The following is a 225,305-nucleotide window of genomic DNA, read 5'->3' on the forward strand; positions in this document are numbered from 1 at the left end:
CCGCCTTCGCCGTTGACCGACAGCGAGCCGGTGGTCAGCCCGTGGAAAGCATGGTCGCAGTAGAGGATCCTGGGCCGCCCGGTGGCGTACCGGGCGAACTTCAGGGCGGTCTCCACGGCCTCGGTGCCGCTGTTGCCGAAGAAGACCCGGTCGAGGTGCGGGCTGTACGACAGCAGCTTCTCGGCCAGCAGCCCGGGCAGCGGCTGGCAGTCGAAGCGGGTGAGGTCGGCGAGCTGGGCGTCCAGGACGTCGTGCAGGGCCCGGCGCACCACCGGGTGGTGCCGGCCCAGGCCCATCACCCCGAACCCGGCCAGCATGTCGAGGTAGTCGTTGCCCTCGGCGTCCCAGAAGTGGGCCCCCTCGGCCCGCTCGTAGACCTTGTCGAAGCCGATGGTGTGCAGCATGCGGGGCAGCTGGTGGTTGAGGTGGCGGGCGTGCAGCTCGTAGCGCTCCCCGCCGCGCTCGGCGAGGAGCGCGGCGAGGTCGAAGCCCTTGCGGCCGGCCCCCGCGCCGCCCGCCCCCCCGCCCTGTCCGGGGCTCATGCCGACGCGTCCCGATTGCTCGCGACGGTCTCCCGGGCGGCGCGCAGGGACTCCTTGAGGGAGCCCATGGTGGCGAGGACGGCGGTGGGCTCGTAGCCGCAGTGCGCCATGCAGTTGGCGCAGCGGGGGTCCTTGCCGCGGCCGTACTTGCTCCAGTCGGTGTCCTCGATGAGCTCCCGGTACGTGGGCACGTAGCCGTCGCTCATCAGGTAGCAGGGGCGCTGCCAGCCGAAGAGCGAGTAATTGGGAATGGCCCAGGCGGTGCAGGGGAAATCGGCCTTGCCTTCGAGGAAGTCGAGGAAGAGCGGGGAGTGGTTGAGCCGCCAGCGGCGCCGGTTGCCTCCGGCGAAGGCCTTCTTGAAGAGTTCCCGCGTCTGTTCGACGCCGAGGAAGTGCTCCTGGTCGGGTGCCTTTTCGTAGGCGTAGGCGGGCGAGATCATCATCTCGTCGACCTGGAGGTCGTCATTGAGGAAGTTCAGCACCTCGATGATCGTCTGCGGGGTGTCGGTGTTGAAGAAGGTGGAGTTCGTGGTCACCCGGAATCCGCGGCGCTTCGCCTCCTTGATGGCCGCGACGGCCTCGTCGAACACGCCTTCCTTGGCCACGGATTCGTCGTGGCGTTCGCGCAGGCCGTCGATGTGGACGGCGAAGGCGAAGTAGGGGGAGGGGGTGAACTTCTCGATCTTCTTCCGGAGCAGCAGGGCGTTGGTGCAGAGGAAGACGTATTTCCTGCGGGCCACGAGCTGGCGCACGATCTCGTCGATCTGCGGGTGCATCAGGGGCTCGCCGCCCGCGATGGAGACCATGGGCGCGCCGGACTCCAGGACCGCTCCGACCGCCTGGGCGACCGGCATGCGCTGCTTGAGCACTCCGGCCGGGTGCTGGATCTTCCCGCAGCCCTCGCAGGCGAGGTTGCAGGCGTAGAGCGGCTCCAGCTCGACGATCAGCGGGAACTTCTCGCGCTTGCGGAGCTTCTGTTCGAGAAGATAGGTCCCGACCCTGATGGACTGTCGCAGGGGCATGGCCATCTGGATTCACCTCCTGGGAAGCAGCAACGAACGGTGCCATTCATGAAACGCGGGCAGTACGGCACGTAGTACACGGAAGGCAGATATTCCACCGCGAACCGTGCCGATACGGACGAGCTCGTGCTCCGGAGCGTCCACGATCACCCGGACGGCCGCAACCGGGCGTCCCGGTCCCGCGGCGGTCCACAGGGTGGCCGCGGACTCCATGTCGACCGCGACGGCGCCGGTGGCGCGCAGCTGCGCGCGCTCCTGGCCGCGGACGACGTGGTCCGATCCGGTCAGTGCGCCGGTGTGCACGGTCCGGCCGGGTGCGGCGCGGGCCAGTGCCTCGGCGAGCAGGGCGGTGCCGGTGCAGGCGACCACTCCCCGGGGGTCCCGGGTCTCCTCGGCGACGACCAGGTCGCCGGGGTGCATGCCGGGTACCAGGCCGGCGCAGAACCCGGTCGCGAGGACGGCCGCCCGGTGCATCCCGGGCCGTCCCAGCGCCCGGACGACCGACCGGTCGGCGGCGCGCGGGCCCATGCCGGTGCGCAGGACCGTGCCGCCGCCTCCGGCCGCGCGGCCCGCGCTGCGCAGGGCCGCCTCCTCGATGCGCAGGGCGCAGGCGACCAGCAGCGGCGGGGGACCGGCTCCGGCGGGCACGGTCGGCATCAGGACTCCCCCGCCGGCCGGACGGGGTGCCGGTCCGGGCCGAACGGTTCTCCGTGGAGGTACCGGCCCAGGGCGGTGAGCGGGAACACCTGCCGGTAGAGGTGGTAGTTGATGGAGAAGTCCCAGGGGAAGCCGGTCCCGGTGAAGTGCGGCTCGTCCCAGGTCCCGTCGGGGCGCTGGGTCTCCACCAGGTACGCCAGGCCCCGTTCGACGGCGTCGCCCCCGCGCTCGCCCGCCGACAGCAGGGCCATCAGGGCCCAGGCGGTCTGCGAGGCGGTCGAGGCGCCCTTCCCGGCCCAGGCGCGGTCCTGGTAGGAGCGCTGGTCCTCGCCCCAGCCGCCGTCCTCGTTCTGTACGGATTCCAGCCAGCGCACCGCCCGCCGGACGGCGGGGTGCGAGGGCGCGATCCCCGCGGCGGTGAGGGCCGGGACCACCGAGCCGGTCCCGTACACGTAGTTGGTGCCCCAGCGGCCGAACCAGGCGCCGTCCGCCTCCTGTTCGGCGAGCAGCCAGGCGATGCCGCGCCGGGCGCGCGGGTCGGCGGCCCTGCCCTCGGCGGCGAGCATCTCCACCACGTGGGCGGTGACGTCCGCCGACGGCGGGTCGATGACCTCGCCGAAGTCGCAGAAGGGGAGCCGGTTGGGGAAGGGGCTGGTGTTGTCGGCGTCGAAGGCGCCCCAGGCCCCGTTCTTCGACTGCATCCCGAGGGTCCAGGACACCCCGCGGGCGACGGCGGCCTCCAGCCCGGCCGGTTCGGGGTGGCGGATCCGGCGCAGCGCCAGGACCACCTCGGCGGTGTCGTCGATGTCGGGATAGTTGTCGTTGTGGAACTCGAAGGCCCACCCGCCGGGGGCGAGTCCCGGCCGGCGCACGGCCCAGTCCCCGGGGCGGCGGATCTCCTCGCCGAGCATCCAGTCCGCCGCCCTGACCAGGGCCGGGTGGTCGGGTGGCAGGCCCGCGTCGGCCAGGGCGATGGCGGCGAGGCAGGTGTCCCAGACCGGGGACTGGCAGGCCTCGACCATCCGGGCGCCGTCCTCGCGCCACACGGCGAAGCGGTCGAGGGATTCCAGCCCGGCCCGCATCACCGGGTGTTCCAGGTCGTAGCCGAGCAGGTGCAGGGCGATGACGGAGTAGACGGCGGGGGGCTGGATCCCGCCCCAGCAGCCGTCGTTCTCCTGGCGTTCGATGATCCAGCGGCCGGCGGCGGCCATCGCCGCCTTCCGCAGCCGGCGCGGGGCGATCCGCCGGTAGAGGTGCAGGGCCCTGTCCATCCGCTGGAAGGCCCCGTCCCAACTGGCCAGCGGCGCCAGGGGCTTGGCGGGGCTGGGGTCGCGGGCGTCGGTGTGCAGCTCGTCGAGCGCGAAGGGGGCGGGGCGGACGGGCCGCAGGGCGGAGACCACGGTGAGCGGGACGATGGTCTGGCGGGCCCAGCAGCCGAAGTCGTAGATGTTCAGCGGCACCCAGGGCGGCAGGAACACCAGCTCGGGAGGGAGCTCCGGCAGGTCGTCCCAGCTCCACCAGCCGAACAGGGCGAGCCAGATCCGGGTGAACACCCGGGCGGCGGCGATCCCCCCGTGGGCCCTGATCCAGGCCGAGGCCCGGACCATGTGCGGGGCGTCGGGCGGGTCCCCGGCCAGGCGCAGGGCGACGTACGCCTCGATGGTGGCGGAGAGCACGGGCGGTCCGCCGTGGAAGGTGGCCCAGGTGCCGTCGGCCTGCTGTTCGCCCCGGATGAACAGGGCGGCGGCTCGGGTGACGGCCTCGTCCCGGATGCCGAGGAACTGCCGCAGCAGCAGGTCCTCGGCGTCCATGGTGACGTTGGTCTCCAGGTCGCCCTTCCACCAGCCCGCCGGGTCCTGGCGGGCCAGCAGCTCGCCGGTCGCCCGGTCGGCGGCTTCCCGTACGTCCTTCAGCAGGCCGGTGTCGCCGCCGGACGGGCCGGCGGCAGCGGCGGCCGGGGCCGCCGTGCTGTCGTGTCGCGGATCCGCGCCGCCGGTGATCGCACCGCCGCCGTCGGTCGTCGCTGTCATGGCTTCCCCTTCGAACAGAGCTTCGGCTGTGCCCGGGTCTGCCGTCGGCCGGGGCTGCCTAAGAAGGGGTCCCCGACCGGCGACTCGCGATTCATATCCACTTTCCGGCGGAGATCACCTCTTGCGCACGACGACGAAGTCGGCGAGGGCGACGAACTGCTCCCGCACCCGCTGCGGCATGTCCACGTCGTCGAGCGCTCGAATGGCGATCGCGTGCTGGCGGCGCGCCTCGTCGGCGGTCCACTGGCGGCCGCCGGCGGCCTCGATGAGGGCGGCGCGGTGGGCGAACTCCTCCTCGGAGAAGTTCTCGAAGTCGTTGCTCTTGGCGTCGGCCGCGAGCAGCCGAGCGAGCTCCTCACATGCGGGTCCGCCCGCGGCGAGGGCCGCGACGACGGGCAGGGACTTCTTGCGCTGGCGCAGGTCGCTCCAGGTCTGCTTGCCGGTGGACTCGGGGTCGCCCCAGATGCCGAGCAGGTCGTCGACGGCCTGGAAGGCGAGGCCGAGGTGGTAGCCGTACTCCTCCAGCTTGTCGGCCGTGCGGTCGTCGGCGCCGCCGAGGACCGCACCGATCGACACCGAGCACGCGAGCAGGGCTCCGGTCTTGTTCCCCTCCATCTCCAGGCACTCTCGAACGCTGACGCGCTCGCGGTGTTCGTACGAGATGTCCTGGGCCTGGCCGTCGATGAGCTTGCGGCTGGCGGTGGTCAGGCGGCGGGTCGCCCGGCCGGCCTCGACGGTGCCCAGCTCCAGCAGGACCTCGTTGGCCAGGGCGAACAGGGCGTCGCCGACCAGGATCGCGAGCGCGGGGCCGTGCACCTTCCACACCGTGTCGCGGTGGCGGCGCTGCTCGTCGCCGTCCATCAGGTCGTCGTGCAGCAGGGAGAAGTTGTGGACGAGCTCGACGGCGACCGCGCCGGGGATGCCGACCTCGGCGGCGGCGCCCGCCGCCTCGGCGGAGAGCAGGGCGAGGGCGGGGCGCACGGCCTTGCCGCCGTCGCCGTCCGCCGGGTTGCCCTGGGCGTCGATCCAGCCGAAGTGGTACGCGGCGACGGTGTCCATGGGCGCCGCGAGCCGGCCCACCGCCGCGCGGAGCACGGGGGTCGACAGGTCGCGGCCGCGTTCGAGGAGCGCGAGGGTGTCGGACTTCTCCGCTCCCCCTCCGGCCGCGCCCGTGCCGGCATCCGTGTTCTCGACAGCCGGGTTCCCCGGGTTCACTGGCTCTCCTCTGGTTCCTGTACGTGCTGTGCCGGTGGTGCTGGTGGTAGTGGTGCTCATACCGCCTCCTGCAGGGGGTGTTCGCGGGGGCGGCCGAGAGCGGCCAGCGCGGCGTGCGCCGCGCCGAGTCCGCTGCGGACGGCGCTCTCCATGGTCGCGGGCCAGCCCGTGGCGGTCCACGCACCGGCGAGGTAGAGCCCCGGCGTGTCGGTGCGGGGGCCCGGGCGCAGCCGGCCGACGCCGGGGCTGGGGGCGAAGGTCGCGGTCCGCTCCCGGGTGACGAAGAAGTCCCGTACCTTCGCGCCGCGGGCGGCCGGCAGCAGCCGCTCCAGCTCGGGCAGGTACTTGGCGCGCAGGACGGAGACGGGCTCGTCGATGTCGTCCTGGGCGACCGACTGGGACAGCGCCAGGTACTGGCCGCCGTCGGTGAGTCCGGAGGCGTCGGTGCGGTCGAAGACCCACTGGACGGGGGTGCCCAGCGCGGCGAAGAAGGGCTGCTTGAGCACCTTGCGGTCGTAGACGACGTGGACGTTGAGGATGGGGGCGGTACCGATGTCGAGGAGCTTGTCCGGGTCGGCCAGCGCTCCGGCGGGCAGCAGGCCGTGCGCCTCGCGCTGCGGTACGGCGAGCACGACGGTGCCCGCGTCGAGGGACTCGCCCTCGGTGTCGACCCGCCAGCCGCCCTCCCCGGTACGGGTGACCGCGGTGACCCGGGTGCGCAGTTCGGTGCGCACGCCGGCGGCGTCGAGGGCCTTGCGGGCGAGGGTGTCGTGGAGGTCGCCGAGCGGGACCCGGGCCCAGCCGATGTCGGCGGCGCCGTTCTCGGAGAGCAGGCCGGTCTTGAACACCATGGCGGCCAGGCCCAGTGAGGACTGGCCGGCGGTGGCGTTGAGGGTGGCGATGCCGACGAGGTCCCACAGGGCGTCGACGGTGCGCGGGGACTGGCCGTAGCGGGCGAGCCAGGTGCCGAAGTCGAGGCCGTCGAGGGCCGGGTCGGCGGGGTCGAGGCGGCGCAGCGCGAGGGCGGCGCGGCCGACGCTCGCGCGCTCGGCGAGCGAGAGGTGCGGGTAGGTGGCCAGGGAGGCGGCCAGGTGCAGGGGTACGGGCAGCGCGCTGCGGCGCAGCCGCCCGAGGCGGGGTCCGCGGGGGTGGGCCGCGTCGAGGACGGGTACGTCGAGCCGGTCCTGGAGCGGGGCGAGTGCCGCGCCGTCGACGCGGTCCAGGAACCACCGGTAGGCGGTGCAGCAGCGCAGGTAGACGTGCTGGCCGTTGTCGACGGTCAGGTCGCCGCGTTTGAAGGAGAAGGCGAGGCCGCCGAGGCGGGGTCGCCCTTCGAGGAGGGTGACCCGCAGTCCGGCGTCGGCGAGTTCGAGGGCCGCCGTGACGCCGGCGAGGCCGCCGCCGATGACGACGGCGCCTTGTTCGCTGCCGCTCATGAGGCCTCCCAGGTGGTGCGGTGGCCCTCCGGGCCGGGGTGTACTGCGGTGCGGGCGAAGCCCGCCCCTACGGACGCTCCGGAGCGCCGCGGGGTTGCCCGCGGGGCGGAGGTGTCCCGGGCCGGAGCGGACGGCGACGGCCCGGGGAACCCGCTGGGGGCGGGTACCGAGTCCTGCGGGCGGCCGCCACCCGGTGCCGGGCGGGTGCCCGGGCCGGCCGGCACCGGGGCCTCCGCGCGGCCCCGGGCCGGGTCGGACACGGCGGGCGGAGCCATCGGGCCGGCGCCCGCGCGGGCGGCCGGCATCAGGGCCGCCTCCGGGTGCTCCGGCGGGAGACGGTGCGGGCGTCGAGGCCGGACAGGCCGCGTACGGCCACGTACGCCTTCTCGTGGGGGGGCAGCGAGACGCGGCCGCGCAGCACCGCCTCGGGTTCGCGTTCGATGCGGTCCAGGAGGCGCCGGTAGATGCCGGCCATGGCGGCGACGCAGGCGCCGCTGCGCCGGTCGAGCATCGGCAGCAGCCGGTAGCCCTCGGTGAACAGGGCCCGGGCGCGCCGGACCTCGTGGTGCACGAGCCCGGCGAAGTCGGAGCCGGCGGGGGCCCGGCCGCCCTCGAAGCCCTCGGAGCAGCCGAACTTGGCGAGGTCCTCGGCCGGCAGGTAGGTGCGTCCGTTGCCGGCGTCCTCGCGGACGTCGCGCAGGATGTTGGTGAGCTGGAGGGCCAGGCCCAGGGTGTCCGCGTACTCGTCGGCGCGGCCGGCGGGGCCGACCGTGCCGAACACGCCGAGCGAGAGCCGTCCGATGGCCCCGGCCACGCAGCGGCAGTAGGCCTTGAGGTCGTCCCAGGTCTCGTACTCCTCGCCGCGGACGTCCATCAGGACGCCGTCGATGAGCTCGTCGAGGCCTCCGAGGGGGATCGGGAAGCGGCGCGCGGCGTGGGCGAGGGCGACGGCGACCGGGTCGGTGTCGTCCTCGTCGATCTCCTCGGCGCGGATCCGGCCGAGCAGGGCGCGGGTGTCCTCCAGCCGGGACAGTTTGGCCTCGGGCGCGAGGGTGCCGTCGCCGATGTCGTCGACCCTGCGGGAGAAGGCGTACAGGGCGGACATCGCCTGCCGCTTGTCGGTGGGCAGCAGCCGGATGCCGTACGCGAAGTTGCGCGCCTGGGTGCCGGTGACGGCCTCGCAGTAGCTGTAGGCCGCGAGGACCTGGGCGGACGGTGCTGACGCGTGTGCGGTGCCCTCCACGTTCGGGCTCACCTCTTTCTCGGCGCTGTGCGCAGGACGGCGGCCACTTCGCGGAGCAGGAGGCTCCGGGTGGGCTTGGGCGGGCCGGGCAGCACGTCGAATCCGGCGGCGGAGATCGCTCGCAGGGCGGCTCGCCCCCCTCCCACGAATCCCGCGAGCAACAGCCGAAGCCTGCCGTGGACGCTGCCCACGAGCGGGGTGCCCTCATCCAGCAGGTCGCGCGCGCGTTCGACCTCGAAGGCGATCAGGGACCGTACGGCCGCTCCGGCGGACGGGGCCGCGAGGTCGGCCGCGGCGACGTGGAAGCGGCGCATGTCCTCGGCCGGGAGGTAGATCCGGTCGCGGCCGAGGTCCTCGGCGACGTCCTGGAGGTGCTCGGCGAGCTGCAGGGCGGTGCAGACGGCGTCGGAACGGCGGACGCGCTCGGGGGTGCTGGTGCCGGTGAGTTCCAGCACGAGGCGGCCGACGGTGTTGGCGGACAGCACGCAGTAGTCGAGGAGCTCCCCGTACGTCTCGTAGCGGGCCACCCGCTGGTCCCGGCGGTTGGCCTCGATGAGCCCGAGGAAGTGCTCGGCGCTGAGGCCGTGGTCGCGCACGACGGGCTGGAGGGCCAGCAGCAGGGGGTGGCGCGGCGGGCCGTCGGCACCGCCGAAGACGCGCAGCAGGTCCGCCTCGAAGGCGTCGAGCATCGCGAGCCGGTCGTCGGCCGCGGCGGGGTCGAGGCCGAGGAGGACGGCGTCGCGGCCGCCGGGGGCGAGGTCGCCGTCGCCGATGTCGTCGACCAGGCGGGCGTACCCGTAGACCGCCATGAGGCCCTCGCGCCAGGCGCGCGGGAGGAAGGCGGGGGCGACGGGGAAGTTCTCCGCCGCGGCCTTGGCGAGGGTGGCCCGCGCGTGCAGCAGGTCGGGGGCGGCCTCGTCGGCCGGCGGGGCGGGACGGATGCCGTGCCCGGGGGTCACCGCCCGCCGCCCGGGGCGGGGACGGCCGCTGTGCCTGGGGGCCGGAGAATTCCCGTAGCCATTGCCGTCACGTCTCCCGTTCTACACTGCCGACCCAAGTCATCCCATTTCGGACACGCCGCCGGACCTTACCCGGGGGTATCCCCACGGAGCCGGCTGCGGGGAATCGTCCACTCTTGGCGCGATTGAGAACTGGTCCAGCTTACGCTGTACAACCCCGCGGGGGCCTATCGGGTGTCCCCGCGCCCCGGAATGTCGGCCCCCGTCCCGGATCTCCCGCTCCGCCGCCGGTCCGCCCCCCGTCCCCCATGGCGAGGCCCCCGCCGCGGTGAGCGGCGGGGGCCTCGGGGCCGGGAGCGGCGGCGGACCCCGGGGTCAGTGGCCGCTGGCCTTCTCGTACGCCGAGACCACTTCCTCGGTGGGCCCGTCCATCAGGAGCTCGCCCTTCTCCAGCCACAGCACCCGGTCGCAGGTGTCGCGGATGGACTTGTTGTTGTGGCTCACGAGGAAGACCGTGCCGGCCTTCTCCCGCAGCTCGCGGATGCGGTTCTCGGAGCGCACCTGGAAGCTGCGGTCACCGGTGGCGAGCGCCTCGTCGATCATCAGGACGTCGTGGTCCTTGGCGGCGGCGATCGAGAAGCGCAGGCGCGCGGCCATGCCGGAGGAGTAGGTGCGCATCGGAAGGGAGATGAAGTCGCCCTTCTCGTTGATCCCCGAGAAGTCGACGATGTCCTGGTAGCGCTCCTTGATCTGCTCGCGGCTCATGCCCATCGCGAGACCGCCGAGGACGACGTTGCGCTCACCGGTGAGGTCGTTCATCAGGGCGGCGTTCACGCCCAGCAGCGAGGGCTGGCCGTCGGTGTAGACCTTGCCGGACTCGCAGGGCAGCAGGCCCGCGATGGCGCGCAGCAGGGTCGACTTGCCGGAGCCGTTGGAGCCGATGAGGCCGATGGCCTCGCCGCGGTACGCGGTGAAGGAGACGCCCCGTACGGCGTGGACCCGGCGGACGCCGGGTGCGTCGCCCTTGCCCCGGCGGAGGATCTTGCTCAGCGCGGCGGTGGCGCTGCCCCGGCCGGAGCTGCCCGTGTTGACGCGGTACACGATGTGGACCTCGTCCGCGATGACGGTGGGGACGCGCCCCTGGGTGTTGTCAGCCACGGCCGTAACGCTCCTCAGCCTTCCAGAAGTACACGAAGCCGCCGAGGCCGATCACGACGGCCCAGCCGACCGCGAAGGCCCACACGTGGGGCGGGAGGTTCTCCCGGCCGTAGCCGTCGATCATCGCGAAGCGGACCAGGTCCATGTAGATCGCGGCGGGGTTCCACTGGAGCACGTCCGCGATCCACGCCGGCCGGTCCTTCAGCATCTCGCTGATCGAGAACATGACGCCGGAGGCGTACATCCACGTGCGGGTGAGGAAGGGCATCAGCTGCGCGAGGTCGGGGGTCTTCGACCCCATGCGCGCGAACACCAGCGCGAGCCCGGTGTTGAAGACGAACTGCAGCACCAGCGTCGGGATCACCAGGAGCCACGACAGCCGCGGGTAGTTCCCGAAGGCGACGGCGACGACGATCACGACGATCATCGAGTACAGGAGCTGCTGGAGCTGCTGCATCGAGAAGGAGATCGGCAGGGAGGCGCGCGGGAAGTGCAGCGCGCGGACCAGGCCGAGGTTGCCGGGGATCGCCCGGACGCCGGCCATCAGCGAGCTCTGGGTGAAGGTGAAGACGAAGATGCCCATCACCAGGAAGGGGATGTAGACGCCCTTCTCCATGCCCCGGCCCGCGTTCAGGATCAAGCCGAAGATCAGGTAGTAGACCAGCGCGTTGAGCAGGGGGGTCGCCACCTGCCAGACCTGGCCGAGCTTGGCCTGGCTGTACTGGGCCACCAGCTTGGCCCGGGAGAAGGCCATGATGAAGTGGCGCCGACCCCAGAGCTGCCGCACGTATCCGCCCAGGCTGGGCCGCGCGCCACTGACGGACAGGCCGTACTTCCTGGCGAGCTCCGCGGGGCTGAGCCCCGCGTCGTCGGACGGCGGCTTGCTCGTGGCGAGGGCGCCGTCGTGGGTTGTGTCACTCACAAGTTGGAACTTTCCGTCTTCAAGATGCGGCAGGAGGGGCATCGGGGGCTGGAACGCCGGACCCGTGATGGGGCCCATGGTCCCAGACCCGAGCTTGTCAGATGACGGGCGGTCGGCCCAGCCGCGTCAGCCGCCAGACCGTGCGCCACCTCATGGGACGCCGGGGACCGCAGGGTGTGGTCCAGCCCTCCTTGAACCCGCCGAACCAGGCCTTGAGCGCGGGCACCGAGGGCCGGCGTACGAGCGTCAGCGCGAGCCAGACGCCCAGGTAGACCGGGACCAGCGGGGCGGGCAGGTTGCGGCGGGCGAGCCACACCCGGTTACGGGCCACCATACGGTGGTACACCGCGTGCCGGGAGGGAGCGGTCGCGGGGTGCAGCAGCACCATGTCCGCCCGGTAGTCGATCAGCCACCCGGCGTCGAGCGCCCGCCAGGCCAGGTCGGTCTCCTCGTGTGCGTAGAAGAACTCCCCGGGCAACGTGCCGACCTGCTCGAACACCTTCGTGCGGACGGCGTTGGCGCCGCCCAGGAAGGTGGTCACGCGGGAGGAGCGCATCGGGTCCGAGGCGCGCAGCCGGGGCACGTGGCGGCGCTGGGTGGTGCCGGTCTCGGGGTCGGCGATCCGGAAGCTGACGATCCCGAGCTCCGGGTCCTCGGCGAACGCCTGGCGGCACAGCTCGGCGGTGTCGGTGCGCTCCAGCAGCCCGTCGTCGTCGAGGAAGAGCAGGGCGTCGACGCCGGTGCCGCCGGGGCCGAAGGCCTCGATGCCGACGTTGCGGCCGCCGGGGATGCCCAGGTTCTCCGGGAGGGCGACGGTGCGCACGCCCTCGGGGAGCCCGGTGACCTCCACGCCCTGGCCGACCACGACCACCTCGACGGGGTCGCCCTCCTGCCGGGCGACCGAGTCGAGGAGCGCCTTCAGCTCGTCGGGGCGGTTGCCCATGGTGATGATCACGGCGCCCAGCCGCATCGGGGCCGTCACTTGAGCCTGCTGGAGGCCAGGACCGACACCAGGTGCAGCAGGGTCTGGAGCAGTGCGATGCCGGCGAGCACGGCGACGCCGAGCCGGGAGAAGAACAGGTCGCCCCGGACCTGGTCGGCGATGGCCAGGACCAGGATCAGCAGGGAGGCCTCGATGCCGAGGATCAGCCGGTGGAACTTGAGCGCGGCGGCGGCCCGGCGGGCGAGCGCCATGCCGGAGGAGCGGGGCTCGGCGGCGGACTCCTGGACCACGGGCTTGCCGGCCTGGTGCCGGGCGACGCCGACCAGGTCGGTCTCGGCCTTGATCAGGATGGCGCCGAGGGCGGCGAGGGTGCCCAGGAAGGCCCACAGCCAGTCGATCCGTCCGCTGCCCCACAGGTCGGCGGCGCGCAGGCCGAAGCCGACGAGGACGGCCGCGTCGCACAGGTAGGCGCCGACCCGGTCCAGGTAGACCCCGGAGAGCGAGTACTGCTTCTTCCAGCGGGCGACCTCGCCGTCGACGCAGTCGAGCAGCAGGTACAGCTGGACCGCGACCACGCCGAGGGCGGCGCCGAGCACGCCCGGCACCAGCAGGGCCGGGGCGGCGAGGACGCCGGCGAGGGTCATCACGTAGGTCAGCTGGTTGGGCGTGACCTTGGTGGTGACCAGCAGCCGGGTGATGCGCAGGGAGACCTCGCGCATGTACAGGCGACCGCCCCAGTGCTCGCCACTGCGCCGGTCCTTGACGCCCGGCGGGTGAACGACGGGCCGGAGTTCAGCTACGGATGGTCTGGGCATAGTCGGCGTAAGCGTCCCTGATCTCGGCTGCGGACAGGTTGAGGTGCTCCAGGATCGTGAAGCGTCCCGGGCGGGTCTGGGGGGCGTACTCGACGGCCGCGACGAACTCGTCCACGCTGAACCCGATCTCCTCGGGCAGCACGGGCAGCCCGTGGCGGCGCAGCACCTCCGTGAACAGGCCGGCCTGGTCGGCGGCCCCGCGCAGGTGCATGGCGAAGGCGGCGCCGATGCCGACCTGCTCGCCGTGGAGCGCGGAGCGCCCGGGGTAGAGCAGGTCGAAGGCGTGGCTGATCTCGTGGCAGGCCCCGGAGGAGGGGCGGCTGTCCCCGCTGATCGACATGGCGATGCCGGAGAGCACGAGGGCCTCGGAGAGCACGGTGAGGAACTCGTCGTCGCCGCAGCCGCCGGGGTGGCGCAGCACCGACTCGCCGGCGGTACGGGCCATGGCGGCGGCCAGGCCGTCCACGGCCTCGCCGGTGATCTTGTGCGAGAGCTCCCAGTCGGCGATGGCCGAGATGTTGGAGATCACGTCGCCGACTCCGGCGCGGATGAACCGGGTGGGGGCCTCGCGGATCACGTCGAGGTCGATCACCATCGCGATCGGCGTGGGCACGCCGTAGGAGCCCCGGCCGTTGTCGTTGTCCAGGATGGACACCGGGGAGCAGATGCCGTCGTGGGAGAGGTTGGTGGCGATGGCCACCATGGGCAGGCCGACCCGCGCCGCGGCGTACTTCGCCACGTCGATGATCTTCCCGCCGCCCAGCCCCACGACGGCGTCGTAGCGGCGGCCCTTTATGTCGTCGGCGAGCTTGACCGCCGAGTCGATGGTGCCGTCGACGACCGGGTACCAGTCGGCGAGCGGCAGGGCCGGCTCCAGACGGGCGCGCAGCGCCTGTCCGGAGCCCCCGCTGATCGCGATCGCGAGCCGCCCGGACGCGGAGATCCGCTGGTCGGCGAGGATGCCGTCCAGCTTGTCCATCGCCCCGCAGCTGATGTCGACGACGACCGGCGAGGGGATCAGCCGCGTCAGTACTGGCATGCGATCGTCCGGCCCTTGGCGAGGTCGTCGTGGTTGTCGATCTCGACCCACTTGACGTCGCCGATGGGAGCGACGTCGATGGTGAAGCCGTCGTTGACGAGCTGCTGGTAGCCGTCCTCGTAGTAGAGGTCGGGGTCGCGCTCGAAGGTGGTCTTCAGGGCCTCGGCGAGCTGCTGGGCGGCCTCGGGCTCGATGAGGGTGACGCCGATGTACTCGCCGGTCGCGTCGGCCGGGTCCATCAGCTTGGTGATCTTCCGCACGCCGTCGGCGCCGTCCGCGACGACCTTCATCTCCTCGTCGGCCAGGTTCTTGACCGTGTCGAGGGCGAGGATGATCTTCTGACCGTTGCCGCGGGCGGCGAGCAGCGTCTTCTCGACGGAGACCGGGTGGACGGTGTCGCCGTTGGCGAGGATCACGCCCCGGCCCAGGACGTCACGCGCGCACCACAGGGAGTAGGCGTTGTTCCACTCCTCGGCCTTGTCGTTGTCGATCAGCGTGATCTTGAGGTTGTACTTGGCCTCCAGGGCCTCCCGGCGCTCGTACACGGCTTCCTTGCGGTAGCCGACGACGATCGCGACATCGGTCAGGCCGACCTCGGCGAAGTTGCCGAGCGTCAGGTCGAGGACGGTGAGGCTGTCCTCGTTCCCCTCGGGGCCGACGGGCACGAGGGCCTTGGGCAGGGTGTCGGTGTAGGGACGCAGGCGGCGTCCGGCACCGGCAGCGAGGACAAGGCCGATCATGCTGGTTCTCCTTCGTCATGTACGGCGGGTGCCCCGGAGGAGACCCAGAAGCGGATGCTCTCCACGAGCACCACGAGTGCCACGAACACGGCCATGGCCGTGAGCGCGACGGGGAACGCGTCACGGGCGAGGACGGCGGCGAGGACCACGGTCAGCAGGACCCTGCCCTCGTGACCGCCGGTCGTCCGCACCAGCCAGTGCGGGGGAGCGCCCGAGCCACCGCGGATGCGGTAGACGGTGTCGTAGTGATGGTAGGCGACCGCCGCGACCAGTCCGAATGCGGCCGGAAGGGCCCCGGGGACGTCCGCCTTGGCGGCGAGCACGAGGACCGTCGCGTATTCGCCGAACCGGAAGAGGGGCGGGATCAGCCAGTCGAGGGGGCCCTTGAGGGGGGCGGACACCGCCGCGCCGGCGAAGAACACGTACGCGACGGCGGTCCCGATCAGCCAGGGGGACCCGAAGTCCCGGGTGACCGCCGCGCCGGCCATCAGCACCGAGCCGCACAGGGCCAGCCAGGGCGCGGCGCGGTCCGGCCGCTTCGTGGGCCGGGGGGAGCCGGTCCAGGCGAGGACGCCCGAGTCGGCGAGGTCCGCGAGGGCCAGGGCGGCCCGGTCGGTCCGCTTCGCCTTGCGGGTCACCGAGCGCAGGACGCGTCCGGCGGTGGTGTAGAGCGCGCCGAAGGCGCAGCCGACGAGCAGGGCGTAGAAGACGGTCCGGGGGCTGGTGGCGGCGGTCAGCACCGCGATCATGGCCCAGCGCTCGCCGATCGGCAGGATGATCATCCGCCGGACCCAGACGGTCCAGCCGACGCTGTCGAGCCGGCCGGACAGCGCGGCGGTGGGGCTGGTGTTGGCGGTCGCGTCGTGGTTGGCCTCGTTGAACGAGAAGTCCACCACGTGCCGGCAGGTCATGAGGATCATCGAGCCGAGGGCGAGGGCCCAGACATCGTCGCCGTTCCTGGCCGCGCCGAGCGCGAGGCCCGCGTAGAAGGAGTACTCCTTCGCGCGGTCGAAGGTCGCGTCGAGCCAGGCGCCCATCGTCGAGTACTGGAGCGAGTAGCGGGCGAGCTGCCCGTCGGTGCAGTCCAGGACGAAGGAGACCAGCAGCAGCACGCCGGCGGTGACGTAGCCCCAGCGCTCCCCCGTGGCCGCGCAGCCGGCCGCGACCAGCGCGGTGATCAGCGAGGCGGTGGTGACCTGGTTCGGGGTCAGGCCCCGGCGGGCGCACCAGCGGGCGATGTAGCGCGAGTACGGGCTGATGAAGAAGGTGGTGAAGAAGCCGTCGCGGGACTTCACGGCGGTGCGCAGGCGTACGGCCTCGTCGTCCACGGCGGCCACGGCCGCGAGGGCCTCGGAGCGCTCGGCCTCCCCGTCCGGCACGGCCGCGACCAGGCTGCCCAGCTCGGGCCGCTGGACGGTGGTCCCGGCGGCCTCCACGGCGGCGGCGAGCCGGTCCGCGTAGGGTCCGGCGCCCGCCGGGGCCAGCGCGGCGGCCTTGTCGAGGGCCTCGCGGGCCCCCGCCTGGACGGCGAGGGCGCCGGTCACGGCGCAGGCGTCGAAGCGCGGGTCGGTCAGTGCGAGGCGCAGTGCGTGCGGGTGCCCGACGAAGGCGCTGTCGACGACGGCCACCCGCTCCTGCGCCGGGACCCCGGCGAGGGCGGTGGCGGTGTCTTCGGGACCGGCGGCCGGGCGGACGTCGAACCCGAGCGACCGGAGCTCGTCCTGGAGCGGTGATCCGGGTACCGGCGGGCCGGTGAGGATGACGGTCGGCAGACGAACTCACTCCTTGCGACGGACATTCCCGACGGCCGGGGCGCCCCGGTGGGGGCGGCGGCAGCACGTCGGCAGGGCTGTCGGCAGAGGCTATCGGATGAATGGAAGGCCTCATTCATCAGCTGTTCAGGACGAATCAGGCCCGTTCGGACCCGGATGTTAGGGTGGACGGCGGCGCCACACGGGTCATGTGCGGCGCGAGGGTGGGCCGATCGGCATCCGAGAGGCTCGAAACGGGAAACGAGGTGGGTTGATGACCGTCGCAGTGGTCGCGGCCATGCGCAGCGAACTCCGGTACATCCCCGTTTCCTTCCGGGCGTCCGGCCGGGTCTGACCCCACACCGGTAAGACCCCGTCGGCCGGAGCCCCCGTTCAAGGGTTCACGTTGACCGACGACAACACCACTTCTTCCGGCTCCGACGACGGCGTCTTCGCCGCCTTCATGGAGCTGCACCGCGGCCTGCCCCGGCAGGCCCCCGGTTCCGACGACTCCACCCGGCACCTGCTCTCCCTGTGCGGACCGCTGCCCGAGCGGCCGCGCGTCCTCGACCTGGGCTGCGGCCCGGGCCGCAGCGCCCTGCTGCTCGCCGCCGAGGCGGGCGGGGCGGGCCTCGCCGAAGTGACGGCCGTCGACCTCCACGGACCGTTCCTCGACGAGCTGCGCGAGGCCGCCGCGGCCCGCGGCCTCTCGGAACGCGTCCGCACCGTGCGGGCCGACATGGGCGCGCTGCCCTCCGAGGGGTTCGAGGACGGTTCCTTCGACCTCGTCTGGGCGGAGGGTTCCGCCTACCTCCTCGGCTTCGACCGGGCGCTCGCCGAGTGGAAGCGCCTGCTGGCGCCCGGCGGGCGGCTCGTGCTGAGCGAGTGCGAGTGGACCGCCGAGGAGCCCTCGGCCGGGGCCCGGGCCTTCTGGGATCCCCAGTACCCGCTGCGTTCCACCGCCCGCAACACCGCGGCCGCCCAGGCCGCCGGGTACCGGGTGCTCGGCACCCGGCTCCAGCCCGACTCCGACTGGGCCGAGTACTACGACCCGCTGGGCGAGCGGGTCCGGGCGGCCGTGCCCGCGTCCCCCGCGGAGGAGGCGGCGCTGGGATACGTGCGCGAGGAGCTCGCCGTACGGGAACGGCACGGGCACGAGTACGGGTACACGGGCTTCGTGCTGGTCCCGGTGACCGCCGGGGACGGGGACCGCTGGCGGGCCCGGCCCGAGGCGCCGGCCGACGCGGGAGCCGTACGGGCCGTCAACCTGGCGGCCTTCGAGACCCCGCTGGAGGCTGATCTCGTGGACGCGCTGCGCGCCGACGCCGAGGCCTGGCTGCCGGGGCTCTCGTACGTCGCCGAGGGCCCGGACGGGAAGGTGGCGGCACACGCGCTGCTGACCCGGTGCCGGGTGGACGGGGCGCCCGCGCTGGCCCTCGCGCCGGTGGCCGCCGATCCCGCCCTCCAGCGCTCGGGCGCCGGGAGCGCAGTCGTACGGGCGCTGCTCGCGGCCGCGCGGGAGAGCGGGGAGTCGCTGGTGCTGGTCCTCGGGCATCCCTCGTACTACCCGCGGTTCGGTTTCGTGCCGGCTTCGCGGTTCGGGATCAGGGCGCCCTTCGAGGTGCCGGACGAGGCGATGATGGCCCTGGTGCTGGACGATTCCGTTCCGGTGCCGGCGGGCACGATCTCCTATCCGGCCCCCTTCGGGATCTGATCATCGGGTGAACGTCCGCCCCCGCCGCCTACCACGCGGCGGGGGGCGGACATGCGCGGATCGCCGAAGTGGGGACAAGCCTCTTTTGTACGGCAGACTGAAGGCCGAAGTCCGAAGCGAAGGATGGGTATGCCGACCACACCAGCCACCGACGCCACCAGCAGCGCGTCCGCCGGCACCGGAGCTCAAGAACCGATCATGCTCGAACTGGTCGACGAGTCCGGCAACACCATCGGCACGGCGGAGAAGCTCTCCGCGCACCAGGCACCGGGCCTGCTGCACCGGGCGTTCTCCGTGTTCCTCTTCGACCAGCAGGGCCGGCTGCTGCTCCAGCAGCGCGCCCTCGGGAAGTACCACTCCCCCGGCGTCTGGTCGAACACCTGCTGTGGCCACCCCTACCCCGGGGAGTCGCCGTTCGCGGCCGCGGCCCGGCGCACCCACGAGGAGCTCGGGCTCTCGCCCTCGCTGCTCGCGGAGGCGGGCACGGTCCGCTACAACCACCCGGACCCGGATTCCGGGCTGGTGGAGCAGGAGTACAACCACCTGTTCGTGGGACTGGCGCGGCCCGTACTGGACCCGGATCCGGAGGAGGTCGGCGACACCGCCTTCGTGACGGCCGACGAGCTGGCTAAGCGGCACGCCGAGCAGCCGTTCTCCGCCTGGTTCATGACGGTGCTGGACGCGGCGCGCCCCGCGATCCGCGAGCTGACCGGCGACGCGGCCGGCTGGTAGCCGCTACGCCGTTCAGGTGAGGACGCCCGGGTACGGGCCGTGGTGTCGGCCGTGGTGTCCGCGGGTACGGGACGCCGTCCCGGGGATCAGATCCCGGGGGCCGGGGCGGCGAGCGGCAGGGCCGCCCAGATCACCTTGCCGCCGGTCGCGGTGTGCTCGACGTCGCACACCCCGCCGGCCTCCAGGGTGATCTCCCGGACCAGGAGCAGGCCCCGGCCGCCGGTCTGGCCGAAGTCGGCCTCCAGCGCCTTGGGCCGGTACGGGTGGTTGTCCTCCACGGCCACCCGTACCCACTCCCGGCCCACCGCCACCTCGACGGCCACCTCCGGGGAGAGCAGGGCCGCGTGCCGGACCGAGTTCGTCACCAGTTCGGAGACGATCAGCAGCAGGGAGTACACCAGGTCCTGCTGGGCCGGCACCCCCTGGCGGCCGAGCAGGTCGCGGACCGCGCGGCGGGCCTGCGGAACGGATTCTTCTACCGCGGGCGCCGTGAAGCGCCACACTCCCTCATAAGCGAGGGGGTCGGCCGGAGCCGACACCTCACCTCCCCTGGCCGGCGGGATGCTCCCGCTGTCGTCCATCTTCCGGCCCCCGTCTTCGCGCTCGATCGTCTCCACGTGTCAAGAGTGGGGAACACCCTGGTCCGGACCGCGCCGCTGACCAGAAGTCAGCGTCAATCGGACGCTTTCTGACCACTGGTTTATGACGGAGTCAGTTGTTGCTCTGTTCCTGACCCGGCGCGGGCCGGTTCCCGCCCGCCTCCCCCGTCCCGCCGACCGCGCCCGGCGCGGCCGTCCCCTCATCGTCCCTGACCAGGCCGAGGATCCGGCGGGCTCCCATGCCCAGCCCCACGAGACTGAGTCCGTCGAACAGCAGGGCGAGCGAGAAGAAGGTTCCGATCACGTACAGGCTGCTGCCGGGCCAGCTGGAGAGGATCAGGATGCCCAGCAGGAGCCCGAAGGCGCCCTGCACCAGCGAGATCCCGAAGTTCGCGCCGCGCACCACCAGGGCGCCGACGAGGCGGAACACCCCGCCGGTGAGGAAGAGCAGGGCCGCGAACATGGTCAGGGCCTCGGCGCTCGCCTCGGGACGGCGCAGGATCACGAAGCCCGCGGCCAGGTTGACCGCGGCGACGATGACGGCGAGCCAGAAGTAGTTGCCGCCCCGCGACTGCACGGCCTGCGCGAGACCCACGACGCCGCCGATGAGCAGCAGCCAGCCGAAGAGGAACATCGAGGTCAGGGTGGCCAGGCCCGTGTAGACCAGGCCCACCAGCCCGGCCAGTACCAGGATCACCCCGAGCAGGGCCAGCAGTCCGAAGCCGCGCTTCAGCTTCTTCTCCCGCTGTCGCGGGTCCGGGTCACTGCGGTCGGCGCCCATGGGCGTGCCACCTCCTCGGCACCCCCCGGGGTCGGACTCCCCTTGATCATAGGATCGGCTGCCCGGGATAGCATCCGGCGCATGGACGCAGCCCTCCACCACACGGTCGCCGACGGGGTCGCCACCGTCGTCATCTCGCACCCGGCCAAGCGGAACGCCATGACCGCCTCGATGTGGCGGGCGCTGCCGGAACTGCTGGAGCTGCTCGCCGAGGACGAGGCCGTACGGGTGCTGGTGCTGACCGGGGCCGGTCCGACCTTCTGCGCGGGGGCCGACATCTCCTCGCTCACCGGCAAGGACGACCCGCAGGCCCTGTCCGTGGCGGCGGAGGAGGCCCTCGCGGCCTTCCCGAAGCCGACGCTGGCGGCGGTCCGCGGGTTCTGCGTCGGGGGCGGCAGCCAGCTGGCGGCCGCGTGCGACCTGCGCTTCGCGGAGGAGGGCGCGCGGTTCGGGGTGACCCCGGCGAAGCTGGGCGTCGTCTACCCGGCGTCCTCCACCCGTCGGCTGGCCTCGGTGGTCGGCCCCGCGTGGGCCAAGTACCTGCTGTTCTCCGCGGAGTTGATCGAGGCGGAGACGGCCCTGCGGGCCGGGTTCCTGAACGAGCTGCTGCCGGCGGGCGGCCTGGAGGAGCGGGTGGCCGCCTTCGCCCGGATCCTGACCACCCGCTCGCGGCTGACGCAGGCCGCCGCCAAGGAGTACGCGGACGGCCGCACCGACCGGGACGCGTACTGGGCGGCCGAGGCCGCCGCGAGCGGCGACACCGCGGAGGGTGTCGCCGCCTTCCTGGAGCGGCGCGCCCCGGACTTCGGCTGGCGTCCGCCGGTGGGCTAACCGAGGGGATTGGCGGCGCGCATCCGGGCGACGAGCTCGGCCGGGGCCTTCTCCGGGGAGCCCGCGTCGTAGGGCGGCTGGGGGTCGTACTCGCACAGCAGCTGCACGGCCTGGGCGTACTCGTCCCCGGAGATCCGGCCGAGCAGGCCGAAGCCCATGTCGAGGCCGGAGGACACCCCGGCGGCGGTGACGTACTTGCCGTCGAAGACCACCCGCTCGCCGGTGGGCTCGGCGCCGAAGGGGACCAGCTTGTCGAGGTAGAGCCAGTGGCTGGTCGCCCGCCGCCCGTCGAGCAGGCCGGCGGCGGCGAGGAGCAGCGAGCCGGTGCAGACGGAGGTGGTCCAGGTGGTCGTGGCGTCCACGGCCCGCAGCCAGTCGAGCACGGCGGGGTTCTTCATCTCCACCTCGGGGTGCGGCCCGCCGGGGACGATGACGATGTCGGGGCGGGTCACCTGGTCGAGCGTCTTGTCGGCGACGAGGCCGAGCACGCCGTTGTCGGTCCGGACGGGGCCGGGACGCTCCGCGACGAACACCGTCTCGGCGTCGGGGATGCGGCTGAGGGTCTCGTAGGGCCCGACGGCGTCGAGCGCGGTGAAGCGGTCGTAGAGCAGTACGGCGATCTGCATGGCTCCTCCGGAGCGGTTGGCCGCCCCTGCGTGCGGGGGCGGAGGTCTGGCTTTCCTGAACGCGGTCCTCGCACCGCTCGCCCTGGTGGGCCTCCCGGACGTCGGGCGCGCTGCGCCGGACGGGCCGGTGCGGGTGGCCGCGGCCGGTGGGTGGCGTGCGGGCGGTTTGCCGGGTGCTCCTACAACGCCCGCACCGTGCCCGGCGGCACGCTCCTTCCGACGCACCGCGCCCGGCGGCACGCTCCTTCCGACGCACCGCGCCCGAGCCGCGCGAGCGGCGCGTCAAGAAGGGGCGGGCCGGCGGCCGAAGCGGCGGCGGTATTCGGCCGGGGGCTGGCCCAGGGTCCTGACGAAGGCCCGCCGGAGGGCCTCCGGTGTTCCGTAGCCGCACGAGCGGGCGATCTGCGCGACCCCCTCCCCGCCCTCCTCCAACAGCCGCCGCGCGTGTTCCACCCGCACCCGCTCCACGTACCGCCCCGGCGTCACCCCCGTCTCCGCCTGGAAGGCCCGCGCGAAGTGCCTCGGCGACAGCGCCGCCCGCGCCGCCAGGGCCTCCACGCTGAGGTCACCGTCCGGATGCTCGGTGATCCACTGCTGGACGTCCCGCAGCGGCTCCCGCCGCGCCGTCTGCGCCGCCAGCTGCGCGCTGAACTGTGCCTGGTTGCCGGGGCGGCGCAGGAACACCACCAGGTGCCGGGCGATCACCAGAGCCGCGTCCCGCCCGAGGTCCTCCTCCACCAGCGCGAGCGCGAGGTCGATCCCGGCGGTGACCCCGGCCGAGGTGGCGACGGGGCCGTCGCGGACGTAGATGGGGTCCGGTTCCACCGACACCGAGGGGTAGTCCCGGGCCATCCGCTCGCACACCGACCAGTGCGACGTGGCCCGCCGCCCGTCCAACAGCCCGGCCTCGGCCAGCAGCAGTCCCCCGGTGCAGACCGACACCAGCCGCCCCGCGAGACCCCCGTACGCGCGCAGCCAGTCGGTGAGCCTCGGCTCGAAGTCCGCGGTGTAGCGGCCGCCGGGCACCAGGAGGGTGGTCCCCGGGCCGGGGCGGGCGTCCTCCAGGCCGCCGTCGGGCAGCAGGGCCAGGCCGCTGCTGGTGCGCACCGGCGCGCCCCCGAGGGAGACGGTGCGGATCGCGTACCCCTCCTCCCCCGGGAGGCGGCCGGCTCCGTCGAAGACCTCGACGGGACCGGTCACGTCCAGGCTCTGCACCCCGTCGTAGAGGACGACGAGCACGTTTCGCGGTGACATGCCTCCATCCTGTGACCACGCCCCGGTGGCCGCAATGACGGGTGTCCCACCTATCCGGACATCGCGGGGAGGGGTTGGTGCGATCCTTGGGCGGTCCCCCGCCACGCCTTCCGGAGCGCCGTCCTGAACACCGTCCTCGCCGAGTCCCTTTCCGTCGTCCTGCTGCTCGCCGTGCTGGCCTTCGCCGTGCTGCGGCCGCGCGGGCTCCCCGAGGCGGCTGCCGCCGTGCCGGCCGCCGGGGTGCTCGTCGCCCTGGGAGTGGTGTCGCCGGCCGACGCATGGGGGCAGACGCGCGAGCTGCTGCCGGTGGTGGGGTTCCTGGCCGTGATCCTGGCCCTCGCCCAGCTGTGCGCGGACGAGGGGCTGTTCCGGGCCGCCGGGGCGGCCGTCGCCCGGCGGGCGGCCGGGCGGGGGGCCGCGGGACTGCTGGGCGGGGTGTTCCTGGTGGCCTCGGCGGTCACCGCCGCGCTCAGCCTGGACGCCACGGTGGTGCTGCTGACGCCGGTGGTACTGGCCACGTCGGCCCGCCTCGGCGCCCGGCCCCGCCCGCACGTGTTCGCCACCGCGCACCTGGCGAACTCGGCCTCGCTGCTGCTGCCCGTGTCCAACCTGACCAACCTGCTGGCCTTCGCCGCGAGCGGGCTGACCTTCACCCGGTTCGCCGCGCTGATGGCGCTGCCCTGGGCGGTCGCCGTCGCGGTGGAGTACGCGGTGTTCCGCCGCTTCTTCCGGGCGGACCTGGCGGCCCCGCCCGAGCACGGCCCGGAGCCGGAGGAGCCCGCGCCCGTACCGCGGTTCGCCCTGGTCGTGCTGCTGCTGACGCTGGCCGGCTTCGCCGTGGCCTCCTTCGCGGGGGCCAGTCCCGCCTGGGCCGCGCTGGCCGGTGCCGTGGTGCTGGGCGTCCGGGCCCTGCGGCGCCGCGAGACCACCCCGCGGCGGCTGGCGGCCTCCACCGCGCCGGCGTTCTGCCTGTTCGTGCTGGCGCTGGGGGTGGTGGTACGGGCCGTGGTGGGCCACGGGCTCGGCGACGGCCTGGAGTGGCTGCTGCCCGACGGGGACGCGCTGCCCGCGCTGCTGGCGGTGGCCGGGGTGGCCGCCGTACTGGCCAACCTGATCAACAACCTGCCCGCGGTGCTCGCGCTGCTGCCGCTGGCCGCGCCCAGCGGGCCGGGGGTGGTGCTGGCCGTGCTGATCGGGGTGAACATCGGCCCGAACCTCACGTACGTCGGCTCCCTGGCCACCCTGCTGTGGCGGCGGCTCCTGCACGCGCACGGCGAGGACGTCCGGCTGGGCGAGTTCACCCGGCTCGGACTGCTCACCACCCCGGTGTCCCTCGCGGCGGCGGTGACGGCCCTGTGGGCGGGCCTGCGGCTGATCGGCGGGTAGGGGTTCGGCGCGCCGATAGGATCGGGGCATCATGACTGCAACCCTCGTCGCCAAGAACCTCACCGCCGCGCACGGTGAGCGCACGCTCTTCGCCGGTCTCGACCTCGTCGTCGCGCCCGGCGACGTCATCGGCCTCGTCGGCGTCAACGGCGCCGGGAAGTCGACCCTGCTGCGCCTGCTCGCCGGACTGGACACCCCGGAGACCGGTGAGCTGCGGCTCTCCCCGCCCGGGGCGGCCGTCGGCCACCTCCCGCAGGAGCCGGAGCGCCGCGAGGGCGAGTCGGTGCGGGAGTTCCTCGCCCGCCGGACCGGCGTGGCCGCCGCGCAGGCGGCGCTGGACGAGGCCACGCAGGGGCTGGTCGACGGCACCCCGGGCGCCGACGACGCGTACGCGGACACCCTCGACCGCTGGCTGAACCTCGGCGGCGCCGACCTCGACGAGCGCGCCCAGGAGGTCGCGGACGAGCTGGGCCTGGCGGTGGGCCTGGACCTGCCGATGTCGGCCCTGTCCGGCGGCCAGGCCGCCCGGGCCGGCCTCGCGTCCCTGCTCCTGTCCCGCTACGACGTGTTCCTGCTCGACGAGCCCACCAACGACCTCGACCTGGCCGGTCTGGAGCGGCTGGAGCGGTTCGTGACGGGGCTCCGCGCGGGCACGGTGGTCATCAGCCACGACCGCGAGTTCCTGACCCGGACCGTCACCAAGGTCCTCGAACTGGACCTGGCCCAGCAGCAGATCAACCTCTACGGCGGCGGCTACGAGTCGTACCTCGAAGAGCGCGCGCGGGCCCGCAGCCATGCCCGCGAGGAGTTCGATGAGTACTCGGACAAGAAGGCCGCGCTCGAAGGCCGGGCGCAGATGCAGCGCAACTGGATGGACAAGGGCGTCCGCAACGCCCGCCGCAAGTCGAGCGACAACGACAAGATCGGCAAGGCGCTGCGCGGCGAGTCCAGCGAGAAGCAGGCCGCGAAGGCCCGCCAGACGCAGCGTGCGATCGAGCGCTTGGAGGTCGTGGAGGAGCCCCGCAAGGAGTGGGAGCTGCGCATGGAGATCGCGGCGGCCCCGCGCTCCGGCTCGGTTGTCGCCACCCTGCGCGAGGCGGCGGTCAAGCGCGGCGACTTCTCCTTCGGCCCTGCGAGCCTGCAGATCGACTGGGCCGACCGGGTGGCGATCACCGGGGCCAACGGCGCCGGCAAGTCCACCCTGCTCGCGGTCCTGCTGGGCAGGCTGGCCCCGGACTCCGGCTCGGCCGTCCTCGGCTCGGGCGTCCTGGTCGGGGAGGTCGACCAGGCGCGCGGCCTGTTCCTCGGCGACGAACCGCTGCTGGAGGCGTTCTGCGCGGCCGTCCCGGACACCGAGCCGGCGGAGGTGCGCACGCTGCTGGCCAAGTTCGGCCTGAAGGCGGCGCACGTGCTGCGCCCGGCGGCGACCCTGTCGCCCGGCGAGCGCACCCGTGCGGCGCTGGCCCTGCTCCAGGGCCGCGGGGTGAACCTGCTGGTGCTGGACGAGCCGACGAACCACCTCGACCTGCCGGCGATCGAGCAGCTGGAGTCGGCCCTGGAGGCCTACGAGGGCACGCTGCTGCTGGTCACGCACGACCGGCGGATGCTGGACGCGGTGCGCGTGACCCGCAGGCTGGAAGTCGCGGCGGGCAAGGTCACCGAGCTCTGACCCGCGGGCCGGGGCGATCCGGTCTAGAACTCGTCGGGGCCCTTGCCGTGGCTGCGGTGCTTGCGGGGCTCGGCGGGGTCCTGGTCCTGGGCGTGGGGGCGGTCGAGGCGGCTCGCCTCGTCCGTGTCCTCGCGCCGGACGGGGGCGAGCTCCGGCTCCGGCCGGGCTTCCCGGGACGGCCGGTCCCGCCCGGCGTGCGGCTTGCGGTGTCCTTCCGCGTGCTCTCCGTGGAGCGGGACGCCTCCTGCTCCGCCTTGCTCGTCCATGGCACGTCCTCCTCTGCCCTCGGGCCGCTGGCCCCCTCACCCGGCGGCTGCCCGGACGGCGGCCCCGCAAACCGGCCGGCTCAGTCGGGGAGGCCGGCCGGGGGGCGCCGGTCGCGGGCCATCCGGCGGGCCACGAAGGCGCGCGGGAGGTGACGGACCGCGAAGGCGTACGCCTGGTAGCGGCGGCCGGTGACGCTGATCGGGCGGCGGCGGGCCAGGTCGCGCAGGGCCTTGGCCACCACGGCGTCGGGCTCCAGCCACACCGCGTCGCGCAGGGCGCTGACGTCCATTCCGGCGCGTTCCTGGAACTCGGTGCGGGTGAAGCCCGGCACGACCGCCAGCACGCGGACCCCGTACGGCTCCATGTCGATCCGGAGGGATTCGCTGAAGGCGGTGATCCAGGCCTTGGCGGCCCCGTAGGTGCCGGTCGGGAGCAGGCCCGCGACGGAGGAGACGTTGAGCACGGCGCCCCGGCGGCGTTCGCGCAGGCCCGGCAGGAGCGCGTGGGTGAGCCGGAGCGGGACCTTCACGAGGAGGTCGAGCATCCGCTCCTCGTCCTCCACCGGGTTGTACGGGTAGGGCGCGGGCAGGCCGAATCCGGCGTTGTTGACCAGGACGTCGACGGGCCGCTCGGTGTCGGCGAGCCGGTCGGCGACCGTGGCGAGGGCCGCGGGGTCGAGCAGGTCGGCGGGGAGCACCTCGCAGGTGCTGCCGCTCTCCCGGGCGAGTTCGGCGGCCAGGGCCTCCAGGCGGTCCTTGTCGCGGGCCACGAGGACCAGGCCGCAGCCCTTGGCGGCGAAGGCCCGCGCGAAGGCGGCGCCGAGGCCGGCGCTGGCCCCGGTGATGAGTACGGTCGTGGGCACGTGGTTCGCTTCCTGGTCGTTCAGGCGGTTCGGGGTACGGGGGCGAAGGCGGCGGCCGCGGGCGAGGCGTAGGCCCTGGCGACGTCCACCAGGAACCTGGCCTCGTCCTCCAGGTCCCCGCCCTCGGCGGAGGTCTGCATCGCGGCCGGGAGGTCGCACGCGGGGGCGTGCTGCCCGGGCAGTCCGGCGAGCTTCGCCCGCCGGGCCTCCTTCAGTACGCAGGCCAGCGCGGCGGCGGTGCGCCGCTGCTCGGGGACGCCGGTGCCGGCGACATGGCCGCGGGCGAGTTCCGGGACGCCGGGGGTGACGTACTCCCCCAGGATCAGGATCGCGTCGCGGGTCTCGATGACCTTGCGGTAGACGAGCAGGTTGCGCGGCACGGGCGGCCAGAGCAGTTCGAGCAGCCGCCCGGTCCGGGGTTCGGTGAGGACCACGTACGGGACGGCCTGGACCAGGTCGCGCCAGAGCGGCCACAGCCGCCAGGCGGTGGTGGCGTCGGCGAGGGTGCGGTGCAGGGCGAACAGGGTGGGTACGAGGATCGCGGCGGCGCGCAGCAGGCCGTGCAGGTTCATCATCAGCGGCAGGGCGGGCATCGCCCAGGTGCTGCCGAAGAGGGCCTTGAGCAGGTACACGGACCAGAACGCCCAGGCCAGCGCGGTGCCCAGGCCGAACAGCCGCAGTCCCAGGGCGAGTGCGCGGCTCTCCGAGCGGCGGCCGTAGCGCCAGCAGACGAAGACGCAGACGGTGTTGGCGATCAGGTGCGCGGAGATCAGCACGAGCCAGTAGGCGAGGGAGGGCACCGGCTCCCCGGCGGTGGGGATGGTGTGCGTGCCGTGCTCGGGGGCGGCGGCGTCCAGGATGAGGAGGACGCCGAACCAGAGCACCGTGCCCGCCCAGGAGGCGAGCTGGAGCCTGCGTCCGCGGGTGGCGGCGGCGACGAAGTAGAGCACGGCGCCCGCCGACAGGACGCCGATGAGGTTGCGGACGAGGCCGATCGTGTGGGCGTACGAGGGCTCGCGGCTCATGGCGTACGTGACGACGGCGGGCAGGTTCAGGGTCATCGCGGCGGCCGCGGTGGCGACGGCCAGCCACAGTCCGCGCTGTTCCGGGGAGCGCAGGGCGCCGGGGGCGCGGAGCAGGACGGCGATCCACAGGCAGACCACGCTGGGGACGGCGAGCCAGTCGCCGACGGCGGCGAGTTCAGCTGCCATCGCGGTGGCCCCGTACGTAGCCCATGGCGGATTCCAGCCGGGCGAGGGCTCCCCGGGGGGCCGCGCCGCGGCGGGGGTGGCCGGCGGTGGAGGTGCGGATGCGGATCATGCTCGCGAGCATCTCCGCCTCCTGCTCCTGGAGGGTGGTGTAGTTGGTGCGGCCGCGGACGACGGGTGCCCGGCCGTCCGTCTCCTCGCCCTCCAGGGAGTGGTGGCCGAAGAGGATGTGCCCGAGCTCGTGGAGCACGATGTGCTCCCGGTGCAGGGTGGTGGTGTGGGCCTCGTAGAAGACGTAGTCCACGGTCTCGGTGCCGACCCACAGCCCGCAGACGCCGGATTCGGCGGCCTCCCTGGGCAGCGGGTGCAGCCGGATGGGACGGCCGCGCCGCTCGGCCATGTGCGCGCACAGGCCTTCCAGGGAGAACGGGGACGTCAGGTCCAGGTGGCCGAGAATCGTCTCGCACCGTTTGCGCAGGCTGAGATCCCGATAGGGCATGCGTTCCCTCTTCGGACCCTTTCTCGGGCAGCGTCGGTAGGCGTGGGGGGTGGGCATCGGCATGGCGTCCTGTGCCTTGAGGCGGCCTCGGGAGTGCGGTCCCGGACGGAAATACGGGAACGCCCGTCCGCGCGGGCGAACGGGCGTTCCACCATCCCTACAGATCTTCCCGGGGAGTTGGCAAGGAGGTTCCCCTGGCAGGGTGCCTATTCGGCCAGTTCTGCCGGAGGTCTTCCGGGCCGGGGCCCGGGGTGTGGCTAGCGGCGGCCCCGGCCCTCCTCGGGTCCGGTGAGGCCGGCCCGGCGCAGGGCGTCGGCCATGGCGCTGTTGGCGGGGGCCGGGGCGCCGGAACGCTGTCCTCCGCCACCCCTGCCGCCCTGGCCGCCGGGCGCGCCCTGACCGCCCTGCCGCCGTCCGTCACCGCCGCGCCGGCCCTGGCCCTGGCCCTGGCCTTGGCCCTGGGCGCCGCGCTGCTGCGGCGGGCGCCCGCCGCCCCGGCGGTCGCCCTGCCGCTCGTCCCGCTGCCGGGGTGCGCCCGCGCCGCGCTCGGCGCCGGCCTCGTCCTCCAGCCGCAGGGTGAGCGAGATCCGCTTGCGCGGGATGTCCACGTCCATGACCTTGACCCGGACGATGTCGCCCGGCTTCACCACGTCGCGGGGGTCCTTGACGAAGGTCTTCGACAGGGCCGACACGTGCGCGAGTCCGTCCTGGTGGACGCCGATGTCGATGAAGGCGCCGAAGGCGGCCACGTTGGTGACCACCCCTTCCAGGATCATGCCGGGCGCCAGGTCGCCGATCTTCTCGACGCCCTCCTTGAAGGTGGCCGTCTTGAAGGCGGGGCGCGGGTCGCGGCCCGGCTTCTCCAGCTCGCGCAGGATGTCGGTGACGGTGGGCAGGCCGAAGGCCTCGGTGACGAACTGCTCGGGCCGCAGGGAGCCCAGCACGGAGGTGTTGCCGATGAGCGCGGCCACCTCGGCGCCCGCCGCCTTGCCCATGGCCCGGACCACGGGGTAGGCCTCGGGGTGCACGCTGGAGAAGTCCAGCGGGTCGTCCCCGCCGCGGATCCGCAGGAAGCCCGCGCACTGCTCGTACGCCTTCGGGCCCAGGCGGGCCACGTCCTTGAGGCCCTTGCGGCTGCGGAAGGGGCCGTTGGCGTCGCGGTGGGAGACGATGTTCTCGGCGAGGGTGCCGCTGATGCCCGACACCCGGGAGAGCAGCGGTGCGGAGGCGGTGTTGACGTCCACGCCGACGCCGTTCACGCAGTCCTCGACCACCGCGTCGAGGGAGCGGGACAGCTTCACCTCGGAGAGGTCGTGCTGGTACTGGCCGACGCCGATGGACTTGGGGTCGATCTTGACCAGCTCGGCGAGGGGGTCCTGGAGCCGGCGGGCGATGGAGACGGCGCCGCGCAGGGAGACGTCCATGTCGGGGAGTTCCTGCGAGGCGAAGGCCGAGGCGGAGTACACGGAGGCGCCGGCCTCCGAGACCATCACCTTGGTGAGCTTCAGCTCGGGGTGGCGGGTGATGAGGTCCCCGGCGAGCTTGTCGGTCTCGCGGGAGGCGGTGCCGTTGCCGATGGCGACCAGCTCGACCGCGTGCTCCTTCGCGAGGCGGGCGAGCTTGGCGATGGACTCGTCCCACTTGTTGGCGGGAACGTGCGGGTGGATCACGTCGGTGGCGACGACCTTGCCGGTCGCGTCGACGACGGCCACCTTGACGCCGGTGCGGAATCCCGGGTCCAGGCCGAGCGTGGCGCGGGTGCCGGCGGGGGCGGCGAGCAGCAGGTCGCGCAGGTTCGCGGCGAAGACCCGTACGGCCTCGTCCTCGGCGGCGGCGCGCAGCCGGGTCCGCAGGTCGATGCCGAGGTGCACCTGGATCTTGGTGCGCCAGGCCCAGCGGACCGTGTCGCCGAGCCACTTGTCGCCGGGGCGGTCGCGGTCGGCGATGCCGAAGCGGCGGGCGATGAGGCCCTCGTAGGTGGAGGGGCCGGGAACCTCGGAAGGCTCCTCGGGCTCCAGGTCCAGGGAGAGGACGTCCTCCTTCTCGCCGCGCAGCATGGCGAGGACGCGGTGCGAGGGGAGAGCGGTGAAGGGCTCGGCGAAGTCGAAGTAGTCGGAGAACTTGGCGCCCGCCTCCTCCTTGCCCTCGCGGACCTTCGCGGCGAGCCGGCCGCGGCCCCACATGCGCTCGCGGAGGTCGCCGATCAGGTCGGCGTCCTCGGCGAACTTCTCGGTGAGGATGGCGCGGGCGCCCTCCAGGGCGGCCGCCGGGTCGGCGACGCCCTTGCCGGCGTCGACGAACGCGGCTGCCGCGGCGGCCGGTTCGACGGAGGGGTCGGCGAGCAGGCCGTCGGCGAGGGGCTCCAGGCCGGCCTCGCGGGCGATCTGGGCCTTGGTGCGGCGCTTGGGCTTGAAGGGGAGGTAGATGTCCTCCAGCCGGGCCTTGGTGTCGGCTGCGGCGATCCGGGCCTCCAGCTCGGCGTCGAGCTTGCCCTGCTCGCGTACGGAGTCGAGGATCGCGGCGCGGCGGTCCTCCAGCTCGCGCAGGTACCGCAGCCGCTCCTCCAGGGTGCGCAGCTGGGCGTCGTCGAGCATCTCGGTCGCTTCCTTGCGGTAGCGCGCGATGAACGGCACGGTGGAGCCGCCGTCGAGCAGCTCGACGGCGGCCTTGACCTGCCGTTCCCGTACGCCGAGCTCCTCGGCGATCCTGCCTTCGATGGACATGGTCACTGTGCGGTCCCGCCTGCCTTCGTGCGTTTGCGTGGAAGGCTGTCAATTGTGGCAGGTGCCGCCGGTGGTCCGCGGGAGCCCCTCAGCCCTTTCCGAAGAGGTCGCGCGGGAAGGCGCCGGCGGCGACGGCCCTCTTGACGAAGGCTCCCCCGAGCTCGCCGAGCCGGGCGAGGCCGGCCGCGCCGAGGTGTTCGTAGGGGGCGGCGTCGAGGCGGTCGGTCTCGGTCTCCAGGCGCTCGCGGAGCGCGTGGCCCTCCCCGGTGAGCTCGCCGTCGGCGTCGAGGACGCCGCGGGTGCGGAGCCGGTCGGCGGCGGCGTCGAGGTCGGACTGTTCCCAGCCCCGGATGCTCTTGATCCACTTCGCGGTCATGCCGCGGCCGGTGGCGGTGTGGCTGACCAGGGCCTCCAGCGGGTCGAGGCCGGTCAGCAGCAGCGCGGCCAGGTGGCCGTCGCCGCGGTGCTCGCGCAGCAGGGTGGTGGCGTGCCACAGCCGCAGGTGCGGCTCCTCGGGGACGGGGAGGTCGGCGTGGGCGGCGTACAGGGTCCGGCCGTGGCGGGTGCAGGCCTCGGTGGCGCGTATGGCGAGGCCCGCGGCTTCGGCGAGTTCGGGCGAGGCGATGACCTCGTCGCCGAGGAGGCGGCGCAGGGTGGTGTCGGCGGCGCGCAGCCGCGCGGCGAGGACCTGCTCGGGCGCGGCGGTGTCCCAGACGGCGGGGAGGTGGGCGGCGACGAGGTCGTGCCGGTAGTTGTAGAACGCCGCGGTGACCGCGCCGGGGCCGACGGCGCCCATGGCGGCGGAGCGGCTGGCGAGGTTGGCGGCGACGCGGTGGGTGATGCCGAGGGCCCCGAGCTCGGTACCGAGGTCAGGGGAGAAGTAGCTCGTGGCGTGGAGGGGGTTGACGGCGGCGTGCCATACGCGGCGCGCGGCGTGCGGGGGAAGCGTCATGCGACGCAGGCTACCGACTGCTCAGTATGCCGGGAACCCGGTTCCCTCGGGGGGCGTGCGGCCGTCGGCGGACCGGCCCCGGCTGACAGCCGTACCCCGCCGGCGGAGGCATGAGCCCGCCGCATCGCGCAAGGGGGCCGATCGGGCCACTCTGCACCGTCCGCTCCCCCGGCGCTCCGGCGCTGCCCCGGCGGCCGGAAATCGCCCTGCCGCAATACGGAAGCCCCCTCGCACACGGGATCGGTGGCGCACGCATGTCCGAATAGCATCCCTCACCTGACGCACGGTCAACACGCACGCCCACCCGGCCGAACCGGGCATTCGACCTGCCCGACACCGCGTCCGAGCACGAATCCGCAGGTCAGCCGCACCATCCCCGCCCTCGGCCCGGCGCGGGTTCATGACGGCCGAATGGCGATCGTGTGACAGCAGGAGCCATGGACATGACCTGAGGCCCCACGGGTGAATACGGTCGAACGACGAGACCTTGAACCGATCTGTCTCCCCTATCCCTTGGAGCTCTTCGTGCACCGCAAAGTCATCGCCCCGAGCGTGCTGGCCGCCTCACTCCTGCTGGTGATCCCGGCGTCGGCGGCCAGCGCGGGTCCGGGCGCCCCGGGTATCGGCGACACCTACTACCCGGCCAGCGGGAACGGCGGCTACGACGTCTCCCACTACGACCTGCGCCTGCAGTACCAGCCGAAGACGGACCTGCTGGAGGGCACGGCCACCCTGCTGGCCACCGCCAAGCAGGACCTGTCCCGCTTCAACCTCGACTTCGGCCTCAAGGTCAGCGAGGTCCGGGTCAACGGGGCCAAGGCGAAGTTCGCCACCTCGGGCGCGCACGAGCTCGAAGTAACCCCGGCACAGCCGCTCCAGAAGGACCGTCAGGCCACGGTCGTCGTCAAGTACGCGGGGAAGCCGTCCGAGTTCAAGGTCGACGGCTGGTCGGCTTGGCAGCGGACCCCGGACGGCGGCGTGGCGGCGCAGGAGCCGGACGCGGCGGCCTGGTGGTTCCCGAGCAACGACCACCCCCTCGACAAGGCCACCTTCGACGTGTCGGTCAACGTCCCGGACGGCACCCAGGCCATCAGCAACGGCGTCCTCCAGTCGCAGTCCTCCAGGCTCGGCTGGACCCGCTACAACTGGCGCTCCAACAAGCCCCAGGCCACCTACCTGGCCACCCTGGCCGTCGGCAAGTTCGACATCACCACCGACAAGACGGCGAACGGCCTGCCGATCCTGAACGCGTACAGCAGGGACCTCGGCGACAACTCCGGCGCGGCGCGCGCGAGCGTGGAGCGGACCGGCGAGGTCGCGGAGTGGCTGGAGGGGGTCTTCGGCCCGTACCCCTTCAACGCGCTGGGCGGCTACGTCCCGAACGTGCCCAGCGGCTTCGCGCTGGAGACCCAGACCCGGCCGTTCTACAGCCCGCGCCAGTTCTCGAACGGCGCCAACGTCTCGGTCGTCGTCCACGAGCTGGCCCACCAGTGGTACGGGGACAGCGTGTCCGTCGACAACTGGAAGGACATCTGGGTCAACGAGGGCTTCGCCCGCTACAGCCAGTGGCTGTGGTCGGAGAAGGAGGGCGAGGGCACCGCGCAGGAGCTCGCCGACTGGGCGTACGCCTCCCGCCCCGCCGAGGACCCGTTCTGGCAGGTCAAGCCCGGTGACCCGGGCCCGGACAACCAGTTCCACGGGGCCGTCTACGACCGCGGCGCGATCGCGCTCCAGGCGCTGCGCAACGAGATCGGCGACGAGAAGTTCTTCGCGATCCTCAAGGGCTGGCCGACCGAGCGGGCCTACGGCAACGCCAAGGTCGGGGACTTCGTCCGGTACGCGGAGAAGGTCTCGAACAAGCCGCTCGCGCAGCTCTTCGAGACCTGGCTGTACACCCCGGGCAAGCCGGCCTTCGCCCCGCCGGCCGCGAAGCCCGGCGCCCGCACCCTCCAGTCCCCGGCCAAGCCGGCCGCGGAGCCCAAGTCCTGGAAGAAGATCGCCGCGACCAACACGGTCCACGACCACTGAGGACCCGCGCGCCGGCACCCGTCAGCGGGTGCCGGCGCGCCACCGCGCCCGCGCGGCGCGGGCCCTCGGCAGGTAGCGCAGCCGCTCCGGCAGCACCGGTACGAGGAGCCGTACGGCCGTACTGAACCGTCGGAGCCGGCGCTCCTGCGCGGGGCTCCACTCCAGGCCGATGGCGGCCCGGGCCTCGGGCGGCATGTAGCCGACGGTGACGAAGGCCCGGAAGCGCAGGTAGACCACGCGCAGGGCCGGCCAGGTGATCCGCAGCAGCAGCCGCAGGGCCGGGGAGGCCGCCTCGGGGCGGGGCAGGTCCACATCGGTGGAGAGCAGTTCGCGGGCCACCTTGGTCGGCTCGATCTCCTCGGCCAGCATCCGGCGGTAGTAGGGCCAGAACTCCTCGACGGTCTGGGGCATGTCCCGGTCGCGCAGTCCCAGGATCCGGCCCACCCGCAGCCACTCCGCGTACAGCTGCCGCTCGTGGGCGGGGGTGATCGGCCGGAACAGGTAGCGCCCGGCGTACAGGGCGACGGGGAAGCCGGTGGCGTGCACCCAGGCGTAGCAGCCGGGGTCGAGGGAGTGGTAGCGCCGGCCCCGGGTGTCCGTGCCCTGGATCTCCTTGTGCAGGCGGCGTACCCGGCGCCCCTCGGCGACGGCCTCCGCACCGCCGTAGACCCACAGCATCACGGAGCGCAGGGAGCGCTCTCCGCGGCCCCAGGGGTCGGTGCGGAAGACGGAGTACTGGTCGACGCCGGCGCCGACGGCCGGGTGGGCCACCTGCATGGTGAAGGCGGCGGGCAGGGTCAGCAGGGAGCGGACGTCCCCTGCGGTGGACCACAGCACCCCGCCGGGCGGCGGCGGCTCGGGATCGAGGCGCCGGGCGGGTCTTTCGGGGGATATGCGGTCCGTGTCGTCCATGGGACCAATTATGCGAGCGCGAGAAGTCCTCGGTCCGGACAGAAAGTCTTGTCACGGGTGTTACCCAGAGGTAACCGCGGCTGCTTGGATTGCGGCGTCGATCTTCCCCCGCAGGATTCCACCGGACTGACGGAGACTCCCATGCCGCAGATCTCGCACCGCCGCACCCGCGCCGCGGCCACGGCCGTGGCCGCGACCGCCGCCGCAGCCCTCGCCCTCACCACCGCGCCCGCCGCCACGGCCGCCGAGGGCGCCGGGACCCCGCGGCTGAGCGTCCTGACCTACAACGTGTTCCTGATGAGCAAGAACCTGTACCCGAACTGGGGCCAGGACCACCGGGCCGCCGAGATCCCCCGGGCCTCCTTCTTCCAGGGCCACGACGTGGTGGTGCTCCAGGAGGCCTTCGACAACGGCGCCTCGGACGCCCTCCAGGCCAACTCCGCGGCGCAGTACCCGTACCAGACCCCGGTGGTGGGCCGCAGCAAGAGCGGCTGGGACGCCACAGGCGGCTCGTACTCCTCCACCACCCCCGAGGACGGCGGAGTCACGATCCTCAGCAAGTGGCCGATCCTGCGCAAGGAGCAGGTGGTCTACAAGGACGCCTGCGGCGCCGACTGGTGGTCCAACAAGGGCTTCGCCTACGCGGTCCTGAACGTCAACGGCACCAAGGTGCACGTCGTCGGCACGCACGCCCAGTCCACCGACCCGGGCTGCGGCGCGGGCGAGGCGGCGCAGATGCGCAGCCGCCAGTTCAAGAACATAGACGCCTTCCTCGACGCCAAGAACATCCCGGCGAACGAGCAGGTCATCATCGCGGGCGACATGAACGTGGACTCCCGCACCCCGGAGTACGCCTCGATGCTCGCGGACGCGGACCTCGCCGGCGCCGACACCCGCACGGGCCACCCGTACTCCTTCGACACGGCGCAGAACTCGATCGCCAACTACCGCTACCCCACGGACCCCCGCGAGGACCTGGACTACGTCCTCTACCGCAAGGGCAACGCCCGCCCGGCGGGCTGGGAGAACAACGTGGTAAACGAACAGTCGACCCCCTGGACGGTCTCCAGCTGGGGCAAGTCCTACACCTACTCCAACCTGAGCGACCACTACCCGGTAGTCGGCCGCTAGCCGCCGGTCGACGCCTGGACGGAAACAAGAACGCCCGGCCGACACCACTCCTCACGGGGTCCCGGCCGGGCGGGATCAGAGCCGGTTTGGGGTTTCCTACGCGCTGCCCAGATCTCGGCGGCTGACGGCCGTCATGGGCTGGTGTGGACCACACGGAGCCTCGGATGCCTCGTCGCTGACGCGGCCGCCCGCCCCCTCCTGCCCGGTGACCGTTCCTTTGGGGGTTTCCCGGCAGTCTTTCGGCTTTCCGGGGCGGGACGGCCTGTCAAGGGTCGCCGAAGGCGATCACGAAGTGACGCGACCGCAGGGAGCGCCCTTGAGGGACCGGCACGACACGGAAGGACGATGGGACTGACGGGAAACCCCCCAACCGGCTCTGATCCGGACCCATGGGCTACCGCCCCCGCACCCCGGACCCGCAGCCGGGGGCGGGTGGGCAACCACCGACCCGCCCCTCCGCCTCGAGGGGGAGATGGCGGGCCCGTGCCACAAGCCCCGTACCCTCGCCGACGAGATGGCCGGCCCGGCTCAGCCCTCCCCGTACAGCCCCTCGATCAGCTCCCCGTACTTCTCCCGGACCACCCGGCGGCGGAGCTTCAGCGAGGGGGTGAGTTCTCCCGTGGCGGGGCCCCATTCCTCGGCCAGCAGCCGGTAGCGCTTGATCTGCTCCGTGCGGTTGAGGCGGGCGTTCGCGGCGGCCACCGCCCGGGCGGTCTCCTCCAGTACGGCCGGGTGCTCGGCCAGCTCGGCGAGGGAGGCTGCCGGGATGCCCCGGGCGGCGGCCCAGGCCGGGGCCAGCTCGGCGTCCAGGACCAGCAGGGCGACCAGGTAGGAGCGGCCGTCGCCGTGCACCAGGGCCTGGCCGATGAGCGGGTGCTCCTTGACGGTGTTCTCCACCAGGGCCGGGGAGACGTTCTTCCCGTTCGAGGTGATGATCAGCTCCTTCTTGCGGTCCGTCAGCCACAGGAAGCCGTCCTCGTCGAGCCGCCCGATGTCCCCGGTCGGGAACCACCCTTCGGCGTCGGCGGCGCTCTCCACCGTCCCGTCGGGGCGCAGGTAGCCGTCGAAGACGGTCGCTCCGCGCGTGAGGATCTCCCCGTCGCCGGCGACCTTCAGCTCCAGCCCGTCGATCGGCCGGCCCACCGAGCCCAGCCGGAATCCCTCGGGGGTGTTGCTGTTGACGGTGCAGACGCCGGAGGTCTCCGTCAGCCCCCAGGCGTCCATGATGGTGATGCCCCAGCCGGCCCAGAAGCGGACCACGTCGATCGGCATCGGCGCGGTGGCACTGGCCGTCCAGACGAGCCGGTCCAGCCCCGCCAGCCGCAGCAGCGGGTCCAGTACCCGCTCCTTCGCCCCGGCGTACGAGGCTTCGAGCGCGGCCGGCACCTCCTCGCCGCGTTCCTGGTGGCCGGCCCGGGCCCGGGCCAGGTCCCCGGCGTCCTCGATGGCGCGCCGCTGCTCCTCCGGCAGGCCCGCCAGGACGGCGCGTACGCCCGCGGCGAGCTTCTCCCAGACCCGCGGCACCCCGAAGAACTGCACGGGCCGCAGCTCGCGGACGGCGGCCGCCACGGCGGTGGGGTCGGCGACGAGGCGGACGTGGGCGGCGCGCAGCAGGGGCAGGTAGATGCCGAGGATCCGCTCGGCGATGTGCGCGAAGGGCAGGTAGCAGACGTGCTCGGCGTGTTCGGGGAGCTGGACGCCCCGGTCGAGGCGGACGGACTGGAGCAGGATGTTGCGGTGGGTCAGGCGGACGCCCTTGGGGTCGCCGGTGGTGCCGGAGGTGTAGACGACGGTGAGGGGGTCCCCGGGGCGGGTCTCCTGCCAGGCCTTCTCGAAGTCGTCGGCGCGGTGCAGCCGGGCGCCGCCCGCGTACACGGAGCCGTAGGCGGTGTGCGGGCCGGCTTCGGCGGCTTCGGCGACGACGAGGCGTTCCAGCGGGATCCCCGGGTCGTCCAGCAGCGGTGCCCACCGGTCGCGTTCGCCGGCGCCTTCGACGACGGCCAGCCTGGCCCGGCTGTGGCGGGCGATGTGGGCGATCTGCTCGGGCGCGGAGGTTCCGTAGACGGTGACGGGGACGGCGCCGAGGTGGACCAGGGCCTGGTCGCTGAGCCAGTGCTCGGGGCGGTTGCCCATCATCAGCAGGACGTGTTCGCCGCGCTCGACGCCGAGGGCGGCGTAGCCGGCGGCGAGGACGGCGACCTCGCGGCGGACCTCGCCCCAGGTGAGGGTCCTCCATCCGTCTCCTTCGCGCCAGGAGAGGGCGGGCAGGTCCGGGTGTTCCGCGGCGTTGCGGGCCAGCAGGGCGGGGAGGGTGAGTTCTTCGGGTCGTCCGGGGAGTGGCAGGTTCGTGGTCATGGGCAGCTCCTGGCCGTTTCACATCGTTGGTGCGACAGCAATACTGTTGAACCCAAGCTGTGGAGCAGAGAGCGAGGAGCGGACGATGGCCGACCAGGCGACCGAGCCGATGCTCACCGTGGACGAACTGGCGTCCAAGGCCGGTGTCACCGTCCGCACCGTACGGTTCTACAGCACGCGCGGGCTTCTGCCCCCTCCTGTGATCGGACCTCGTCGGGTGGGGCACTACGGCCCCGAGCACCTGTCGCGGCTCGCGCTGATCGAGGAGCTCCAGCACCAGGGCATGACCCTGTCCGCGATCCAGCGCTACCTGGACGCCCTCCCGGACGACCTGAGCGCGCACGACCTGGCGATCCACCGGGCCCTGGTGGCGACCTGGGCTCCGGACGCGGCGCAGGAGGTGTCGCGGGCGGAGCTGGAGCGGCGGGCGGGGCGGACCCTGTCGGACGGGGACCTGCGCCGGCTGGCCGCGATGAACGTGGTGTCGTCGTCCGGGGAGGGCTTCCGGGTGGACGTGGGGCTGCTGCGGCTGGGGGTCGCGCTGCTCGACGTACCGATCGCGCACGAGACGCTGCTGGTGGCGCGGGGGATCCTGCTGGAGCACGCGCGGACGGCGGCGCACCAGTTGACGGCGCTGTTCCGGGACGAGGTGTGGGGGCCGTTCACCCAGGACGAGGACGATCCGGAGCGGGTGGAGTCGATGAAGGCGCTGTCGGCGCACATGCAGCCGATGGTGGTGCAGGCGCTGGTGACGGCCTTCCAGCGGTCGCTGAAGGAGGAGTTGCGGGCTGCGTTCGCCTCGGAGGGCGGGTAGGTTCGGCCGCATGGCGATCATCCACCACACCACGCTGTCCCCGACCAAACTCGAACTCCTCGCCGACTGGCTGCCCTTGAGGCCCTGGTACCGGGGTGCGGAGCAGAGCGCGCGGCTCGCGAAGGCGGGCGGTTTCCGGCTCGACGACCCCGAGGGCGAGGTGGGCATCGAGTTCATGGTGGTCACGGACGCCGCCGGGGAGGGGCCCGTTTCCTACCTCGTGCCGCTGACCTACCGGGGGGCGCCGCTGGAGGGTGCGGAGGCGGGGCTGATCGGCACCCTGGAGCACGGGGTGCTGGGTACGCGCTGGGTGTACGACGGCGCCCACGACGTGGTGCTGGTCGAGCAGTTGCTGGCGCTGCTGGCGGGCGGGGCGGTGGCCCAGGCCCAGGGCGAGACCGACACCGCGGACCCGACGGTCGAGGTGCGCCCGGAGGCGGTCGGCGTGCCCGCGGGCCTGACCGGCCCGGGGAAGGTGGCGGACACCGCCGGGGGCACGGAGATCACGGTGGGCCCGTCCATGGAGCCGGAGCTGGTTCTGACGCTGGCGCTGACCCGGGTGCTGCGTCCCGGTACCGCCGCCGGGGAGGGCCTCCTCGGCCAGGTGCTTGCCGGCTGGTCCGCCCCGGACGGCCCCGCGGAGCGCGGGGTGTTCGCCTACCTGCGGGCCTGAGCGCACGCCCGCGTCCCGGCCCGCCCGCACGGCGGGCCCGGGACGGGCGTACTAGTCGGCGTACGTCTCGCCGCGCTCGGCCTTCGCCACCAGGGAGGCCGGCGGGGTGAAGCGCTCGCCGTAGGTGGCGGCCAGCTCGCGGGCGCGGGCCACGAAGCCGGGCAGGCCGCCCTCGTAGCCGTTGACGTACTGGATCACGCCGCCGGTCCAGGCCGGGAAGCCGATGCCCATGATGGAGCCGATGTTGGCGTCGGCGATGGAGGTGAGGACGCCCTCGTCGAGGCAGCGGACGGTGTCCAGGGCCTCGGAGAACAGCATCCGCTCCTTCATGTCCTCGAACGGGATCTGCGCGTCCGGCTTGGCGAAGTGCTCGCGCAGGCCGGGCCAGATGCGGCTGCGCCTGCCGCTCTCGTCGTACTCGTAGAAGCCGCCGCCCCCGCTGCGGCCCGGGCGGCCGAACTCGTCGACCATCCGGTCGATGACGCGGTCGGCGGGGTGCTCGGTCCACTCGCGGCCCTCGGCCTCGAAGGCCTTGCGGGTCTCGTTGCGGATCTTGCGCGGGAGGGTGAGGGTCAGCTCGTCCATCAGCGAGAGCACCTTGGCCGGGTAGCCGGCCTGGGCGGCGGCCTGCTCGACGGAGGCGGGCTCGATGCCCTCGCCGACCATCGCCACGCCCTCGTTGATGAACTGGCCGATGACGCGCGAGGTGAAGAAGCCGCGCGAGTCGTTGACCACGATCGGGGTCTTGTTGATCTGGCGGACCAGGTCGAAGGCGCGGGCCACGGCCTCGTCGCCGGTGCGGTCGCCCTTGATGATCTCCACCAGCGGCATCTTGTCGACGGGCGAGAAGAAGTGCAGGCCGATGAAGTCGGCGGGGCGCGAAACCCCCTCGGCCAGGCCGGTGATGGGGAGGGTGGAGGTGTTGGAGCAGAGCAGCGCGCCGGGGGCCACGACGTCCTGGATCTCCTGGAACACCTTGTGCTTGAGCGCGGTGTCCTCGAAGACCGCCTCGATGACGGCGTCGCAGCCGGCCAGGTCGGCGGCGTCGGCGGTCGGGGTGATCCGGGCGAGCAGCTCGGCGCGCTTGGCCTCGGTGGTGCGGCCCTTGGCGAGCGCCTTGTCGAGCAGCTTCTCGGAGTACGCCTTGCCCTTGGCGGCGGACTCGGCGGTGACGTCCTTGAGGACGACCTCGATGCCCGCGCGGGCGCAGGAGTAGGCGATGCCCGCGCCCATCATCCCGGCGCCGAGGACGGCGACCTTGCGGACCTTGCGGGGTTCGGTGCCCCGGGGGCGGCTGCGGCCGGCGTTGACGGCCTGGAGGTCGAAGAAGAACGCCTGGATCATGTTCTTCGCGGTCTGGCCGGTGACCAGCTCGGTGAAGTACCGGGCCTCGATGGTCAGGGCGGTCTCGAAGTCCACCTGGGAGCCCTCGACGGCGCAGGCCAGGATGTTGCGCGGGGCCGGGTACGGGGCCCCGTTCAGCTGCTTCTTGAGGTTGGCGGGGAAGGCCGGCAGGTTCGCGGCGAAGCGCGGGTTGGACGGCGTACCGCCGGGGATCTTGTAGCCGGGGACGTCCCAGGGCTGCTTCGACTCGGGGTTGGCGTCGATGAAGGCGCGGGCCTTGGCCAGCATCTCCTCGGGCGTGGCGGCGAGTTCGTGGACCAGGCCGTTGGCCAGGGCGCTCTGGGGGTTGTACTGGGTGCCCTGGAGCAGGACCTTGAGCAGCGCATCGGCGATGCCCATCAGGCGGACGGTGCGGGTGACGCCGCCGCCGGCGGGGAGCAGGCCGAGGGTGACCTCGGGCAGGCCGATCTTGGAGCCGGGGGCGTCGAGGGCGACGCGGTGGTGGGAGGCGAGGCAGATCTCGTAGCCCCCGCCGAGGGCGGCGCCGTTGATGGCGGCGACGACGGGCTTGCCGAGGGTCTCGATGCGGCGCAGCGAGCGCTTGATCTCGGTGCCGGTGTCGAAGGCCAGCCGGGCGTCCTCGGGGCGCAGCCGGATCATGTCCTTGAGGTCTCCGCCGGCGAAGAAGGTCTTCTTGGCGGAGGTGTAGATGATGCCGCGGATGGAGTCCTTCTCGGCCTCGGCGCGGTCGGCGACGGCCGCGATGGAGTCCTTGAAGGCCTGGTTCATGGTGTTGGCGGACTGGCCCGGGTCGTCGAGGACCAGGGTGACGACGCCGGTCTCGTCCTGTTCCCAGCGGATCGTGGTGGACTCGCTCATGTTCGCTACTTCCGTGTCAGAGGTGGGATCAGGGGTTCAGGACGGTTCAGACGCGTTCGACGATGGTGGCGACGCCCATGCCGCCGCCGACGCAGAGGGTGACGAGGCCGTAGCGCTTGTCCTGGCGCTCCAGTTCGTCGACGACGGTGCCGAGGAGCATGGCGCCGGTGGCGCCGAGCGGGTGGCCGAGGGCGATGGCGCCGCCGTTGACGTTGACCTTGTCCAGGGAGACGCCCATGTCCTTGACGAAGCGCAGCACGACGCCGGCGAAGGCCTCGTTCATCTCGATCAGGTCGATGTCGCCGATGGTCAGGCCGGCCTTGGCGAGGGCCTTGCGGGTGGCCGGGGCGGGGCCGGTGAGCATGATGGTGGGCTCGGAGCCGGACACCGCGGCGGAGACGATCCGGGCGCGCGGGCGCAGGCCGTTGCGTTCGCCCGCCTCGCGCGTGCCGATGGCGACGAGCGAGGCGCCGTCGACGATGCCGGAGGAGTTGCCGGCGTGGTGGACGTGGTCGATCTTCTCGATCCAGTGGTACTTCTGCAGCGCGACGGCGTCGAAGCCGCCGAGGTCGCCGATGTCGGCGAAGGAGGGCTTCAGCTTGGCGAGGGTGTCGGCGGTGGTCCCGGGGCGGACGAACTCCTCGTGGTCCAGGACGACCAGCCCGTTGCGGTCGGTGACGGGGACCACGGACTTGGCGAAGCGGCCCTCCTTGACGGCGGTGGCGGCCCGCTCCTGGGACAGGGCGGCGTACTCGTCCACGTCGCGCCGGGAGAAGCCCTCGATGGTGGCGATGAGGTCGGCGCCGATGCCCTGCGGGACGAAGCCGGTGTCCCAGTTGGTCATGGGGTCGGCGAACCAGGCGCCGCCGTCGGAGGCCATCGGGACGCGGGACATGGACTCCACGCCGCCCGCGAGGACCAGGTCCTCCCAGCCGGAGCGGACCTTGGCGGCGGCCAGGTTGACGGCCTCCAGGCCCGAGGCACAGAAGCGGTTCTCCTGTACGCCGGCCACGGTGTCGGGCAGGCCCGCGGCGATGGCCGCGATGCGGGCGATGTCGGAGCCCTGGTCGCCGACCGGGCCGACGACGCCGAGCACGATGTCGTCGATGGTCGCGGGGTCCAGGCCGGGGTTGCGCTCGCGCAGGGCGTCGATGAGGCCGACGACCAGGTCGATCGGCTTGGTGCCGTGCAGGGCGCCGTTGGCCTTGCCGCGGCCGCGCGGGGTGCGGATCGCGTCGTATACGTAAGCTTCGGTGCTCACTGGTCAAGCCTTTCGAGGGGAGTTAGCCGAGCAGGGAACGACCGATGATCTCCTTCATGATCTCGGTCGTGCCGCCGTAGATGGTCTGGATGCGGCCGTCGGTGAAGGCCCGTGCCACGCGGTATTCGGTCATGTAGCCGTAGCCGCCGTGCAGCTGGAGGCAGCGGTCGGCCACCCGCTTCTGGAGTTCGGTGGCCCACCACTTGGCCATCGAGGCGTGGACGTGGTCCAGTTCCCCGTTGGCGTGGTCGGTGATGCAGCGGTCGAGGAAGGTGCGGGTGACCGCGCACTCGGTGGCCATCTCGGCGATCTCGAAGCGGATGTGCTGGAGCTTGGAGAGGGGCCGGCCGAAGGCCTCGCGTTCCTTGACGTAGGTGGTGGTGATCTCCAGCAGGTGTTCGGCGGCGGCGATGGCGGCCATCGCGATGCCCATCCGCTCCTGCGCGAGGTTGGTCATGAGGTGGACGAAGGCGCCGTTGAGCTCGCCGAGCAGGTTCTCCTTGGGGACGCGTACGTCGTTGAAGAAGAGCTCGGCGGTGTCCTGGGACTTCTGGCCGATCTTGTCGAGGTTGCGGCCGCGTTCGAAGCCCTCGGCGCCGCGCTCGACGACCAGCAGGGACAGTCCGTGCGCCCCGCCCTCGGGGGTGGTCTTCGCGACGACGACCACCAGGTCGGCGAGGATGCCGTTGGAGATGAAGGTCTTGGAGCCGTTGAGCAGCCAGTGGTCGCCCCGGTCCTCGGCGGTGGTGCGGATCCCCTGGAGGTCGGAGCCGGCGCCGGGCTCGGTCATCGCGATCGCGGTGATGGTCTCGCCGGAGCAGAAGCCGGGCAGCCAGCGGCGCTTCTGCTCCTCGGTGCCCAGCGAGGTCAGGTAGGGGCCGATGATGTCGTTGTGCAGGCCGATCGCGAGCCCGGGGGCTCCGGCGCGGGTGAACTCCTCGGCGAGCACCGCCGCGTAGCGGAAGTCCGGGTTGCCGCCGCCTCCGTACTCCTCGGGAACGGCCAGGCCCAGCAGGCCCTGCCGGCCGGCGGCCCGCCAGGCGTCCCGGCTGACGATGCCGTCCTTCTCCCACTGCTCGTAGTGCGGCAGCACCTCCTTGTGCAGGAAGGTGCGGACGGTCTCGCGGAACGCCTCGTGGTCGGCGTCGTAGATGCGGCGTTGCATCGGGGCCCCCTACAGCCAGCTCTTGACGGTTTCGATGAGCCGGGCCGGTTCCGGGCCGACCGGCGTGACGTTGAGCATGGTGACGCCGGCCTCCCGGAAGGCCTCGACGCGCTCGCGCACGTACCCCTCGGGGCCGCACAGGGTCATCAGCTCGCAGAACTCGTCCGGGACGGCCGCCGCGGCGTCGCGCTTGCGGCCGGCGAGGTACAGCTCCTGGATGCGGCGGGCCTGTTCCTCGTAGCCGTAGGCGACGGCGAGGTCGTTGTAGAAGTTCTTGCCGACGGCGCCCATCCCGCCGACGTACAGGGCGATCTGTGGCCGGGCGAGGTCGCGGGCGGCGGCCGCGTCCTCGCCGATGGCCAGCAGGCCGCCCGCGACGGTCTGGAGCGGTCCCAGCTCCGGTGCGCGCTCGGCGGCGCCCTCGGCGAGGGCGCTCCCCCACACGGCGTGGGCCTTCTCCGGGATGAAGAGGGTGGGCAGCCAGCCGTCGGCGATCTCGGCGGTCAGCGCCACGTTCGCCGGGCCGAGGGAGGCCACGTACACGGGGATCCGGTCCCGGACCGGGCGGGTGAGGATCTTCAGGGGTTTGCCGTGCCGTCCGCCCTTGGCGGCGGGCAGCGGCATGTCGGTGATGCCGTGGTGGTCGATCGTCTCGCGGCGCCAGATGCGCCGGCACAGCTCGACGGTCTCGCGGGTGCGGCCGAGCGGCTTGTCGTACGGCTTCCCGTGCCAGCCCTCGATCACCTGCGGGCCGGAGGCGCCGAGGCCGAGGAGGGCGCGGCCGCCGGACACGGCGTCCAGGCCCGCGGCGGTCTGGGCGATCAGGGCGGGGGTGCGGGAGTAGACGTTGACGACGGCCGAGCCGATCTTCATCCGCTCGGTGCGCGCCGCCAGGTAGCCCATGATCGTCGGGGAGTCGAAGCCCCAGGCCTCGGCGACCCACACGGCGTCGAGTCCGGCCGACTCCAGCGCGGCGGCCTCGTCGGCGGCGCGGCGCGGGTCGCCGGCGTAGTCGAGCAGCATGGACAGTTCCATCAGGCTTCTTTCGGGAGCAGTGCCGGTACGCCCCAGTCGGCGGCCACGGACCCGGTGTCCGCGCCGGGCATGGCGGGGCCGGAGGCGACGCGGGTCGGGGTCGCGGAGAAGCGCGGGGCGGGGGCCGGCTGGACGGTGCCGCCGAACTCGGTGAAGGTGGCGCGGGAGGCGAGGTGGGGGTGGTGCGGGGCCTCGCGGAGCGACAGCACGGGGGCCACGCAGGCGTCGGTGCCCTCGAAGACGGCCGTCCACTCCTCGCGCGTACGGGACTTGAAGCGCGCGGCGACGGCCTGGCGCAGCTCGCCCCAGCGGGCGAGGTCCTTGCGGGCGGGGGCCTGGTCCTTGATGCCGAGGAGTTCCACGAAGGTGTCGTAGAACTGCTGCTCCAGCGCGCCGACGGCCATGTACCGGCCGTCGGAGGTCTCGTAGGTGCCGTAGAAGGGGCAGCCGCCGTCCAGGAGGTTGGCGCCGCGCCGGTCCTGCCAGCCGCCGGCCGCGACCATGCCGTGGATCATGGCGGTGAGGTGGGCGGTGCCGTCGACGATCGCGGCGTCCACGACCTGGCCGGCGCCCTCGGGGCCGCGGGCGTGGTGGAGGGCGGCGAGGATGCCGATGACGAGGTAGAGGGAGCCGCCCGCGTAGTCGCCGACCAGGTTGGCGGGGACGGCCGGGGGCTCGCCGGGGTTGCCGATCATGCCGAGGGCGCCGGTGACGGCGATGTACGCGATGTCGTGCCCGGCGGTGTGGGCGAGCGGGCCCTGCTGGCCCCAGCCGGTCATCCGGCCGTAGACCAGCCTCGGGTTGCGGGCGAGGCAGTCGTCCGGGCCGACGCCGAGGCGCTCGGCGACCCCGGGGCGGAAGCCCTCGATCAGCACGTCGGCGCGCTCGACCAGGTCCAGTACCAGGGCGGGGCCCTCCGCGGACTTCAGGTCGACCAGGACGGAGCGCTTGTTGCGGTTGGTGACGTCGTGGGCCGGGTCGATGGCGAGCCCTCCGCCGCCCGGCCGGTCCACGCGGACGACGTCGGCGCCGAGGTCGGCGAGGAGCATGGCGGCGAACGGGCCGGGGCCGATGCCCGCCAGTTCGACGACGCGTACTCCCGCGAGCGGGCCTGCTGTCACTGCCATCGTGCCCCCGGCATCCTGGTGTACGGGTGGGTGGGTGGTGTGCAGGTGTGTGACACAACCGATGTAACACCAGTGATGCTAGGAACGCGCCCCACTCAGCACAAGAGCAAGCGCTTAGCAGGTTTCCGCTTTGGCTCGTTCCCGCCAGGGGTCCCGTCAGGCGCTGTCCGCGGCCCGGGCGTCGAGGAGCGCGACGTGCCGTTTGAGCGCGACGGTCCGGTAGCTCTCCTCCACCCACTCGCACAGCACCTCCACCGTCGGCGCGCCCTTCTCCCCCAGCGGCACGGAGACCCAGCCCGCCTTTCCGAGGCCGTAGCCGGTGGGCGCGGCACCGGGGGCGGTCATCGCGTGCCCGTGCAGGTCCTCGTCCTTGAGCTTGACCGACAGACCGGGCGGCTCGGGGCCGTCCGCGTTGCCCAGGAAAACAAAAATCTTCTTGTTGACCTTCACCACGCCGTCCTCCGGCCCCCAGGGATGCTCCTCCACGGCCTCCGGCAGCCCCAGCGAGAACTCCCGCACCGCCTCCCACTTGCGCACCGCAGCCTTCATCGACGCCTCCACTCACCGCAGGTCACACCTGCTCGCACGGACAGTCGGTGTCAACGCTAACCTCGGCCACCGACACCAGCTGGGAGGAACGTTCCATGACCGAGCAGGTCCACAACGAGCCCGTCCGCGGCGGCCGTCCGGGGCGGGAGCTCGACCTCGTGCTCTTCGGGGCCACCGGGTTCGTCGGGGCGCTGACCGCCGAGTACCTCGCCGGGCACGCGCCCGCCGGCTGCCGGTGGGCGCTGGCCGGGCGCGACCTCGGCAAGCTGGAGCGGCTGCGCGAGCGGCTGGCCGCCCTGAACCCGGACTGTGCGCGGCTGCCGCTGCTGCGCGCCGACGCGGGGGACCGGCGGGCGATGCGCGAACTGGCCGCCCGCACCCGGGTGGTGGCCACCACGGTCGGGCCGTACGTCCGGTACGGGGCGGAGCTGGTCGCGGCCTGCGCCGAGGAGGGCACCGACTACGCGGACCTCACCGGGGAGCCGGAGTTCGTGGACCGGATGTACGTCGAGCACGACGCGCGGGCCCGGGAGACGGGGGCGCGGCTGGTGCACGCGTGCGGGTTCGACTCGATCCCGGCCGACCTCGGGGCGTACTTCACGGTGGGCCTGCTGCCTTCCGGGGTCCCGCTGCGGGTGGACGGGTTCCTGCGGGCCGGCGCGCTCGCCTCCGGCGGCACCGTGGCCTCCGCCCTGACCGCGCTGGGCCGGGGTCCGCAGACCCTGGCTGCCGCGCGCACCCGCCGGCTGCACGAGCCCCGGCTGCCCGGGCGGCGGGTACGCGGACCCGTGGGAGCTCCGCGCTTCAGCCGGGAGACCGGGACCTGGGCCCTGCCGCTGCCCGTGCTGGACCCGCGGATCGTGACCCGGTCGGCGGCCGCGCTGGAGCGGTACGGGCCGGACTTCCGCTACCGCCACTACGCCTCGGTGCGGCACCTGCCGGTCGCGGTGGGCCTGACTGCGGCGGTGGGCGCGACGGCGGTGCTCGCGCAGGTACCGCCGGCCCGGCGGTGGCTGATGGGCCTGTGGGAGCCGGGCAGCGGCCCGGACGCGGAGCGGCGCGCCCGCAGCTGGTTCACGGTCCGCTTCGTCGGCGAGGGCGGAGGCCGCCGCGTGTTCACCGAGGTCTCCGGCGGCGACCCGGGCTACGGGGAGACCGCGAAGATGCTGGCGGAGTCCGCGCTGTGCCTGGCCCACGACACCCTCCCGGACCGCTCCGGCCAGCTGACCACGGCGGTGGCGATGGGCGACGCCCTGCTGGCCCGCCTCCAGAAGACCGGCATCCGCTTCCGCGTGGCGGCGGAGCGGTAGGGCGTACGCCGGCGGGGCCCGGGGCGGAACGCGCCCGGGCCCCGCCGCCTCCCGGCCGGCTAGCGCCTGCTGCCAGGGTGTTCGTGCTCCTTGTGCTCTTCCTCCCCGTCCTCGTCGGCCGGCTCGATCTTCGTGGACGCGAAGCCCGTGTTGTTCTTCTTGAACGGGTCCTCGTCGTCACCGAAGACCGTGGCGGTGTTCGGCACGGCGGTCGGCTTGGTGACGTTCCCCGCGGTGCCGGTCACCGTGATCTTCACGCGGGCTCCCTCGCGCAGCGGGCCGCCCGTGCAGGAGAGGAGGCCGTCGCTGATCTCGCACCCCTCGGTGTCCGTGGCCGGGTCCAGCACCTTCGCCGGGAGGTCGTCGACCAGCGACCAGCCTGAGGAGGCGCCCTTGTGGTCGTTCTTCACCGTGATCTCGTAGGCGATCTCGTCCCCCGCCCTGACGACCTTGGGGCCGCGCTTGTGCACCGACAGGTCGGCGGAGGAGTCGAAGAAGCAGGAGGTGGCGTCGACGTTCGCCAGTGCCAGCTCCGGCGGCGTCGTCTGCCGCGAGAGCACGGTGAACCGCGGGTTGGCCCCGGTCGCGTTCTTCACGTGTACGCGGATGAGCTCTCCGGAGTTGCGCACGAACCCGAGGTCGCCGTTGCCATAGACGAAGACGCCGCCGAAGTCCGAACCTCCCGGCAGGACACCGGGGAAGAAGTCCACGCTCGCGTTGTCGACGTCGATCCGCGCGATGGCGCCCGCCTCGGTCGAGCCCCAGAGGAACCCGTCACGGAAGGCGATGTCGAAGATGTCGAGGGCGTCGGGAGCCAGGTCCGCGATCTCGATCGTCCGCGTCACCCTGTGGTTCTTCACGTCGATCTGCTGGATCAGACCCGTGTTGTCGGCCAGGACGTAGTAGTTGCCCTCGTCGTCGAACGTGCCCGAGATGTAGAGGGCGGGCGGCAGGTCCGTGATCTGGCCGAGCAGGGTGTATTCCCCCTTCCCGTCGAAGCGGACCAGCTGGTTGGTCCCGTCCCCGAACGTGGTCCCGTAGATGAAGCGGTCGTGCGGGTTCACGCCGATGGCGTTGTAGAGGAAGGGCGTGGTGTCGCCCAGTTCCTCGAACCGGACCTTCCCGGGCTCTCGTTCGACGGTGTAGAGCTGGTCCGGATCACCGGCCGAGAGGTAGATCTTCCCGTCGCACGCCACCGGAATCCCCTCCGGCTGCTTCGGATCGGAGACCGCCGCGGAGCCCGCGGGGCCCGCTGGGGCCGCGACGGCGCCGACCGGAGCCGCCAGCGTGCCGATCGCGAGCCCGGCGACGACGCCGATCGCGCTCAGCGCGGCCACCCCCCGCCGCTGCCGCTTCCTCTGGACCGTCCCGTTCGTACCTGTGCTCACGAATCTGACCCTTCCGCCGCCAAGCGCAGCCAGGCTGCGCACCGTTGATACCGCGCGTACCGGACAAAGACGAGCACAAGGGGCATTGAGTCGTACACGGCGGCTCGGGCTTCACCGGCCGAGTTCGCTCAAATGCACCACGGTCGCGAACACACGCGCGAGCGCCGGTCACTGAAGGGCGTCGACGGCCTCGCGGAGGGCGCGCCGGCACAGGGAGTCGGCGTGGCGGGTGGTCTCCGGGATGCGGAAGCGGGGGCTCAGGGCGAGGGCGTGGGCGCAGGCGTTGTCCAGGGAGACGCGGTGCCCCACGGACACGTACACCGGCTTGATCCCGTGCTGGGTGCGCAGCGCCCGGCCGACGACGGCGCCGTCGGGCCCGAGCAGCGGGGAGGTCTCGCCGCGCGGGGCGCCCGGCTCTTCGCAGGTGAAGGTGAAAGGGTTCTTCGCGACGCCGATGCTGGGCAGCCCGGTGACCACTCCGAGGTGGCAGGCCAGGCCGAAGCCGCGCGGGTGGGCGAGGCCGTAGCCGTCGCAGACGACGAGGTCGGGGGCGACGGGGAGCGCTTCCAGGGCGGCGAGCACGGTCGGCAGCTCGCGGAAGGCGAGCAGGCCGGGCACGTAGGGGAAGCTGACGTGCCCTGCGGCGGTGGACTCGGCCACGACCTCCAGGGTGGCGGCGTCGAGCACGACGGCGGCGGCCGCGACCAGGTCCCGCTCGTCGTCGTACGCCACGTCCACCCCGGCGAGCAGCCCCTGACCGGGTGGGGGGCCGACCTCGTCGAGCACGACGAGGGTGCGCAGTTCGTCCTGTATCGCCCGGGCCTCGGCCTCGTTGGCGGGGGTCTTCAGAGTGGTCATGATGGTGCGAGGGTAACCTGGCGATCATGTTCGTCATGGAGCTCAGCTACACCGCGCCCCTCGAAGCCGTCGAAGAGCAGATGGACGCGCACATCGCCTGGTTGGACGGCTACTACGCGTCCGGCGTCTTCCTCGCCTCGGGCCGCAAGGTCCCGCGCGAGGGCGGGATCATCGTGGCCTGCGGGGTCTCCCGCGCCGAGATCGAGAAGATCGCGGCGGAGGACCCCTTCGCGGTGGCGGGCGTCTGCGCCTACCGCATCACGGAGTTCATCGCCAGCAAGACCTCGGGCCACCTGGCCGCGGTCCGCGAGACCCTGCCGTCGTAGCCCCGGCCGGTCCCTGCGGGGCCGGTGCCGCTGCCGGGACCGGGGTGCCGGCGGGATCGGAGCTGCCGCTGCGCGGAGCGGTCCCCCACCCGCCCTTCCACCGTTCCCCGGGCTCTGTGCGGACCCGCGCCCCAAACGCCGGCGGGGCTGGAATCTCCAGCCCCGTCGGCGGCACCGTCAGCGTCGCTCCAGCCGGGCCGCCCGCCCCTTCTCCCCCGCCGCCCAGCAGCCCCCGTCGGCCGCGCAGTCGACGGTGTCGAACGACCCCGACTCCAGCTGCCGCCAGGTGCGCCCCGCGTCCGTGGTGACGTCCGTGCCGGTCGGGCCGACCGCCAGGGCCGTGGCGTGCCCGTACGGGTACCAGGCCGCGCCCGAGCGGTAGGCGGGCGGCGGGGTCGCGGCCTGGGTCCAGCTCCGGCCCCCGTCGGCGGAGCGGGCCGCCGCCCGCGGCGAGGCCAGGCCGGTGCGGTAGTCACCGCCGACCGCGAGGCCCGTCGTACGGTCGCGGAAGGCCAGGGCGAACACCCCGCGCGCCGGGTCCCCGCCCGGGACGGTGGAGTCGGCGACCCGCCAGGTGAGGCCCCGGTCGGCGGAGTGCAGCACCCGCGCGGCCGGGCCCCCGCCGGTGGCCAGCCACACGTCCCGCGGCCCGGAGGCCGTCAGGCACTGGCCGCTCGCCGCGAATCCGGCCTCGCCGGGCAGCGCCTGCGGCATCCCGTCGTCCGGGAGCACCCGCCAGCTGCGCCCGCCGTCGTCGGTGGCCAGGAGGCGGAACTTCCCGTCGACCGGGTCGCTCACGGCCAGCCCGTGCCGGGAGTCGAAGAAGGTCAGGCAGTCGTAGAAGGCACGCGGATCGGTGTTGCGGAAGGCCTCGGTCCAGGTCGCGCCGCCGTCCTCGGTGCGCAGGACCCGGGAGGCCTCGCCCTCGCCGATGGACAGGGCCACCGCCCGCCGCCCGTCGAAGGCCTCGATGTCGCGCAGTTCCAGCCCCTCGGCCACCGCCCCGGGCGGCGAGACGTCCCGCCAGCTGCGGCCGCCGTCGCCGGTGCGCAGCACCCTCCCCTTGGAGCCCGCCAGCCAGGCCGTACCGCGGCTGACCGCGGCCAGGCCGCGGAAGCGGACGCCCTCGACGCCCTCCTGTCCGGTCTCCTTGACCGCCCAGCCGACGCCCCGTGAGCCCGGAGCGGACGCCGCCGGGGACGGGTCCGCTCCGGTGTCCGCCTGCGCCGGCGCCACGGCCGCGGCGACCAGCAGGGCCGCCGCGCACATGCCAACTCCCAGAAGTCTCATGGCGCGGGAAGCTAACGCACCCCACAGGCCCCGTCCAGGGTGCCTCCATCCGCCGTTTCGGCCCCTCCAGGTATCCGCTTACGCCTGTGGAGCGATCGAATACCGGACGTATTGGGATCACTTCGGCGGACGCGCCACCGCCGCGGCGCCCTTTGACCACGCGTCACCGCCGCTCACTCTGTGCGATCACACGGACGAGATCGCGCCAATCGGTGACACAGCTCACGTCATCCGCCATGCACGGATTTGCCGATTCCGGCGTCTATCCGGTTGCCGGGCTCCACCCCACAGCCCGACAGCAGATCCGCCGCAAGGGAGCGAGCCTTGATCACTGTCATCGAGCAGGCCGTGCAGGCCCGACTGATCGCCACCGCACCGAAGGTCGAGACCGTCCCCGTCACCCTCTGCTACGACCGCTCGGATCCCTTCGCCGTCCGCATGGCCTTCCCCGCCCTGGCCACGCTCGAAGGCGTCGAGGTCTCCTGGACGTTCGCCCGCGAGCTGCTGATGTCCGGGCTCCGGCACCCGGCTGGCTGCGGCGACGTGCGGGTGCGGCCGTACGACGGGGACCGGACCACGGTGGAGTTCCACGCGCCCGAGGGGGTGGCGATCGTGCTGATGACCACGGCCGAACTCCAGCGGTTCCTCGAACGCACCTCCGCGCTCGTACCGCCGGGGCTGGAGCACCGCTATCTCGACATGGATCACAGTCTCGACGAGCTGATGCGCGGCTCCTGCTGATTTATTCGTTTGCGGGCGGCCCCCGGCCGCCCGTAGCTTCGTGATGGCCCTGCAGTCGCCGAAACGGAGTAGGACATTGCTCTTCTGAGGTCCGAGACACCGACCCCGCCCCCGCTCACCGCACCCTCGCGGCCCCCGTGGCAGTCGGCCGTCTCCCCGCGTTGCACGCACCATCCACGCAACCTGGAGGCCTCCATGAGTCATGCCCCCGTTTTCGCCACCTGCTCCGCCCTCTCCTTCGACTGGCCCGACGGCAGTCCCGTCTTCGACGGGTTCGACCTGACCGTCGGGCCCGGCCGGACCGGCCTCGTCGGACTCAACGGCTGTGGGAAGTCAACCCTGTTGAAGCTGCTCGCCGGTGAGCTGCCCCCGTCCTCGGGACAGGTGTCGGTCGCCGGGACCATCGGCTACCTCCCACAGGACGCCACGCTGGACACCGCCCTGCGGGTGGACGAGGCGCTCGGCATCCGCGCCGCCCGGGAGGCCCTGCACGCCATCGAGGCGGGCGAGGCCACCGAGGCCAACTTCGCGGCCGTCGGCGACGACTGGGACGTGGAGGAGCGGGCGCTGGCCGTCCTCGACCAGCTCGGCCTCGCCGGGGCCGGCCTGGACCGGACCGTCGGCGAGCTGTCCGGCGGCCAGTGCGTCCTGCTCCGGCTGGCGGCGCTGCTGCTCGCCCGGCCGGACGTACTGCTCCTCGACGAACCCACCAACAACCTGGACCTGCGCGCCCGGCGCCGGCTGTACGCGGCCGTCGAGTCCTGGTCCGGGGTGATGGTGCTGGTCAGCCACGACCGGGAACTGCTGGAGCGGGTCGACCAGATCGCCGACCTCCGCGAGGGCGAAGTCCGCTGGTACGGCGGCAACTTCACCGACTACGAGCGGCTGCTGGCGGCCGAGCAGGAGTCCGCCGAGCGGATGGTCCGCGTCGCCGAGGCCGACGTACAGCGCCAGAAGCGCGAACTGGCCGACGCCCAGGTCAAATTGGCCCGGCGCAAGCGGTACGGCCAGAAGATGAACGAGAACAAGCGCGAGCCGAAGATCGTCATGGGCGCCCGCAAGCGCGCCGCCCAGGAGTCGGCGGGCAAGCACCGCATCATGCACGCCGAGAAGCTCGCGGACGCGCGGGAGCGGCTGGACCAGGCCGCCGAAGCGGTGCGCGACGACGCCGAGATCCGCGTCCGGCTCCCCGCCACCCAGGTACCTCCGGGGCGGCGGGTGCTGACCCTGAGCGAGCTGCGCCTCGCCCACGGCGGCGCGCGGGTCCCGGGCGAGTGGGAGGTGCGCGGTCCGGAGCGGATCGCCCTGGTCGGCGCGAACGGCTCGGGCAAGACGACCCTGCTGCGGACGCTCGCCGGCCTGCTGCCGCCCGCGTCCGGGGAGGCGGTGACCCACGTCCCGGCCCGTTTCCTCCCGCAGCGGCTCGACGTACTGGACGACGAGCGCTCGGTGGTGGAGAACGTGGTGCGGTTCGCGCCGAACGCCACGAACAACGTGATCCGGGCGCGCCTCGCCCACTTCCTGTTCCGGGGCGCCCGGGCGGACCGGGCGGCCGGCACCCTGTCGGGCGGCGAGCGGTTCCGGGCGACGCTGGCGGCGCTGCTGCTGGCCGAGCCGGCCCCGCAGCTGCTGATGCTCGACGAGCCGACGAACAACCTGGACCTGGCGAGCGTGCGGCAGCTCGGCGGGGCCCTGGAGTCCTACGAGGGGGCCCTGCTGGTGGCCAGCCACGACGTGCCGTTCCTGGAGTCGATCGGCATCACGCGCTGGCTGGTCCTCGACGGCGGGGTGCTGCGGCCGACCTCCGCGGAGGAAGTACTGGGGTCAATGGGGCAGTAGGGCCCAGGACTTGCTGCCGCCGAGCGGGGTGAGGACCGGGGTGAGCCCCCAGTCGCCGCCGCAGGACTCGGCCACCCGGGCCAGCAGCCACATCGCGCGGCTGCGCCGGCCGCGGCACTCCTCGCTCTCCGCGGGCGAGGAGTGCGCGGGGTGCTGGTCGTAGAGGACGATCCGCAGGGCGTCGTACCGCCAGCGGAGCGCGAGCACCATCTCCCTGCCGGGCGTGAAGCGGTCGGCGCAGGCCACCAGCTCGGAGGCGGCGAGGGCCGCGGAGTCGCCGAGGCCGGCCAGTCCGTGCCGGTCGAGCAGGGACCGCACGGCCGAACGGGCGCTCCCCGCGCAGTGGGCGCCGCCCGGGAGCCCCAGGGAGTAGCTCAGCCCCCGCGCCGGGTGCGGGGCCGGGACGCGCCGGGCCTCCTGGACCGGTCGCGGACCGCGGAGGGTGCCCGTCATCGTGGTGCTCCACCTCTCGGGCCGACGGGGTCGCGCCGTGTGAAACGTTCGCTACCGAACGTAGCGCAGACGGGTGCGCGATGCCATCATTTGTGCGTCCAGATGATGGTATTCCGCGTCATTTCCGGGTTCACCGTGAAAGTCCGCCGGTGGGGCGGCATGCGCCGTCAAGGCGGGCACCGCGAACCCACCTTCCGGCGTGATTCTCGCCCCTGTGGGGCAGTCCGACACCCTCCCAAACTGCATAGATAACCGGATGTAGCCGGACAGAACGATGGCTGGGGCTTGGCGCTCCTTGATGTCGCGCTTAACCTACGACTCCGTAGGCTACGGAACCGTAGGTAATTCGCTTTGTCCCCAGGAGCACCCGTGACGATCACCTCTCCCCACCTCGGCAGCTCGGAGGCGTGGACCGACGCCAAGCTGCTGTACGCGCTGGAAGAGGTGGTCGAGAAGGAGCTCAACCGCCATCTGAAGGTCACCAAGGACTGGATGCCCCACGAGTACGTTCCGTGGAGCGACGGCCGGAACTTCCCGGGGTTCTTCGAGGACGGCGAGGCCTGGGAGCCGCAGCAGTCCAAGGTCACCGACATCGGCAAGATCGCCCTGGTCGTGAACCTGCTGACCGAGGACAACCTCCCCAGCTACCACCACGAGATCGCGACCCTTTTCGGCCGCAACGGCGCGTGGGGCACCTGGGTGCACCGCTGGACCGCCGAGGAGGGCCGCCACGGCATCGTGATGCGCGACTACCTGCTGGCCTCGCGCGCCGTGGACCCGGACAAGCTGGAAGCGTTCCGGATGCAGCACATGTCCGAGGGCTTCGAGTCCGACAACAGCCACTCGATGCTGCACTCGGTCGCGTACGTGGCCTTCCAGGAGCTGGCGACCCGCATCTCGCACCGCAACACGGGCCACCAGTCGGGTGACCCGGTCTGCGACCGGATGCTCGCCCGCATCGCGCAGGACGAGAACCTGCACATGATCTTCTACCGCAACCTGCTGGCGGCGGCCTTCGAGATCGCCCCCGACCTGACGATGCAGGCCGTGCGGGACGTCGTCGTGAACTTCCGGATGCCCGGTCACGGCATGCCCGGCTTCGAGCGGATGGCCGCGCAGATGGCGATCGGCGGGGTCTACAACCTGCGGATCCACCACGACGACGTACTGAGCCCCGTGATCCGCTTCCTCAAGATCATGGACATCCAGGACCTGGGTCCGGAGGGCCGGAAGGCCCAGGAGGAGCTGGGGCTCTTCATGAACGGCCTGGACAGCGAGGCCCGCAAGTTCGACGAGCGCCTCGCCGCGCGCGCCGCGCGCATGGCCGCCCGCAAGGGCTGAACCAACACCCGGGACCCCCGGCTCCGCCGGGGGTTCCGTCGTGCCCGGCGGCGGCCGCCCGGGCGCGGCCGCTCAGCCGCGCGGACGCAGTGCGGAGCGCTCCGCTTCCGACAGGCCGCCCCACACCCCGAAGCGCTCGTCGTTCGCGAGCGCGTACTCCAGGCACTGCGCCCTGCCCTCGCACGCCCCGCAGAGCCGCTTCGCGTCCGTGAGTGAGGAACCCGGCTCCGGGAAGAAGAAGCTCGGGCCCGTCTGGGCGCACAGGGCCTGGTCGTACCAGGCGGGGGCGGCAATGGAGTTCATCGACATGCGCCGATCGTGAACCCGCCGGATGTACGTCCGATCAACGCCTGATCAACAGCGCGGCTCAGGCGGCGGGAGCGGGGAAGGGGCGGGGGCACGGCCCCAGGCTAGGGCGGGTCCGGCCGTCAGTCCTCGTGTTTCGCGCGGCTCGGCTGGACGCGCTTCGGTTCGCCCGGCATCTTCGGGTAGTCCGGCGGGTAGGGCATGTCGCCCAGGCCGTGTTCGTGCTCGTGCCGGGCCGCGAGTTCCAGTACGGGTTCCAGGCCGAAGGCGTGCTCGTCCATGTCGGCGTGGAGGTCGCCCAGTTCGGCGAAGCGCGCCGGCATCGTCACGATGTCGAAGTCGCGCGGCTCCGCGTCGTCCACCTCGTCCCAGCGCAGCGGCGCCGAGACCGGGGCGTGCGGGCGGGGGCGGACGGAGTACGCCGAGGCGATGGTCCGGTCGCGCGCCGTCTGGTTGTAGTCGACGAAGATCCGCTCGCCGCGCTCCTCCTTCCACCAGGCCGTGGTGACCTTGCCCGGCATCCGCCGCTCCAGCTCCCGGCCCAGGGCGATGGCGCAGCGGCGGACCTCGGTGAAGGTCCAGCGCGGTGCGATCGGGACGAAGACGTGCAGTCCCCGGCCGCCCGAGGTCTTGGGCCAGCCGCGCAGCCCGAGCTCGTCCAGCAGCGCCCGCAGTTCGTGCGCCGCGGCCACCGCGTGGTGGTAGTCGGTGCCGGGCTGCGGGTCGAGGTCGATGCGCAGTTCGTCCGGCCGGTCGGTGTCCTCGCGGCGCACCGGCCAGGGGTGGAAGGTCAGGCAGCCCAGGTTGGCGGCCCACAGGACGGCGGCCGGCTCGGTCGGGCAGATCTCGTCGGCCGTGCGGCCGCTGGGGAAGGCGATGTGCGCGGTGGGGATCCAGTCGGGCAGGTTCTTCGGGGCGCGCTTCTGGAAGAAGGACTCCCCCTCCACTCCGTCCGGGTACCGCTCCAGGGTGGTCGGCCGGTCGCGCAGGGCGCGGGTGATGCCGTCGGCGACGGCCAGGTAGTACTCGGCGACGTCCCGCTTGGTGAGGCCGCGCTCCGGGAAGTACACCTTGTCCGGGCTGGACAGGCGTACCGTCCGCCCGCCGGCCTCCAGCTCGATCGCACCGCCCGCGCTACCGCCCATGGCCGCCACGGTAGGGGGGCGCGGGCGGACGCGCACACCGAGCGGGCCCGGACGGGCCACCGCAGAATCGAGGGCATGGATCTGCCGGTGATGCCGCCCGTGAAGCCGATGCTCGCCAAGTCGGTGAGCAGGATCCCGCCGGGCATGCAGTACGAGGCCAAGTGGGACGGCTTCCGGGCGATCGTGCACCGCGACGGGGACGAGGTGGAGGTCGGCAGCCGTACCGGCAAGAGCCTGACCCGGTACTTCCCCGAGCTGGTGGCGGCGCTCAAGGAGAACCTGCCGCCGCGCTGCGTGGTCGACGGGGAGATCATCGTCGTCCACGGCGCACGGCTCGACTTCGACCGTCTCAGCGAGCGGATCCACCCCGCCGCCTCCCGGGTGAAAATGCTCGCCGAGACGACGCCGGCCAGCTTCGTCGCCTTCGACCTGCTCGCGCTCGGCGACGACGCGCTCCTCGACACCCCGCTCGGCGAGCGCCGCAGCGCCCTGGTCCACGCGCTTTCCACGGCCCGTCCCCCCATCCACCTCGCGCCCGCCACCACCGATCCCGCGCTCGCGCGGGAGTGGTTCGAGCGGTTCGAGGGCGCCGGGCTCGACGGGGTCGTCGCGAAACCCCTCGATCTCCCCTACCGGCCCGACGCCCGCCTGATGTTCAAGATCAAGCACGAGCGTACGGCCGATGTCGTCCTCGCCGGTTTCCGTTTCCACAAGAGCGGTCCGATCATCGGATCGCTGCTGCTCGGCCTGTACGACGGCCACGGCGCCCTCCAGCACGTGGGCGTCTGCGCCGCCTTCCCCATGAAGCGCCGGGCCGAGCTCGTCGAGGAGCTCGAACCCCTGCGCATGCCGGACCCCTCCGGCCATCCGTGGGCCGCCTGGGCCGAGGAGGCGGCGCACGAGAGCGCCCGGCTGCCCGGCGCCCAGAGCCGCTGGACGGGGAAGAAGGACCTGTCCTGGGTGCCGCTGCGCCCCGAGCGGGTCTGCGAGGTGCGGTACGACCACATGGAGGGCGACCGCTTCCGGCACACCGCGCAGTTCGCCCGCTGGCGCCCCGACCGCACGCCCGAGAGCTGTACGTACGCCCAGCTGGAGGAGGTCGTCGGCTACGACCTGGCCGAGGTGCTGGGCAGCCCGGGCTGAGCGGCCGTGCCGGCCCGCTCCTGTGCCGAGCTCCTGCCCGGCGGCCCGGGCAGGATCCGACCGGGGCCGCTCAGGCGGTGCCGCCCCGCGCGGCGCCGGGCACCGCCGGCCGGCCGGGCCCGCGACCGGAGGCGGTGATCCGCTGCCACTCCGCCCGCCCCGGCCCCACCGCGTTCGGCACCCAGCCCGGCCGGGCCGCGAGCCAGCGCGCCACCCGCTCCCGGACCCCGGGGTCCGAGTAGGCCCGCTCCGGCGGCTCGGCCAGGTGCCGCACCCGGGCCCGGGCCCGCATCACCTCCGGGTCCTCCAGTGCGCACTCGAACAGCGCCGCCGCCTCCCGCGCCCGGTCCGCCCCACCTGCCCGGTCCACCCCACCTGGCCGGCCGGGCCCGACCGCGTCCCCGGAGCCGGCCCCCGCCGCGAGCCGCTCCCCCACCGCCGCGTCGGCCCCGACCTGGAGGTCGAACCACGGCTTCAGCGTGCGCAGCGCCCAGCCGTGGTACCCGGCGGCGAAGCCGAAGGACCCGGGCTCGCGGTGGGCCGTCCGCGCCACCCGGTCGGCCGCCCACAGCGCGAGCGAAGTCCCCTGCCCCAGGGTCGGGTTGGTGTGGGTGAGCGCGTCGCCGACCGGCACCAACCCGGTCGCCACCGGGCCCCGCCCGTCGGCCAGGGGGCTCCACCGGTTGTCCAGGCCCGCGGTCGCCAGCACCCCCGACAGCGGCTCGGCACCCAGCTCCAGCCATGCCGCACCGGGCGGGAAGGCCCGCGCGGCCGCCTCGAACACGGCCGGGTCGCGCAGGGCGGCGCGGGTCGGGTCCCCGGTGTGCGCGAACACGGTGACGGCGAAGGTCCGGTTGTCGGACGGGAAGACCGCGCAGCCCGCGAAGGCGCCGCCGGTCACCGTCCACGGCCGGCGCGGCCCCTCCTCCGTCCCCTCGGGCAGCCGGTACCAGCGGCAGAAGTACGCCAGGCCCGTGCGGTGCCGCTCGACGGGGGCCGGACGGCAGCCGGCGGCGGCCGCCAGCCCGGCGGAGCCTCCGCGCCGGCCGGCCGCGTCCACCACGAGGTCGCCCGCGTACGTGCCGCCCGGGGTGGTCACCCCGGTGACCCTGACCGACGGCTCCGCCCCGGCCGCGGCCCCCTCGGCCCTCGTCAGGGCCGCGACGGGCTCCCCGTACCGCACCACCACGCCCGGCTCCGCGCGCACGGCGGTGGCCAGGGCGCTCTCCAGCACGATCCGGCGGGCCTGGAGCATGACCAGGTCCTCGTCCCCGGGGCGGGCGGGCGGCCGTACGTCGAACCAGTCCAGCTCGTTCCGTTCGCGGGCGCCGAGCCGGAGCATCTCGGCGTGCACGTCGGGCAGTTCGGCGCGCAGCACCCCGCGGGCGGCGCCGAGCAGGACGTGCGGCTGGACCGCCTGCGGTACAGCCGGGCGGCGCCAGCCGAAGAAGTCGCGGTCGAGTGCGGTGCCGGGGGCACGGGTGTCGCGTTCGAAGACCTCGGCGGTGTGTCCGCGGCGGGCCGCGAGGAGGGCGGTCGCGAGCCCCGCGATCCCTCCGCCGATGACCAGCAGATGTGCCATGGCTTCCCCCGAACGGGCGTTCCGTACGACGATCTGACCGCTCAGAGCCTGCGCGTGCGGGCCCCGGCCGAAACTCGCACACCCGTCCGAGGGAGCCCGCCGAGGAGGTCCGCCGGCGCCCGCTGGGGAGGTCCGCCGCCCGACCGGCGAAAATGACCGCATGGCCAGCGAACACGAGAACGCACCCGGCGCCGGAGCCCGCCCGGAAGGCTCCCCGCCCGCCCGAGCCGTCCCCCGGCCCCACGCGACCGTCGGCGTCGGGCTGATCGTCCTCGGCCCCGACGGCCGGGTACTGCTCGGCCAGGCCCACGACGGCAACTGGGAGCTGCCCGGCGGCAAGGTGGACCCGGGGGAGGGCTTCGAGCAGACCGCCGCCCGCGAACTGGCCGAGGAGACCTCCCTGCGGGCCGAACCCCGGGACATCGAGCTGCTGGCCGTCCAGCTCTACGCGCACCCGGAGCCGCCGACCCGCCTGACGGTGGCTGCCCTCACCCGTTCGGCCGAGGGCAGCCCGGCCGTGACCGAGCCGCACAAGATCGCCCGCTGGCAGTGGTTCGTCCCGGAGGAGATCCCCGGCGCCCTCTACCCCCCGTCGGCGGCGGTCCTGCGCGCCTGGCGCCCCGACCTCACGGCCCTGCCGCCCGCCCCCTCGCACGACTACCCCACCGGGAGGAACCGGGACAGCGGCAGGGACGGGAACCAGAGCAGGGGAAGGGAGGACCGGGACCGGGCCTCCTAGACGGCGCGCCGCGGCGCGAAGTTGCCCTCGCCCAGGTCCTCCGCCAGCAGCCGCTTGGCGATCGCGTCCGCCGCCGCCCGCAGCTCCTCGCTGCGCGGCCGGCCGCGGTCCTGCTCCAGCCGGTCGCCCAGCCAGTCCGCCCAGGCCCGCGAGATCACCGCGGCCTCCCGCTCGCCGGCCCGGGTGTGGGCGAAGAAGCCGTTCTGCCGCGTCAGGAAGCCCTCCTCCACCATCCGGTCGAAGACCGGCAGCAGCACCTCCGGCGGCAGCGACAGCCGCGACGCGATCAGCCCCAGGCGGGCGTGCCCCACGGTCCGGGTCATCAGGTCCACCTGCATCACCGCCCATGCCCCAGCCATGTCGAGGCGCGTGTCGGAGGCGTGGACGATGGCCCTCGCCGTGTCCGGCCCCATGCTCCGCACGAGCTTGCCCACCGCCAGCTCCAGCAGCTTGGCCGAGTCCCCCGAGGCCGTGGCCGGGGAGGCGAAGCCGTCGCCCATGTCGGTCGAACCCGCGCGGGCGCTGTCGCGCAGCCGGACCTGCTTGAGGAAAAGCGCCACGACGAAGCCGACGACCGCCACCGGCACCGTCCACAGGAACACCGTGTGCAGGGCTTCGGCGTACGCGTCGATGACCGGGCCCGCCTCGGCCGGGTCGAGCCCGTGCACCCCCTGGGGGCTCTGCGCGGCGGCGCCCAGGCGTGCCGGGTCCGCACCGGTGGCGCGGGCGGCCTCGGCGACCCCGTCCCGCAGCTCGGGCTCCAGGCTGTTGGCGTAGATCGTCCCGAAGACGGCGGTGCCGAAGGAACTGCCGAGCGTACGGAAGAAGGTGACGCCCGAGGTCGCCGTGCCGAGGTCGGCGTAGTCCACGGTGTTCTGCACGGCGATGGTCAGCACCTGCATGCACAGGCCGATGCCAGAGCCGAGGACGAACATGTACGCGGACTCCAGCCAGGCGCCGGTGCCGGGCCCCATCAGCGACAGCAGGTACAGCCCGACGCCCATCACCGCGCAGCCGGCGATCGGGTAGATGCGGTAGCGGCCGGTCTTGGAGGTGGCGTTGCCGCTGAACACGGACGCGATGAGCAGGCCGATGACCAGCGGCAGGGTCCGTACGCCGGACAGGGTGGCCGAGTCGCCGTCCACGTACTGGAGGTAGGTCGGCAGGAAGGTCATCGCGCCGAGCATGGCGAAGCCGACGACGAAGCTGAGGACCGAGCACACCGTGAAGACGGGGTTGCGGAAGAGCCGCATGGGCAGCATCGGTTCGGCCGCCCGGGTCTCCACCAGGCAGAACAGGGCGAGGGCCAGCGCGCCGCCCGCGAAGAGGCCGATGATCACCGGCGAGCCCCAGGCGTACTCGTTGCCGCCCCAGCTGGTGGCCAGGATCAGGGCGCTGGACCCGGCGGCGACCAGGGCGATGCCCAGGTAGTCGATGGCGGGCCGGCCTGCGGCGCGCACCGAGGGGATGGTGCGGGCGGCGGCCACGACGACGAGGACGGCCACGGGGACGTTGACGTAGAAGGCCCAGCGCCAGCTCAGGTGGTCGGTGAACAGGCCTCCCAGGAGCGGTCCGATGAGGGTGGCGACGCCGAAGACGGCGCCGATCGCGCCCTGGTACTTGCCGCGCTCGCGCAGCGGGACCACGTCGGCGATCAACGCCATGGAGGTGACCATCAGGCCGCCCGCGCCGATGCCCTGGAGCCCCCGCCACAGGATGAGCAGGGTCATGTTGCCGGCGAGGCCGCACAGGAAGGAACCGGTGATGAAGATGACGGCGGAGATCTGAAAGATGACCTTCCGGCCGAAGAGGTCGCCGAACTTGCCGACCAGCACCGTCGCGACGGTTTCCGCGAGCAGGTACGCGGTCACCACCCAGGCCATGTGGGCCGCGCCGCCGAGGTCGGCCACGATGGTGGGCAGGGCGGTGCCCACGATCGTCTGGTCGAGCGCGGCCAGCAGCACGCCCAGCATGATCGTGCCGAAGACGACGTTGCGCCGCCGCCGGTCCAGCACGGGCGGCGGCGCGGCGACGGCGGGGGCAGTGGTCACATCTCGCACTCTCACAGCGCCCCCACCGCACCGCATGCCGCAAGCCGCCGTACGGGTGAACCCCGGACCCGGCTCGGCGCAGGGCGTCAGCGCAGGTGGGCCAAGCCCGGGTGCTCCGCCGCGTAACCGTCCAGCAGCCGCCGGGCCACCGACACCGAGTCCACGAGCGGGTGCAGCGCGAAGGCTTTCACGGCGTCCGCCCGCGAGCCGCTCGCCGCCGCGGCCAGCACGGCCCGCTCCGCCGCCTTCACCGAGGTGACCAGCCCCACCGCGTGCAGCGGCAGCGGTGCCACCGAGACCGGGTGGGCGCCGTTGGCGTCGACCAGGCAGGGCACCTCGACGACCGCCTCGGCGTCGAGTACGGACAGCGTCGATCCGTTGCGGACGTTGAGGATCAGCGTGGCCCGCTCGTCGCGGGCGATGGCCCGCATCAGGGCGAGGGCGACCTTCTCGTAGCCGCCGGACTCCAGATCGCTCTCTTCGCGCTCCCCGACGCCCGCCACCTCGCGGTTCTCCGACATGTACGTGGCCTCGCGCTCGGCCCGGGTCCGGTCCCAGGCGGCCAGCGCCGCCCCGGCGCTCTGCCCCAGCCGGCCGGCCTCGGCGTAGAATCCGCGCTGCTGGTCGCGCAGGAAGGCTCCGCGCGTCTGCTTCGCCTCCTGGTAGGCCCGTACCGTGTCGCGGTTGAAGTAGTAGTAGTGCAGGTACTCGTTCGGGATCGCGCCGAGCGAGCGCAGCCAGTCGGCGCCGAAGAGCCGTCCCTCCTCGAAGGACTCCAGTGCCTCGCTGTCGGCCAGCAGCCGGGGCAGCTCGTCGCGCCCGCCGATCCGCAGGCCGCGCACCCAGCCCAGGTGGTTGAGGCCGACGTAGTCGATCCAGGCCTCGCCGGGCCGGGCGCCGAGCAGCCGGGCGATCCGGCGGCCGAGCCCGACGGGCGAGTCGCAGATGCCGATGACCCGGTCGCCCAGCTCCTCGGCCATGGCCTCGGTGACCACCCCGGCGGGGTTGGTGAAGTTGATGACCCAGGCGTCCGGGGCGGTACGGGCGATCCTGCGCGCGATCTCCCGGGCCACCGGGACCGTCCGCAGGCCGTAGGCGATCCCGCCGGCACCCACCGTCTCCTGGCCCAGCACCCCCTCGGCCAGCGCGATCCGCTCGTCGGCGGCGCGCCCCTCCAGGCCTCCGACGCGGATGGCGGAGAAGACGAAGTCGGCCCCGCGCAGGGCCTCGTCCAGGTCCCCGGTGGCGGTGACGGCCGGAGCGTCCGCCGCCCCGGAGGCCGCGGCCTGGTCCGCGAGGACCCGGGCCATCGCCGTGAGCCGGGCGGGATCCTCGTCGTAGAGCGTCACATGGGACACCCGGCCCTCGGCCCGGTCGCCCAGCAGTGCCCCGTAGACGAGCGGGACGCGGAATCCGCCCCCGCCCAGGATGGTCAAGCGCATGCCCGTTTCCGCCCTTTCCGCCGTCGTGGCCGCGGCCACGGCCCGGGGATGACCCGGGCACGGGCGAAGCCACGGCTCCGGCGACGGCCGCAGGGATGCCACGATCCGTGGCGTCCGCGCGATGTCGCGGATCGTGGCATCGGCACGGACCGAACCAGGCGGTCGGTATAACGGTGGATCTCCGACCCCGCCCCGGCAGGGCCGTGGCACGCGCTTCAGGGGACCAGTCTCCCCCGAGGCCTCACTCCCCCAGCGGCGGCACGGCCCGCAGGCGCGCGCCCTGCTGCTGGGGGAAGTCCGCTCCGCCGCGCACCGGACCGGCCGGCAGGCCCTGCGGGGCCGACAGCACGAGGGTGATCCGGGTGAGGCCCATGCCCTCCAGCATTCGGCTGGATTCCGCCACCATCCGGCACCGCACCAGGCCCCATCCCGGGTCGGGATGGCGCACCGTCCGCACCGCGCCGTCCTGTTCGGCGGCGGCCTCCCCGTGGGTGGTCAGCCAGTGCGGGACCCCGTAGCGGTAGGCCGCCTCCATGAACGGGTCCCGGGCCACCTCCTGGCGGATGCTCCGCAGCCCCTCGTCCTCCGGGGCCTCGGCGAGGGCGGTTGCGAACTGGGCCAACAGCGGTACGCACCAGGCCGGTTCGTGATCCTCCAGCACGGCCGCGGCGTCCGGGTGGAACAGCACGAAGCGCAGGAAGTTGTCGTCCGGCAGGGCCGTCGGGTGGGGGCGGACCGACTGGAACAGCCGGTCGAAGGCCGAGTTGGTGAGGGCCACGTCCCAGCGGTGGTCCACCAGGAAGCTCGGGTAGGGCACGGCCTCCATGAGGGCCGCGTAGTCGACCAGGTAGTCGCGCTGGGCCGGATCCTGGGGCAGCCGGCTCTCCTCGGCCGCGCGCCAGGTGGGCGGCGGGTCCCGGTCGACCATGACCCGGAACAGCCAGAAGCACTGCCGCTCGCTCATCTCCAAGGCCTCGGCCAGGGCGAGGAGTTTGCGGTCCGTCCACTCCTTGACGAGCCCGCGTTCCCAGTTTCCGTACGCGCGCACGCTGATGCGCAACCGCGACGCTACGTCCTCCTGGCTCAGGCCCAGTTCTTCGCGGCGCTGGCGCAAAATCTCCTTGCGCCGCTCCGACCGCACTGCGCCGCGGGGCTCCTCGCCCGCCAGGCGCTCCTCACCGGCTCGGACGAGGCCATCAGACGGGCCCACCGCTGCGAGATGTGGCACCGAGAGCTCCCCCTCCTCAACGGTCTGGATCTTCATTTCCGTGTGGCGATCCTGCTACCGACTTCATTCGAGTGTCAACTATTGTGGCAATTCCAGCCGAGCGACAGCTCATTCCCGCCACAGCTGTGGCAAGTTCTGGCTCTCCCAAAACAAACCGGATAGATTCCTCTAGGCCGACCACGTGCCCACTGACCTCGCGCGATCTAGGAGAACCACTGGTGACAGACGGCTTCCCGGCTCCCGTCGCGGTGGCCAACGCGCCCCTGGCAGCGACCGTCACGCGGGTCGCCGAATTGGCGAACAAAATGGGCCGCGACCCGAACCAGGTCTTCGACCTCCGCCGGCTCTCGGAGGCGTCCGGGGTTCCCACTGATGTGATCAGGACCCTGCTCGACGGGCGACGGGCCGGCGAACCCGACCTCCAGGCACGTTTCCTCCAGCGCCTGGACCTGCTCCGGCGCACCCGGGTCAAACCCAACGGCCGCCGCTACACGCAGCAGGAGATCGCCGACGGCGCCGGGATGTCCCGGCAGCAGGCCGGCGCCCTGATCAACGGCGACCGGCGGCCCACGATGGAGCACTGCGACGCCATCCAGCGGTTCTTCGGGGTGCACGCGGGCTTCCTCACCGCCCATGACGCCGACGCCCTGACGGACGCCCTCCAGCGCACCGAGCAGCAGCTGCTCCAGGACTTCGCCGGGCGCGAGCGGCAGACCGTACCGGCGGAATCGGCTTCGGCGGGCGATCCGCTGGCAAGACTCCTCCAGAACCACGGCGTACGGGGCATCGCCTGGCGCGCCGCCCAACTGCCCAGCGACAAGCACCGGGACAAGGTGACCGAATGGCTGGACATGCTTCTCGAAAGCGTCAAACCGAACGAATCATGACCCAGTCGAAAGTCTGGATCTGATCCTTGAGTCCTGATCCGGATCCGCGCCGACGGGGAGAACGGTGAGCATAGGCAGAGCGCAGCGGCGGTTGTGCGCGGAGCTGGTGTCCGGCATCAAGCTGGCCGCCCCCGTGGAACCGCTGGACCTCTACGCCGCCCTCTGCGAGGGCATGAGCAGACACCGCGGCCGCCCGGTGGAGTTCCGGATGGCCGCGTTCCCGCAGGGGACCGCGAGCGGCCTCTGGCTCGACATGGCGGACCGGGACCTGGTGGTCGTCGAGGAGCGCACGGCCCCCGACCACCAGCTGGTGATCCTGGGCCACGAACTGTGGCACATGAAGGCCGGCCACTGCAGCCACCACGTCGACGGGGCCGCCGTGGCCGCCCGCCTGCTGACCGACGCCGCCGACCTGGGCGAGACGGTCCGCAGCGTCGCCGCCCGGACCCGGGCCGACGTCCAGGAGGAGACGGAGGCCGAGAGCTTCGGGCTCCTCCTGGGCAGCCGCTGCCGCACCTGGCTGGCCGGTTCGGCAGGGCAGCGACCACCGGCCCAGCAGGACGAGCTGGCCGGCCGGATCGAGACCTCGCTCGGCTACCGGGGGCGCAGGAACGACCGTTGAGCGGACCGGACTACTACATCCCGGCGGCCGCGATGGCACTGGCCCTCGTGTGCAAGCTGCCGGCGCTGCGCACCAACGGGCGCGATCCGCTCCTGCGGTCCGTCTTCGTCCTGCTCCTCCTCGGCGGCGCGGTGTTCACCTTCGCCGCCCCTCCCACCATCGCCGCCGTCAACCGCTGGACCGGCGTCCCCAACTTCTCCGCCCCGCTCGTCTACTGCCTGATGACCGCCTTCAGCGCCTCCTGCCTGGTCCTCGTCTTCAACTGGCGCGGCGGCCCGCTGGAGGAGATACGCCGCACCTCGCAGCGGTGGATCGCGGGCTACTCCGTGGTCGTCGCGGCCATCGTCGTCCTGTTCGCCCTCGGTGACGCCCCCGTCGAGCGGCTGCGGGACTTCGACACCTACTACGCGAACACGCCCTACATCCGCCTGATGATCACGGCCTACCTGCTGGCGCACAACGCCGCCGTGCTGATGATGGTGTCGATGTGCTGGCGCTGGTCCCTTCGGGTCCGCGGCTGGCTCCGGGCCGGACTGGTGATCATCGTCGCCGGGTACACCATCAGCCTCGCCTACGACGCGGCCAAGATGTCCGCCGTGGCCGCCCGCTGGCTGGGCCACGACCTGGACTACCTGAGCACCTACCTCGCCCCGCCGCTGGCCTCCTTCGCCGCCCTCGTCAGCTCCGTGGGCTTCGTACTGCCGCTCGTGTGCCAGCGCGTGTCGGACAGCTGGCGCACCTGGAGCACCTACCGCCACCTCGGCGCGCTGTGGCGCGAGGTGCAGAGCACCGCGCCCCGCGGCACGCCCTGCGTGCGGATGTCCTGGTGGTCGCCGGCCGCGATCCGGGTGATCCAGCGGGAGTCCGACATCCACGACGGCTTCCTGCGCCTCGGCCCCGCCTTCGACCGGCGCCACCGCGACAGCGCCTACGAGCGGGCCCGGGCGGCCGGGGCGGACGAGGAGACGGCCCGCGCCGTCGCGGACGCGGCGATGGTGGTGGCCGCCGTACAGGCCGGCGCCGCCGACTCCGAGGGGGCCGGGAACGGCGACGAGGAGCGGGTGCCGCTGCTGGCCGACGGGCCGCGCGACCTCGTACGGATCTCGCACGCCCTGCGGCACTCGCCGCTGGTGGCCGCCGTGCGCCGGCAGGTGGCCCCGGCGGGAGGCTGAACCGCCGGGGCCGGGCGGTCGCGGACGCGGGCGCGTCCGTGGGCGCCGTCGCCGTCGCTCAGCGGGAGGCCGTCACCGACAGGGCCGGGAACAGGTCCTGGAAGGGCCCGGCGGAGTCGGTCCCGTCCCGCCCGTAGGGGGCGTCGAAGCTCCACACCATGAACAGCAGGAACACGATCAGCGCGCTGAACAGCCCGGCCAGCAGCAGCTCGCGCCCCGAACGCCGGATCTGCAGGGTGAAGATCAGCCCGATGGTGACGACGCCGCCGACCACCAGCCCGAACCAGACCACGCTCGGAAGGGTGGACTCGTCGCTCTGCGTGCGCGAGTGCCGGGCGTCGTCGGCGGCGGCGATGTGGTCGAGCAGCGGCTGGTAGGCCTGGGCCTGGAGCTCGTTGGCGGGGCTCTGGTGGGTGACGTCGGTGCGCAGCTTGCCGAGCAGCTGCGCGCCCTCGGCGGAGGCGTCCTGGCCGGAGACCAGCCGCGGCCAGTCCACGCTGACGGTGTGGGCTACGTACGCGTCCACCTCCCCGCGGATCCGGTCGCGGACGGGCCCGGGGTAGACGTCCGCCCGCTGGGTGACCTCGTACAGCGACTGGGCCTCTCGGCGCACGCTGTCCTCGGCCGCGCCGCGCGCCTCCCAGACGCCCGCGATGGCGAGGCCCAGGACGATCGCGTAGACCACGCCGACCATCATCGTCATGTACTCGATGACGTCGGGGGTTTCGCTGGTGTCCTCGTCGTCCGCGACCCGGCGGTGCCGGACCACGGTCATGGCGAGGACGAGGGCGCAGACGAGCGCCATGGCGATGGCCAGGACCAGCCATTCGGACACGAGGGATCTCCCGTTCGTGGATGCGCGGACGCATGGGTGTGTGGATGCGGGTGCGGATGGGGCGGTTGCCCGGGGCCGGGGCCATCAGCTCCGGCTCTTGGAGCGGGGGCGCAGCGCGGCGGCGGCCAGCACGGCCGGGGTGGTCACGACCACCATCAGCATCACGGTGCTCAGGCCGTCCGGGCCGCGCCGCTGCAGTGCCGCGGAGTGGTACGGGCGTACGGGGAACCTGCTCACCCGCTCGACGGCGGCCCCGGCCCCGGGCGGGGCGGGGGCATCGGCCGGGGCCGGCTCCGGTTCTCCGGCCGCCGGAGGCTCCGCCGGCGGAGCCTGGGGCGGCTGCGGCGGCTGCGGCGGCTGCGGCGGACCGCCCGGTGCGGCCGCCCCGGGCGCGGGCTGCTCCGCGAGCCCCGGCGCGTGGCCGGGGTGGTGCACCGTGGGCCGGACGGCGCCGGGCACCGTCACCCGTACGGGCGGCGCCGGCGACGGGCGGCCGGGCCGCGCCACGGGCGGGGGCGGCATGGCGGGCGGCCGCACCCCGGGCGGCTTGGGCGGCCCGGCCGGCACGCACACGTCGACCCGCGCCCCGCGGCCGTGGCCGTCGCCCGCGACCGCCACATGGCCGTGCAGCGGGCAGAGCGCGGCGACCAGCCCCGCCCCGGCGAAGTACTGCCAAGCCGTCACCGCGGTCCTCCCGATCCGGCAGCCGATATGAGGGTTACGGCTGAAGAAACGATCAAGGCCCGGCTTCGGACACGCGCCGGAGAGGTCAAGATCCTTGTGCGAGGGCTCGATTCGAGCCCCGTGCGGAACCCCGGGCCGGGCCGGCGGGCCGTGGGCGCTCACCCCTGCGGCCCACCACGCCGCGGCGGCCGTCGCCCGCCCGGCCGGTCATCGGAGCAGCGGATCCGCGGCCCGGCGGGGCGCGGCAGAGGGAGGGTGGCGCGTGGCAGCGGACGATCGGACCGCCCCCTCGAAGCCGGAACCGGAACCCGAGTCCGGTCCGCAGCCCGGTCCGGAGCCGGAGCCGGAGCCGCCGGCCCCCGCCAAGGGGCTCCGCTTCCCAGCGCCCCGACGATCCTGGCCCTGGCCACGGTCACCGTCTGGCTGCTGGCCTTCCTCGTCCCGGCCGGGCTGTACGACCGGGGCGAAACGGGTGCGCCCGTCGCCGGCACCTACCACCGGGTCGAGGCCTGGCAGGCGGCCAGCGGCTGGATGAACCCCTTGGTCCCCACGACGGCCGTCACCACCGGCGGCGTCGCCCTGGCCAAGGTCGGCTACGACAAGTACCTCCGCTTCGTCTGGCCGCTGCCGGCCATCCTGTCCGTGCTGATCTGCGGCTTCGTGGCGGTGGGCGCGGCGATGTGACGGTCGGTCTTCCCGTCCGCACCGCCGCGCCCGTCCTCAGGCCTCCGCGCGGATGCCCCGGATCACGGCACGCCGCCGCCTGCCGCCCGCGCCGAGGTACTCGACCTCCTGGCCGACGGGCTGCCACATCAGTGCCTGGCCGAGCTCCGAGGAGGGCGAAACGACGTCCTCGTCCGCTGCGGGCAGTTCCGCCACGGCGTACAGCGAACCGTCGTCCTCGCCGTCCAGTTCCAGTGCGAGGAGCGCACCGGGCACGACGACCTCGGGAGCACCGGCGTCGTGGTCCGCCGACACCTGGTCGAGGAAGCCCTGGAGGTAGGCCACCCGGCGCTCCCACCGGTCCCGCCGGTCGTTCTGCGTCTTGCGCAGGAAGACCAGGTTGGCCGCGTCGACCCCGGCGGGCGTCTCGTCCGGCTTGCCCAGTGCGGTGCGCAGGTTCTGCAGTTCGACCAGGACCCGCCGGTAGCAGGCGGGCGGTACCGAGCGTACGGGGAAGGCGCCCTGGCGGAAGGTGAGCGGGCCACCACGCTCATCGGACTGCCGACGGGCAGAGGTGTCGGCCCGCGCCGGGGTCTCCGACGGCTCGGCCGGCGCCGGTCGCTCCGGCTGCTCCGGCCGTGCTGTCGCCGGCTGTTCGCCGGCCGGGGTCCCGGTTGCGGCGGCCGGGTCGGCGTCCTCCGGCCGACCGGTGTCGGTGGGTCCGTCCGGCTGCGGCTCGTCCGCGACGGGTTCGATGCCCAGCCGGGCGAGCTCCTCGCGCAGGGGCGCCATGGCCTGTTCCCGGTCGAGGTGGAAACGGCTGCCGCGGATGCGGACGAAAGTCCAGCCCACCCGCTCCAGGTCGCGCTGGCGCTGTGCGACGACGGAGGCGTCCTCACCCTCTGCGAAGCTGTCGCCGTCGCACTCGACGGCGAGCCGCTGGGTGCCTCCCTCGACCACCAGGTCGATCGCGTGCCGTCCCACGCGGTACTGCGGGCGCACCCGGTAGCCGTCGGAGACGAGCTCCAGGAAGACCCGCTGCTGGAGCAGGTTCTCGAAGGCCTCGTGCCGCTGGTCGGCCGACACCTCTCCGGCGAGGGCGGCCTCCGCCTCCTCGGCGGGCCTGGACAGGTGGTCCAGGTAGTGACGGCGCAGGTCGTTCTCGTGGAACTCCTCGGGCCTCGCGCTGTGGAAGACCCACACCTGGTCCCTGGCCCGGGAGGCGGCCACGTTGATCCGCTGCTCGTAGTTCTTTCCGCTGTAGCCGCCGGGCACCCGCCCGGCGTCCGTCGTCGCCGAGTTCACGCAGGAGATGAACATGACGTCGCGCTCGTCGCCCTGGAATCCCTCGGCGTCGGCCACCCGGATCTGGCGGGCCTCCCGTTCCTCGTACGAGAGCGAGGCGGCCAGCAGGTTCTCCAGCTCCTGGGTGTGCGCCTTGCTGGCCCTCAGGCTGATGACGCCCATGGTGCGGTCCGCGTAGGCCGGGTCCGCACAGCACTCGGCGAGTGCGTCGACCAGGGCCCGGGCCTCCTGCGAGTTGACGAGGCGCGAGTCCTTGCCCACGGCCTCCCCGGTCTCCACGTACACGCGGCGCACCGGGGGCAGCCGGTCCGCGCCGTACTGGCGCAGCGGCAGCAGGTCGTCGTTGTAGCAGAGGTGGTTGGAGAAGCCGATGATCTCGGGCATGCAGCGGAAGTGCTCCTTGAGCATGAGCGTGCCACGGCCCGCCGCCAGTGCCTCGGTGAGGTCGAAGAAGCTGCTCTCCGGGCCGAACAGCCCCTTGCGCGCCGGGTCCAGGCTGGTGAGCAGCTTGTCCTGGAGCTTGAAGTACTCGTCGTGCTTGAGCCCGACGTTGGAGGGGCTGACCTGCTTGCTGTCGCCGACGACCACGATCCGGTCGGCCAGCCAGGTCAACAGCATGGCCTCCAGGCCGGACTGGCTCGCCTCGTCGACGATGACCACGTCGAAGAGGCCGGGCCGGTCCATCGGCACCGTCTCCGCCACCTGGTGCAGGGGCATGATCCAGGCGGGTACCGCGCTCTGCGCCTCGCGCAGCGCGGCCTGCGCGTCGCGGCGGTAGCGGTGCTGGTACTTGCCCTTGATGCGGCGGACGGCGTTCTGGTAGGCCTTCAGCGCGGTGGTCTGATCGCCCGTCAGCATGGCGAGGGAGCCGTTCCACGCGCGGGCGGCGGCCAGCCTGCTCAGCGTGATCCGGATCTCGTCGTCTGCCTCTGCGAGGCCCATGGTGAGCTTGCGTTCGGCTTGGGGGTCGGTCAGCCGTTCCATCCGGTCCCGCCACGCCGACCAGGCCCAGGCCTCGGTGATCCCGGCCAGTCTGGGCTCCCAGCCGGAGTCCGGTTCGCCGGCGGTCGCGACGATGCGCTCGGCCAGCGCCGGGAACGCCTCGCGGACCGCGGTGTACGCCGCGTCGTGCGCGGACCGCAGGCGCGCGGCCTCCCGTACGTCCGCCAGCTGCTCGCACGCCGCACGGTAGGCGGCACGGTCCTGGCCGACCACGGCCTCGCGGGCGGCGGCCAGTGCGGGAGCGGCGCCGGGCCGGTCCGTCCACTGGCGCAGCAGGTCGGCGGCGGTGGAGAGCAGGCGGCGCGGCCCTTCCGCGGCCCGCAGCGTCTCGCCGACCCGCAGCAGGTTGCGTACCGCGGTCTCGGTGGGGAGTTCGTGCCACGGAGCGTGGGCCAGCTCCGGCGCGATGGCCGCGGCGGCGAGGACCTCCGCGCGTGCGGCCACGACCTGGATCAGGGCAGCGAGGCACTCGATCTCCTGGCGCAGACCCGCCAGTCGCGGAGCGTGTCCGGCCCAACCCTGCCGGGGGCGGGACCACTCGGCCTCGAACCGGGCCAGGCGCACTTCGAGCTGGACGCGGGCCAGCACCTTCGCCGCACTGTCGGCGCTGTCGGGGGCGCGCCCGTCCAGCTGCACCTGCTCGACGAAGGTCCCGACGGCCTTGGCGAGTTTGGTGCGGATGCCCAGGGGCCCGCGGAGCTTCTGCCCCTGTTCGAGGCCGTCGTGGAGGGTGGTGGCACGTGCAAGGGCCTCGGCGGGCTCGAACCTCTCGATCCCGGACACCAGGGCCGTGCCGAGCGTGGCAAGGGCCGCCTCCGCCGCCGCCAGCGCCTCGGCGGCCGCGTCGTGGCGGGACCGGACCTCCTGGTCCCGGCCGCTGAGCGCACCGTCCAGAGCGGTACGCGCCCACTCCCCGAGGGGCGCGCACTTCGCGGTGGCGGCCGCTCGGGCCAGGGCGAAGGCGCCGAGGGCGTCACCGAGCCGCCGCTGTTCCGTGTCGGTCAGCACACCGACCAGCTCGTCGTACGCGGCCGCCACGGGCTCGCCGCGTACGGCCTCGTAGGCGTCCTCGGAGGCGCGTACGGCCTCCACGGCCTCCTCGAAGTCACCCGGTGAGGGGAGCTCCGCCGGACCGGGCACCTCGGCCGCCAGCGCCTGCACGGCGGGGGTGTAGGCCCGCGTCGTGTGCATCAGGGTCAGGGCGTCGGCCGAGGTGAGCCGGGGCTGGTCGGCCGGTACCGGCCCGATCCATTCGTGGCGGCCGGTCTCGGCGGCCAGTCGCGCCGCGATCTGCTGGAGGCTGCCGGAGTAGTCGCCGATCTCCGCCTCGAAATGCCGGGTCTCCTGGTCGCGCAGCATTCCGAGCTCGGTGAGCAGGGTCGACTGACGGCTCCGGGCGTTCGCCAGGCGAGCCGTGAGCTGGTCGATCTCGCGCCGGGAAGCCCCGGGGTCGTAGCCCGCGAACCGGCCGAGGATGGTCTGGACGGAGGCTTCCAGCTCCCGCTGCGCGCTGGTTCCGTCCTCGGTGCGGCTGACGCACAGGTCCCGGACGGTTTCGGGGAGCTTGTCCCGCACCACGCGGAGGGCGCGCGGGGTGTGACTGGTGATGAGCACCCTCTTGCCCTGGGCCAGCAGATCCGTGACCAGGTTCGCGATGGTGTGCGTCTTGCCCGTGCCGGGCGGGCCCTGGACGACGACGAGCCGGTTGCCGCGGAGGCGTTCCGCGATGGTGCGCTGCTCCTCGTTGGCGGGCAGCGCGAAGTACAGCTCCGGCCGAGCGCTCTCGGACGGCGGCTGCTCGCCGGCGGCTCGGGCACCCTCCCCGCCGGCTATGTAGCGCAGCAGTTCGGTGGGCTCGGCTCCCCGGTCCACCTGGGCCGCGATCGAGCCCAGCGCTTCGAGGGTGGAGCGTCGGGTCCGCTCGCGCAGGACGAGGGCCGGGGTGAAGCCGACGACGGGCGCGGCGAGGGACTGCGGGGTGACGCGCTCGTCGCCGGAGGAGTAGCGGCCGGCACTGTGCGCGGCGTTCACCCAGCTGCGCAGGGCGGTTTCGAGCTCGTCCAGTTGGCTGGTCTCGGTCGCATCGGAGGCGCGTTCGAGGGCGGCGCGGATCTCCTCGCGCACCAGGCCCTGGACGTGCTGCTCGGCGTCGAGCATGCCCTCCTCCAGCTGGAAGCCCGGGGCACTGGTGTCGGGAGCGGCCAGGAGGGTGCCGGTGCCCGCGTCCAGTCTCAGCACGGCACGGTGGGTGAGCAGGTGCCGCTCGACGCGGGCGCCGTCGGTGGACTGCCAGGTCAGCCGACCGAATCCGATGACCAGTTCGTAGGACTCTCCGAGGTTGGCGGCGTCTTCGTGCATCTTGTGCAGGCGGTCGTACAGCTTGACGCTGGGCTCGATCTCCCGGCGCCGGGCCGCCCAGGGCCGCCAGGCCGCCTCCCAGGCGGCGTACTGCTTCTCGATCTTCTCCCGGTCGGGGTGCGAGTCGAGTTCGAGGTAGACCTTGTCCAGCGCGATGCCGTGGGTGAAGCGCGCCGGGGCGGGTTCGATGCGGCGGCGCAGGTGCGGCGGGTGCTCGGCGGCGAAGTCGCGGATCCGGTCGGCGTCGACCCAGGGCTCCAGCCGCTTGGGCGGCAGCGGGGGTTCCTCACGCTGCGGCCGCCGTACGGTGAGCCAGGCGCCCTCGCCGGACGGTACGGGCCCTTCGAGGACCGAGGCGATGCCGGCGCCGTCCGGCAGGTCGGCGAACCAGACGGTGCCCTGGGCTCCGTCGAGGGTGCGCACGGGCCGGGTGCGGGACTCCTCCGCGGCGGCGAGGAACCGGAAGATCTGTCGGACCTTGTCCTGGTCGGTGGGGGTGGGACCGCCGGTCCGGACCGGGGCGGGGGTCCGCCCGGGCCGGGCGGGGTCCGCAGGGGGCTCGGCGGACACGGCCGGGCCGGGTCTCTCGGTCCGAGGCGCCGGAACGCGCGGGTCCACCGGCGCTACGAGGCCCACCGGAGCTTCGTCATGACGTTTCGACGGCTGGGTCGCAGCCGCCGGAGCGGGCGCCACCGCCGGAACGGCCGTGTCGGGGGCCGCGGCCGGGGCCGTACTGAAGGTGGCGCTCTCGCGGTCGTGGCGGGACAGGAAGCAGACCTCTATGTCGAGAGCGTCGGCCGTCCCGGACGGAATGCTGTAGGCCCAGGTGGCGGAAACGGTTCTGCCCGGTCGCAGAGTGCCCGTCAGGTCCTCGTCGAGGACCGCGGAGTTGTCGTCGAGGACCCTGCGGGCGGCCTTGCCGTTGGCCCCGCACCGGATGACGAGTTCGATCCCGCCCAGGTCGAAGGCGCTCTGGGTGCCGTTGGTGAGCGACACCGTGCAGGAGATCAGATCGTCGCCGGGTCGGTACCCGTAGACGGATCCCGGGTCCGCCGGCTGGTAGGAGTGGACTTCCCCGACCAGGAGGCGCAGTCCGTCGCCGTACTCATGGGTCGAACCGACCGGCTGGATACCGTCGTCGATCGTCTCGACGTCCCTGGAACTCACACATCACCCCATGGAAGCTGCGCGCCGCTGCGCGGCGGGCTGGAAGTCCGCACACCGCCGTCCGCCCGCGCCGGCGCGCCGGGCCTGCGCAACCCCTCCCGGCAGCATGTGAACTCAGTACACGAGGCAGACCCTAGCAGTCCCCTACAAGGGACATTTCGCGCCAGTCCCCGCCCTCGTCCAGGGCGCCGAGGGCGGGATCGCGGCCTCGTGGAGGGAGCTGACGACCACAGCGTCCTGCCGGGGAGGCGTGATGTCGGCCGGCGGCCTCGGCGGCGGATCCGGCCTCGAGCCGTCTCTCAGCGGAGTGCTGACGCCTCACCAGCGAGGACTACGTACGCTGGCACGAGCCGCCCCGCCGCCCAGTACGAGGAGACCCATGCCCCGGCTCGCCATCTCGGAGGAGTTCTTCGACGAGTACGACGGTCTGGAGAAGCACGTCCGCTCCGCGGTCCGCGATGCCGTCCGGATGTTCCAGCAGCTCACCGTCGACCAGTTGCACGCGGGCAAGGGCCTGCACCTGGAGCAGCTGCGGCAGGCACGAGACCCGCGGATCCGAACCATCCGCATCAGCAAGGCCTACCGGGGCGTGGTCCTGGCCCCCGACGACGGCAGTGACACGTTCCTGCTCGTTCGCGTCGCCCACCACGACGACGCCATCGCCTGGGCCCGCAAGCGCGCGTACTCGGTCAACTCCGCCACCGGGGCCCTGGAGGTGCGCAACGTCGCGGCGCTGGAGGACATGCGGCCGTTCTTCGAGCACAAGGCCGAAGCCGCGCCGGCCCGGCTCTTCTCCGGGCATTCCGACAGCGTGCTGCGAAACCTGGGAATCGACGAGCAGACCCTGCGCCTGGCCCGGCTGTGCGTCGACCGGGACGACCTGAGGCTCGTCGCACCCCCCTTGATGCCTCCGGACCAGCACGAAGTGCTGGACCACCTCGCCGAGGGCTTCGGCCCCGACGAGATCTGGGAGCAGCTGATCACCGCCCGCCGACCGACCGCCGCCGCGTCCGGACCGTGGCCGCCGGCCGACCTCGGGGAAGCCATCCGCAGCACGCCGCACCGCATCGTCGACGTGTCCGGACCGCATGAACTCGACCGCGTGCTCGCCGACGACTTCGCCCGGTGGCGCGTCTTCCTCCACCCGGCCCAGCGCAGGACCGCCTACCTGCCGAGCTACTCCGGCCCGGCGCAGGTCACCGGTGGTCCCGGAACCGGCAAGACCGTCGTCGCCCTGCACCGGGTGAGGCACCTGCTGCGCCGCTCCGGGCGCGACACCGACGCGCGGATCCTGCTGGCCACCTACACCAACGCCATGGCCGACGCCCTGAGGCAGAACCTGGCGCTGCTCCTCGGAGAGGCGGACGGCGCCCTGTTGTCCTGCGTCGACGTGACGACGGTCGACTCCCTGGCCTCACGGGTCATCCGGGAGGCACGGGGCCGCGTGCCCAGACCGCTCGGGACCGCCGCGGAGCGCAGCGTGTGGGCTTCGATCCGCAAGCGCCTCGAACTGCCCTGGCCGGAACAGTTCCTCTCGCAGGAGCTCCGCCATGTCGTCCTGGCCCAGGACGTACGCACCCCGGAGGAATACCAGCGGGTCCTGCGCAAGGGACGCGGAACGCCCGTCGGACCGGTACAGCGCGACCAGCTGTGGCGTGCCCTGCGGGAGTTCACGGCGGTCGTCTCCTCCCGGGACACGGCGACCTACCCCCAGCTGTGCGCCCAGGCCGCGGAGCTGCTGGCCACCGAGGGTCCCCGCTACGCGCACGTCGTCGTCGACGAGGCGCAGGACCTGCACCCCAGCCAGTGGCGGGTGCTTCGGGCGAGCGTCGCCCGGGGAGCGGACGACCTGTTCATCGTCGGAGACCCGCACCAGCGCGTCTACGACTCGCGCGTGTCGCTGCGGTCGCTGGGTGTCCACGTCACCGGCCGTTCGACGCGCCTGCGCCTCAACTACCGCAGCACGGAGGAGATCCTGACCTGGTCCACGGCCCTGCTGGACGGCCGGCGCATCGGGCGGCTCGGTGAGGATGACGACGGTACGGCCGACAGCCTCGCCGGGTACCGGTCCGAGCTCCACGGCCGGGCTCCGTCGGCCCGCGGCTGGCCCACCCAGGAGCAGGAACTGACGGCTGTGGTGCAGCAGGTGCGCTCCTGGACCGACGACGACGGGGTGGCCCCGTCCGACATAGCCGTCTGCGCGCGCTTCAACACCCTGGTCGACGCACTGCTCGCCCGGCTCCGGCGGGAGGGGATCCCGGCCGTCGCGGTGAAGGACGCCACGGGACCCGCCGTGAGCGGGGTGCGCGTCGCCACCATGCACGCCATGAAGGGGCTTGAGTTCCGCTGCGTCGCGGTGGCGGGGGTCAACGAGGGGGTGCTGCCGTTTCCCGCGCAGGTCACGCCCCCGCAGGTCGATCCGTTGCAACACCAGGCCGATCTCACCGCCGAGCACTGTCTCCTGTTCGTCGCCTGCACCCGGGCGCGGGACGCGCTCGCGGTCTCGTGGCACGGGTCGCCTTCGCCTCTGCTCACTGCGTTCCTCCCGGACGCGCCGGGCCACACGTAATGGGAGCAGAGGCGAGCCTGCCGGCTGCTGCTGCTGCCGGGCGGGCCGGCGAGGCGCCCGTCGCCGTCTGGCGGGTGGTGCGACAACCGCTGCGGTTCCTGGGGTCGTGGTGGCCCTGGCGGTGCTGGGCGTACCTCGGGAGCGGGTTCCCGCTCGGGTACGGGGTGCTGCTCGCGCTGGTGCTGCTCGTCGGGCTCGGGGTGGTGCTCGCGGTGGCCGGGGTCGGACTGCTGCTGCTGGTCGGCGCCCTCGCGGGGGCGGTGCCGCTCGGGGAGCTGGAGCGGCACCGGCTGCGGTGGGTGGAGCCGGAGCCGGTGGCCGACCCGCACACCTCGCTCGCCGGGGCCGGCCCGGCCGCCTGGCTGCGGACGCGGCTGCGCGAGCGCGCCACCTGGCGGGAGTTCGGGTACGCGGCCCTGCTCGGGGTGGTCTTCGGGGCGGCCGGCTTCGGGCTGCTGTCACTGCTGGCGTTCTCCCTGATGCTGGTGGCCTCCCCCGTCATCGTGTGGGCGCTCGCGCCGGAACCGGTGATGCTCGTGCCCGGCGAGGCGGTGGCCGGACCGGTGGAGGCGCTGGGCGGTACGGCCGTGGGGCTGGCCGGGCTGGTGCTGGCCGCGTACGCGGGCGCGCTGATCGCCGGGGCGCAGGTCAAGTGCGCCCGGCTGCTGCTCGGGCCGCGGGCGGAGGACGACAGGGTGCTGGAGCTGACCCGTTCGCGGGTCCGGCTGGTGGAGGCCTTCGAAGCCGAACGGCGGCGCATCGAGCGGGACCTGCACGACGGGGCCCAGCAGCAGCTGGTGGCCCTCAGCATGACCCTGGGCCTCGCCGAACTGCGTCTGCGGGAGCACCCGGAGGCCGCGGACGCGGCCGCGCTCGTGGGCCGCGGCCGCGAGGAGGCCAGGCTGGCCCTCACCCAACTGCGGGACCTCGTAAGGGGGATCCACCCGCAGGTGCTCACCGACCACGGGCTGGCGGCGGCGGTGGCGGAGGTGGCACTGCGCCATCCCGTTCCGGTCACGGTGGACCTGGAGCTGCCCCGCCTGCCCGAAACCGTCGAGGTCACGGCGTACTTCACCGTCGCCGAGGCATTGGCGAACGCCGCCAAGCACAGCGGCGCCTCGCGGGTCGGCGTCGCCGGTAGGGTCGAGGGCGACCGGCTCACCCTCACCATCACCGACGACGGCCGCGGCGGGGCCGATCCCGGCGCGGGGGCGGGCCTGGCGGGTCTCGCGGACAGGGTGGCGATGTTGCAGGGCAGGCTGACGGTGTCCAGTCCGGTGGGCGGGCCGACCGAACTGAGGGTGGAGGTCCCGTGCTCCGGGTGATCCTGGCCGAGGACTCCGTGCTGCTGCGCGCGGGGCTGACGGAACTGCTGACGCTCGGCGGCCACCGGGTGCTCGCCGCCGTCGGGGACGCCCCCGCCCTGCTGCGGGCCGTGGCGGCCGAGCGGCCCGACGTGGTGGTCACGGACGTGCGGATGCCGCCCGGGCTGCGCGACGAGGGGCTGCGGGCCGCGCTGGAACTGCGTTCCGCGGACCCGTCCCTGCCGGTCCTGGTGCTGTCGCAGTACGTGGCCACGGCGTACGCGACGCAGCTCTTCACCGGCGGTTCGGCCGCCGGGCTGGGCTACCTGCTGAAGGACCGGGTCGGGGAGGTGACCGAGTTCCTCGACGCGCTGCGCCGGGTGCACGACGGGCAGACGGTCATCGACCCGGAGGTGGTCCGCGTCCTGCTGGCGCCGCGGCCGGCGAACGAGCCGCTGGCCCGCCTCACCCCGCGCGAGCGGGAGGTGCTCGCGCTGATGGCGGAGGGGCTCAACAACCAGGCCCTGGCGGCACGGCTGTTCATCACCGAGGCCTCCGTCGTCAAGCACGCGAGCAGCATCTTCTCGAAGCTGGACCTGGACCCGACGGAGGGGAACCGCCGCGTTCTGGCCGTTCTGGCCCATATGCGCGGCACCGCAGCGTCCGCCTAGTGATACGGCTGTGACCTGCGGGTATTCACCCGCGGCCACGCCCTCCCCCGCGGCCCCGGCCGCTCCGGCCGCCACCGTCGACGACCGGCCGATGGCCCCGCTGGGGCCGGGGCGTGGTGGTCGCGCCGGGGCAGTGGTCCGACGGCCGGACCGGCGACGTCCAGAAGCCGGCCGACAGGATGCAGCCGCTCCGGAAGGCGGTCACCGGCCGGGTGATCCGGTACGAGGGAGGCCGCTGACCCCCTCCCGGGAGCGCGCCACGATCCGGGAGGCGGCCGGGCCGGCCGGGGCCGCGGACCGGGCCCAGGCCACCAGCAGCAGCGGCAGCGCCAGGTAGCCGAAGCGGCCCGCCGGGGCCAGCAGGAACGCCAGGGTCAGCCCGAGCGCGAGCCGGTCGGCCGCGGCCACCACCGTGCGCGGCGGGCGCACCAGCAGCGAGAGCGCCACCCCCAGCCCGCCGAGCAGCAGCAGACCCACCGTCAGGTACCAGCCCCACGGCCCGAGTTCCGCCAGCAGGTGCCCCGGCAGCGGGCTGCTCGCCGGGGTCGGCACCTCGGCCCGCCCGGTCGGGAAGGCGAACACCTGCCGCCACAGCTCCCCCGGCTGGAGCAGCAGGCCCGGCACCACCAGGGCCGCCGTCCCCAGCACCGTCACCCCGGCGCAGCGCAGCGCGGCCCGCCCGCCCCGGCAGGCCGCGAGGAGGGCCCACGCCACCGCCACCGCGGGCAGCGCCGTCCACTTGAGGGCGCACGCCGCGGCCAGGGCCGCCCCGGAGGCCGCCGGGCGGCCGGAGGCGGCCGCCGCGAGGGCCAGGCAGCACAGCCCCGCCAGCGGCAGGTCCACCCCGCTCACCGCGAGCGGGAGCGCCACCACCGGCGAAGCCACCAGCGGCGGGAGCAGCGGGGAGGGGGCGGTGCCCAGGAGGCGGCGGCCCGCCCGCATCCCGCCGAAGAGGGCGGCGGCGCACCAGATCCGCGCGTCGCCCAGCAGTCGTACCGCCCACTGGTGCCCGTCGCCGGAGCCGTCGCCGAGCAGGGCGCGCGGGATGCCCAGGAGGGCCGTGCCGGGGAGGTAGGGGGTGTACTCCCCGACCCCGGCGGGCCGGTCCACGTAAGGCCTTCCGGTCTCCAGCAGGAGCCGCCCGGACCGTTCGATGACGCCGACCTCGGACTGCCCCTGTCCGGTGAGCACCAGGTACAGCAGCGGTACGGCCACCGCGCCCAGCAGGGCGGCGGCGAGCGCTTCCCGGCGCCGGCCCAGGGCGGTGGCGGCCGCGGCCGCCAGGTATCCGGCGGCCGCGCACCAGCCCCACAGCCGGTGCGGGGCCAGCGAGGAGAACAGCGGGAAGGACAGCGCCCAGGCGGCCGCGAGCAGCCAGCCGGCGGTCCACCGGACGGTACGGGAACGGGTCATGGACCCATTCCAGCCGCGGGGCCCCGGCCGGGTCTGCACGCCCAGGTGGAGTCGTCGGGGTGGGGTTTTGCCTACCATCGGGGCCCGGCGGCGCCCCCGGGTACGCCGAAGGGGCGCGGCCGCACGGGCCGCGCCCCTTCAGGACGGTGACGGGAGTGCTCAGGCCTCCGGGTTGCCGCCGAAGCGCTCGCGGTAGGACTCCAGGTCCTCCTCGGTGATCCGGGCGAAGAGCACCGGCGGCACGGTGAACGGCGTCCCGGCCGGGACGGTGTCCAGCGCCTTGGCCTGCTCCGGGGTGACCCAGGTCGCGGTGTCGCCGGCCAGCTCGAAGGAGGAGCGCATGGCGCGCGCCGAGGCGGGGATGAACGGCTCGGAAACCACCGAGTAGAGGTGGATGAGGTTCATCGCGGTGCGCAGGGTGAGGGCCGCGGCGTCGAGGTCGGTCTTGACCTCCAGCCACGGGGCCTTCTCGTCCAGGTAGGCGTTGCCGGCCGACCACAGGGCGCGCAGCGCTGCGGCGGCCTTGCGGTACTGGAGGGTCTCCATGTGGCCCTCGTACTCGGCCAGCAGCTCGGCGATCTGCTCGCCGAGCCTGGCCTCCGCCTCGCCCGCCGGGCTGCCCGCGGGGACCTCGTCGCCGAACTTCTTGCGGGAGAAGGTCAGTACGCGGTTGACGAAGTTGCCGAGGGTGCCGCCGAGGTCCTTGTTGACCGTGGCCGCGAAGTGCTCCCACGTGAAGGAGGAGTCGTCGGACTCGGGGGCGTTGGCGATGAGGAAGTAGCGCCAGAAGTCGGCGGGCAGGATCTCCAGCGCCTGGTCGGTGAAGACGCCGCGCTTCTGCGAGGTGGAGAACTTGCCGCCGTAGTACGTCAGCCAGTTGAAGGCCTTGACGTAGTCGACCATCTTCCACGGCTCGCGGGTGCCGAGTTCGGTGGCGGGGAACATCACCGTGTGGAACGGGACGTTGTCCTTGGCCATGAACTGGGTGTAGCGGACGTCCTCGGCCTCGTACCACCAGGCCTTGTAGTCGCGGTTCGCCGGGTCGGCGTCGGCCCACTCCTTGGTGGAGGCGATGTACTCGATCGGCGCGTCGAACCAGACGTAGAAGACCTTGCCCTCGGCGGCCAGCTCGGGCCAGGTGTCGGCCGGGACCGGGACGCCCCAGTCGAGGTCGCGGGTGATGGCGCGGTCGTGCAGGCCCTCGGTCAGCCACTTGCGGGCGATGGAGGAGGCCAGCTGCGGCCATTCGTCCTCGTGCCGCGCGACCCAGGACTCGACCTCGTGCTGCAGCTTGGACTGGAGGAGGAAGAGGTGCTTGGTCTCGCGGACCTCCAGCTCGGTGGAGCCGGAGATGGCCGAGCGGGGCTCGATCAGGTCCGTGGGGTCCAGGACGCGGGTGCAGTTCTCGCACTGGTCGCCGCGGGCCTTGTCGTAGCCGCAGTGCGGGCAGGTGCCCTCGACGTAGCGGTCCGGCAGGAAGCGGCCGTCGGCGGGCGAGTACACCTGCCGGATCGCGCGCTCCTCGATGAAGCCGTTGGCCTGGAGCTGCCGCGCGAAGTGCTGGGTGATCTCCACGTTCTGCGGGGAGGAGCTGCGGCCGAAGTAGTCGAAGGACAGCTCGAAGCCGTCGTAGACCGCCTTCTGGGCGTCGTGGGCCTGCGCACAGAACTCGGAGACCGGGATGCCGTTCTCCTTGGCGGCGAGCTCGGCGGGGGTGCCGTGCTCGTCGGTGGCGCAGATGTACAGGACGTCGTGGCCGCGCTGGCGGAGGTACCGGGAGTACACATCCGCCGGAAGCATCGACCCGACCATGTTGCCCAGGTGCTTGATCCCGTTGATGTAGGGAAGCGCGCTGGTGATCAGGTGTCGAGCCATCCTCGGATGCTCCATTCGTTTCATTTGTACGGATCTACGCGTGACAACGCGCGGTTCATCGTATCGAACCGCCGGAAGGCCACGCGTCGGCTTTTCCCGGGGGTCCGGGGGCGGGGCGCCGGGACGCAACGCAAAAGCGAGGACTGTGACCTCTCCGTCACGGCCCTCGCGATGGGCCCATGCTACAGCCGCACCGCGGGGGCCCCGACCGGTGTCCGCGCACCGGACCGCGTACGGGCCCGGGCACCGGACCGCGCGGAAGCCCCCGCACCGGACGGCGTACCGGACCTCCCGCCGGACCCGGGCCGGCCCGCCCGCCGGACCCGGCATATGCGTTCGGGCTCCCCGGCACCTCGCGTGATCGGCATCGGTCACCATTCGATCACCACCGGACCTAATCCCCTCATGTTGCTCCTCCGCCCCCTCGTGGGGCGTACGCGCTGTTCTCATGGACCCCGCACAGGGGATGAGGTGGGGAACGGTGAACGATGGCGGACCGGAGGAGTCCGGCGGGGCCGTGGGACTGCCCAGCCGACGGCGGCAGCCGACGCCCATGAGTCAGTGGGATCCGACCGCGCGCCTGTCGTACTGGGCCTTCCACGCGAACCGGCGGCCCGCGTACATGCGCTTCGCGTACCTTCAGCTCGGCTCCGACGCGGCCGCCGAGGACGCGGTGGACGCCACCTTCGACTCGATCATGAACGAGTGGCTGCGCATGCTCCACATGGACCGCCTCGACGCCTACGCCTGGACCGTGCTCAAACAGCGGATCGTCGACTGGCAGCAGCGCCGCGACCCTCGCCTGCGCCGCCCCGAGCCGATGGACATCAGCGCCTTCGAAGCGGCCCTCAAGGAAGCGCACTCCGACCAGTACGAGGTGCTGACCGACACCATCCGCTTCTACTCGGCGGTCTCCCGGCTCGCCGAGCGGCAGCGGGACACGGTGCTCCTCCGCTACGGGCTCCAGTGCACCCCCGGTGAGGCCGCCGCGGTGATGGGCGTCGACGAGGCCACCGTCCGCTCGCAGCTCGGCCAGGCCCACCGGCGCCTCGCCCGGCTGCTCGACACGTCCGCCGGGTCATGAGGCCCGGCGAGGACCCCGGCCCCGGCGGCGGCCGTGCGGCGGCCCCCCGCTCCCTGGCGGAGTTCCTGGCCCGCGCGGGCGTCCGCGACCGCTACCCGCACTACGACCTCGGCGCGGCCGAGGCCCGGCTGCTGCGCGTGCCCCGAGCCCCGGGTGCCCCCGCGGCCGCCCCGTCCCGGAGCCGGCGCCGGCCCTTCGGCTGGAGCGACCCCGCCCGGGACCGCCCGCTGGAATCGGAGCGGGCCCGGCGGGACCTGAAGGCCGCTTGCCTCGCCGTGGTCGGGGACCCGCGCTCCGGGGCCGACCTCGAAGCCTTCCTGGAGAGCCGGCACAGCGACCTGCCCGGGGCGGTCGTCTTCGGCTGCCTCCTGTACCTGGCCGGGCTGCGCGAGGGTTCCCGCTTCTGGTGGCAGTTCGCCGCCGGCTCCGGCGGCCCGCGCACCGCTCCGGCCGCCTACTGCCTCTTCCTGGACCACTCCCGGCGCGGCGAGCACCACGACGCCCGCCTCTGGGCGCGCGAGCTGGGCCGCCGGGGCTTCAGGCCCGGCGGCCGCCGCGAGCTGCGCGAGGTGCGGCTGTGCGCCCAGGCGGCCGTCCTGCGGTACGTCGACCAGTGCGACGACCCGGACCTGGGCCCGGTGCCGCTGCCCAGGCCCGGGCTGCCCGCGGTGCTGGCCGCGTTCCTGCCGCCGCCCCCGCTGACACCCGCGCGGCCGCGCCCCGGCCCGGGCCCGCTGCGCCACCCCGCGCTGACGTCGGCCGCGCGGGGGACGGTGGTCCAGTCCGACACCGGAGAGGCCCTGGCCCAGGCGCGGCGCGCGCTGGCCGTCGTACGGGTCCTGGAGCGGCACCCGCTCGGGGTCCGCGCGGCCGGGCTGGCACGGCGGTCCGGGCTGGCCGCGGCGGAGCTGCGCCCGCTCCTCGTGATGCTGCGCGAGGAGGAGTACGCGTACTGCCCGGCCCCCGGGGTGTACGCGCCCGGCCCGGCCCTGGACCGGCTCGCCGCCCCGGGCGGCACCGGCCTGGCGGGCCAGCTCCAGCGCACCCTGGCGCTGGCCCGCGACAGCGCGGGCGCCGCCGTGTACCTGAGCCGGTACGCGGAGGGCGAGGTCCGGATCACGCAGATGGCGGACGGGCCGGGGGCCCCGCCGGTGCGGGAGTGGGTGGACTTCCGGGCGGCCGCGCACGCCAGCGCGGTCGGCAAGTGCCTGCTGACCCAGCTCGACCACGACGGCCGGGCCGACCACGTGGCCCGCCACCGCCCCACCCGGCTCACCGCGCGGACCATCACCGACAGCCGGGCCCTGTTCAGCGCCCTGGACGCGGTGGCCCCGGGCTCCCCGGTGTTCGACCTGCGCGAGTACTCCCCCGGGGTCGTCTGCTCGGCCGTGCCGATCGCCACGGGCGACGCCGCCGGGAGCCTGGCCCTGTCCCTGCCCGCCGAGCACGCCCACCGGCTGGGCTCCGCGACCGAGGCCCTGCGCCGCAAGGCGGTCCCGGTGCTGCTGGCGCTGCTGCTGTCCGGTGCCATCCCCCCGGACGCCCCGGCCGACGGCGCGCCCCCCGCGCCGACCGCCGCCGCCACCGCCCCGGAGACCCTGCGCCAGCTGGGCCGCCTCTTCCGGACCCCACTGACCCGCTTCACTGCGTCGGCCGGCGGCCCGCACCTGGTCAGCGACTCCGCGTCGGGGGCGGCGTACCTGTTCGACGCGCCCCCGGAGGGCGACGGGCCGCGCCTCGCGCTGCCGCAGACCCTGGGCCCGCTCGCCCCGGGCAGCCTCCCGGCCCCGGAGGGCCTGGTGGTGCTGGGCACCCGGCCGGCGCCGACGGACTCCTAGGGCGTCTCCTCCGGCCGCGTCTATCCGACGGGGACGAAAGAGTCCAGGGCGGCGTCGAAGTGGCCCCTGGCCTGGGTGAGGCGGCCGAGGGGCGCCGAGACCCAGACGTCGTACATGCGGCCGTTCTCGTCCCAGCAGAGGTCGAAGGTGTGCCGGGGCCCCTCGGCGGCGGTGAAGCCGTTCCAGGTGAACTCCCAGAGGGCGGCGGGCAGTCCGTCGTGCGTGGTGGGGACGATGGTGTTGTCGCGGTACCCCGGGTTGTTGGACGGGCCGTTGGCGTCGGACTGCCGCATCGCGGCGAGCGGCCCGCCCGAAGCCGGCTTCACCTTGATGCCGATCCGGATCGCACCGTCCGCGGAGACGTAGAAGACCCGCTGGTCGTCGGTGGTGCGCTGGAAGCCCTGCGGTACGGCGAGGCCGAAGCCGTCCGGGTCGGAGACGAAGCGGTACCCGGCCGGCGCGGACTTGCCGGGGGCCGGCTGCGCGGGCGGTGCCGGGGCCGGCGCGGTCACCGTGGTCGTCGCCGTGGCCGTGGCCGCCGCGGGGGCCGTGGGCGTCGCGGGGGCCGTGGGCGTCGGGGACTGCGGGGCGGACGCGGTCACTCCGGGGGCGGGGGAGGCGGGGTCGCCCGGCCCGCCCGCCCGGCCCTTGTCCCCGGCGCGGTCCGAGAGCAGGGAGGTCAGGGTGACGGCGCCGATGACGGCCACCACGACGAGCGCGGCGACCAGCCCGACGCGCAGGCCGGCCCGGCGGGGCCCCGGATCCGCGGTGGGGCCGGTCTGCGCCGTGACGCGTTCGGTCGGCGAGTACCCGGGCGGGGCGGCGGGCCCGGCCGGCCGGGCGGGGCCGGGGGTGCGGTCGAGGAGGGGCAGGCTGCCGGTGGTGACGTACGCGGACAGCATCCGCCGGGCGTCCGCGACGCCCAGCCGCCGCTCGGGGTCGCGCTCCAGCAGGCCGCGGATGAGCGGGGTCAGCGGGCCGGCCTGCACCGGCGGGCGGATCTCGTCGTAGACGACGGCGTGCAGCACCCCGCCCAGCGAATCCCGGTGGAAGGGCGACTCGCCGGTCAGCGCGGCGCACAGCAGGGCGCCGAGGGACCACAGGTCGGATTCGGGCCCGGCGACGCCTCCCTGCATCCTCTCCGGGGAGGTGTACTCGGGCGAGCCTACGAAGGCCCCGGTCTCGCTGATGGTGGTGGATCCCGCGAGGCGGGCGATGCCGAAGTCGGTGAGCACGACCCGTCCGGTGCCGGCCTCCATGAGGACGTTGGCGGGCTTGACGTCCCGGTGGAGCACCCCGCGGTCGTGGGCCGCGCTCAGGGCGCCGAGCAGGGCGAGCCCGATGCGGGCGGTCTCGCCGGCGTCCAGCGGCCCGGCGGCGCCGAGGCGGTCGGCGAGCGAGCCGCCCTCGACGAGTTCCATCACGATGTACGGGCGGCCGTCGTCCTCGACGACGTCGTGCACGACGACGACGTGCGGGTGCTTGATCTGCGCGACGGTGCGGGCCTCGCGCAGGGCTCCCGCGGCTTCCTTGCCCTCGCCCACGTGGAGTTCCTTGACGGCGACCGCGCGGCCCAGGAGCTCGTCCGAGGCCTGCCAGACGGTCCCCATGCCGCCCCGGCCCAGCCTCTTCCCCAGGCGGTACCGCCCGGCGATCACGACGTCGTTGCGCGGTTCGTCCTGCGACACGTTCCCCCCTTGACCCGGTCAGGCCCCATGATGCCGCACGGGCGGATCCGGCCACCCGGTTCTGCGGCGAGCTCACCCGGGCTTCACCCCGGGAGGGGCCCGGCTCCGCCCGGAAACGCGAAAGAACCCCACCGGAGTGGGGTTCCTTCTCTGTGTGTCCGAGGGGGGACTTGAACCCCCACGCCCGATAAAGGGCACTAGCACCTCAAGCTAGCGCGTCTGCCATTCCGCCACCCGGACCAGGTGGTCGGCCCCGGTTTCCCGCGGCGACATGGACAACCATAGCAGGGGATCGCCGGGCTTCCGACCACATTCACGAGGGGCCGCCGGGTCCGCCACGCCGCGCTGACCTGCGGGCATGCCGGGCGCCGGCCCCTAGGGGCAGCTGATGACCTGACCCGCGTAGGAGAGGTTGCCGCCGAAGCCGAAGAGCAGCACCGGGGCGCCGGAGGGGATCTCTCCGCGTTCGACCAGCTTGGAGAGGGCCATCGGGATGCTCGCGGCGGAAGTGTTCCCGGAATCGACGACGTCGCGGGCGACGACGGCGTTGACGGCACCGATCCTGGCGGCGAGCGGCTCGATGATCCTCAGGTTGGCCTGGTGCAGCACGACCCCGGCGAGCTCCTCGGGGGTCACCCCGGCCTTCTCGCAGACCTTGCGGGCCAGCGGCGGGAGCTGGCTGGTGGTCCAGCGGTAGACGGACTGGCCCTCCTGCGCGAAGACGGGGGGCGTGCCCTCGATCCGCACGGCGTGGCCCATCTCCGGGACCGAGCCCCACAGCACCGGCCCGATCCCGGGTTCCTCGCAGGCCTCGACGACGGCCGCGCCCGCGCCGTCGCCGGTCAGCACGCACGTGGTGCGGTCGGTCCAGTCGGTGATCTCGGTCATCTTGTCCGCGCCGATGACCAGCGCGCGGGTGGCGGAGCCCGCCCGGATCGCGTGGTCGGCGGTGGCCAGGGCGTGGGTGAAGCCCGAGCAGACGACGTTGATGTCCATCACGGCGGGCGCGCCGCGCATGCCCAGCTTGGCGGCGACGCGCGCGGCCATGTTGGGGGAACGGTCGATGGCGGTGGAGGTGGCCACGAGGACGAGGTCGATGTCGTCGGGGCTCAGGCCGGCGTGCGCGAGGGCCTTGCCGGCGGCCTGGTAGGCCAGCTCGTCGACCGGCTCGTCGGCACCCGCCACGTGGCGGGTGCGGATGCCCACACGGGAGCGGATCCACTCGTCGTTCGTCTCGACCATGGCCGCGAGGTCCTCGTTGGTGAGCACTTTCGCGGGCTGGTAGTGCCCTAGCGCCACCACGCGTGAACCGGTCATGGGCGGGGTCCCCCTCTGTACGGCAGGCAGTCAGGTTGACCCAGCTTTGCCTGCTACCGGCGGGTACGGGTGCGCGTGACCCAACAGGATTCCGCCACTGGAATTTGGAGCATTCCGAGCAACTTCCTGCCGGAACCGTCCGCGGCGGCAGATCCGGGACAATGTCCTCGTCAGGTGTACGCGAGGACGGAACAGGTGGGCGGATCACGATGGGACGGGTCACCGAGCGGCGCCGTGTCGTACGCATCCGGGGCGGGGCGGCCGGGGTCCGGCCCGACACCCTGGTCGCCGAGGAGCCGCTGGAGATACGGCTCAACGGCAAGCCGCTGGCCATCACGATGCGCACACCGGGGGACGACTTCGCGCTGGCGGCGGGCTTCCTGGTCAGCGAGGGCGTCATAGCGCGCACCTCGGACGTCCAGGCCGTGACGTACTGCGAGGGCGCCACCGAGGACGGCTCCAACACCTACAACGTGGTCAACGTGCAGCTGGCCCCCTCGGTTCCCCTCCCGGACATCACGCTGGAGCGGAACGTCTACACCACCTCCTCATGCGGCCTGTGCGGCAAGGCCAGCCTGGACGCGGTCCGTACGGCGACCCGTTTCCCGGGGCTCGCCGCCGACCCGGTACGGGTCTCCGCGGAGCTCCTCTCCGGGCTGCCGGACCGGCTGCGCGCGGCGCAGAAGGTCTTCGACCGCACCGGCGGGCTGCACGCGGCCGCGCTGTTCTCGGCGGAGGGCGAGCTGCTGGACGTACGGGAGGACGTGGGGCGGCACAACGCCGTGGACAAGATCGTCGGGCGGGCGCTCCAGGCGGGCCGGCTGCCGCTGGCCGGGTCGGTGCTGCTGGTGTCGGGGCGGGCGTCCTTCGAGCTGGCGCAGAAGGCGGTCATGGCCGGCATCCCGGTGCTGGCGGCGGTCTCGGCACCGTCCTCGCTGGCGGTGGACCTGGCCGTCGAGTCGGGGCTGACGCTGGTCGGCTTCCTGCGCGGCCCTGACATGAACGTGTACGCCGGCGAGCAGCGGGTCCTCCTGCCGGGCACGGCCTAACGGCGCCGGCCCCGGCGCGGGGAGGCCGCGGGCTGCTTCGGCTCCGGGGGGTCGATGCGGTGCAGATCGAGGGTGGCGGGGAGCGGGGTGCTGCCGGGGCCGCCGGATTCGGCCCAGGCGATGATCTCGTCCGTCGCGGTGTCGTCCAGGGCCCAGCCGAACCAGACGGCCCGGGCTCCGCGCCGGCGGGCCTCGGTGGTGGGCTGGACCACGATCACGTTGGCCTGCGCGCACGGCCCGAGGCAGTCGCTCGTACGGACCGCGAGGCGCCCCCCGGACGCGGCGGCGGCCTCCCGCAGCCGGGCGAGCTGTCCGGCGTGGTCGGAGCCGGGGTTCTTGCGGGGGTCCCCGCAGCAGCAGCCCCGGCAGACGACGAGGGTGCAGGGGCGCGGGGCGGTGGCGGCGAGCGGGCGTATCCAGGTCACCGCCGCACGTTACCGGCCCTGCGCGGCGGGGGGTTGGGCCCCGGGCGAGACCTCCACCACACGTCGAGCGTCGAGTTGGTCCTGGAGGACCGCCTCGGGGTCCCGGGCGCGGCGGCGCGCCAGGACCGCGCAGACCATCAGCTGCATCTGGTGGAACAGCATCAGCGGCAGCACCGCCAGGGAGGCCTGGGCCCCGAACAGGACGCTGGCCATGGGGAGTCCGGCGGCGAGGCTCTTCTTCGACCCGGCGAACTGGATGGCGACGCGGTCCGCGCGGCCGAAGCCGAGGCGTGCCGCCCCGTACCAGGTGGCGAGGAGCATGAAGGCGAGGAGTACGGCCTCCACCGCCATCAGGGCGCCCAGGCGCGGGAGGCTGACCTGGTGCCAGACCCCGGCGGCCATGCCCGCGCTGAAGGCCGCGTAGACGACGAGCAGGATCGAGCCCCGGTCGACGTAGCCGAGCACCTTCTTGTTGCGGACGAGGAAGCCGCCGACCCAGCGGCGCAGGCCCTGCCCGAGGAGGAAGGGCAGCAGCAGCTGGAGGACGATCTTGAGGAGGGAGTCGGCGGAGAAGCCGCCCGCGTCGTTGCCGAGGAGGGCGGCGGCGAGCAGGGGGGTGAGGAGGATGCCGGCGAGGGAGGAGAAGGAGCCCGCGCATATCGCGGCGGGGACGTTGCCCCGGGCGATGGAGGTGAAGGCGATGGAGGACTGGATGGTCGACGGGACCAGGCAGAGGAAGAGCAGGCCGCTGTGGAGGGGCTCGGTGAGCAGGCCGGGCACGAGCGGGCGGGCGGCCAGGCCCAGCAGCGGGAAGAGCACGAAGGTGCAGGCCAGGACGGTGAGGTGGAGCCGCCAGTGGCGCAGGCCGTCGAGGGCCTCGCGGGTGGAGAGCCGGGCCCCGTAGAGGAAGAAGAGCAGGGCCACCGCGGCGGTGGAGGCCCCGTCGGCGACGGTGGCTCCGGCGCCCCGGGCGGGGAGCAGCGCGGCGAGGCCCACGGTGGCGAGCAGGGCCAGCACGTACGGGTCCAGGGGCAGCCGGGCGGGAAGGCGGGGGCGTCGCATGGGGGTGCTCACTTGCTGTCGTACGGGGGAAGGCGAGGGGCACCCCCATCGTCGCGGGACGACGGTGATCGGGAAACACGCACACCGAACTGACTGCCATCACGGAACACGATGACCGCCTAGGCTGGGTGCATGTACGACCCGGTCCAGCTGCGCACCTTCCTCACCGTGGCCCAGACGCTCAGCTTCACGCAGGCGGCGGCCCGGCTCGGGGTGCGGCAGTCCACGGTCAGCCAGCACGTGCGGCGCCTGGAGGAGGCCACGGGGCGTCCGCTCTTCGTGCGGGACACGCACACCGTCGGCCTGACGGAGGACGGCGAGGCACTGCTGGGCTTCGCGCGGACCATCCTGGAGGCGCACGAGCGGGCGGCCGCCTTCTTCACGGGGACCCGGCTGCGGGGGCGGCTGCGGTTCGGGGCGTCCGAGGACTTCGTCCTGACGCGGCTGCCGGAGATCCTGGAGGGGTTCCGGCACGAGCACCCCGAGGTGGACCTGGAGCTGTCGGTGGAGCTGTCGGGGACGCTGCACGAACGGCTGGACGCGGACCGGCTGGACCTGGTGCTGGCCAAGCGGCGCGGACCGGGGGACGAACGGGGCCGGCTGGTGTGGCGGGACCGGATGGTGTGGATCGGGGCGGAGGGGCTGCGGGTCGACCCGGAGCGCCCGGTGCCGCTGATCGTCTTCCCGCCGCCGGGGATCACCCGGGCGCGGGCCCTGGAGGTACTGGAGCGGGACGGCCGGGCCTGGCGCATCGCGTGTACGAGCGGCAGCCTGAGCGGCCTGATCGCGGCGGCCCGCGCCGGGCTCGGGGTGATGGCGCACACCCGGGGTCTGATCCCGCCGGGCCTGGTACGGGTGGGCGGGCTGCCGGAACTGGGGCCGGTGGAGTTCGCCCTGCTCCAGGGCCGCCGCCCGACCCCGGCGGCGGAGGCCCTGGCGGCGGCGATCCTGGCGGGCGGCGACCGCCTGAGCCGCCCGGCGTAGCGGGTGCTCCCCCTCGCGGCACCGGGGGTGGGCGGTGGTTGCCGAGCGGGGTGCGGGTGCGGGGCGGGGGCGCGGGGGGATCTTGTGGAGGTTTCCGAGGGGGTGCCGGGCACGGGTGCGGGTGAGGTAGCGTCGCGGCGCCCTGCACGCAGAGGAGCGGAACTTGCGCGAGTTCACCGTCCCACCCCTGGTCACCGGCGCGCCGACCGGAGGACTGGCCGACAGCGTCTTCCTGCGCGCCGGGCAGGATCCGGAGCATGTGGTACTCGGGCGCAAGACGGACGGGGCCTGGCGGGATGTGACCGCCCGTCAGCTGGCCGGGGAGGTGCTCGCGCTCGCCAAGGGGCTGCTGGCGCAGGGGGTCCAGTTCGGGGACCGGGTCGCCGTGATGTCCCGTACCCGCTACGAGTGGACGCTGTTCGACTTCGCACTCTGGGCGATCGGGGCGCAGCCCGTCCCCGTGTACCCGACGTCGTCGGCGGAGCAGGTGCACTGGATCCTGTACGACTCCGCCTGCACGGGCTGCCTGGTGGAGAACGAGGACCAGGCGATGACGGTCGGCTCGGTGATCGAGCGGCTGCCGGGGCTGCGGCTGTTGTGGCAGCTCGACGCGGGGGCGGTGGAGGAGCTGGTGGCGGCCGGGCGGGGGGTGGCCGAGGACGTGGTGCACCGGCACCGCGGGGCCGTGACCCCGGACGCCGTCGCGACCGTCATCTACACCTCGGGGACCATGGGCCGGCCCAAGGGCTGCGTGCTCACCCACGCCAACTTCATGTACGAGGCCGACACGCTGGTGGCGCGGTGGGAGGCGGTCTTCCGGGCGGGGCCGGGCGGGCATCAGCCGTCGACGCTGCTGTTCCTGCCGCTGGCGCACGTGTTCGGGCGGATGGTGGAGGTGGCGGCCGTACGGGCGGGGGTGAAGCTGGGGCACCAGCCGGCGGTGGCCGCAGCCGAACTCCTGCCGGACATGGCGGCGTTCAGGCCGACCTTCGTGCTGGGGGTGCCGTACGTCTTCGAGAAGATCTTCGCGGCGGCGCGCCGCACTGCGGAGGCGGAGGGGCGCAGGGGTCCCTTCGACCGGGCGGTGGAGACGGCCGTGCGGTATGCGGAGGCGCGCGAGCAGAAGGCGTTCGGGAGCGGGCCGGGCCCTTCGGCGGCGCTGCGGATGGAGCACCAGGTCTTCGAGAAGCTGGTGTACGGGAAGGTCCGCGAGGCCCTCGGCGGCCGGGTGCGGTACGCGATGTCGGGCGGGTCGGCGATGTCGCGGCGGCTGGGGCTGTTCTTCGACGGGGCCGGGATCACGGTGTTCGAGGGGTACGGGCTGACGGAGTCCTGCGCGGCGGCGACCGCGAATCCGCCGGGGGCGGTCAAGTACGGGACGGTGGGGCCGCCGATCCCGGGCGGTACGGTCCACATCGCCGACGACGGGGAGGTGTGGCTGTACGGCGGCCACGTCTTCTCCGGGTACCTGGGTGATCCGCGGGCGACGCAGGAGGTGCTGCGGGGCGGCTGGCTGGCGACGGGGGACCTGGGCCGGCTGGACGGGGACGGCTACCTGATCATCACGGGGCGCAAGAAGGAGATCCTGGTGACCTCCAACGGCAAGAGCGTGGCCCCGGCGGCCCTGGAGGAGCGGGTGCGTTCGCATCCGCTGGTGTCGCAGTGCGTGCTGGTGGGCAACGACCGGCCGTTCGTCGCGGCGCTGGTGACCCTGGACATGGAGGGGGTCGCGCACTGGCTGTCCATGCGCAAGCTGCCGCAGCGCACGGCCGAGCAGGTGGCGGGGGACCCGGATCTGACGGCGGAGGTGCGGCGGGCGGTGGTGGCGGCGAACACGCTGGTCTCGCAGGCCGAGGGGATCCGCGCCTTCCGGGTGCTGCCCGAGCAGTTCACGGAGGAGCGCGGGCTGCTGACGCCTTCCCTGAAGCTGAAGCGGCGGGCGATCGAGAAGGCGTACGAGCGGGAGGTCGCGGGCCTGTACCCGTCCTAGGATGCGCCCGCCGACGGTCGCGGCCACCGGGCGTCAGCAGGATCTGACGGACCGTCATTTCACCTCGCCCAAGATATTGACGGTGCGTCAGGTCAAGCACAGAATGCGGGGATTCCTACGGAGGGGATCCACCCATGTCGCGACCCATCCGCGCCCTGGCCGCCGCCGCGGCCGTGCTCGCGCTCGTCTCCGCCTGCAATTCCGCCTCCCCTGCCGACCGGGCGGTGCCGGGGAAGCCCGGGAGCGCGCCCGGGACCCAGCGCGGGGTGACCGACAAGAGCATCAGGGTCGGCGGGATCGTGTCGATGACCAGCGCCAGCGGATACAGCAAGAAGGACACCGACCTCGGGGCGAAGGCCCGCTACCTCCGGGCCAATGCCGAGGGCGGCGTGCACGGGCGCACGATCGACTACGTCGGCGCGGAGGACGACGGGCAGGACCCCGGGAAGAACCTGGCGGCGGCCCGCAAACTCGTCCAGCAGGACAAGGTCTTCGCCGTCGCCCCGATGAGCTCGGTGACCTTCTCCGGCGCCGACTTCCTGGAGCAGGAGAAGGTCCCCACCTTCGGCTGGGGCACCCTGCCCTCCTTCTGCGGCCCCAAGTACATCTACGGTTTCAACGGCTGCCTGGTCCCCTCCCCCGGCGGCACCCTCAACCAGACCTGGCCCGAGGGCATCGCCAAGGTCCTCGGCGGGGCCAAGGGCCGGTCGGTCGCGGTCATCGCCAACGACAGCGACGCCGGCAAGTTCGGCATCCGCACCTTCCAGCAGGGCTTCGCCGCGGCCGGGTTCACCGTCCCCTACGCCAAGGCCTCGGTGCCCGCGACGGCCGTGCCCAGCGACTGGAGCGCGTACGTCAAGGAGATCATGGAGAGCGGCGGCGGCAAGGCGCCGGACGCCGTCGTCTCGGTCATGCAGACCCCGAACAACATCGGCCTCTTCACCGCCCTCAAGCGCGCCGGCTACAAGGGCCTGATCTCCGACCCCACGGACTACGACCCCGGGCTGCTCGCCAAGGACGCCACCCGGCAGGCCCTCGAAGGGGTGCACGTCCTGCTCCAGTTCGAGCCCTTCGAGTCGGGCAGCCCGAAGATGGCGCAGTTCAAGGCCGACATCAAGGCCGCCTCGGGCGGACATGAAGTCCCCTTGAACATGCACATGCTCACCGGGTACATGTCGGCCGACCTCTTCCTCGCCATCGCCCAGAAGGCCGGCAGGGACCTCACCACCACGCACTTCCAGAACGCCGCCCAGAGCTTCTCCGACACCGGCACCCTCGTCGGCGACCGCGCCGAGCCCAAGGGCCAGAAGGACAGCTTCGGCTGCGGGGCGCTCGTACAGCTCAAGGGCGGCCGGTACGAGGTCTCCGTGCCGTTCGAGTGCCACGAGCCGATCCCCTTCAAGTAGGGCGGGCGGCATGGGCGACCTGCTCGTCTTCGTACTGAGCGGCCTGGTCTCCGGCGCCCTGTACGCACTGCTCGCCACCGGGCTGGTGCTGTCGTACTCGGCGTCCGGCCTGTTCAACTTCGCGCACGGGGCCACCGCCTACCTGTGCGCGCTCACCTTCTACGAGCTGCACTCGGGCCTGGGCTGGCCTGCCGTCCCGGCCGCCCTGCTGGTGGTGTGCGTACTCGCGCCCGGCCTCGGTTGGGGCCTGGACCGGCTGATGTTCCGCCGGCTCGCGCGGGTCGGGGAGACCGCCCAGATCGTGGCGACCATCGGCCTGCTGGTGGCGCTGCCGGCGGCCGGGCTCTGGGCGGTGGACCTGTTGACGGAGGCGGGCCTGCCGCTGAAGCCCGCCGAGAACCAGTTCGGGCTGCCCGGGGTGGGGCCGAGCCCCGCGCGCTCCTGGCAGCTCGCGGACGGCGTGGGCGTGGACTCCGACCAGCTGATCACCTGGGTGGTGACGGCGGTGGTGGCGGCCGCCCTGTGGGGGCTGCTGCGGCACACCCGGCTGGGCCTGCGGCTGCGGGCCGCCGTCGACAACCGGTCGCTGACCGAGCTGCGCGGGATCAGCGCCGACCGGTTGTCGTCGGTGGCGTGGATGATCGCCTCCGCACTGGCCGGGCTCGCCGGAGTGCTGGCCACCCCGCTGCTGGGGCTGTCGGCGCACGACTTCACCCTGTTCCTGTTCGTGTCGGCGACGGCCGCCGTGATCGGGCGGTTCGCCTCCGTACCGCTGGCCTTCGCGGGCGGGCTGGGGCTCGGGGTGGTGCAGAACCTCGTCGCCGGGTACGCCTCCTTCGCCGAGGGGATCACCGGCTTCCGCACCGCGGTGCCGTTCCTGATCCTGTTCGGCGGGCTGCTGGTGCTGACGCGGCGGGCCCGCACCGCCGGGGTGACGGCCGTGGAGCCGCCACCGCCCGACCATCTGGCCGGGGCCCCGTGGGGCCGCCGGTGGGGCGTGTGGGCGGCGGGCGCCGTCCTGCTCGGCGCGGCCTTCTACACCGTCACCACCCCGTTCTGGAGCGGGCTGCTGGCGCAGGGGCTGGCCATCGGGCTGGTGTTCATGTCCTTCACCGTCGTGACCGGCCTCGGCGCGATGGTCTCGCTGGCACAGGCCACCTTCGTCACCGGCGCCGCGCTGGTGGCGGGGCTGCTGATGAGCCGGGGCTGGCCCTTCGCGGCGGCGCTGGCGGCGGGGACCTGCGTGGCCGCCGCGCTGGGGGCGCTGGTGGCGCTGCCCGCGCTGCGCCTGGGCGGGCGCTCGCTGGCGCTGGCCACCCTGGCGCTGGCGTTCCTGGCAGACCAGGTGCTGTTCCAGATGCGGTGGCTGCGCGGCGGGGACGCGGGCTGGGCGGTGCCGAGACCGGTCATCGGACCGGTGGACCTGTCCGACGACCGGGCGCTCGGGGTGGCCCTGGTGGTGCTGGTCTCGTTGGTGGCGGCCGCGCTGGGCGCCCTGCGGAACTCCCCGTCGGGGCGGGCGATGCTGGCGGTGCGCTCCGCCCCGGCGGCGGCCATGGCGTCCGGGGTGTCCGTCCTGCGGACGAAGCTGCTGCTGTTCACCCTGTCGGCGGGGCTGGCCGGCTTCGGGGGCGTGCTGTACGCCTCGTACAACACCCGGATCACGGCCACGGACTTCACCGCCTTGACGGGGCTGGTGTGGCTGGCGGTGGTGGTCGCGGCCGGGGTGCGGAGGGCGCCGTACGCGGTGGTGGCGGGGCTGGTGTTCGCGGTGGCCCCGCGGCTGCTGTCGGACTACGTGACGGAGTCGGCGCATCTGCCGGTGATCCTCTTCGGCCTGGCCGGCCTGGCCCTGGCCAACGACCCCGACGGCTACTGCGCGGCCGGTCCGCTGCGCTGGGCCCGTGCCGGTGCCCTGGCCGGGCGGAACGGGGACGGGGCCGGGTCCCCCGGGGCGGCGACCGCCCCGGCGGCCCCCGGCCCCCGGGCGGCCCTCCGGCCCCGGGCGCGTGCGGGTGCGGGTGCGGGCGGCGGCGGGGTGCCGGGCGGCGCGGGAACGTGCGGCGGCACCGTGGCAGGCGGCGCGGGAACGCGCGACAGCGCCGTGTCAGGCGGCGCGGGTGCGGGCGGCGGTGGCGGGGTGGCGGGCGGCGGCGCAGGTGCCGGCGACACCGCCGTGGCGGGCGGCGGCGCAGGTGCGGGCGACAGCACCGTGGCGGGCGGCCGCGCGGGTGCCGACGACAGCGCCGTGGCGGGCGGCGCGGGTGCCGGCGGCGGGGTGGTGGGGGTGGAGCGCGCGCCCGGGGTGGACCCGCTGACGGGTGCCGCGGGAAGGGGCGGGGCGGGGGACGGCCCCGCCGGACCGGTCGCGCTGGAGTTGCGCGGGGTCGTCGCCGGGTACGACGGCGGGACCGTGTTGCACGGGGTGGACCTCACCGTCCGGCGCGGGGAGATCCTGGCCGTGCTCGGGCCCAACGGGGCCGGGAAGAGCACCGCCTGCCGGGTCGCGGCCGGGCTGCTGCCGGCCACGGGCGGGACGGTCGCCGTGGCCGGGCGGGACGCGACCCGTGACGGGCCCGTGCGGCGCTCGCGCGCCGGGGTGCTGCTCGCCCCCGAGGGCCGCGGGATCTTCCCCGCGCTCACCATCGAGGAGAACCTGGCCCTGTACCTGGAGGACCCCGGCGAACGGGACGCCGTGTACGGCCGGTTCCCCCGGCTGCGGGAGCGGCGCGCCGTCGCCGCCGGGGCCCTGTCGGGCGGGGAGCAGCAGATGCTCGCGCTCGCCCCGCTGCTCCAGCGCCCGCCGGCGGTGCTGATCGCGGACGAGCCCTCCCTCGGGCTCGCGCCCCGCGTCGTGGAGGAGGTGTACGCGCTGCTGACCGAGCTCCGCGACGCCGGCACCGCCCTGCTGCTGGTGGAGGAGAAGGCCGCCGAGATCCTCGGGATGGCCGACACGGTGGCCTGCCTCGCACAGGGCCGGGTCTCCTGGTGCGGCCCGCGGGCCGAGGTGGAGGAGGACCGGCTGACCGAGGCCTACCTGGGGATGGCGCCATGAGCGGTGGTACGGGCGGGTACGTGCTCCGTGCGAGCGGGATCGGCGTGAGCTTCGGCGGGGTCCGGGCGCTGGCCGGGGTGGACCTCGGGGTCCGGGCCGGGGAGGTGTGCGGGCTGATCGGGCCGAACGGGGCCGGGAAGACCACCCTGTTCGACGTGCTGTCGGGGATCCGGCGCCCCGACCGGGGGCGGATCCTGCTCGACGGGGCGGACATCACCCGCCGCTCCCCCGTGTGGCGGGCCCGGCACGGGATGCGCCGCACCTTCCAGCGGCAGCAGCTGTTCGGGCAGTTGAGCGTGGCCGACAACGTGCTGGTCGCCCAGGAGTGGCGGGGCGGTGGGGGCGGCCCGGCCGCCGACCTGCTGGCCCTGCCCTCCCGCCGGGCCCGGGAGCGGGCGCGGCGGGAGCGGGGCGGGCGGGTGCTGGCGGACTGCGGGATCGGCGCGCTCGGGTCCTCGTACGCGGGCGGGCTGCCGGTCGGGCAGGCCCGGATGGTGGAACTGGCCCGCGCGGTGGCGGACCCGCCGGGGGTGCTGCTGCTCGACGAGCCCGCGTCGGGGATGTCGGCGCCGGAACGGGAGCAGCTCGCCGGGGTGGTGCGGCGGCTGGCGGCGGAGGGCTGCGCGGTGCTGCTGGTGGAGCACGACGTGGCGTTCGTGATGGGCCTCTGCACCCGGGTCGTCGTCCTGGACCTGGGCTCCGTCCTCGCCGAGGGCGCCCCGGCCGAGGTCCGAGCGGACCGGCGCGTGCGGGAGGCCTACCTGGGGTCGGCGTAGCGGCGGCCCGGGCGCACGCCCCGGCGGCCGTACGGGTGGCGGGGCGGGGTGCGGGGCCGGTGGCGGGAATAGGCTGGGCGGGAGGCCGGTTGCCGCCCCCGTACGCCGTACCCCGTGGTGCGGCGCCGCCACACCGCACCACCGACCCGAGGGAACGACCAGACGTGAACCAGGTGCCCGCCGTCACGCTCAACAACGGCACGTCCATGCCCCAGCTCGGCTACGGCGTCTGGCAGGTGCCGGACTCCGAGGCGGAGAAGGCCGTCTCGACCGCGCTGGAGGCCGGCTACCGCAGCGTCGACACGGCGGCGGCCTACGGCAACGAGCGCGGCACCGGCAAGGCCCTCGCCGCCTCCGGGGTCCCGCGCGAGGAGCTCTTCGTCACCACCAAGCTGTGGAACAGCTCCAGGCACCGGTGGGGCCGGGACGAGACGCTGCGCGCCTTCGACGATTCCCTCGGCAAGCTGCGCCTCGACCACGTCGACCTGTACCTGATCCACTGGCCGCGCCCCATGCGCGACGACTTCCTGACCATCTGGAAGACCTTCGAGGAGATCGCGGCGAGCGGCCGGGCCCGGGCGGTCGGGGTGTCGAACTTCCGTTCCGAGGACCTGGAGCGGCTGCGCGAGGTGAGTCCGCTGGTCCCGGCGGTGAACCAGATCGAGCTGCACCCGCTGTTCCCGCAGGCCGGACTGAGGGAGCTGCACGCCTCCCTCGGCATCGCCACCGAGGCCTGGTCCCCGCTGGGCCAGGGCAAGGAGCTCCTCGGTCTTCCGGCGGTGGCCTCGGTCGCCGCCAAGCACGGCCGCAGCGCCGCGCAGGTGGTGCTGCGCTGGCACCTCCAGCTGGGGAACGTGGTGATCCCGAAGTCGGTGACGCCTTCCCGGATCCGCGAGAACCTGGACGTCTTCGGCTTCGAGCTGGACGCCGAGGACCTGGCGGCGCTGGACGCGCTGGGCGCCGGCGGGCACCGGATCGGGCCGGATCCGGCCGTGTTCGACAACTGAGGCGCGGGTGAGCCTCGAAGACGGGACCTACCGGATCCGCAACGTGGACAGCGGGCTCGTGCTCCAGCTGGAGGGCGCCTCGCGGGTACGGGTGGGCCCCGACGGGCCGCCCGCTCCGGCGGCCGCCCGGCGGTGGCGGATCTCCGCGGTGCACAGCGGTGGCGGGGTCTTCCACGTGGTGAGCGAGGACAACGGCCGGCGCCTGGACGTGGCGAACGCCTCGACGGAGAGCGGGGCCCGGGTGCAGGTGTGGCGGGCCAACGCCTTCGGCGCCCAGGAGTGGCTGGTGGAGGAGCACCTGGACGATCCGGGGGTGGTGTCGCTGGTGGCGTGCATCAGCGGGCTGCCGCTGGAGGCCGACGGCGAGGGCCGGGCCCGGCAGGGCGAGGACACCGACTCGCCCTCCCAGTGGTGGCGGCTGGAGCCCGTCTGACGCCCGTCAGCTCGCCCCGTGCGCGGGGGCCAGGGCCTCGACGCGTTCGGCGAGGCCGAAGTCCTTCTCGGTGACGGCACCGCCGGCGTCGTGGCTGTTCACCGCGAGGCGGACGGTGTTGTAGCCGAGGGTGAGCTCCGAGTGGTGGTTCAGGTCGTCCTGGACCGCGCAGATGTGGGCGACCAGGGCGCTCGCGGCCCGGTGGGTGTCCACGCGGTAGGTGCGCTCGATCCGGTCGTCGCCGAAGGACCAGCCGGGGAGTTCCCGGAGCCGGTCCTCGATCTCCTTCTGCGAAAGCGGTTCGCTCGGCATCCGCTGTCTCCTTCCCCGTGTTCGTGCCCGTCATCCCGTGATGTGCTGTCAGTTTTCCACGGCGTGCGCCGTGGTGAACCTTTCCCGCCATAGTGCGCCCGGGTGCTTCACGACGCTTCCGGGCCTCCGCCGCGCACCCTATGATCCAGCGCCGGACCAAGCATTACCACCGGTAACAAGGAGGCGGGGCATGGCCGGCACGGGTGACACGGGCGGGACGGGAAGCGCGGGAACCCCGGGAAGCTCCAGGCGCACGTTCATCGCGGGCGCGGCGGCGGCCGCGGGCACCCTCCCCGCCCTGGGCGCCCTCGCGGCCCCGGCCGCGGCGGCCGCCGCCGGCCCGCCGGCCCCGGCCGGGCGCTCCGTCGCCGTCCTGGGCGGCGGCGTGGCCGGGCTGACGGCCGCGCACGAGCTCGCGGAACGCGGCTACGCCGTCACCGTGTACGAACGCCGGGCGCTCGGCGGCAAGGCCCGCAGCATGGACGTGCCGGGCAGCGCCCGGGGCGGCCGCAGACCCCTGCCGGCCGAGCACGGGTTCCGTTTCATCCCGGGGATCTACCACAACCTCCCGGACACCATGCGGCGCATCCCCTTCCCCGGCAACGCGAACGGCGTCTGGGACAACCTCGTGGCCCCGCCGGAGATGATGTTCGCCCGGGCGGGCGGCCGCGAGGACCTGCGCGCGCCGATCCCCTGGCCCGGCCACTCCCCCGCCGGGCTGACCCCGGAGGAGCTGCGGCGGGCCATGACCGGGATGCTGGAGTCCCTGGTCCGGCTGCCCGCGCACGAGACCGCGTACTTCGTCAACCGGGTGCTGGTCTTCCTCACCAGCTGCGACGAGCGCCGCGACGAGGTGTGGGAGCGCACCCCCTGGTGGGAGTTCACCCGGGCCGCGCGGATGTCGGGCGAGTACCAGCGCATCCTGGCCGTGGGCATCACCCGCAACATCGTGGCCACCAAGGCCGAGGAGGCCTCGACCCGTACGGTCGGCACCCTCGGGGAGGCCTTCGTCTGCAACGCCCTCGGCCAGGGCGCGGACGGCCCGCCGGACCGGATCCTGAACCTGCCGACCAACGAGGCGTGGATCGACCCGTGGGAGCGCCACCTGCGCTCCCTCGGCGTGGAGTTCAGGATCGGCTGGACCGTCCAGGAGGTGCGGTACGCGGACGGCCGCGTGAGCGGGGTCGCGGTCCTCGACCCGGACGGGGCCCGGCGGACCGTCACCGCCGACCACTACGTCAGCGCCCTGCCCGTGGAGCACGCCCGCCGCACCTGGAGCCCGGCGCTGCGGGCCGCGGACCCCATGCTCGGGCGCTGCGACCGGCTGCGGACCGACTGGATGACCGGCATCCAGTTCTATCTGACCGAGCGCGCCCCGCTGGTGCACGGACACCTCAACTGCATCGACTCGCCGTGGTCGTTGACGGCGATCCAGCAGGCCGAGCACTGGCCGGCCCGCGACTTCCCGGCCGACTACGGCGACGGCACGGCCGTGGACTGCCTGTCGGTGGACATCTCCGAGTGGGACAAGCCCGGGATCCTGTACGGGAAGACGGCCAAGCAGTGCACCCGGGAGGAGGTGGCGCGGGAGGTGTGGGCGCAGCTGAAGGCCTCCCTCAACGACACGGGGAAGACCCTGCTGGCCGACCGCACCCTGCACTCGTGGTTCCTGGACCCGGGCGTGGACGGCCTGGGCACTCCGGAGCCCACGAACCAGGACGAGCTGCTGATCCACCCGACCGGCACCTTCCACGACCGGCCGAGCGCGGGAACCCGTATCCCCAACTTCTTCCTCAGCGGGGACTACGTGGCCGTCGACATCGACCTGGCGACGATGGAGGGCGCGAACGCCTCGGCCCGCGCGGCCGTCAACGCCCTTCTGGACCGGGAGGGTTCGGGGGCGGCGCGGTGCGCGGTCATCCCGCGCCACCGTCCCCCGGAGCTGGAGTCCGCGAAGCGGCACGACCTGTGGCGCTACCGCCTCGGCCTGCGGAACGTCTTCGACCTGGGCTGAACGGCGAGGCCCCGCTCGACTACGGTCGCGGCCATGACCACCACGACCTCCTCGGTGCCCACGGTCGGCGCCCTGCTCCGGGCCTGGCGGGAGCGGCGCGGGATCAGCCAGCTGGAACTGGCGGGCCGCGCCGACTCCTCGTCCCGCCACATCAGCTTCATCGAGACCGGCCGGTCCCGGCCGAGCGAGGAGATGGTGCTGCGGCTCGCCGACCGGCTCGACGTGCCGGTGCGGGAGCGCAACGCACTGCTGCTCGCGGCGGGTTACGCCCCGCGCTACGCGCACACGGCGCTGGACGACCCGGCCATGGAGACCCTGCGCGAGGGAATGCAGCGGCTGCTGACCGGCTACGAGCCCTACCCGGCGCTGGTCGTCGACGCCGTGTACGACGTGGTGGCCGCCAACCGGGGCATCGCCATGCTGCTGGACGGGCTGCCGGAGCACCTGCTGACGCCCCCGCTGAACGCCATGCGGATCACCCTCCACCCGGAGGGCCTCGCCCCGCGCATCCGCAACCTCGCGGAGTGGCGCGGGCACCTGCTGGCCCAGATGCGGCGGCAGATCGCGCTGGCCCGCTCCGCGCCGCTGCGCGAGCTGTACGAGGAGGTGTCCGCGTATCCGGTGGGCGAGCGGCCGGGCGACCGCGAACCGGAGGAGCCCGTCCCGTACATCGCGCTCCCGCTGGTGATCGAGCACGACGGGCACCTGCTGTCTTTCGTGTCGTCGATCGCGACCTTCAACACGCCGATGGACGTGACCGTCGCCGAGCTGGCCATCGAGACGCTCCTCCCGGCCGACCCGGCGACGGTGAAGTACCTGCGCTCACTGGGCCCCTGAGCCCTGGCCGGCCGAGCGCAGCGCCAGCTGCTGGAGGAGCGCGAACGATGCCACGGCGAGGGCCTGCGCCGGGATCCACACCGCGCCGGCCGTGGTCGGCTGGAACCAGGCGGCGACGGAGACCAGACTGAGGGCGGCCCACGCGTAGTTGGCCTCGATGACGAACCTCACCGGGAAGATCGGCGGCCGGCGGCGCGAGGCCAGCCAGCCGACTCCCGCGCCGTACGCGGTCAGGAAGAGGCCGAGTTCGAAGAGGGTGGTCTGGCCGACGCCGAGGAGCCGGCCGAGCGGGGCGGAGAAGGCCGCGTAGGCGAGGCCGTTGCCGGTGGTGACCACGGCGTCGAGGGCGAGGAAGCGGCGCAGCGCGGTCTGCGGGACGGTGGTGCGGGCGATGCTGCCGAGCAGGGTCGCGGACATGGCGGTTCAGCCTCCATCGGGGTTCGTACGTGCTGGTGGGGGCGGGTCCCGGAGCCGAGTGCGCGGCCCCGGAACCCGATGCCCCCACTGTGCCGCCGGGCCCCGGACGTGGTCGATTACCTCGGGGGTCATGGCGGTTGCCGCACGGTGTGCGCGGCCGCGAGTGTGGGGGATGCGGTGGTTGGGGGCGGGGGCGGCGGCTAGGCTTCACCGCACCGAACCACCGACCCGAACGCCTTGTCGACGGCCGCGCGCCCGGACCTTACCGCCGAGGGGGAAGCGCCATGAGGACCACACGGACCATGCGGAAGCTCGGCGCCGAGCTGACGGCGGAGGCGCGGCTCACGGCGCCGGCCGGGGCCGACGCGATCATCGGGGGCCTCTGCGCGGCCTTCGGGCGCCGTCGCGGCGGCCGGCCGGTGGAGTTCCGCTTCGCCCCGTTCCCGCCGGAGACCGCGAGCGGGCTGTGGCTGGAGCTGGAGGAACGCGACCTGGTCGTCGTGGAGGCCCGCACCCGGCCCGAGCACCAACTGGTGATCGCCTGCCACGAGCTGTGGCACATCGAGGAGGGCGCCTGCGACGGCCACGGCCCCGGTATGGCGGTGGCCGCCCGCCTGACGGGCCCGCACGGCAGCCTCGCGGAACTGCTGCGCGCGGACTCCGCGCTGGACTCGGTGGTCCGTCAGGCGGCCGCCCGCGCCGACCGGGAGGATCCGGCCGAGGTCCGGGCCGAGACCTTCGGCCTGCACCTCGGCAAGATCCTGAAGGCGTTCCTGCCCCCGCCCCGGCAGGAGCCGATCCCGGACGGGATCGAGCGCATCCAGTCCTCGCTGGGCTGGAACCGCTGACCGCGTCCCGCCCGCGCACTCCCCCCTGGTCCGAGAGAAAGCACCGCACGATGCCCCCCACCCCCGCCCCGGTCCTCCGTACCGACGCCCCCGGCCGTCCGCGGTGAAGGACGGCCTGCCGCTCTACCTGGCGGGATCGGTGCTGGTACTGGCCCTGCTGATCAAGGCCCCGGCCCTGCGCCGGGGCTGGGACCAGCCGCTGATGCGGGCCGTGTGCGCGCTGCTGGTGGTCGGCTGCCTGCTCACCTTCCTGGCGCCCCCGCCCTCCCTCGCGGCGGTCAACCGGCTCACCGGGGTGGTCAACTTCGCCGCCCCGCTGGTGTACGGCGTGCTGACGGCCTTCTCGGGGGCCTCCATCGTGCTGATCCTGCACTGGGCGGGGGGTCCGGCGGCGCAGCTGCGGCGGGCGACCTGGGCGACGGTGGGGGTGTTCAGCGCGGTCACCGTGCTGATCGTGGTCTTCTTCGTGGTCGGGGACGCGCACGTGGAGCGGCTGCGGGACCTGGACACGTACTACGCGAACACGCCGTGGCTGCGCGAGATGATCGTCTGCTACCTGCTGGCGCACACCGTCGGCAGCGCCGCGCTGAGCCTGCTCTGCCTGAAGTGGATGCTGCGGGTGGATCCCGCGCTGCGGCCGCTGCGGACCGGGCTGGCGCTGCTGACCCTCGGCGGGGTGCTGGACCTCGGTTACCTCGTCGCGAAGTGGGCCGCCGTCGGGGCGCGCTGGGCCGGCCGCGACTGGGACGGCCTGTCCACGTACGCGGCCCCGCCGCTCGCGTCGGCGGCGGCGCTGCTGGTGGGTACCGGGTTCATCGTCCCGATGGTCGGCGGCTCGGAGGCCTGGCGGGACTTCAGCCAGTACCGGCGGCTGCGCCCGCTGTGGAAGGCCCTGCGCGGATTCGCCCACCTCAGTGTGGCGAGGGTGCCGCTGACCTGGTGGTCGCCGGTCGGGATCCGGCTGATCCACCGAGAGTCGGTGATCGACGACGGGCTGCTGGCCCTGGCGAGCTGGTTCGACCCCGCCGTGCGGGCGGAAGCGTACGGGGCCGCCCGCCGCCAGGGCCTGGCCGAGGCGGGCGCCTCCGTGGTGGCGGACGCGGCCATGCTCGCCGCCGCCTGCCGGTCACGGGCCGCCGCCGAACGGTCCGGCACCCCGGGCGCCGGCTCCGCGGAACCCGCCCCGTACCGCCTCGACGGGCAGCCCCTGGCCGCGCTCGCCCGGGAGTTCCGCAGCTCGCCGATCGTGGAAGCGGCCCGCCGGGGGCTGCCGGTCGGCCAGGAGGCCGGCTAGGGGGTGCCGGGGGCCGGCTCGCGGGAGAGCCACGCCCCGTACGCGCGGACCCTGCGCCGGTGCCGGAGGGAGTCCGCGGTGAAGATCCAGCGCGGTGAGACGCGCGCGCGGGGTTCCAGCCCCCGGGCCAGCCGGTCCAGCTGGAAGCGCACGAGGGCCAGCGTGCCCGCGGCGGCCAGGCTCCGGTCCCGCCAGGCGAGCCGGGGCACGGCCACCCGTACGTCCTCGCCGGCGCGCCAGCGCGCGGGCAGGTCGGGGCGCAGGGCCAGGGCGGAGGCCATGCCGACGACGGCGACGCCGCGGGCCAGGGCCTTCTCGGCGGTGTCGCGGCGGGTGATGCCGCCGGTCAGCATCAGCGGCACGGCCGCGGTCTCCAGCAGGCGCTCCGCGAGGGAGAGGAAGTAGGCCTCCCGCTCCAGGGTCCGCTGGTCGGTGGTGTGGCCCATGCTGGCGGGGCTCTCCACGGTGCCGCCGGACAGCTCGACCAGGTCCACGCCGAGGCCGGCGAGGGCCTTGATGACCTGGGCGGCCTCCTCGCTGTCGAAGCCGCCGCGCTGGAAGTCGGCGGCGTTCAGCTTCACCCCGATCGCGAAGCCGTCCGAGACCCGGTCGCGGACGGCGGCGAGGATCTGCGTGAGCATCCGGACGCGGTTGTCCAGGCTGCCGCCCCAGCGGTCGGTGCGCCGGTTGACGAGCGGGGAGAGGAACTGGCTGAGGAGGTAGCCGTGCGCGGCGTGGACCTGTACGCCGTGGAAGCCCGCTTCCTCGGCCCGCCGGGCGGTGAGGGCGAACCGGGCGATCGTCGCCTCGATGTCGGCCTCGGTCATGGCGGTGGGGCGGGCGAAGCGCTTGGTGTGCCGGCCGAGGCGGATGGGGACGGCGGAGGGGGCCCAGGCGGTGCCGGGCATGTCGGAGCCGACCTGCCGGCCGGGGTGGTTGATCTGCATCCAGACCCGGGCGTCGCCCGAGGTCGCGGCCGCGGCCCAGCGGCGGAAGGGCTCCAGCGGGGAGTCCTCGTCGAGGACGACGGTGGCCGGGGAGGTCAGGGCCCGGCGGTCGACCATCACGTTGCCGGTGATGACCAGGCCGGCGCCGCCGCGCGCCCAGCGGGCGTACAGCCGCTCCATGCGCCCGTCGGGGAGCTGGCCGGGCTGGGCGGCGAGGCTCTCTTCCATGGCGGCCTTGGCGAGACGGTTGGGAAGGGTGGTGCCCCCCGGCAGGTCGAGCGGTGCGAACAGGTCCATCCGAGTCCCCCAAGCTTGTGGCGCGGCCGTCACGCGGGGCCGCGCCACAAGATGATCGCCTCAGAGCTCAGCGAGGTCCAGCCCGGCCTGGGCCGCGGCGGCCTGGACGGTCTGCTCCAGCAGGACCGCGATGGTCATCGGGCCGACGCCGCCGGGGACCGGGGTGATGAGGGAGGCGCGGGCGGCGGCCGACTCGAAGTGGACGTCGCCGACGTTGCCCTCGTTGTAGCCGGCGTCCAGGACGACCGCGCCGGGCTTGATGTCCTCGCCCCGGATGAACTCGGCCTTGCCGACCGCGGCGACCAGGACGTCCGCCTGGCGCACGATCGAGGGCAGGTCCTGGGTGCGGGAGTGGCAGTAGGTGACGGTGGCGTTCTTCTCCAGCAGCAGCATCCCGGCGGGCTTGCCCAGGATCGCGCTGCGGCCGACGACGACGGCGTGCTTGCCGGTGAGGTCCACGTCGTACTCCTCCAGCAGGCGCATGATGCCGCCGGGGGTGCAGGAGACGAAGCCGGGCAGGCCGAAGCCCATGGCGGCGAAGGAGTGCATGGTGACGCCGTCGACGTCCTTGCCGGGGGCGATGGCCTCGAAGGCGGCGCGCTCGTCGATGTGGTGCGGGACGGGGTGCTGGAGCAGGATGCCGCTGATCTCCGGGTCCTCGGAGAGGGCGGTGATCGCGGCGACGAGCTCCTCGGTGGTGGTCCCGGCCGGCAGCTCCACGTGGCGGGAGGTGATCCCGGCCTTGGCGCACCGGTTCTGCTTCATCTTGACGTAGGTCACGGAAGCGGGGTCCTCGCCGACGAGGACGGTGGCCAGGCAGGGCGCGGTGCCGGTGCGCTCGGTGATCTTCGCCGCGAGGGCGGCGGTCCGCTCCGACACGCGGCGGGCGAGGGCGGTGCCGTCCATGAGCTGGGCGGTGGCGGTGGGGGCAGTCGTCACGGGGTCTCCTGAACGTCGCTGCGGATCGCGGTTCGCCCAGGCGCGCGGCAGACGGCGTACGGACCGTGGAGGTGTACGCCGGGCCGCTCCCCGGTGGTGATCCACCCGAACGCCAGTCACGGCCCGGGGCCCACTGTAGTCGACATATCCGGTGGATGACCGGGGTCCGAGCTGGGACGATCGAGACATGACGCGCACTTTCGACCATCTCGTCGCCGAGGCGGAGTCCGTCTCCGTCGACGGCTGGGACTTCTCCTGGCTCGACGGCCGGGCCACGGAGCAGCGGCCCTCCTGGGGCTACCAGCGGCTGCTGGGGGAGCGCCTGGCGACCGTCCGCTCGGCCCTGGACATCCAGACCGGCGGGGGCGAGGTGCTCGCCGGAGCGGGCCCGCTGCCCCCGCTGACGGCCGCCACCGAGTCCTGGCCGCCGAACATCGACAGGGCGACCCGGCTGCTGCACCCGCTGGGCGCGGTGGTGGTGGCGGACTCCGACGAGCCGCCGCTGCCGTTCGGGGACGCGGCCTTCGAGCTCGTCGCCAGCCGCCACCCGGTCACCATCTGGTGGGACGAGATCGCCCGCGTGCTGGTGCCGGGCGGCACCTACCTGTCGCAGCAGGTGGGTCCGGCGAGCGTCTTCGAGCTCGTCGAGTACTTCCTCGGCCCGCAGCCGGAGGAGGTCCGGCGCGCCCGCCACCCCGACGACGCGGTCGCCGACGCCGCGCGGGCCGGTCTGGAGATCACCGACCTGCGCTCCGAGCGGCTGCGTACGGAGTTCCACGACATCGGTGCCGTGATCTACTTCTTGAGGAAGGTGATCTGGATGGTTCCCGGCTTCACGGTCGGACAGTACCGCGACCGGCTGCGCGAGCTCCACGAACGGATCGGGAGGGAGGGTCCGTTCGTCGCGCACACCGCCCGTTTCCTCATCGAGGCCCGCAAGAAGGAGTGACCTGAAGTGCGGACGGATCCCCGCCGGATCGGTTGCGCGGCCACAGCGTGGCGCAGGTCACTCAATTCAGCGCGTAACGAATCGACTCGGGCAGGCGATGAACCGACAGGTGTCCTCGCGCGGCCCCGGAATACAGACCCGCTTCGGTCTGTTTCCCGAGTCCGCGCGATGATGTCCCGCCCACTCCTTATCTGTTCGCAACGAGAGGCTCCTTGTGTCGCTCAGCCCGTCCCGTACGTTCCCTCCGGAGATCGCCGAATCCGAGGCCCTGGTCGCGCTCGTCGAGCGCGGCCGCGAGCAGGGTCACATCAACGGTGACGATGTCCGCCAGGCCTTCGAGGCCGGCCGCATCCCGGTGGACCAGTGGAAGCGGGTCCTGCGCAGCCTGAACCAGGTCCTGGACGAGGAGGGTGTCGCCCTCCACGTCAGCGCCGCCCCCGCCACGAAGGCTGCTGCCAAGAAGCCCCGCAAGGCAGCTGCCGCCCCGGCCCGCACCGTGACGAAGAAGGCGGTGGCCCCGCCGCGCCCCATCGGCGCGCGCAAGGCCTCCGCCACCGCTCCCGCCCCGGCCGCCGCCGCGGCGATATCCGCTCCGTCGGCCGCCGCGTCGGAGGAGGTGTCGGCCGAGGCCGCCGCCGAGCCGAAGAAGCGCGTGGTCAAGAAGGCCGCCGCCAAGAAGGCCACGGCCACCAAGAAGACCGCCGCCTCGAAGAAGGCCGGTGCCAAGGACGCCGACGACGCCGAGAACCCGGCCGTCGAGGGTGAGGACTGGGCCGTCGAGGACCTCGCCGAGGACACCGAGGAGGAGGCGCCCAAGGCCGCCGGCCAGGGCTTCGTCCTGTCCGACGAGGACGAGGACGACGCCCCGGCGCAGACGGTCATGGTGGCCGGCGCGACCGCCGACCCCGTCAAGGACTACCTGAAGCTGATCGGCAAGGTGCCGCTCCTCAACGCCGAGCAGGAGGTCGAGCTCGCCAAGCGCATCGAGGCGGGCCTGTTCTCCGAGTACAAGCTCGAAGAGGAGGAGGACCACAAGCCCGCGTTCAAGCGCGAGCTGGAGATCCTCGTCGAGGACGGCCGCCGGGCCAAGAACCACCTGCTGGAGGCCAACCTCCGCCTCGTGGTCTCGCTGGCCAAGCGCTACACGGGCCGCGGCATGCTCTTCCTGGACCTGATCCAGGAGGGCAACGTCGGTCTGATCCGCGCGGTGGAGAAGTTCGACTACACCAAGGGCTTCAAGTTCTCCACGTACGCGACCTGGTGGATCCGGCAGGCGATCACGCGTGCCATGGCCGACCAGTCGCGCACCATCCGCATCCCGGTGCACATGGTCGAGATCATCAACAAGCTCGCCCGTGTGCAGCGCCAGATGCTCCAGGACCTGGGACGCGAGCCCACCCCGGAGGAGCTGGGCAAGGAACTCGACATGACCCCCGAGAAGGTCATCGAGGTCCAGAAGTACGGCCGCGAGCCGATCTCCCTGCACACCCCGCTGGGTGAGGAGGGCGACAGCGAGTTCGGTGACCTCATCGAGGACTCCGAGGCGGTCGTCCCGGCCGACGCCGTGTCCTTCACCTTCCTCCAGGAGCAGCTGCAGTCGATCCTGGGCACGCTCTCCGAGCGTGAGGCGGGCGTGGTGTCCATGCGCTACGGCCTCAACGACGGCCAGCCGAAGACGCTGGACGAGATCGGCCGCGTGTACGGGGTCACCCGTGAGCGCATCCGCCAGATCGAGTCCAAGACCATGTCGAAGCTGCGCCACCCGTCGCGTTCGCAGGTCCTGCGCGACTACCTGGACTGATCCGGTCCCGGTATCGGAAACACCGGAGGCCCGCGCCGTCAGGCGCGGGCCTCCGCGTTTTCCCGCCGCCGGCGCGGCGGCGGTCAGTGCTCCAGCAGGTGCTTGAGCTTCTCCTCGCTGCGCGGCATCTCCTTGCGGAGCCTGGGCTTCACCACCAGGGGGACCAGCCCCCGGCCCAGCCCGCGGCCCTCGAAGTCGACCGACAGCGTCACGCGTGAGCGCGTCCCGTTGTCGAGGGGCTCGATCCTGCCCTGCACGTCCGGCCGGACCGGCCCGTCGACCCCGTGGACGTGCCAGCTCCTCGGCGGGTCGAGCTCGGTGAACTCCACGGTGGTGGGGATCCTCCGCTTGCCGAACTGCCGGGTGATGGCGACCCTGGAACCGACGTGCACGGGCAGGTCGCCCATCGGGACGGCGGCCACGGCGCTGTCCTGCCACTCGGGCAGGTGCGTGGGGTCCGTCACGTAGGCGAAGACGTCCTCGGGCCTGCGGTCGATGTCGATGGTATGGCTGATCGCGGACATGGCGACCCCTCGGAGCCCCCCTGGCCAGTCTTTCTTCCAAATTACTCCGCGGCCGTACCGGCCGCGCGGCGCTTGCGGGCGGCCATCAGCGCGTAGACGAGGACGCCCGCGAAGAGGAACAGCACGCCCTGGTAGACGGCCGCGTAGCCGGACCCGGCGACCAGCCACATCGAGAACGCGAAGGCCGTGCCGGCGAGGACGGCGTCGCGGACCAGCCGCCCGCGCCGGACCCGCTCGCCCTGGCCCGAGGCCAGGAAGTAGAGCTGGGCGGCGGTGGAGAGCAGGTAGGGGACGGTCGCGGTGAAGGTCGTGACCAGGACGAGGATCTCGAAGACGCGCGCCGAGCCCGCCGTGTAGTTGTACACCGTGAGGGCGGAGGCCAGGACGACCGTGACCACCACACCGACGACCGGGACGCCGCGCTGCTTCTTCTCGAAGGCCTTCGGGAAGAGCCCGTCCCTGGCGGCCGCGTACGGGGTCTGCGCGCTGAGCAGGGTCCAGCCGTTGAGGGCGCCGAGCATCGAGACCACGGCCGCACCGGCGACGAGGGTGCCGCCCCAGGTGCCGCCGAAGATGGCGTTCACCGCGTCCGTGAACGGGGCCTGGGAGGAGACCAGCTTCTCGTGGGCGACCAGGCCGAAGACCGCCAGGGTTCCGAGCAGGTACACGGTGGCGGCGCCGACGGTGCCGAGGACGGTGGCCCGGCCGACGTTGCGCGCCGGGTCGCGGACCTCGCCCGCGCTGACGGCGGCGGACTCGACGCCGATGTAGCTGAAGAGCAGGATCGCGGCGGAGGCCGAGACCGCCCCCACGGGGCTCTGGTCGGTGGCCTGGAAGGGGCCGAGGTTCGCCGGGTCGAAGAAGAACAGTCCGCCCACGGCCACGAGCAGCAGCGGGACCAGCTTCAGGACGGTCGCGACCACCTGGACTGCGCCCACGTACCGGGTGCCGGCCAGGTTGGAGAGGGCGGGCAGCCACTGCACGGCCAGGGCGGCCAGGCACATGGACCACCGGTGCTCCCCGACGGCCGGGAACAGCACCGCGAGGTAGCCGACCGACGCCACGGCGAGCGCGGCGTTCGAGACCCAGGCGGTCATCCAGTAGCTGTACGCGGCGAGGAAGCCCGCGAAGTCGCCGAAGGCGGCGCGCACGTACACGTACGGGCCGCCGGTCTGCGGGTGGCGCTCGGCGAGGCGGCCGAAGACGAGGGCCAGGGCGATCGCGCCGAGGGTCAGGACGGCGAAGGCGAGGAGGCTGATGGTGCCGAAGGGCGCGACCGAGGCCGGGAGCAGGAAGATCCCGCCGCCGATGACGTTGCCCATGACCAGGCAGACGGCGACCGGGAGGCCGAAGCGGCGGGCGTGCCGGTCCTCCTGGCGGGGGGCCCGAGGGGGTGCTGCGACTTCGGCGGGCGGGGCTGCGGTGCTGGTCATCGGTGGTGCGCCTCTGGGTGTCTCACATGCTGGGCAGGTCAACACATGGTTGACCACGGTGAAGTGGGCGCCAAATCACCGGGTTTCGTCCGGCGCGGGGACCTCCCCGGAAGGAAGGATTCCATCCGAAGGGGCCCCCGGCCGGTAATCCTCCCGTGAGGCGGCCAGCGGGACCTGGGGGCCGTCCGCCTCGCGCAGCCAGCGGCGCAGCACCGCGTGCACGGCTTCGGCGCCCACCGGCTCCGGGCCGGGATCCGACAGCGCGGTCGGCCACATCAGGAAGGGGTGGGCCTGCTCCCCGCCCAGCCCCCCGTGCGAGCCGATCTGCTCCTCGAAGGCGTGCACGGCGCCGGTCTCCGGGTCGTACGCCGAGTTGACCATGATGTCGGCCACGTGCGGGAAGGAGTCGGTCCGGCGCACGGCCCGCGCCGCGCCCGGCCCGAAGGGGGCCAGCAGCGCCTCCGCCTCCCCCGGTACGTCCAGCCGCGCCACCGCACCGCCCGGGCCCAGCACCTCCCCGTCCACCAGCAGGAAGCCCACGCCCGGGTGGTTGGCCAGGGTGGGCAGCAGCGCGGGGTGCGCCCGCTCGATCCGGGCCCGCGACGCCCTCCCCGGCAGGTCGGGGAAGGAGACCAGCCCGAGGTTGCCCGATGCCAGCACCACCGGCCCGGGGCGGCCCGGCCCCGGACGCGCTTCCTCCGCCGCCTCCTCCTCCACCGGCCGGTGCAGGGCCGCCAGCACCGCCGCGCGGGCCTCGGCCCCGCTGCGGGTGCGGCCGGCCCGGCGGGAGACGGGCAGCCCGCAGCCGGCCCGGACCAGGTCCTTCAGGCTGAGCCCGTACCGGCCGAGGAAGGTCTCCCCGGGGCTCTGGCCGTGGTCCGACAGCAGCACGACGCGGTACTCCCTGGGGGCGTGCTCGGCCACCCTGGCGATCAGCGCGAGGCTCCGGTCGAGCCGGGCCAGCACCCGGTCGGTGTCCCGGCCCCGCGGGCCCGAGTGGTGCGCGACCTCGTCGTAGGCGACCAGGTCGGCGTAGACGGCGGCGCGGCCCGCGAGCACGTCCCCGATCACCGCGGCGACCACCACGTCCCGCTCGACCACCGTCGCGAAGGCCCTGATCAGCGGATAGAGCCCGCCCCGCGCCACCCGGGGCCGGTCCCCGCGCAGCCGTGAGCGCAGCGACTGGCCGATCTCGCGGCCCACCTCGGCGACGAAGGACAGCGCGGTGCGCACGGCGTTGGCCGGGTCGGAGAAGTACGCGAAGTAGCCCGCGCGGGAGCGGTTGGCGCGGCCCCTCCGGGCCGCGACGGACAGCACCAGCGCCAGCTGGTCGGCGCCCCCGCCGAACAGGTTGCCCCGGCTCGCGCCGTCGAGGGTGAGCAGCCCGCCGTCCCGGGTCCGCGCGACGGCCCGGCGCTGGAGCTCGGCGGCGCTGGTGGGCCGGTTGCAGACCATCACCTCGCCGGTGTCCTTCTCGTACCAGCGGAAGGCCGGGACGTCGAAGTTGGAGCCGTGCAGGATGCCCAGCTGGCTGGCGCCGGTCTGGCTGGACCAGTCCGTGTGCCAGGGCATGACGCGGTGGCTGTCCTCCAGCCAGCCGGCCACGGTGGGCATCAGCCCCTCGGCCGCCGCCCGGCGCAGCGCCTCGTACCCGACCCCGTCGAGCTGGATGAAGACCAGCCCGGGGCTGCCGCCCGGGGGCGCCCCGAAGCGGCGGCGGCGCCGGTCGGCGAGCCGGTACAGCCGGCGCCGGTACGCCTCGTCGTCGCGCACGGCGAGCGCGGTGGAGGTGGCCGAGGCCACGGCGGACATCGCGGCGGCCACGACCACCGCCGTCTCGGGCGCGACCGCCGCGCCCCGCCCGGCGGGGATCAGGCTGAGGGCCATCAGCAGCAGCGAGCCGTTGAGGAAGAAGACGAGCAGTCCGAGCACCAGGGCGGGCACCAGCAGCAGGGCCCGTACCAGGACCGGCCACACCAGAGCGCTCAGCAGGCCGAAGGCCCCGGCGCCCCAGGCCGCCGTCAGCCCGATCCGGGTGATGCTGGCACCGTCGGCGGACTGGAGGCGGAAGTCCGGCAGGATCCCCGCGAGCACGAGCATGGTCAGGGTGGACGCCGCCCAGACGAGCACCACGCGCACCAGTGCCCCGCCGGCGGCCCGCCAGCGCAACCGCTCCCGCCACACGCCGCACCCGCCTCGCTCCCCGGCCCGCGCCCGGCCCGCGGTCCCCTCTGCCAGCGTCGCACAGGGGGGTGGGAGAGGCCGGGTGACACGGGTGGCGCACGGGAGTACGGGGCGCGGCGGCCGGGTGGCCGGCGGGCGCCGTCGGCTCGGGGGCCGCGTATCAGGTGCCGTCGTAGCCGGCGGTCGGCATGGACAGCCGGCGGTGCACCTCGGCCTTCATGGCGGAGGTGTAGGCCGGCTCTTCGAGTCCGGCGGTCTCCAGCCGTACGCCGCGCCGCTCGCACTCGGCGGTGAACTCCTCGACGGAGCGCAGCGCCCGGGCCAGGACCCGGCGGTTGGGGGCGACGAACAGGTCGACCTGTCCGGCGTCCACGTCGCGCCAGAGCCCGCAGTGGTCGGTCCGCAGCCCGTAGAAGAGCAACTGCCGGGTGACCACGTACCCCTGCTCGTCGGCCCAGCGCGCGCACATGGCGTGCTGGCCGCGGGTGTCCACGGCGAAGGGGTCGGCGTCGAGTTCCTCCAGCGGGGCCAGGCTGGCGATCGCGGCCACGCGCAACGCATCCATGGCGCCCGACCCTACTCCGATCCGGGCCCGGGGAGGAGGGGGTGCGCCGGGTTCTGCTTCCGCGCGGGCGGGCAGGGAACGTCCTAGGGTCGAGGTGAGCGGGAAGGGGTGGTGCCGCGGTGGCGGTGGAGATCACCTGGTGGGGTCATGCCACGTGTGCGGTACGGGACTCCGGGGTGCGGGTGCTGACCGATCCGCTGTTCGCCCGGCGGCTCGCGCACCTGCGCCGGCGGCGCGGGGCCGTGCCCCCGCCCGAGGCGGCCCGGGCGGACGTGGTGCTGGTCTCGCACCTGCACGCCGACCACCTGCACCTGCCCTCGCTGGCGCTGCTCGCGCCCGGCACCCGGCTGGTGGTGCCGCGCGGGGCGCGACGGGCGGTGCCGGGGCTGGCGCGGCTCGCTGGGGCGCGCGGGCTGGTGGTGACGGAGGTGGTGCCGGGCGAGGAGGTCGGCGTACGGGGCGGGGTGCGCGTCCGGGCGGTGAGCGCGCGGCACGACGGGCGCCGGGTGCCGTTCGGGCCGCAGCGGGCGCCGGCGCTGGGTTACGTGGTGCAGGGCGCGGCGCGCACGTACTTCGCCGGGGACACCGGGCTGTTCGACACCATGGCCGAGGAGGTCGGTCCGGTGGACGTGGCGCTGCTGCCGGTCGGGGGCTGGGGGCCGTACCTGGGGCCGGGGCACCTGGACGCGGAGCGGGCGGCGCGGGCCCTGGCGGAGCTGGCGCCGGCGGCGGCGGTGCCGGTGCACTACGGGACGTACTGGCCGATCGGCATGGACGCGGTGCGGCCGCACGAGTTCCACGCGCCGGGCGGGGAGTTCGCCCGGCGGGCGGGGCAGCTCGCGCCGAAGGTGGAGGTACGGGTCCCCGCGCACGGGGAGCGGGTGCTGCTGCCGTGACGCCGTGGCGGGTGGCGGGGGAGGTGGTGGGCCGGGTGCCGCCGGAGACCACGCAGCAGGCGGTGGGCTATCCGGCGCTGTTCGTGCTGGTGGCGCTGGGGGCGCTGGTGCCGGTGATCCCTACGGGGGCGCTGGTGAGTTCGGCGGCGGTGGTGGCGTTCCACCAGCGGTCGCTGCCCCTCGGGGTGCTGCTGGTCATCGCGGTGGCCGCGCTGGCCGCCTTCACCGGTGACGTCGCCCTGTACTGGCTGGGGTCGCGCGGGGTGCGCTCGCGGGGCGGCTCGCGGTGGCTGGAGTCCCTGCGGGGGCGGGCCGAGCCGGAGCGGCTGGAGCGGGCGCGGCGCAGGCTCGACGAGCACGGGGTGCTGGTGCTGGTGCTGTCGCGGCTGGTCCCGGCGGGCCGGATCCCGGTGATGCTGGCCTGCCTCCTGGGCGGGCTGCCGCTGCGCCGGTTCGCCCGGGGGGACGCGCCCGCCTGCGTGGCGTGGGCCGCGACCTACGGGCTGATCGGGATCCTGGGCGGCTCGCTGTTCTCCGAGCCGTGGAAGGGCGTGGTGCTGGCGGTGGGCCTGACGCTGCTGATCAGCGTGGCCCCGGGAGTGTGGCGGCGGCTGCGGCCGGGCAGGGTCCGGCCGTGAACTCCGCCTCCTGGGACACGGTCCGCGCCCTCGCCGCCCGCTTCGAAGCGGCCGCCGCCGCACGCGGGGTGCACCCTCCGCAGAGCCACGTCCTCCAAGTGCTGAAGATCGGCGAGGAGTTCGGCGAGGCCGCGCAGGCGGTGATCGGCGCGACGGGGAGCAACCCGCGCAAGGGGCACTCGCACAGCTGGGACGACGTGCACGACGAGGTGTGCGACGTCATCATCACCGGGATGGTGGCGCTGGCCAGGATGCGGCCCGACGCGGCGGCCTACTTCGCGGAGCAGCTGGCGCTGAAGTCGGCCCGCTTCCTGCCGGAGCCGCCGCCCTGATCCCTCGGGCCGGCCGCCGCCGGTCCGCGACCCTTGTTGCCGTCGCCGGGACGGTGGGGTGGAATGCCCGCATGGACGCCGCTGCCCATGACCCCGCCCATGACCATGCCCACGGGCACGCCGACGAGCGCGCGGAGACCCCGTCCGGCGGACCCTCCTCCCACCGGGCCGTCCTCGACGAGGTCGGCCCGCGGCTCAGGCGGCTGAGGGACCGGCACGGCCTCACCCTGGCCGCGCTGTCGGAGGAGACCGGGATCTCCAAGAGCACCCTGTCCCGGCTGGAGTCCGGGCAGCGGCGCCCGAGCCTGGAGCTGCTGCTCCCGCTCGCCCGTGCCTACCGGGTGGCCCTGGACGACCTGGTCGGGGCGCCTCCGGTGGGCGATCCCCGGGTGCGGATGACGCCCCGCGCGATGCGGCACGGCGGGACGTCCGTGGCGCTGACCCAGGGCCTGGGACCGCTCCAGGCGTACAAGATGGTCATCCCGGACCGGGGCGCCGAACCGGACCTGCGCACGCACGAGGGCTACGAGTGGCTGTACGTGCTGACGGGCCGTCTGCGGCTGGTGCTGGCCGGGCACGATCTGGTCCTCGGCCCCGGCGAGGCCGCCGAGTGGGACACCCGGACCCCGCACTGGTTCGGGAGTGCCGACGGGCGGCCCGTGGAGATCCTCAGCCTCTTCGGGAAGCAGGGCGAGCGCATGCACGTGGTCGCGAAGCCGAAGCCGAAGCCGAAGGCGACGGCGGACCGGGCGAGGGGGTCCTAGAAGGTCCGGGACGCGCCGATCGGCAGGTCCCAGAGGTCCTCGCGGGGCAGCCCGGCGCGGGCCCAGGCGGCTCGGGCGCGGCGCACGGGTTCGATGACGGGCTCCGCCGACAGGACGAAGGCGGCCCAGTGCATCGGGGCCATCCTGCGGGCTCCGAGGTCCAGGCAGGCCCGTACGGCCTCCTCCGGGTCGGCGTGCACGTCGCGCAGCCACCAGCGCGGGGCGTAGGCGCCGATCGGGAGGAGGGCGAGGTCGATGCCGGGGTGCCGGCGGCCGATCTCCGCGAACCAGTGGCCGTAGCCGGTGTCGCCGGCGAAGTACACCTTCCGGCCGCGGGCCGGGTCGGTGAGCACCCAGCCGCCCCACAGCGTGCGGCAGGTGTCCAGCAGGGAGCGCCTGGACCAGTGGTGCGCCGGGACGAACTCGAAGCGTACGCCGCCCAGTTCGGCCGACTCCCACCAGTCGAGCTCCGTGACCCGGGTGAAGCCCCGGCGGCGGCACCAGCGGGCGAGTCCGGCCGGGACGAAGAGCGGGGTGTCGCGCGGCAGCCGCCGCAGGGTGGGGGCGTCGAGGTGGTCGTAGTGGTTGTGGCTGATCACCACCGCGTCCACGGGCGGCAGTTCCTCCCACGGCACCCCGACGGGTGTCACCCGCGCCGGGGTGCCCAGGATCCGCCGGGACCACACGGGGTCCGTGAGCACCGTCAGGCCGCCGGTCCGGAGCACCCAGCTGGCGTGCCCGGCCCAGGTCGCGCACACCGCGCCCGGGGGCACCGCGGGCAGCGGGGCGGGCTCGTACGGCAGGTCGGGGATCCCGCTCAGGCCCTCCGCACCGGGACGGAAGGCGCCCTCGCGGGCCAGCCGGGCGAAGGCCCGCAGCCCGGGCAGCGGGGTGGTCAGCCGGTCCGCGAACGAGCGCGGCCAGAGCCGGTGTTCGCCGAGCGGGCGGGGCGCGGCGGGCGCGGGCGCGGGGGCCGAGTCGGGAGCGGGAGGCACGAGTGCGGGCGCGGGAGCCGAGTCGGGAGCGGGAGGCACGGGCACGGGCACGGGCGCGGGGGCCGGCTCGGGCGGCGCGGTGTGCGCGGCCGGCGCGGGCGCGGGGTCCGGTGGGGAGCCGGCGGGCGCGGGCGGGGCCGGCGGGCACCCGGCCGGGTGCCCCGGCAGCGCGGTGGCGGCGCCCCCGGGGCCGCCACCCGGCGGGGCGGTGGTCACGGGGGCGTCCGGCTGGTCCCTCATCGCGAAGTCTCCGTTCGGCGGCGGCCTGCCGGCGCGGGCGGCACGTCAGTCGGCCAGTCCGGCGAGCACCGACCCGAGCCGGTCGAGCGCTCCCCGGACCTGCGGCAGCGTCAGCGGGTCGGGGGCGCCGAGCGCGGCGAGCCGTTCCTGCGGGGTGGCCCCCAGCAGCGGTCCGGTCGACAGCCGTACGCGCGGCGCGCCGAGTTCGTCGGCGAAGCGCTGTCCGCCGGGTGTGGCCGTGCCCAGCCGGGCCCCGAGCCAGTCCTCCAGTTCCATCGCGTCCCCGACCCCGTGCCGGGCGAGGCCCGCCCGCAGCGGGGTGAGGTCGGCGTAGAGGTGCCGGCCGGCCTGCGGGGGCCGGGCGAGGGCGCCCGCGGCCAGCAGTACCCGGTGCGCGGCGGCGGCGACCGTGCCGTGCAGGGCGGCGGCCGCGTAGGCGCGTCCGGCGACGGCGTCGGGTTCGTCGAGGGCGTGCGCGGCGGCCACCGCGACGGGTCCCGCGACCAGGGCGCCGGTGGCGGTGAGGACGTCGAGGGTGCGGGCGCGCAGCCAGGTGCCGCTCGGGGTGTCGGGGAAGCGGACCACGGCGGCGGGCCAGCCGCCCGGCAGCAGGGCTCCGGCGAGGTCCACGAGGACGGCGGCCCGCTCGGGGAGCATCTCGGCGGGGCTCAGCACCAGGGTGTCGTGCGGGCGGTGCACGGTGTCGCGCCAGCTCTCGTCGCTGACCACGAACAGCCCGGTGTCCTCGGCCGCCTCGCAGGCCTCGCGCACCATCTCGGGCGGCGGCACGGTCGCGGTCGGGTCGTCGGCGACCGACAGCAGCAGTACGCGCGGGTCGCCGCCCTCGGCGCGGACCCGCCGCACGGTCTCCAGCAGGGCGTACGGGTCGGGTACGCCGCCGCACTCCGCCGGGGTGGGGACGTGGTAGGCCCGTCGTCCCAGCAGCCGGACCTGCGGGGTCCACCAGGCGGGACACGGCCGGGGCAGCAGCACGTCGCCGCCGTACGCGCCGAGCAGCGCGAGCAGCAGGGCGGGCGCGCCGGGTCCGGCGGCCACGTTCTCGGGGGCGGTGGTGAGCCCGCGCCGGGCCCAGTGGCGGCAGGCGGCCTCGCGCAGGTGCTGCCCTCCACCGGGGGGTTCGGGGGCGGCGCGGTCCGCGGCGGCGGCGAGCACGGAGGTCAGCTCGGGCAGGACCGGCAGGCCGGGTTCGGGGGCGGGGGGACCGTATCTGACGGGGCCGCGCCCCTCCGGTGACGGGCGGCGCCAGAGCCCGGCGAGCCCTTCCGTCATGCCTTCGGCCATCCCCGACACGTGCCCGCCTTCCGCCGGCGCCACCGATAGATCTGCCCTTTATACGATTATTTACACGGATACGCCCGTCAACAGCGGCTGCGGCGGCCCGCCGTCCCCCTCCTCAGCCCTTCCTCCCCAGGAGGGCCAGCAACCGGGTCTGCGCGTCCGCGCCGGCCGGCACTTCCAGCGGCTCCGCGTACATCCCGCTCGCGGCGAGGCCGTCGGCGTACGGCATGACCTCCTTGATGGAGAACTCGACGAGGTCGGCGGGCAGCCGGTCGTCCGCGCCGATGGCCCGCGAGAGGTCCCAGGCGTGCACGACGCAGTCCGCCGTCAGCTCCGAGCAGTACGCCGATCCGCGCGTGGGCCCGTACGAGAGCGCGACGGTCCGCTCCAGCGCGCCGGGCGCGGCGAAGGCCGCGTGCCCGGCGGCCGCGGCCCGGTCCCAGGCGGCGGGCGGGTCCTCGCCCAGCAGGTCGCCGGAGAGCTCGTCGCCGACCTCCGCCACCGTGCGCCCCTCGGTGACGAGCGGCGGGATCCACAGCTGCTCGCCGGTGACGTGGTTGACCAGGTCCCGCACGGTCCACTCGGTGCAGGGGGTGGCCGCGTCCCACTGGGATGCCCCTACGGCCCGCACGCGCTCACCGAAGAGCCGCAGCGCGGCGGCGTGCCATTCCAGCAGCGTCTCGGGCATGGGTCTCACCGTCCTTCGCCCCGAGGTGCGCCGCCCCCTGGGGCCCACTCTCCTCGCCCCCGTACAGCCCTGCCACCGACCCGGCCGACCCCCTTGCCCTGCAAGGATGTTGTCCACATGTCAAAACGCGCATCTCGAATCCCGAGCGGATCGCCTACGGTGATCACAACGCCTTCGACGACCTTCGACGACGAGGAGTCCGCCATGAACGCCGCCCCCGGGACACACGACGCCCACGAGACCGCCCTGTACACCCACGGCCATCACGAGTCGGTACTGCGCTCGCACCGCTGGCGCACCGCCGCCAACTCGGCCGCGTACCTGATCGGCGAACTGCGCCCCGGCATGCGGGTGCTGGACGTGGGCTGCGGCCCGGGCACCATCACGGCGGACCTGGCGGAGCTGGTGGCCCCCGGCGGCCACGTCACCGCGGTCGACGCGGCGGCGGACGTACTGGAGCAGGCGGCCGCGTACGCCGCCGAGCGCGGGCTGTCGGGGGCGGTCGACTTCGCCGCGGCCGACGTCCACGCGCTGCGTTTCCCGGACGACTCCTTCGACGTGGTCCACGCCCACCAGGTGCTGCAGCACGTCGGCGACCCGGTGCAGGCCCTGCGGGAGATGCGCCGGGTGTGCCGGCCCGGCGGGATCGTGGCGGTACGGGACGCCGACTACGCGGCGATGACCTGGTACCCGGCGACGCCGGGCCTGGAGGAGTGGCAGAGCCTGTACCGGCGGGTCGCCCGGGCCAACGGCGGCGAACCGGACGCCGGGCGCAGGCTGCTGTCCTGGGCGCGGGAGGCCGGCTTCACCGACGTGGCGGCCTCGGCGACGGCCTGGTGCTACGCGACGCCGGAGGAGGTCTCCTGGTGGTCTTCGCTGTGGGCGGACCGCACCACCGCCTCCTCCTACGCCTCCGTCGCGACGGAGGGCGGCCACGCCACCCCGGAGGGGCTGGCCGCCGTCGCCGAAGCCTGGCACGCCTGGGGGAAGGCCCCCGACGCATGGTTCTCGGTCCTGAACGGCGAACTGCTGTGCCGTGCCTGACCGGGCCGCGCCCGCCTCACCGCGGCGGGCGCATCCGGAAGTCGTACTCCGGGGGCAGGGGCCGGTCCGTCAGGGCGGCCCACACCTCGGACAGGGTCTCCTCCCCCTCCCGCAGGTCGGCGATCTCGAAGCCGTCCTCGAAGACCCGCCGGGCCGCGCCCACGTGCCCCTCGGCCGCCAGCAGCCGGGCGGCCAGCAGCCGGAAGCGGCCCTGCTCGCGCAGTGACGGGCGCAGCCGGTCCCAGACGGCCCGCGCCTGCGCCAGGCGCCCCGCCGCGAGCAGGGCGGTCATCGCCTCCCGCCCCAGGGCGGCCTCGGCCGCCGCCCACGGCGCACCGCCCCGGCTCTCCCCCGCCAGGCCCTCGAAGGCCGCCGCGTAGCGGTCGGCGGCCCGCCCGGTGTTCCCGTCCAGCGCGTCGGCCGCCGCCAGGCAGCGCAGCAGCGGCCAGCGCGAGGGCGCCTGCGCCAGCCCGCGCTCCCAGCTGCGCACCGCCTGGGCGACGTCGCCGGCGTGCCACTGGGCCACCCCGAGGTGGTACTCGGTCAGCGGGTCCGCCGGGGCGGTCTCCAGCATGTCCCGCCAGTGCGCGGCGACCAGGCCCGGGCCGGGCGGGGCGTCGGCGGCCGGGGCCGGGAAGACCCCGGTCCGCCACAGCTCCAGCCAGGGCTCCTGCTCCTCCTCCAGGGTGGATTCCGGGAAGGGGGTGCCGGGCAGCTCGAAGCCCCCGCACAGCACCTCCAGGGCGCCCCAGCCCGAGCCGTCCGCCAGCCGCTCCCCCGGTTCGGTGTCGGCGTGCCCGCGCCACGCCTTGTACGCCGCGTCCAGGGTCCCGGCCGGCAGTGCGGCGCCGAGCGCCGCCGAGGCGGCCCCGCGCGCCGCCCCCCAGTCGGCCCCGTGCACCGCCGAGGGCTCCGCCGACAGCGGCCCGTACGCCTCCAGCCAGCTGAACTCCGCCCCGGCGTCCAGCCGAACGTGCTCCAGCTGGGTCCGGGCCAGCCCCGCCTGGATCTCGGCGTAGCCGCCCGTACCGGGCTCCGTCAGCCACTCCTGCCAGCGCCGGCCGCCGGGACCCGCGCCCCACACGAACAGCTTGCGCCCGCGCAGCCGCCCGGTGGAGGCCTGCACCAGGCCGTGCCCGTCGGCGTCGAGGGCTGCGATCCAGGGGCGGTCGGCGTCCTCGCCGAGGACCTCGTAGAAGAAGTCGGCGGGATACGTACTGCCCAGCGGGTACGTCCGGTCGGCGCCCTCCCACTCGGGCACGGGGATCCGCCTCAGCGCCCGCTCGTAGCCGAAGTGCCAGGCCTCCTCGGCGGGCGCCAGGACGCGGGTGCCGGCGCCCTCGGGGACGGCGGTGTTGGGCCACCAGTACACGGGGGCGGGCCGCTCGTGCGGGTTGCGCACGCGCACGCCGACGTACAGGAAGTCGGAGTCCGCGGGCAGCCACAGGTCCACCTGGAAGGGCAGGTCGCGCAGCCGCTCCCACTCCCACAGCCGCACCATCACGTCCCCGTCGGGCGCCGGCACGAGCGCGGCGTGCAAGGGGGCGCAGGACAGGGCGGTGTGCCCGGTGGCGCCGATGTTCCACTCGATGCCGCCGGAGAACCAGGCCCCGTTGAGCGCGAAGTCGGCGGGCTGGAACACCGGGTTGCGGTAGAGGAGTTCGCGGCCGGTCGGAAGGTGGACGAGCGAGTGGATCCGCCCGCCGAGCCCGGGCAGCACGGTGACGCGCAGCCGCCCGTTCTCGATGACGACCGCCTCGAACTGCCGCTCCGCGCGCCGCCGTCCGTACCCGTCGCGGATCCGGACGGGCAGCAGGGAGCGCAGCGGCTCGTAGCCGATCTGGCGCGCCATGTCGCGCGGCAGCCCCTGGCGCGAACGGCCGTCCAGTTCGTGCACCCCGTCGGGGGCGCGCAGCGCGGGCAGCGGGTTGTCGGAGCCCAAGGGGGCGGCGGGGAGGGTCAGCTGGGCACGTCGGACTGTGGTGGCCATGGGGAAATGGAACACTCGCGTGCGGCCCGTGCACAGGGGTTCCGCACATCACCACCGGTCAGGATTACGCAAAGCCAGGAAACGGGGGCGGCGCGTCAGGAGGGGACGGTCAGGGCCCAGCGTTCGTGGTCGCGCCAGGCCCCGTCGATGTAGAGGAACTCCGGCGAGAGCCCCTCCAGGCGGAAGCCCCGCCCGCGGACCAGGGAGATCGACGCGGCGTTGCCCGGCTGGATGTTCGCCTCCAGGCGGTGCAGGCCGAGACCCTCTCCGAAGGCGTGCGCCAGCAGCAGGTCGAAGCCCTCGCCGAACAGCCCGCGCCCGGCGGCGTGCGCGAAGGCCCCGTAGCCCAGCGCCCCGCACTGGAAGGCGCCGCGGACGATGTTGTTGACGTTGACGAACCCGGCGATGTCCCCCGTGGCCAGCTCGCAGACGAGGAACCCGCCCCCGGCGCTCCGGGCGGCCGCGTAGGGCTCGTACTCCTCCAGGGTCGCGGGCGGGAACAGCCAGGGCCGGTGCAGCTCGCGGCTCTCGCGCACCCGCGCGGTGAACTCGGGGCCGTCGGCGGCGCGGAAGGAGCGCAGACCGACCCGGGCGCCCGTACTGACGTACTCAGCGGTATATGGCATCGCCCCAGGTTAGGCACTGTGGCAGCATCCCGGTGTGATCACCCCGAACACTCCCGAGCAGCTGCTCGCCGCCGCCGCGCGCAACAACGCCGAGTGGTGCGCCGCCGTTTCCCGCAGCGGTCACTTCCGCGACTCGCTCTGGTGCAGCCCGCGCCGCACCCCGCCGCTGTACCCCGACGCCGTCACCCTCGCCCCGGACGCGTCGGCCTCCGACGTGGTCGCCGGGGTCGACACCGCCGCCCCCGGCTGCTCCGTGAAGGACAGCTTCGCCTCGCTCGACCTGGCCCCGGCCGGCTTCGAGGTGCTGTTCGAGGCGCAGTGGATCCACCGTCCGGCCGGGGAGGCCGCTCCCGCCGCGCCGACGGGCGGCCGGCTGGAGTGGGACGAGCTGGAGGGCCCCGGGGAGCTGGTGGCCTGGGAGTCCGCCTGGGACGGCGAGGAGAGCACCGGCCTGTTCCACGAGGGGCTGCTGCGGGAGGGCATCATCTTCCTGGCGGGCCGTGACGGGGCCCGGATCACCGCCGGGGCCGTCGTCAGCACCGGCGGCGGGGTCGTCGGCGTCTCGAACGTGTTCGCCCATGACGACGCGGACGCCGACGCCGTCTGGGCGGCCGCCCTCGACGCGGCAGCCCGCCACTGGCCGGGCCTGCCGGTCGTGGGCTACGAGCACGGGGAGGACCTGGAGACCGCCGTACGCGCCGGGTTCACCCCGCTCGGCCCGCTGCGGATCTGGCTGCACACGGCTTAGGGCCGCCCCTCACTCCGTACGCAGTTCCAGGCGGGGCACGTCGCCGCGTTCGATGCCGAACACCTGCGTGTAGAGGGAGAGTTCGGCTTCGAGGGCGCGGACCATCGTGTCCGCGCGGCGGAAGCCGTGGCCCTCGCCCTCGAAGGTGAGGTAGGCGTGCGGGACCGCCGGTTCGCGGCCGCGCAGGGCGGCCAGCAGGCGTTCGGCCTGGGCCGGCGGGCAGACGGGGTCGTCCAGGCCCTGGAGCAGGACGAAGGGGGCCTCGATCCGGTCGGCGCGGGACACCGGGGAGCGTTCCCGGCAGCGCAGCGCCAGGGTGCCCGGGGGGCCGGCCAGGCCGTCGGCGTAGTGCGACTCCAGGTCGTGGGTCTCGGCGGCGAAGCCCCTCAGGTCGAGCACCGGGTAGATGACCGCCGCGCAGGCGTACAGGTCGGTGGCGGCCAGGGAGGCGGCCGCCGTCCAGCCGCCCGCGCTGCCGCCGCGGATCGCGAGCCGGGCGGGATCGGCGGTGCCCTCGGCGGCCAGCGCCCGGGCCACGGCCGCGCAGTCCTCCACGTCGACCACGCCCCACTGCTCGCGCAGCCGCTCGCGGTAGGCGCGGCCGTAGCCGGTGGACCCGCCGTAGTTGACCTCGACGACGCCGATGCCGCGCGAGGTGAAGTAGGCGATGTGCAGGTCCAGTACGGGCGGCACGTGCTCGGTGGGGCCGCCGTGCGCCCACACCACGTACGGGGGCAGCTCGTCGTCGGGTGCCCGCAGGGCGGGATGGTGCGGCGGGTAGACGTGGGCGTGGATCTCACGGCCGCCGGGGCCGGGGAAGGTGCGGCTCTGCGGCTCCGGGTAGTAGGCCGGGTCCACCGGGTCGGCGGCCCGGGCCCCGACGACCCGGGCGTGCCCGGTGGCGGTGTCCAGCTCGACGACCTCGTAGGCGCTGCGCGGGCTCGCGGCGACCCCGTAGACGCGGGTGCCGCTGACGGCCAGGGCCGGCTGCCAGGCCGTCCAGGGCCCGGCCGCGTCCACCAGGTCCCCGGTGTCGGGGTCCAGGACGCCGAGCACCGAGGAGCCCTGCCCGTGCAGTACGGCCACGGGCCCGTCCGGCAGCGGCGCCAGCCAGGTCAGCCCCGGCTTCCACAGGGCGCCGCCGAACTCCTCCTCGCGGGGGCACAGGTTGACCGCCTCCCCGCTGTCCGGGTCCACCCGGTACGGGTTCCACCAGCCGGTGCGGTCGCTCACCGCGAGCAGGGTCCCGTCGGCCGCCCACGCCACCTGGGCCACGGCCTCGTCCGGGCCTCCCAGCACGGTGCGGGGGGCGCCGAGCGTCCCGTCGGGGCGTACGGCGGCCAGCTGGAGTTCCGTGCCGTCCCAGGGCATCCGGGGGTGGTCCCACACCAGCCAGGCCGCGCCGCGCCCGTCCGGGGAGAGCTTCGGCCCGGTGCGGAAGCGGTGCCGGTCGTCGGTGAGTTCCCGTACGGCGGACCGGTCGGCGGCGGCGGAGCCGTCCAGCGGTACGGCGGCCGCCACCCGGCGCAGGTCGCCCGGGGCGGGGCCGGTGAACTCCTCCAGCACGCACCAGACCTCGCCGCCGCGCAGCACCGGGTCGGCCCAGCGCAGGCCGCCGCCGACCGCCGAGACGGGGGTGAGCGGACGCGGCCGGGGGCTGCCGGGGGCGTCGGGTTCGTACGCGTACAGCCGCTGGTCGGCGTGGTGGACGAAGACCACCACCGGTCCCCGGCCGGGCTGTTCGGCGCCCGCCCAGGGCAGGCCCCCGTACTCGGTGAGGCGGCTGCGCACGTTCCACGGGGCGGGCAGTACCGACCGGGCGGCGCCTCCGTCGGCGGGCCGGCGCACCAGGGTGCGGCGGCCGCCCTCGCCGGGGCGGGGCTCGGTCCACCAGACCTCGGCGCCGATGGTGCCCACGTACTCGGGGCGGCCGTCGTGCGCGGCGGCGTGCGCGGCGGCGATCGGGGAGGGCCAGCTGCCGTAGGGGCCCCCGACGGCGGCGGCCGCCATCACCGGGCTCCCATCACAGGGCCCGCAGCGCGCGGTCGAGGACGCGGACCCCGAAGTGCAGGGCGTCGACCGGGACCCGCTCGTCCACGCCGTGGAAGAGGGACCAGTAGTCGAAGCCCGGCGGCAGCTTGAGCGGGGAGTAGCCGTAGCCGGTGATGCCGAGCCGGGAGAACTGCTTGGCGTCGGTGCCGCCGGCCATGCAGAAGGGGACCACGTGGCCGTCGGGGTCGAAGTGCTCGACGGACTCGCGCAGGATCCCGTACGTCCGCCCGTCCACCGGCGCTTGGAGGGCCACCTCCCGGTGCTCGAACTCCCAGTGCACGTCGGGGCCGGTGAGCCGGTTCAGGGTGTCGGCGAACTCCGCCTCGCCGCCGGGCACGGTGCGTCCGTCGACGTAGGCGGTGGCGTGGCCCGGGACGACGTTGAGCTTGTAACCGGCGCTGAGCATGGTCGGGTTGGAGCTGTTGCGGACGGTCGCCTCGACCAGGGCGGCGGCCGGGCCGAGCTTGCCGAGGAGGCCGTCCAGGTCGGTGCCGGGGGCGCGCGGGTCGAGGGTGAGGCCCTGGAGGGCGGCGAGTTCGGTGATGCAGGCGGTGACGGTGTCGGTGAGGCGGACCGGCCAGTCGTACTCTCCGATGCGGGCCACGGCGGCGGCGAGCCGGCTGACGGCGTTGGCCCGGTTGGGCTTGGAGCCGTGCCCGGCGGTGCCGTGCGCGGTCAGCTTGAGCCAGGCGGTGCCGCGTTCGCCGGCGGCGATGGGGTAGAGGGCCTGGCCTGGCCGGGGGTGCACGGTGAACGCCCCGGACTCGCTCAGGCCCTCCGTGCAGCCTTCGAACAGGTGCGGGTGCTCGTCGGCGAGGAAGCCGGACCCGTCGACCGCGCTGGCCTCCTCGTCGGCGGTGTAGGCGATGACGACGTCCCGGCGCGGCCGTACGCCGTGGCGCGCCCAGGCGCGTACGACGGCCAGCACCATCGCGTCCATGTTCTTCATGTCGACCGCCCCGCGGCCCCAGACCACTCCGTCGCGGACCTCTCCGGAGAAGGGGTCCACGCTCCAGTCGGCGGCCTCGGCGGGGACCACGTCGAGGTGGCCGTGGACGAGCAGGGCGGGTGCGGAGGGGTCGGTGCCCTCGATCCGGGCCACCACGTTGGTACGGCCCGGCGTCCGCTCCAGCAGTACGGGTTCGAGCCCGGCTCCGGCGAGCCGCTCGGCGGCGTACTCGGCGGCGGGCCGCTCGCGGCAGTCGCCGCCGCCGCGGTTGGTGGTGTCGATCCGGATCAGACCGGAGGTGAACTCGACCACCTCGGCGAGGGCCGCCGCGTCGATGGCGGCCCCGCCCGGGGCCGCGGCTTCTTCGTGGGCGGTCCCTCGGGGAGCGCCTTCCACCCGGTGCATGTCAGCCATACTGCTCCTCCACGGCCGCCGAGACGACCGTCGTGACCGCTTTGAAGGTCCGGATCCCCTCGTACATCGTCTCGCTGGTGTACGCGACCCTGCGCTCGCCGGAGCGCTCGACGCCCGGGACGACGGTCGCGGCCATCGACAGGTGCTCGGCGTCGAACTCGACCTCCACGGCGAAGGGGCCGCCGCGCACGGGCTCGTGCCGGACCGCGAGCTTGGCCGCCTCGGTGGCGGCGGCGCGGATGTCGGCGGCGGTGCGGGCCGGGGTACGGCAGACGGCCGCGTAGCGCGAGACGTGGTCCTTGACGGCGACGGTGCGTGCGTCGGGGGCGTATCCGGCGGCGTCGGCGCAGGTCAGGTCGTCGCCGGTGACGAGGATGACGGGGACCCCGTACTCGGCGACCACGTGGGCGTTGAGGACGCCCTCGCTCGCGCGCAGGCCGTCCAGCCAAACGCCAGTGATGGAATTGGCGAGGTAGGTGTGGGCGAGGACGCCTTCGCTGCCGGCGCCGGTGTGGTAGCCGACGAAGGCGATGCCGTCGACGTCGCCGTGCTGGACCCCCTCGACCATGGAGAGGGACTTGTGCCGGCCGGTGATCATCTCGGCGCGGGCGTCGAGCTTCTCCAGGAGGAGGTTGCGCATGGTCCAGTGGGCCTCGTTGACGAGGACCTGGTCGGCGCCGCCGTCGTAGAAGCCGAGTACCGCCGCGTTCACGTCGGAGGTGAACATGCCCCGGCAGCGCTCCCATTGCGGGGTGCCGGGCAGTACGTCGGCGGGCCAGGTGACGCCCGTGGCGCCTTCCATGTCGGCGGAGACGAGGATCTTCATCGGGCCCCCCGGTGGGTCGGGTCGCGGAGCCCCACCCTAGCCGCCCGGCACGTTCGCGGCCCCGGGCCACGCCCGGGCCGGGGGCGGCTCACGCCGGCCCGGATTTCCACCCGAACCGGTGAGCCGTCCCCGGGCGTTGTCCCGCCGGCGGCTCGGGGGGCGCTGTCAGGCGCCGACTTCCTTGGCCAGGTTCTCGAGCACGGTGTCGTAGATGCGGCCGAGGCCCTTGGGGGCGAAGGTGCGCTCGAAGAAGCCGCCGATGCCGCCCGCGCCGTTCCACACGGTGCTGACCACGGCGCGGGAGCGGCCCTCGCCGGCCGGGGTGACGGTCCAGGTGGTGACCATGGAGGAGTTGCGGTCCTTCTCCACGAGCTGGCCGTCGGTGGGCTCGGTGACCTCCAGCAGGCAGTCCCGTACGCGCTTGCTGGTGGCCTGGAGCTTCCAGTGGACCAGCGTGCCCTCGCCGTCCCCGCCCTCGCGTACCTCGTACTCGCTGAAGTGCTCGGGGAGCAGCTTGTTCCGGGTGCCGGTGTAGTCGGCCAGCGCGTCGAACACGGTGTCCGCGTCGGCCTCGATGATGCGCTCCGTGGTGGCTTCGACCTGCGCCATGCCTGTTCCTCCAGCAGTCGTGAACGTTGCGGCGGCAAGCCAATCACCTCCGGGGCGGGCGCCCAAATCCGCCCTCGTCCGCCGGACGGCCCCGGCCGGTGGCGCGAGCCCCGGCCGGAGGGACGTACCCCTGCCGCCCTGACCGTCCCTCAGGAGAGGAGGCCGAGGAGGGAGCCCAGGGCGATGGTGGCGAAGTTCACGTCGTAGTCGTACGAGTTGCCGCTGCCGATGATGCTGCCGCCGAGCCCGTCGCCGCCGAGGGCCGCGGCGTTGGCGGCGGTCGTCGAGACGCCGCAGACGACGATCGCGGCGACCGTCACCAGGGAGGACTTGAGGAGGTTGCGCATTTCGACTCCGTTCGTGAGTGGTCGGAACGCCGGTTGCCTTCCCGGTGGGGAGGGCCGGACGGCGTCGGACGCGGGCGGGCAACCCCTTCGGTGCACCGACTAGGGCCACTCGCACCACCGCCGGAAGCGCCCCGTGCGGTGCCGTCCGCACGATCATGGGAACGTTTGTTCTATTCTCGGGTCCCCGTCACCGAGGAGGCATCCATGCGCTGGGAGAATCTGACCGGGGCGCCGGGCAGTGGTCCGGCCGCCCTGTTCGGGGCCGGCTCCGTCGTCACCCGCACCATCGACACCCCCGAGTTCCGCGGGATCACCTTCCACGAGGTCCGGGCCCGCTCGATCGTGAACCGGGTGCCCGGGGCATCGCGGATGCCGTTCGAGTGGACCGTCAACCCCTACCGCGGCTGCAGTCACGCATGCGTCTACTGCTTCGCCCGCAAGACCCACGGCTACCTCGACCTGGACACGGGGCTCGGCTTCGACTCCCAGATCGTCGTCAAGGTCAACGCCCCGGAGCTGCTGCGCCGCGAGCTGGCCGCCCCGCGCTGGAGCGGCGCGCACATCGCGATGGGCACCAACGTCGACTGCTACCAGCGCGCCGAGGGCCGCTACCGGCTGATGCCGGGGATCATCGGGGCGCTGCGGGAGCACGCGAACCCCTTCTCGATCCTCACCAAGGGCACGCTGATCCTGCGCGACCTGCCCCTGCTGCGGGAGGCCGCCGAGGTCACGGAGGTCGGCGTCTGCGTCTCCGTCGGGTTCACCGACACCGGCCTGTGGCGGACCGTCGAGCCCGGCACCCCCTCCCCCGCCGCCCGGCTGGCCGCCGTACGGGCCCTGACGGACGCCGGCCTGGAGTGCGGGGTGCTGATGGCGCCGGTGATCCCCTTCCTCGGCGACTCCCCCGAGCAGCTGCGGGCGACCGTCCGGGCGATCGCCGCGTCCGGGGCGGCCTCCGTGACACCCCTGGTACTCCATCTGCGGCCGGGCGCGCGCGAGTGGTTCACGGCCTGGCTCGGCCGGCACCACCCGCACCTGGTCGAACGGTACGAACGGATGTACGCGGGCGGGTCGTACGCGCCCACCTGGTACCAGCGCCGGATCACCCGCCAAGTCCACGAGCTCGCCGCCGAATTCGGCATCGGCCCCGCCCGGCGCGGGCGGCCCCGGGCGACCGCCGCGCCGGAGCGGCCGCCCGGTCCGGCCCCCGCCGGTCCGACCCAGCTGACCCTGCTGTGACCCCTCCGCGCGCACCGCCCGTGACCCGGACGCCTCCCGACGGGTCATCACATCGGGCCAATGCGCGGCCCAATCCCGCCTTCCCGCCTCGGTTTCCGGGACGATTCCGCCCAGAACCCTCGGCTGGGAGGCCCCATGCTCCACCCCTCGAAGCTGCGACCCGCGAAGAAGCGGGCCGCCGTCCTGCTGGCGATCTCCACCGTCGCCGCCGCCCTCGCGACCCCCCTCACCGCGGCGCCGGCCGCTCCCGCCGAGGCGCCCGCCCCGGCCGCCGCCGGCCTGCGCTGGACCGGCTGCGCGACCCCCCGCTACCCGACGCTGCAGTGCGCCTCCCTCAAGGTCCCGCTCGACCACGAGCAGCCCGCCGGGCGGCAGATCTCCCTGGCCCTGACCCGCGTCCCGCACACCGCCGCGACCTCCCAGGGGCCGCTGCTGGTCAACCCCGGCGGCCCGGGCGGCAGCGGCCGCTCGCTGGCGGGGTTCATCGCCTCCGCCCTGCCCAAAGACGTGGCCGCCCAGTACGACGTGATCGGCTTCGACCCAAGGGGCGTGGGCAAGAGCGAGCCCGCCCTCGACTGCGGGTCCGGCCACTTCAACCCCGTACGGCCCGACTCGGTGCCCCGGGACGGGGCGACCGAGCGGGCCAACCTGGAGCGGGTGCGTGCCTTCGCGGTGTCCTGCCAGGAGAAGCACGCGGACGTGCTCCCGTACGTGGGCACCGTCTCGGCGGCCCGCGACCTGGAGGTGCTGCGCACCGCGCTGGGCGCGCAGAAGCTCAGCTACTTCGGCTACTCCTACGGCACCTACCTGGGCGCCGTGTACGCCAAGCTCCACCCGGACCGGGTGCACCGGCTGGTGCTGGACTCCGTGGTCGACCCGGGCGGCGTCTGGTACCAGGACAACCTCGCGCAGGACCTGGCCTTCGACGCCCGCCACAAGGCGTTCCTGGCCTGGGTGGCCCAGTACGACTCCACGTACCACCTGGGCACCGACCCGGCCCGGGTCGAGGAGCGCTGGTACGCGATGCGCGACGCGCTGCGCGCCGCCCCGGCGGGCGGGAAGGTGGGCCCGTCCGAGCTGGAGGACACGTACATGCCGGGCGGCTACTACAACGGCTACTGGCCGTCCCTGGCCGAGGCCTTCGCGGCGTACGCGGTGAAGCAGGACCCGAAGCCGCTGGTGGCGGCGTACGAACGGCTGGGCGCGGTGGAGCCGTCGGCGAACAACAGCTACAGCGTGTACACGGCGGTGCAGTGCCGGGACTCGGCGTGGCCGAGGGACTGGAACCGCTGGCGGGCCGACATGTGGCGCACGCACGCCAAGGCGCCCTTCATGACCTGGAACAACGCCTGGTACAACGCGCCGTGCGCGTTCTGGCCGACGCTGCCGCTCGAAGCCCCGGACGTGACGAACACGGCACTGCCGAAGGCGCTGCTGTTCCAGGCGACGGAGGACGCGGCGACCCCGTACGAGGGCGCGGTGAGCATGCGGGACAAGCTGGCGGGCTCGGCGCTGGTGGTGGAGGAGGGCGGCGGCAACCACGGCATCGCCCTCAGCGGCAACAAGTGCCTCGACGAGAAGCTGTCGGCGTACCTGAGGACGGGTCAGGCGGCGGACGCGACCTGCCCGGCGCAGCCCGCCCCGAAGCCGGCCGCAGCGACCCGCGCGGTGCCGCCCTCGGCGGGCGGTGCGGCCCTGCACGGGCTGCTGGGCTTCCGGGGCTGACGCCGGGCGTGCAAGATCGTCCGCATGACCACTCCTTCTTTCGATGACAACCACCTCACCCGGGTCGCCGCGCCCGAGGGCGTCAGCCCGGGCACCGGGTACAGCCACGTCGTCTGGGGCACCGGGCGGTTCGTGGCCGTCTCGGGGCAGTGCGCCTTCGACGAGAAGGGCGCGGTGGTCGGCGAGGGCGACCCGGCCGCGCAGGCCCGGCAGGTGTTCGAGAACCTGCGGCGGTGCCTGGCGGCGGCCGGGGCGGGCTTCGAGGACGTGGTGAAGCTGACGTACTTCGTCACGGACGTGGCCCACCTGCCGGCGGTCCGGGCGGCCCGGGACGAGGTGATCGCCCCGGACCGGCTGCCGGCCTCCTCGGCGGTCCAGGTCGCGGCCCTGTTCCGGCCGGAGCTCCTGCTGGAGGTCGAGGCCTTCGCGGTGGTCCCGGCGGCGGGCTGAGGGGGCCGCTGCGCGGGGCCCTCAAACGCCGGCGAGGCTTGTTCAGCCGCGCCGGCGATTGGGGCGAGAACGGTTGGAGGGCGGGTAGGGGACCGGCCCCGCGCAGCGGCAGACCCGCCCCCGCCCGGCAGGGCTCAGGCGTCGGGATGCCGGGTCATCAGGCGGTTCAGGGCGTCCGTCGCGGCCAGGGCGAGCCGGGGGTGGGCCTGGGCGCGGACCAGGACGTCGCGGGCCCGGGTGTCGGCCAGGGTGCCGAGGCCCTCGACGCAGGCCAGGGCCACCCGCCAGTACGGGTCGTGCGGGGCCAGCAGCCGCGACAGGGTCTTGATCAGGGCCGGGGCGGACTCCGGTGCCCGCAGCGCCGTGAGCAGCCGGACCGGGTGCAGGGCGTAGGCCGTGCGCAGGGAGTTCGTCGCCAGGGCCGCCGCCGCGCGGGCGGTGCGCGGGTCCCCGAGGACGCCGAGTGCCTGCGCGGCGGCGGCGCAGCGGGCCGGGTCCCGGTGGTTGAGCAGCAGGACCAGGGGCTCGAAGGCCCGCCGGTCCCCCGCCATCCCGAGCCGGTAGGCGGCCAGTTCCCGGGCCCACAGGGGCAGCCCGGCCGAGGTCAGGGAGGCGGCCAGGGCGTCCGGCGCCGCCGCGAGCAGTTCCGCGTACGCGGCCGACCCGTCGGCCTCCGCCCGCAGGCGTTCCAGCACGTCGTTCACCCCGCCACCCTAGGGGTCCGCGGCCACCGGCAGGCGGGGTTCCGCGGAGCCCGTTGATCGATGATCGATGATCGGTACATTTGGGCGGTACAGGTCACATCTCCGCGCTCTGGCGGACCAGTTACCGGCCGGTTAATCTCGCTCCAACACGTACGGACGCGGCCTGGTGACGCAGCCGCCCCGTACCAGTCGGTTCGTTCCGCTCGACCGTTTCACCCGTACGGCTGGACCCCGGGACAGGGTTCCGCCGTTCCGCCCGCCGCGCCCCCATCCCTCTCGGGCGCACCGCCGGGCGTGCTCCGCACGGCTCTTCCGTACGGCATCCGCGCGCGCTGTGCGCCGCGCGCTCCCCCAGTCGTCACCCTCTTCCACTGGAGTCCCGCGATGGACCTTCCGTCCACGTCCAGTCAGTCCTCCCTCCGCACCGTCGCCGTCGTCGGCCTCGGCACCATGGGCACCGGCATCGCCGAGGTGCTCGCCCGGGCCGGCCGCGAGGTCATCGGCATCGACGTCAGCGAGGCCGCCACCCGCCGTGCCGCCGGGGCCCTCGCGGCCGCCACGGCCCGCTCCGTGGCCAAGTACAAGCTCACCGAGCAGGAGCGCGAGGCGGTCCTGGCCCGCTTCCGCACCTTCACGGACCTCGGCGCCGCCGCCGAGGCCGACCTCGTCATCGAGGTGGTCCCGGAGGACTACGACCTCAAGCACCGGATCATCGGCGAGCTCGACGCGATCGTCCGGCCCGACACCGTGCTCGCCACCGGCACCAACGCGCTGTCCGTGACCCGGCTCGCCGCGGAGTCCCTGCACCCCGAGCGGGTGCTGGGCATGCACTTCTTCAACCCGGCCCCGGCGATGAAGCTCGTCGAGATCGTCTCCAGCGTGCTGACCGCGCCGACGGCCGTCGAGGCGGTCACCGAGCTGGCGGTGGAGCTGGGCAAGCAGCCCGTCGCGGTCGGCGACCGGCCCGGCTTCGTCGCCGACGGCCTGCTCTTCGGCTACCTCAACCAGGCCGCCGCGATGTACGAGGCCAAGTACGCCTCCCGCGAGGACATCGACGCGGCGATGAAGCTGGGCTGCGGCCTGCCGATGGGCCCCCTCGCCCTGCTCGACCTGGTCGGCGTCGACACCGCGCGCACCGTGCTGGAGGCCATGTACGCCTCCTCCGGCGACCGGCTGCACGCCCCGGCGCCGATCCTGGGCCAGCTCGTCGAGGCGGGCCTGACCGGGCAGAAGGCCGGACGCGGCTTCTACACGTACGAGGCCCCGGGCAGCCCGGTGGTCGTCCGCGACCTCCAGACCCCGCTGGACGGGTCCCTGCTGGGCGCGGGCCGTCCGGTCTCCTCGGTCGGTGTGGCCGGCTCCGGGACCATGGCGAGCGGTATCGCGCAGGTCTTCGCGCAGGCCGGCTACGACGTGGTCCTGGCCGCCCGCAGCGAGGAGAAGGCCGAGGCCGCGAAGGCCGCGATCGGGAAGTCCCTGGGCCGTGCGGTGTCCAAGGGCCGACTGACCGAGGAGGCCGCCGCGCAGACCCTGGGCCGGATCACCCCGGCCGGGTCGCTGGAGGCCTTCGCGGACGTGGACCTGGCGGTCGAGGCGGTCGCCGAGGACCTGGAGGTCAAGCAGCAGCTCTTCGCGGGCCTGGACAAGGTCTGCAAGCCGGGCGCGGTGCTGGCCACCACCACCTCCTCGCTGCCGGTGATCGCGGTCGCGCGTGCCACTTCGCGCCCGCAGGACGTGATCGGCATGCACTTCTTCAACCCGGCCCCGGCCATGAAGCTGGTCGAGGTGGTCCGGACGGTCCTGACGGCCGACGACGTGCACGCCACGGTCCGCGAGGTCTGCGCCAAGGTGCGCAAGCACCCGGTGGACTGCGGGGACCGGGCCGGGTTCATCGTGAACGCGCTGCTGTTCCCGTACCTGAACAACGCGATCAAGATGGTCGAGCAGCACTACGCGGGGATCGACGACATCGACGCCGCGATGAAGCTGGGCGGCGGCTACCCGATGGGGCCGTTCGAGCTCCTCGACGTGGTCGGCCTGGACGTGTCGCTCGCCATCGAGAAGGTCCTCTACCAGGAGTTCCGCGACCCCGCCCTGGCGCCGTCCCCGCTGCTGGAGCACCTGGTGGCGGCGGGCTGCCTGGGCCGGAAGACCGGCCGCGGATTCCGTGAGTACGCCCGCCGGTAGGCCGGGCCCCGATCAGGATGCGTGGGGAGGGCTGCTCGGGTCCGCCGGACCCTCACGGCGGACGTACCCTTCCGAGCCCAGTGCGGGCCCTCCCCCGCATCCACCCCCCTCCCACCCCCCTCCGGCGCGCGCGCCTGCGCGAATGAAGTACTTTCGCTCTATGTCCCAGCCCGCCAAGACCTCACCCCGCGCCGCGTCGGCCGCCGACTCCCAGGAGAGCGCGGCCGGCACCCGGGCGGCCGCCCAGCGGCTCAAGATGCGCCGCGAGCTCGCCGCCGCGGCCATGGAGCTCTTCGCGACCAAGGGGTACGAGGCCACGACGGTCGACGAGATCGCCGCGACCGCCGGGGTGGCGCGCCGGACCTTCTTCCGGCACTTCCGCTCCAAGGAAGAGGCGATCTTCCCGGACCACGACGACACCCTGACCCGCGCGGAGGCCGTCCTGGACGTGGCTCCGGCGCACGAGCACCCGCTCGACACGGTGTGCCGGGGGATCAAGGAAGTCATGAAGATGTACGCCGCCTCGCCGGCGGTGTCGGTGGAGCGCTACCGGCTGACCCGCGAGGTGCCGGCGCTGCGGGAGCGGGAGATCGCCTCGGTCGCCCGCTACGAGCGGCTCTTCACCCGCTACCTGCTCGCCCACTTCGACGAGACCGACCACCACGACGGCAACGACGATCCGCTGCTCGCCGAGGTGGCCGCCTCCGCGGTGGTGACCGCGCACAACCACGTGCTGCGGCGCTGGCTGCGGGCCGGGGGCCAGGGTGACGTGGAGGCGCAGCTGGACCACGCCTTCGCGATCGTCCGCAAGACCTTCGGGTCGGGGATCGGCGCCGGCCGCACGCCGGGCGCGAGTACCGGGGCCCCGCAGGCGACGGTGCGCACCGAGGGCGAGGTCCTGGTCGCGGTGGCGCGTACGGACGCTCCTCTGGACGAGGTCATGCGGACCATCGAAGAGGCACTGAAGAACAAGTAGGCGACACGCGTCACAGCGGCCGCTCCCGTTCCGGGGGCGGCCGCTTTTCTTTGTCCGAGTTGCCCCTACTCTCCGGTAACTCTGATCGATCATCGCTCATCTGCGCAGGTCAATCGGCAAGTGAGAGAAACTTTTGGCACGCAGTGCCTTGCCGAGTGACACGGGGTGCCATACGTTGAGTCCCGTCCGGATGTCCCCGCGGCCCGCACCCACTCGGTACGGAACGCGCCCCGGATGCCTGCGTCACCAGGCCCCGCTCGCCCTCACCACAGGCGCGACAGCACCACAGCTCCGCCGGACCGACGGCACCCCGCAGCAGCACACCACACGTAACCGCGCACCGCGCATCCCTCAGCGCACCCTCATCAGCGCTCGCCGGAGGCAATACCGTGAAGGACATCCTGGACGCGATTCAGTCGCAGTCCGCCACCGCCGCAGACTTCGCCGCACTGCCGCTCCCCGACTCGTACCGCGCGATCACCGTGCACAAGGACGAGGCGGAGATGTTCGCGGGGCTCACCACCCGCGAGAAGGACCCGCGCAAGTCCCTGCACCTGGACCAGGTCCCGGTTCCGGAACTCGGCCCGGGCGAGGCCCTGGTGGCCGTCATGGCCTCCTCGGTCAACTACAACTCGGTGTGGACCTCGATCTTCGAGCCGGTTTCCACCTTCAACTTCCTGGAGCGCTACGGGCGCCTGTCGGAGCTCACCAAGCGCCACGACCTCCCGTACCACGTCATCGGCTCCGACCTCGCGGGCGTCGTGCTGCGCACCGGCCCCGGCGTCAACTCCTGGAAGCCGGGCGACGAGGTCGTCGCGCACTGCCTCTCGGTCGAGCTGGAGTCCTCGGACGGCCACAACGACACGATGCTCGACCCCGAGCAGCGCATCTGGGGCTTCGAGACCAACTTCGGCGGCCTGGCGGAGATCGCCCTCGTCAAGTCCAACCAGCTGATGCCGAAGCCGGACCACCTCAGCTGGGAGGAGGCCGCCTCCCCCGGCCTGGTCAACTCCACCGCCTACCGCCAGCTGGTCTCCCGCAACGGCGCCGGCATGAAGCAGGGCGACAACGTCCTGATCTGGGGCGCCAGCGGCGGCCTCGGCTCGTACGCCACCCAGTTCGCGCTGGCCGGCGGCGCCAACCCGATCTGCGTCGTCTCCTCCCCGGAGAAGGCGGAGATCTGCCGGAAGATGGGCGCCACGGCCGTCATCGACCGCAACGCCGAGGGCTACAAGTTCTGGAAGGACGAGCGCACCCAGGACCCGCGCGAGTGGAAGCGCTTCGGCTCGAAGATCCGCGAGCTGACCGGCGGCGAGGACATCGACATCGTCTTCGAGCACCCGGGCCGCGAGACCTTCGGCGCCTCCGTCTACGTCACCCGCAAGGGCGGCACGATCACCACCTGCGCCTCGACCTCGGGCTACATGCACGAGTACGACAACCGCTACCTGTGGATGTCCCTCAAGAAGATCATCGGCTCGCACTTCGCCAACTACCGCGAGGCGTGGGAGGCCAACCGCCTGATCGCCAAGGGCAAGATCCACCCCACCCTCTCGAAGGTCTACTCCCTGGAGGAGACCGGCCAGGCCGCCTACGACGTCCACCGCAACCTCCACCAGGGCAAGGTCGGCGTCCTCGCCCTCGCCCCCGAGGAGGGCCTCGGCGTCCGCGACCACGAGATGCGCGCCAAGCACCTCGACGCGATCAACCGCTTCCGCAACGTCTGAGATCCCACTCAAAGGCCATAAGGATCGCCTGAGATGACAGAGCGCCAGAAGGACCGTCCGTGGCTCATGCGGACGTACGCCGGCCACTCCACGGCCGAGGCGTCCAACGAGCTGTACCGCCGCAACCTCGCCAAGGGCCAGACCGGCCTGTCGGTCGCGTTCGACCTCCCGACGCAGACCGGCTACGACCCCGACCACATCCTCGCCCGCGGCGAGGTCGGCCGGGTCGGGGTCCCGGTCTCCCATCTGGGCGACATGCGGCGGCTGTTCCAGGACATACCCCTGGAGCAGATGAACACCTCGATGACGATCAACGCCACCGCCATGTGGCTGCTGGCGCTCTACCAGGTGGCCGCCGAGGAGCAGGGCGCGGACATCTCCCAGCTCCAGGGCACCACCCAGAACGACATCGTCAAGGAGTACCTCTCGCGCGGGACGCACGTCTTCCCGCCCGGGCCCTCGCTCCGCCTGACGACGGACATGATCGCGTACACGGTCAACCACATCCCGAAGTGGAACCCGATCAACATCTGCAGCTACCACCTGCAGGAGGCCGGGGCCACGCCGGTCCAGGAGATCTCGTACGCGATGTCCACCGCGATCGCCGTCCTGGACTCGGTGCGCGACTCGGGCCAGGTGCCCGAGGAGCGCTTCGGCGAGGTGGTCGCCCGTATCTCCTTCTTCGTGAACGCGGGCGTCCGCTTCATCGAGGAGATGTGCAAGATGCGCGCCTTCAGCCGGATCTGGGACAAGGTCACCAAGGAGCGCTACGGCATCGAGAACGCCAAGCAGCGCCGGTTCCGCTACGGCGTCCAGGTGAACTCGCTCGGCCTGACCGAGGCGCAGCCCGAGAACAACGTCCAGCGCATCGTGCTGGAGATGCTCGCGGTCACCCTCTCCAAGGACGCCCGCGCCCGCGCGGTGCAGCTGCCCGCCTGGAACGAGGCGCTGGGCCTGCCCCGGCCCTGGGACCAGCAGTGGTCGCTGCGCATCCAGCAGGTCCTGGCCCACGAGAGCGACCTGCTGGAGTACGAGGACATCTTCGCCGGCTCCCACGTCATCGAGGCCAAAGTCGACTCCCTGGTCGCCGACTGCCTGGCCGAGATCGACCGGATCCAGGAGATGGGCGGCGCCATGGCCGCCGTCGAGTCCGGGTACCTGAAGTCCCAGCTGGTCTCCTCGCACGCCGAGCGGCGTGCCCGGATCGAGGCCGGCGACGACAAGATCGTCGGGGTGAACTGCTTCCAGCAGACCGAGGAGAACCCGCTCACCGCCGACCTCGACGGGGCCATCATGACCGTCGACCCCGCGGTGGAGGCGTTCACCGTCGAGCGGATCACCCGGTGGCGGGCCGAGCGGCAGGAGTCCTCGGACCGGCAGGGGAACGGCGACCCGTTCGTGTTCCCCACCGCCGGGCAGGCCCTGGACCGGCTGAAGGAGGCCGCCGCCGGGACCGAGAACCTGATGGAGGCCACCCTGGAGTGCGCCCGCGCCGGTGTCACCACCGGTGAGTGGTCGAGCGCACTGCGCGAGGTCTTCGGCGAGTTCCGCGCCCCGACCGGGGTCTCCTCGGCCCCGGTCGCGGTCACCGCCGAGGCGGGCACCCCGCTGGCCCTCGTCCGTGAGAAGGTCTCCCGGACGGCGGACGAGCTGGGCTCCGGCCGGCTGCGCCTGCTGGTCGGCAAGCCCGGCCTGGACGGGCACTCCAACGGCGCCGAGCAGATCGCCGTACGGGCCCGGGACGCCGGCTTCGAGGTGGTCTACCAGGGCATCCGGCTGACTCCCGAGGAGATCTCCTCGGCGGCTCTGGCCGAGGACGTGCACTGCGTGGGACTGTCCATCCTGTCCGGTTCGCACAGCGCGCTGGTCCCGGACGTCCTGGAACGGCTGCGCACGGCGGGGGCGGGCGACATCCCCGTCATCGTCGGGGGCATCATTCCGAACGCCGACGCCGTCTCGCTGAAGGCCGCCGGGGTGGCCGCCGTGTTCACCCCGAAGGACTTCGGCATCACGGAGATCATCGGCCGTATCGTCGACGAGATCCGCAAGGCCAACAAGCTCCACCCTCTCAACATCGCTGAAAGCACGGAGGTCCCCGCATGACCACGCCCCTCTCCCCCGTGAACCGGCTGCGTCCGCGCCGCTCCTGCCTCGCGGTCCCGGGCTCGAACCCGCGGTTCCTGGAGAAGGCCCAGGGCCTGCCGGCCGACCAGGTCTTCCTGGACCTGGAGGACGCCTGCGCCCCGCTCGCCAAGGAAGGCGCCCGCCACACGATCGTGGACGCGCTGAACAACGGCGACTGGACCGGCAAGACCCGCGTGGTGCGCGTCAACGACTGGACCACCCACTGGACGTACCGCGACGTCATCACCGTCGTCGAGGGCGCCGGCCAGAACCTCGACTGCATCATGCTGCCGAAGGTCCAGGACGCCCAGCAGGTCGTCGCGCTGGACCTGCTGCTGACCCAGATCGAGAAGACCATGGGCTTCGAGGTCGGCAAGATCGGCATCGAGGCGCAGATCGAGAACGCCAAGGGCCTGGTCAACGTCGACGAGATCGCCGCCGCCTCGCCGCGCCTTGAGACCATCATCTTCGGCCCGGCCGACTTCATGGCCTCGATCAACATGAAGTCCCTGGTCGTGGGCATGCAGCCGCCCGGCTACCCGGCGGACGCCTACCACTACATCCTGATGCGGATCCTGATGGCGGCCCGTACGCACAACCTCCAGGCGATCGACGGCCCCTTCCTCCAGATCCGCGACGTGGACGCCTACCGCGAGGTCGCCGGCCGCGCCGCCGCCCTCGGCTTCGACGGCAAGTGGGTGCTGCACCCCGGCCAGGTCGACGCGGCCAACGAGGTCTTCTCCCCCTCCCAGGAGGACTACGACCACGCCGAGCTGATCCTCGACGCCTACGACTGGTGCACCTCCGAGGCGGGCGGCAAGAAGGGCTCCGCGATGCTCGGCGACGAGATGATCGACGAGGCCAGCCGCAAGATGGCCCTGGTCATCGCCGGCAAGGGCCGGGCCGCCGGCATGCAGCGCACCACCAAGTTCGAGATCCCGGGAGCCTGAGCCATGCAGTTCGGACGCACTTACGAAGAGTTCGAGGTCGGGGCGGTCTACAAGCACTGGCCCGGGAAGACGGTCACGGAGTACGACGACCACCTCTTCTGCCTGCTGACCATGAACCACCACCCGCTCCACATGGACGCGAACTACGCCGAGAACACGACCGACTTCGGCAAGAACGTGGTCGTCGGCAACTACGTCTACTCGCTGCTGCTCGGCATGTCCGTGCCGGACGTCTCCGGGAAGGCCATCGCCAACCTGGAGATCGAGTCCCTGCGGCACGTGGCGCCGACCTTCCACGGCGACACGATCTACGGCGAGACCACGGTCCTGGACAAGACCCCGTCCAAGTCCAAGGACGACCGCGGCATCGTCTACGTGGAGACCAAGGGCTACAAGCAGGACGGCACCCTCGTCTGCGTCTTCCGGCGCAAGGTGATGGTCCCGACCGAGACGTACATCACGGCGCGCGGCGGCGAGCAGCCCGGCCGGCCTCAGCTGAAGGAACAGGGGAAGTAGCCATGGCACGACTCGCCCAGACCGCCGGGCTCACGGACGTCCAGCGGGAGATCCTCAAGACCGTCCGGGAGTTCGTCGACAAGGAGATCATCCCGGTCGCCACCGAGCTGGAGCACCGTGACGAGTACCCGCAGCAGATCGTCGACGGCCTGAAGGAGCTGGGCCTCTTCGGCCTGATGATCCCGGAGGAGTACGGCGGCCTGGGTGAGTCGCTGCTCACCTACGCGCTGTGCGTCGAGGAGATAGCGCGGGGCTGGATGTCCGTCTCGGGCATCATCAACACGCACTTCATCGTGGCGTACATGCTCAAGCAGCACGGCACGCAGGAGCAGAAGGACCACTTCCTCCCGCGCATGGCGCTGGGCGAGGTCCGCGGCGCCTTCTCCATGTCGGAGCCGGGGCTGGGCTCGGACGTGTCGGCCATCACGTCCAAGGCGGTGAAGGACGGCGACGAGTACGTCCTGAACGGCCAGAAGATGTGGCTGACGAACGGCGGATCCTCCACCCTCGTGGCCGTTCTGGTCCGGAGTGACGAAGGACACCCCGAGGGCACGGCGCCCCACAAGTCGATGACCACCTTCCTCGTGGAGAAGGAGCCGGGCTTCGGCGAGGTCCGTCCGGGCCTCACGATCCCGGGCAAGATCGACAAGATGGGCTACAAGGGCGTCGACACGACCGAGCTCATCATGGACGGACTGCGCATTCCGGCCAATCGGGTCCTCGGAGGCCAGACGGGCCGAGGGTTTTACCAAATGATGGACGGCGTCGAGGTCGGCCGCGTCAACGTGGCGGCGCGTGGCTGCGGCGTCGCGCAGCGTGCTTTCGAACTGGGTGTCTCGTATGCCCAGCAACGTCACACTTTCGGCAAGGCGATCGCCGAGCACCAGGCCATCCAGTTCAAGCTGGCCGAGATGGCTACCAAGGTCGAGGCCGCCCATGCCATGATGGTGAACGCGGCACGCAAAAAGGACTCCGGGGAACGAAACGACCTCGAAGCCGGGATGGCGAAGTACCTCGCCTCCGAATACTGCAAGGAGGTCGTCGAGGATGCCTTCCGTATCCACGGCGGCTACGGGTTCTCGAAGGAGTACGAGATCGAGCGCCTCTACCGGGAAGCGCCGATGCTTCTGATCGGTGAAGGAACCGCCGAGATCCAGAAAATGATCATCGGGCGACGCCTGCTCGAGGAGTACCGACTCCAGGGCTAAATGTCCCTTTTGCGGTGGATCATCCGATGATCCACCGCAGAAGAGTCACCTGCAGTCACTGGCCGACGGCCATCGACTCGGCTTCTGGCTTGCCCAGTTGTTGCGCGCAACCGATAGCATTCCAGTAAAGCCGCCGTCCCGTCCCCCCGTTTGCGGCGCGGCAATCACCCGCTACGAAGGTCATCCATGCCCCACAGCCAAACCTCTGCACACCGCGACAGCCTCTCGGGCGTACGCCTCGCGCGCGGAGCATCGCCGTGGCTTCTGCCGACCGTCGCCACCGCGGCGCTCAGCCTCACCCGGGCCCGCAAGTCCGGACGCTGGGCCGCGGCGGCCGTGCCCGCCACCGCTCTCGCGGCGGGCATGCTGTGGTTCTTCCGCGACCCCGAGCGCGAGATCGCCCAGGGCCGCGTCATCTCGCCCGCCGACGGTGTGGTGCAGAGCATCATGCCGTGGAAGGACGGGCGCACCCGCGTCGCGATCTTCATGAGCCCGCTGAACGTCCACGTCAACCGCGCGCCCCTGGCGGGCACGGTGACGTCCGTGGAGCACATCCCCGGCGGGTTCGTCCCGGCGTTCAACAAGGAGAGCGAGAACAACGAGCGCGTTGTCTGGCACTTCGACACCGAGCTCGGCGACATCGAGATGGTGCAGATCGCCGGCGCCGTCGCGCGCCGGATCGTCCCGTACCTGCCGGCCGGAACCAAGGTGGAGCAGGGCGAACGCATCGGTCTGATCCGCTTCGGCTCCCGCGTCGACATCTACCTCCCGGAGGGCGTCGAGGTCGCGGTCGAGGTCGGTCAGGCCACCACCGCGGGGGTGACCCGAATTGACCGTGACTGACCCCGAGACTCCTGCCACCGGCTGGGTTCCCGAGTCCGCCGAGGAGGAGTCCGCCGAGGACGACATGCCGCTCTCGCTGCGGCTGTCGATAGCGGACACCCTCACCCTCGGCAACGCCACGTGCGGGTTCATGGCGGTGTACTTCACCACCACAGGGATCCTCATCCCCCACCTCACCGGCAGCGGCGAGTCGGGCATGGCCCGGCACAGCGCGGCGACGGCGGTGATACTGATGCTCCTCGCGGCGGTCTTCGACCTCTTCGACGGCATCGTGGCCCGCAAGCTGCGCAGCTCGCCGATGGGCGCGGAGCTGGACAACCTGTCCGACCTGATCAGCTTCGGGCTGGCGCCGGCGTACTTCGTGCTGGTCTACGGCATGGTCGCCGACGACGCGCACCAGAAGATGTCGGCGCTCGCGGCGATCGTGGTCCTGCTGGCGGTCGTGCTGCGGCTCGCGAGATTCAGCTGCGTGACGATGAAGGACGGCATGTTCCAGGGCATGCCGAGCCCCTTCGGCGCGCTGACGGTGGTCTCCATCGTGCTGCTGGAGCTGCCGTTCATCCCGACCCTGCTGGCGATCATCGGGGTGGCCTGGCTGATGGTGAGCCGGGTCGAGTACCCCAAGCCGCGGGGTGTCCTCGCGGCGGCGATGCTGAGCTGGATCGTCGGGGCGATGGGCCTCCTGGCGGCCTGGGCGTTCGACGCCCCGGGCGGCCAGCTGCTCCTCCAGACCGGCTGCGCGCTCCAGATCGCCCTGGCGGCGACCATCCCGCTGTTCGCGACGACCCGTCGCGCGAACACGTTCCGCCACAACCGGCGGGAGGCGCGGGCGGCGTCCCAGCCGTAACGCTGCCGCTCGGCTCGCACGACGGAAGGCCCCGGATGCCACAGGCATCCGGGGCCTTCCGCCTTTTTCACGCACCGCCGGGTGCGCCGGCCTCCGGTCGCCGGGGGCGGCGAGCCATCGCGGATGGTGTGCCGCTGCGCGGGGCCTGCCCCTCCCCACCCTTCGACCGTTCTCGCCTCAGACGCCGGCGGGGTGGATCTTCCAGCCTCGCCGGCGCCTGAGCCGCGGACCCGCGCAGCGGCCCACCCATCCGCACACGCCCACCGGCCCCGGCCACGGCGGGGCTAGGCTTGATGTCGGAAAACCGCCAGCCCTGCCCTGGGGCCGGCCGGGATGCTGGAGCCATGTACACCGACACCGACCGCTGCGTACGGGCCGTGCAGTCGAAGGACGCCCGGTTCGACGGGTGGTTCTTCACCGCGGTCCGGACCACCGGCATCTACTGCCGGCCCAGCTGCCCGGCCGTGCCGCCCAAGGTCGAGAACATGAGCTTCCTGCCCAGCGCCGCCGCCTGCCAGCAGGCCGGGTACCGGGCCTGCAAGCGGTGCCGGCCCGACACCAGCCCCGGCTCCCCCGAGTGGAACGCCCGCGCCGACGCCGTCGCACGCGCGATGCGGCTCATCCAGGACGGGGTGGTGGACCGGGAGGGCGTGCCGGGGCTGGCGGTGCGGCTCGGGTACTCGACCCGGCAGGTGGAGCGGCAGCTCAACGCCGAGCTCGGCGCCGGGCCCCTGGCCCTGGCCCGGGCGCAGCGCGCCCAGACCGCCCGGCTGCTCATCGAGACCTCCGAGCTCCCGATGGGGGACGTGGCCTTCGCCGCCGGGTTCTCCTCGATCCGGAACTTCAACGAGACCGTGCGGGAGGTGTTCGCCCTCACCCCCGGTGAGCTGCGGCTGCGGGCGGGCCGGCGGGGCGCCGGCCGGGGCGGGCCGCGGATCCCGGGGACGATCAGCCTTCGGCTGCCCTACCGGGCCCCGCTCAACCCCGACAACCTCTTCGGGCACCTCGCCGCCACCGCCGTCCCGGGGGTCGAGGAGTGGCGTGACGGGGCCTACCGGCGGACGCTGCGGCTCCCGTACGGCTCCGGGGTGGTCGCGCTGACGCCCGGCCCCGACCACATCGGCTGCCGGCTCGCGCTGACCGACCTGCGGGACCTGACCATCGCCATCAGCCGCTGCCGCTGGATGCTCGACCTGGACGCCGACCCGGAGGCCGTGGACGGCCAGCTGCGCACGGATCCGCTGCTGGCGCCGCTCGTGGAGAAGGCCCCCGGGCGCCGGGTCCCGCGGACCGTCGACGCGGCGGAGTTCGCCGTACGTGCGGTGCTCGGGCAGCAGGTGTCCACCGCGGCCGCCCGTACGCACGCGGCCCGGCTGGTGGCCGCGTACGGGGAGCCCGTGGAGGACCCGCACGGCGGGCTGACCCACCTGTTCCCCTCCCCCGGGGCGCTGGCCGGCGTCGACCCCGAATCCCTGTCGATGCCGCGCAGCCGCCGTACGACCCTCACCACCCTGGTCACGGCCCTGGCCGAGGGCTCCCTGCCGCTCGGCATCGACAGCGACTGGGAGGCGGCCCGCGCCCGGCTGTCCGCGCTGCCCGGCTTCGGGCCGTGGACCACCGAGATCATCGCGATGCGGGCGCTGGGCGACCCCGACGCGTTCCTCCCGTCCGACCTGGGAGTGCGCAAGGCCGCCCAGGGGCTGGGCCTGCCGTCCACGCCCGCCGCCCTGACCGCCCGCGCGGGCGGCTGGCGGCCCTGGCGCGCGTACGCCGTCCAGTACCTGTGGGCCACCGACACGCACCCGATCAACCACATGCCCGGAGCACAAGGAGCACCGTCGTGAGCAGCGTCAGCAACAAGATCCACACCGTCGTCGACAGCCCGTACGGGCCGCTCACCCTGGTCGCCACCGACGGGGTCCTCAGCGGGCTCTACATGACCGGCCAGCGCCACCGGCCGGTGGAGGAGTCCTTCGGCGAGCGGGTGGCGGACGCCGAGGAGCCCTTCCCCGAGGTGCGACGGCAGCTGGCCGCGTACTTCGCCGGCGAGCTGACCGAGTTCACCGTGCCGGTGCGGCTGGAGGGCACGGAGTTCCAGCGCAGCGTCTGGGAGCAGCTCGTCCGGATCCCCTACGGGCGGACCTGGTCGTACGGGCAGCTCGCCGCGGAGCTCGGCAAGCCGAACGCCTCGCGCGCGGTCGGCCTGGCGAACGGGAAGAACCCGGTCGGCATCATCGTGCCCTGCCACCGGGTGATCGGCGCCTCGGGCTCGATGACCGGGTACGGCGGCGGCATCGAGCGCAAGGTGCGGCTGCTGGAGTTCGAGAGCGGCGCGGCCCGCTAGCGGGTCCGGGCCGGTCCGGGTCAGATCACGACGAGCGGGGCGAGCAGGGCGAAGCCGGCGCCGGCTTCGACGGCGTAGGCGTAGAGGGAGGGGTGCTGCACGGGGGCGGCGAGCAGGACCACGCTGTTCTGGGTGGCGGCCGCCTTGATCCATTCGTCGTCGGCGCCCAGCCGTCCCTGGTACCAGCCCTCGCAGGCGCCGGGTCCGGTGACGGCGAGGACGTCGTCCTCACGGCGGTAGAAGGCCTGCCAGCCTTCGGCGGGCGCGGACCAGCCCTCGAAGTCCTCGAAGGCGGACCAGCCGCCCTCGCGTATCGCGGTGTCGAACAGCCAGATCGGCATCCCCTCTTCGGAGACCTCGCCGCCCGACTGCTCGTCTGTGGTGAAGTGGACCATGGGGAGGGCGTCGGGCCCGTCGGCCGTGCTCGGCCAGGCGTACATCGTGATCATCTGTTGATTCTGCCCTGGTCGGAGGAGTCCAAGTACGGGGGGTCGTTCAGGGGTTGACCGGCCGGCGGCCGTTCTCGAGCTCCACGGTTCCCTCGCCCGACTCCAGGGCTCGGTACGCCTCTTGGGTGCGCAGGCCGAGCGATCCGAGGAGGTGGTGGGTGAGTTCGGCGGGCTCGACGAGCTTCCAGGAGAGCAGTTCCTCTTCCTGGAGCCTGATGGAGTCGAGCTGCGCGGCGTCGAGCACGCCGCCGTCGTAGAGGTAGGCGACGAGCGGCGGGCGGCCGGCGCCGACGCTCCAGTCGACGGCGAGGAGCCGGCCGAGCGGGGCGTCGATGCCGATCTCCTCGGCGCTCTCGCGCCGGGCGGCCGTACGGGGTGACTCGCCGCTGTCCGATTCGACCGTTCCGCCCGGCAGTGCCCAGCCCTCACGGTAGTTGGGCTCGACGAGCAGGACCCGGCCCCGCTCGTCGCGGAAGAGGGCGGCGGCTCCGGCCAGCACCCGGGGCAGGCTCGCGATGTAGGTGGCGAAGTCATCCGTGGTGGTCACGCGGCCACCCTAACCGGCGGTACGGGCCGCCGCGCAGGCCGGTCCGGTACGGATCCCCCTCAGGTGTCGCCGCCGTCCTCACGGTCGCGCCCCCGGGATTCGGCGACGCGGCGCAGCCGGGGGTGGCGGGTCCGGCCCTGCTCGGTGACGGCGTCGCCGACCATGGCCGTGACGGCGTCCCGCAGCCCGTGGAGGGCGGGGTGGCGGGCCGGTCCCGCGCCGGGGTCCTCGCGGAGTTCCTTCAGCAGCGCCCAGCACAGCAGCAGCATGACGATCACGAAGGGCAGGGCGACCAGGATGGTCGCGGTCTGGAGGGACTTCAGGCCGCCCGCGACGAGCAGTACGGCGGCCACGGCGGCCATCAGGACGCCCCAGGTGACGACGAGCCAGGTGGGCGGGTGCAGGGAGCCCCGGCTGGTGAGGGAGCCCATCACCAGGGAGGCCGAGTCGGCGCTGGTGACGAAGTACGTCATGACCAGGGCCATGGCCACCCAGGAGGTGAGGGTGCCGAGCGGGAGGGCGTCGAGCATGGCGAAGAGGGAGGCCTCCGCCCCCTCCTTGACCTTGGAGGCGAGGTCGGCGGCGCCGGTGGAGTCGAGGCGGATGGCGGTGCCGCCCATGACGCAGAACCAGACGACGGTGGCTCCGCTGGGGACGAGCAGGACTCCGACGAGGAACTCGCGGATGGTGCGGCCCCGGGAGATGCGGGCGATGAAGGTGCCGACGAAGGGGGCCCAGGAGAGCCACCAGGCCCAGTAGAAGATGGTCCACGCGCCGAGCCAGGCGCTGTCGGTGAAGGCGCCGGTGCGGGAGGCCATGGGCAGCAGTTCGTGCAGGTAGCTGCCGACCCCGGCCGGGATGACGTCGAGGACGTAGACGGTCGGGCCGAGGACGAAGACGAAGAGCATCAGGGCGGCGGCGAGCACGATGTTGACGGTGCTGAGCCACTTGACGCCCTTGTGCAGTCCCGAGAAGGCGGACAGCACGAAGGCGGCGGAGAGGGAGGCGATGATGACCAGCTCGACGCCGGTGGAGTCCTCGATGCCGGTGGTGATGTTCAGGCCCTTGGAGACCTGGAGGGCGCCGAGGCCGAGGCTGGTGGCGGTGCCGAAGACGGTGGCGAAGACGGCGAGCAGGTCGATGGCCTTGCCGGGGCGGCCATCGGCCCGTTCCTCTCCCATGAGCGGGACGAAGGCGGAGCTGAGGCGGTTGCCGCGGCCCTTGCGGAAGGTCGCGTAGGCCAGGGCGAGGCCGGCGATGCCGTAGATCGCCCAGGGGGTGAGGGTCCAGTGGAAGAAGGAGTAGTCCAGGGCGGCGCGGGCGGCGGCCCCGGTGCCGGGGGCGGCGCCGCTGGCGGGCGGCGGATCGAGGTAGTGGGTGAGCGGCTCCCCCACCCCGTAGAACATCAGGCCGATGCCCATGCCGGCGCTGAACATCATCGCGATCCACGCGAGGTTGCCGAACTCCGGTTCGGAGTCGTCGGCGCCGAGGCGGATCCGGCCGAAACGGCTGATCGCGAGGACGACGCACATGACGAGGAAGACGTCGGCGGCGATCACGAAGAGCCAGGCGAAGTTGGCCAGCACCCAGGCCAGGGCGGCGGTCGAGGCGGTGTCGAAGGAGTCCTTGCCGAGGGCGGCCCAGCCCACGACGGCGAGCACGGCGAACACCCCGACGGTGACGATCCCGAGGTCGGGAGAGCCGTCCGCCGGACTCCCGGGCCCCGTTCCGGAGCCATCCGGACGTGGTTGTTCCAGTGATTCCGCGCTCATGAGGCCACACTATGCGGGGATATATCCCTATTTACGCGCATGGCGCGCCGCATGTGGCCCAGGCCACTCATGGGCATAGGAGGATCCTCCGGATAAGCTCATGGAGGCGCGACTGCACTGTTCGATAGCAAGGGATAGCAAGGTGACGGACGGAGCAGTAACTGAGGCCGCGCGCGTGCTCATCGCCGCGGACAAATTCAAGGGCTCGCTCACGGCCGTTCAGGTCGCGGAGCGGGTGACGGCCGGCCTTCGCAAGGCCGCACCGGGCGTGGAGGTCGAGACCCTCCCCGTCGCGGACGGCGGCGACGGCACGGTCGCGGCCGCCGTGGCGGCCGGTTTCGAACGCCGGGAGGTACGGGTCACCGGACCCCTCGGCGACCAGGTCACGGCCGCTTTCGCCCTGCGCGACGGCACCGCCGTGGTCGAGATGGCGGAGGCCTCCGGGCTCCAGCTGCTGCCGGCGGGCACCTTCGCCCCGCTGACGGCGACCACGTACGGCTCCGGCGAGGTGCTGAAGGCCGCGCTGGACGCGGGTGCGCGCTCGATCGTCTTCGGCGTGGGCGGCAGCGCCACCACCGACGGCGGCGCCGGCATGCTGGCCGCGCTGGGCGCGGTGTTCCTGGACGCGAACGGCGAACCGGTCGGTCCGGGCGGCGGCGCGCTGGCGCAGCTGGCGTCGGCGGACCTGTCCGGGGTCGACCCCCGGTTCGCGGAGGTGGACTTCGTCCTCGCCAGCGACGTGGACAACCCGCTGACCGGCCCGAAGGGCTGCGCGGCGGTGTACGGCCCGCAGAAGGGCGCCTCGCCGGAGGACGTGGCGACGCTCGACGCGGCCCTCGCGCACTTCGCGGTGGTGCTGGAGAAGTCGATCGGCGCGAAGGCGGCCGAGTGCGCGGTGCTGCCGGGTGCCGGCGGCGCGGGCGGCATCGGCTACGGGGCGCTGCTGCTCGGCGCGACGTTCCGGCCCGGCATCGAGCTGATGCTGGAGGTGCTGGGCTTCGCCCCGGCGCTGGAGCGGGCCACGCTGGTCATCACCGGTGAGGGCTCCCTCGACGAGCAGACCCTGCACGGCAAGGCCCCGGCCGGTGTCGCGGCGGCGGCGCGGGCGGCGGGCAAGCCGGTGGTGGCGGTGTGCGGGCGGCTGCTGCTGGGCCAGGAGGCCCTGGAGGGGGCGGGCATCCGCAAGGCGTACCCGCTGACGGATCTGGAGCCGGACCCGGCGAAGTCCATCCCGAACGCCGGGCCCCTGCTGGAGCGCGTCGCGGAGAACATCGCGGCCGAGGTCCTCTGACCCTCGCCTGCGGCGACGCCGAGGCCCGGTACCCCGTGGGGGTGCCGGGCCTCGCCCTTTCCCGGGCCGGGGCGGGGGCGCGCCGCTGCGCGGGGCTGGTCCCCCACCCGCCCTTCAACCGTTCTCGCCTCAAGGCGCCGGGCGCGGCTCACCGCACGGCGCTACCGCGCCCGCGCCTCAAACGCCGGCGGGGCCGCAAGATCCAGCCCCGCCGGCGCTTGAGGCGCGGGGGTCTGGGGGCGGAGTCCCCAGGGAACGGGCGAAGGGCGGGTAGGGGACCTCGCCCCGCGCAGCGGGACTCAGGCCGACGCCGCCGCGATCCGGGCCGCTAGGCCGTCCAGCAGGGCCGCTAGGCCGAACCGGAGGAGGGACTCCGGGGACAGGGCGGACCGCCCCCGCGCGGCGGCGAACGCCGGGAAGGCGCCCCCGTCGACCAGCGCCGCAAGCCTCGCCTCCTGGGCCCGCATCCAGTCCTCCCCGCTCACCCCGCTGGAGCGCGCCGCCTCGGACTCCGGCTCCAGGTCCACCGCGTGGCCCCGGACGTAGCCGAAGAGGGTCACGGCGGCGTGCATCCGGGTGTCGTCGTCCAGGCCCAGCCCCTCCAGGGCGGCGAGCGCCCAGTCGATGTGCCTGATGCCGTTCGGGACGAGCAGGGGGCGGTTCAGGTTCATGGCGCCGGCGAGCCACGGGTGCCTGCCGTACAGCCGCCACTGCACGGCCGCCGACAGCTCCAGGCGGGCCCGCCAGTGCGGCGGCGGCCGCTCCGGCAGGGCCTCCTCCCCGAAGACCGCGTCGGCCATCAGCACCACCAGCCGCTCCTTGCTGCCGACGTGCCGGTACAGGGACATCGCCGAGACCCCCAGCTCCGCGCCGAGCCGCCGCATCGTCAGGGCGGCCAGGCCCTCCGCGTCCGCGATCTCGACCCCGGTGCGGACGATCCGGTCCCGGTGGGCGGAGTCGTCGGCCGGGTGGCGTCCGGCGCTCGGGGCCGGCCGGTCGGCCACCACCGTGCCCACCCCCGGCACCGCCCGGACCAGGCCCTCCTGCCCGAGCGCCGCGAGGACCTTGCTCGCCGTCGCCATGGCCACCCCCCACCGCTGGGTGATGGCCCGCGTCGACGGCACCCGGTCCCCCGGCCGCAGCTCGCCGCTCTCGATCCGCCGCCTCAGCTCGGCCGCGATCCGCGCGTACGGCGCCTCTTCCTTCATCCCGCCCTCCTGGTGCACTAGTACACCTCTACCCTAGTGCACTAGGTTGCTTTGCCCAACACACCTGTTCCCACCGGGGATATCCGTCTGTACGTTGTACACATCACCCCGAGAGAGGAACCGGAAATGAACAAGAACCAGAGCGTCCTGATCTCCGGCGGCAGCGTCGCGGGACCCGCCCTCGCCTACTGGCTGCACCGCCACGGCTTCACCACCACCGTCGTCGAGCGGGCCCCGGAGCTGCGCGACGGCGGCTACGCGGTCGACTTCCGCGGCGAGGCCCTCGACGTCCTCGACCGCATGGGCCTGCTGGACACCGTCCGCGCCCTGGACACCGAGATGGGCGACGCGGCCATGGTCGACGCCGCGGGCGGGCAGTACGCCACCCTCCCGGCGGCGGTGTTCGCGGGCGACCTGGAGGTCCTCAAGGGCGATGTGACCCGGCTGCTGTACGAGGCCACCCGCGAGGACACCGAGTACGTCTTCGGCGACTCGATCGCGAGCCTGGAGCAGGACGGGGACGGGGTCCTCGTCACCTTCGAGCACGGCGCGCCCCGCCGCTTCGACCTGGTCGTCGGCGCGGACGGCCTCCACTCGAAGACCCGGGCCCTCGCCTTCGGGCCCGAGGAGCGGTACCTGCGCCACCTCGGCATCTACACGGCGATCTTCAGCCTGGACAACTACCTGGGGCTGAAGAACACCGGCCGGCTCTACTCCGTCCCCGGCAAGGCCGCCAACATCTTCACGGCCCGCGCGAACACCGAGGCCCGGGCGGCCTTCCACTTCGCGGCCGAAGGCCTCGAATACGACCGCCGCGACCCGGCCGCGCACAAGCGGATCATCGCCGAGCGGTTCGCCGGCGAGGGCTGGGAGGTGCCGCGCCTGCTGGAGGAGATGGACGCGGCCGAGGAGTTCTTCTTCGACTCCAACGCCCAGGTCGAGATGGACACCTGGTCCGCCGGCCGGGTCGTGCTGCTCGGCGACGCCGCCGCCTGCGCGGCGCCGACCTCGGGCCGCGGCACCTCGCAGGCCCTGATCGGCGCGTACCTCCTGGCGGGAGAACTGGGCACCCGCGGCGACCACACGGCGGCCTTCGCCGCGTACGAGGAGCTCATGCGCGGCTACGTCGCCGAGCACCAGGCCCTGGGCCGCGAGGGCGCCGAGCGGTTCTTCATGCCGGCCCCGACCCAGGAGGTCCTCGACATGCTCGCCGCCAACGCCCCCGAGAACACCCGCACCGAGCCGGTCCGCCTCCGGGATTACGGGGTGTGAGCCGCGGCGGCGTCGAGCACCTCGGCCGTGGTCAGCACGCGGGCGAAGCCGCCGCCCTGGAGGTTGACCGCGGTGGCGGCGGCCAGTTCACCGGCGGTCAGGGACAGCCCGCCCGGGCCGGCGAGGTCGAAGGTGTGGGTGGCGTCCAGTGGGACCAGCACCTCGTAGCCCAGGTTGCCGGCCATCCGGGCGGTGGTCTCGACGCACATGTTGGTCTGGATCCCCGCCACGACCAGCTGGCGGATGCCGCTCGCCCGGAGCCATCCGGCCAGGTCCGGGGTGCCGTAGAAGGACGAGTTGACGGTCTTGGTGACCAGCAGGGCCGCCTGGTCGCGGCGGTCCTCGACGAAGTCCTTGAAGGCGTGACCGGGGTGGTCCGGGGCCAGTACCGAGCCGGGCCGCTCGGACGCGTGCCGCACCAGCACCACCGGGCGGCCGGTCTCCCGCCACGCGTCCATGAGGGCGGCGATGTTCTCCTCGGCGTCCGGGTTGTCGCGCTTCCCCCAGAAGGAGGCGTCGTCGAAGCCCTTCTGGACGTCGATCACGAGCAGGGCGCTGTCGGCTGCGATCTCGATCGCGTTCTCTGTCATGGCTCCATCGTGTCCGCCCGGCCGCACCCGCCCCAGGGGCGCCGGGGCCGCGAACCGATGGGATCCTGCCAGTCTGGCAGTACCTGCTCTTCCGGCTCTGGCACAGTGGCCCCATGCAGCGCGTCGCCATCGTCGCCCAGCCCGGGATCCGCAGCTTCGACCTCGCCGTCATCACCGAGGTCTGGGGCCCCGACCGGAGCCGCAGCGGGGTGCCCCCCTTCGAGCTGCGCCGCTGCGCCCTGGACGACGGGCCGATCGCCCTGCCCGGCGGGCTGACCCTGACGCCCGACCGGGGTCTCGACTGGCTCGGCCGGGCCGACCTGATCGTCGTACCGGCACTGGCAGAACCCGCCGACCCGACGCCCGAGCCCGTTCTCGCCGCCCTGCGCGCCGCGCACGCACGCGGGGTACCGGTGGCCGCGCTGTGCGCCGGGGCGTTCGTACTCGCCGAGGCCGGGCTGCTGGACGGCCGCCGGGCGGTGACGCACTGGTGGCTGGCCCCGCAGCTGGCGGCCCGCTACCCGGCGGTGCTGGTCGAGGAGGCCCCGCTCTTCGTCGAGGACGACGGACTGTGGACCTCCGCCGGGGTGGCCTCCGGGATCGACCTGTGCCTGCACCTGGTCCGCGAGGCCCACGGAGCGGAGGCCGCCGCCGCCATCGCCCGCTCGATGGTGACCGGCCCCTTCCGCACCGGGGACCACGCCCAGTACCTGGACCGGCCCACTCCGGCGGCGGACCGTACGGCCGAGGCGCTGGCCGCCGTACGGCAGCAGGCCCTGCGCAGGCTGCACGAACCGCTGGACGTGGCCGCCCTGGCCCGCTGGGCGGGCATGTCCCCGCGGTCCTTCGCCCGGCACTTCAGCGCGGCCACCGGCACCACGCCGCACAAATGGCTGCTGAGCCGCCGTCTGGACGAGGCCCGCAAACTGCTGGAGCGCACCGACCATCCGGTGCCGGAGGTGGCCCGGCGCGCCGGGTTCGCCAGCGAGGTCACCTTCCGCCAGCACTTCGGCGCCGCCTTCGGCCTGAGCCCGCGCGCGTACCGGGCGGCCGCGGCCAGCGCTCCCGCGGGCGGCGACAGTGTTAGAAATGGCTCATGACCGGACGTTCGGGTCGGCACAGGGAGACGCGTCCCGCGAGCCTGCCCGCGCGCCTGTGGCAGGCCCGGAACAGCATCGCCGGCCAGGTCTTCTCCGTCACCGCCGTCATCGTGCTGGTGCTGATCACCGCGGCCGCGCTGGCCCTGGTGTTCCAGGCCCGCTACGACAGCGAGCGGGGCGCCCGGGACCGCTCGCTCGCCGCCGCCGAGGCCTTCGCCCACGCCCCCGGCCTGCCGGCGGCCCTGGAGTCCGCCGACCCGACGGCCGAGCTGCAGCCGCTGGCCGAGGGCGCCCGCCGCGCCTCGGGGGTGGACTTCGTCGCCGTCATGACCACCGACGGGATCCGCTACACCGACTCCAGACCCGAGCTGATCGGGCAGCGCGCCACCGGGGACCTCGCCCGCGCGGCGGCCGGAACGTCCTTCACGGAGGTCTTCAAGGGCGATCCCAGCGACGCCGTCCGGGCCGTGGTCCCCGTACGGGACGCGCGGGGCACCGTGGTGGGGCTGGTCGCCACCGGCATCGAGGTGGAGAACGTGGGCCACGCCGTGGAGGGCCAGCTGCCGCTGCTGCTCGGCGCGGCGGCGGGCGCCCTGCTGCTGGGCACCGGCGGCGCCGCCCTGGTCAGCCGGCGGCTGCGGCGCCAGACCCGGGGCCTGGGCGCCGTGGAGATGGCCCGGATGAACGAGCACCACGAGGCGGTGCTGCACGCCGTCCGCGAGGGCGTGCTGATCGTCGGCGCCGACCACCGGCTGCTGCTCGCCAACGACGAGGCCCGGCGGCTGCTGGGCCTGCCGCCCGACGCCGAGCAGCGGTACGTCGCCGACCTCGGCCTGGACCCGCGCACCACGGAGCTGCTGCTGTCGGGGCGGGTCGCCACGGACGAGGTCCACCTGGCGGGCGACCGGCTCCTCGCCGTCAACGTGCGGCCCACCGAGCCGTTCGCCGGGCGGCCCTCGGGCAGTGTCACCACCCTGCGCGACACCACCGAGCTGGCGGCCCTGTCCGGGCGCGCCGAGGTGGCCCGTGAGCGGCTCCAGATGCTCTACGAGGCGGGCGTGCGGATCGGCACCACCCTGGACGTGGTGCGGACGGCGGAGGAGCTGTCGGAGGTGGCGGTGCCGCGGTTCGCGGACTTCGTCACCGTCGAGCTGCTGGAGCCGGTGCTGCGCGGGGACGAGCCCTCGCCCGCGGCGGGGGTGCACACGGAGATGCGCCGGGCGGCGATGTGCGGGACGCGCGGCGCCTCACCGCTCCAGCCGGTCGGGGACGTGATCCGCTTCGAGGTGCCGACGGCCCCGATGGCGGCGGCCCTGGCCGCCGGGCACGCGGTGCTGGCCGCCGATCTGCACGCGGCGATGGGCTGGCGGGCGCAGGACGAGCCGGGGACGAAGCAGGCCCTGGACTACGGGTTCCACTCGCTGATCTCCGTACCGCTCCAGGCCCGGGGCGTGGTCCTGGGCATGGCCAACTTCTGGCGGGCGGCGGACACCCCGGAGGCCTTCGACGAGGAGGACCTGTCGTTCGCGGAGGAGCTGGGGGCCAGGGCGGCGGTGTCCGTGGACAACGCCCGCCGCTTCACCCGCGAGCACGCCACCGCGGTGGCCCTCCAGCGCAGCCTGCTGCCGCGGGTGCTGCCGGTGCTGAGCGCGGTGGACACGGCGTTCCGGTACCTGCCCGCGAAGGCGGGGGTGGGCGGGGACTGGTTCGACGTGATCCCGCTGCCGGGGGCCCGGGTGGCGCTCGTGGTGGGCGACGTGGTGGGGCACGGGGTGCACGCGGCGGCGACGATGGGGCGGCTGCGGACCGCGGTGCACAACTTCTCGACCCTGGACATGCCGCCCGACGAGCTGCTCGGCCACCTGGACGAGCTGACCGACCGGATCGACCAGCTGGAGGACGGGCCGGCCGGTGACGGCGACGCCGGGGGCCCGGGTCTGGCCGGGGGCGCGGAGGAGCCGCCGCCGGCCGGGATCACCGGCGCCACCTGTCTGTACGCCGTCTACGACCCGGTGTCCGGGCAGTGCACGATGGCCAGCGCCGGGCACCCCGGGCCCGCCCTGGTCCACCCGGACGGGCGCGTGGAGTACCCGGAGCTGCCCACCGGGCTGCCGCTCGGGGTGGGCGGGATGCCCTTCGAGACGGCGCGGCTGGTACTGCCGGAGGGGAGCCGGCTGGTGCTGTTCACGGACGGGCTGCTGGAGGACCGCCACCGGGACTTCGACAGCGGGCTGGCCCTGCTGAGCGAGGCCCTGTCACGGCCGGGCCGCAGCCCTGAGCAGGCGTGCGCGGACGTCCTGGCGGCGATGCTGTTCCCCTCGCCGAGCGACGACATCGCGCTGCTGGTGGCGGACACCCGGCGGCTGGAGCCGGACCGGATCGCGGAGTGGGACGTGCCCGACGATCCGGCGGCCGTGTCGCGGGTGCGCCGGGAGGCCGCCGCGCAGCTGCTGGACTGGGGGCTGGAGGAGGCTTCCTTCACGGCCGAGCTGATCCTCAGCGAGCTGATCACCAACGCCATCCGGTACGGGAACGAGCCGATCCGGGTCCGCCTGCTGCGTGACCGGGCGCTGATCTGCGAGGTCGCCGACGGCAGCAGCACCTCCCCGCACCTGCGGTACGCGGCCACGACGGACGAAGGGGGCCGGGGCCTGTTCCTGGTGGCCCAGTACGCCGAGCGGTGGGGCACCCGCTACACGGAGCGCGGCAAGGTCATCTGGGCGGAGCTGTCGCCGTCGGCCGGCGAGGCCCCGGTGCCGCTGGAGATGGACCTGGACGCCCTGGAGGACCTGGCCTGGTGAGCCTCACCCGGTGCGGTCGGTCCGGGCGGTGCGCGCCAGCAGGACGGCGACGTCGTCCTGCGGGGCTTCGGGCAGCAGCCGGGTCAGGATGCCGTCGCACAGCTCCTCCAGCGGCCGGCCGGCCTGGCACAGGGTCCGGGCGAGGCGGTCCATACCCTCGTCGAGGTCCCGGTGGCGGCACTCGATCAGCCCGTCGGTGTACAGGGCGAGCAGGGTTCCGGGCGGCAGCGGGACCTCCTCGGTGCGGAACTCCCGCCCGCCGGTTCCCAGCGGGGTGCCGGGCGGGCCCTGGAGGAAGGCGACCCGTCCGTCGGGGGTGGCCACGGCGGGCGGCGGGTGCCCGGCGCGGGCGATGACGCAGCCTCCCGCCGCCGGGTCGTGGACGGCGTAGACGCAGGTCGCCATCTCGTCCTCGCCCAGGTCGGCCACGACCGCGTCGAGGGAGCGGAGCATCTGCGCGGGCGGCACGTCGTGGCGGGCGAGGGTGCGCACGGCCGTGCGCAGCTGGCCCATGACGGCGGCGGCGTGGATGCCGTGGCCCATGACGTCGCCGATGACGAGGCCGGTGCGGCCGCGGGGCAGCTGGATGACGTCGAACCAGTCGCCGCCGACGTCGTGCTCGCTGGCGGGCAGGTAGCGGCCGGTGAGTTCCAGGCCGGGGACCTCGGGGAGGGCGCTGTTGGTGAGGCTGCGCTGGAGGGTGAGGGCGGCCTGGCGCTGGCTGGTGTACATGCGGGCGTTGTCGATGTTGAGGGCGGCCCGGGCGACGAGTTCGTCGATGAGTACGCAGTCCTGGGCGTCGAAGGGCTCGCGGGAGCGCAGCCGGGTCACGGCGACGGCCCCGAGGACCTTGCCGCGCGCGACCAGGGGCACCATGCGGGCCGATCCGAGGGTGGCCAGGTAGTCGCGCAGCGCGTCCGCGCGGGGGTCGGTGATCAGCGCGGGGATGTCGGAGACGTACAGGTTCATGGGCACGCCCTCGGCGATGACGCGCTCGTAGACGGTCCCGGCGGGGATCTGGAAGGTCTGGCCCGGTGCGAGGCGGGCGGTGGGTGCGGTGGGGTCGGGGAAGGTGGCGGCGAGCCTGCGCAGCACCCCGTGGGTGGAGGCGGCGGCGACGGCGCTCTCGTCGGGGTCCAGTACGGCTTCGAGGAGCTGTACGTCGGCCGAGTCGGCGAGCTGCGGGACCAGCAGGTCGGTGATCTCCTGGGCGGTCTGGCGCAGGTCGAGGGTGGTCCCGATGCGGGTGCCGGCCTCGGCGAGCAGGGCGAAGCGGGAGCGGGCCCGTTCGGCCTCCAGAAGGGCCCGCTGGCCCTCGGTGATGTCGATGAGGGAGGCGATCAGGCCGAGGCGGCGGCCGCTGCCGTCGAGCAGCGGGGCGTAGGAGCAGGACCAGGTGCGGTCGTGGTCGGGGTCGGCGGGGGTGCGGCCGGTGCGGCGGACGTCGACGACGGCGGTGCCCTGTTCGAGCACCTGGCGCATCGTGGCCTCCAGGGCGGTGGCGTTGACGCCGGGGACGACCTCGGTGAGGCGCCGGCCGAGGTGCTCGGCGGCGGAGACGCCGTTCATCCGGGCGAGGGCGTCGTTGACGCGCAGGAAGCGCAGGTCGGGGCCGAGGGTGGCGAGCCCGATCGGGGACTGCGTGAAGAGGCTCTGGAGGGCGGCGAGGGAGTCCCTCATCCGCAGGACCTCGGAGGTCTCGACGGCGATGAGCATGGCGCCGGTCCGGCCCTGGGGGTCGGCGGCGGGCACGATCCACATCTCCATGGCCACCCGGTGTCCGTCGCGGTGGCGCACGGGCAGGGTGCCCACGACGGTCTCGCCGGCCTGGACCCGGCGGGTCAGGTCGTCGGCGAGCTCGCGGTTGGCCTCGGGGACGAGCACGGCGCTGCCGGGGCGGCCGAGGATGTCCTCGGGGCGGTGGCCCAGCAGGTCCTGGGCGGCCAGCGACCACTCCACGACGCGGCCGTCCGCGTCCTCCCGCCACAGGGCGATCGGGAGCAGTTCGCGCAGGACGCCCGCGTACCCGACCGCCGCCACCGGCGGCGGATCGGGCACCTTGCTCGTCGACTGGTAAGTGTCCAATGCACCGACCTCACCCCGAGGGGGCCTGATTCGTACCGATTCACCCTATCCGAGCCCTCGGCGCGGGGCGCCCCGCGCGGGCCCGGGCCGGCGCGGGGCGGGGAGGGCGGGGAGGGCGGGGAGGCGCCCCGGCCGGCGCGCCGGGGTGCGGCCGGCGGCGCTGCCGGCACGGGTCCCGGACCCCGGCGGGCTCCGCGTCCGCCTCAGGAGGCCCGCGGCGGCGGAAGGGCCCCGGTCCGCAGTTCCCGGACCGGGGCCCCCGCCGGGGAAGGAAGGCGGTTCCCGACGGCCTCTGACCGGTTGTCCGTCAGAAGTCGACCTGGGCGCGGACATCCGCCCGGCCGACCGATTCGAGCTCCCACATGGTGCAGTACAGGCGGCGGATGTACTCGATGTCCGCGTTCCGGGCGCGGGCCTCGCGCACCGGGTACATGACCGTCAGCTCGTACGATCTCTCCCGGTTGATGTCGCCGTCCTTGTCACGCCACTGGCCGCGGCCCTCCTGGAGGGTCAGCCCGGAGGGAAAGCGCGGCGTGACCACGTCGGCGACGAACTTGTCGAACTCCTCCTCGGTGATCGGCGGGTGCCCGTCGTGCCGGCCGGTGCCGAAGTAGAGGTGCGTCGAGATGTACGCGCTGCCCGTCTCGGCGGCGTCCGCCTCGGCCGACGCCGCCGAGACGGTGCCGGTCCCGAGGGAGGCCTGCGGCGCCGGTCCGCCGAAGGCGAGGAGGAGCGCGGCCGCCGCCAGCAGGCCTGCGGCGGGCGTGGAGATCCTTATGCTGCGCATGCAGTCGTCCAATCAGTCCGTGTGTCGTGCGTGGTCCGCGGACCGGCGGGTGCGCGGGGCCGCCCGGAGGCGGACCCCGGCGCCGGCCCGGGGAGGTCTAGGCGGGCAGCGATTCGCGCAGGAAGGCCGCCGCGTCCCGCAGCGGGGCCGGCGTGCCCGCGTTCCGGTGGAGGGCCGCCGCCGTCCGGCGGAGGGTCTCGGTGGTGCGCACCGAGCCGATGGCGGCGGCGCCCGGCGCGACCCGCGCGATCAGGTCCTCCGCCTCCCGCCAGGCCCCGGCCCCCGCCAGGGCCGAGAGGAGCTCCGCGGTGAACAGGTGCCGGTAGGAGGGGCCCGGGGCGGTGGCCGCCCGGTGCAGCAGCGGGATGGCCCGGTCCCAGCGGCGCAGCCTGGCCTGCACCCAGCCCTCGTGGCCCAGCAGTTCGGCCTCGTCGATCCACCAGGCCCAGTGCGGGTCCCGGCGGGAGAGGCCGTCGAGGAAGCGGCTGCGGGCCCGGGAGATCAGTTCCAGCGGCTCCGCGCGGGCGCCGAGCAGGGCCGTCGCGTGGGCCCGCCGGATCAGGACGAGGCCTTCGACGCGGGCGGGGAGCGGCCGCGGCCCGCTCACCCGGGCGGCCGCCTCCAGGGCGGCGCGCGGCCGCCCGGTGTGGGTGGTGAGCATGCTGTGGTTCAGCAGGACCAGCCGCCCCGTCCAGCGGTCGCCGCAGAGCTCCGCCAGGGCCAGCGACCGCGCGTTCATCCGGCGGGCGCCCCGGTAGCGGCCCGCGTCGAAGAGGATCCAGCCGATGACCTCGCACAGCTCGGCGAGGGCCGCGAGCCGGTCCGGGCCGTACGCGCGCAGGGCCGGGGGGTCGGCCGCCAGCTCGGGGATCCGCCGCACGGCCTCGCGTACGGCGGGCACCGCGGCGCGCGCTCCGCGCTCGGTGTCCAGGGCCACCAGGCGGCCGATGGTGCGCACGGCCAGCCGGTGCGCCGCGTCCTGCTCCTCGGCTCCGCCGGGAGGGGCGAGCACCGCCGTCATGACAGCGGGCCGGCGCCGACCGCGCCGACGCCGGCACGGCGCCGGCCGAGGTCGTCGAAGGAGGAGGCCACCTTGCTGAGCCAGTCCACCTCGTCGCGGAAGTCCTGGTAGGGGGGCCGCGCCGGGATGTCGGAGGCTTCGGCCCGCTCGGCGCGCTCCGCCCGCTCCTGCGCCGGGCGGCTGAGCACGGCGCGCACCTGGAGCGCCTCGCCCAGGGGTGAGGTGGGGTCTTCCGGGAGGTCCAGGGAGCGGGCCACCCGGACGAAGTCCTCCAGGGAGAGGGAGGTGCGCAGGATCAGCTGGCCGTCGCGTATCTCGATGACGCGCCGGTAGAGGCGGTAGTGCGGGTCCCGGGGCGGCACCAGGTCGCGCAGCCAGGAGCGGGGCGGGTCCAGGGCGATGTCCGGGGAGGCCTCGTACAGCGCCCACCACAGGGGCCGCAGCCGCCGGTAGGAGCGGTAGCTGCGGGCCCAGCCGCGGGCCCGGGTGATGCGGATGCCCCAGGAGGGGATGGTCCAGCCGGCGATCTGGAGGAGGGCGCCGACGCTGCCGCAGGTCCACTGGACCGGGTCGAGCGAGGCCGCGTCGTAGTCCAGGCGGGTCCCGGCGATCTGGATGCTCCGGGTGACGCAGTAGACGAGGATCATGCTGGCGCCGACGGTGACGGTGCGCATGCCGACCTTGAGCCACTGCCGGTTGGCCATCGTCGTGAAGCGCAGCGACAGCCGGACCGTCTCGAACTGGCCCACGGCGCAGATCAGCAGGTAGAAGGACATGTAGAGGGCGTAGCTGCCGTGCTGGATGCTCAGCAGGATCGTGGACGTGGCCGTCTCCGAGTGCGCGACCGGGCCGATGGCGAAGGACGCGACGACCAGGACGGCGAGGGCCGCGGCGAAGAACAGCACGCGGTGGCGGGCCATGCGCCGGGCCTCGGCGGGCGGCGAGGACCAGTACACGAGGACGACCTGCTGGGCGGCGGTCAGCACGACCACCGCGACCTGGGTGATCAGCGAGGTGATGTTCGGCAGGCCGAAGAAGGCCGAGATGTGCAGCCGTAGCTGGTCCAGGTCGACCAGGAAACTGATGCCGGAGCACAGGAAGTAGGTGCACAGCGCCCACAGGGCGATGTCGTTCCTGCGGCGCAGCAGGTCCGGAAGGCGGTAGGCGAAGGCCGCGAGGCCCACGAAGGCGCAGACCCACGCGAGGACGGTGTAGATCACGCGGGCCCCTGGTCGGGACGGCCGAGCCCGCTCTCGATCCGGGCCACGATCTCGGCGGCCTCGTCCGGCACACCCCAGGCGCGCTCGGTCCAGCGCTTGGTGGCGCGGGCCAGGATCAGCGAGGCCATGGTTTCGGCCTCCTGCTCCTCGTCGTCGCTGTAGCGGGAGCGCATGAGGACGCCGCGCACGGCCTCGGGGTCGACGTCCGAGAACAGCCCGCCGCCCCCACCGCCGACGGCGGGCGCCGGGGGTCCCGGACGGTCCCCGCCCGCCGCGCCTCCGAGCTGGTCCAGCTGGACGGATCCGCTGTGGTCGAAGGCGATGTGGGCGAGTTCGTGGGCGATGATGTGTTCCTTGTGCGACGCCGAAGCGGCCTTCTCGAAGGCGATGATGTCGAAGTCATCGGTTTTCAGCCATATGCCGAAGAGATGCCGTTCGGGGAAGGCCGTCGGAATCAAATGGATGGGCCGCCCGCGCTGCTCGCTGAGATAAGCGTGGAGTTCGTCGATGCCGCAGCCGTGCTCCATGCCCCACTCCGCGAGCAGGCCCTCGCAGGTGTGGCGCACCTTCTTGAGACGGCGCCTGAGCCGCCTGTCCTCCGACGCCGGTAACGCGGAGCCCGGTAACTTCATCCCTCAGTCCTCCGGCGAACCCAGCGGTCGGACAATGCGGCCATGATGCCACACCCCAACTCGGCCCTGCTCAAGGCCAGTTCTATCCGGCCATTCGGCCGGGGATTTCGCCTGCCGATTTCCCTTGACTATGGGATGTCGCGGAGGAAAATCGGTGATACACCGGAATACCGGAAAGAGCCGCACCGCCCTCGGGAGACGTCCCCAGGCCCGCGTGACCCTTGTCCAGGCTCTGGCCAGGCCCCCGGCCGTTCTCGCGGACCACGGGAGCCATCGGCGACGGCGGATGGCTCATGGCACCCGCGGGACAGCCGGGGACTGTCACGTCCGGGGCGCCCGCGGAGCGGGCACGCGTTCCCTCACTTCCGCGTCCCCGCGCTCCGCGCGCCCCCGGCGCCGATCCGCGCCCCCCTGCCGTCAGCGGCCCGCCAGTACTCCCGCGATGCCACGCGCCAGGCAGGGGATCCGGTCGGCCGGGATGCCCGCGATGTTGATCCGCCCGGCGGTGGTCCCGTAGATCGCGTACTCCCGGCGCAGCCGGAGCATCTCCTGCGCCGTCAGCGGCAGCATCGAGAACATCCCGCGCTGCCGCGCGAGCGAGCGGGCCTGCGGCTGCCACCCCATGGCGGTCAGGCGTGCCGTCAGGTCCGTCCGGTTGGCCTCGATGCGGCTCCGCATCGCGTCCAGCTCCGCGCGCCACAGGTCCCGCAGGCCCGCGTCCTCCAGGACGGTAGTGACGACGGCGGCGCCGTGCTCCGGCGGCATGGAGTACAGGGTCCGGGCGGCGTTCTGGAGGGCCGTCTCGGCGTGCCGCACCGCGCGCGCCGACGCGCCGAGGACGATGGCGCAGCCGGTGCGGTCGCTGTAGAGGCCGAAGTTCTTGGAGCAGCTCACGGCGATGAGCATCTCCGGGACCCGCTCGGCCAGCAGGCGCGTGGGGGCGAGGTCGGCCTCCAGCCCGTCGCCGAGCCCGTGGTAGGCGAGGTCGACGAACGGCACCCAGCCGTCCCGGGCGGCCAGCTCCGCCAGCGCCGCCCAGTCCTCGGGCGCCGGGTCGGCCCCGGTCGGGTTGTGGCAGCACCCCTGGAGCAGGACGACGTCGTCGCGCCGCGCGCCGGCCAGGTCGCGCAGGACCCCGGCGGCGTCGAAGCCGCCTTCCGCGTCGCACCAGCCGAAGGTGCGGACCTCCAGGCCGGCGGCCTCCAGGATGGGGCGGTGGTTGACGTAGGCGGGGTCGCTGATCCACACCGTGGTGCCCGGGCGGGTCCGGCAGATCAGGTCGGCCAGCAGGCGCAGCGCCCCGGAGCCGGCGACGGTCTGCACGGCCGCGGCCCGGTCGGAGGGTCCCTGCGGGCCGAGCACCAGGTCCAGCAGGGCCCGGTTGAAGGCGGTGTTGCCGGAGAGCCCGCGGTACTCCTTGGACTCGGAGCGCTCGGCGAGGCGTATCTCGGCCTCGCGGACGGCGGCCATCACCGGGGTGCGGCCGGTGTGGTCGCGGTAGACGCCGAGGACCAGGTTGAGCCGCTCGGCCCGCTCGTCGGAGCCGAACTCGTACGTCAGGTCCCACAGCGGGTCGGTGGGCGGCGGGGGAAGGAGCTCAAGCATCTGCGGGGACCTCGGGACGGGGGGCGGGACGGGCGGGGGCTGGACGGGCGGGGGTGCGGCGGCGGTTGGCGAGCACGACGCCGGCCGTGATCAGCGGTACGCCGATCAGCACGGCCGGGGTCGGGGACTCGCCGAGGACGGGGATGGCGAGGAGGACGACGGCCACGGGGCTGAGGCTGCCGACGACGGAGCTGCGCTCGGCGCCGAGGCTGCGGATGGCGTAGGCGTAGAGCAGGCCCGCGCACAGCCCGACCCCGAGGCCCTGCACCACGAGGAACGTGGCGATGTCGCCGCCCGTCGCGTGCGCGAGGCCCGTCGGGAGCGCCCCGGTCAGCACCAGGAGCCCGATCACCGCGAAGGAGGGCAGGCACAGCAGCCCGATCGAGCCGACGGGGTCGAGGTCCACGTCCCGCAGCCCGACGGTGTACAGGGCCCACAGCCCGCTGGCCACCAGGAGGGTGCCGGCGCCCTCCAGGACGTCGGTGTCGACGGGGACGACGTACCGCCAGACGAGGGCGGCCACCCCGGCCGCGATCAGCGCGAGTCCGGCGACCTGCGTGCCCCTGGGCAGTCCATTGCCGCGGGCGGCCATCAGCGCGGCGACGAAGAGCGGGACCATGCCGGGGACGATCGAGCCGACGAAGGCCGCCGAGGTCAGGGATCCACCGTGCATGGCGGCGAGGAAGAACGGCACCCCCGCCCCGCAGACGATCTTGATGGCGGCGCCCGGCTTCACGGCGGCGATCCTCCGCCTGCGCCGCCACAGGGCCGGCAGCAGGACGAGGAGCGGGACGCCGAAGCGCAGCAGGGCCGCGTCGGCGGGCAGGAGGGTGGAGGCGCTGAGGCCGCGGGCGCTGAGGGCGAAGGCCGCCCAGATCGCCACGGTCACCAGCAGCGCGGCCATGCCGCGGGCCTGCGGTGACGGTCCGCGCCGGACGGGGTTTCCGGCCGGCGGGACCGCCGTGTCGTGAGGCGCGGCCGCGCCGGTGGTGTTGGTCGCGACCAAGGAATCTGCTCCAGCCTGTGAGAGCGGGCCGGTCCGGCCCGTTCGCGGGCAACGTTAGGGCTTTTGCCGGGGCAGCCGATTGCCAGTTCTGCCGCTCGGACATACGTTTGGGGCAGGATCTGCCAAGAAACGGCGGAGAAGCCCCCCGGAACCCCCGGTAAAGCCCTCGGGAGCAGTCGTGGACGCGGTCGACCTCCAGATCATCAGGGAGTTGCAGGCCGACGGCCGGCTCTCCAACCAGGACCTGGCGGACCGGGTCCGCCTGTCCCCCTCCCCGTGCCTGCGCCGGGTCCGCCGGCTGGAGGAGGCGGGGCTGATCCGCGGCTACACGGCCGTGGTGGACCAGGTGTCCTTCGGGCTCCCGATCACCGTCTTCGTACGCATCCGGCTGGAACGGCACACGGCGGAGGCGGTGGCCCTCTTCGAGGAGCACGTCGCGGTCATCGAGCACATCCAGGACTGCTACCTGATGGCGGGCAGCAGCGACTACCTGCTCCGGGTGGTCATCGAGGACCTGGAGGCGTACGAGTCCCTCGTGCGCCACCGCATCCACGCCATCCCCGGCATCGCGTCGATCGAGTCCAGCTTCGCGTACGGCAGCGTCAAGCAGTCCCGCACCTATCCGCGCCCCACCCCGGGGGGCGGGGCGCGCACGGGCTAGCCGCCCAGGGCGGCTTCGAAGACGGCGTGGGCGGCGGCGTCGAAGAGGACGAAGCGGACCTCCTCCACCGAGGTGCGGGCAGCCCGGACGGTCTCGATCGCGATGCGGGCGCCGTCGTCCATCGGCCAGCCGTAGATGCCGGTGGAGATCGCCGGGAAGGCGACCGTGCGCGCCCCCAGCTCGTCGGCGACGCGCAGGGATTCGCGGTAGCAGGACGCGAGCAGGTGCGAGCGGTCCTCCTCGCGCGACCAGACCGGACCGACGGTGTGGATGACGTGCCCGGCGGCCAGCCGGCCGGCCGTGGTGGCCACCGCCTGGCCGGTCGCCAGGCCCTTGCCGTAGTGGGAGCGGCGCAGGTCCTCGCAGGCGGCGAGGATCTCGGGGCCGCCGCGCCGGTGGATGGCGCCGTCCACTCCCCCGCCGCCGAGCAGCGAGGAGTTGGCGGCGTTGACGATCGCGTCGGCCTTCTCGGCCGTGATGTCGCCCTGGACGAGGGTGATGCGGACCATCAGTTCGCCTTTCGCAGGTGCCGCCAGACCGCCTTGGCGGCGTTGTGGCCGGACATGCCGTGGACGCCGGGACCCGGCGGGGTCGCCGAGGAGCAGAGGAACACCGCGGGGTGGGCGGTGGTGTACGGGGACAGGGTGAGCTTGGGCCGCAGCAGGAGCTGGAGGCCGGAGGCGGCGCCGCAGGCGATGTCCCCGCCGACGTAGTTGGGGTTGCGGGCCGCGAGCTGCGGCGGGCCGGCCGTGGCGCGGGCCAGGACCAGGTCCCGGAAGCCGGGGGCGAAGCGCTCCAGCTGCCGTTCGACGGCTTCGGTGAGGTCGCCGTCCCAGCCCGCGGGGACGTGGCCGTACGCCCAGAAGACGTGCTTGCCCTCGGGCGCCCGGCCGGGGTCGACCAGGCTGGGCTGGGCGGTGATGAGGAACGGGCTGCGCGGGGCCCGGCCGCCGGAGGCCAGTTGGAGGGCGGCGTCGATGTCCCGGCTGCCGGGGCCGATCTGGACGGTGCCGGCCCGGCGGGGCTCCTCGGCGGTCCAGGGGACGGGGCCGTCCAGGGCGTAGTCCAGCTTGAAGACGGCGGCGCCGTACCGGTACCCGTCGTACGCGCGGCCGAGCCGGGCGATCCGGGCCAGTGCGGTCGGCGAGGTGTCGAAGACGTACGCGCGGGCCGGGGGCAGGTCGTCGAGCCGCTTGACCTCGAACCCGGTGTGGACGGTGCCGCCGAGGTCGGCCAGGTAGCCGGCGAGGGCGTCGGAGACGGACTGCGAGCCGCCGCGGGGCATCGGCCAGCCGCCGGCGTGCGCGGCGAGGGCGAAGACCAGGCCGACGGCGCCGGTGGCGATGCCGTTCAGCGGGGCGATGACGTGCGCGACGAGCCCGGCGAACAGGGCGCGGGCGCGGTCGTCCCGGAAGCGGCGCAACAGCCAGGTGGAGGGCGGCAGTCCGGAGAGGCCGAAGCGGGCCAGGGTGAGCGGGTCCCGTGGCAGCGCGGTGCCGGGCAGGGACATGAAGTCCCGGGCGAGGGTGTCCCACTTGCCGAGGAACGGGTCCACCAGCCGCCGGTACGCGCCCGCGTCGCGGGGGCCGAGGGAGGCCGCCGTCTCCGCCACGGAGCGGGAGAGCACGGCGGCCGTGCCGTCGTCGAAGGGGTGCGCCATGGGCAGCGGGGCGTGCAGCCACTCCAGCCCGTACCGCTTCAGCGGCATCGTCTTGAACACCGGCGAGCCGGCGCCGAGCGGGTGCACCGCGGAGCAGGGGTCGTGGCGGAAGCCGGGGAGGGTCAGCTCCTCGGTGCGGGCGCCGCCGCCGATCGCGTCGGCGGCCTCGAAAACGGCCACCGAGTGGCCCCGGCGGGCCAGTTCGACCGCGGCCGTCAGGCCGTTGGGCCCCGCCCCCACCACGACTGCGTCGAGAATCGACGGCACTGACAACAGCTCCTTCGTCCGGCGACGGCCACTGCCTCCACCCTAGTGCCGTGACCGCGAAGGTCCACCGGGCCGCGGCGCCCGGCACGGCGCCGGGGTCCGTCCACACCCGCCCGCCGCGGCGGGTTACAGGCCCCTGAGCAGATCTCGGATGCGGATCGCGGTGGCCTCGTCCCGGCCGACGGCGAACGGGAGGGCGTTGTCCCGGTCCACGCGGAAGGGGACGCCCTCGACGGTGCTCTGCGCGCCGCCCGCCTCGGCGACCAGGAGAAGTCCGGCCGCGTGGTCCCAGGCGGAGGGCCAGGTGAAGGCCAGCGCGTCCATCTCCCCGCGCGCCACCTTCAGGTACTCCAGGCCCGCCGAACCGCACGGCCGGGCGGCGACGCCGGGCACGTCGAGCCGGGCGAGGCCGCGCCGGTCCTCCTCGGAGGTGTACAGCGGGTGGGCCGTCGCCACGCGCAGCTCCGCGCCGGGCTCGGGCGAACCGCTGTGGATCCGGCGGCCGTTGACGTACGCGCCCTGCCCGCGCACGGCGGTGGCCATCTCCTCCAGGGCCGGGGCGAAGGTCCAGGAGGCGAGGATCTCACCGCGCAGGGCGAGCGCCACCAGGGTGCAGAAGCCGGGTTCGCCGTTGACGAACTGCCGCGTGCCGTCGACCGGGTCGACGATCCACACGGGGGCGTCGGCGCGCAGCGCCCCGTAGACGTTCGGGTCGGCGTGCACGGCCTCCTCGCCGACCACGGCGGAGCCGGGCAGCAGCCGGGTCAGCGAGGCGGTGAGGTGCTCCTCGGCCATCCGGTCGGCGACGGTCACGAGGTCGTGCGGACCGCTCTTCTGGTCCACCTCGTGGTCGGCGAGCTGCCGGAACCGGGGCATGATCTCGACCGCAGCGGCCTTGCGGACGGCTTCGTCGACAGCGGACAGGTCAAGGGCCGGAAATTCATCGATCATGCCTCCAAGCAAAGCACGCCCGGCCGGCGAAGCCCATCGGCATTTCCGGTCCACGGCCCGCACACCGGGGGAACTTCCGGTGAACCGCCGCAGGTCAGGCCGCTGCGGGGCCGGTCAGGCCTCTCTGATCGCCGCCTCGACCAGGGCGCGGGCCGCCCAGGTGACGGCTTCCTCCTCGGCGCGCGGGTCCAGGCCCCGGACGTCGCGCAGGGCGATCTGCGCCTCCCAGCCGACCACCATGGTCAGCGCCGAGACCAGGCGGCGGAAGGCCTCCTCGCTCAGGGTCTCGCGGAGCGGCTCGCAGGCCTCCTCCAGCCATTCGATCCGGCGCTGGGTACGGCGCGGACCGGTCGGCTCCCGGCCGTCGGCCGCCGGCGGGTCTACGGTCAGCCGGATCAGCCGGCGGCCCAGGGAAAGGGACTGCGGCGAGTACTTCAGCAGGGTCCGGACGAGGGCGTCGACCCGGCCCGCCGCGTCGTCGGCCAGCGCGGGATCCCTCAACGCGTCCGCGACCGGGGGCTCGTTGAGCGCGCCGACGGTCGCGTCGATCAGCAGGTGGTCGAGGCTCGGGAAGTACACGTACACGGTGCGCCGCGACACGTCGGCGGCGGCCGCGATCTCGTCGATGGAGGGCGTCGCTCCGCCGGCGCTCAGCCGGGCCGCCGCCTCGACGATCGCCTTGCGGGTGCGGCGGCGCTGCGCTTCACGGCCCCCGCCCCGTCGGGCCGGGTCCTCACTGGTCATCACGTCCTGTCTCCCGTCCGGCCGGTCGGCTCCGATCGCGAACGGCCTCGCCAGTCACTCGGACCGTAAGTATATCCGCGTGCATTGAATGCATTGGAGTGCAGCGAAAATACGGAACGATCAGTGGCCCCGAGGCCTGGTCAAGAGCACCCCGGGTGGGCAAGGATCGCGTCCGCACCACGCGACCGCACTTTCTCCGGCATTCCACGCCCACCACAGGAGGATGTCCATGCCCCGCACACCCCGCGGGCTGGCCGCGACGGCCACCGCCGCCGTGGCACTGCTCGGCCTCGCCGTCCCCGCCTCGGCCACCGCACCCCGGCCGGCGGCCGCCCTCCCGCAGGGCCGCGTCTTCATGGTCAACCCCGTACAGTCCTCCGGCGACCAGACGCTCACCGACGCGAAGGACTCCGCCTCGGCGATACCCGCCTCGGCCTACGCCACCGCGGCGCTGCGCAACCTCGACGACAGCGGCGGCCTTTCGGGCAGATGGGCGTCCGTCCGGTCGGAGACCGGGGCGCCCGCGTCGGTCGCGGACGCCGCGCGCTACGACCGCTCCGACGAGCAGTTCGAACAGGTCATGGCCTACTTCTGGGTCAACGAGGCGCAGGAGTACCTCCAGGGCCTCGGCTTCGGCAGCGAGCTGCCCGGCGCCAACGACCGCGTCCAGCCGGTCCGCATCAACCAGTGGGGCGCCGACAACTCCTTCTTCACCGACAAGAAGGCCGAGATCCGCTTCGGCAAGGGCGGTGTGGACGACGCCGAGGACGCCGAGGTCATCGTCCACGAGTACGGGCACGCCGTGCACCACGCGCAGGTCCCCGGCTTCGGCAGCTCCCCGGAGGCCGGGGCGATCGGCGAGGCCTTCGGCGACTACCTGGCGGTGGAGGTCGGCGACCACGCCGCCGCCGCGTACGGCTGGCCCCGCGCGGCGGACCGGGCGTGCGTCGCCGACTGGGACTCGGTCCCGTACAGCGCCGCCCCGCACTGCCTGCGCCGCATCGACGGCACGAAGGTCTACGAGGACCGGGTGGGCGAGGTCCACGCCGACGGCGAGATCTGGTCCCGCGCCCTCTTCGACATCCGCGGTGCCCTCGGCGCCAGGACCGCCGACCGCATCATCGTGAACGCCCAGTTCCGGTTCGCCCCGGACACCGGCTTCCGGGAGGCGGCCCTGGCCACGATCGACACCGCCCGGACCATGTACGGCCAGAGCGCCGCGGACGCCGTCCGGGCCGCGTTCCAGGCCCGCCGGATCCCCGGGGTCCAGTAGGCCGGACCGGCCGCGGAGGGCATCAGCCCGGGCCGGCCCCGTGCGGCGTCTTCTCCCAGGTGAACCGGGAGAAGACCAGCTGGTGCACCGCCCGCCAGGCCGCGAACCACCACAGCACCGAGGAGAGCGGCGTCAGCAGCGCGTGCCACGGAGCCCCGAGGCCCGCGCGTCTCGCCGCGGAGAAGGTGACGGCGGTCCAGGCGAGCGCCGCCACGGCCTGCGCGGCCACGGAAGGCAGCAGCAGACCGGCTCCGACGGGCGACCAGGAGAGGCCGCAGAGGCCGATCAGGGTCAGGGCGGCCAGCAGCGGCTGGACGAAGGAGGCCACGGCGGCGCCCGCGACGATGCCGAGCAGGGTGAGCAGGCCCCGGACACCGAACCGGCGCACGGTCCAGCGGGGCCGGCGGGTGTGCACGACCGTCGTCAGGAGGAACCCCTTGAACCACCGGGTGCGCTGGCGGACGTAGGGGCGGACGGCGCCGAGGGCCTCCTCCCAGGTGACCGACTCGATGGTCTCGGTGCGGTGGCCCATGGCGGCGCAGCGCATGCCGAGGTCGGCGTCCTCGGTGACGTTCCAGGCGTCCCAGCCGCCGAGGTCGCGCAGGGTGCCGGTGCGGAAGTGGTTGCTGGTCCCCCCGAGCGGGACCGGCATCCCCAGCCGTACCAGCCCGGGCAGCGCCAGGGTGAAGCGCAGGGCGTACTCCATGGCGAACTGCCTGGTCAGCCAGTTCCCGTCGGCGTTGTGGAAGAGCAGCCGCGCCTGTACGCAGGCCAGGCGCCCGCCGCCCGAGGCGAACCGGGCCGCGACCCGGCGCAGTTGGCCGGGGTCGGGCCGGTCCTCGGCGTCGAACACCACCAGGAGTTCGCCGCGGGCCAGCAGCAGGCCCAGGTTCACCGAGCGGGGTTTGGTCTGCGGCGGGCCCGGCGGGAGCCGGACGAGGCGGACGAAGGCGGGCGGGTCCGCGGCCAGTACGGCGCGGGCGGTGCCGGGGTCGTGCCGCTCCACCAGGACCAGCACCTCCAGCCGGTCCGGCGGGTAGTCCAGGGCGGCCAGGTGCCGGACCAGGCCGCCGATCACCTCGGCCTCCCGGTAGGCGGGCACCAGCACCGTGTAGGACGGGAGCTCCGCGTCCGGCACCGGCACGTCACCGGATCCCGCGGGGCGGCCGCCGCGCGGCAGGCCGGCCAGCGTGACCACCACGTGCAGCAGGGTGTAGCCCGTCACCACCGCGGTGAGCAGCGCCAGTACGGCCATGGGCGCCGCCACCAGCCCGGCCAGGGCGGCGCCGGCGCCCACGGCCAGGGCCGCGAGCTGCCAGCGGGCGAAGCCCGGCTTCGCCGCCAGCTCCGGGTGCCGGCGGCCGAACCCGTCGGCCATGACGTCGGCCACCTCCGCCGCGCGTTCCTCCAGGATCCGGTCCTGTTCCCGCGCTCCGCCCCGTGCCAGTTCCTCGGCCACGTCCGTGCCGACGGTGTCCGCCATGCCGCTCCTCCCCGGGTCCGCCTACGACTGTCGGTTCGATGATCGCCAGCGGTGGCGCGGTGCCTGCGCCGGGGGTCGCTGACGCCGGTCGTCAGCGGCGCGTATGGACTCCGCCGGTCGCCGTCAAGGTCCCGTCAGGGGCGGGGCCTTCGGGCTCCGGTGCGGGGATGGTTCTCGGGTGCCGTCCCGGACGCCTCCCCGCGCCCGGGGCGCGGACTTCCGTTCACGGTCCCCGGAGGAGAGCCCCATGTGCTTGTTCCAGTACGACGACGACCCCGAGCCCGAGGAACCCGTCCCGGCCGGACTCCTCCACGTGCCCGTCCGGCCGGGAACAGCGGAGGTGGTGGTGCGCATGTTCCGGACCCCGCTGGGTGCGCGTACCGCGGTCGGGTTCACCGGCCCGGACCTGCTGGCCGCCACGCTCGGGGCGGATCAGCCGTGGATCCGGCTCTCGGAGCCCGCGCTCAGGGCGCTGGCCGAGCCGCTGGGGGTACGGCTGCTGACCGTCGACCCGACGCTCACCGCTCCCGCCGCCACCGGCCCGGTCACGGCCGGCTCCCCCGGCCCGGGCCCCGCCGTGCGGCGCGCCTCGTCGGCTCCGGCCGCCTGAGAAGGGGGACGACACGATGACCACATCGCTCATACCCGCGCAGGCGTCCGGGACGGACGGCCTCTGCGTGTGGCCGGCGTCCACCGGCCGGGCCGCGCACGGCGGTCTGACGGTCGCCGGGGTGGAGCTCGCCGAGGTGGCGGAGCGGTTCGGCACCCCGGTGTACGTCCTGGACGAGGGGGAGGTACGCGGGCGCTGCCGGACGTACCGGGACGCGTTCCACGGGGCCGAGGTCCTCTACGCGGCCAAGGCGTTCCTCTCCCGCGCCATGGTGCGCTGGGTCCACGAGGAGGGGCTCGGCCTGGACGTGTGCTCGGCGGGCGAGCTGGAGCTGGCCGTCACGGCGGGGTTCCCGCCCGGGCGGATCGTGCTCCACGGCAACGCGAAGTCGCCGCGCGACCTCGACACGGCGCTGCGCCTCGGGGTCGGGCGGATCGTGATCGACAGTCCGTCGGAGATCGCCCGCATCGCTGCCGCCGTCGGCCCGGGGGGCCGCCAGAAGGTGATGGTGCGGGTGGTCCCGGGCGTCTCCGCGGGCGGCCACGACAAGATCCGGACGGGCACGGACGGGCAGAAGTTCGGGCTGTCACTCACGGACGGGTCCGCGCTGCGCACCGTGGCCCGCGTCCTGGCCCAGCCGCAGCTGGAACTCACCGGACTCCACTGCCACATCGGCTCTCAGATCACCGAGGTGGAGCCGTACCTCACCGCGCTGCGCCGCGTGGTCGCCCTGATGGTCCGCGTCCGCGACGAGCACGGAACGGTACTGCCCGAGCTCGACCTGGGCGGCGGCCACGGCATCGCCTACCGGCCCGGCGAACCCGCCCTCGACGTCACCGCCCTCGCCCGGGCGCTGCGGGGCGGGCTGGCCGGGAGCTGCGCCGCCGCCGGGATGCCCGTACCGCACCTGGCCGTCGAACCGGGCCGGGCCGTCGTCGGTCCGGCCGGGGTGGCCGTGTACCGGGTCCTGGCCGTCAAGCGCACCGGGGACACGCTGTTCGTCGCCGTCGACGGCGGTATGAGCGACAACCCCCGGCCCGCCCTGTACGGGGTCCGGTACGCGCCCCGGCTGATCGGCCGGGACGGGGCGGCCGCTCCCCGTGCGGCGACGGTCGTCGGCCGGCACTGCGAGGCCGGGGACGTGCTCGCGGCCGACGTGCAGCTGCCCGGTGACGTCCGGCCCGGCGACCTGATCGCCGTGCCGGTGGCGGGGGCGTACCAGCTGTCCATGGCGTCCGGCTACAACATGGTCGGCAGGCCTCCCGTCGTCGCCGTGCACGAGGGCACCGCCCGACTCCTCGTACGCCGCGAGACCTTCGAGGACCTGCGCCGCAGGGACGTCGGCGAGTAGGGCCGGCGTCAGCCGGCGTGCACGTGCGGGCGGCGGGCCCGGTCCGGTTCGGCCTCGCGGATGACCTCACGGGTGACGGGGGCGACCTCGCCCTGCCGAACCCCTGACCGTCACGCCGGCCTCGAACTCCGAGGGGTCGAGGACGGTGACTTCCACGAAGAGGAGGTCACCCACCGGGATGTCGTTGTCGGCGCGGATCCGGCCCACCGGCTCCGCTCAGTCGTGGGCGGGGCCCTCCAGGTTCCTGGTGAGCCACTGCAGGGCGTCCGGGATCATCTTCTTGAAGTCCGAGGTCAGGTGCTTGCCGCCGGGCTGCTCGTAGTACTCGAGGGCGACCGGCGGGGCGGCCTTGGCCATCCAGCTCTTGACCACGCCCTTCTCGTACCCGTCGGCACCGCCGGCCGTGACCAGCATCTTCACGTCGGCCTTGCCCTGGCCGACCAGCAGCTCGGGGCTGTTGGCCGCCTTCTCCGCACTGTGGCCCGCCCACAGCCGCGAGTCGGGCGCGAAGTAGCCGTCGATCGGCACGGCGGCCTTGTAGACGTCCGGGTACTGCAGAGCGAGCTTGGCGCTGCAGAACCCGCCCGTGGAGGCGCCCATGACGCCCCAGCTGTCGCGCCCCTTCAGGGTGCGGAAGTTGGCCCGGACCCAGTCCGGGATGTCCTGGGCCATCCAGGTCGCCATCTTGGGCTGGCCGGGGATGTCCGAACAGTCCAGGGCCTTCTTCTCGTCGGCGCTGAAGTTCTGCACCGGCATGATCATGATGAACGGATGGGCCTTGCCCGCCTTGGCCAGCCGCACGTCCTCCTCCTGGATCGGCAGCTCGCTGCCGGCCCAGGTGTTGTAGCCGTTGCTCTGACCGCCCGCGTACAGGGTCAGCACCGGGAAGCCGGTCCTGGCGTACTTGGGGTCGTGGTACTCGGGAGGGAGCCAGACCCACACCTGACCGGTCACACCGGACTTCGGGCCGGCCAGTCTGGTCGTCATGACCGGGCCGACGGCGGTGTCCCGGGCCTTGGTCATGGCGGCGGCCGGTCCGGCCGGCATCTGCACCTTCCCGGCGGCCGAGGGGGAAGGGGCCGCAGCGGCCGAGCCGCTCGCCGCCGGGGCCTTCTTCCCCTTCTCGCCCTTGGTACTCCCACAGCCCGCGAGCGCGACGGCCAGGGCCACGACGGCGGTACCGGTCACAACGGCACGGGAACGGGAAGGCTGACTGAGCACGGCGAGAACTCTCCAAGCGATGACGCGCCCGGTCCGTCCGACCGGGGCGGCGGCCCCATGCGGAACCGCGCCTACGGCGGCCTCGTACATGGGCCGCGGTGGGCAGCTTGCGTCTGCCGTGGCATCCTAGCCTGCCTTGTTCGGGTTATCGGACAAGGCCTGTCGCGCTCGCCCCGCTGCGGGGAAGGGCGCGGCAGCGGCGCCGCCGCGCTACCGGGCGGCGTCCTCGGGGAGGAGGACGCGGAGCTCGTCCAGGGTCGCTTCGCGGCCGGTGCGTTCGAGGGCCGCGATCCGGCGGGCATGCGCGCTCTTGACCTCGTCGAACAGCTTTCTGATCTCGCGGGCGTTGCCCTGGGCGAACCTCTCGGGGTCGGCGGCGATCTGGGCGCGCACCGCCTGGAGGGTGGCGTCCGGGGTCTCGAAGCCGGAACGCTCCGCGTGGTGGGCGAGGATGGTGAGCAGTTCCTCGGGGCTGTAGGCGGGGAAGCCTACGGTGGCCGAGAACCGGGAGGCCAGACCGGGGTTGACGTCGAGGAAGGCCGTCATCTCGTCGGTGTAGCCGGCGGCGATCACGACGACCTCGTCACGGTGGTCCTCCATCAGCTTCACCAGGGTGTCGACCGCTTCCTGCCCGAAGTCGGCCCCCGATCCGCCCGGGCGGGAGAGGGTGTACGCCTCGTCGATGAACAGGACGCCGCCGCGGGCGCGTTCGAACTGCTCGGCGGTCCGGAGGGCGGTACTCCCCACGAACTGGCCGACCAGGTCGCTGCGGGACACCTCGACCACCTGGCCGCGGGCCAGGACTCCGAGAGCCGCGAGCAGGGAGCCGTACAGGCGGGCGACCGTGGTCTTGCCGGTGCCGGGCGGGCCGGAGAAGATCAGGTGGCTCGGCATCGGGTCGGCGGGAAGGCCCGCTTCCCGGCGCCGCCGGGTGGTGACGATCAGGTCGGTCAGGTCGCGGATCTCCGCCTTGATGCCCTCCAGCCCCACCATGGCCGAGAGCTCGCCGAGGATCGTGTCCAGTTGCCGGGAATCCCTGGCCTCCGCGAACCGTGCGCCCAGTCCGCGATCGACGACTCCGTCGAGATCGTCGGGCAGGAGCTGGACCAGCTCCTCGGGTGACGGGACGTCCTCGCGGTCGGCCAGCCGGAGCGCCTGCTGTTCGAGGGCCGCCTCGAAGATCCGCCGGGCCTCCCGTCCGTTGCCGAAGGTGTCGGTGCGCCGGGCCTGCTGGAAGTGGGCCGCCAGGGCGGCCCGGGTCGGCCCGGCGAGCAGGAAGCCGTACTGCCCTGCCAGTCGTTCGAAGATGGCGACCAGCTCGTCCGGGCTGTAGTCCTCGAACTCGATGGTCCGGGAGATCCGCGACTGCAGGCCGGGGTTGGCGGACAGGAACTCGCGCATCTCGGCCGAGTAGCCGGCGAAGACGACGACGACCTCGTCCCGGTGGTCTTCCAGCAGCTTGACCAGCGTGTCGATCGCCTCCTGGCCGAAGTCGGCTCCGGTGCCGAACCGACGGGAGAGGGTGTAGGCCTCGTCGATGAACAGCACTCCGCCGCGGGCCTTGTTGAAGACCGCGGTGGTCATCGCGGTCGTCTCGCCGAGGTGCGACCCGACCAGGTCGGCGCGGGAGACCTCGGTGAAATGGCCGCCGGCGACCACGCCCAGCGCGGCCAGCAGCCGGCCGTAGACGCGGGCCACGGTGGTCTTGCCGGTACCGGGGGAACCCGAGAACACCATGTGCCGGCCGATCACCGGCCCTTCGGGCAGCCCCGCCGCCCGGCGCTGTTCGGCGACCCGCAGGAACTTGACCAGCTTCCGGATCTCGCCCTTGACCTCCCGCAGCCCGACCATGGCGTCCAGCTCGGCGAGGAGGCCCTCCACCGCCTCGGGCGTCACGGGCGGCGTCCCCGCCCCCGCGGGCTCGGTCCGTGCGGGCGCCGCGGCCGACGGTGCGGGGGCCTGCGCCGGCTCGGCAGCCGTGGCCGCGGGCGGGACGTCCAGGAGGTCTTCGGCCTTGTTCCCCTCCGCCACCAGACCCCGGATCTCGACATGGGAGCCCTGTGCGGTGATGATCCCCGGGCCGTCCGTATCGGTGACCCTGCAGCCCTGCAGCACCACCCGCGCCCCGGCGTCGACGCCGATGCCGGCCTGGACACTGCGCGCCACCAGGGTTCCGTTCATGATCAGGGAGCCGTCGCCGGTGACACCCGCTCCGATGTCGGACTCCGAGACCGCTCCCCTGACCAGGGCCGCCCTGCCACCGTCTCCGGCCAGGATCCCGTGCGCGGCGGCCCGCACGACCTCGCAGTCGGTGAGGGTGGCCGTCGACCGCTCGTCCACCGAGGCCCCGTTGCGCTTGGCGTCCATGACGGTCATCCGGGCGGCGGTCAGCGTGCCGGAAGCCGTGCACCAGGCGCCGTCGATCCCCGGTTCCGCGATGAGGAGGCCCTGTACATCGGCCTGCCCGCTGTCGTGGACCAACAGGCCGCAATGGGTGGAACGGTGGATCTCGCTGGCACGGATGGCGGCCTGCGCATGGTCCCGGACCAGGATCCCGGCCATTCCGGTCTCCTCGATCCGGCACTGTTCGATCAGCGCGTTCACTCCCGAGGCCACGAGGATGCCGTGCTCCGCCGCGCCTTCCACCCGGGTGTTGCGGACGCTGACCCGGCTGCCGTCCTGCAGCGCGATGCCGCACAGGGCGGAGCCGATCACCTCGCTGCCCTCGACCAGGCCGGCGGCATCGGAGTAGACGACGGCCCCCTCCCGTACGGTGCTGCGGTGGAGGAAGAGCTCGGCCCCGCCCCAAGCGTTGACGGTGTGGCCGGACTTGGCGAGGAACTCGCAGTCCTCCACCACCGCCGTACCACCCGTGACACCCAGCGCCCGGCCGTTCTCGTGCCAGTTGCGCAGGACCAGGCCCCGCAGCGTCACATGGCCTTCCACCTGGAAGTTGTACTCGGCGGCCCCGTCGACGACGACCGATCCGCGTCCGCCGAGGGCGGTGATGACGACCGTGCCCCAGCAGCGGAGCGCATCGGTCCGGTAGTGGCCGGGCGCGACGTCGATCATGACCGGCCCGTCCGGCACGTGCGCCTCGAGCGCATCGGCGATCGTACGCAGACCCCTCGGATCCGTCTGCGACACCAACAACCTGAACATCAGCACCCCGTTTACGCGACGACCCGCGCTCCTGATCGTATGTCAGGAGGCGGGCGCCCCAGGAGCCGGTCCGGTTCAGGTGGCCTTCACCCGGCGAGCGCCGGAATGACCTGCGCACCGTAGGCGTCGATCACGGCTGGCAAGTGGAAACAACAGCCCTACGGAGGAACTCAGTGAAGGCCATCGCCCAGGCCCGATACCGGCAAGAACACGGTGATCAGCCAGTGCTGCTCTACACGCCCGAGGATGTAGACACAGTCCTTGATGCCCTCCTGGAACCCCCGAAGGGTGTAATTATCCAGAACCTCGCTCAGATCCATTCGCTGGAGAGGGAACTCCTCCCTTCCGGATTCCCGGATCATGAATTGATGGTTGGCCTTGACGGAGACCGCCAAGTCGGGCTTGTTTCCTTCGCGGACGACGAAAACTACGTCACGCTCGGACCTGACGAGGGTCGCCCTGCCCCCGTATACTTCATCGCGGGCCATGACACATATTTCCCCGGTAGCTCGGAAATTCCGATCCACCTGGTCCGTCAGGCAGTGAAGGAATTTTTGACCTCCGGAGGCCGCAGGCCTGGCTGCGTTCAATGGCAGGTGGACGACCTCTAGCCCGGCGATGGCAGTCTGGCCGCATCGACTCCTCAGGAGTCGCCGCAATACGTGGCCACATTGACCAAGCCGTCGATTGAAGGTTCCTTGCAAAACGCTCGGGTGGAGGTTCCCATCCGAGCGTTTTGCATGGGCGGTCATCGTGACCGTCTTCTCGCACATGTGTCACCACAGGTCGAAATTCATGGCAACCGCGATGCGGGCTGACCGGCTGGCATCAGAGGCAGCGGGGTACGTTCACGTTCCCTCGGGTGCTCCATACACGCCAAAGCGAAGTTAATTCCAACACCCCACGCAGCCGCCACTTCGATTACCTGGCGGGGTGGCAGCACTTATGCCCCACCGTCCAGAATTCCCCGGCTCCCGACAGTCCAGCCCATTGGGCATTCTTCAACTCAGGAATTATCCAACCCAAGGCGGGCCAAGTCTCGGTCCCTCACGATCGCCCCCTCCTCGTTCTCCTCCTCGGCTGCAGGACGTAGGGCGGCGGGGGTGTACAGCACACTGGCGGCCGTCAGCACGAAGGCCAGGCCGGTCGCGAAGATGCCGTAGATCAGGTGCTTGGTGTTCTCGATCGCCTCGCCGTACATGGCGGTGACGAACTGGGTCAGCGTGGCCCCGCCAAGGCAGATCATCATCGCCAGGAAGGCACGACGGCGCGGGTTGTCCGGGCTGCGGCGCAGCCACCAGGCTCCACCCACCACGAGCGCGAACTGGAGGCCGAGCACCCAACCGCCGCCGAGGGTCCGCAGGAATCCGGTGTAGAGGGCCAGCCGGTGCTCCTGGGCACCGGCCGGCTTGCCCGCGCTGACGGGGTAAGAGCCGAGGTTATCCGGCCGGGAGGCGGCGAAGTCGTCCAGCCCGCCGTCGGCGATCCGGAGGGCGACGCCGGGGTGCTTAGCCAGGTAGGTGCCGATGTTGGCGTAGGTGATGCGGTCCTTCACCTCGGGCCAGCGGGGATCCTTCTGGGGCGCCTTCTCGCCCCACCAGTTCAGCCCGGCGTACTGGCCGAAGTCGGCGGGGAGGCCGAGCTCGACGGCGTCCTTGGCCGGGTCGGGGCTCTTGCCCATGATCCCGACGAAGATCATTTCGGTCCGGTTGATCTCCTTGAACGCCTCCATCTGGAACACAAGCGTGTGCGTGCCCGCCGCGCCGATCACCAATGCGGCCGCGAGGGGGAGCACCCGGGCGGAGAACCGGCCGGCGAGCCGGCCGACCGGCACCTTGAAGAAGAGAAGGAGCGCCAGGAGGGGCACGGCCATGGTGAGGGCCTGCATCTTGGAGCCCACCAGAGTGACCGACCCGATGGTGAACAGCAGCAGCCCGCCGAGCCGAGCCCGGGGCGAACCGCCAAGATGGACCGCGCCAACAGTGGCGAAGAGCAGCCCGGTCAGCCCAGCCAGCTCACTGAACGGCGAGGCCGCGTACCCCGCCACCACCGAGTCCCCGACCACCAGGAACAGCGCGCCGCAGACCAGCAGGCGCAGCAGGATCGGGCCCCGCAGGGCAACGGCGAAGACCGCGAAGGCCACCCCCACGAGGGCGCACCAGAGCAATGCCTGGGCCCGGAGGTCGAGCGCTCCCGGATAGCCGAGCAGCTGGCTCAGCGGCCGGGCCAGCATGGGCATCCACTTGCCGCTGCCCGGGTAGGTGTTCTCGGACGTGCACGCCTCTGGCTTGGCCTGGTCATACCGGAAGTTGGCGTAGTGGAACCACCACCAGGACCCCTTGTCGAGGTGGACGGAGGTGTCGAGGGCACACATCCGGGACGGACCGTCACCGTTGTCCGCCATCCCGATCGGGCCGTTGTGGAAGATCCGGACGGCCATGGCCACGGCAGCAGCCAGACCGACCAGCGGCCCGAACAACCACCACCGCCCGATTTGTCCCGCTATTCGTACATGCGCTCTCTGCTCACTCACCGGCACATTTTAGTCCACCTTTACCCAGCGTCCGCCTCGCCGCTGGCCGCGGGGATGACCCGTTCCCCGTACGCGTCGATGGTGGCTTCCCGGGCGTCGTGCATGCCGTAGACGGCGAACTGGTCGACGCCCAAGTCGCGCAGGGCCTTCAGCTTCTCGATGTGGGCCTCGGCGGGGCCCAGGAGGCAGAAGCGGTCGACGATCTCGTCCGGGACGAAGTCGGTGGACGGGTTCCCGGCGCGGCCGTGGTGGCTGTAGTCGTAGCCCTGGCGGGCCTTGATGTACTCGGTCAGCTCGTCCGGGACCATGCCCGAGTGCTCGCCGTAGCGGGAGACCAGGTCGGCGACGTGGTTGCCGACCATGCCGCCGAACCAGCGGCACTGGTCGCGGGCGTGGGCCAGGTCGGCCACGGAGTCGTCGGCCGTGACGTAGGCGGGGGCCGCCACGCAGATGGTGATGGACGAGGGGTCGCGGCCGGCCTCCGATGCCGCGTCGCGGACCGCCTTGACCATCCATTCCGTGAGGAAGGGGTCGGCGAGCTGGAGAATGAACCCGTCGGCCTTCTGTCCGGTGAGGGCGAGGGCCTTGGGGCCGTACGCGGCCATCCAGACGGGGAGCCTGCCCTCCTTGATCCACGGGATGCGGATCGGGTTGCCGTCGACGACCGCCTCGCGGCCTTCGGCGAGATCCCGGATGACCTCGATGGCCTCGCCGAGGCGGGCGAGGGTGTTGGGGGCCCGGCCGGCGACCCGCATCGCCGAGTCGCCGCGGCCGATCCCGCAGACGGTGCGGTTGCCGTACATGTCGTTGAGGGTGGCGAAGGTGGAGGCGGTGACCTCCCAGGTGCGGGTGCCCGGGTTGGTGACCATGGGGCCGACGTGCAGCTTCTGCGTGTTGGCGAGGATCTGGCTGTAGATGACGAACGGTTCCTGCCACAGCACGGCCGAGTCGAAGGTCCAGCCGTAGCGGAAGCCGTTGCGCTCCGCGCGTTTCATGAGGCTGACGACCTGGGAGGCGGGCGGGTCGGTTTGCAGGACGAGGCCGAAGTCCATGGCGGCTCCTTGCTGCTTGCGGGCTTACAAGTACTGGCAGGTGGAGCGGGGGACGAAGGCCCCGTGGCCGGCCCGGCCGGTGTACTCGCGCCGGTCGATGACGAGCTCCCCGCGCGAGAGGACCGTGTCGACGCGTCCGGTGATCCGCCTGCCCTCGTACGCCGAGTAGTCCACGTTCATGTGGTGGGTCTCGGCGGAGATGACCTGCTCGGCGTGCGGATCGTAGAGGACGATGTCGGCGTCGGAGCCCGGCGCGATGGTGCCCTTCTGCGGGTAGAGGCCGAACATCCGGGCCGGGGTCGCGCAGGCGATCTCGATCCAGCGGCGGCGGCTGATGTGCCCGTCCAGGACGGCCTGGTGGAGGAGGTCCATCCTGTTCTCCACCCCCGGCAGGCCGTTGGGGATCTTCGAGAAGTCGCCGCGGCCCAGCTCCTTCTGCCCGCGGAAGCAGAACGGGCAGTGGTCGGTGGACACCACCTGGAGGTCGTTCGTGCGCAGGCCCCGCCACAGGGCGGCCTGGTGCTCGCGCGGGCGCAGCGGGGTGGAGCAGACGTACTTGGCGCCCTGGAAGTCCGGCTCCGCCAGGTTGTCGGTGGAGAGGAAGAGGTACTGGGGGCAGGTCTCGCCGAAGACCGGCAGCCCCTTGTCCCGGGCCGCCGCGAGCTCCGCGACCGCCTCCTCCGCCGACACGTGGACCACGTACAGCGGGGAGCCCGCGACCCGGGCCAGCTGGATCGCCCGGTGCGTGGCCTCGGCCTCCAGGAGGACCTTGCGCACCTCGCCGTGGTGGCGGGGGTCGGTCTCCCCGCGTGCCAGGGCCTGCTCGACGAGCACGTCGATCGCGATGCCGTTCTCGGCGTGCATCATGATCAGCCCGCCGTTGCCGGAGGCCCGCTGCATCGCGCGCAGGATCCGGCCGTCGTCGCTGTAGAACACGCCGGGGTAGGCCATGAAGAGCTTGAAGGAGGTGACCCCCTCGCCGACGAGGTGGTCCATCTCCTTCAGGGTCCCCTCGTTGACGTCCGAGAGGATCATGTGGAAGGCGTAGTCGACGGCGCACTTGCCGTCGGCCTTGTCGTACCAGGTGTCGAGCCCCTCGCGCAGGGAGCGGCCCACGCTCTGCACGGCGAAGTCGACGATGGTGGTCGTGCCGCCCCAGGCCGCCGCCCGGGTCCCCGTCTCGAAGGTGTCCGAGGCCGCCGTGCCGCCGAAGGGCAGCTCCATGTGGGTGTGCGCGTCGACGCCGCCCGGGATCACGTACTTCCCGGTGGCGTCGATCGTGCGGTCGGCCGTCCAGGCACCGGCGGCCGCCGAGCCGTGCGCGGCCAGGGCCGCCACCCGGCCGTCCTCGATCAGGACGTCGGCGTGGAGCTCGTCGGCCGCGGTGACGACCAGGCCGCCGCTGATCAGCGTACGGATGCTCATGTACGTCCCCCTACTGGATGCTGCTCAGCGCCTGTTCGAGGATCTCGGCGCCCTCTTCCGCCTCGGCGACGGTGAGGGTGAGCGGCGGCGCGATGCGCAGCACGCTGGTGTCGTGTCCGCCGCCCTTGCCGAGGAGCAGCCCGCGCTCCCGGGCGGCTTCCAGCACGGCGGCGGCCGCCTGCGGGTCGGCCTGGTCGGTGCCCGGCTTCGTCAGTTCGATGCCGGCCATCAGGCCCCGGCCGCGGACCTCCCGTACGGCGGGCACGGAGGCGGTGACGGCGCGCAGCCGCTCCAGGAGGAGGCCGCCGACGCGGCGGGCGTTGCCCTGGAGGTCGTGGTCCAGCAGGTAGGCGAGGTTGGCGAGGCCGGCCGCCATGGTGACCGGGGAGCCGCCGAAGGTGGAGATGGAGTTGGAGTCGAGGCAGTTCATCACCTCGGCGCGGGCCACGACACCGCCGATGGACATGCCGTTGCCGATGCCCTTGGCGAAGGTCAGGATGTCCGGCGGGCCGCTCTGGGCGTGGGCCTGCCAGCCCCAGAAGTTGTCGCCGGTGCGGCCCCAGCCGGTCTGCACCTCGTCGCTGATCCACAGGATGCCGTGCCGGTCGAGGACCTCGCGGAAGGCCCCGTACAGCCCGTCGGGAGGGGAGGTGAACCCGCCGACTCCCTGGACCGGTTCGGCGATGAGCGCGGCCACTCCCCCGCGCGCCTGGCCCAGTACGTCTTCCAGGTCGGCGACGGCCGCTGCGGTGAAGGCGGTGTCGTCGAGGCCGGCGAAGGGGCCGCGGGTGCGGACCGCGCCGTGGACGTAGTAGGTCTGGAGCGGGGAGAGGCTGGTCGGGGACCAGCCCCGGTTGCCGGTGATCGAGACGGTGGAGAAGGACCTGCCGTGGTAGCTGTTGCGCATCGCCAGGATCTGGTTGGAGCGGCGGTACGTGGTGGCGAGCAGCAGGGCGGTGTCGTTGGCCTCGGTGCCGGAGGTGGTGAAGAAGACCCGGGCGTCGGGGATGCCGGACAGGGCGGCGACCCGTTCGGCCAGCTCGATCATGGGCCGGTTGAGGTACAGGGTGGAGGAGTGGATGATCCGCCCGGCCTGTTCGGCGACGGCCTTGGTGACCTCGGGCAGGGCGTGGGCGGTCATCGTGGTGAGGATGCCGCCGAAGAAGTCGAGGTAGCGGTTGCCGTCGGCGTCCCAGACGTGGCGGCCCTCGCCGTGCGTGAGCTCGATGGGGCGGTCGTAGTAGAGCGCGAGCCAGTCGGGCAGGACGGTGCGGTGGCGGCTGTGCAGCGGGATGGGGTTGGTCACGGCTGTACGAGTCCTCCGTAGGCGTCGGGGCGGCGGTCGCGGTAGAAGGCCCACTGGTCGCGGACCTCCTTGATCAGGTCGAAGTCCAGGTCGCGGACGAGGAGTTCCTCCTCCTTGTCGCTGGCGACCTCGCCGACGAACTGGCCGCGCGGGTCGACGAAGTAGCTGGTTCCGTAGAAGTCGTTGTCGCCGTACTCCTCCTGGCCGACGCGGTTGATGGCGGCGACGAAGTACTCGTTGGCGACGGCGGAGGCGGGCTGTTCCAGCTGCCACAGGTACGCCGACAGGCCCCGGGAGGTGGCGGAGGGGTTGTAGACCAGCTGGGCCCCGCCCAGGCCGAGTTGGCGCCAGCCCTCAGGGAAGTGGCGGTCGTAGCAGATGTAGACGCCGACCTTGCCGACGGCGGTGTCGAAGACGGGCCAGCCGAGGTTGCCGGGGCGGAAGTAGTACTTCTCCCAGAAGCCCTTGACCTGCGGGATGTGGTGTTTGCGGTACTTGCCGAGGTAGCTGCCGTCGGCGTCGATGACGGCGGCGGTGTTGTAGTAGAAGCCCTCGCTCTCCAGCTCGAAGACCGGGACGACGATCACCATGCCGGTCTCGCGGGCCAGCTCCTGCATCCGGCGCACGGTGGGGCCGTCGGGGACGGGCTCGGCCCAGCGGTAGTGCTCGGGTTCCTGGACCTGGCAGAAGTAGGGGGCGTTGAACACCTCCTGGAAGCCGATGATCTTCGCGCCCTGGGCGGCCGCCCGGCGGGCGTGCGCCTCGTGCTTGGCGATCATCGACTCGGTGTCTCCGGTCCAGGTGGCCTGGACGAGTGCGGCGCGGACGACTTGGGCCATGAGCTGCTCCTCGCGACGGGAACGCCGGCTTCTACGCACGTAGACGGTGTGCGTAGGGAGTCGAAGGTAGGCCTCGTCACAGCGCGGGGCAAGACCGCCTTGCGCAATTGGAGTAGTCGATCACGTTACGTCGTCACGTGGGCGTTTGCGGTCAGCAGACGGGCGGTTCACGCCACCGGGATTCCCGCGACCCGCAGGGCGTGCGCCAGGTCGCGGTGGCGGGTGGAGGACAGGGCCCGGGCCGCGCGCAGGAGCCGGGGGGCGAACCAGTGCGGGTCCCGGCGGGCCAGGCCGGCCGCCTCCTCGGCGGTGCGCAGCCGGACGAAGGCGGCCAGCAGGGCCTGGGCCTCGCGGTCCCGGCCGGCCGCGCCGAGGGCGAGGGCGGCTTCGGCGACCTCGGCGGCGGGGCGGGCCACGCCCTGGCGCAGCAGCCCGTCGCAGTCGGCCTCCCGGCCCGCCTCGCCGAGGGCGGCGGCGGCTGCGGCAAGCCGGTCGGGCGGGAGCGAGGCCGCCTCCCAGAGCAGGGTGGCCCAGTCGGCGGCGAGACCCGCGCGGGCGAGCTCGGCGGCGAGGGCGGGCAGTTCGGCGGCGGGCCAGGCGGCGGCCTCGCAGAGCAGGGCGTGGGCCTCGCCGCTGCGGCCCTGGGCGCGCAGCGCGAGCAGCTCGGCGGTGAACCCGCCCCGGGGGCCGCCCTCCGGGGTGCCGGCGGGTACGTCCCACACGGAGGACTCGTCGGGGTCGGGCGCGGCCGGGGCCACCGGGACGGCGTGCGCGCCCGGCTCCCCGTCCGGCGGCACCGGGGTGCGCGTGGGCGGTGCGGCCAGGTGTGCGAAGCGGGCGCCGCGCGGGGCCGGTGCGGGGAGCTCCGGGACGCCGGCGGCCGGGGGCCCGGGGGGCGCCGCCGCGGCGGCCGGCGGCGCGCCCGCGTACCGGGCGCCCCCGGCGCGCCGGGCTCCGCGCAGCCACCGCCCGCCCTCCGGCTGCGCCGGGACGGCGGGCAACGGCTCGGTCCCCGGCCCCTGCTGCGGCACCGGGCCGGGGTGCGGCGGCTCCGGCCGGGGCCCCGGCTGCGCGTGCGGCACCGGCCCGTGGGGCGGCGCCGGGCTGCGCTCCGGCTGCGGCCCCGGCCGCGCATGCGGCCCCGAGCTCGGCTGCAACCCTGGCCCCGGCTGCGGCGCCGGCTCTTGGTGCTGCGGCCCCGACTGCGCGTGCGCCCCCGGGCTCGGCTGCGACCCCAGGCTCAGCCGTGGCCCTGCCCCCGGCCGCGACTCCTGCCCCGGCCCGTGTAGCGGTGCCGGATGCGGCTCCGGCTGCGCGTGCGCCCCCCGGCTCGGCTGCGCCCCCGGCCCGTGCGACAGCCACGGCTCCGGGGACAGGGCCGCCATCCGGGACTCCAGGTCCGCGTACCGCGCGGCGGCGCGGGCGGCGTCGTCGCGGGTCCAGGCCAGCTCCCGGTTCAGCGCGGCCGCCTCCGCCGGGTCCGCGGCGGAGGCGAGCCGGGCGGTCAGGGTCCGCAGGGCCCGGTCCAGGGCGGCCCGCTGCCCGGCGGCGGTGTCGAGCAGGGTCCGCAGCTCCCCCGCGCCGCCCGGCACGGCGTCCCACGCGGCGACCGCGGCGGCCCGCAGCGAGGCCGCGTACGCCGCCTCGCCGGCCGGGCCGCCCGGCTCGCCCGGCAGGTCGCCGAGCAGCGATTCCAGTACGTCCCACGGCGGCACCGCGACCCCGTCGAGGCAGGCGCGCATCCCCTCCGGGTCCCGCCGCAGGAACTCCCCGTACCAGCCGGCTCCGGGATCCAGTCTCTGCGTCAACCCCCGCAGGTAGTCCGTGAGTTGCCCGATCACCAGCGCAGTCGGCGTCTCCATGCACGCATTGCATCCCACCCGTGTTACGGGCGGGCTACGGAAATCTCAATCCTTGACGGCGAACCTGCGTCCACAGCGCCCCGGCCGGCCGTGAGGGAGCCCGCCGCCGGGCCGAGGGCGCCGGTCCGCGCCCCCGGGGTCGAGCAGGCGGCGGCCAGCAGGCCGGCCGCGAGGAGGGCGCCGAGGAGTGCGAGGCCGAGGCGTTTCGCTGCGTTCATCACTGACACGCCTTCACCGCTTCCCGGGTTCGGGAACCTCCAACGCCCATTGGGCCGTCCGGCCGCCGGACACGCCCGTGGAAGGTGCCGGCGTCTCGGCCGACTGCCGCACCGGGGGCCGGGCGGTCAGGCCGGCACGAGCGCGCAGCGCCGTACGACCTCGTCCAGGGAGAGCCCGAGGGCCTCGGCCAGGGCGGCGACCGTGAAGAAGGCGGGGGTGGGCGCCCGGCCGGTCTCGATCTTGCGGAGGGTCTCGGCGGAGAGGCCGGCGCCGGCCGCGACCTCGACCATGCTGCGGCCGGCGCGCGCTTCGCGCAGCAGGGCGCCCAGGCGCTCGCCGCGCTCGCGCTCTTCGGGTGTCAGTGGGGTGCGGACCATGCCCCCATCCTACCCCGCACGCCAATAACTATCCCGGTAAACTAATACCGGTATAGTTATTGGCATGGTGCAGCTGAAGACAGACAGATCGATCGACGAGATGCGCGCGGCCGGCCGGGTGGTGGCGCACGCCCTGGCGGCCGTACGCGGGGCCGCCCGGGTCGGGGTGTCCCTGCTGGAGCTGGACGCGGTGGCCCGCTCGGTGCTGCGCGAGGCCGGCGCCACCTCCCCCTTCCTCGGCTACCGGCCGCACTTCGCGCCGGTGCCCTTCCCGGCCGTGGTCTGCGCCTCGGTCAACGACGCGATCGTCCACGGCGTCCCGGACGGCTACCGGCTGCGCGACGGGGACCTCGTGAGCATCGACTGCGGGGCGAAACTGCGCGGCTGGGTCGGGGACGCGGCCGTCAGCTTCACCGTCGGCCGCCCCCGCCCCGAGGACCTGCGCCTCGTCGAGACCGCCGAGCGGGCCCTCGCCGCCGGCATCGCCGCCGCCGTGCCCGGGAACCGGATCGGCGACATCGCCCACGCCATCGGCACCGTCTGCCGCTCCGCCGGGTACGGCATCCCCGAGGGCTTCGGCGGCCACGGCGTGGGCCGCGGGATGCACGAGGACCCCGGCGTCCCCAACGAGGGACCGCCGGGACGCGGCATGAAGCTGCGCCCCGGCATGGTCATCGCGATCGAGCCGATGCTGATCGCGGGCGGTGGGGACGACTACGTCTGCGACCCGGACGGCTGGACCCTGCGCACCACCGACGGCTCCCGCGCAGCCCACGCCGAGCACACGGTCGCGATCACCGCCCGCGGCCCGAGGATCCTCACCGCCCTCTAGGCCTGGCCTTTCGGATCGGGCCGGATCGTCAGCGCCCGGCCGGCTCCGGGACCGCTTCGAGTGCCGAGATCTCGGCGAGGGACAGGTGCAGCCCCTCGTGCAGGAAGCGGACGATCGTCCAGTGCGGCAGGATCCCCTCGTCCATGGGGCCGAACTCCGCGCAGTACAGCGGGATCCAGCGCAGCGCCTCCTCGACGGCCTGCTCACGCCCGGGCTCGGCCTGGTACTCCTCGTACCCGATGCTGCGGTGGTGGACGAAGAAGCCTCCCGGGAGCCGGTCCTCGCACAGCGTGCGGTACTCGCGGGTCTGGAGGACGAGGTAGTGCCAGATCTCGTCGACGTCCTGCTCGACGGGCAGGAACAGCCCGCCGAGCCGGTCGGGGTGGGCGGAGACGAGGTAGAGGTGGCGCAGGCATTCCAGCACCTGGCGTTCGGCGTAAGGCCGTTCGGCGCCGGTGCGGCGTTCGGCGTACCGCACCGCCTCCTCGTGGAGCGGCTCACCCAGCAGGGCGCGCAGTGCTTCGGGCGTCACACGGGGGCTCATGCGGTGTCTCCTCGGGGGTCTGCGGCCGGCAGGTCCGGGCCGGTGGCGGTCGCCAGCCAGGCGTACTTGCCCGACGCGCCGATCGGCAGGTGGGTGGCGTGCCCGGTGCCGCACGGGCGTCCGGTGAGGGTGGTGAGCCGGGCGGCGAGCGCCGCGGCCGGTTCGGCGGGGAGCGGCCGTCCGTCGAAGGTGGTGTAGCGCAGGAGCGCCGGGGAGCCGGGGCCGCCGCCCGCTTCGAGGCGGTAGAGGAAGACCTCCGGGGCGGTCGCGGCCACGTGCTCGTCGAGGTCGGCTTGGGCGACGGGGCCGTGCGGGGTTTCCAGCAGTTCCTTCTCGCGCCCGCAGAAGGCGACCACCTTCGCCGGGTCGGTACTGCCGTCCGAGGTGCGGACGCAGTCGCCGGAGCGGTAGCGCACCAGTGGCATGTACGGGTTGCGGATGCTGGTGACGATCAGGCTCTGGATCCCGCTGCCGGGTGCCACCGGGACGAGCTCGATGCCCATGCGGTCCAGGTAGGGGTGGTAGCGGCCGTGCCGGTCGCTGTAGTAGAGGTAGCCCAGCTCGGTGCTGCCGAAGAGGTCGATCACCGGTGTGCCGAACCGCTGCGTGAGGTACCGCCGGACGTTGGCCGGGGTGTATTCGTACGCGGTGACGATACTGGCCGGCCGGGGGAACGCCTCCGGCGTCCACAGGCCGAACTCCGCGGCGCGGTGCACCAGGTGGGCGAGGTGGTACCCGGAGCAGTCCAGGTGGTAGGCCCCGTCGGGGTGCGCGGCGCAGACCTCGCACATCTCGGCCAGCATCCGTTCGACATCGGCCCGGTCCCAGTGCGCGGGGTCGAGGCGGGTGTTGAGGTACAGGGTGCGCTCGTCGAGCCTGCGGTCCTCCAGCGTCGGCGAGGCGGCCGGTTCGGTGCCGTTGCGGCGGGCGTTGACGCGGGCCACGTGCTCGGTGGCCAGGACCGTGGTCAGCGAGACCCTCCGGCAGCCGCTCTCCCACGTCTTCGCCAGGTCGGGGTGCTCCGCCCACAGCCGGTAGTAGGAGCGCAGCAGGAAGTACGGCGGCCGGATGAGCTGCATCCGGGCGTGGTGGGTGCCGGTCGACCAGACGTACTCGGCTTCGCCGGCCCGGAGGGCGGCGGCCAGGCGCGGGGTCATCCAGTTGTCCGGGAAGCCCCGGGCGATCTCGGGCTTCTCCAGGATGGGGAAGGCACCTTGGTCGAGGGCGGAACGGTAGACCGGGATGTCCCGGACGCAGTCGATGACGTCGGGGACCGGGAGGCCCTCCGAGTGCGGGATGCCGGTCGGGGTGGTTGTGCCGTCCATGGCCACTTTCGGTCGGGGGCGTGAGGGGGGTCGACCGGGGTGCGGGCCCCGGGCCGGGCGGGCGGGGGCCGTTCCCCCCGCCGCGCCCCGGCCCGACGGCCCGTCACCTCGGTGGACGGGCTCGATCGGACGCTTCAGGAGATGCAGCCGGCCTTGCCGGCCAGGCTGATGCAGCCCTCCTTGGGCGAGGCGCTGATGCACCCGTCCTTCGCGCCCTGGACGGAGTTGGCCTCGACCCAGCGGTGCCAGACGTCGTCCTGGGTCATCGTGCGGATGAGCTGCTCCATGGCAATACCTCCGGTAATGGGGAGAGAGCGCGGCGCATATCGTCATCCGCCGCTCCACGAAGTTAAAGAACAGGGCAATGGACGGTCAAGGGAAGACAAAGGGATGGCGCGTAACGGGCAGAGAGGGGCCGAAAAGAGTGACGTCTCCGCAACCTTGTTCGGGCGCGGATTCCGAATCCGTGATCGAATCCGAGCTTTTTCGCCGCCCACATGCCGAAGGCCGGGCCGTGGACCGGCGCCGGCCTCGGAATTCCGGTCGGTCAGGTTCTCGCGAGTGCCCCGATGGTGGCCCCGCGCTGTTGTGCCCAGTTCTCCAGGGTGATGCGGCAGGCGTGGTCGAGGTGCCGCAGTTCCGAGAGGTCGAGTTCCACGGGGTGGCCCGCGGGGAGCGCTTCGAGGGTTTCGAGCATGTGGGGCAGGCGCAGGAAGGTGGCGGACCCCGTGAGGGTGACGAGGAACCGGCCGTCGGTCGTCTCGTGGACGCCCAGCTGCACGTGGGAGGTCTCCCAGGCGCTCTTGCCCACCGCGAGGGCGATGCCGAGGAGGACGCCTTCGAACATGCTCGTGGTGATGATGGCGATCGCGGTGGCGGCCAGGACGACGACCTCGCCCCGGTGCGAGCGCCACAGGGGCGGCAGGTCCTTGACGGGGATGAGTTTGCAGCCCGCGTGCACGAGGACACCGGCGAGCGCGGCCAGGGGGATGACGCCGATCGCGGCGGGAAGGAGCGCGGCGAAGAGCACGAGCCACAGGCCGTGCAGGATGCGGGAGAGCTTCGTCCGGGCGCCCGCCTGGACGTTGGCGGCGCTGCGCACGATGACGGCGGTCAGGGGGAGGGCGCCGAACACTCCGCAGACGGCGTTGCCCGCGCCCTGCGCCATCAGCTCCTTGTCGAAGTCGGTGCGCGGTCCGTCGTGCATCCGGTCGACGGCCGCGGCGCTGAAGAGGCTCTCGGCCGACGCGATCAGGGCGAAGGCGATGACCGTGCCGATGACGGAGAGGCTGCCCAGTGCGGCGAAGTCGGACATCCCCGGGGGCTGGATCGCCGAGACCAGTCCCTGTACGTCGACACGGGGGACCGACCAGCCGGCCGCCGCGGTGACGCCCGTGGCCAGGGCGACCGCGGCCAGCGGAGCGGGGACCGCCTGGACCCGGGCCGGGAGCTTCTTCCACAGGACGAGGACGGCGATCGTACCCGCCCCGACGGCGAAGGCGGTCAGGGCCCGGCCTGAGCCTGCGATCTCGACGGCCAGGCCCGGCAGACCGGTGATCTTCTCGAATCCGGAGCGGGGCTGCTTGGCGTCGGCCATGGTGTAGAGCTGCCCGAAGATCAGCACCAGCCCGATTCCCACGAGCATCCCCTGCACGACCGCGACCGTGATGGCACGGAAGAAGCGGCCGAACCGGAATGCGCCCAGGAGGAGTTGGATCAGGCCGGCGGCCAGGACGATGGGGCCCAGGGCGCCGAGGCCGAACTCCTGGACTGCCTCGAAGACCAGGACGGTCAGGCCGGCGGCCGGGCCGCTGACCTGGAGGGAGCTGCCGGGCAGGAAGCCGACGACCAGGCCGCCGACGATACCGGTGATCAGCCCGAGTTCGGCGGGCACCCCGGAGGCGACGGCGACGCCCACGCACAGGGGCAGGGCGACCAGGAAGACGACGAGGGAGGCCAAGGCGTCACGCCGCAGATGAGGGGGCTTTTTCAGGGTGAAGGACATCAGCGGACTTCCTCGCGTGACCAAAGCGGAAGGGGTGGCGTACCGGGCGGCCCATGGGTCGGGCGGATGCGGATCACAGCGGCCGGAAGGAGTCGTCGTGCGGTACGTACTGCCGCACGGCTCCGGTGTGGACCTCGTAGTACCAGGCGTGGACCCCCAGGGTGCCGTCCGCCACCCGCTCCGCGACGCACGGGTGCGTGTGCAGCCGCTCCAGTTGGGCCACCGCGTGGCGCTGGACGGCCTCGGCGAGGTCCGGGGCGAGGGGTGCGGTGGTCTCGGGCTGGACGGCCGCGTGCTCCAGCCAGCCCCGTACGGCGGGCAGGCCGGCGAGGTCGCCCCCGCTCATCAGGGCGTTGACCGCGCCACAGTGTGAGTGCCCGCACACGATGACGTCGCGGACCCCGAGCACCCTTACCGCGTACTCGATGGTGGCCGTCTCGGCGGCCGGGCGGTGGCTGCGGTAGTCGGGCACGATGTTGCCCGCCGTGCGGAGCTCGAACAGTTCACCCGGGCGGGCGCCGGTGAACAGGGACGGCACCACGCGGGAGTCGGAGCAGGTGATGAACAGCGCTTGGGGACTCTGCCCGGTGCCGAGAACGGTGAACTCCTCGGCACGTTCCGCCACATGGGCGGCAAAGGACCGTGCGTGGTCGACCAGGGACTTCATGGTGGCCTTTCTCCTGCGCCCACGGCCATGGGGGAGCCGGGCGCGGTGTGTTCAGGTCATCAGTCGATGGGTGTACCGGCGCATACCGAGGGCGCACGCCGGTGCCTCCGCGTCATCGTCGACACGGTGAGGTGACGGGAGGTGATTCGAAACGGGCCGACACTCGCGCCTATAGCGCAACGGCAGGACGCCAACGGGTGCGCTTGACGACCACGCGAGCACCTCTTTGCCTGGAGATTACCTCAGGGCCGGGGTTCAAGTCACCGTCGCATAATGGCCAAGTGGCGCCCGCATGCGGGAATGTGGCGCGTTCATCACGGTGTCGCAAGGCCCGGTGATATCCGGCCAGGGAAATGGGAAAAAGCCGTACGAGCGAATACCGCCCCTTCCCGTGACGCCTGGAGTGCACCAGGATGTCGCTCCTGTGCCAGGCGTCTCCGCCGCCACCACGCCCCCATGACCCACGCCGCCCTCGGGGAGGGAATCCGATGGACGACACCTCCGCCCGCCCGATCGACGCCGTCGTGGTCGGGGCCGGGCTCTCCGGCCTCTACCAGCTGTACAGGCTGCGCGGACTCGGCCTGGAGGCAGTCGCCTTCGAAGCGGGGGACGACATCGGCGGTACCTGGTACTGGAACCGGTACCCCGGTGCGCGCTGCGACGTCGAGAGCATGTCGTACTCGTACTCCTTCTCCCCCGAACTGGACCAGGAGTGGGAGTGGAGCGAGCGCTACGCGTCCCAGCCGGAGATCCTGCGCTACGTCCACCACGTCGCCGACCGCTTCGGCCTGCGCGAGCACGTCAGCCTGCGCACCCGCGTCACCCGCGCCGCGTACGACGAGGACCGGCACACCTGGCAGGTCGCCACGGACACCGGCCGGACCGTCACCGCCCGGTTCCTCGTCCTGGCCTCGGGCTGCATGTCCCGCCCCAAGGACCCGGGGATCCCCGGGGCGGAGAGCTTCAGGGGGGCCGTCCACCACACCGCCCGCTGGCCCCGTGAGGAGGTCTCCTTCGCCGGCCGGCGGGTCGCCGTCATCGGAACCGGCTGCTCCGGTGTCCAGGCCATCCCCGTCATCGCCGGGGAGGCGGCCGCACTCACCGTCTTCCAGCGCACGCCCGCCTATGCGCTCCCGGCCCACAACCGCCCGCTGCGGAGCACGGAGACCGCCGAACTCAAGTCCCGGTACCCGGAGTTCCGCAAGGCCCAGCGGCTCTCCCGGGGCGGGACCGTCTTCGAACCGCCGACGCGGTCGGCCCTGGAGGCGGACGAGGCCGAGCGCACGGCCGCCTACGAAGCCGCCTGGAGCTCGGGGCTGCTCAGCGGACTGCTCCGCACGTACACCGACATCCTGACCGACGCGAAGGCCAACGAGACCGTGGCCGAGTTCGTCCGGTCCAAGATCCGGTCGGTCGTCGCCGACCCGGCGACGGCCGAACTGCTCTCCCCGCGGACCTTCCCGTTCGCGACCAAGCGGCCCTGCCTGGACACCGGCTACTACGCCGCTTACAACCGGCCGCACGTGAGGCTGGTGGACCTGCGCGCGACGCCGATCGAACGGCTCACGCCCCGGGGCGTCCTGACCTCGGACGGGGAACACGTCTTCGACACGATCGTCTTCGCCACCGGCTTCGACGCCTTGACCGGCTCCCAGCTGGCCATCGACATCGTCGGCAAGGCCGGCGTGACGCTCCGGGAGAAGTGGGCGGACGGCCCGCGGCACCATCTGGGGCTCATGTCGGCCGGCTTCCCCAACCTGTTCACCGTCCTCGGCCCCCTCAGCCCGTCCGTCCTCACCAACATCGCGGTGTCCCTGGAGCAGCAGGTGGAGTGGATCACCGACTGCATCGCCCACATGAGGCGGAGCGGCCTCACGGAGATCGACGCGGCCCCGGAGGCCGAGGCGGCCTGGGGCGCCCACGTGGCGGAGGTCGCCGGCCGGACGCTCTACCCGGCCGCGGAATCCTGGTACACGGGAGCGAACGTACCGGGCAAGCCCCGGGTGTTCCTGGCCTACGCGGGCGGGCTGGACCGGTACCGGGCGGAGTGCGACGCCGTGGCCCGGAGCGGATACGACGGCTTCGTGCTCTCCGGCACCTCTTCCTCGTAGACGGCCCTCCGGAACCGGACGCACGGGCCACGCCGCGGGGCGGCGTGGCCCGGAAGACGCGAACGGTCCCGGCGACCGCTACGGCTTCCCGTGCGGCCGCACGACCATCGCCGAGCCGCCGCCCCGGCGGCTGGTCTCGGCCGCCGCCAGCCAGCGGCCGTCCGGCAGCCGCTGGACGCCGGTGGCGGCGCCGATCTCCGGGTTCTGCCGGAAGGCCTGGCCCAGGCCCTCCAGCTCGGCGCGCAGCGGGCTGTTCCACAGGCCCGGCTCCAGCTCGGTGGTGGTCTGGTTGCGCTGGCTGGCGCGCGGGGCCGCGATGGCGTCGACCAGGGGCAGGCCCCGGTCCAGGTGGCCGGTCAGGGTCTGCAGGACGGTGGTGATGATGGTGGCGCCGCCCGGGGAGCCGACCGCGAGGACCGGACGTCCGTGCTCCAGGACGATGGTCGGCGACATGGACGAGCGCGGGCGCTTGCCCGGGCCGGGCAGGTTCGGGTCGGGCACCCCGGGGGCCGCCGGGGCGAAGGAGAAGTCGGTCAGCTCGTTGTTGAGCAGGAAGCCCCGCCCGGGGACGGTGATGGCGCTGCCGCCGGTGGACTCGATGGTCAGGGTGTAGGAGACCACGTTGCCCCAGCGGTCGGCGACCGTCAGGTGGGTGGTGTTCTCCCCCTCGTAGGTGGTGGGGGCGGTCTCGCCCGTGGTCGCGCAGGGGACCGGGTCGCGGGGGTCGCCGGGCGCCAGCGGGCTGGTCAGCGTCCGGTCGGGCCTGATGAGGCAGGCGCGCGTGTCGGCGAACCGCTGCGAGAGCAGCTCCCGGGTGGGCACGGACTCGGCGGCCGGGTCGCCGACCCAGCGTCCCCGGTCGGCGAAGGCGATCCGGGAGGCCTCGATGTACCGGTGCAGGTACTGCGCCTGGGACAGCTCCGACAGGTCGGTGCGCTCCAGGATGTTGAGCGCCTCGCCGACGGTGGTGCCGCCGGAGGAGGACGGCGCCATGCTGTAGACGTCCAGGCCCCGGTAGCCGATCTGCGTCGGGGCCTGCCGCTTGGTGGCGTACGCGCGCAGGTCGGCGGTGGTCAGGTCGCCGGGGCGGACGTTGCGGGTGGCGGCCGGGTCCACGGGGGGCTTGCGGACGGTGTTGACGATGTCCTCGGCGATCGGGCCCCGGTAGAGCGCGCCGGTGCCCTTGCGGGCGAGTTCGGCGTAGGTGGCGGCGAGGTCCGGGTTCTTGAAGGTGGAGCCGACGACGGGCAGTCGTCCGCCGGGCAGGAACAGCTCGCGGGTCGCCGGGAAGTCCTTGAAGCGGTCCTGGTTGGCCTCGGTCTGGGCGCGGAAGGTGCCGTCCACCTTGAAGCCGTCGCGGGCCAGTTTCTCGGCGGGGCGCAGGAGCTGGGCGAGGGGGCGGCTGCCCCAGGCGTCCAGTGCGCTCTTCCAGGTGGCGGGGGTGCCGGGGACCCCGACCGAGCGTCCGCTGGTCTGGCCCTCGGCGAAGGGGATGGGGACGCCGTTCTCCTGGAAGAGGGTGGAGGTGGCCGTGGCGGGCGCGGTCTCGCGGCCGTCGATGGTGTGCACCCGGCGGGAGGAGGCGTCGTAGTAGACGAAGTAGCCGCCCCCGCCGATGCCCGCGGAGTACGGCTCGGTGACCCCGAGCGCGGCGGCGACGGCGACGGCGGCGTCCACGGCATTGCCTCCGGCCCTCAGTACGGCGATGCCGGCGGCGGAGGCGTCGGCGTCGACGCTGGCGACGGCCCCGCCGTAGCCGGCGGCGACCGGGACCTTGGGCGGGGCGGGGGCCTGCTGCGGCGGGGCGGCGGCCCCGGTGGAGACGAGCGCCCCGGCGAGGGCTGCGAACGCTAACTGACGTGCGGCGGAAGCGCGCATCCGGTTCCTCCAGTCGACTGCCTGTCAGACTCAGGGCGGCAGCCTAGCTCCGCCGCACCCCCCGCGTCAGGACGGCGGGGCGGCCGCTACCATCCGCGGCATGAACGACGACGTGCGCAACATCGTGCTCGGGGTGGTGGCCACCGCCGTCAGCGGTGGTTTCGGCTGGTTCGCGCGGACGTACCTGTGGCGCCGGGCCCTGCGCCGCAAGCAGGCCTTCTTCGGGCTGCCGACGGGGGCGGACTGCCTGTTCGTGGCGAACCGCCAGATGGGCGGCACGGAATCCTCGCTGCACCGCAACGACGCCTTCGCCCTGCTGGAGATATCCGCGCTGATAAAGGACTGCGGGGCGACGGTGCAGATCGTCACCCACGAGGCGCGGCAGGGCTTCGGCGAGCGCGCCGAGTTCTGCGTCGGCGGTCCCGCCTCCAACTCCCGTACGGTGGCCCACCTGCACTCGCTGCTGCCGGGCGTCCGAGTCGACCTCTCCTCCGAATCCGGCCCGGACCGGGGGTCGATCGCCGTCGGCGGGGAGACGTACCGCTGGGAGCCCGGCCTGGTCGAGTACGTGCTGCTGGCCCGGCTGACGACCGGTCAGGGGTCGCGGCCGGTGTTCCTGCTGTCGGGGCAGACCGCCAACAGCAACCAGGCGGCGGCGCGTTACCTCGCCAGGCACCACCGGACGCTGGCGCGCGACCACCGCGGGAAGTCCTTCTGCCTCCTCCTGAAGGTGATCAACTCCGATGCCTACGGGCCGGACGTGACGGAGCTGGTGGCGGACGTCACCGCCGCGGCCCGGACACGCGCAGCGGCAGCCGGGTGATGCCGTTGATGAAGTTGGAGACCAGCCGGCGGGGCGGGCCGGCGAGTTCGGGTGCGGGCATCGCCGTACGCCACTCCTCGTAGAGGGTGCGCAGCTGGAGCCGGGCGAAGTGGGCGCCGAGGCAGACGTGCGGGCCGTCGCCGAAGGAGACGTGCGGGTTCGGGGAGCGTGCGGGGTCGAGCCGTTCCGGGTCGGTGAAGACGCGCTCGTCGTGGTTGGCGGAGGCGTGGAAGACCACCACCTTGTCGCCGGCGCGGATCGGGGTGCCGGCGAGTTCGGTGTCGCGGGCGGCGGTGCGGCGGAAGCTGAGCACCGGCGGGTGGACGCGCAGGAGTTCTTCCACGGCCGGGGCGAGGGGGGCGCGGCCGTCGGCGAGGCGCCGGTAGGCGTCGGGGTTCCCGGCCAGGGCGAGGAGGCCGCCGGGTGCGGCGCTGCGTACGGTGTCGTTGCCGGCGACGGTGAGCAGGAAGAAGAACATCTCCAGTTCGGCGGGGTCCAGTCCGGCCTGCGCGAGGGCGGTCATCACGTCGTCGCCGGGGTGGGCTCGCTTGTACGCGGCCAGTTCGCGGGCGTAGCCGAACATCTCGCCGAGCAGGGCCGGGGAGCGCGGGTTCAGCGGTTTGCCGTCGGGGCCGCGGAGCGGCTCGGGGGCGTCCTCGGGGTCCTGGTAGCCGATGACGCGTACGGTCCACTCCAGCAGCAGGGCCCGGTCGGCGGGCGGGACGCCCAGCAGGTCGGTCAGGTTGAGCAGGGCGTACTCGTCGGTGACGGCGCGCACGACGTCGGCGCCGCCGTCCTCGGCGCCGTCGCGGGCGGCGGCGAGGAGGGTGCGGGCGCGCTCGCGGGCCCGGTCCGCGAAGGCGTCGACCCGGGCGGGGGTGAAGGCGCGGGAGACCAGGCGGCGCAGCCGGCCGTGGTCGGGCGGGTCCTGGTTGAGCATGGTGCTGCGCAGGAACGGCAGGTCGGCGGGGTCGGGGTCGCGGATCTGGGTGGCGCCGAGCCAGGAGGAGTACGCGGTGTGGTCGCGCAGGACGCGGACGACGTCGGCGTGCCGGGTGACGGCCCAGAAGCCGGGCCCGGCGGGCCATCCCCCGAGTTCGGGCTCCTCCTGCCAGGCCACCGGGTGCCGCTCGCGCAGCAGCCGGTAGCGCTCGTGCGGGACGCCCTCGGCGTACACGCGGGGGTCGAAGACGTCGGGGATGCCGGTGGGCCGGGCGGCGCGTTCCATGGTCCCCACGGTGGCGGGACGGCGGGCGCCGCCGCAAGGGGCCGTCGGACAGGTCCTAACCGGCTGGGCCCGCGGGTTCGCAGCGGGCCGCGTCCAGGGCGGTGTCGGTGCCGCGCAGCACCACGTCGAAGGCCGGGGCGAGGGTGGACAGGGCGCTGCACACGAGCTGGCGGCGGGCGGTCGGGTCCAGGTCGGCGACGGGGAAGGGGAGCCGCGCCTCCACCCGGTCGCGGGCGGTGAAGCCGACGCCGATCTCCTCCAGTCGCCTTCCCTCGACCGGGGGCAGCCGGGTGCCGAGCCCTGCCTCCAGTTCCGGGGCCCCGGGGCCGCCGAGGAGTCCCGTCAGGCTGCCCCGGGGGCCGTCGCGGGTGTGCTCGGGCTGCGGCGAGGGGACCAGCCGTCCCTCGGGGGTGACGAAGTAGGCCATCGAGGTGCGGGCGGGGGCGGCGACGGCCACCTTGGCGGCGGCACCGCTCTCCACGACCCCGGTCGGCTTGATCCCGCAGGCGGTGAGCAGCAGCGCCGGGCCGAGCAGGGCGGCGGCGGCCGCCAGGGTCCGCGTCCGGCTCATACGGCGGCCTCCAGGGGCATGTCGAGGGTGAACACCGCTCCCCCGCCGGGGCCGTTGGCGGCGCTCAGGGTGCCGCCGTGCAGGCGGACGTTCTCCAGGGTGATGGCGAGGCCGAGGCCGCTGCCGGCGGAGCGGGCGCGGGCGGCGTCGGCCTTGAAGAACCGGTCGAAGATGTGCGGGAGCACCTCCTCGGCGATGCCCGGTCCGCTGTCGGCGACCTCCAGCAGCAGGCGCGGCCCGCCGGGGTGCTCCTGGGTGCGTACGGCGACCCGTACGGGGGCCTGGCCGTGCCGCAGGGCGTTGCCGACGAGGTTGGCCAGGACCACGTCGAAGCGGCGCGGGTCCAGGCGGGCGCGGATCCCTTCGGGGAGGTCGGCGGTGACCCGGTCGTCGTCCCAGCGGCGGCGCTCCAGGGTCTTGCCGACGGCCTCGGCGACGTCCACGTCGTCGAGGTTGAGTTCGGCGGCGCGGGCGTCGAAGCGGGAGATCTCCATCAGGTCCTCGACGAGGACGGCGAGCTTCCCGGTCTCGGCGCTGATCAGCCGCAGGGCCTTGGCGGTGTCGGGGTCGAGGCCGGCGGCGTCCTCGTCGAGCACTTCGGTGACGGCGAGCATCCCGGCGAGCGGGGTGCGCAGTTCGTGGGAGACGTCGGCGGCGAAGCGGCGGGCCCGGGCCTCCGCCTCCCGCAGCTCGGTGACGGACTCCTCCAGGGCGCCGGCGGTCTCGTTGAAGGTGCGGGCGAGCCCGGCGAGTTCGTCGGCGCCCCTGACGGTGATGCGGGTGTCGAGGCGGCCCCGGCCCAGGTTCTGTGCGGCGCGGCGCATGTCGCGCACGGGGCGCAGGACGCTGCGCGCGGCGAGGAGGGCGGGTACGAGGGAGATGGCCAGGCCCGGTACGGCGCCCTGTTTGGCGGCTTCGACCATGGCGTCGACGGTCTGCTGTTCGCTGGTGAGCGGCATGACGGCGTAGCCGGTGACGCCGGTCGGCTCGCGGTTGCCGTTGCGGGTGAAGACGGCGGGCATGCCGATGGTCAGGTAGGGCTCGCCGCGGCCGTCCTCCACCCGCTGGAAGGCCCCGTGCGGGTTCGCCGCGACCTGGTCGCGCAGCTTCTCGGTGAGGACGGCGGAGGTGGTGGGGGTGCCGTTGGAGGAGGCGCGCAGGGTGCCGTACTCCCCGTAGACCACCCAGGAGTGCGGTTTGCCGCGCTTGCCCAGGTCGTTGACGAGCCGCTGGAGCTGCTGGCGGTCCATGGGCAGGCTCATGCCCTGGCCTTCCAGCTGGTCGCGGAGGGTGCTGACCGCCGTGTCCTGGCTCTGGGTCAGCACGGCCCGGCGGGCCTGCCGGTAGGTGAGGGCTGCCGTGCTGACGGCGCAGATCGTGGCGACGAGCAGGAACGCGGCGATCAGCCGGGTCCGCAGCCCCAGCGGCGGGAGGCGTCGCACTAGAGCGGGCCGAAGCGGTAGCCGAAGCCCCGCACGGTCTGTATGTAGCGGGGGTGGCGGTCGGGGTCCTCGACCTTGTTGCGCAGCCGGCGCACGCAGGCGTCCACGAGCCGGGCGTCGGCGTGGTAGCTGTGCTCCCACACGTACTCCAGCAGCTGCTGCCGGGAGAAGACCTGTTCGGGTGAGGCCGACAGGTGGAGCAGGAGCTTGATCTCGCTGGGCGCGAGGGCGATGCGCTCGCCGTTCTTGGCGACGGTCAGCCCGGCGCGGTCGATGGCGAGTTCGCCGTGGCGTTCCACGCCGGGCCGGCCGCCGGGGCCCTTGAGGCGGCGCAGCACGGCCTTGACCCGGGCCTCGATGATCTCGGTGCGGGCGGGTTTGACGATGTAGTCGTCGGCTCCGGCCTCCAGGCCGACGACGATGTCGAAGTCGTCGCCGCGCGCGGTGAGCATGATGATCGGGACCTGGTTGGTCTCCCGGATCCGGCGGCAGACCTGTACGCCGTTGATCCCGGGCAGCATCAGGTCCAGCAGGACCAGCTCGGGGCGGAATCCGCCGATGAGGGCCAGCCCCTCCTCGCCGGTCGCGGCGGCACTCACCTCATGGCCGCGGCGGCGCAGGCCGAGGCCGACCCCTTCCCGGATGGAAGGGTCGTCCTCGATCAGCAGTACGCGTGGCATCCGGTCAGTATTCCAGGGTGGTTCATGTGCTTTCCTCCCGCTATCGGCCGACCTTCCGGCGCAGGGAGTCCAGCAGGTCGGTGATCTCCGCCAGGCGCAGCGGCCGGGCGAGGAGTACGACGACCAGGGCGAGCGCGGCGGTTCCCGCTCCGGCCGCGGCGAAGGAACCGAGGCCCTCGGCGGCGCGGGCGGCCGCGTACGCGGCGCCGGCCGCGGGCAGGCAGGCGGCGAACAGCCGCAGGTGGGTGGAGACGGCGGTGGTGCGGGCCCCGCCGCGAGCGCCGAGCCGCCGGGAGAGGGCGTACGCGGTGACGGCGGCGCCCCCGATGAAGGCGAGGGAGGTGGCGGCGGCCATGCCGGTGACGGCCCAGCGCACCGGCAGCAGCTGGTAGGCGGCGTACGAGAGTCCGGCGTTGAGGGCGACGATGACCAGGTTGAGGAAGAAGGGGGTGCGGGTGTCGGAGAGGGCGTAGAAGCCGCGCGCCAGCACGTACTGGGCGGAGTAGGCGACCAGGCCGGGGGCGAAGGCGGCGAGCATGCCGGCCATGGCCCCGACCTCGGCGGGGGTGACCTTGCCGTATCCGGAGACGCAGTCCATCACCCAGGGGGCCAGCGCGGCGAAGAGCGCGGCTGCGGGGACCACGAGGGCGGCGCTGGAGCGCAGCGCGTACGAGACGTCCTCGCGGACGGCGGTCAGGTCGCCGTCGGCGGCGGCCGAGCTCATCCGGGGCATGAGGGCGGTGACCAGGGAGACGGTGATGATGCCCTGGGGGACGATCCACAGCTGGTAGGCGCTGGTGTAGGCGGCGTAGCCGAAGCCGGGGGCCTGGTCGCCGACGGTGGTGGAGAGCTTGGTCACGACCCAGTAGGCGATCTGGTTGGTGAGGACGAGCACCACCAGCCAGCCCGCGTTGCGCAGGGGGCGGGTGAGGCCGCTGCCGCGCCAGTCGAAGCGGGGGCGCCAGCGGAAGCGGGCGGCGCGCAGCGAGGGGACGAGTGCGAGGGCCTGGATGACGATCCCCGCGGTGGTGCCGATGCCCAGCAGCCGGGTGTCCGCGGCGCTGAGGGCGTCGCGGCCGCCGCCGGAGGTGTGGAGGAAGAGGCCGAAGACCCCGATGATCACGATGTTGTTCAGGACCGGGGTCCACATCATCGCGCCGAACCGGCCTCGTGCGTTCAGCACTTGTCCGAGCAGGGTGAACAGCCCGTAGAAGAGGATCTGCGGGAGGCAGAAGCGGGCCAGCGCGATGACGGTGCTCCGCTGGGCGTCCGTGTAGGAGGCGGGGGTGTACGCGTCGATGATCAGTGGGGTGGCGAGGACGGCGGCGGCGGTGAGCGCGAGGAGCGCCACGGTGCAGGCGGTCAGCAGCCGGTCGGTGTACGCGGCCCCGCCGTCGCGGTGCTCCTTGGCGGCGCGGACCAGCTCGGGGACGAAGACGGCGTTCAGCGCGCCGCCGACGAGCAGCATGTAGATGATGTTCGGGACGGTGTTGGCGACGGTGTAGCCGTCTCCGAGGAATCCGGCGCCCAGCGCGGCGAGGACCACGGCGGAGCGGACGAAGCCGGTGGCGCGGGAGACGACGGAGCCGGCGGCCATCAGCGCGCCGCTGCGCAGCACCGAGGTCTTCGCCGGGGCTTCGGCCGCCGCCATCGCGGGTGCCGGGGCCGTCGGCGGCGGGCCGGTGGGGGCCGCGCCCGGTGCCGCGCTGCTGGTGGATCCGTACATCGGGGTCTTTCCCTTCGCCGAGCCGAACGTGGAGGGTAACCCGGGCGCCGGGTCCGGGTGAATTCGTGTCCCGGTAGGGTCCTTTGACCCCAGCCCCGGAGCCGAAGGGCCTTTTCCCGTACCGGACCCGCCCGTTGGCCAATTCCGGACGGCCGGATTCCGTAACGCGTCCCCGAATGTGACCGGATGGCAACAGTTCCGCTGCGGCTCATGTCACAGCGCATCTCGGGATTTCTTCAGCCGAATGCGCAACCTAATGTTGCCGCGTTCGCTCCTTACCTGTGGACGACCGTTATTTCGGAGGGGTTTTCGTTGAGCCGTACACGCCGCACCGCACTTCCGCGCCGCCGCACCCGTCACGCGACGCTGGCGGGCACCGCGCTGCTCACCCTCGCGCTCAGCGCCTGCGGGGGCGGCGGCTCCGACGGGAAGGCGGGCGGCGGCGGCAAGGGGGGCGGGACGGAGAAGGGCCCGGACATGGCGATCTCGGTGAACCTCACGGGCGACCAGGTCAAGGCCGGCGAGCCGGTGAAGGTGACCCTCGCCGACGGCAAGTTCTCCCTGGTCAAGGTGGTCGACGGCAAGGGCGGGGAGCTGGCCGGGCAGATATCCGCCGACGGCCGGACCTGGACCTCGGAGCGCAACGCCTCCCCCGGCACCGACTACAAGGTCCAGGCGCAGAACACCGCCAGCCAGAGCGCGAGCACCCAGTTCAAGACCTCGCCCGCGGACAAGGTGAACAAGGTCTCCATCAACATCCCGAAGGGCAGCACGGTGGGCGTCGCGATGCCCGTCTCGCTCGTCTTCGACAATCCGGTGAAGAACAAGGCCGAGGTCGAGAAGCAGCTGAAGGTCACTGCCTCGAACGGCACCGAGGGTTCCTGGGGCTGGTTCAAGGACTATTCCGGGAAGGACCGGGTGGACTGGCGGCCGAAGGAGTACTGGAAGTCCGGCACCGACGTGAAGGTCGACATGAACCTGAACGGCGTGGACTCCGGATCCGGCGGCGGCCTCTTCGCCCGCGATTACAACACCGAGTTCAAGATAGGCAAGGACCGCCGGATGGAGGTCAGCCTCGACTCGAAGAAGATGTCGGTGACGGAGGACGGCCAGGCGGTGAAGTCGATCCCGGTCTCGGCGGGCACGCCCGGCGGCCAGAAGGCCTCCTGGTCCGGGAAGATGGTGCTGATGTCGAAGGAGGGCACCATCCGGATGGATTCCCAGACGGTGGGCCTGGGCGACTCCTACGACAAGATGGTCGACTACTCGATGCGGCTGACCTGGTCGGGCATGTACGCGCACGCCGCACCGTGGAACGCCGCGAACTTCGGCCGCGCCAACAGCAGTTCGGGCTGCGTGGGCATGAGCGACGCCGACGCGAAGTCCTTCTACGAGCGGGTACAGGTCGGCGACCCCTTCGAGGTGGTCGGCAGCGGTTCCAAGGGCAACGCCGACCTCGGCAACGGGTACGGCGAGTGGAACCTGTCGTGGGACCAGTGGAAGGCGAAGAGCGCCCTGGCCGGCGGCGGCACCCAGCAGGGCTGACCGAAAGGCGCTGCCCGACCCCGCCCCAATTGTTACCGCTACGTAACTTACTCACGGGTTACCCTGAGTAAGCCCCTCCCGTTACCGTCGGGTCACTTTCGGACACCGGCGCACGCGAGGAGCGATCGATGAGAGCCCGCCCCACCACCGCAGCGGCCGTGGCCGCACTGCTGGCGGCGACCGCCCTGGGCCTGGCCCCCCACCAGGCCCAGGCGGCCCCCGCCGCCACCTCGCAAACCGACGCGTCCCCACAGGTGCGCTTCCACGACATCCCCGGCTCCGGCGGCATCACCCTCAAGGGCAACGTCTTCACCCCGGCCGGCGCAGAACCCGGCCGGAAGTACCCGATGGTCGTGCTCCCCACCAGCTGGGGCATGCCGCAGATCGAATACGTCGCGCAGGCCAAGCAGCTGGCCGACTCCGGCTACGTCGTGGTCAGTTACACCTCGCGCGGCTTCTGGCTCTCCGGCGGCCGGATCGAGACCGCCGGTCCGGCGGACATCGCCGACGTCTCCGCCGTCATCGACTGGGCCCTCGCCAACGCCCCCGCCGACCCCGGCCGCATCGGCCTCGGAGGGGTCTCCTACGGGGCGGGCATCAGCCTGCTGGCCTCCGCGCACGACCCGCGCGTCAAGGCCGTCGTCGCCCTCAGCGGCTGGGCCGACCTCATCGAGTCCATCTACTCCGGCCGTACCCAGCACCTCCAGGCCGCCGGGATGCTCGGCGCCGCCGGCTACCTCACCGGCCGCCCCGGGCCCGAACTCCAGCAGATCCTGGGCGACTTCCTCGGCTCGAAGCTGGAGAACGAGCAGGCGATGATCGACTGGGGGAAGAAGCGCTCCGCCTCCGAGCAGGTCGACCGGATCAACGCCAACGGCACCGCGATCATGCTGGGCAACGCCTGGGGCGACACCGTCTTCCCGCCCAACCAGTACGCGGCGTTCTTCGAGAAGCTCACCGGCCCCAAGCGCCTGGAGTTCCGCCCCGGCGACCACGCCACCGCCGAGGCGACCGGCCTGCTCGGCCTGCCCAACGACACCTGGACCAACGCCCACCGCTGGTTCGACCGCTACCTCAAGGGCGACCGCAACGGGGTCGACGCCGAGGCCCCGGTGCAGATCAAGTCCCGCAGCACCGACGGGTACGAGGGCTACGCCGACTGGAAGTCGGTCGGCTCCGGCGGCACCGAGAAGCTCCCCCTCGCCGACAGCGAGCACGTCTGGGCGAACGTCGACTCCGGCGCCAACGGCGGGATCCTCTTCCTCTCCAGCATCCTCGACCAGTTCGCCAAGGCCCCGCCGACCGCCTCGGTCCCGCTGCTCCCCCGCGCCTTCGCCGCCGTCTGGCAGTCGCCGCGCTACGCGGAGGAGCGCCGGATCCGGGGCACCGTACGCCTGCACACCACCGTCACCCCCACCAAGGGCGACGGCACCTTCGTCGCCTACCTCTACGACGTCGGCCCGCTCGGCATCGGCAAGCTCGTCAGCAACGCCCCGTACACCTTCCACGGGAAGACCCCCGGCCAGGCCTTCGGGGTCGACCTGGACCTGTTCTCCACCGCCTACGACGTGCCCGAGGGCCACCGCCTGGCCCTCGTCGTCGACACGGTCGACCCGCTCTACATCGAGCACAACCCCACCGGCGCGCAGCTGACCTTCTCCTCGCCGCGCACCGATCCCTCGTACGTCTCGGTGCCGCTGCGCGAGCAGTGATCCGCGGCCGCTGCCGGGGGGCGTCTATCTCCCCGGCAGCACGGTGCCGGGTTCGGCGGGGGCGACCTCGACGGCCCTGGTCTTCAGGCTGCGCCGCTCCCGCCGCGCGACCCAGGTGGCGAACCAGGACAGCAGCATGCACATGCCGATGTAGATCGGCGAGATGATCATCACGACGGGGATGAAGGGCAGGTCGTAGTCCAGGTTGGAAGCGATCAGCTTGCCCGCGTGCAGAAACTCCTCGTAGGTGATCAGGAAGCCCAGCGAGGTGTCCTTCAGGGCCACCACCAGCTGGCTGATGATCGTGGGCAGCATCGCCCGGACGGCCTGCGGCGCCAGCACGAAGGTCATCACCTGCGTCTTGCGCATGCCGAGCGCGTACGCCGCCTCGCGCTGGCCCTTCTCCACTGCGTTGATGCCCGTGCGGAAGACCTCGGCGAGCACCGACCCGTTGTACAGGGTCAGCCCCGCCACCAGCGCGGGCAGGGGCTGGACCTTCAGCGCCACGAAGATGAAGAAGATCATCACCAGTACCGGCATGGCCCGGAAGAACTCCACGCACAGCGTCGCGATCCAGCGCAGGGGACGGTGTGCCGAGAGCCTGCCGGTCGCGAGCACGGCGCCGAGCGCCAGCGAGAGCACCGAGGCGTACGCGAAGGCCTTCAGGGTGTTGCCGAGCCCCTTGAGCAGCAGCTCCTGGATGCCCTCGTACTCGAAGGGGCTCCACTTGGCGGCGGTGAACTGGTCGGTGTCGAAGAGGAGGTAGAGGATCCACGCCAGCAGGCCGAGGATCAACGCCGTCGAGGCGATCCCGTAGAGGAAGTGGCGGCGCTGGGCCCGGGGGCCGGGCAGGTCGTAGAGGGCGGTGGACTCCAGGTCCCCGTGCAGCGCGTGCGCGGTCATCGGGCCACTCCGTAGCGCTTCTCCAGCACGTTGAAGACCGCGCTGATGGACAGGGTGATGATCAGGTAGCCGACGGCGATCCAGACGAAGGTCCAGACGATGCTGTAGCCCAGCTCGTTGAGGGTCTTGTACGTGCCCAGCAGCTCGGTGACGCTGAAGGCGCCGGCGATCGCGGAGTTCTTCGCGAGCGCGATCAGCGTCGAGCCGATGGGCGGGATGACGGAGCGGAAGGCCTGCGGCAGCACCACCGTGCCCAGGGTCTGCCCGAAGGACATGCCGAGGCTGCGCGCGGCCTCGCCCTGCCCCTTGGGCACGGTGTTGATGCCGGAGCGCAGCGCCTCGCAGATGAACGCCGAGGTGTAGCAGCCGAGCGCGAGGACGGCGAACAGCTGGAAGGGCAGGACCAGCCCGAAGCGCGGCAGGCCCAGCAGTACGGCGAAGAAGAGCAGGGTGAGCGGGGTGTTGCGCAGCACGGTCACCCATACCGTGCCGAAGACCCGGAAGGAGCCGACGGGCGCGACGCGGAAGGAGGCCATCAGGAAGCCGAGGACCAGGGCGACGAGGGAGGCGTAGACGGTCAGCTCCACGGTGCCGAGGAAGCCCTTGCCGTAGAGCGCGAAGTTCTCGGTGAGTACGTTCATGGGGGTGCGCTCTCCCTTCAGCCCGCCGGGTAGCGGTCGATGGCGGGCGGCTTGGGGGCGGGCTGGCCGGAGAGGCCGAGCGTGGCCTCGTAGGCCTTCTTCCAGTCGCCGTTCTTCTCGTCGGCCTCCAGGGCGTCGTCGAGGGCGAAGCGCAGGGCGCTGTCGCCGCGGGGGACGCCGATGCCGTAGGGCTCCTCGGAGAAGGGCTTGCCGACGACCTTGAGCTCCTCGGGGACCTTGGCGGCGTAGCCGAGGAGGATGGAGTCGTCGGTGGAGACGGCGTCGACCTGGTAGGTCAGCAGGTTGTCCACGCAGACCGAGTAGGTGTCGTAGGCGACGAGGACGGCCTTGGGGAACTCCCGCTGGAGCCGCTGGTAGGGGGTGGAGCCGGCGGCGGAGCAGACCTTCTTGCCGTCGAGGTCCTCGGGTCCCTTGATGTCCTTCTCGTTCCTGCGGACGAGCAGGGACTGGCCGGCCATGAAGTAGGGACCCGCGAAGCCGACCTGCTTCTTGCGGTTGTCGTTGATCGTGTAGGTGCCCACGTAGTAGTCGATCTGGCCGTTCTGCAGGGCGGTCTCGCGGTTGGCGGAGGCGATGGTCTTGAACTCGATGGTCTTGGGGTCGAAGCCGAGCGAGGCCGCCATCATCTTGGCGATCTCGATGTCGAAGCCGGAGTAGCGGCCGCTCGCGGGGTCCTTCTCCCCCATGTACGGCTGGTCCTCCTTGACGCCGACGACGAGGCGGCCGCGCTTCTTCGCCTTCTCCCAGGTACGCGACTGGGGCAGCGAGAAGCCGGTGTCGACCTTGTAGACGGGCAGGTCCTCGGGCTGGGGGCCCTTGACCGGGGGGCTGCCCGACTTGCCGCATGCGGCGGTCGCGAGGAGCAGCGCGGCCAGGGCGAGTGCGCGCAGGGTGTGCTTCATCGGGCCGCCCCTCAGTGCTTGAGGATCTTGGAGAGGAAGTCCCGGGCGCGGTCGCTCTCGGGGGCGGTGAAGAAGGCCTCCGGGGTGCGGTCCTCGATGATCCGGCCGTCGGCCATGAAGACGACGCGGTTCGCGGCGGAGCGGGCGAAGCCCATCTCGTGGGTGACCACGACCATGGTCATCCCGTCGCGGGCGAGCTGCTGCATGACCTCGAGCACCTCGTTGATCATCTCCGGGTCGAGGGCGGAGGTGGGCTCGTCGAAGAGCAGCGCCTTGGGGTTCATGGCGAGGGCGCGGGCGATGGCCACGCGCTGCTGCTGGCCGCCGGAGAGCTGGGCGGGGAACTTGTCGGCCTGACTGGCGAGGCCCACCCGGTCCAGGAGCTCCCGGGAGCGCTTGTCGGCGTCCTCCTTCTTGCGCTTCCTCACCTTGATCTGGGCGAGCGAGACGTTGGCCAGGACGGTCTTGTGCGCGAAGAGGTTGAAGGACTGGAAGACCATGCCCACCTCGGCGCGCAGGCCCGCCAGCTCCTTGCCCTCGGCGGGCAGGGGCCGGCCGTCGAGGGTGATGGTGCCGGACTCGATGGTCTCCAGCCGGTTGATCGTTCGGCAGAGGGTGGACTTGCCTGACCCGGAGGGCCCGATGATCACCACCACCTCCCCGCGGCCGACGGTGAGGTTGATGTCCTGGAGGACGTGCAACTTCCCGTAGTGCTTGTTGACGTCCCGCAGCTCGATCAACGGATCGACGGCCATACGCTGCCCTGCCCACTTGTCGGTGTGTCGAGGTCAGCGCAAACTATCCAGCCGTCGGGGGGACTTCACCTCGACACGCCAAAAAGGTACAGAAAGTACATTGACGTACATTGGCCCTTCGTTCAGCCTTCGGAGGCCTCGGCGTAGGCCTGGCTGAGCTCCGGGGAGCCGGTCATCGCCCAGGACAGCCCCGACTCGATCACGTTGAGCTCCCGCCCGGACGCGAGCCTGATCACCGGCTGACCGTTGGGCCAGACCTGCCAGCCGGCGCCCGGCAGGCTGCGCAGGATCACGGTCCCGAGGTAGAAGCCGGCGTCGTTGCCCAGCCAGGGCACCGCCTCGGGGTCCCGGCGCCAGCGCGGCATCAGCTGGTCCAGGGCCTCCAACGAAGCCGGGGTCTGGTCGAGTTCCAGCCCGGCCGCCCTCGCCTGGGACCGCAGCATCTCGCACTCCGAGAACAGCTCGGCGACGCCCTCGGGATCATCCGCGAGGGCGGCGGCGAGCCCCGCACCCTGTTCCGTTTCGTGCCGGTTCAGCCAGTTGGCCAGGAAAGGGATGTTCATACCGACCAGCCTGGCACCAGGATCCCCGGCTGGCCACAGGGCGCGCCTTGATCCGTCCGTCTTCTAGATGTCGAGGTCGACGACGACGGGGGCGTGGTCGGAGGCGCCCTTTCCCTTGCGCTCCTCGCGGTCGACGTAGGCGTCCTTGACCGCCTTCGCGAAGGGCTCGTTCCCGTACACCAGGTCGATGCGCATGCCCCGGTTCTTGGGGAAGGCGAGCTGGCGGTAGTCCCAGAAGGTGTACGGGCGGTCGTACTTGAGCGCGCGCGGCATGACGTCGGCGAGCCCGGCGGCGCGCAGCGCCTCCAGGGCGGCCCGCTCTGCGGGGGTGACGTGCGTGAGGCCCGCGAAGACCGCCGGGTCGTAGACGTCCTCGTCGGTCGGCGCCACGTTGAAGTCGCCGAGGACCGCGAAGGGGCGGGTGCCGGACGCGTCCTCGGCGATGGCGGTGGTCAGGGCGCCGAACCAGTTCAGCTTGTAGCCGTAGTGGTCGTGCTCGACCTCGCGGCCGTTGGGCACGTACACGGACCAGACGCGCACCCCGCCGCAGGTGGCGGAGATGGCGCGGGGCTCCTGGACCCCCTCGTAGTCGGGGCCGTCCGGCAGCCCGACGACGACGTCCTCCAGCCCGACGCGGGAGAGCAGGGCCACGCCGTTCCACCGGCCGGTGGCGTTGACGACCGACTCGTAGCCCAGCTCGCGCAGCTCGGCGGCGGGGAACTGCTCCGCGGAGCACTTGGTCTCCTGGATGCACAGCACGTCCGTGCCGGAGCTCTCCAGCCAGGCCAGCAGCCGCGGCAGCCGGGCGGTGATCGAGTTGACGTTGTACGTGGCGATACGCATGCACACCAACCTACCGCCCGGCACCGACAGTCAGAGCGCGGCGCTCTCACCTGCGCCGAGGCGGCTGTGCGGGGCGCCGCCGAAGTGGTCCAGGGCGAAGTCGTAGACGGGACGGGCGATGTCCGACAGGTAGGCGTCGTGGATGTCGACGGCCCGGGCCGGCTTGACCTCGCGGACGTAGTCGATCACCTCGGCGACCTTGTTCCACGGCGCGTGCACGGGCAGCATCAGCGTCTCCACCGGGACGCCGGGCACGGTCAGCGCGTCCCCGGGGTGGAAGAGGGAGCCGTCGACGAGGTAGCCGACGTTCGTGACCCGCGGGATGTCCGGGTGGATCACGGCGTGCAGCTCGCCGTGGACCTGGACCTCGAAGCCGGCGGCGGTGAAGGCGTCGCCGTGGCCCACGGTGTGCACCCGGCCCGGGTAGGCGGCGGCCATCCGGTCCGCGACGCTGCGCAGGGTCCACAGGGCGGCGGCCGGGTTCGCGTCGAGCGCCGCGCGCAGCCGGCCCTCGTCGAAGTGGTCGGGATGCTCGTGGGTGACCAGCAGGGCGTCCGCCCCGAGCCCCGCGTCCGGTTCGCTGAAGGCGCCCGGGTCGATGACGAGCACGCGCCCGTCCTTCTCCAACTGGACGCAGGAGTGCAGCCGTTTGGTGAGCTTCATGATCCCACCATAGGCCGGGACGGGCCGGCCCTACGGCACGGTCGTGGAGACGACGTAGACGCGGGGGGCCGACGGGTTGGTGGAGTCGACGGTGATGTCCCGGGTGGGGCGCGGGTCCTCGGCCTCCAGGGTGACCCCGGACCACTTGTGCTGCGGGCTCCAGCTCCAGCCGGCGACCCCGGCGTCGCGGTCGGAGACCGACACCCCGGGGGTCAGGGCGTCCCTGCTGGTGCCCACGCCGGCCAGGAAGGCGTCCAGTTCCGCGGGGGTCACCTGGAACTGCACGTACAGCCGGCTGGTGTGCCAGTTGTTGGTCTCCAGGTAGCCGACGTGGGAGGCCATCATCGGGATCGGCACCTCGTAGATGCCGCGCTGCACCTTGGAGGGCCAGTCGGTGCGCACCTTGACCGCGCCGACCCGGGCGGCCTTGTCCTTGCCGCTCTCCCGGCTCTGCTGGGCCGAGACGAACAGGTAGCCCGCCGGGACCCCGATGAGCAGCACGATGATGATCGCGGTGACCCAGCGGCGCCGTACGGTGCGCCGGCGGCCCTCGCGCTCCTCGGCGGTGGGCGGCTGCGTACCGCCCGCTTCGGGCGAGGAGGCCTGGCGGGGCAGGGAGGGCGGTGTCACTGCTGTTCCTGATCCTTGGGGTCCGTGGGGCCCGCGGCGCCGCGCCGGCCCAGCTGCGCGTAGCGCTCGTGCCGCTCGACGCGCCGGCGGGTGGCTCGGCGGAAGCGGCGGGCGACGAGGCGGGCGAGGTCGGCGGCGCCGACCATGCCGGCCTCGGGGCCGAGCTGGGCCTTGGCGATGCGGGCCTCGGGACGGTAGCCGCGGCCGGTGAGGTGGCGGCGGAACGCGTCCCGGGCGGGGCCGATCAGCAGGTCGTCGGCGGCGCTGACGCCGCCGCCGATGACGAAGCAGGAGGGGTCCAGGGCGGCGGCGAGGTTGGCGATGCCGACGCCGAGCCACTGTCCGATGTCCTGGAGGAGCTCGACGCACATGGCGTCGCCCTCGCGGGCCAGCTCGGTGATGAGGGGGCCGGTGATCTCGTGGACGTTGCCGCCGACCTTCGCGATGATGTTGTACGCGACCGGGGAGTCGGCGGCGGCCAGCTCGCGGGCCTCGCGGACCAGGGCGTTGCCGGAGCTGTACTGCTCCCAGCATCCGCGGTTGCCGCAGGGGCAGCGGTGTCCGCCGGGTACGACCTGCATGTGGCCGAACTCGCCGGCCACCCCGAAGCGGCCGCGCTTGACCTGGCCGCCCTCCAGGATGGCCCCGCCGATGCCGGTGCCCAGGGTGATCATGACGAGGTGGTCCTCGCCGCGGCCGGCGCCGAAGCGCCATTCGGCCCAGGCGGCGGTGTTGGCGTCGTTGTCCACCATGACCGGGACCGCGAGCCGGGACTGGAGGGCGTCGCGCAGCGGCTCGTCGCGCCAGGCCAGGTGCGGGGCGAACAGGACGCGGGAGCGGTCGGCGTCGACCCAGCCGGCGGCGCCGATGCCGACGGCGTGCACGTCGTGCCGGTCGGAGAGGTCGAGGACCAGCTCGACGATGGTGTCCTCGACGACCTTGGGGCTCTTGGACTTGTCCGGGGTCTCGGTGCGGATCTTCTCCAGGATGACCCCGTCGGCGTCGACCACGCCGGCCATCACCTTGGTGCCGCCGATGTCGATGCCGACGGTCGGGACGCGCGGGGCGGTGCGCAGGGAGCGGCGCTCACGGGTCCCGACGGTCCGCAGGACGGTGCCTCGCGCCGCCCCCCGGTGGGCGAGCGTGAAGTCCCGGTACGTGCTCATCGAGTCGTTTCGTCCCTGTCGGTGGCCGGATCGGATGGGGTGGTCGACCCTGATTCTGCCACCCGCTCCAGCTCGTGGCTCAGCTCGTCCAGCTCCGAGCCGCCCGCCATCTGCCGGGTGAGCTCGTCCAGGGTGATCGAGTCGCGGGTGTGGCTGCCCGCCATGGCGCCCCGCTTGAGGAGCACGAAGCGGTTCCCGACCAGGTACGCGTGGTGCGGGTTGTGGGTGATGAGGACCACCCCGAGGCCGGCGTCGCGGGCGGCGGCGACGTACTTGAGGACCACGCCGGACTGTTTCACGCCGAGGGCGGCGGTGGGCTCGTCCAGTACGAGGACCTTCGCGCCGAAGTACACGGCGCGGGCGATGGCCACGCACTGCCGCTCGCCGCCGGAGAGGGTGCCGATCGGCTGGTCGACGTCGCGCAGGTCGATGCCCATGCGCAGCAGCTCGGTGCGGGTGGTCTCGCGCATGAAGTCGACGTCGAGGCGGCGGAAGGGGCCGCGGCCCTTGGTGGGCTCGGAGCCGAGGAAGAAGTTCCGCCAGACCGGCATGAGGGGGACGACGGCCAGGTCCTGGTAGACGGTGGCGATGCCGTGGTCGAGGGCCGCGCGCGGGTTGGCGAGCCCGGTCTCGACGCCCTCGATCTCGAAGCTGCCGGCGTCGTGCCGGTGCAGCCCCGCGATGATCTTGATGAGGGTGGACTTGCCGGCGCCGTTGTCGCCGAGCACGCAGGTGATCTCGCCGGCCGACACCTCCAGGGAGACTCCCCGGAGGGCGCGGATGTTGCCGTAGTACTTGCTGACGTCCGTCAGCTTCACCAGTGGCGTGCTCATGCCCGCGCCTCCGCCCGCTTGCGGACCCATGCGTTCAGCAGCGTGGCGAGCAGCAGCATGGCGCCCAGGAAGAACTTGAACCAGTCCGGGTTCCACTGCGCGTAGACGATGCCGTTGCTGGTCATGCCGAAGATGAAGGCGCCGACGGCCGAGCCGATCGCGGAGCCGTAGCCGCCGGTCATCAGACAGCCGCCGATGACGGCCGCGATGATGTAGAGGAACTCGTTGCCGACGCCCTCGCCGGACTGGACGACGTCGAAGGAGAAGAGGATGTGCTGCCCGGAGATCCAGGCGCACAGCGCGACCCCCATGTAGAGGCCGATCCGGGTCTTGACGACCGGGACGCCGGTGGCGCGGGCCGCGTCGGCACCGCCGCCGACGGCGAAGATCCAGTTCCCGGCGCGGGTGCGCAGCAGGATCCAGGTGGCGACGGCGACCAGCACCAGCCACCACAGGATGGTGACCTTGAGGGTGACCGAGCCGACGTTCCACTGCGAGGCGAACAGGGCCCGGGCGGAGGAGAAGCCCTCCATGTCGGCGATGGTCTTGGTGGAGACCGAGCCGCTGATCAGCTTGGTGAAGCCGAGGTTCAGTCCGGTCAGCATCAGGAAGGTGCCGAGCGTGATGATGAAGCTCGGCAGCTTGGTGCGGGTCAGCATGAACCCGTTGAAGAAGCCGATGGCCAGGGTGACCAGCAGGGAGACGAGGACGCCGACCCAGACGTTGGCGGTCATCTGGTAGCTGAACATCGAGCTGAACAGCGCCGAGGTGGTGACCATGACGCCGGCCGACAGGTCGAATTCGCCGCCGATCATCAGCAGGGCCACCGGGACCGCCATGATGCCGATGGTGGAGGCCGAGTACAGGACCGTGCTCAGGCTGGAGGGCTTCAGGAAGCTGTCGGCCGCGAAGCAGAAGAAGACGAAGACGGCGGCGGCGCCGACGACCGCGCCCAGCTCGGGGCGGCCCAGCAGCCGCCGGACGTACGAGGTGGGCGCGAGCCGTTCGTCCGCGGCGGGGGCGGCGGGGGTGCTCATCGGCTGCCCCGCTTGATGTACTCCTCCAGCTTGGCGGCCTCGGCTGCGGTGACGATCTGCGGGCCGGTCAGCACCGGGCGGCCGCCGCCGAGGACGTCCGCGTTGTAGCGGTAGAGCCAGAGCAGGTCCACGGCCTCGTAGCCCTGGAGGTAGGGCTGCTGGTCCACGGCGAAGCCCAGCGCCCCGGACTTCAGGTCGCGGGCGACGGACTCGTTGAGGTCGAAGGTGTCCACCTCGGCCTTGCTGCCCGCCGCGTCCTTCGCCTTGACGGCGGTGGGGGCGAAGGGCGCGCCGAGGGTGACGATGGAGTCCACGGAGGGGTCCGCCTGGAGCTTGGCCTGGACGGCCGCCTGGACGGAGGGCATGTTGGTGCCCTCGACGTACAGGTTCTCCATGGAGCCGCCGAAGGTCTTCTTGGCGCCGGCGCAGCGCTGCTCGTGGCCCACGTTGCCCTGTTCGTGCAGGACGCAGACGGCCTTCTTCTTGCCGCGCCTGGTCAGCTCGGTGCCGACGGCCTCGCCCGCGATCTCCTCGTCCTGCCCGATGTGGGTGAGGGCGCCGTACTCGGCGGACTGGGCGGAGCCGGAGTTGACCGTGACCACCGGGATGCCGGCCTTGACGGCCTTGCCGATGACGTCCTTGAGGGCCTCGGGCTTGGCGAGGCTGACGATGATCCCGTCGACCTTCTGGTCGATGGCGTTCTGCACGAACTGGGCCTGCTGCTGCGCCTGGTCGTCGTGGGAGTAGACGAAGTTGATGTTGTCCTTCGCCGAGGCCTCCTTGGCGCCCTTCTGCACGATGTCCCAGAAGGTGTCGCCGTCGCCCGCGTGGGTGACCATCGCGAAGGTCCAGCGCGGCGTGGACACGGCGGGCCGGCCCGCCTGCGCGGCCTTCGCCCGCTCCTCGGCGCGCTTGCCGCCCGTGCTGCTGCAGCCCGCGAGGGAGGCCCCCAGTACCGCCGCGAGCACGGCGCCGACGACGCGTACCCCTGTCCGAACCCTAGCCACGTCCCCGTGCCCTTCCCTCGTCCGTCATCAATCGGTCATTCCGGTTTCAGCCGCCCAGTATCCGCCACAGTGGACCATGAAGGGTCATCGGGGCATGCGCGGGCAGATTGACAGGTCCCCCGTACGGGGTCACGTTGAGTGCATGCGCATCGGGCTGATCGGAACGGGCCGGATCGGCTCCTTCCACGCGGCCGCACTGGCCCGCCACCCGGATGCCGGCTCGCTGCTGCTGGCCGACGCCGACCCCGGGCGGGCCGCGCGGCTCGCGGACCGGCTGGGGGCCACCGCCGCTCCGGCGGTCGACCAGGTCTTCACCTGGGGCGTGGACGCCGTGGTGGTGGCCTGTTCCACGGAGGGCCACGCCGACCTGGTGGTACGGGCGGTGCGCGGCGGGCTGCCGGTGTTCTGCGAGAAGCCGCTGGCCCCGGACCTGGCCCGCACCCTGGCCGTGCTGCGCGAGGTCGGGGCGGCCCGGGGGCTGCTCCAGGTCGGTTTCATGCGGCGCTTCGACGCGGGCTGCCGGACCGCGCGGGAACTGGTCCGTTCGGGTGCCCTGGGGCGGCTGCACACCGTGCGGACGATGACGGCCGACCCGGCTCCGCCGCCGGCCGAGTACCTCGCGGCCTCCGGGGGCCTGTACCGGGACTGCCTGGTGCACGACTTCGACATGGTCCGCTGGGTGACCGGGCGCGAGGTGGTCGAGGTGTACGCGGTCGGCGCCGACGCGGGTCCGGCCCGGTTCCGGGAGGCGGGGGACGTGGACACCGCCGCCGCGGTCCTGACCCTGGACGACGGGACCCTGGTCACCAGCACCGGGACCCGCTGCAACGGCGCCGGGTACGACGTGCGGATGGAGCTGGCCGGGGAGCTGGACCAGGTCTCCTCCGGGCTGGACGACCGTACGCCGATCGCCTCGACGGAGCCGCACGGCCCGCCCCCGGCGAGCAAGCCCTGGACCGGCTTCCTGGAGCGGTTCGCCCCCGCCTACGAGGCCGAGCTGGCGGCGTTCGTACGCCTGGTGCGCGGCGAGGGGGACAACCCCTGCGACGGGCTCCAGGCGCTCGCCGCGTTCCGGGTGGCCGAGGCCTGCGAGCGCTCCCGGCGGGAGCGCCGGCCCGTACGGCTGGAGGAGCTCCCGGACCTGTAGCGTGCGGGCGCCGGCGGACATGCGGGCCACAGTAGGCCCGGCGATCAAGCCCGCAGGAGCCGTTTACCGGCCAATCGGCGCGGGTTCGGCGGCTCGGCCTCAGCCGGCCGCGCGGCGCCCCCAGGCGGTGCCGGCGAGGACGAGGGCCGCTCCGGTGAGGCCGGCGGCGCCGAGGCGCTCGCCGCCGATGGCGATGCCCGCGGCCGCCGCCCACAGCGGTTCGGTGCCGAGCAGCAGGCTGACGCGGGAGGGCGAGGTGCGGCGTACGGCCCACATCTGCACGAAGAAGGCGAAGAGGGTGCAGAAGACGGAGAGGAAGGCGAGCCCGGCCCATTCGGCGGGCCCGAAGCCGGCGGCGGCCGTCCAGGGGGCGTCACCGGTGCCGGGGACCGCG

At 73.3% G+C, this 225,305-nt stretch carries 194 protein-coding genes, 1 tRNA gene, 3 pseudogenes and 1 riboswitch (2 of these 199 cut by a window edge); of the genes and pseudogenes, 74 read left to right on the forward strand and 124 right to left on the reverse strand.

The features are described from left to right. The 15 genes from ACZ597_RS15485 to ACZ597_RS15555 form a co-directional block, all read right to left on the reverse strand. A protein-coding gene (locus ACZ597_RS15485; protein ID WP_471329460.1) for an aspartate aminotransferase family protein crosses the window boundary here: on the reverse strand, positions 1-542 show its start. It extends 886 nt beyond the left edge of the window; the window shows 542 of its 1,428 coding nt (coding positions 1-542); its start codon is at positions 540-542; its stop codon lies beyond the left edge, outside the window. Then, positions 539-1,570, reverse strand: coding sequence for an adenosyl-hopene transferase HpnH (hpnH, locus tag ACZ597_RS15490; protein ID WP_471329463.1), 1,032 nt, complete (start codon positions 1,568-1,570; stop codon positions 539-541). Before hpnH ends, ACZ597_RS15485 begins: the two co-directional genes overlap by 4 nt. A 6-nt stretch (positions 1,571-1,576) precedes the next feature. Further along, positions 1,577-2,221 (reverse strand): phosphorylase family protein, encoded by a 645-nt coding sequence (locus tag ACZ597_RS15495; protein ID WP_471329466.1) that lies wholly within the window; start codon positions 2,219-2,221, stop codon positions 1,577-1,579. Continuing rightward, positions 2,221-4,251 (reverse strand): squalene--hopene cyclase, encoded by a 2,031-nt coding sequence (gene shc, locus ACZ597_RS15500; RefSeq protein ID WP_471329468.1) that lies wholly within the window; start codon positions 4,249-4,251, stop codon positions 2,221-2,223. Before shc ends, ACZ597_RS15495 begins: the two co-directional genes overlap by 1 nt. Positions 4,252-4,365: 114 nt before the next feature. Continuing rightward, positions 4,366-5,466 (reverse strand): polyprenyl synthetase family protein, encoded by a 1,101-nt coding sequence (locus tag ACZ597_RS15505; RefSeq protein WP_471329471.1) that lies wholly within the window; start codon positions 5,464-5,466, stop codon positions 4,366-4,368. Positions 5,467-5,522: 56 nt separating this feature from the next. Further along, the gene (gene hpnE / locus ACZ597_RS15510; RefSeq protein ID WP_471329473.1) at positions 5,523-6,902 is read right to left on the reverse strand and encodes a hydroxysqualene dehydroxylase HpnE; all 1,380 of its coding nucleotides are present in this window, start codon (positions 6,900-6,902) and stop codon (positions 5,523-5,525) included. 304 nt (positions 6,903-7,206) lie between these two features. Then, positions 7,207-8,145 carry a presqualene diphosphate synthase HpnD gene (gene hpnD / locus ACZ597_RS15515; RefSeq protein WP_471329476.1) on the reverse strand — a complete coding sequence of 313 codons (939 nt, stop codon included), beginning with the start codon at positions 8,143-8,145 and terminating at the stop codon, positions 7,207-7,209. Between the two features lie 8 nt (positions 8,146-8,153). Beyond that, on the reverse strand, positions 8,154-9,086 hold the full coding sequence (gene hpnC / locus ACZ597_RS15520; RefSeq protein WP_471330109.1) for a squalene synthase HpnC: 933 nt from the start codon (positions 9,084-9,086) through the stop codon (positions 8,154-8,156). Positions 9,087-9,479: 393 nt separating this feature from the next. Further along, on the reverse strand, positions 9,480-10,262 hold the full coding sequence (locus ACZ597_RS15525) for an ABC transporter ATP-binding protein (RefSeq protein WP_427706255.1): 783 nt from the start codon (positions 10,260-10,262) through the stop codon (positions 9,480-9,482). Beyond that, positions 10,255-11,184 carry an ABC transporter permease gene (locus tag ACZ597_RS15530; protein WP_471329479.1) on the reverse strand — a complete coding sequence of 310 codons (930 nt, stop codon included), beginning with the start codon at positions 11,182-11,184 and terminating at the stop codon, positions 10,255-10,257. The genes ACZ597_RS15525 and ACZ597_RS15530 overlap by 8 nt, the downstream gene beginning before the upstream one ends. 97 nt (positions 11,185-11,281) lie before the next feature. Then, positions 11,282-12,154, reverse strand: coding sequence for a glycosyltransferase family 2 protein (locus ACZ597_RS15535; protein ID WP_471330112.1), 873 nt, complete (start codon positions 12,152-12,154; stop codon positions 11,282-11,284). Positions 12,155-12,162: 8 nt separating this feature from the next. Further along, positions 12,163-12,942: a CDP-alcohol phosphatidyltransferase family protein gene (locus ACZ597_RS15540; RefSeq protein WP_386274742.1), complete on the reverse strand. Its 780-nt coding sequence runs from the start codon at positions 12,940-12,942 to the stop codon at positions 12,163-12,165. Further along, on the reverse strand, positions 12,920-13,981 hold the full coding sequence (locus ACZ597_RS15545) for an iron-containing alcohol dehydrogenase family protein (RefSeq protein WP_471329482.1): 1,062 nt from the start codon (positions 13,979-13,981) through the stop codon (positions 12,920-12,922). Before ACZ597_RS15545 ends, ACZ597_RS15540 begins: the two co-directional genes overlap by 23 nt. Continuing rightward, positions 13,969-14,721 carry a phosphocholine cytidylyltransferase family protein gene (locus ACZ597_RS15550; protein WP_471329485.1) on the reverse strand — a complete coding sequence of 251 codons (753 nt, stop codon included), beginning with the start codon at positions 14,719-14,721 and terminating at the stop codon, positions 13,969-13,971. The genes ACZ597_RS15545 and ACZ597_RS15550 overlap by 13 nt, the downstream gene beginning before the upstream one ends. Next, positions 14,718-16,493, reverse strand: coding sequence for a DUF5941 domain-containing protein (locus ACZ597_RS15555; protein WP_471330114.1), 1,776 nt, complete (start codon positions 16,491-16,493; stop codon positions 14,718-14,720). Before ACZ597_RS15555 ends, ACZ597_RS15550 begins: the two co-directional genes overlap by 4 nt. Positions 16,494-16,935: 442 nt before the next feature. On the opposite strand from ACZ597_RS15555, the gene ACZ597_RS15560 reads away from it, so the two are divergent. Beyond that, positions 16,936-18,186 (forward strand): GNAT family N-acetyltransferase, encoded by a 1,251-nt coding sequence (locus ACZ597_RS15560; protein WP_471330117.1) that lies wholly within the window; start codon positions 16,936-16,938, stop codon positions 18,184-18,186. Between the two features lie 129 nt (positions 18,187-18,315). Then, positions 18,316-18,918, forward strand: a complete 603-nt coding sequence (idi, locus tag ACZ597_RS15565; protein WP_471329487.1) for an isopentenyl-diphosphate Delta-isomerase — start codon at positions 18,316-18,318, stop codon at positions 18,916-18,918. 86 nt (positions 18,919-19,004) lie between these two features. Here idi and ACZ597_RS15570 read toward each other — a convergent pair whose 3' ends face one another. Together ACZ597_RS15570 and ACZ597_RS15575 are read right to left on the reverse strand one after the other, a co-directional pair. Beyond that, on the reverse strand, positions 19,005-19,499 hold the full coding sequence (locus ACZ597_RS15570) for an ATP-binding protein (protein WP_260618579.1): 495 nt from the start codon (positions 19,497-19,499) through the stop codon (positions 19,005-19,007). Positions 19,500-19,629: 130 nt separating this feature from the next. Then, on the reverse strand, positions 19,630-20,298 hold the full coding sequence (locus tag ACZ597_RS15575; protein WP_471329489.1) for an HdeD family acid-resistance protein: 669 nt from the start codon (positions 20,296-20,298) through the stop codon (positions 19,630-19,632). 81 nt (positions 20,299-20,379) lie between these two features. On the opposite strand from ACZ597_RS15575, the gene ACZ597_RS15580 reads away from it, so the two are divergent. Further along, positions 20,380-21,129 carry an enoyl-CoA hydratase/isomerase family protein gene (locus ACZ597_RS15580; protein ID WP_471329492.1) on the forward strand — a complete coding sequence of 250 codons (750 nt, stop codon included), beginning with the start codon at positions 20,380-20,382 and terminating at the stop codon, positions 21,127-21,129. On the opposite strand, the gene ACZ597_RS15585 is transcribed toward ACZ597_RS15580, so the two are convergent. Together ACZ597_RS15585 and ACZ597_RS15590 are read right to left on the reverse strand one after the other, a co-directional pair. After that, the gene (locus ACZ597_RS15585; RefSeq protein ID WP_471329494.1) at positions 21,126-21,755 is read right to left on the reverse strand and encodes a DJ-1/PfpI family protein; all 630 of its coding nucleotides are present in this window, start codon (positions 21,753-21,755) and stop codon (positions 21,126-21,128) included. The genes ACZ597_RS15580 and ACZ597_RS15585 overlap by 4 nt on opposite strands. A gap of 282 nt (positions 21,756-22,037) precedes the next feature. Continuing rightward, the gene (locus ACZ597_RS15590; protein ID WP_471329497.1) at positions 22,038-23,009 is read right to left on the reverse strand and encodes a GlxA family transcriptional regulator; all 972 of its coding nucleotides are present in this window, start codon (positions 23,007-23,009) and stop codon (positions 22,038-22,040) included. Between the two features lie 123 nt (positions 23,010-23,132). Here ACZ597_RS15590 and ACZ597_RS15595 point away from each other — a divergent pair, with 123 nt between their 5' ends. Both ACZ597_RS15595 and ACZ597_RS15600 read left to right on the forward strand, forming a co-directional pair. Next, positions 23,133-24,395: an SLC13 family permease gene (locus tag ACZ597_RS15595; protein WP_471330120.1), complete on the forward strand. Its 1,263-nt coding sequence runs from the start codon at positions 23,133-23,135 to the stop codon at positions 24,393-24,395. A 31-nt stretch (positions 24,396-24,426) separates the two neighbouring features. Continuing rightward, positions 24,427-26,064 (forward strand): ABC-F family ATP-binding cassette domain-containing protein, encoded by a 1,638-nt coding sequence (locus ACZ597_RS15600; protein WP_471329500.1) that lies wholly within the window; start codon positions 24,427-24,429, stop codon positions 26,062-26,064. 23 nt (positions 26,065-26,087) lie between these two features. Here the strand turns inward: ACZ597_RS15600 and ACZ597_RS15605 are convergent, their stop codons facing one another. The 6 genes from ACZ597_RS15605 to ACZ597_RS15630 all read right to left on the reverse strand — a co-directional run bounded on the left by ACZ597_RS15605 (position 26,088) and on the right by ACZ597_RS15630 (position 32,575). Beyond that, positions 26,088-26,330 carry a hypothetical protein gene (locus ACZ597_RS15605; RefSeq protein ID WP_471329503.1) on the reverse strand — a complete coding sequence of 81 codons (243 nt, stop codon included), beginning with the start codon at positions 26,328-26,330 and terminating at the stop codon, positions 26,088-26,090. Between the two features lie 80 nt (positions 26,331-26,410). Further along, positions 26,411-27,193 carry an SDR family NAD(P)-dependent oxidoreductase gene (locus ACZ597_RS15610; RefSeq protein ID WP_471329506.1) on the reverse strand — a complete coding sequence of 261 codons (783 nt, stop codon included), beginning with the start codon at positions 27,191-27,193 and terminating at the stop codon, positions 26,411-26,413. Between the two features lie 20 nt (positions 27,194-27,213). Then, positions 27,214-28,404, reverse strand: coding sequence for an MAB_1171c family putative transporter (locus ACZ597_RS15615; protein WP_471329509.1), 1,191 nt, complete (start codon positions 28,402-28,404; stop codon positions 27,214-27,216). Next, the gene (locus ACZ597_RS15620) at positions 28,394-28,900 is read right to left on the reverse strand and encodes a hypothetical protein (protein ID WP_471329511.1); all 507 of its coding nucleotides are present in this window, start codon (positions 28,898-28,900) and stop codon (positions 28,394-28,396) included. The genes ACZ597_RS15615 and ACZ597_RS15620 overlap by 11 nt, the downstream gene beginning before the upstream one ends. A 257-nt stretch (positions 28,901-29,157) precedes the next feature. Further along, the gene (locus tag ACZ597_RS15625) at positions 29,158-31,629 is read right to left on the reverse strand and encodes a Tex family protein (protein WP_471329514.1); all 2,472 of its coding nucleotides are present in this window, start codon (positions 31,627-31,629) and stop codon (positions 29,158-29,160) included. A gap of 82 nt (positions 31,630-31,711) precedes the next feature. After that, positions 31,712-32,575, reverse strand: a complete 864-nt coding sequence (locus ACZ597_RS15630; protein ID WP_471329517.1) for an SCO6745 family protein — start codon at positions 32,573-32,575, stop codon at positions 31,712-31,714. 525 nt (positions 32,576-33,100) lie between these two features. Here ACZ597_RS15630 and ACZ597_RS15635 point away from each other — a divergent pair. Further along, the gene (locus ACZ597_RS15635; protein WP_471329520.1) at positions 33,101-34,603 is read left to right on the forward strand and encodes a M1 family metallopeptidase; all 1,503 of its coding nucleotides are present in this window, start codon (positions 33,101-33,103) and stop codon (positions 34,601-34,603) included. Between the two features lie 21 nt (positions 34,604-34,624). Here ACZ597_RS15635 and ACZ597_RS15640 read toward each other — a convergent pair whose 3' ends face one another. Beyond that, entirely contained in the window at positions 34,625-35,515 is an 891-nt protein-coding gene (locus tag ACZ597_RS15640) for an oxygenase MpaB family protein (protein WP_471329523.1), read from the reverse strand. 141 nt (positions 35,516-35,656) lie between these two features. Here ACZ597_RS15640 and sph point away from each other — a divergent pair, with 141 nt between their 5' ends. Next, positions 35,657-36,646: a sphingomyelin phosphodiesterase gene (gene sph, locus ACZ597_RS15645; RefSeq protein ID WP_471329526.1), complete on the forward strand. Its 990-nt coding sequence runs from the start codon at positions 35,657-35,659 to the stop codon at positions 36,644-36,646. Positions 36,647-37,174: 528 nt separating this feature from the next. On the opposite strand, the gene ACZ597_RS15650 is transcribed toward sph, so the two are convergent. Further along, positions 37,175-39,001 (reverse strand): AMP-dependent synthetase/ligase, encoded by a 1,827-nt coding sequence (locus ACZ597_RS15650; protein ID WP_471329528.1) that lies wholly within the window; start codon positions 38,999-39,001, stop codon positions 37,175-37,177. Positions 39,002-39,086: 85 nt separating this feature from the next. Here ACZ597_RS15650 and ACZ597_RS15655 point away from each other — a divergent pair, with 85 nt between their 5' ends. Both ACZ597_RS15655 and ACZ597_RS15660 read left to right on the forward strand, forming a co-directional pair. Then, positions 39,087-39,815 carry a MerR family transcriptional regulator gene (locus tag ACZ597_RS15655; RefSeq protein ID WP_471329530.1) on the forward strand — a complete coding sequence of 243 codons (729 nt, stop codon included), beginning with the start codon at positions 39,087-39,089 and terminating at the stop codon, positions 39,813-39,815. 10 nt (positions 39,816-39,825) lie between these two features. Beyond that, a complete protein-coding gene (locus ACZ597_RS15660) occupies positions 39,826-40,488 on the forward strand; it encodes a maltokinase N-terminal cap-like domain-containing protein (protein ID WP_471329533.1) in 663 nt (220 codons plus the stop codon). Between the two features lie 51 nt (positions 40,489-40,539). On the opposite strand, the gene ACZ597_RS15665 is transcribed toward ACZ597_RS15660, so the two are convergent. The 6 genes from ACZ597_RS15665 to ACZ597_RS15690 form a co-directional block, all read right to left on the reverse strand. Next, positions 40,540-42,711 (reverse strand): 3-hydroxyacyl-CoA dehydrogenase NAD-binding domain-containing protein, encoded by a 2,172-nt coding sequence (locus ACZ597_RS15665; protein WP_471329535.1) that lies wholly within the window; start codon positions 42,709-42,711, stop codon positions 40,540-40,542. A gap of 46 nt (positions 42,712-42,757) precedes the next feature. Next, positions 42,758-43,972 (reverse strand): acetyl-CoA C-acetyltransferase, encoded by a 1,215-nt coding sequence (locus ACZ597_RS15670; RefSeq protein WP_471329536.1) that lies wholly within the window; start codon positions 43,970-43,972, stop codon positions 42,758-42,760. Positions 43,973-43,994: 22 nt separating this feature from the next. After that, positions 43,995-45,137 carry an acyl-CoA dehydrogenase family protein gene (locus ACZ597_RS15675; protein WP_471329539.1) on the reverse strand — a complete coding sequence of 381 codons (1,143 nt, stop codon included), beginning with the start codon at positions 45,135-45,137 and terminating at the stop codon, positions 43,995-43,997. A gap of 9 nt (positions 45,138-45,146) precedes the next feature. Next, the gene (locus tag ACZ597_RS15680) at positions 45,147-46,172 is read right to left on the reverse strand and encodes an LLM class F420-dependent oxidoreductase (protein WP_471329542.1); all 1,026 of its coding nucleotides are present in this window, start codon (positions 46,170-46,172) and stop codon (positions 45,147-45,149) included. Beyond that, the gene (locus ACZ597_RS15685; RefSeq protein ID WP_471329545.1) at positions 46,172-47,299 is read right to left on the reverse strand and encodes a CaiB/BaiF CoA transferase family protein; all 1,128 of its coding nucleotides are present in this window, start codon (positions 47,297-47,299) and stop codon (positions 46,172-46,174) included. Before ACZ597_RS15685 ends, ACZ597_RS15680 begins: the two co-directional genes overlap by 1 nt. Before the next feature lie 156 nt (positions 47,300-47,455). After that, the gene (locus ACZ597_RS15690; RefSeq protein WP_471329548.1) at positions 47,456-47,848 is read right to left on the reverse strand and encodes an MmcQ/YjbR family DNA-binding protein; all 393 of its coding nucleotides are present in this window, start codon (positions 47,846-47,848) and stop codon (positions 47,456-47,458) included. Positions 47,849-47,943: 95 nt separating this feature from the next. On the opposite strand from ACZ597_RS15690, the gene ACZ597_RS15695 reads away from it, so the two are divergent. Continuing rightward, entirely contained in the window at positions 47,944-49,158 is a 1,215-nt protein-coding gene (locus ACZ597_RS15695) for a saccharopine dehydrogenase family protein (RefSeq protein ID WP_471329550.1), read from the forward strand. A 59-nt stretch (positions 49,159-49,217) separates the two neighbouring features. On the opposite strand, the gene ACZ597_RS15700 is transcribed toward ACZ597_RS15695, so the two are convergent. After that, entirely contained in the window at positions 49,218-50,546 is a 1,329-nt protein-coding gene (locus ACZ597_RS15700) for a DUF6923 family protein (protein ID WP_471329553.1), read from the reverse strand. Between the two features lie 168 nt (positions 50,547-50,714). Beyond that, a complete protein-coding gene (locus ACZ597_RS15705; RefSeq protein WP_471329555.1) occupies positions 50,715-51,404 on the reverse strand; it encodes an endonuclease V in 690 nt (229 codons plus the stop codon). 26 nt (positions 51,405-51,430) lie between these two features. Here ACZ597_RS15705 and ACZ597_RS15710 point away from each other — a divergent pair, with 26 nt between their 5' ends. Next, entirely contained in the window at positions 51,431-51,730 is a 300-nt protein-coding gene (locus ACZ597_RS15710) for a YciI family protein (RefSeq protein WP_471329558.1), read from the forward strand. Between the two features lie 177 nt (positions 51,731-51,907). On the opposite strand, the gene ACZ597_RS15715 is transcribed toward ACZ597_RS15710, so the two are convergent. Then, the gene (locus ACZ597_RS15715) at positions 51,908-53,020 is read right to left on the reverse strand and encodes a WD40/YVTN/BNR-like repeat-containing protein (RefSeq protein ID WP_471329561.1); all 1,113 of its coding nucleotides are present in this window, start codon (positions 53,018-53,020) and stop codon (positions 51,908-51,910) included. A gap of 324 nt (positions 53,021-53,344) precedes the next feature. On the opposite strand from ACZ597_RS15715, the gene ssgD reads away from it, so the two are divergent. Together ssgD and ACZ597_RS15725 are read left to right on the forward strand one after the other, a co-directional pair. Next, positions 53,345-53,761 (forward strand): spore wall synthesis regulator SsgD, encoded by a 417-nt coding sequence (gene ssgD / locus ACZ597_RS15720; protein WP_405977709.1) that lies wholly within the window; start codon positions 53,345-53,347, stop codon positions 53,759-53,761. Positions 53,762-53,956: 195 nt separating this feature from the next. Further along, entirely contained in the window at positions 53,957-55,600 is a 1,644-nt protein-coding gene (locus ACZ597_RS15725) for an ABC-F family ATP-binding cassette domain-containing protein (protein WP_471329564.1), read from the forward strand. Here ACZ597_RS15725 and ACZ597_RS15730 read toward each other — a convergent pair. Further along, positions 55,586-56,053: an ATP-binding protein gene (locus tag ACZ597_RS15730; protein WP_471329567.1), complete on the reverse strand. Its 468-nt coding sequence runs from the start codon at positions 56,051-56,053 to the stop codon at positions 55,586-55,588. The genes ACZ597_RS15725 and ACZ597_RS15730 overlap by 15 nt on opposite strands. Positions 56,054-56,422: 369 nt before the next feature. Between ACZ597_RS15730 and ACZ597_RS15735 the strand changes: the two genes are divergently transcribed. Further along, positions 56,423-57,394: an acyl-ACP desaturase gene (locus ACZ597_RS15735; RefSeq protein WP_471329570.1), complete on the forward strand. Its 972-nt coding sequence runs from the start codon at positions 56,423-56,425 to the stop codon at positions 57,392-57,394. A 72-nt stretch (positions 57,395-57,466) separates the two neighbouring features. Here ACZ597_RS15735 and ACZ597_RS15740 read toward each other — a convergent pair whose 3' ends face one another. Continuing rightward, positions 57,467-57,703: a WhiB family transcriptional regulator gene (locus ACZ597_RS15740; protein ID WP_471329573.1), complete on the reverse strand. Its 237-nt coding sequence runs from the start codon at positions 57,701-57,703 to the stop codon at positions 57,467-57,469. Between the two features lie 119 nt (positions 57,704-57,822). Then, on the reverse strand, positions 57,823-58,845 hold the full coding sequence (ligD, locus tag ACZ597_RS15745) for a non-homologous end-joining DNA ligase (RefSeq protein WP_471329576.1): 1,023 nt from the start codon (positions 58,843-58,845) through the stop codon (positions 57,823-57,825). A gap of 75 nt (positions 58,846-58,920) precedes the next feature. Between ligD and ACZ597_RS15750 the strand changes: the two genes are divergently transcribed. Beyond that, on the forward strand, positions 58,921-59,988 hold the full coding sequence (locus ACZ597_RS15750; RefSeq protein WP_471329579.1) for an ATP-dependent DNA ligase: 1,068 nt from the start codon (positions 58,921-58,923) through the stop codon (positions 59,986-59,988). Between the two features lie 70 nt (positions 59,989-60,058). Here ACZ597_RS15750 and ACZ597_RS15755 read toward each other — a convergent pair whose 3' ends face one another. Next, positions 60,059-61,570: an NAD(P)/FAD-dependent oxidoreductase gene (locus ACZ597_RS15755; RefSeq protein ID WP_471329581.1), complete on the reverse strand. Its 1,512-nt coding sequence runs from the start codon at positions 61,568-61,570 to the stop codon at positions 60,059-60,061. Between the two features lie 160 nt (positions 61,571-61,730). Here ACZ597_RS15755 and ACZ597_RS15760 point away from each other — a divergent pair, with 160 nt between their 5' ends. After that, positions 61,731-62,309: a nucleotide triphosphate diphosphatase NUDT15 gene (locus tag ACZ597_RS15760; protein ID WP_471329584.1), complete on the forward strand. Its 579-nt coding sequence runs from the start codon at positions 61,731-61,733 to the stop codon at positions 62,307-62,309. Here the strand turns inward: ACZ597_RS15760 and ACZ597_RS15765 are convergent. The 3 genes from ACZ597_RS15765 to ACZ597_RS15775 all read right to left on the reverse strand — a co-directional run bounded on the left by ACZ597_RS15765 (position 62,306) and on the right by ACZ597_RS15775 (position 67,030). Beyond that, positions 62,306-64,396 carry an MDR family MFS transporter gene (locus ACZ597_RS15765; protein ID WP_471329587.1) on the reverse strand — a complete coding sequence of 697 codons (2,091 nt, stop codon included), beginning with the start codon at positions 64,394-64,396 and terminating at the stop codon, positions 62,306-62,308. The two genes, ACZ597_RS15760 and ACZ597_RS15765, sit on opposite strands and share 4 nt — an antisense overlap. 50 nt (positions 64,397-64,446) lie before the next feature. Next, positions 64,447-65,802 carry a 6-phospho-beta-glucosidase gene (locus ACZ597_RS15770; RefSeq protein ID WP_471329590.1) on the reverse strand — a complete coding sequence of 452 codons (1,356 nt, stop codon included), beginning with the start codon at positions 65,800-65,802 and terminating at the stop codon, positions 64,447-64,449. Between the two features lie 241 nt (positions 65,803-66,043). Next, positions 66,044-67,030 (reverse strand): MmyB family transcriptional regulator, encoded by a 987-nt coding sequence (locus ACZ597_RS15775; protein WP_471329593.1) that lies wholly within the window; start codon positions 67,028-67,030, stop codon positions 66,044-66,046. Between the two features lie 218 nt (positions 67,031-67,248). Between ACZ597_RS15775 and ACZ597_RS15780 the strand changes: the two genes are divergently transcribed. From ACZ597_RS15780 to ACZ597_RS15790, 3 genes are all read left to right on the forward strand, one after another. Then, on the forward strand, positions 67,249-67,917 hold the full coding sequence (locus ACZ597_RS15780; RefSeq protein WP_471329596.1) for a helix-turn-helix domain-containing protein: 669 nt from the start codon (positions 67,249-67,251) through the stop codon (positions 67,915-67,917). 64 nt (positions 67,918-67,981) lie between these two features. Next, positions 67,982-68,539 (forward strand): toxin-antitoxin system, toxin component, encoded by a 558-nt coding sequence (locus ACZ597_RS15785; RefSeq protein WP_471329599.1) that lies wholly within the window; start codon positions 67,982-67,984, stop codon positions 68,537-68,539. Then, a complete protein-coding gene (locus tag ACZ597_RS15790) occupies positions 68,536-69,711 on the forward strand; it encodes an MAB_1171c family putative transporter (RefSeq protein ID WP_471329601.1) in 1,176 nt (391 codons plus the stop codon). The genes ACZ597_RS15785 and ACZ597_RS15790 overlap by 4 nt, the downstream gene beginning before the upstream one ends. Positions 69,712-69,769: 58 nt before the next feature. Here ACZ597_RS15790 and ACZ597_RS15795 read toward each other — a convergent pair whose 3' ends face one another. Both ACZ597_RS15795 and ACZ597_RS15800 read right to left on the reverse strand, forming a co-directional pair. Next, positions 69,770-70,546 (reverse strand): bestrophin-like domain, encoded by a 777-nt coding sequence (locus ACZ597_RS15795; protein WP_471329604.1) that lies wholly within the window; start codon positions 70,544-70,546, stop codon positions 69,770-69,772. Between the two features lie 84 nt (positions 70,547-70,630). Beyond that, positions 70,631-71,230: a hypothetical protein gene (locus ACZ597_RS15800; protein ID WP_471329607.1), complete on the reverse strand. Its 600-nt coding sequence runs from the start codon at positions 71,228-71,230 to the stop codon at positions 70,631-70,633. 501 nt (positions 71,231-71,731) lie between these two features. On the opposite strand from ACZ597_RS15800, the pseudogene ACZ597_RS15805 reads away from it, so the two are divergent. Next, positions 71,732-71,914, forward strand: a pseudogene (locus tag ACZ597_RS15805) (YfcC family protein); the annotation flags it as partial. Between the two features lie 36 nt (positions 71,915-71,950). On the opposite strand, the gene ACZ597_RS15810 reads toward ACZ597_RS15805, so the two are convergent. Further along, positions 71,951-77,725 carry an AAA domain-containing protein gene (locus ACZ597_RS15810; protein ID WP_471329610.1) on the reverse strand — a complete coding sequence of 1,925 codons (5,775 nt, stop codon included), beginning with the start codon at positions 77,723-77,725 and terminating at the stop codon, positions 71,951-71,953. A gap of 379 nt (positions 77,726-78,104) precedes the next feature. On the opposite strand from ACZ597_RS15810, the gene ACZ597_RS15815 reads away from it, so the two are divergent. From ACZ597_RS15815 to ACZ597_RS15825, 3 genes are read left to right on the forward strand one after another with little or no spacing between them, the layout of a single operon-like run. Next, entirely contained in the window at positions 78,105-80,294 is a 2,190-nt protein-coding gene (locus tag ACZ597_RS15815) for a UvrD-helicase domain-containing protein (protein WP_471329613.1), read from the forward strand. Continuing rightward, positions 80,294-81,619 carry a sensor histidine kinase gene (locus ACZ597_RS15820; protein WP_471329616.1) on the forward strand — a complete coding sequence of 442 codons (1,326 nt, stop codon included), beginning with the start codon at positions 80,294-80,296 and terminating at the stop codon, positions 81,617-81,619. The genes ACZ597_RS15815 and ACZ597_RS15820 overlap by 1 nt, the downstream gene beginning before the upstream one ends. After that, positions 81,607-82,269 (forward strand): response regulator transcription factor, encoded by a 663-nt coding sequence (locus ACZ597_RS15825; RefSeq protein WP_471329619.1) that lies wholly within the window; start codon positions 81,607-81,609, stop codon positions 82,267-82,269. The genes ACZ597_RS15820 and ACZ597_RS15825 overlap by 13 nt, the downstream gene beginning before the upstream one ends. A gap of 201 nt (positions 82,270-82,470) precedes the next feature. Here ACZ597_RS15825 and ACZ597_RS15830 read toward each other — a convergent pair whose 3' ends face one another. After that, a complete protein-coding gene (locus ACZ597_RS15830) occupies positions 82,471-83,682 on the reverse strand; it encodes a glycosyltransferase 87 family protein (protein ID WP_471329622.1) in 1,212 nt (403 codons plus the stop codon). A gap of 159 nt (positions 83,683-83,841) precedes the next feature. Continuing rightward, the gene (gene metG / locus ACZ597_RS15835; RefSeq protein WP_471329625.1) at positions 83,842-85,557 is read right to left on the reverse strand and encodes a methionine--tRNA ligase; all 1,716 of its coding nucleotides are present in this window, start codon (positions 85,555-85,557) and stop codon (positions 83,842-83,844) included. 553 nt (positions 85,558-86,110) lie between these two features. Here metG and ACZ597_RS15840 point away from each other — a divergent pair. Next, positions 86,111-86,641, forward strand: a complete 531-nt coding sequence (locus tag ACZ597_RS15840; RefSeq protein ID WP_471329628.1) for a sigma-70 family RNA polymerase sigma factor — start codon at positions 86,111-86,113, stop codon at positions 86,639-86,641. A gap of 773 nt (positions 86,642-87,414) precedes the next feature. Then, positions 87,415-88,161: pseudogene (locus ACZ597_RS15845) on the forward strand (IclR family transcriptional regulator domain-containing protein); the annotation flags it as partial. A 338-nt stretch (positions 88,162-88,499) separates the two neighbouring features. Here ACZ597_RS15845 and ACZ597_RS15850 read toward each other — a convergent pair. The 3 genes from ACZ597_RS15850 to ACZ597_RS15860 all read right to left on the reverse strand — a co-directional run bounded on the left by ACZ597_RS15850 (position 88,500) and on the right by ACZ597_RS15860 (position 91,484). After that, entirely contained in the window at positions 88,500-90,089 is a 1,590-nt protein-coding gene (locus ACZ597_RS15850) for a serine/threonine-protein kinase (protein ID WP_471330123.1), read from the reverse strand. A 233-nt stretch (positions 90,090-90,322) separates the two neighbouring features. Beyond that, a tRNA-Leu gene (locus tag ACZ597_RS15855) sits at positions 90,323-90,407 on the reverse strand. 135 nt (positions 90,408-90,542) lie between these two features. Next, positions 90,543-91,484 carry a beta-ketoacyl-ACP synthase III gene (locus tag ACZ597_RS15860; protein WP_007267526.1) on the reverse strand — a complete coding sequence of 314 codons (942 nt, stop codon included), beginning with the start codon at positions 91,482-91,484 and terminating at the stop codon, positions 90,543-90,545. Positions 91,485-91,693: 209 nt separating this feature from the next. Here ACZ597_RS15860 and fdhD point away from each other — a divergent pair, with 209 nt between their 5' ends. Beyond that, positions 91,694-92,533: a formate dehydrogenase accessory sulfurtransferase FdhD gene (fdhD, locus tag ACZ597_RS15865; RefSeq protein WP_471329631.1), complete on the forward strand. Its 840-nt coding sequence runs from the start codon at positions 91,694-91,696 to the stop codon at positions 92,531-92,533. Here the strand turns inward: fdhD and ACZ597_RS15870 are convergent. Together ACZ597_RS15870 and ACZ597_RS15875 are read right to left on the reverse strand one after the other, a co-directional pair. Beyond that, entirely contained in the window at positions 92,530-92,958 is a 429-nt protein-coding gene (locus ACZ597_RS15870) for a (2Fe-2S) ferredoxin domain-containing protein (protein WP_471329634.1), read from the reverse strand. The genes fdhD and ACZ597_RS15870 overlap by 4 nt on opposite strands. A 9-nt stretch (positions 92,959-92,967) precedes the next feature. Further along, complete coding sequence (locus tag ACZ597_RS15875; protein WP_471329637.1) at positions 92,968-94,020, reverse strand: bile acid:sodium symporter family protein; 1,053 nt, start codon at positions 94,018-94,020, stop codon at positions 92,968-92,970. A gap of 132 nt (positions 94,021-94,152) precedes the next feature. On the opposite strand from ACZ597_RS15875, the gene ACZ597_RS15880 reads away from it, so the two are divergent. The 7 genes from ACZ597_RS15880 to ACZ597_RS15910 all read left to right on the forward strand — a co-directional run bounded on the left by ACZ597_RS15880 (position 94,153) and on the right by ACZ597_RS15910 (position 103,671). Then, positions 94,153-95,004 (forward strand): LysR substrate-binding domain-containing protein, encoded by an 852-nt coding sequence (locus ACZ597_RS15880; RefSeq protein WP_471329639.1) that lies wholly within the window; start codon positions 94,153-94,155, stop codon positions 95,002-95,004. Between the two features lie 163 nt (positions 95,005-95,167). Beyond that, entirely contained in the window at positions 95,168-96,994 is a 1,827-nt protein-coding gene (locus ACZ597_RS15885; protein WP_471329642.1) for an AMP-dependent synthetase/ligase, read from the forward strand. Between the two features lie 134 nt (positions 96,995-97,128). Further along, complete coding sequence (locus tag ACZ597_RS15890) at positions 97,129-98,400, forward strand: ABC transporter substrate-binding protein (protein ID WP_471329645.1); 1,272 nt, start codon at positions 97,129-97,131, stop codon at positions 98,398-98,400. A gap of 10 nt (positions 98,401-98,410) precedes the next feature. Then, on the forward strand, positions 98,411-101,455 hold the full coding sequence (locus ACZ597_RS15895) for an ABC transporter permease subunit (protein WP_471329648.1): 3,045 nt from the start codon (positions 98,411-98,413) through the stop codon (positions 101,453-101,455). Next, positions 101,452-102,231, forward strand: coding sequence for an ABC transporter ATP-binding protein (locus ACZ597_RS15900; protein ID WP_471329651.1), 780 nt, complete (start codon positions 101,452-101,454; stop codon positions 102,229-102,231). The genes ACZ597_RS15895 and ACZ597_RS15900 overlap by 4 nt, the downstream gene beginning before the upstream one ends. 164 nt (positions 102,232-102,395) lie before the next feature. After that, positions 102,396-103,238, forward strand: coding sequence for an aldo/keto reductase (locus ACZ597_RS15905; protein ID WP_471329654.1), 843 nt, complete (start codon positions 102,396-102,398; stop codon positions 103,236-103,238). A 7-nt stretch (positions 103,239-103,245) separates the two neighbouring features. Then, on the forward strand, positions 103,246-103,671 hold the full coding sequence (locus ACZ597_RS15910; RefSeq protein ID WP_471329657.1) for an RICIN domain-containing protein: 426 nt from the start codon (positions 103,246-103,248) through the stop codon (positions 103,669-103,671). Positions 103,672-103,677: 6 nt separating this feature from the next. Here the strand turns inward: ACZ597_RS15910 and ACZ597_RS15915 are convergent, their stop codons facing one another. After that, positions 103,678-103,983, reverse strand: a complete 306-nt coding sequence (locus ACZ597_RS15915; RefSeq protein ID WP_471329660.1) for a 4a-hydroxytetrahydrobiopterin dehydratase — start codon at positions 103,981-103,983, stop codon at positions 103,678-103,680. A gap of 190 nt (positions 103,984-104,173) precedes the next feature. On the opposite strand from ACZ597_RS15915, the gene ACZ597_RS15920 reads away from it, so the two are divergent. Beyond that, positions 104,174-105,997, forward strand: coding sequence for a hydroxysqualene dehydroxylase (locus tag ACZ597_RS15920; RefSeq protein ID WP_471329663.1), 1,824 nt, complete (start codon positions 104,174-104,176; stop codon positions 105,995-105,997). Positions 105,998-106,030: 33 nt separating this feature from the next. Continuing rightward, positions 106,031-106,834 carry a helix-turn-helix domain-containing protein gene (locus tag ACZ597_RS15925; protein ID WP_471329666.1) on the forward strand — a complete coding sequence of 268 codons (804 nt, stop codon included), beginning with the start codon at positions 106,031-106,033 and terminating at the stop codon, positions 106,832-106,834. On the opposite strand, the gene ACZ597_RS15930 is transcribed toward ACZ597_RS15925, so the two are convergent. Continuing rightward, entirely contained in the window at positions 106,820-107,251 is a 432-nt protein-coding gene (locus tag ACZ597_RS15930) for a hypothetical protein (RefSeq protein ID WP_471329669.1), read from the reverse strand. The two genes, ACZ597_RS15925 and ACZ597_RS15930, sit on opposite strands and share 15 nt — an antisense overlap. Before the next feature lie 284 nt (positions 107,252-107,535). Between ACZ597_RS15930 and ACZ597_RS15935 the strand changes: the two genes are divergently transcribed. Together ACZ597_RS15935 and ACZ597_RS15940 are read left to right on the forward strand one after the other, a co-directional pair. Beyond that, entirely contained in the window at positions 107,536-108,099 is a 564-nt protein-coding gene (locus tag ACZ597_RS15935) for a toxin-antitoxin system, toxin component (protein WP_471329671.1), read from the forward strand. A gap of 103 nt (positions 108,100-108,202) precedes the next feature. Next, complete coding sequence (locus tag ACZ597_RS15940) at positions 108,203-109,393, forward strand: MAB_1171c family putative transporter (RefSeq protein WP_471329674.1); 1,191 nt, start codon at positions 108,203-108,205, stop codon at positions 109,391-109,393. Here the strand turns inward: ACZ597_RS15940 and ACZ597_RS15945 are convergent. Continuing rightward, positions 109,390-110,637, reverse strand: coding sequence for an NADH:flavin oxidoreductase/NADH oxidase family protein (locus tag ACZ597_RS15945; protein ID WP_471329677.1), 1,248 nt, complete (start codon positions 110,635-110,637; stop codon positions 109,390-109,392). The two genes, ACZ597_RS15940 and ACZ597_RS15945, sit on opposite strands and share 4 nt — an antisense overlap. Before the next feature lie 60 nt (positions 110,638-110,697). After that, complete coding sequence (locus tag ACZ597_RS15950; protein WP_125824245.1) at positions 110,698-111,543, reverse strand: bifunctional 5,10-methylenetetrahydrofolate dehydrogenase/5,10-methenyltetrahydrofolate cyclohydrolase; 846 nt, start codon at positions 111,541-111,543, stop codon at positions 110,698-110,700. 60 nt (positions 111,544-111,603) lie between these two features. Further along, a riboswitch (ZMP/ZTP riboswitch) is annotated at positions 111,604-111,706 on the reverse strand. A 57-nt stretch (positions 111,707-111,763) separates the two neighbouring features. On the opposite strand from ACZ597_RS15950, the gene ACZ597_RS15955 reads away from it, so the two are divergent. Together ACZ597_RS15955 and ACZ597_RS15960 are read left to right on the forward strand one after the other, a co-directional pair. Continuing rightward, a complete protein-coding gene (locus ACZ597_RS15955; RefSeq protein WP_471329680.1) occupies positions 111,764-112,525 on the forward strand; it encodes a methyltransferase domain-containing protein in 762 nt (253 codons plus the stop codon). A 214-nt stretch (positions 112,526-112,739) separates the two neighbouring features. Then, positions 112,740-114,326, forward strand: a complete 1,587-nt coding sequence (locus ACZ597_RS15960) for an RNA polymerase sigma factor (RefSeq protein ID WP_471329683.1) — start codon at positions 112,740-112,742, stop codon at positions 114,324-114,326. An 83-nt stretch (positions 114,327-114,409) separates the two neighbouring features. Here ACZ597_RS15960 and ACZ597_RS15965 read toward each other — a convergent pair whose 3' ends face one another. The 4 genes from ACZ597_RS15965 to ACZ597_RS15980 all read right to left on the reverse strand — a co-directional run bounded on the left by ACZ597_RS15965 (position 114,410) and on the right by ACZ597_RS15980 (position 119,032). Beyond that, complete coding sequence (locus tag ACZ597_RS15965) at positions 114,410-114,850, reverse strand: SRPBCC family protein (RefSeq protein ID WP_471329686.1); 441 nt, start codon at positions 114,848-114,850, stop codon at positions 114,410-114,412. A gap of 41 nt (positions 114,851-114,891) precedes the next feature. Next, positions 114,892-116,283, reverse strand: coding sequence for an amino acid permease (locus ACZ597_RS15970; RefSeq protein ID WP_471329689.1), 1,392 nt, complete (start codon positions 116,281-116,283; stop codon positions 114,892-114,894). A gap of 75 nt (positions 116,284-116,358) precedes the next feature. Further along, the gene (locus ACZ597_RS15975) at positions 116,359-118,422 is read right to left on the reverse strand and encodes a phage holin family protein (RefSeq protein ID WP_471330126.1); all 2,064 of its coding nucleotides are present in this window, start codon (positions 118,420-118,422) and stop codon (positions 116,359-116,361) included. Between the two features lie 205 nt (positions 118,423-118,627). Continuing rightward, a complete protein-coding gene (locus ACZ597_RS15980) occupies positions 118,628-119,032 on the reverse strand; it encodes a hypothetical protein (protein WP_471329692.1) in 405 nt (134 codons plus the stop codon). 119 nt (positions 119,033-119,151) lie between these two features. Between ACZ597_RS15980 and ACZ597_RS15985 the strand changes: the two genes are divergently transcribed. The 4 genes from ACZ597_RS15985 (at position 119,152) to ACZ597_RS16000 (ending at position 121,662) form a co-directional block, all read left to right on the forward strand. Then, the gene (locus ACZ597_RS15985; RefSeq protein ID WP_471329695.1) at positions 119,152-119,928 is read left to right on the forward strand and encodes an MBL fold metallo-hydrolase; all 777 of its coding nucleotides are present in this window, start codon (positions 119,152-119,154) and stop codon (positions 119,926-119,928) included. Beyond that, the gene (locus ACZ597_RS15990) at positions 119,925-120,566 is read left to right on the forward strand and encodes a DedA family protein (RefSeq protein ID WP_471329698.1); all 642 of its coding nucleotides are present in this window, start codon (positions 119,925-119,927) and stop codon (positions 120,564-120,566) included. Before ACZ597_RS15985 ends, ACZ597_RS15990 begins: the two co-directional genes overlap by 4 nt. Then, positions 120,563-120,898: a MazG-like family protein gene (locus ACZ597_RS15995; protein ID WP_471329701.1), complete on the forward strand. Its 336-nt coding sequence runs from the start codon at positions 120,563-120,565 to the stop codon at positions 120,896-120,898. Before ACZ597_RS15990 ends, ACZ597_RS15995 begins: the two co-directional genes overlap by 4 nt. Before the next feature lie 71 nt (positions 120,899-120,969). After that, a complete protein-coding gene (locus ACZ597_RS16000) occupies positions 120,970-121,662 on the forward strand; it encodes a helix-turn-helix domain-containing protein (protein ID WP_471329704.1) in 693 nt (230 codons plus the stop codon). On the opposite strand, the gene ACZ597_RS16005 is transcribed toward ACZ597_RS16000, so the two are convergent. The 3 genes from ACZ597_RS16005 to ACZ597_RS16015 all read right to left on the reverse strand — a co-directional run bounded on the left by ACZ597_RS16005 (position 121,659) and on the right by ACZ597_RS16015 (position 124,884). After that, positions 121,659-122,897: an MBL fold metallo-hydrolase gene (locus ACZ597_RS16005; protein ID WP_471329707.1), complete on the reverse strand. Its 1,239-nt coding sequence runs from the start codon at positions 122,895-122,897 to the stop codon at positions 121,659-121,661. The genes ACZ597_RS16000 and ACZ597_RS16005 overlap by 4 nt on opposite strands. A 45-nt stretch (positions 122,898-122,942) precedes the next feature. Next, positions 122,943-124,187, reverse strand: coding sequence for an aminotransferase class I/II-fold pyridoxal phosphate-dependent enzyme (locus ACZ597_RS16010; protein WP_471329709.1), 1,245 nt, complete (start codon positions 124,185-124,187; stop codon positions 122,943-122,945). Positions 124,188-124,311: 124 nt separating this feature from the next. Then, positions 124,312-124,884, reverse strand: coding sequence for a TIGR03086 family metal-binding protein (locus ACZ597_RS16015; RefSeq protein ID WP_471329712.1), 573 nt, complete (start codon positions 124,882-124,884; stop codon positions 124,312-124,314). Between the two features lie 204 nt (positions 124,885-125,088). On the opposite strand from ACZ597_RS16015, the gene ACZ597_RS16020 reads away from it, so the two are divergent. Continuing rightward, entirely contained in the window at positions 125,089-125,928 is an 840-nt protein-coding gene (locus tag ACZ597_RS16020; protein ID WP_471330129.1) for a methyltransferase domain-containing protein, read from the forward strand. Positions 125,929-125,944: 16 nt separating this feature from the next. Here the strand turns inward: ACZ597_RS16020 and ACZ597_RS16025 are convergent, their stop codons facing one another. Both ACZ597_RS16025 and ACZ597_RS16030 read right to left on the reverse strand, forming a co-directional pair. Next, positions 125,945-127,918: a DUF5107 domain-containing protein gene (locus ACZ597_RS16025; protein WP_471329715.1), complete on the reverse strand. Its 1,974-nt coding sequence runs from the start codon at positions 127,916-127,918 to the stop codon at positions 125,945-125,947. A gap of 95 nt (positions 127,919-128,013) precedes the next feature. After that, positions 128,014-128,544, reverse strand: coding sequence for a GNAT family N-acetyltransferase (locus ACZ597_RS16030; protein WP_471329718.1), 531 nt, complete (start codon positions 128,542-128,544; stop codon positions 128,014-128,016). A 37-nt stretch (positions 128,545-128,581) separates the two neighbouring features. Here ACZ597_RS16030 and ACZ597_RS16035 point away from each other — a divergent pair, with 37 nt between their 5' ends. Beyond that, positions 128,582-129,292 carry a hypothetical protein gene (locus ACZ597_RS16035; protein WP_471330131.1) on the forward strand — a complete coding sequence of 237 codons (711 nt, stop codon included), beginning with the start codon at positions 128,582-128,584 and terminating at the stop codon, positions 129,290-129,292. Between the two features lie 9 nt (positions 129,293-129,301). On the opposite strand, the gene ACZ597_RS16040 is transcribed toward ACZ597_RS16035, so the two are convergent. From ACZ597_RS16040 to ACZ597_RS16060, 5 genes are all read right to left on the reverse strand, one after another. After that, positions 129,302-131,302 (reverse strand): prolyl oligopeptidase family serine peptidase, encoded by a 2,001-nt coding sequence (locus ACZ597_RS16040; protein WP_471329721.1) that lies wholly within the window; start codon positions 131,300-131,302, stop codon positions 129,302-129,304. A 13-nt stretch (positions 131,303-131,315) separates the two neighbouring features. Beyond that, positions 131,316-132,698 carry a M20/M25/M40 family metallo-hydrolase gene (locus ACZ597_RS16045; protein WP_471330134.1) on the reverse strand — a complete coding sequence of 461 codons (1,383 nt, stop codon included), beginning with the start codon at positions 132,696-132,698 and terminating at the stop codon, positions 131,316-131,318. Between the two features lies 1 nt (position 132,699). After that, positions 132,700-133,533 carry a M55 family metallopeptidase gene (locus ACZ597_RS16050; RefSeq protein WP_471329724.1) on the reverse strand — a complete coding sequence of 278 codons (834 nt, stop codon included), beginning with the start codon at positions 133,531-133,533 and terminating at the stop codon, positions 132,700-132,702. Between the two features lie 165 nt (positions 133,534-133,698). Continuing rightward, the gene (locus ACZ597_RS16055) at positions 133,699-134,142 is read right to left on the reverse strand and encodes an SRPBCC family protein (RefSeq protein WP_469115181.1); all 444 of its coding nucleotides are present in this window, start codon (positions 134,140-134,142) and stop codon (positions 133,699-133,701) included. Between the two features lie 149 nt (positions 134,143-134,291). After that, the gene (locus ACZ597_RS16060; RefSeq protein ID WP_471329727.1) at positions 134,292-134,489 is read right to left on the reverse strand and encodes a hypothetical protein; all 198 of its coding nucleotides are present in this window, start codon (positions 134,487-134,489) and stop codon (positions 134,292-134,294) included. A 204-nt stretch (positions 134,490-134,693) separates the two neighbouring features. Between ACZ597_RS16060 and ACZ597_RS16065 the strand changes: the two genes are divergently transcribed. From ACZ597_RS16065 to ACZ597_RS16075, 3 genes are all read left to right on the forward strand, one after another. Then, complete coding sequence (locus ACZ597_RS16065; RefSeq protein ID WP_471329729.1) at positions 134,694-135,728, forward strand: Rv2578c family radical SAM protein; 1,035 nt, start codon at positions 134,694-134,696, stop codon at positions 135,726-135,728. 135 nt (positions 135,729-135,863) lie between these two features. Then, on the forward strand, positions 135,864-137,453 hold the full coding sequence (locus tag ACZ597_RS16070; RefSeq protein ID WP_471329734.1) for an alpha/beta hydrolase: 1,590 nt from the start codon (positions 135,864-135,866) through the stop codon (positions 137,451-137,453). A gap of 24 nt (positions 137,454-137,477) precedes the next feature. After that, positions 137,478-137,903: a RidA family protein gene (locus ACZ597_RS16075; RefSeq protein ID WP_471329735.1), complete on the forward strand. Its 426-nt coding sequence runs from the start codon at positions 137,478-137,480 to the stop codon at positions 137,901-137,903. Positions 137,904-138,037: 134 nt separating this feature from the next. Here the strand turns inward: ACZ597_RS16075 and ACZ597_RS16080 are convergent, their stop codons facing one another. Further along, positions 138,038-138,607, reverse strand: a complete 570-nt coding sequence (locus tag ACZ597_RS16080; RefSeq protein WP_471329738.1) for a HEAT repeat domain-containing protein — start codon at positions 138,605-138,607, stop codon at positions 138,038-138,040. 384 nt (positions 138,608-138,991) lie between these two features. Between ACZ597_RS16080 and ACZ597_RS16085 the strand changes: the two genes are divergently transcribed. From ACZ597_RS16085 to ACZ597_RS16135, 11 genes are all read left to right on the forward strand, one after another. Continuing rightward, entirely contained in the window at positions 138,992-140,794 is a 1,803-nt protein-coding gene (locus tag ACZ597_RS16085) for a 3-hydroxyacyl-CoA dehydrogenase family protein (RefSeq protein ID WP_471329741.1), read from the forward strand. Between the two features lie 160 nt (positions 140,795-140,954). Further along, entirely contained in the window at positions 140,955-141,770 is an 816-nt protein-coding gene (locus ACZ597_RS16090) for a TetR family transcriptional regulator (RefSeq protein WP_471329744.1), read from the forward strand. A 389-nt stretch (positions 141,771-142,159) separates the two neighbouring features. Continuing rightward, positions 142,160-143,497: a crotonyl-CoA carboxylase/reductase gene (ccrA, locus tag ACZ597_RS16095; protein ID WP_427710802.1), complete on the forward strand. Its 1,338-nt coding sequence runs from the start codon at positions 142,160-142,162 to the stop codon at positions 143,495-143,497. Between the two features lie 33 nt (positions 143,498-143,530). Beyond that, positions 143,531-145,600, forward strand: a complete 2,070-nt coding sequence (locus ACZ597_RS16100) for a protein meaA (protein ID WP_471329747.1) — start codon at positions 143,531-143,533, stop codon at positions 145,598-145,600. Next, positions 145,597-146,571 (forward strand): HpcH/HpaI aldolase/citrate lyase family protein, encoded by a 975-nt coding sequence (locus tag ACZ597_RS16105; RefSeq protein WP_427710806.1) that lies wholly within the window; start codon positions 145,597-145,599, stop codon positions 146,569-146,571. Before ACZ597_RS16100 ends, ACZ597_RS16105 begins: the two co-directional genes overlap by 4 nt. Before the next feature lie 3 nt (positions 146,572-146,574). Further along, positions 146,575-147,087, forward strand: coding sequence for a MaoC family dehydratase (locus ACZ597_RS16110; protein ID WP_471329750.1), 513 nt, complete (start codon positions 146,575-146,577; stop codon positions 147,085-147,087). A gap of 2 nt (positions 147,088-147,089) precedes the next feature. Continuing rightward, on the forward strand, positions 147,090-148,295 hold the full coding sequence (locus tag ACZ597_RS16115; protein WP_030868030.1) for an acyl-CoA dehydrogenase family protein: 1,206 nt from the start codon (positions 147,090-147,092) through the stop codon (positions 148,293-148,295). 186 nt (positions 148,296-148,481) lie between these two features. Then, positions 148,482-149,138 carry a phosphatidylserine decarboxylase gene (locus ACZ597_RS16120; RefSeq protein WP_125817380.1) on the forward strand — a complete coding sequence of 219 codons (657 nt, stop codon included), beginning with the start codon at positions 148,482-148,484 and terminating at the stop codon, positions 149,136-149,138. Beyond that, complete coding sequence (pssA, locus tag ACZ597_RS16125) at positions 149,125-149,985, forward strand: CDP-diacylglycerol--serine O-phosphatidyltransferase (protein WP_471329754.1); 861 nt, start codon at positions 149,125-149,127, stop codon at positions 149,983-149,985. Before ACZ597_RS16120 ends, pssA begins: the two co-directional genes overlap by 14 nt. Before the next feature lie 344 nt (positions 149,986-150,329). After that, positions 150,330-151,829, forward strand: coding sequence for an AlkA N-terminal domain-containing protein (locus tag ACZ597_RS16130; protein WP_471329757.1), 1,500 nt, complete (start codon positions 150,330-150,332; stop codon positions 151,827-151,829). Then, a complete protein-coding gene (locus ACZ597_RS16135; RefSeq protein ID WP_471329759.1) occupies positions 151,826-152,329 on the forward strand; it encodes a methylated-DNA--[protein]-cysteine S-methyltransferase in 504 nt (167 codons plus the stop codon). Before ACZ597_RS16130 ends, ACZ597_RS16135 begins: the two co-directional genes overlap by 4 nt. A 20-nt stretch (positions 152,330-152,349) precedes the next feature. Here the strand turns inward: ACZ597_RS16135 and ACZ597_RS16140 are convergent, their stop codons facing one another. The 3 genes from ACZ597_RS16140 to ACZ597_RS16150 are packed head-to-tail and all read right to left on the reverse strand — an operon-like array spanning position 152,350 to position 155,097. Next, the gene (locus ACZ597_RS16140) at positions 152,350-152,778 is read right to left on the reverse strand and encodes a hypothetical protein (RefSeq protein WP_405977811.1); all 429 of its coding nucleotides are present in this window, start codon (positions 152,776-152,778) and stop codon (positions 152,350-152,352) included. A gap of 46 nt (positions 152,779-152,824) precedes the next feature. After that, the gene (locus ACZ597_RS16145; protein ID WP_471329763.1) at positions 152,825-153,325 is read right to left on the reverse strand and encodes an NUDIX domain-containing protein; all 501 of its coding nucleotides are present in this window, start codon (positions 153,323-153,325) and stop codon (positions 152,825-152,827) included. A gap of 59 nt (positions 153,326-153,384) precedes the next feature. Beyond that, complete coding sequence (locus ACZ597_RS16150; RefSeq protein ID WP_471329766.1) at positions 153,385-155,097, reverse strand: BCCT family transporter; 1,713 nt, start codon at positions 155,095-155,097, stop codon at positions 153,385-153,387. 142 nt (positions 155,098-155,239) lie between these two features. Between ACZ597_RS16150 and ACZ597_RS16155 the strand changes: the two genes are divergently transcribed. Next, the gene (locus ACZ597_RS16155) at positions 155,240-156,388 is read left to right on the forward strand and encodes a glycerate kinase (RefSeq protein WP_471329769.1); all 1,149 of its coding nucleotides are present in this window, start codon (positions 155,240-155,242) and stop codon (positions 156,386-156,388) included. A 299-nt stretch (positions 156,389-156,687) separates the two neighbouring features. Here the strand turns inward: ACZ597_RS16155 and ACZ597_RS16160 are convergent, their stop codons facing one another. Next, positions 156,688-157,596, reverse strand: coding sequence for a GntR family transcriptional regulator (locus ACZ597_RS16160; protein ID WP_471329772.1), 909 nt, complete (start codon positions 157,594-157,596; stop codon positions 156,688-156,690). 126 nt (positions 157,597-157,722) lie between these two features. Between ACZ597_RS16160 and ACZ597_RS16165 the strand changes: the two genes are divergently transcribed. After that, positions 157,723-158,868, forward strand: a complete 1,146-nt coding sequence (locus ACZ597_RS16165; RefSeq protein ID WP_471329775.1) for an FAD-dependent monooxygenase — start codon at positions 157,723-157,725, stop codon at positions 158,866-158,868. On the opposite strand, the gene ACZ597_RS16170 is transcribed toward ACZ597_RS16165, so the two are convergent. Further along, positions 158,856-159,458, reverse strand: coding sequence for a cysteine hydrolase family protein (locus ACZ597_RS16170; RefSeq protein ID WP_471329778.1), 603 nt, complete (start codon positions 159,456-159,458; stop codon positions 158,856-158,858). The genes ACZ597_RS16165 and ACZ597_RS16170 overlap by 13 nt on opposite strands. Before the next feature lie 113 nt (positions 159,459-159,571). Here ACZ597_RS16170 and ACZ597_RS16175 point away from each other — a divergent pair, with 113 nt between their 5' ends. Both ACZ597_RS16175 and ACZ597_RS16180 read left to right on the forward strand, forming a co-directional pair. Continuing rightward, complete coding sequence (locus ACZ597_RS16175) at positions 159,572-160,558, forward strand: GlxA family transcriptional regulator (protein ID WP_471329781.1); 987 nt, start codon at positions 159,572-159,574, stop codon at positions 160,556-160,558. Next, positions 160,555-163,359 carry a SpoIIE family protein phosphatase gene (locus tag ACZ597_RS16180; protein WP_471329784.1) on the forward strand — a complete coding sequence of 935 codons (2,805 nt, stop codon included), beginning with the start codon at positions 160,555-160,557 and terminating at the stop codon, positions 163,357-163,359. The genes ACZ597_RS16175 and ACZ597_RS16180 overlap by 4 nt, the downstream gene beginning before the upstream one ends. A gap of 3 nt (positions 163,360-163,362) precedes the next feature. On the opposite strand, the gene ACZ597_RS16185 is transcribed toward ACZ597_RS16180, so the two are convergent. The 7 genes from ACZ597_RS16185 to ACZ597_RS16215 all read right to left on the reverse strand — a co-directional run bounded on the left by ACZ597_RS16185 (position 163,363) and on the right by ACZ597_RS16215 (position 171,715). Beyond that, the gene (locus ACZ597_RS16185) at positions 163,363-165,444 is read right to left on the reverse strand and encodes a SpoIIE family protein phosphatase (RefSeq protein ID WP_471329787.1); all 2,082 of its coding nucleotides are present in this window, start codon (positions 165,442-165,444) and stop codon (positions 163,363-163,365) included. A 307-nt stretch (positions 165,445-165,751) separates the two neighbouring features. Continuing rightward, positions 165,752-166,231 carry a DUF3574 domain-containing protein gene (locus ACZ597_RS16190; RefSeq protein WP_471329789.1) on the reverse strand — a complete coding sequence of 160 codons (480 nt, stop codon included), beginning with the start codon at positions 166,229-166,231 and terminating at the stop codon, positions 165,752-165,754. Between the two features lie 97 nt (positions 166,232-166,328). Beyond that, entirely contained in the window at positions 166,329-167,252 is a 924-nt protein-coding gene (locus ACZ597_RS16195; protein ID WP_471329792.1) for a DNA-binding protein, read from the reverse strand. Then, the gene (locus tag ACZ597_RS16200; protein ID WP_471329795.1) at positions 167,249-168,472 is read right to left on the reverse strand and encodes an MAB_1171c family putative transporter; all 1,224 of its coding nucleotides are present in this window, start codon (positions 168,470-168,472) and stop codon (positions 167,249-167,251) included. The genes ACZ597_RS16195 and ACZ597_RS16200 overlap by 4 nt, the downstream gene beginning before the upstream one ends. After that, positions 168,469-169,104 (reverse strand): hypothetical protein, encoded by a 636-nt coding sequence (locus ACZ597_RS16205; RefSeq protein WP_471329797.1) that lies wholly within the window; start codon positions 169,102-169,104, stop codon positions 168,469-168,471. Before ACZ597_RS16205 ends, ACZ597_RS16200 begins: the two co-directional genes overlap by 4 nt. Positions 169,105-169,521: 417 nt before the next feature. Next, the gene (locus tag ACZ597_RS16210; RefSeq protein WP_471329799.1) at positions 169,522-170,709 is read right to left on the reverse strand and encodes an amino acid aminotransferase; all 1,188 of its coding nucleotides are present in this window, start codon (positions 170,707-170,709) and stop codon (positions 169,522-169,524) included. Further along, positions 170,702-171,715 carry a DMT family transporter gene (locus tag ACZ597_RS16215; RefSeq protein WP_471329801.1) on the reverse strand — a complete coding sequence of 338 codons (1,014 nt, stop codon included), beginning with the start codon at positions 171,713-171,715 and terminating at the stop codon, positions 170,702-170,704. The genes ACZ597_RS16210 and ACZ597_RS16215 overlap by 8 nt, the downstream gene beginning before the upstream one ends. Before the next feature lie 178 nt (positions 171,716-171,893). Between ACZ597_RS16215 and ACZ597_RS16220 the strand changes: the two genes are divergently transcribed. Beyond that, positions 171,894-172,376: an Lrp/AsnC family transcriptional regulator gene (locus ACZ597_RS16220; RefSeq protein WP_471329804.1), complete on the forward strand. Its 483-nt coding sequence runs from the start codon at positions 171,894-171,896 to the stop codon at positions 172,374-172,376. On the opposite strand, the gene ACZ597_RS16225 is transcribed toward ACZ597_RS16220, so the two are convergent. The 4 genes from ACZ597_RS16225 to ACZ597_RS16240 form a co-directional block, all read right to left on the reverse strand. Further along, a complete protein-coding gene (locus tag ACZ597_RS16225) occupies positions 172,373-172,885 on the reverse strand; it encodes an O-acetyl-ADP-ribose deacetylase (protein ID WP_471329806.1) in 513 nt (170 codons plus the stop codon). The genes ACZ597_RS16220 and ACZ597_RS16225 overlap by 4 nt on opposite strands. Next, positions 172,885-174,303, reverse strand: a complete 1,419-nt coding sequence (locus ACZ597_RS16230; protein WP_471329810.1) for a phytoene desaturase family protein — start codon at positions 174,301-174,303, stop codon at positions 172,885-172,887. Before ACZ597_RS16230 ends, ACZ597_RS16225 begins: the two co-directional genes overlap by 1 nt. A gap of 126 nt (positions 174,304-174,429) precedes the next feature. Beyond that, positions 174,430-175,254, reverse strand: a complete 825-nt coding sequence (locus tag ACZ597_RS16235) for an inositol monophosphatase family protein (RefSeq protein WP_471329812.1) — start codon at positions 175,252-175,254, stop codon at positions 174,430-174,432. A gap of 114 nt (positions 175,255-175,368) precedes the next feature. Beyond that, on the reverse strand, positions 175,369-175,998 hold the full coding sequence (locus ACZ597_RS16240) for a TetR/AcrR family transcriptional regulator (protein WP_471329815.1): 630 nt from the start codon (positions 175,996-175,998) through the stop codon (positions 175,369-175,371). Positions 175,999-176,227: 229 nt separating this feature from the next. On the opposite strand from ACZ597_RS16240, the gene ACZ597_RS16245 reads away from it, so the two are divergent. Continuing rightward, positions 176,228-177,271 (forward strand): M4 family metallopeptidase, encoded by a 1,044-nt coding sequence (locus ACZ597_RS16245; protein WP_471329818.1) that lies wholly within the window; start codon positions 176,228-176,230, stop codon positions 177,269-177,271. 22 nt (positions 177,272-177,293) lie between these two features. Here ACZ597_RS16245 and ACZ597_RS16250 read toward each other — a convergent pair whose 3' ends face one another. Further along, positions 177,294-178,754 carry a glycosyltransferase gene (locus ACZ597_RS16250; RefSeq protein ID WP_471329821.1) on the reverse strand — a complete coding sequence of 487 codons (1,461 nt, stop codon included), beginning with the start codon at positions 178,752-178,754 and terminating at the stop codon, positions 177,294-177,296. A gap of 247 nt (positions 178,755-179,001) precedes the next feature. On the opposite strand from ACZ597_RS16250, the gene ACZ597_RS16255 reads away from it, so the two are divergent. Together ACZ597_RS16255 and lysA are read left to right on the forward strand one after the other, a co-directional pair. Beyond that, on the forward strand, positions 179,002-179,364 hold the full coding sequence (locus ACZ597_RS16255; protein ID WP_471329824.1) for an SAV_915 family protein: 363 nt from the start codon (positions 179,002-179,004) through the stop codon (positions 179,362-179,364). 16 nt (positions 179,365-179,380) lie between these two features. Next, on the forward strand, positions 179,381-180,715 hold the full coding sequence (gene lysA, locus ACZ597_RS16260) for a diaminopimelate decarboxylase (RefSeq protein ID WP_471329827.1): 1,335 nt from the start codon (positions 179,381-179,383) through the stop codon (positions 180,713-180,715). An 8-nt stretch (positions 180,716-180,723) separates the two neighbouring features. Here lysA and ACZ597_RS16265 read toward each other — a convergent pair. From ACZ597_RS16265 to ACZ597_RS16275, 3 genes and pseudogenes are all read right to left on the reverse strand, one after another. Continuing rightward, a pseudogene (locus ACZ597_RS16265) lies at positions 180,724-180,928 on the reverse strand (hypothetical protein); the annotation flags it as partial. Positions 180,929-180,931: 3 nt separating this feature from the next. Continuing rightward, positions 180,932-181,903, reverse strand: a complete 972-nt coding sequence (locus tag ACZ597_RS16270; protein ID WP_471329830.1) for an alpha/beta hydrolase — start codon at positions 181,901-181,903, stop codon at positions 180,932-180,934. A 243-nt stretch (positions 181,904-182,146) separates the two neighbouring features. Then, a complete protein-coding gene (locus ACZ597_RS16275) occupies positions 182,147-185,008 on the reverse strand; it encodes a right-handed parallel beta-helix repeat-containing protein (protein WP_471329833.1) in 2,862 nt (953 codons plus the stop codon). A gap of 314 nt (positions 185,009-185,322) precedes the next feature. Here ACZ597_RS16275 and ACZ597_RS16280 point away from each other — a divergent pair, with 314 nt between their 5' ends. Further along, positions 185,323-185,709, forward strand: coding sequence for an Imm1 family immunity protein (locus ACZ597_RS16280; protein ID WP_471330136.1), 387 nt, complete (start codon positions 185,323-185,325; stop codon positions 185,707-185,709). A 395-nt stretch (positions 185,710-186,104) separates the two neighbouring features. Here the strand turns inward: ACZ597_RS16280 and wsfD are convergent, their stop codons facing one another. The 8 genes from wsfD to ACZ597_RS16320 form a co-directional block, all read right to left on the reverse strand. Further along, on the reverse strand, positions 186,105-187,631 hold the full coding sequence (gene wsfD / locus ACZ597_RS16285) for a glycan biosynthesis hexose transferase WsfD (RefSeq protein ID WP_471329836.1): 1,527 nt from the start codon (positions 187,629-187,631) through the stop codon (positions 186,105-186,107). A 20-nt stretch (positions 187,632-187,651) separates the two neighbouring features. Continuing rightward, entirely contained in the window at positions 187,652-188,683 is a 1,032-nt protein-coding gene (locus ACZ597_RS16290) for a TIGR03842 family LLM class F420-dependent oxidoreductase (protein ID WP_471329839.1), read from the reverse strand. A 24-nt stretch (positions 188,684-188,707) separates the two neighbouring features. Continuing rightward, positions 188,708-190,108: a dihydropyrimidinase gene (gene hydA, locus ACZ597_RS16295; protein ID WP_471329842.1), complete on the reverse strand. Its 1,401-nt coding sequence runs from the start codon at positions 190,106-190,108 to the stop codon at positions 188,708-188,710. Between the two features lie 10 nt (positions 190,109-190,118). Beyond that, on the reverse strand, positions 190,119-191,414 hold the full coding sequence (locus ACZ597_RS16300; protein ID WP_471329845.1) for an aspartate aminotransferase family protein: 1,296 nt from the start codon (positions 191,412-191,414) through the stop codon (positions 190,119-190,121). Beyond that, positions 191,411-192,253: a nitrilase-related carbon-nitrogen hydrolase gene (locus ACZ597_RS16305; RefSeq protein ID WP_471329848.1), complete on the reverse strand. Its 843-nt coding sequence runs from the start codon at positions 192,251-192,253 to the stop codon at positions 191,411-191,413. Before ACZ597_RS16305 ends, ACZ597_RS16300 begins: the two co-directional genes overlap by 4 nt. A 167-nt stretch (positions 192,254-192,420) precedes the next feature. Next, a complete protein-coding gene (locus tag ACZ597_RS16310; RefSeq protein ID WP_471329851.1) occupies positions 192,421-194,115 on the reverse strand; it encodes a hypothetical protein in 1,695 nt (564 codons plus the stop codon). Positions 194,116-194,138: 23 nt separating this feature from the next. Beyond that, entirely contained in the window at positions 194,139-194,333 is a 195-nt protein-coding gene (locus ACZ597_RS16315) for a hypothetical protein (RefSeq protein WP_471329854.1), read from the reverse strand. Between the two features lie 126 nt (positions 194,334-194,459). Then, positions 194,460-194,711: a helix-turn-helix domain-containing protein gene (locus ACZ597_RS16320; protein WP_470973867.1), complete on the reverse strand. Its 252-nt coding sequence runs from the start codon at positions 194,709-194,711 to the stop codon at positions 194,460-194,462. 64 nt (positions 194,712-194,775) lie between these two features. On the opposite strand from ACZ597_RS16320, the gene map reads away from it, so the two are divergent. Then, positions 194,776-195,543, forward strand: a complete 768-nt coding sequence (gene map / locus ACZ597_RS16325) for a type I methionyl aminopeptidase (protein WP_471329858.1) — start codon at positions 194,776-194,778, stop codon at positions 195,541-195,543. A 28-nt stretch (positions 195,544-195,571) separates the two neighbouring features. Here map and ACZ597_RS16330 read toward each other — a convergent pair whose 3' ends face one another. From ACZ597_RS16330 to ACZ597_RS16350, 5 genes are all read right to left on the reverse strand, one after another. Next, complete coding sequence (locus tag ACZ597_RS16330) at positions 195,572-196,087, reverse strand: glycine-rich domain-containing protein (protein ID WP_471329861.1); 516 nt, start codon at positions 196,085-196,087, stop codon at positions 195,572-195,574. Continuing rightward, on the reverse strand, positions 196,084-197,412 hold the full coding sequence (locus ACZ597_RS16335) for a hypothetical protein (RefSeq protein ID WP_471329863.1): 1,329 nt from the start codon (positions 197,410-197,412) through the stop codon (positions 196,084-196,086). The genes ACZ597_RS16330 and ACZ597_RS16335 overlap by 4 nt, the downstream gene beginning before the upstream one ends. A gap of 134 nt (positions 197,413-197,546) precedes the next feature. Continuing rightward, positions 197,547-197,699: a hypothetical protein gene (locus ACZ597_RS16340; RefSeq protein WP_471329865.1), complete on the reverse strand. Its 153-nt coding sequence runs from the start codon at positions 197,697-197,699 to the stop codon at positions 197,547-197,549. Between the two features lie 260 nt (positions 197,700-197,959). Next, on the reverse strand, positions 197,960-199,417 hold the full coding sequence (locus tag ACZ597_RS16345; RefSeq protein WP_471329867.1) for a SulP family inorganic anion transporter: 1,458 nt from the start codon (positions 199,415-199,417) through the stop codon (positions 197,960-197,962). A gap of 73 nt (positions 199,418-199,490) precedes the next feature. Beyond that, entirely contained in the window at positions 199,491-200,084 is a 594-nt protein-coding gene (locus ACZ597_RS16350) for a carbonic anhydrase (RefSeq protein ID WP_471329870.1), read from the reverse strand. Between the two features lie 488 nt (positions 200,085-200,572). Here ACZ597_RS16350 and ACZ597_RS16355 point away from each other — a divergent pair, with 488 nt between their 5' ends. Further along, positions 200,573-202,195: a flavin-containing monooxygenase gene (locus ACZ597_RS16355; protein WP_471329873.1), complete on the forward strand. Its 1,623-nt coding sequence runs from the start codon at positions 200,573-200,575 to the stop codon at positions 202,193-202,195. A gap of 78 nt (positions 202,196-202,273) precedes the next feature. Here the strand turns inward: ACZ597_RS16355 and ggt are convergent, their stop codons facing one another. After that, positions 202,274-204,073 carry a gamma-glutamyltransferase gene (gene ggt / locus ACZ597_RS16360; RefSeq protein ID WP_471329876.1) on the reverse strand — a complete coding sequence of 600 codons (1,800 nt, stop codon included), beginning with the start codon at positions 204,071-204,073 and terminating at the stop codon, positions 202,274-202,276. Positions 204,074-204,173: 100 nt separating this feature from the next. On the opposite strand from ggt, the gene ACZ597_RS16365 reads away from it, so the two are divergent. Further along, positions 204,174-204,896, forward strand: a complete 723-nt coding sequence (locus ACZ597_RS16365) for a hypothetical protein (RefSeq protein WP_471329878.1) — start codon at positions 204,174-204,176, stop codon at positions 204,894-204,896. Here the strand turns inward: ACZ597_RS16365 and ACZ597_RS16370 are convergent. From ACZ597_RS16370 to murJ, 5 genes are read right to left on the reverse strand one after another with little or no spacing between them, the layout of a single operon-like run. Beyond that, a complete protein-coding gene (locus ACZ597_RS16370; RefSeq protein ID WP_471329880.1) occupies positions 204,856-206,124 on the reverse strand; it encodes a cytochrome P450 in 1,269 nt (422 codons plus the stop codon). The two genes, ACZ597_RS16365 and ACZ597_RS16370, sit on opposite strands and share 41 nt — an antisense overlap. 55 nt (positions 206,125-206,179) lie before the next feature. Then, on the reverse strand, positions 206,180-206,695 hold the full coding sequence (locus ACZ597_RS16375) for a hypothetical protein (RefSeq protein ID WP_471329883.1): 516 nt from the start codon (positions 206,693-206,695) through the stop codon (positions 206,180-206,182). Next, positions 206,692-208,137 carry an ATP-binding protein gene (locus tag ACZ597_RS16380; protein WP_471329886.1) on the reverse strand — a complete coding sequence of 482 codons (1,446 nt, stop codon included), beginning with the start codon at positions 208,135-208,137 and terminating at the stop codon, positions 206,692-206,694. The genes ACZ597_RS16375 and ACZ597_RS16380 overlap by 4 nt, the downstream gene beginning before the upstream one ends. Then, positions 208,137-208,817, reverse strand: coding sequence for a response regulator (locus ACZ597_RS16385; RefSeq protein ID WP_471329889.1), 681 nt, complete (start codon positions 208,815-208,817; stop codon positions 208,137-208,139). The genes ACZ597_RS16380 and ACZ597_RS16385 overlap by 1 nt, the downstream gene beginning before the upstream one ends. A 40-nt stretch (positions 208,818-208,857) precedes the next feature. Then, positions 208,858-210,543: a murein biosynthesis integral membrane protein MurJ gene (gene murJ, locus ACZ597_RS16390; protein WP_471329892.1), complete on the reverse strand. Its 1,686-nt coding sequence runs from the start codon at positions 210,541-210,543 to the stop codon at positions 208,858-208,860. A 312-nt stretch (positions 210,544-210,855) separates the two neighbouring features. On the opposite strand from murJ, the gene ACZ597_RS16395 reads away from it, so the two are divergent. Further along, the gene (locus ACZ597_RS16395) at positions 210,856-212,088 is read left to right on the forward strand and encodes a L,D-transpeptidase (RefSeq protein WP_471329894.1); all 1,233 of its coding nucleotides are present in this window, start codon (positions 210,856-210,858) and stop codon (positions 212,086-212,088) included. A 128-nt stretch (positions 212,089-212,216) separates the two neighbouring features. Then, positions 212,217-213,800, forward strand: coding sequence for a CocE/NonD family hydrolase (locus ACZ597_RS16400; RefSeq protein ID WP_471329897.1), 1,584 nt, complete (start codon positions 212,217-212,219; stop codon positions 213,798-213,800). Between the two features lie 24 nt (positions 213,801-213,824). On the opposite strand, the gene ACZ597_RS16405 is transcribed toward ACZ597_RS16400, so the two are convergent. From ACZ597_RS16405 to ACZ597_RS16460, 12 genes are all read right to left on the reverse strand, one after another. Beyond that, entirely contained in the window at positions 213,825-214,703 is an 879-nt protein-coding gene (locus ACZ597_RS16405) for an amino acid ABC transporter permease (protein ID WP_471329900.1), read from the reverse strand. Further along, on the reverse strand, positions 214,700-215,344 hold the full coding sequence (locus ACZ597_RS16410; RefSeq protein WP_471329904.1) for an amino acid ABC transporter permease: 645 nt from the start codon (positions 215,342-215,344) through the stop codon (positions 214,700-214,702). The genes ACZ597_RS16405 and ACZ597_RS16410 overlap by 4 nt, the downstream gene beginning before the upstream one ends. Positions 215,345-215,361: 17 nt before the next feature. Continuing rightward, positions 215,362-216,267, reverse strand: a complete 906-nt coding sequence (locus ACZ597_RS16415) for a glutamate ABC transporter substrate-binding protein (protein WP_471329907.1) — start codon at positions 216,265-216,267, stop codon at positions 215,362-215,364. Positions 216,268-216,278: 11 nt separating this feature from the next. Beyond that, a complete protein-coding gene (locus tag ACZ597_RS16420) occupies positions 216,279-217,022 on the reverse strand; it encodes an amino acid ABC transporter ATP-binding protein (RefSeq protein ID WP_471329910.1) in 744 nt (247 codons plus the stop codon). 122 nt (positions 217,023-217,144) lie between these two features. After that, positions 217,145-217,585: a DUF6278 family protein gene (locus ACZ597_RS16425; protein ID WP_471329912.1), complete on the reverse strand. Its 441-nt coding sequence runs from the start codon at positions 217,583-217,585 to the stop codon at positions 217,145-217,147. 63 nt (positions 217,586-217,648) lie between these two features. Beyond that, the gene (locus ACZ597_RS16430; protein ID WP_471329914.1) at positions 217,649-218,428 is read right to left on the reverse strand and encodes an exodeoxyribonuclease III; all 780 of its coding nucleotides are present in this window, start codon (positions 218,426-218,428) and stop codon (positions 217,649-217,651) included. 30 nt (positions 218,429-218,458) lie between these two features. Beyond that, positions 218,459-219,091 carry an MBL fold metallo-hydrolase gene (locus ACZ597_RS16435; protein WP_471329917.1) on the reverse strand — a complete coding sequence of 211 codons (633 nt, stop codon included), beginning with the start codon at positions 219,089-219,091 and terminating at the stop codon, positions 218,459-218,461. 30 nt (positions 219,092-219,121) lie between these two features. Further along, positions 219,122-219,721 carry a hypothetical protein gene (locus ACZ597_RS16440; RefSeq protein ID WP_471329919.1) on the reverse strand — a complete coding sequence of 200 codons (600 nt, stop codon included), beginning with the start codon at positions 219,719-219,721 and terminating at the stop codon, positions 219,122-219,124. Beyond that, positions 219,718-220,887, reverse strand: coding sequence for an ROK family glucokinase (locus ACZ597_RS16445; RefSeq protein ID WP_427713111.1), 1,170 nt, complete (start codon positions 220,885-220,887; stop codon positions 219,718-219,720). Before ACZ597_RS16445 ends, ACZ597_RS16440 begins: the two co-directional genes overlap by 4 nt. After that, on the reverse strand, positions 220,884-221,720 hold the full coding sequence (locus ACZ597_RS16450; RefSeq protein WP_471329924.1) for an ATP-binding cassette domain-containing protein: 837 nt from the start codon (positions 221,718-221,720) through the stop codon (positions 220,884-220,886). The genes ACZ597_RS16445 and ACZ597_RS16450 overlap by 4 nt, the downstream gene beginning before the upstream one ends. Further along, a complete protein-coding gene (locus ACZ597_RS16455; RefSeq protein WP_471329926.1) occupies positions 221,717-222,757 on the reverse strand; it encodes an ABC transporter permease in 1,041 nt (346 codons plus the stop codon). Before ACZ597_RS16455 ends, ACZ597_RS16450 begins: the two co-directional genes overlap by 4 nt. Then, a complete protein-coding gene (locus ACZ597_RS16460) occupies positions 222,754-223,764 on the reverse strand; it encodes a sugar ABC transporter substrate-binding protein (RefSeq protein WP_471329929.1) in 1,011 nt (336 codons plus the stop codon). Before ACZ597_RS16460 ends, ACZ597_RS16455 begins: the two co-directional genes overlap by 4 nt. Before the next feature lie 142 nt (positions 223,765-223,906). Between ACZ597_RS16460 and ACZ597_RS16465 the strand changes: the two genes are divergently transcribed. Continuing rightward, positions 223,907-224,911, forward strand: coding sequence for a Gfo/Idh/MocA family protein (locus tag ACZ597_RS16465; protein ID WP_471329932.1), 1,005 nt, complete (start codon positions 223,907-223,909; stop codon positions 224,909-224,911). 99 nt (positions 224,912-225,010) lie between these two features. Here ACZ597_RS16465 and ACZ597_RS16470 read toward each other — a convergent pair whose 3' ends face one another. Beyond that, a protein-coding gene (locus ACZ597_RS16470) for a DMT family transporter (protein ID WP_471329934.1) crosses the window boundary here: on the reverse strand, positions 225,011-225,305 show its final stretch. Its footprint extends 620 nt past the window's final position; only the last 295 of its 915 coding nucleotides appear in the window; its start codon lies off the right edge, out of view; its stop codon occupies positions 225,011-225,013.

This window comes from Streptomyces sp. NPDC040718, assembly GCF_055593565.1.

What these genes read in the sequence shown, in the direction of transcription:
- hpnH (WP_471329463.1), bottom strand. Translation starts at nt 1,570, where the DNA reads ATGGCCATGCCCCTGCGACAGTCCATCAGGGTCGGGACCTATCTTCTC.
- ACZ597_RS15495 (WP_471329466.1), bottom strand. Translation starts at nt 2,221, where the DNA reads ATGCCGACCGTGCCCGCCGGAGCCGGTCCCCCGCCGCTGCTGGTCGCC.
- shc (WP_471329468.1), bottom strand. Translation starts at nt 4,251, where the DNA reads ATGACAGCGACGACCGACGGCGGCGGTGCGATCACCGGCGGCGCGGAT.
- hpnE (WP_471329473.1), bottom strand. Translation starts at nt 6,902, where the DNA reads ATGAGCGGCAGCGAACAAGGCGCCGTCGTCATCGGCGGCGGCCTCGCC.
- ACZ597_RS15535 (WP_471330112.1), bottom strand. Translation starts at nt 12,154, where the DNA reads ATGCGGCTGGGCGCCGTGATCATCACCATGGGCAACCGCCCCGACGAG.
- ACZ597_RS15540 (WP_386274742.1), bottom strand. Translation starts at nt 12,942, where the DNA reads ATGCCCAGACCATCCGTAGCTGAACTCCGGCCCGTCGTTCACCCGCCG.
- ACZ597_RS15545 (WP_471329482.1), bottom strand. Translation starts at nt 13,981, where the DNA reads ATGCCAGTACTGACGCGGCTGATCCCCTCGCCGGTCGTCGTCGACATC.
- ACZ597_RS15550 (WP_471329485.1), bottom strand. Translation starts at nt 14,721, where the DNA reads ATGATCGGCCTTGTCCTCGCTGCCGGTGCCGGACGCCGCCTGCGTCCC.
- ACZ597_RS15560 (WP_471330117.1), top strand. Translation starts at nt 16,936, where the DNA reads ATGGAGCTGCACCGCGGCCTGCCCCGGCAGGCCCCCGGTTCCGACGAC.
- idi (WP_471329487.1), top strand. Translation starts at nt 18,316, where the DNA reads ATGCCGACCACACCAGCCACCGACGCCACCAGCAGCGCGTCCGCCGGC.
- ACZ597_RS15570 (WP_260618579.1), bottom strand. Translation starts at nt 19,499, where the DNA reads ATGGACGACAGCGGGAGCATCCCGCCGGCCAGGGGAGGTGAGGTGTCG.
- ACZ597_RS15575 (WP_471329489.1), bottom strand. Translation starts at nt 20,298, where the DNA reads ATGGGCGCCGACCGCAGTGACCCGGACCCGCGACAGCGGGAGAAGAAG.
- ACZ597_RS15580 (WP_471329492.1), top strand. Translation starts at nt 20,380, where the DNA reads ATGGACGCAGCCCTCCACCACACGGTCGCCGACGGGGTCGCCACCGTC.
- ACZ597_RS15585 (WP_471329494.1), bottom strand. Translation starts at nt 21,755, where the DNA reads ATGCAGATCGCCGTACTGCTCTACGACCGCTTCACCGCGCTCGACGCC.
- ACZ597_RS15590 (WP_471329497.1), bottom strand. Translation starts at nt 23,009, where the DNA reads ATGTCACCGCGAAACGTGCTCGTCGTCCTCTACGACGGGGTGCAGAGC.
- ACZ597_RS15600 (WP_471329500.1), top strand. Translation starts at nt 24,427, where the DNA reads ATGACTGCAACCCTCGTCGCCAAGAACCTCACCGCCGCGCACGGTGAG.
- ACZ597_RS15605 (WP_471329503.1), bottom strand. Translation starts at nt 26,330, where the DNA reads ATGGACGAGCAAGGCGGAGCAGGAGGCGTCCCGCTCCACGGAGAGCAC.
- ACZ597_RS15615 (WP_471329509.1), bottom strand. Translation starts at nt 28,404, where the DNA reads ATGGCAGCTGAACTCGCCGCCGTCGGCGACTGGCTCGCCGTCCCCAGC.
- ACZ597_RS15620 (WP_471329511.1), bottom strand. Translation starts at nt 28,900, where the DNA reads ATGCCCTATCGGGATCTCAGCCTGCGCAAACGGTGCGAGACGATTCTC.
- ACZ597_RS15630 (WP_471329517.1), bottom strand. Translation starts at nt 32,575, where the DNA reads ATGACGCTTCCCCCGCACGCCGCGCGCCGCGTATGGCACGCCGCCGTC.
- ACZ597_RS15640 (WP_471329523.1), bottom strand. Translation starts at nt 35,515, where the DNA reads ATGGACGACACGGACCGCATATCCCCCGAAAGACCCGCCCGGCGCCTC.
- sph (WP_471329526.1), top strand. Translation starts at nt 35,657, where the DNA reads ATGCCGCAGATCTCGCACCGCCGCACCCGCGCCGCGGCCACGGCCGTG.
- ACZ597_RS15650 (WP_471329528.1), bottom strand. Translation starts at nt 39,001, where the DNA reads ATGACCACGAACCTGCCACTCCCCGGACGACCCGAAGAACTCACCCTC.
- ACZ597_RS15655 (WP_471329530.1), top strand. Translation starts at nt 39,087, where the DNA reads ATGGCCGACCAGGCGACCGAGCCGATGCTCACCGTGGACGAACTGGCG.
- ACZ597_RS15660 (WP_471329533.1), top strand. Translation starts at nt 39,826, where the DNA reads ATGGCGATCATCCACCACACCACGCTGTCCCCGACCAAACTCGAACTC.
- ACZ597_RS15665 (WP_471329535.1), bottom strand. Translation starts at nt 42,711, where the DNA reads ATGAGCGAGTCCACCACGATCCGCTGGGAACAGGACGAGACCGGCGTC.
- ACZ597_RS15675 (WP_471329539.1), bottom strand. Translation starts at nt 45,137, where the DNA reads ATGCAACGCCGCATCTACGACGCCGACCACGAGGCGTTCCGCGAGACC.
- ACZ597_RS15680 (WP_471329542.1), bottom strand. Translation starts at nt 46,172, where the DNA reads ATGGAACTGTCCATGCTGCTCGACTACGCCGGCGACCCGCGCCGCGCC.
- ACZ597_RS15685 (WP_471329545.1), bottom strand. Translation starts at nt 47,299, where the DNA reads ATGGCAGTGACAGCAGGCCCGCTCGCGGGAGTACGCGTCGTCGAACTG.
- ACZ597_RS15690 (WP_471329548.1), bottom strand. Translation starts at nt 47,848, where the DNA reads ATGAAGGCTGCGGTGCGCAAGTGGGAGGCGGTGCGGGAGTTCTCGCTG.
- ACZ597_RS15695 (WP_471329550.1), top strand. Translation starts at nt 47,944, where the DNA reads ATGACCGAGCAGGTCCACAACGAGCCCGTCCGCGGCGGCCGTCCGGGG.
- ACZ597_RS15705 (WP_471329555.1), bottom strand. Translation starts at nt 51,404, where the DNA reads ATGACCACTCTGAAGACCCCCGCCAACGAGGCCGAGGCCCGGGCGATA.
- ACZ597_RS15710 (WP_471329558.1), top strand. Translation starts at nt 51,431, where the DNA reads ATGTTCGTCATGGAGCTCAGCTACACCGCGCCCCTCGAAGCCGTCGAA.
- ACZ597_RS15715 (WP_471329561.1), bottom strand. Translation starts at nt 53,020, where the DNA reads ATGAGACTTCTGGGAGTTGGCATGTGCGCGGCGGCCCTGCTGGTCGCC.
- ACZ597_RS15725 (WP_471329564.1), top strand. Translation starts at nt 53,957, where the DNA reads ATGAGTCATGCCCCCGTTTTCGCCACCTGCTCCGCCCTCTCCTTCGAC.
- ACZ597_RS15730 (WP_471329567.1), bottom strand. Translation starts at nt 56,053, where the DNA reads ATGACGGGCACCCTCCGCGGTCCGCGACCGGTCCAGGAGGCCCGGCGC.
- ACZ597_RS15740 (WP_471329573.1), bottom strand. Translation starts at nt 57,703, where the DNA reads ATGTCGATGAACTCCATTGCCGCCCCCGCCTGGTACGACCAGGCCCTG.
- ligD (WP_471329576.1), bottom strand. Translation starts at nt 58,845, where the DNA reads ATGGGCGGTAGCGCGGGCGGTGCGATCGAGCTGGAGGCCGGCGGGCGG.
- ACZ597_RS15750 (WP_471329579.1), top strand. Translation starts at nt 58,921, where the DNA reads ATGGATCTGCCGGTGATGCCGCCCGTGAAGCCGATGCTCGCCAAGTCG.
- ACZ597_RS15755 (WP_471329581.1), bottom strand. Translation starts at nt 61,570, where the DNA reads ATGGCACATCTGCTGGTCATCGGCGGAGGGATCGCGGGGCTCGCGACC.
- ACZ597_RS15760 (WP_471329584.1), top strand. Translation starts at nt 61,731, where the DNA reads ATGGCCAGCGAACACGAGAACGCACCCGGCGCCGGAGCCCGCCCGGAA.
- ACZ597_RS15765 (WP_471329587.1), bottom strand. Translation starts at nt 64,396, where the DNA reads ATGCGGTGCGGTGGGGGCGCTGTGAGAGTGCGAGATGTGACCACTGCC.
- ACZ597_RS15770 (WP_471329590.1), bottom strand. Translation starts at nt 65,802, where the DNA reads ATGCGCTTGACCATCCTGGGCGGGGGCGGATTCCGCGTCCCGCTCGTC.
- ACZ597_RS15815 (WP_471329613.1), top strand. Translation starts at nt 78,105, where the DNA reads ATGCCCCGGCTCGCCATCTCGGAGGAGTTCTTCGACGAGTACGACGGT.
- ACZ597_RS15820 (WP_471329616.1), top strand. Translation starts at nt 80,294, where the DNA reads ATGGGAGCAGAGGCGAGCCTGCCGGCTGCTGCTGCTGCCGGGCGGGCC.
- ACZ597_RS15830 (WP_471329622.1), bottom strand. Translation starts at nt 83,682, where the DNA reads ATGACCCGTTCCCGTACCGTCCGGTGGACCGCCGGCTGGCTGCTCGCG.
- metG (WP_471329625.1), bottom strand. Translation starts at nt 85,557, where the DNA reads ATGGCTCGACACCTGATCACCAGCGCGCTTCCCTACATCAACGGGATC.
- ACZ597_RS15840 (WP_471329628.1), top strand. Translation starts at nt 86,111, where the DNA reads ATGAGTCAGTGGGATCCGACCGCGCGCCTGTCGTACTGGGCCTTCCAC.
- ACZ597_RS15850 (WP_471330123.1), bottom strand. Translation starts at nt 90,089, where the DNA reads ATGGGGACCGTCTGGCAGGCCTCGGACGAGCTCCTGGGCCGCGCGGTC.
- ACZ597_RS15860 (WP_007267526.1), bottom strand. Translation starts at nt 91,484, where the DNA reads ATGACCGGTTCACGCGTGGTGGCGCTAGGGCACTACCAGCCCGCGAAA.
- fdhD (WP_471329631.1), top strand. Translation starts at nt 91,694, where the DNA reads ATGGGACGGGTCACCGAGCGGCGCCGTGTCGTACGCATCCGGGGCGGG.
- ACZ597_RS15875 (WP_471329637.1), bottom strand. Translation starts at nt 94,020, where the DNA reads ATGCGACGCCCCCGCCTTCCCGCCCGGCTGCCCCTGGACCCGTACGTG.
- ACZ597_RS15880 (WP_471329639.1), top strand. Translation starts at nt 94,153, where the DNA reads ATGTACGACCCGGTCCAGCTGCGCACCTTCCTCACCGTGGCCCAGACG.
- ACZ597_RS15890 (WP_471329645.1), top strand. Translation starts at nt 97,129, where the DNA reads ATGTCGCGACCCATCCGCGCCCTGGCCGCCGCCGCGGCCGTGCTCGCG.
- ACZ597_RS15895 (WP_471329648.1), top strand. Translation starts at nt 98,411, where the DNA reads ATGGGCGACCTGCTCGTCTTCGTACTGAGCGGCCTGGTCTCCGGCGCC.
- ACZ597_RS15900 (WP_471329651.1), top strand. Translation starts at nt 101,452, where the DNA reads ATGAGCGGTGGTACGGGCGGGTACGTGCTCCGTGCGAGCGGGATCGGC.
- ACZ597_RS15915 (WP_471329660.1), bottom strand. Translation starts at nt 103,983, where the DNA reads ATGCCGAGCGAACCGCTTTCGCAGAAGGAGATCGAGGACCGGCTCCGG.
- ACZ597_RS15920 (WP_471329663.1), top strand. Translation starts at nt 104,174, where the DNA reads ATGGCCGGCACGGGTGACACGGGCGGGACGGGAAGCGCGGGAACCCCG.
- ACZ597_RS15925 (WP_471329666.1), top strand. Translation starts at nt 106,031, where the DNA reads ATGACCACCACGACCTCCTCGGTGCCCACGGTCGGCGCCCTGCTCCGG.
- ACZ597_RS15930 (WP_471329669.1), bottom strand. Translation starts at nt 107,251, where the DNA reads ATGTCCGCGACCCTGCTCGGCAGCATCGCCCGCACCACCGTCCCGCAG.
- ACZ597_RS15935 (WP_471329671.1), top strand. Translation starts at nt 107,536, where the DNA reads ATGAGGACCACACGGACCATGCGGAAGCTCGGCGCCGAGCTGACGGCG.
- ACZ597_RS15945 (WP_471329677.1), bottom strand. Translation starts at nt 110,637, where the DNA reads ATGGACCTGTTCGCACCGCTCGACCTGCCGGGGGGCACCACCCTTCCC.
- ACZ597_RS15950 (WP_125824245.1), bottom strand. Translation starts at nt 111,543, where the DNA reads ATGGACGGCACCGCCCTCGCCCGCCGCGTGTCGGAGCGGACCGCCGCC.
- ACZ597_RS15955 (WP_471329680.1), top strand. Translation starts at nt 111,764, where the DNA reads ATGACGCGCACTTTCGACCATCTCGTCGCCGAGGCGGAGTCCGTCTCC.
- ACZ597_RS15965 (WP_471329686.1), bottom strand. Translation starts at nt 114,850, where the DNA reads ATGTCCGCGATCAGCCATACCATCGACATCGACCGCAGGCCCGAGGAC.
- ACZ597_RS15970 (WP_471329689.1), bottom strand. Translation starts at nt 116,283, where the DNA reads ATGACCAGCACCGCAGCCCCGCCCGCCGAAGTCGCAGCACCCCCTCGG.
- ACZ597_RS15980 (WP_471329692.1), bottom strand. Translation starts at nt 119,032, where the DNA reads ATGGATGCGTTGCGCGTGGCCGCGATCGCCAGCCTGGCCCCGCTGGAG.
- ACZ597_RS16000 (WP_471329704.1), top strand. Translation starts at nt 120,970, where the DNA reads ATGGACGCCGCTGCCCATGACCCCGCCCATGACCATGCCCACGGGCAC.
- ACZ597_RS16005 (WP_471329707.1), bottom strand. Translation starts at nt 122,897, where the DNA reads ATGAGGGACCAGCCGGACGCCCCCGTGACCACCGCCCCGCCGGGTGGC.
- ACZ597_RS16010 (WP_471329709.1), bottom strand. Translation starts at nt 124,187, where the DNA reads ATGACGGAAGGGCTCGCCGGGCTCTGGCGCCGCCCGTCACCGGAGGGG.
- ACZ597_RS16015 (WP_471329712.1), bottom strand. Translation starts at nt 124,884, where the DNA reads ATGCCCGAGACGCTGCTGGAATGGCACGCCGCCGCGCTGCGGCTCTTC.
- ACZ597_RS16020 (WP_471330129.1), top strand. Translation starts at nt 125,089, where the DNA reads ATGAACGCCGCCCCCGGGACACACGACGCCCACGAGACCGCCCTGTAC.
- ACZ597_RS16025 (WP_471329715.1), bottom strand. Translation starts at nt 127,918, where the DNA reads ATGGCCACCACAGTCCGACGTGCCCAGCTGACCCTCCCCGCCGCCCCC.
- ACZ597_RS16030 (WP_471329718.1), bottom strand. Translation starts at nt 128,544, where the DNA reads ATGCCATATACCGCTGAGTACGTCAGTACGGGCGCCCGGGTCGGTCTG.
- ACZ597_RS16040 (WP_471329721.1), bottom strand. Translation starts at nt 131,302, where the DNA reads ATGGCGGCCGCCGCCGTCGGGGGCCCCTACGGCAGCTGGCCCTCCCCG.
- ACZ597_RS16045 (WP_471330134.1), bottom strand. Translation starts at nt 132,698, where the DNA reads ATGCACCGGGTGGAAGGCGCTCCCCGAGGGACCGCCCACGAAGAAGCC.
- ACZ597_RS16050 (WP_471329724.1), bottom strand. Translation starts at nt 133,533, where the DNA reads ATGAAGATCCTCGTCTCCGCCGACATGGAAGGCGCCACGGGCGTCACC.
- ACZ597_RS16055 (WP_469115181.1), bottom strand. Translation starts at nt 134,142, where the DNA reads ATGGCGCAGGTCGAAGCCACCACGGAGCGCATCATCGAGGCCGACGCG.
- ACZ597_RS16060 (WP_471329727.1), bottom strand. Translation starts at nt 134,489, where the DNA reads ATGCGCAACCTCCTCAAGTCCTCCCTGGTGACGGTCGCCGCGATCGTC.
- ACZ597_RS16065 (WP_471329729.1), top strand. Translation starts at nt 134,694, where the DNA reads ATGCGCTGGGAGAATCTGACCGGGGCGCCGGGCAGTGGTCCGGCCGCC.
- ACZ597_RS16070 (WP_471329734.1), top strand. Translation starts at nt 135,864, where the DNA reads ATGCTCCACCCCTCGAAGCTGCGACCCGCGAAGAAGCGGGCCGCCGTC.
- ACZ597_RS16075 (WP_471329735.1), top strand. Translation starts at nt 137,478, where the DNA reads ATGACCACTCCTTCTTTCGATGACAACCACCTCACCCGGGTCGCCGCG.
- ACZ597_RS16085 (WP_471329741.1), top strand. Translation starts at nt 138,992, where the DNA reads ATGGACCTTCCGTCCACGTCCAGTCAGTCCTCCCTCCGCACCGTCGCC.
- ACZ597_RS16090 (WP_471329744.1), top strand. Translation starts at nt 140,955, where the DNA reads ATGTCCCAGCCCGCCAAGACCTCACCCCGCGCCGCGTCGGCCGCCGAC.
- ACZ597_RS16100 (WP_471329747.1), top strand. Translation starts at nt 143,531, where the DNA reads ATGACAGAGCGCCAGAAGGACCGTCCGTGGCTCATGCGGACGTACGCC.
- ACZ597_RS16105 (WP_427710806.1), top strand. Translation starts at nt 145,597, where the DNA reads ATGACCACGCCCCTCTCCCCCGTGAACCGGCTGCGTCCGCGCCGCTCC.
- ACZ597_RS16110 (WP_471329750.1), top strand. Translation starts at nt 146,575, where the DNA reads ATGCAGTTCGGACGCACTTACGAAGAGTTCGAGGTCGGGGCGGTCTAC.
- ACZ597_RS16115 (WP_030868030.1), top strand. Translation starts at nt 147,090, where the DNA reads ATGGCACGACTCGCCCAGACCGCCGGGCTCACGGACGTCCAGCGGGAG.
- ACZ597_RS16120 (WP_125817380.1), top strand. Translation starts at nt 148,482, where the DNA reads ATGCCCCACAGCCAAACCTCTGCACACCGCGACAGCCTCTCGGGCGTA.
- ACZ597_RS16130 (WP_471329757.1), top strand. Translation starts at nt 150,330, where the DNA reads ATGTACACCGACACCGACCGCTGCGTACGGGCCGTGCAGTCGAAGGAC.
- ACZ597_RS16140 (WP_405977811.1), bottom strand. Translation starts at nt 152,778, where the DNA reads ATGATCACGATGTACGCCTGGCCGAGCACGGCCGACGGGCCCGACGCC.
- ACZ597_RS16150 (WP_471329766.1), bottom strand. Translation starts at nt 155,097, where the DNA reads ATGAGCGCGGAATCACTGGAACAACCACGTCCGGATGGCTCCGGAACG.
- ACZ597_RS16160 (WP_471329772.1), bottom strand. Translation starts at nt 157,596, where the DNA reads ATGAAGGAAGAGGCGCCGTACGCGCGGATCGCGGCCGAGCTGAGGCGG.
- ACZ597_RS16165 (WP_471329775.1), top strand. Translation starts at nt 157,723, where the DNA reads ATGAACAAGAACCAGAGCGTCCTGATCTCCGGCGGCAGCGTCGCGGGA.
- ACZ597_RS16170 (WP_471329778.1), bottom strand. Translation starts at nt 159,458, where the DNA reads ATGACAGAGAACGCGATCGAGATCGCAGCCGACAGCGCCCTGCTCGTG.
- ACZ597_RS16175 (WP_471329781.1), top strand. Translation starts at nt 159,572, where the DNA reads ATGCAGCGCGTCGCCATCGTCGCCCAGCCCGGGATCCGCAGCTTCGAC.
- ACZ597_RS16180 (WP_471329784.1), top strand. Translation starts at nt 160,555, where the DNA reads ATGACCGGACGTTCGGGTCGGCACAGGGAGACGCGTCCCGCGAGCCTG.
- ACZ597_RS16190 (WP_471329789.1), bottom strand. Translation starts at nt 166,231, where the DNA reads ATGCGCAGCATAAGGATCTCCACGCCCGCCGCAGGCCTGCTGGCGGCG.
- ACZ597_RS16195 (WP_471329792.1), bottom strand. Translation starts at nt 167,252, where the DNA reads ATGACGGCGGTGCTCGCCCCTCCCGGCGGAGCCGAGGAGCAGGACGCG.
- ACZ597_RS16205 (WP_471329797.1), bottom strand. Translation starts at nt 169,104, where the DNA reads ATGAAGTTACCGGGCTCCGCGTTACCGGCGTCGGAGGACAGGCGGCTC.
- ACZ597_RS16210 (WP_471329799.1), bottom strand. Translation starts at nt 170,709, where the DNA reads ATGCTTGAGCTCCTTCCCCCGCCGCCCACCGACCCGCTGTGGGACCTG.
- ACZ597_RS16225 (WP_471329806.1), bottom strand. Translation starts at nt 172,885, where the DNA reads ATGGTCCGCATCACCCTCGTCCAGGGCGACATCACGGCCGAGAAGGCC.
- ACZ597_RS16235 (WP_471329812.1), bottom strand. Translation starts at nt 175,254, where the DNA reads ATGATCGATGAATTTCCGGCCCTTGACCTGTCCGCTGTCGACGAAGCC.
- ACZ597_RS16240 (WP_471329815.1), bottom strand. Translation starts at nt 175,998, where the DNA reads ATGACCAGTGAGGACCCGGCCCGACGGGGCGGGGGCCGTGAAGCGCAG.
- ACZ597_RS16245 (WP_471329818.1), top strand. Translation starts at nt 176,228, where the DNA reads ATGCCCCGCACACCCCGCGGGCTGGCCGCGACGGCCACCGCCGCCGTG.
- ACZ597_RS16250 (WP_471329821.1), bottom strand. Translation starts at nt 178,754, where the DNA reads ATGGCGGACACCGTCGGCACGGACGTGGCCGAGGAACTGGCACGGGGC.
- ACZ597_RS16255 (WP_471329824.1), top strand. Translation starts at nt 179,002, where the DNA reads ATGTGCTTGTTCCAGTACGACGACGACCCCGAGCCCGAGGAACCCGTC.
- lysA (WP_471329827.1), top strand. Translation starts at nt 179,381, where the DNA reads ATGACCACATCGCTCATACCCGCGCAGGCGTCCGGGACGGACGGCCTC.
- ACZ597_RS16275 (WP_471329833.1), bottom strand. Translation starts at nt 185,008, where the DNA reads ATGATCGACGTCGCGCCCGGCCACTACCGGACCGATGCGCTCCGCTGC.
- ACZ597_RS16290 (WP_471329839.1), bottom strand. Translation starts at nt 188,683, where the DNA reads ATGGACTTCGGCCTCGTCCTGCAAACCGACCCGCCCGCCTCCCAGGTC.
- hydA (WP_471329842.1), bottom strand. Translation starts at nt 190,108, where the DNA reads ATGAGCATCCGTACGCTGATCAGCGGCGGCCTGGTCGTCACCGCGGCC.
- ACZ597_RS16305 (WP_471329848.1), bottom strand. Translation starts at nt 192,253, where the DNA reads ATGGCCCAAGTCGTCCGCGCCGCACTCGTCCAGGCCACCTGGACCGGA.
- ACZ597_RS16310 (WP_471329851.1), bottom strand. Translation starts at nt 194,115, where the DNA reads ATGGAGACGCCGACTGCGCTGGTGATCGGGCAACTCACGGACTACCTG.
- ACZ597_RS16315 (WP_471329854.1), bottom strand. Translation starts at nt 194,333, where the DNA reads ATGAACGCAGCGAAACGCCTCGGCCTCGCACTCCTCGGCGCCCTCCTC.
- ACZ597_RS16320 (WP_470973867.1), bottom strand. Translation starts at nt 194,711, where the DNA reads ATGGTCCGCACCCCACTGACACCCGAAGAGCGCGAGCGCGGCGAGCGC.
- map (WP_471329858.1), top strand. Translation starts at nt 194,776, where the DNA reads ATGGTGCAGCTGAAGACAGACAGATCGATCGACGAGATGCGCGCGGCC.
- ACZ597_RS16330 (WP_471329861.1), bottom strand. Translation starts at nt 196,087, where the DNA reads ATGAGCCCCCGTGTGACGCCCGAAGCACTGCGCGCCCTGCTGGGTGAG.
- ACZ597_RS16335 (WP_471329863.1), bottom strand. Translation starts at nt 197,412, where the DNA reads ATGGACGGCACAACCACCCCGACCGGCATCCCGCACTCGGAGGGCCTC.
- ACZ597_RS16340 (WP_471329865.1), bottom strand. Translation starts at nt 197,699, where the DNA reads ATGGAGCAGCTCATCCGCACGATGACCCAGGACGACGTCTGGCACCGC.
- ACZ597_RS16345 (WP_471329867.1), bottom strand. Translation starts at nt 199,417, where the DNA reads ATGTCCTTCACCCTGAAAAAGCCCCCTCATCTGCGGCGTGACGCCTTG.
- ACZ597_RS16350 (WP_471329870.1), bottom strand. Translation starts at nt 200,084, where the DNA reads ATGAAGTCCCTGGTCGACCACGCACGGTCCTTTGCCGCCCATGTGGCG.
- ACZ597_RS16355 (WP_471329873.1), top strand. Translation starts at nt 200,573, where the DNA reads ATGGACGACACCTCCGCCCGCCCGATCGACGCCGTCGTGGTCGGGGCC.
- ggt (WP_471329876.1), bottom strand. Translation starts at nt 204,073, where the DNA reads ATGCGCGCTTCCGCCGCACGTCAGTTAGCGTTCGCAGCCCTCGCCGGG.
- ACZ597_RS16365 (WP_471329878.1), top strand. Translation starts at nt 204,174, where the DNA reads ATGAACGACGACGTGCGCAACATCGTGCTCGGGGTGGTGGCCACCGCC.
- ACZ597_RS16370 (WP_471329880.1), bottom strand. Translation starts at nt 206,124, where the DNA reads ATGGAACGCGCCGCCCGGCCCACCGGCATCCCCGACGTCTTCGACCCC.
- ACZ597_RS16375 (WP_471329883.1), bottom strand. Translation starts at nt 206,695, where the DNA reads ATGAGCCGGACGCGGACCCTGGCGGCCGCCGCCGCCCTGCTCGGCCCG.
- ACZ597_RS16385 (WP_471329889.1), bottom strand. Translation starts at nt 208,817, where the DNA reads ATGCCACGCGTACTGCTGATCGAGGACGACCCTTCCATCCGGGAAGGG.
- murJ (WP_471329892.1), bottom strand. Translation starts at nt 210,543, where the DNA reads ATGTACGGATCCACCAGCAGCGCGGCACCGGGCGCGGCCCCCACCGGC.
- ACZ597_RS16400 (WP_471329897.1), top strand. Translation starts at nt 212,217, where the DNA reads ATGAGAGCCCGCCCCACCACCGCAGCGGCCGTGGCCGCACTGCTGGCG.
- ACZ597_RS16405 (WP_471329900.1), bottom strand. Translation starts at nt 214,703, where the DNA reads ATGACCGCGCACGCGCTGCACGGGGACCTGGAGTCCACCGCCCTCTAC.
- ACZ597_RS16410 (WP_471329904.1), bottom strand. Translation starts at nt 215,344, where the DNA reads ATGAACGTACTCACCGAGAACTTCGCGCTCTACGGCAAGGGCTTCCTC.
- ACZ597_RS16415 (WP_471329907.1), bottom strand. Translation starts at nt 216,267, where the DNA reads ATGAAGCACACCCTGCGCGCACTCGCCCTGGCCGCGCTGCTCCTCGCG.
- ACZ597_RS16420 (WP_471329910.1), bottom strand. Translation starts at nt 217,022, where the DNA reads ATGGCCGTCGATCCGTTGATCGAGCTGCGGGACGTCAACAAGCACTAC.
- ACZ597_RS16425 (WP_471329912.1), bottom strand. Translation starts at nt 217,585, where the DNA reads ATGAACATCCCTTTCCTGGCCAACTGGCTGAACCGGCACGAAACGGAA.
- ACZ597_RS16430 (WP_471329914.1), bottom strand. Translation starts at nt 218,428, where the DNA reads ATGCGTATCGCCACGTACAACGTCAACTCGATCACCGCCCGGCTGCCG.
- ACZ597_RS16435 (WP_471329917.1), bottom strand. Translation starts at nt 219,091, where the DNA reads ATGAAGCTCACCAAACGGCTGCACTCCTGCGTCCAGTTGGAGAAGGAC.
- ACZ597_RS16445 (WP_427713111.1), bottom strand. Translation starts at nt 220,887, where the DNA reads ATGAGCACGTACCGGGACTTCACGCTCGCCCACCGGGGGGCGGCGCGA.
- ACZ597_RS16450 (WP_471329924.1), bottom strand. Translation starts at nt 221,720, where the DNA reads ATGAGCACGCCACTGGTGAAGCTGACGGACGTCAGCAAGTACTACGGC.
- ACZ597_RS16455 (WP_471329926.1), bottom strand. Translation starts at nt 222,757, where the DNA reads ATGAGCACCCCCGCCGCCCCCGCCGCGGACGAACGGCTCGCGCCCACC.
- ACZ597_RS16465 (WP_471329932.1), top strand. Translation starts at nt 223,907, where the DNA reads ATGCGCATCGGGCTGATCGGAACGGGCCGGATCGGCTCCTTCCACGCG.